Consider the following 230,686-nt stretch of genomic DNA (forward strand, 5'->3'; position numbering starts at 1 on the left):
ATGTGCAAAAGCAGCTATCGCAATTGGTGCGGATGGTGTGATGGCAGAGGTACACCCAGATCCATCAGTAGCATTATCTGACCAACAGCAACAAATGGATATTCCAACATTCGATGCGTTCCATGATGAGATTTTAAAATTCATGAAACAATACGAAGTAGCAAAATAAGCAAACCTGTAACAGCAAGTAGAGACTGCTCTCCGCTTGCTGTTTTTTTCGTTGTCCCATTTTTTTGAGAAGGACACATGACAAAATCCGAGTGAAATATAAGGGATTTGTGACAACTGGGCAAAATACTTGAAGAAATGATGTTGTTTTCGCTTTCAAGCCATTGAAAATAATACAGTGTATGTCGTATGATGAATACAGATAAAAGAGAGCAAAGGAGTTGAACGTCCTTGACTGTTACAATTTATGACGTTGCCCGCGAAGCAAATGTATCAATGGCAACGGTTTCACGTGTTGTAAATGGCAATCAAAATGTAAAGCCGGCAACGCGCAAAAAAGTATTAGAAGTGATTGAACGTTTAGAATACCGCCCGAATGCTGTAGCACGTGGGCTTGCAAGTAAAAAAACGACAACAGTTGGGGTAATTATTCCAGATATCGCGAATAACTTAACAGCTGAATTAACTCGTGGTATTGAAGATATCGCAACGATGTATCATTACAATATCATTTTAGCGAACTCAGACCAAAGCGAAGATAAAGAGTTACAACTATTAGATACGATGCTTGGTAAGCAAGTAGATGGTGTTGTGATGATGTCAAATGAAGTAACCGATAAAATTAAGTTCGCACTTGAACATACATCTGTACCAATCGTATTAGCAGGTTCAATTGAAAAGAATCATAACATTCCATCGGTTAATATTGACTACTACGAAGCTGCATATGAAGCAGTAAACCAGTTAATTGCGAACGGGCATAAACGTATCGCATTCGTTTCAGGCTGCTTAACGTATACGGTAAACGGTCATTACAAGCTACGTGCTTATGAACAAGCATTAGCAGATGCTGGCTTATCGACAGACTCAAATTTAATTTATGCAGAAGATGACCAATATGATGATGGTCTAGAGGCATGGTCAAAATTAAGCACAATTGAGAACCCACCAACAGCATTTTTTGCGGGCAATGATGAAATTGCAATCGGTTTAATTCATGGCGCACAAGATAATGGCGTCAATGTACCAGAGCAGATTGAAGTCATTAGCTTTGAAAATTCAAAGCTTGCACGTATGGTACGTCCACAGTTAACAAGTGTTGTGTTACCACTGTATGATATCGGTGCTGTTGCGATGCGTTTACTAACAAAATTAATGAACAAAGAGCAAGTTGAAGAGACGAACGTGATTTTACCGCACCGTATTGAACAACGTCAATCCATAAAAACACCAGCACAACCATAAAAAGCATGTTTGCGAAACGCGTCCGCTCTGTGGCGTAGCACAAAAAACAAAAAATATCCTTCAGCCGTTGTCGTTGCTGAAGGATATTTCTTTTTGTCTCATGCTTTTTCCATTTCTGTCCGGAATTCTTTTATGAAGACTTTTTCGATAAAATATGCAAAGCCTTCTCCATCATTTGTGCATTCTTTTCATGAATTTCGGCTTTTCGCGGAATCGGTTCATATAAATCAGGTGGGTCCTCCCATGTCGGAATTAATGTAACCGGTGCTTCTGCTTGATATTTATGGAGCCACTCCGGCGCGATGGCCCCACTTGGATACGGAATATCGTTCATCTCAAGCCACACATAGCTCCAAGCACGTGGCACCACTCGCCAAATATCATATCCACCACCGCCAACAGCAATCCAACGCCCATCGCAATATTCATGCGCAAGCTTATGGGCAAGGTGAGGAATTTCTTTATACAAATTCATCGTGCCATATAAATGTGTTAACGGATCGAAATAGTGCGCATCAGCCCCGTTTTGCGTAAGCACAACATCCGGCTTAAAATATTCGAAAATATCCCGCATCGAGCGCTCGTAAATTTCTAAAAAGGACTCATCCTCTGTAAAGGCATCAACAGGAAAGTTAAACGATGTGCCGTATCCTTCACCATTGCCACGCTCCGTTACTGCACCAGTGCCGGGAAATAAATAACGACCCGTTTCATGAATAGATAATGTACATACATTGGGGTCGTCGTAAAAGCTCCATTGTACGCCATCACCGTGATGAGCGTCTGTATCGACATAGAGGACACGTGCATTGTATTTTTGTTGCATATATTTAATGGCAACACTACTGTCATTATAAATACAAAAGCCCGATGCACGTCCGCGGAAACCATGATGTAAGCCGCCACCTAAATTGAGTGCATGGCGTGATTTCCCTTGCATAACGCAATCGACAGCTGTCAACGTACCCCCAACAAGCTGTGCAGCCGCCTCATGCATATTTGGAAAAATCGGCGTGTCTTCTGTCCCAATGCCATAGTTCTCACATTGTGTATTGCTTAATAAACCGTGGCCTGCTTTTTTGACAATATCAATATATTTCGCATCATGTGCAAGTAATAATTCTTCATCTGTAGCAATACGTGCAGGAATAATATCTTCAGGTTGCAACGCATTGAGTGTGTGTAATAAGTCCATCGTTAACGTTAAGCGTTTATGATTAAATGGGTGAGAATCAGAAAATTTATAACTGAGCTGTTCAGGTGAATAGACGAAATACGCATTGCGCATTACAGCACACCCGGTACATTCGGCCACAACACATTGAAGCCTTTTTCGCGTAGCTCCGTAATAACCGGAAGCGGATTGAGCATTTGTACGCGAATCGATAAAATTTTTGCTGATTCATCATTTCGGTCATCATAAACAAGGACGCTTAATACATTAGCTTTATGACTAGCAATTACGTTTGTGACTTCGCTTAATACACCCGGTGTATCATTGACACGAATTTCGAGTTTTGAGCCCGGTTCATTCGCGCCGGTCATTTCAATATAAACATCCAGTAAATCATTCGTGGTAATGACACCAACGAGCTGCCCATTTGTCACGATTGGAATATAGCCAATACGTGCTTCGTAAAAAATAAGGGCAATTTCTTCGACAAAATCAAGTGGATGTGCGGTGATTGGCTCACGAATCAAAACATGTGTAATGGGCTCTTGATAGACTGGTGAATCGGGCACATTTGATAAATAAGACGGCAATGCTTCTTTAATATCACGCTCAGACACAATCCCTAAAAATGTACCATCTTCATCTAAAACATTTAAATGACGAACCCCTCTTTCGCGCATTACTTCACGCGCTTCCGTCATCGTAATCGTTGGTAAAACCGTAACTAACTCTTTTTGCATAATTTGTTCAACAATCACAACTATACACCCCTTAGTATAATAATACGTTAATGATGAAAGCGACTGCGGAATCGTAAACGGTCGAAGCGCTCAAGCGTATCTGTTTGAACATTTTTGCCGATACGCGCCATTAAGCAGTTTGCAGGATGACTATTAATTTCTGGGTCGTCTGTTGCAAATTCTTCAAAGTTGACGGTTTTCATCATACGTTCCATCATTTTACGATACTCCCACACAGTACGATTTGTACCTTTTAAATCCCAATGCCAATAATATTCAGTTGTAATGACTAAATAGTCTTCCATTGCTTCATCTGCAAATGAAATGTCGAGCAATGCACGCCCGACACCACCGCCTCGTACATCATTGACCACCTCAATTGCACCGAGTTCAATCATATTGTCGATACGATCTTGTGCCCAGCGTTCAAGCGGGTCAGGATATAAATACGTCACATATCCAAGTAATAATTGTTCTTGACGTGCGACAATAATACGTCCTTCAGGCAGAGCGGCGATACCAATAAGTGCTTTTTGCTGCTGTTCAGGCGGGCGAAATGCTTTCAGTCCCTCATGAAATGTGTACGACGCAATATCATCAGGTGAGACAGGTCCTTCAATCGTGACAGGACCCATTGATGTTTCAACAGTTTTTGAATAAAACGTTTTAATATGCTCCATATGACCACCACCGGATAGATTATAAGAAACATTATACAGTATATTTTTGTGTAAAAGAGAATTTTTTGACAAAGTGTTTCGAGATATTTTGGAGAATGTGAAGAAGTTATGTACAGCAATAATGTGATTACGACAAATTTGACTTGAAAATGAGAGTTTTTTCTAAAAATTTGATAAACAAATAAAAATTCAATTGACTTAATAAATATACATGTATATAATTTCTCTATTATCATTTTATTCAGAGAATAAATAAATGGACGGTTTTATAAAGAGTAGCATATACATAAGGACATGGAGGTTATTAGGACATGAAAGCAGGTATTATCGGCGCGACAGGTTATGGCGGTTTAGAGTTAATTCGTTTTTTACATCAGCATCCAGAAGTTTCTTCACTACAGTTATTTTCATCTTCTGAAGCGGGGGAATCCTTTTCAGCAAAGTACGGTCATTTACAAGGCATTCAAGATGCACCAATGGAAGCTATTGACGAAGCAACGATTGCTTCATTAGATGTCGTATTTGCAAGTACTCCAGCAGGTGTAACGAGTAAATTATTCCCAAGCTTAGTTGATAAAGGTGCGAAACTGATTGATTTATCGGGCGATTTTCGTTTGCAAAACCGTGCTGCCTATGAGCAGTGGTACGGTAAGGGCGCAGCGCCACAAGACGTATTACAAAAAAGTGTCTATGGCTTAACGGAGTGGCACGCAGATGCTGTTAAAGATGCAGCACTTGTCGCCAACCCGGGATGTTATCCAACAGCAGTATTACTATCATTATTACCACTTATTAAACATAAACTAATTGACCCAAGCTTTTTAGTCATTGATGCGAAAAGTGGTGTATCTGGCGCAGGAAACAAACCATCACAAGGCACGCATTATAGTGAAACAAATGAAAATTTTTCTATTTATAAGGTGAATAAACATCAGCATATTCCTGAAATCGAGCAAGCGATTTCAATGTTTGCAGGTGCAGATGTGGCGATTACATTCAATACACATTTAGTGCCGATGACACGCGGGATTTTAGCAACGAGCTATGCGCAAGTACAGCCGGGTGTTACGCAAGCACAACTTGTCGCATGTTTACAAGAAACATATGCACAGCATAAATTTGTGCGCGTAGTGACGGACGTAAATGCAATTGGCACAAACCGCGTAAAAGGTTCAAACTATTGTGATGTGTTTGTACAATTAGATGAACGTACAGGACGCGCAACGATTGTCGGTGTTATTGATAATTTAGTAAAAGGCGCTGCAGGGCAAGCAATTCAAAATATGAACGTACAGTGTGGCTTGGATGAATCGACAGGTTTAGATGTCGTGCCACTATTTATTTAAGGAGGATTTTTAAATCATGACAACAGCAACAGTAAAAAAAATTGTAGGCACGAATATTACATCACCAAAAGGCTTCAAAGCAGCAGGTATGCATTGTGGCATTAAACATAAAAAGAAGGACTTAGCATTACTTGTAAGTGACGTACCAGCATCAGTTGCTGGTGTATTCACAACGAATGCTATTCAAGCAGCGCCGATTAAAGTGACGAAAGATGTTGTATATCATACACAAAAAATGCAAGCCATTATCGTGAACTCAGGAAATGCTAATGCATGTACAGGGAAACAAGGTTTACTAGATGCGCAAGCGATGCAACAATTGGCTGCTGATAAACTACAAATTGATGCATCATTAATTGGTGTTGCTTCGACAGGTGTTATTGGCGAAGTGATGAAGCTTGCACCAATTATTCAAGGTTTACCAAACTTAACACCAAAAGCCGATTTAGAGTCAGCGATTGATTTTGCACAAGCGATTTTAACGACAGACACCGTGATGAAAAACACGCAATACAGTACAGTTATTGATGGCAAGGAAATTATCATTGCAGGTACAGCAAAGGGCTCTGGCATGATTGAGCCAAATATGGCAACGATGCTTGGCTTTATTACGACAGATGCGAATATTGAATCAGCGGAGCTACAGCAAGCATTAAGTTATGTAACAGACATTACGTTTAATGCGATTACAGTGGATGGTGATACATCTACAAATGATACGGTTATTGTTATGGCGAACGGTTTAGCGGGCAATGAATCATTAACACCTCAACACCCTGAGTGGCAAAACTTTGTCGATGCTTTACATGTCGTTGCGCAAGATTTAGCAAAAGCGATTGCAAAAGACGGAGAAGGCGCAACAAAGCTAATCGAAGTAGAAGTAAAAGGTGCAGTGAACGACGAGGAAGCACGTAAAATTGCGAAAACAGTAGTCGGTTCACCACTTGTTAAAACAGCGGTATTTGGCTGTGACGCAAACTGGGGACGCATTATTGCAGCGGTTGGCTATTCGGGTGCAACGGTCGATGTCGATGCGATTACGATTCAAATCGGTGGTACAACAATGGTTGAAAACGGCGAGCCAGTGGCGTTTTCTGAAGAAAAATTAATCGACATTTTAAAGCAACAAGAAGTAAAGATTGATGTATCGGTTGGTGCTGGAGAAGGGCATGGACATGCATGGGGGTGTGATTTAACTTATGACTACGTTCAAATCAACGCAAGCTACCGCTCATAAGCGACTTGTCATTAAGTTAGGTGGCTCTACATTAGAAGGGTTAAATAAAGCATTTTTTGAAAACTTTAAAGCATTACAGCAGCAAGGTTATCAAGTAGTGATTACGCACGGTGGTGGTCCTGCGATTAATCGCGCATTAGCTACAGCGAATATCGAATCAACAACAGTAAATGGTTTACGTGTCACAACGGACGAAATGATTGATATTGTGAAAACAACGTTAATTGGGCAAGTGAATCCGTATGTAGTGAGCCAATTAACACAAGCTGGCATTCAAGCAGTTGGCTTAAACGGTTTTGATGCAACGATATTAACGAGCGATTATTTAGACAAAGATACATATGGCCACGTTGGTGAAGTACAACAAGTCAATGTAGCTGTGATTGAAGCACTTTTAGCAGCAGGATTCGTACCAGTGATTGCATGTATCGGTGCAACAACACAAGGACAAACGCTCAATATTAACGGTGACACTGTAGCAAGTGAAGTAGCGCTTGCATTACAGGCGGAGCAGTTATTACTTGTTACTGATGTATCAGGTATTCGTATTGAAGATACGTGGCAAACATCTGCAACAAAAGCACAAATTGACACATGGATTGACGAAGGACATATATATGGTGGTATGATTCCTAAAGTACAAGGTGCGCTAGACTGTTTAGCAGCAGGCATTCCATCTGTACAAATTGTCAACGACCAGCTGACAGGAACGACAATCGTAGGAGGCTAAAGTATGGGAGCATTATTTGGAAATTATGCAAGACGACCAATTGCGTTAGTAAAAGGGCAAGGTACACATGTATGGGATGAAGATGGCAAAGAATATTTAGATTTCACATCAGGTATTGCTGTGTTAAGTTTGGGACATGCGCATCCAGCACTTGTTGATGCTATTACACAACAGGCAAATACGATTTGGCATACGTCAAATTTATTTGCAAGTCCAGGACAAGAAGCGCTAGCACAAAAGCTTGTAGCAGATACACATTTAGCGCATGCATTTTTCTGTAACTCAGGTGCAGAGGCAAATGAAGCAGCCATTAAAATGGCACGTAAGCACACGGGCAAGCATCACATTATTACGTTTGAAAAATCATTCCACGGGCGTACATTTGGCGCGATGTCAGCAACGGGGCAAGATAAAGTACAGCAAGGCTTCGGTCCACTTGTATCGCAATTTACGCATTTACCGTATAACGATGTAGAAGCATTAAAAGCGACAGCGGATGATTCTGTAGCGGCAATTATGCTTGAAGTCATTCAAGGTGAAGGTGGATTAGCACAAATTACACCTGAGTTTGCAGACGCGATTATGGAATTATGCAATGAAAAAGGCATTTTATTAATCGTTGATGAAGTGCAAACAGGTATCGGACGTACAGGTACACGCTATGCGTTTGAACAAACATCATTAAAGCCACATTTAGTATCGCTTGCCAAAGGGTTAGGCGGCGGTTATCCAATTGGCGGTCTGCTTGGTGTCGCAGATATTTACGACACATTTAGTGCAGGGTCACATGGCACAACATTTGGTGGCAATCCACTTGGCGTATCAGTTGCACAAACGGTATTACAGCATGTATTTGACGAAGCGTTTTTAGCGGATGTACAGGCGAAAGGTACATATTTACAACAAACACTCGCAAAAGCATTACCAGCAGATACTTTTAGTATTTTAGGACAAGGCTTAATGGTCGGTATTCACTGTGGTGGCGAGGAAGTGGCGCATTATATTCCGAAGCTTGAAGAAGCGGGCGTATTACTTGTTGCAGCAGGTCCTTACGTATTACGTGTATTACCACCATTAACAGTAACGACAGCAGAAATTGATGAAGCAGTTGCGTGTATTGCGGCAGTATTAACAGCATCACACGTGTCGTAAGCAATTGAATATGTGTAAATCCCATGCGATGTTGCATGGGATTTATTTAGTTTCTACGCCTAGCATGAACTTTTTGGCTGTATCGACGTTCTTATGTAAGAAGAAAGGAAGTGGCATATGCGCTTTTTACAACTACTCCCGTTCATTTGTCTGCTTTTTTTAGGCGCCTGCACAGCGCAAGAGCGTGAGCCGCTACAAGTGCAACGACAGACGTTGCAAGCAGATGAAGTAATAACGGTACAAGCAGCAAAAACGATTGATGTAGCAACATTAAATGACCAGCGCGTTTTTGTTACGAATAAAGATGGTGAACGTGTGACAGGGCAAGTGACCATTAGTGGTCAAGTCATCACAATTATGCCACCTGAACATGGTTATACAGCGGGTGATTATACGATCACGATTACCGAGGCTTTGCTAGCGACAGATGGCACGGCTGCAATTCCAAATGGGCATGAGCAGCTTGTAACAGTCCCCGTTCGTTATACAATAGAACGTGAGCAAAATGGTGAAGTTGTACAAATTGGACAGTATGCGACGTTAGCGCAAGCAGAAGCAGATATGACGCCAGACAGTGTATTGTATGACGGCAACACAGCAATCCGTATCCCAGACGGGCAAGGACTGCTCATTACGGCAGCGGAAGGCACGACGACATTGTATCGTAATTATGAAAATGGGGTATTTCAAGATGCAGCAACCTATGTGTCCTCAAATGCGGAACTGCGTCTTATACAGCGGGGTGAACAAGCGATTAAAGTGTCGCTTGCAAATGAGCAATTTTATATTGAGCACGGGGCGCATACGTATGTGCCATTTTATACAGAACGTACGCATTACAGTGTTGACAAGGGGCAGCTATACTTTCATGTGATGAATTACGAAATCGGGAATTTGTCTACATTTGCACTTGGCAAAGCACCGAGCTTTATGGCACCAGGTAGTAAATATTATAGTGAAGACGGCTACACATTTTATGACGCACGAAATGAATTCGTTGGGCACTATGCGCCGTACTTCCAGTTTTTGTCGCTACGTTCAACAACGCATTATACAGCAGAGGAGCTAGACCGCTATATTGTGTCGATGCTACAAGAACGCGAACAACAGGGCGGACAATATGAAAATGCAGCAACAACATCTAAATTGCTCGGATTAGGCACCGTGTTAAAGGAAATCGAACAAACATATCATGTGAATGCGCTGCTTATTTTAGCGTTGGCGCAACACGAAAGTGACTACGGTATGAGTAATCACGCACAAACGCATCAAAATTTATTCGGCTTGTATGTGTATGATAGTAACCCCGCCAACAAAACATTTGCGTCTGTTCAAGCGAATGTCGAGGAGTTAGTGACACAGTTTTTAAATAAAAACTATATTCCACCAACAGCTGGCTATGCACACGGTCCTTACTTTGGCAATAAGGTACAAGGTGTCAATGTTCGCTATGCGTCAGACCAGTTTTGGGGTGTTAAAGCAGCAGGGCATGCGTACCGAATTGACCGTGCACTTGGTGGTAAAGAGTATGAACGTTACGCGCTTATGCAACTAGCGGATGATGTTGGCCGTGTCCACGTACGACGTGATGCGAGCGAGCAACAAGCAGCGATTTATACAATACGACCAGCAGCGAAACAGTTCGTCACAGCTTACCGCGAACAATCAGCACCTACATGGTTATCGGTTATTTCCGATTCAGGTAGATATACAGCAGGTTATATTCAAAAAAGTGCGTTCGAACAATAGATGAGCCAAAATGAGTAGACAGAATTGGCGATAGGAGGAAATTTTATATCTCCTATCGCATTTTTTTTTATACATGAAGCTGTTATGATAGTGCTAGGAGGTAGGATATGATAAAAAAATTAAGTTCAGTATTAATTGTTGCATTGTTTGTGTTAGCGATGCCGTCTTTCACATCAGCCAATGGACCATATAGTGCAAAAATGAATGAACAAGGGGTTTGGACATTGCAGTTTGACGAAGCAGTAAAGTCAAATGTCATTAACCGTTCATTCATTTTTATTGGAGACGCGCAAGGGAAAAAGCTAGCAGGCTATACATTTAGCCGCGTAACCGTGCAAGGTAGTACGGTACAAGTGCTTGCCCCAATCGAAGGGTATAAGCAAGGAGAAACATATACATTAAATATTACACAACGTTTCTCAAAAGCGACAGGTGAGTCGTTCAATGTAGCTGTTTCTACACCGTTTACGGTTGGCGAAAAGCAAGAGCAACCGGAGCAACCAGAAGTGCCAGTAGAGAAGCCAACAGTGCCAACACCACCGACAGCACCATCAGAGAAGCCGGAGTTATCAACAGACGCCTACATAGCGACGCTGAACAATAACGTATGGACGGTGACATTTAACGAGGCTGTTCGCTCGACAGTCATTAACCGCTCACATATTTATATTGGTGATGCGGATGGCCAAAAACTAACGGACTATAAGTACCATGCTGTTTCAGTGAGTGGGAACACGGTAACACTTGCAGCACCACCTAATGGCTATACGCAAGGGGAAACCTATACGCTCGTTACGACAAATCGCTTTTTAGCGGCATCAGGAGCGGCATTGACAAATGGTTCCGTACAGCCGTTTACGCTTGGCAGTGTGACGCCGCAAGAGCCGACACCACAGCCAGAGCCTGAAACACCAACACCAGAAGAACCGACACCAGAACCACCTGCTGTGACACCTCCGACTTCAGGTGTGAAAAAATATCAAGTTGTTAATATTGCCAATACAGGTGTCCTGCGTACGCACTCAGCATATGCAACGTTTAACGAAGCGAAGCAACGTGTAGGCAATAACCAAGGTGTGGCAATCAATGGGAAATTAATTGCGATGAAGCGTGGCTTTATTCAAACGAAAGCAGCGAATGGCAATGTACTGACACGCGTTTACAGTGATGCGAACTTAACGAAAGAGCGCACATATTTACCAACAAATGTTGAAATTGCTTATGTGGATGCAACAGAACGCTCGATTCGTGTCAATGTAGCGGGTCAAGAAGGCTATATTTCACATGATAACGCGATTTTCAAGCCATTTAATGCGTATTTTACACGTAATTACTATGCGAATGTTAACGGTGATTTAGCGCATTATATTTATTCACCATTAAAAAATGGCTACGATTCATATACAATTAGCGCAGCACCTGCGTTTATGATTCGTGGTATAAAATATTATAGTGTGGACGGCGCGACATTTACAGACCAAGCAGGTACAGTGATTGGTACAAGCTATCCATATTATCAAGTAGCTTCAGTTCGTTCAAAAACGAAATTTACAGTTGCTCAAATTGATGCGTATATCCATAAAATTTTACAAACGCGTGGTTCTTCAGCCGTTCAAAAAAGTAAAATTAAAGGCTTAGGTACAACACTTGTACGCTTACAAAATAAGTATAATATTAATGCGTTAGCGATTTTATCAATGGCGCAACATGAAAGTGCTTATGGTATGAGTAACCACGCATTACAGCATAATAATTTATTCGGTTTAAACGTTACAGATAACGGTAATCCAGCAGACACATATCCATCGGTTGCCAATAATATTGAAACGTTAATTATTCAATATTTAGAGAAGAAATATTTACCGCCAACATCTTGGTTCCCGAATGGTTCTGTGTTCGGTAATAAAGATTTCGGGATGAACGTAAAATATGCATCAGACCCGTATTGGGGTTCAAAAATTGCAGGACATTACCACCGTATGATGGAGATGATGCAAACGCTTGGCTATGGTCAAGACCAACGTTATCCAGTAGCTCGTTTCAAAGAGTCTACCGTGACAACGTATAAATTCTCAGGCATGACACGGCCGGCATTTACGTATAACGGCAATGCACAAGGGAAATTCGTGTTAATTTTAGAGGAAACATCAAGCTATTATAAAATTTCATCAGATGTTAATACATTTGAATATGTGTATGTGCCAAAGCATACACTTGAAAAAGTAGCAACGCATTAATGATGTGAAAAAAGGCTATCCGATCTTCTCGGGTAGCCTTTTTACGTGCATTAAAAAAGCTGTGCGAAAAATCGAACATGATGTTTCGCACAGCATATTTTTTATTCGCCGCTTTCTGATTCGCCTTCACTTGCTGGAGGTGTCGGTTCTTCTGCAGCGGGTTCCTCTACTTCCGGTTCTGGTTCTGGCTCACTTGGTTGCTCTGTCGCACTACCAGAGGATGAGCCGCCACTGCCTGAAGAAGAGTCAGAGCCTAAAGAATTACCACCAGATGAACTGTTATTCGTATTGCTTTCTGTCGGACGTTCTTCTGGTTCCGGTTCTGTAACTACAGGTGCGCTGTATGATACAACATTTGAAGCACCTGATTCACGGCCTGCAATATCAACAGCTGTTACGTAATAAGAGCCATAGTTAATTGTACGCGCACGTGAGCTACTTTCGGCAACTGTCGCAATGCGTCCGCCACCTTGACGATATATATAATATCCAACGACATCTCTAGATGAAGAAGCTGACCATGACAAGGTTGAACCACTTACGGCCGCACTGGGTGCACTGGGTGCAGCACCGTCATCGCCCATACTGCTCACAGCACCGCCGCCATAAGAAGCACCAGAGATTAGTTTCGATGCGTCACCGCCATATGTGCCAAGCATACGTTTTGCAAAGCTTGGGCTTAAGGCGACGCCACCGCTCGTAATAAAGGCAGAAGGTGTACCATTAAGTGGTTGATATTTTTGACCACGGATTGTTACAGCGCTTGATGCTGTTATACTATCATCTGCTTTTATAGGAACAAATACTTTTGCATTAAATAAATCTGTTTCAGCAAATCCAGCTGCTGAACATGCATTTGATAATGCGCGTCCTGAAATACCACAGAATGTTTTAGATACGACATTTTCAGGGCGTTCCATTTTTGTATTTGGATTTACTAATTCAGGGTCCGTTGCGTATACGGTATTCATTAATGTTGCCCATAATGTGTTAATACGTGTGCTCGGTTGCCCATATGTGTTTGACATTGTGTCTAACGGTTTTGGCTTACCGTAACCCATCCATGCACTTAATGTAATGTTTGGATTGTACGCCATTACCCATACGTCATGGAAGAACTGAGAAGTACCCGTTTTCGCAGACATATTTGTCGGGTTGAATTTTAATAAGTTAGCAGCACGGTTCGTTGTACCACCTTGTTTAAACGTATCTTTTAACATATCTGAAATAATATACGCTGTTTCAGGTGAAAATACCGGCGTTGGATTTAATTCATGTTCGTAAATTAAATTGCCATCTAAATCTTCAATTTTTGCAATCATATAGCCTTCATTATACGTTCCTTCGTTTGCAAATGCTGCAAATGAAGCGGTATTTTCAGCTACAGTTGTTTCAACACCTGCACCTAACGCAGCTGACGGATTGCTTACGTGATCCATCGTGATACGTTCAGGGTTCATTTTTTGTAAAAATTCACCTGGCGTATATTCTTGTAGCTGCATGGCGAATAAACGAATCGCCGCTAAGTTTTGAGATGATGCTAATGCTTTACGTGCTGGAATTAATCCTAATTCTTGCGTTGGGATAAAGTTTTTCGGGTCCCAATCACCGCGTCCTAAACGTACATCGACTACTGGGCTACCTGCACCAATGAAGCCATATTCTAACGCAGGTGCATATACTAATAATGGTTTTACAGTAGAACCTAGTGAACGGACACCTTGTGTTGCATAGTTGAATTCAGTGATTTCAAAGTCACGTCCACCAACGAATGAAATAATGCGCCCTGTTTTACTATCCATCAGCACAGAACTTACTTGTACAGGCTCTTTTATTTCAATTGTTTCGCCTGTTTCAGGGTCTGTAGCTGTTGATGTTAATGTTTGACCATATAATTCAAATTCAGCTGCTGCTTTATTCATCGCATCATACATTGTTTTATCAATCGTTGTATAAATACGATAGCCACTTGAACGCATATCACGGTCAGCTAAAATTTGATACTTTTCATATAATTGTTCATTTTGTGTTAATTGTTCTTTTGTAACACCATCTTTTTCAGCGAGCATTTCCATTAAAATATCTGTTGTACGACGCTCAACCTCGTATGTGATGTATGGGTATAAATCGGTTGCAGAAGCTTGTTTTGTACGGAAGTCAGCGACAATATCGTATGCTGCTGCTTCATTATACTCAGCTTCTGTAATGAAACCTTCTTCTTTCATACGGAATAGTACCGTTTTCATACGGTCAATCCCTGGCTGTAATCCTTCAGCGCCTTTTAATTCACCACGTGATGTGAACGGTGTGTATTTAAATGGTGCTTGTGGAATTCCGGCGATATACGCAGATTGTGCTAAATTTAGCTTGTCAGGCGTTGTACCGAAAATCCCTTCAGCCGCTGTTGCGACACCAGCGATATTTCGTCCATCAGCATTACGCCCATACGGAATAATATTTAAATATGCCTCTAAAATTTCTTCCTTTGTCATAAAATGCTCTAAACGCATCGCTAGTAAAATTTCTTTTGCTTTTCGCTCATATGAAACTTCGTTTGTTAAAATTTGGTTTTTGATAAGCTGCTGTGTTAATGTCGAACCACCTGTTTGTGAAGATGAGTTCGTTACATCTTGTACTAAGCCACGTAGTACCGCTTTTGGTACAATTCCATTATGTTCACGGAAATGCTCATCCTCCGTCGCAAGTACCGCATTTACAACGTTTGTTGAAACGCTTGTTAATGACGTTTCACGACGTTCTAAATCTGTGCGGACTTTCCCGATATAAATATCGTCTGCGAAGTAAATCTCACTTGTTTCTTCGTAACTGAAAATTTCTTCTCGCATCTCATCACTAGCACGTAAAGGTTCTTCGCGGACAAGGGCTGCAAAATAGCCTGCGCCGACAGAAGCAACGAATACGCCTCCAACTAATGTTAAGACAAGGAAAAATAATGCTAGGTTCCATAAAACATTCCCGGTAATACGGAGTTTCGGTACTAGCTTATGTGCAGCTACGCGGTCTAAAAAATCATTTATTTTTTTTAACATCGCTGTGTTTAATCCCTCCTAAAATCACCGTCTATTATAACATATCTTATCTACTGAAAAATATACATATTGACATCGAACTATTTTCAATTACAATAATGTGTAGATATATGTTAGCTGTGATGGTTTTGCAGTAGTATTTTGTCTCCCTGTTTAGAGAGCTATCGGTTGGTGAAAGATAGCCATAGAGAAAATATGAATTACGTTTCCGGAGCTAAGACGGTTCGTCGCGATATAGACGCTTCAAAGTGGTATTAAGTTTCCTAACTTAATGCAAGCCGGGTGGTACCGCGTTTACAAATGATTTGTTAACGTCCCTGCACGTACAAAACGTGTAGGGGCGTTTTTTGCTTTTACACGGAAATCACAATTTGGAGGCATACACATGAACGAATTATTACAAGATTTAAACTGGCGCGGTCTTTTATACCAACAAACAGACGCAGAAGGTATGGAAAAATTATTAAATGAACAAAAGGTGTCATTATATGTAGGTGTTGACCCAACAGCAGATTCAATGCATATCGGTCACATCGTACCATTATTAACATTACGCCGTTTCCAACAAGCTGGGCACACACCCATTTTATTAGTAGGTGGGGCAACAGGTACAGTTGGGGATCCATCTGGTCGTTCAGAAGAGCGTCAATTACAAACGATGGAACAAGTAGAAGCAAACGTACGCGGATTAAAGCGTCAAATGGAGCGTTTATTTGATTTCTCATCAGGTGCAGACAATGCAGCCGTATTAGTCAATAACAATGATTGGGTAGGTCCGTTAACGTTAATTGATTTCCTACGTGATTACGGGAAGCTAATTAACGTGAACTACATTTTAAATAAAGATACAGTAGCATCACGTTTAGATTCTGGTATTTCATTCACAGAATTTGCGTACACATTAATTCAAGGGATGGACTTTAATCACTTATACGACAACCATAACGTACGTATTCAAGTAGGTGGCTCAGACCAGTGGGGGAACATTACAACAGGTCTTGAGATGATTCGCAAAACGCATGATGAAACAGCGAAAGCATTCGGCATTACCATTCCACTTGTAACAAAAGCAGACGGCACGAAATTTGGTAAAACAGCAGGTGGTGCGGTATGGTTAGATGCAGCGAAAACATCTCCGTACGAATTCTACCAATTCTGGGTAAACACAGCGGATGCAGACGTAGTGAAATATTTAAAAATCTTCACATTCTTAACGCGTGAAGAAATTGAAGCGCTAGAAGTAAGTGTGCAAGAAGAAGCGCATCTACGTAAAGCTCAAAAAACATTAGCGGCTGAAATGACGAAACTAATTCACGGCGAAGAAGGTTTAGAAACAGCAGAGCGCATTACAGCAGCATTATTCTCTGGTGATTTAAAAGCATTATCAGTAGAAGAAATGAAAGTAGCCTTTGCTGGTGTACCATCTGTTGAAGTAGCAAAAGCAGACATCAACATCGTGGAATTATTAGTAGAAGCGGGCATCTCACCATCAAAACGCCAAGCACGTGAAGATGTAACGAATGGTGCAATTTCAATTAACGGTGAAAAAGTACAAGACGTAGCGTACACAGTAGATGCAAAAGACCGTTTAGACGACGCTTTCTCAATCGTACGTCGTGGTAAAAAGAAATACCATATGGTGCAGTTTACAGATCAAGCTCTTTTAGAAAGTCTATAAGCTTTGTTAGATTGCAAATATAGAATGGCTATGCATGAAATGATTTTAAGTCATTAAGTGAATAGTTAATTAGTGCGTCCGCGATGTGGAGTAGCACGAAAAACAGAAAAGTGTTAGGAGAAATTTCATCATTTCTCCTAACACTTTATTTTGTTCTAAGTCCTATTTTATGTGAGTGCATTTGTTGGATATGCTTCGAGTGCCCACTGATTGTAATACAAGTATGCATGGCAAAGTGCTAAACATTCATGGAATGTATAAGATTGATGCTCTTGATTATGCGTATAACCAAATAAAATAGTAATAGGCAAATCATGGGCAGACAATGTTGCATCAATCGCGTTCTGTAGCGGGATGGCAGCATCTTTAAATGGTGCACTCGCTAAATAGAGGAGCTTTTGTTGCTCAAACTGTATACAATTTGTTACACGAAATGGTAGCTGTTCAAATTGTTCATGCAATGTTTGTTTTACGTTTTGGAGCTGCTCTGTAGATAAGATGTCATTACTATAGATAGAAACAAGCAATAACGCCCCTTCTGTTTGCGCATGTAAATGCTTTTGCGCGACTTCTTGAAATTCTTTATTTGATGGTGCTGGCATTGGGTAAAGCTGTTGTACAGGTTCGATATGTGCTTGTGCGTATAAATGTTGCACAATACTTTCACGCTGTACTGTATACACATCGATAAGCACAGGGTCATTTAGCTGCTCATACGTTGCGATAAGAATATCAAAAAGTGTAAGTGATAAATCAGAATGTTTATGCAGAAGCGCGGCTTGTAATAATGTATCACTCACTTTTAATACATCATGATAGCGTTTTTCATTAAAGGCATGATGGAGCCAAATAATTTCAACATGAAGCGTCTCATAATGTAAATCAGTCGGTTGTAAAGTCTTTTGTAATGTTGTATATAAACGAGATGCCTGTTCTAAATGTTGTCCGTGTAATAATAAATACAGCATCGCGATACGAGCGCGTATCGCATAAAGTTCGCATAGAGGTGAAGGTGTCATTTTAGCGAAAAGTAGTGCTGTTTTGGCATATGGGAATGCTTTATCGAAGCCGTGTGTAGTAAAGGTCAACATACTAAGGCGGGCATAAGCAATCGACACAATTTGCCAATCTTCATGTTCATAGCCAAGGGAGATTGCCATTTCAAAGTGTGTCATGGCGAGTGCTTTATTATTTGTCAGCGTATGCAAAACAGCGGAAGCGCAGTGGAACATTGCTTTATATGGCTCGACCGTATTGCTAACATGTAGCAGTTGTTCACATACCGTTAAGTCATGCGCCGCACATTCAATATCATGCTGCTGGAATGCTAAACGCATACGTTGCACACGTGCTGCAAATTCAAGCTCAATATTTTGCTTCCTCTTTGCTTCTTCAATTAAGAAGGTTGCGTGTAGATGCGCCTCCTCGTATTTTCCTTGCTGCATTAAATAAAGTATTCCTTGGCTTAATTTCGGTTGCACAAAGCTTACCTCCTACGAAAAAATCTCTTCTTTGACGACATACATTTTTTTCATACGTTCTGCGTACTTCGTAAATGTCTGTTGTACATGCTTTTCATGTAGTATCGTATTTTTTGTTAATAATTTAACAATGTAAGCTTGCATTTCCGTAAATTCTCGTGGATGCTCGATATAAATTTTAAATCGCTCGCTAAATAAAATTTTCGTATCAATGCCACGGAATTGCTGAATTAATGTTGCATATTTTGTCTGCTGAATAGCAGGCAAAATACGCGTCGTATACAAATCTGCATACACATTGACTAAATCAATCGCTGCGATTAATGAAAATTCAATAGAATGTTGCACCCACGTTTTTATTTTTAAAATGGTGTCACTGGTTGTGAATAAGTGTAAAATGGCTGCACGTATTGCGTAGTACATTGTATTATTTGGTTCAAAAAATAACTGCTCATCATCATAATAATAAAAGTGCCATAAATCATTTATCAATGCGTAGGCGTGTAAATGTTGCTGCTCACTCTTACGTAGTAATGAAAAATAATGCTGACAGCTTGAAATATGTTCGTCTAGGTGAGTGTGAGTGTTATGGACAAGGTACAAATGCATTTGTTTATCAAAAACGGTTGTCATGTATTCGTTCATGCATAACTTCTTCCTTTGATTATAAATTTATATTATCAGTATAAAGAGTGTATAAGAAAAATGCAACGAATTGTCTAGTTTAGAATGATTTTAAATATTAAAATATCGTAAAATATAGGTCTTTTTACTTTATGTTTTGTAAGTGAAATAGATTGTTTTTGGAAAGTGTTACATAATTTTGAGAAGAAAGGTGAAAAAAAGAGAAGTTTTACACTTTTTTAAAATGAGTGGCTTTTTATAATTAAGTGTTAATACCTAAAGCGTAATTGTATGTTTGATGAACAGAACAAAACCCTCCTTGCACAAAATGTGCGAAGAGGGTTTTGTTGCGATATGCAACGAGATTAACGAGAGTAGTACTCTACGATTAATTGTTCGTTGATTTCAGCTGATAATTCAGAGCGCTCTGGTAAACGTACAAAAGTACCTACTTTAGAGTCAGCATCGAATGATAAATATTCTGGTACGAAGTTGTTAGCTTCGATAGCTTCAGCAACTGCTGTTAAGTTAGCTGATTTCTCACGTAAAGAGATCGTTTGACCTGGTTTTACAGAGAATGATGGGATGTCAACGCGTTTGCCATCTACTAAGATGTGACCGTGGTTTACTAATTGGCGAGCTGCACGACGAGTACGAGCTAAACCTAAACGGTAAACTAAGTTGTCTAAACGAGTTTCAAGTAAGATCATGAAGTTCTCACCTTGTAGACCTTGACGGATTTTACCAGCTTTAAGGTAAACGTTTTTGAATTGACGTTCAGTCATACCATACATATGACGTAATTTTTGCTTTTCAGTTAACTGTAAAGCGTACTCTGATTTTTTACCGCGAGCGTTCGGGCCGTGTTGACCTGGAGCATAAGGGCGTTTTTCTAATTCTTTACCTGTACCGCTTAAAGAAATACCTAAGCGACGAGAAACTTTCCAAGATGGACCTGTATAACGAGACATAATTGTGTCTCCTCCTTTAAATTTGGTTTATTTTGTGAAAAACAAATAACCAGTTATACCCGTGTCTCTACCGCATTTTATTTTCACATATGTTCGCCCTTGCAGTCTCGAGGGTTACTGATACACCTTCTAGCAAGCTAGAGGAATAAAATACAAATGGAGTTTATATAACTACTGCAGTTCATTTTACACAAACGCTATTGTATCAAAAATAATAGATGCTCGTCAACTATTAAATATGTTTCAGTAATGTTGCTGTGAAATGCTCTAAGCCTTGTTGGTCTTCAGTTGTAAAGCGAGCTTTTAGTGGGCTATCAATGTCTAACACACCAATAACTTCGCCATCTTTAATTAGAGGAATCACAATTTCTGAGTTTGTTGCACCATCACAGGCGATATGACCTGGGAACGCGTGAACATCTTCGACAAGTTGTGTCGCTTTTTGTGCAACTGCTGTTCCACATACACCGCGACCTACAGGGATGCGTACACATGCTGGTAAACCTTGGAATGGGCCGAGAACAAGTTCACCTTCTTCCATTAAATAAAAGCCAACCCAGTTAATATCTTCTAAGAAAGTATTTAATAAGGCTGCAGCATTACTTAAATTTGCAATGACATTCGTTTCACCTGTACATAATGCATCAAGCTGTTTTGTCACCGTTGTATATTGTTCGATTAATGAACCTGAATAAGCTGTTTTTGTAAACATAAATCCATTCCTTCTTTCTTATTGCCAAACGTCCTCATAAAATTGATGTAAATCGGCCGCTGTATGCGCATCTGAGCCGAACACAAGCGGGATATGTAGCGTTTTCGCCAGTTCCACATAGCGCTTTGGTGGATACTGCTCTAAGCAATGTTGCTTCGCAAGTCCAGCACTGTTAACATCTAATGCATAGCCGTGTTGCGCCATTAACTGTAATGTTTGAACGATAGATGCATCGTCATCAATGTGCTCCCCATGCGCATGCTGAAATTTGTGTACGAGTGTAGGGTGTCCGATGCGCTTCGGCTTATATGCACCTAAATCTGCGAGAATCGATTGTTGTAATGTTTCATAGTATAAATCGTAAACGCCTTGAACACTACCAATTTGTTTGCTAAAACGCATAAATTCTTCAGCAGAAAAGTCAATGCATGTATAATGATGAGCGTGTCGCAAAAAATGCACCGACAAAATACTATCATCCAACGCAGCACCATATGTTTGCAGAAATTGCGTTGTTTGTTGCTCGTAGCCGATAATATAATCTACTTCAAGGCCGACAGAAATATTAATTTGCTGTGCGTATTGTTTCTTTAGCTGTGTCACGGTATGTAGATACGGTTCTAATTGTGTAAGAAGCATACCTGAATCTTTGTCCGGTGTCGGGTCGATAAAGCCTTCAGGTAGCGGGGCATGCTCGGTAAATGAAATATCGGTAAAGCCATGTGCAATCGCTTTGTCGATATATTGTTCAAATGAATCGGTTGAACCGTGTGGGCAAAATGGTGTGTGAATATGGGCATCTTGTTTCATGTCAAATTTCCTCCCAAAAAAGGTTGTTAGTTTTCGATGATATGCAATGGAAAACATGCTAAAATAAGTAGTAATATGGTTTAAAGGGATTCCGAGACAGGAGGGTTATGATGGAAATTGCCATCCTCATACTCGCTCTTATTTTAATTGTTGCACTTATCAGTCTTAGTATACGACGAAAGCGCAAAAAAGAACTAGAGCGACTTATACAGAAAAAAGAAGAAATACAACAGCGACCAATTTCAGAAGAGTTAGCAAAAGTAAAAGATTTAAATATGCATGGCCAAGCAGAAGAATTATTTGAACGTTGGCGAGCAGAGTGGACGGAGATGGTAGACGTTCACATTCCAGCAATTGATACATTGTTATTGGAAGCTGAGGAGGCAATCGACAAAATGCGCTTTTCAAAGGCGCGTGGCATTGAGCAAGAAATTGAAGATTATATTGAGCAGTGTAATAATGATATGAATAAAATTTTAGCGGAGCTTGACCATTTAATCGGCAGCGATGCAAAAAGCCGTATTGAAATTGAACAGTTAAAAGAACAGTATCGTACAGCTCGAAAAACATTATTAGCACATCAGCATGCGTATGGTCCAGCGCTACCAGCATTAGAGCAACGTCTAGAAATTTTTGCGCCAAGCTTTGAAGAGTATGATGCCTTAACGATTGAAGGGAACTATTTAAAAGCGCGTGAAATGGTGGAAAGTTTAGTCGATGAAGCGAAGTTACTTCATGACATGATTACGGATATTCCGAATTTATTAACGGAAGTACATACGAAAATTCCGGGTATTATTCATGAGCTACGTAGCGGACACCGAGAGATGGAACAGACGGGTTATTATTTAGCGCACCTTGAAATGATGGCGTTTTTAGATGAATTAGAAATGCACTTACAACAAATTGTCGTTGATGTTCAACAGTTAGAGCTTGAAAAAGTGCGCCCGAGCTTACAACTTATCAATGAAGAATTGGACGTTTGTTATGACCAGCTTGAGCGAGAAGTTGTGGCACGTCGCTTTGTTGAACAACATGCGTTTAGTTTAAAAGAGAAGATGCTACATCATTTAATTGAATCAAAAGATTTAATTACAGAAGCGATTTTTGTACAACAATCATATCGCCTAAGTGAAGATGAAGCCGATATTCCGAAGCAAAACGCTAAGGACTTAGAAAACTTACAACGCCGTTATGATGTTGTGTTGGAGCTGTATACAAATGAACAAGCTGCGTTTTCGAGTTTAGAAGAAGAGTTAAAAGCGATTACGGCGGAGTTAGAAACAACGATTCAGCAGCAACAGCAATTTGCTGAGAGTTTAAAGAAATTACGCTTAGACGAAACGCAAGCTCGTGAAGAACTAGAACAGCTACGCAAGGAATTACATGTGCTTGAACGTAAGCTACATAAGGCGAATATTCCAGGTATTCCGGATGAGATGCGTAGTCGTGTATCAGAAGTGGATGAGCAGCTATTTATTGTAGCGAAGCATTTAGATGAAGTGCCACTGCATATTCATAATATCGAATCTAGCTTGAAATTAGCTGATAAGCTGCTGCGTGAAACGGAGCAAAAAGCGAAGGAAATGTTGGAGAACGTGGTGTTATTTGAACATACGGTACGCTACGGCAATCGCTACCGTGCAAGCAACCCAGCGGTAAACCAACGCTTCAAGCATGCCGAAAAAGCGTTTGCTGAATTGCGTTATTCAAAGGCGTTAGAGCAGGCAGGACTTGCGGTGTCAGAAATTGACCCGAAAGCATTTGAAATTATTGAACGTGCTGCACAAGAGGACTTGCAAAAAATTGCGAAACTTTAAGCACAAACATGTTTTTTTTGCGCGTAGTCGTATATAATAGGAAAAGCATAAAATCACACAGTTGATTTTAGTTGATTTTCGAACAGTCGAAAGGACTTGTCCCTCATGCATTTTGGACAAGTCCTTTTCCGATGTTATCACGTAAACGTGAAAGACCATTTAAAGGAAGGCGTCACATGATTTATTTAGATAATAGTGCAACAACACAAGTACACGATGACGTTTTAACGTCATTTGTTCAAGTGAATAAACAGTTTTTTGGCAACCCAGCGTCACTGCATGAAATGGGTGTAGATGCGAATGCGTTGTTAATGCGCGCGCGTACGCAAATTGCCGAGCTTGTGCAAACAACCGCCGAGCAAGTCATCTTCACATCTGGCGGTACGGAATCCAATAATTTTGCCTTTTATGGTGTCGCAAAAGCGAGCGCGCATAAAGGAAAACATATTATTACAACATCTGTCGAGCATCCATGTATTTTAGAAGCGGCAAAGCGTTTAGAGCAAGAAGGCTATGAAGTCGACTATTTAACAGTAGATGAAACAGGCGTTATTTCATTAGAAGAGTTGCGTCAAACGTTGCGAAAAGATACCGTGCTTGTCAGCATGATGCATGTGAATAACGAAATGGGCGCTATTATGCCAATTCGTGAAGCGGCACAAATCATTCATGCGAATAGTCGTGCTGTTTTCCATGTCGATGCGATTCAAAGCTTTGGTAAGTTACCGATTTCGTTAGCGGATGGACCAGATATGCTGTCGGTGTCTGGACATAAAATTCATGCGTTAAAAGGCTCAGGTATTTTAGCGATGAAAAAAAATATTCAAATTGAGCCACTTATTGTTGGCGGCGGTCAAGAATTTGGTCTACGTAGTGGTACGGTTGCTGTGCCAAATGCGGTTGCCTTTGCAAAAGCAGCACGTATGGCGATTGAAGCAATGCCACAAAAAGCAGCGCAATATGCAGAATGGAAAGCTGATTTATTTGCATTTTTTGCGTCATTAGGCGATTATGTAAAAGTTATTTCTACACCACAAGGAGCACCGCATATTGTTTCTGTCGGTGTAAAAGGTTTAAAAGGTGAAATTTTAATTAATGCTCTTCAAAAAGAAGGCATTATCGTGTCAACATCAAGTGCTTGTTCGTCAAAGCAGACAAAAACAAGCCATGTTATTGAGGCATTAAAAGTACCACAAGCGTATAAGGATGGAGTGATTCGTATTAGTTTTGGTGCGAATACAACATCTTCAGACATACAGCAATTCAAAGGCGTATTTGGTAAAATCGTACGCCAATTAAAAGGAGAATAAAGAACCAATGATGTACAAAGAAATTTTAATTCGCTACGGTGAATTATCAACAAAAGGCCGTAACAAAAAAGACTTTATCGCCCGTTTACGTGAAAATATTCGCTATAGCTTTTCGGATTTAGCACCACTGAAAATCCGTACAGAGCGTGACCGTATGTTTATTGAAACGGAAACACCAGAGCGTCAACATGAATTAGTAACGCGCTTACCGAAAATTTTCGGCATTCAGTCGTTCTCACTTGTGGCGTCAGCGGAAAAGGATATGCAAGCTATTAAAGCAGTTGCCCATAACATTATGGCACAATACGGCGACATTACATTTAAAGTAGAAGTAAAGCGTTCAGATAAAACGTTCCCAATGGACACACATGAAATTCAACGTGACCTAGGTGGCTACTTATTATCGAACTTCCAAAACTTATCGGTAGATGTGAAAAATCCAGAAGTACCATTACGCGTTGAAATTCGTGAAGATGCGGCGTATATTATGGCGGGCATTATTCAAGGTGCAGGTGGTATGCCAGTTGGTTCGAACGGTAAGTCATTATTAATGCTGTCAGGCGGCATCGATAGCCCAGTTGCAGCATATTTAATGATGAAGCGCGGTGTGCGTATTGAAGCGATTCATTTCTTTAGCCCACCGTACACAAGCCAAAATTCACTTGAAAAAGTAAAAGACTTAACAGACCTTTGTACGCAGTTTGGTGCGCGTATTCGTTTACACATCATTCCGTTTACAGAAATTCAAACATTAATTAAAGACCGTGTGCCAGAAAATATTTCAATGACAACAACACGTCGTATGATGTTAAAAATTGCAGACGAAGTGCGTAAAGAAATTGATGCGCTAGGAATTGTAACAGGCGAGAGTTTAGGACAAGTAGCATCACAAACATTACAAAGTTTAACAGCCATTAATGATGTGACATCAACACCTGTATTACGTCCGTTATTAAGCTACGATAAATTAGAAATTATTGATATTGCGAAAAAAATCGGCACATATGAAACGTCAATTTTACCGTATGAAGATTGCTGTACAATTTTCACACCAGCAAATCCAAAAACAAAACCGAAGCTTGAAAAGGTAGAGTACTATGAGAGCTTTACAGAGTTTGATGAGTTAATCGAAAAAGCAGTACGTAACCGTGAAACACATTCATTCCCGAAAAAGGTTGTCAAAGAAGATAAATTTGCAGCGTTATTGTAAGCCGCATAGCTAAATAGCGTTTCGTAGGAAGCGTCTCCAAATAATATGTTTATTTTGGAGGTGCTTTTTATTTACATTTTAATTAGTAGTTGGTACTAATTTATTTTACCGCTCGTTTGTAAAGAAAGTTGCGTAAAACGACTAAATTATTGATATAAGGTAAAAAATATACGCGTAAATGTGAAATTGTTACTAACTATTAAAATGTGTGGATATTTTTTTGAAAAAACAAAAAAATGCCTGTATAATATGCTGTAGGTACACATAAGGGGTGTAACCGACACAAAGGGGGAATTGACGATGGATCGAAATGAGCTTATAGCACCGCCAATTTACAATATTGTAGAGGAAATTGAACGTTATGCGAATGTATCATATGATGCACTAATTGTTCATCATGAGGATGGCCAAATTGAACGTATTTCGTATGAAGCTTTAATTGAGCGCGCGAACAAAGTGGCGCAAGTGTTACAAGAGGATGGGCTACAAAAAGGGGATGTAGCTTTAATCATGGTACCGCGTTCTGTCGAAGCATATGTTGTATATATTGCCGCATTAAAAGCAGGCTTAGCAATTATTCCGAGCTCGGAAATGTTACGTGCAAAAGATATTGATTATCGTATCGTCCATGCAGATGCAAAGGCAGTGATTGCAGATGAAGCGTATATTTCAGAATTTGACCACGCAGAGCATATTGGTGGCTTAAAGCAGTATGTGATTGGGGAAGCACATGCGCCATGGCAACCATTACGTAATCGTGTTGAAGGGAAGTCATCAACATTTGAGAACGTCCAAACGAATAGTTCAGATACAGCGTTTATTGCTTATACAAGTGGAACGACAGGGAATCCAAAAGCAGCAGTACATCCACATGCTTGGGGTTATGCGCATTTACGTACAGCAGCACCACAATGGTTAGGCATTCAAGAAGCGGATGTTGTATGGGCAACAGCAGCACCAGGTTGGCAAAAGTGGATTTGGAGTCCCTTCTTAGCGACATTAGGTAGCGGTGCGACAGCATTTGTACATAAAGGGCGCTTCGATGCGAGTGAGTTCTTACAAATCTTACAAGATTACAATGTCAATGTCCTTTGCTGTACGCCAACAGAGTATCGTTTAATGGCGAAAGTAGAAGATTTAGAGACGTATCATTTAACAGAGTTACGCCAAGCGGTTTCAGCGGGTGAGCCGTTAAATCGTGAAGTCATTGAAGTGTTCTTAAAGCACTTTAATTTACAAGTTCGTGACGGTTACGGTCAAACCGAAAATACATTGCTTGTTGGAACGATGGTTGGTATGGAGCCACGACCAGGGTCAATGGGGAAACCGACACCAGGAAATTATGTAGAAGTCATTAACGAAGATGGCGAGCCAGTAGCACCAGGTGAAGTTGGGGATATTGCTGTACATGTTTCAACACCGGCATTATATAAAGGTTACTTAAAAGACCCAGAGCGTACGAGCATGCAGTTCCGTGGCGAGTGGTACATTACAGGGGACCGTGCAACGAAAGATGAAGACGGTTATTTCTGGTTTGAAGGTCGTGGGGATGACATTATTATTTCATCAGGCTATACAATTGGACCGTTCGAAGTAGAGGATGCATTAACGAAGCATCCAGCGGTAAAAGAATGTGCAGTCGTTGCAAGCCCTGATGAAATTCGTGGTCATATTGTAAAAGCGTTTATCGTTTTACGTGATCCTGAACAGGCGAGCGACACGCTTGTAAAAGAACTGCAAGAACATGTAAAAGATGTGACGGCACCATACAAATATCCACGCGCTGTGGAATTTATTGATGATTTACCGAAAACGACATCAGGTAAAATTCGTCGTGTAGAATTACGCCAACAAGAATTTAAAAAGATTAACGCATAAAGATGCACAGAGAATGACATAAAAAGAAATATCCTTCAGCCATTACAACGGCTGAAGGATATTTTTGTGTTTTTGGTGCTACGCTACATAGCGGACGCACCTGTAAATGTGTATCATCTCGATCAACGCATTGTCACTATAAATAGAGTTTTCTCCCAACCTCAGTTATTTTTTTCTCAATCTCGTTTCTTATATGTGTGAAAACGTTTTAAAATAAAACTGTCAAAATATTCTCTCTTATGACATAATTGTAATTGAAATACGTCATTTTCTGTAAGGGGGAGATTTTTTGGATTTAGCAAAAGCAATCTTATATCATGCCTCTAGTACACCGAATCATATTGCACTTATTTATGAAGAAAACACGTATACGTATGAACAATTGAATAAAGAAATTAATCGCTTTAGTCATGGACTTCACATGAAAGGCATTAAAAAGGGAGACAAAGTCAGTTTATATTTAAAAAACTCAGACCAATTCGTCATTGCCGCATACGCATTGTGGCGCATTGGTGCAGTTGTTGTGCCCATTAACTTCCGCCTAACTGCACCGGAGCTAGCGTATATTTTGGAGCAGTCTGATTCGATTCTTGTATTGAGTGATGCCGAACTCATCGAAACAGCAAGACAAGCAGTCCAACTTGTTGAACATGATTTAGAAATTGCTGTTGTCGGAGAGGACGCACCGCATGTTGTAAATTGGCAAAGTTATCGTTCAGATGATGTCAACGAGCCAAATATAGCATTATTGCCAACAGATGATGCCCAAATTTTGTACACATCCGGCACAACAGGGAAGCCAAAAGGAGCATTGTTTACCCATAGCAATATTATTGCTGTCAATATGTCGGTAACGTATATGACGAAGTTACAGCGCGACGATGTGTATTTATTAATTGCACCAGCGTTTCACTCCGCTGGTTTAAACATGATTGTAACAACGACATTGTTTGCCGGTGCGACATTAGTCGTACAGCGCGATTTCCATCCAGTAGAAGCACAAAAGGCCGTGCAGCAGCATAAAGTGACGATGTTTTTTGCTGTGCCTGCAATGTATAACGCCATTTTACAAGTACCAAAGGGCATGTTTAACTTATCGAGTATCCGTGCGTGTAATTACGGGGCAGCACCGATGTCTCCGTCGTTAATTGAAGCATCAATTGATTATTTTGGCACTGACCAATTTTATAATTGCTGTGGTTTAACGGAAGCGGGCCCAGGTGGCGTATTACTTTTACCGGAAGAACATGCGACAAAAATCGGTGCAGCAGGAAAAGCAATGCCGTTTTTAAATGCTCGTGTTGTACGCGATGACTTCACAGATGTGGCACCGGGAGAAGTCGGGGAGTTTATTTTACGGAGTAGCTCGATTATGAAGGAATACTATAAAAAGCCCGAAGAAACACAAAAAGCGTTTCGAAATGGTTGGCTGCTTACCGGAGATTTAGCAACAATCGATGAAGAAGGTTATATAACACTTGTAGACCGCAAAAAGGACATGATTATTTCTGGTGGTGAAAATATTTATTCGGTTGAAGTCGAACAAGTGTTAGATGCGCACCCTGATGTTGTTGAAGTGGCGATTGTTGGCTTACCAGATACGCAGTGGGGCGAGGTCGTGACGGCAATTGTCGTGTTAAAAGAGGGCGCTACATTAACGTTAGAAGAGATTCAAGCATTTTGTCGAGAGCATTTAGCTGGGTATAAAGTTCCGCGCCATATGATTGAAGTGGCTATCTTACCACGCAATGCATCTGGAAAAGTATTGAAATATCATTTGCGAGAGCAATTAACAAAGCAATAAACAGTGGGAAGTTAAAGGGGGATATTAGAAATGAGAGAAGCAGTAATTGTCGCAGCAGCACGTACAGCAGTAGGTCGTACAAAAGGTGGTTTAGCTGAAGTACGACCAGATGAGTTAGCCGCAACGGTATTAGAGGAAGTTGTCGCACGGGCCAATATTAACAAAGCACAAGTTGACGACGTTATTTTAGGGTGTGTCACACAAACGGGAGAACAAGGTGCGAATATTGCACGTACGGCGACGCTCGCAGCAGGCTTCCCAATTGAAGTGCCTGGTGTTACAATTGACCGCCAATGTGGCTCAAGCTTACAGGCAGTTCATTTTGCAGCGCAAGCCATTTTAGCTGGCGATATGGATATTGTCATTGCTGGTGGGGTTGAAAGTATGACGCGTGCACCAATGGGGTCAAATGCAAAAGGCGCGCATGATTCGGCACGTTTAGAAAAGTATGAGCTTGTGCATCAAGGGCTTTCAGCAGAGCTAATTGCTGAGCAATGGAACTTAACGGAACAACAATTAAATGAATATGCGGTAGCAAGTCATCAACGTGCCATCGCGGCAATTGAAGCAGGCAAGTTTAATGCTGAAGTGGTAGCAGTAGGTGACGTCACAAAGGATGAAGGTCCACGTCCGAGCACGACAGTAGATGTCTTAAATAACTTAAAGAAAGTATTTAAAGAAGGTGGGGTCATTTCAGCTGGTAATGCTTCACAAATGAGTGATGGTGCATCCGCAGTTGTTGTGATGTCGAGCGACAAAGCAAAAGAACTTGGCATTAAGCCGCTTGCTAAAATTATTGCTCGTACAGTCATCGGTTCAGACCCACGCCTGATGTTAACAGGACCGATTGAAGCGACAAAGCGTGTGCTCCAAAAAGCAAATTTAACACTTAATGATATCGACACATATGAGGTGAATGAGGCATTTGCGCCAGTACCAATCGTTTGGCAACAAGAGCTACAAGCAGACCCGCAAAAGTTAAATCCAGATGGCGGAGCAATTGCGTTAGGGCATCCACTTGGGGCAACAGGCACGAAGCTATTAACAACGATGCTATACCGTATGGAACGAGAGCAATTACGCTATGGATTACTCGCGATTTGTGAAGGAATGGGTATGGCGAATGCCACAATTATCGAACGCTACGTAGAGGAGTGATGCAGGTGACCTATGCATTTGAAACAGCAGAACACCAGCAATTTCGGAAAAGCTTTCGCAAATTTTTAGAGGCAGAGATTGCCCCTCATTATGCAAAGTGGGATAAGGAAGGGGCTATTCCGTTTTCCATGTGGAAGCAAATGGGGGACATGGGCTATTTATGTCCACAAGTGGAAGAAGTATACGGCGGACTTGGACTTGACTATGTGTATAACGTCATCATTGCCGAAGAGTTAGAGCGTGTTGGTTCAGGGCTGATGGGTTTTGGCTTACATAGCGATATTATTGTGCCTTACGTTGAAAAGTTCGGGAATGCTTCGCAAAAAGAACGATGGTTACCAGGGTGTGTTCGTGGCGATATTATTACAGCCATTGCGATGACCGAGCCAGGTGTCGGTTCCAATTTAGCCGGTGTACAAACGACGGCTGTAAAAGACGGTGATCATTACATTGTAAATGGCTCAAAAACGTTTATTTCAAATGGTCTGTATAGCAATATCATTATTACTGTGGTGAGCACGGATAAAGCAGCAGGTCATAAAGGCATTAGCTTACTCGTTATTGAAGAAGGCACAGAAGGGTTTACACGTGGTCGAGCGTTAGAAAAAGTAGGGCAACATGCACAGGATACGGCCGAGCTGTTTTTTGATAACTGTCGTGTTCCAGTTGAAAATTTACTCGGTGAAGAAGGACAAGGCTTTTATTATTTAATGCAAAATTTGCAGCCAGAGCGTTTAGGTGTAGCGATTGCCTCGGTCATTGCGATGGAAGATATGTTGGCACATACGACAGCTTATGTGAAAGAGCGTCACGCATTTGGACAGCCGATTAGCCATTTCCAAAATACGCAATTTGCGCTTGCTGAAATGGCAACGACGATTGAAATGGGGCGCACATTTGTTGAGAAGTTGATTCAGCGTCATATGAATGGTGACAATATCGTCACCGAAGTGTCAATGGCGAAATACCGTTTATCTGAGCAAGCGCGTGATATGGCAGCACAGTGTATGCAACTTCACGGTGGCTATGGCTTTATGGAAGAATATAAAATTGCACGACGTTACCGAGATGTGGCCGTGTTCCCGATTTATGCAGGTACGAATGAAATTATGAAAACGATTATTGCGAAAAACTTAAAGCTAACAAACTAAACAAACTTGAATGGAGTGTTGACAATGCATATGATGGATACCCCGTTATTATTAACAAGTTTTTTAAAGCGAGCAGAACGTCAATATCGTCACAAAACAATTATTTCACGTACAGGAGAAGGACAAATTCATGAATTTACGTACGGAGAATATGCAAAGCGTACACGCAAGCTTGCAAATGCCCTTGCAACGTTAGGCGTAACCCGTGGTACAAAGGTTGCAACATTTTGTTGGAATCATCACCGGCATTTAGAAGCGTATTTTGCTGTGCCATGTAGCGGTGCGATTTTGCATATGGTCAATATTCGTTTATTCCCAGAGCATATTATTTATGTTGTGAATCATGCAGAAGATGAAATTATTTTAGTGGATGATTCATTATTGCCATTACTAGAAGCGGTTGCGCCACATTTTACAACGGTGAAAGCATTCATCATTTGTGGGGATAATGTCGATGTAACGAAAACAACATTGCCAAACGCATATAGTTACGAAGCATTATTAGCGGAAGCATCGGACGAATTCACATTCCCAGAAGATTTAGATGAAAATAGCCCAGCTGGTATGTGTTACACAAGTGCAACAACAGGCATGCCTAAAGGTGTTGTGTATACGCATCGAAGCATTGTATTGCACAGTATGGCCATGGGGTTAGCAGATGGTGTTGGCTTAACGGAGCGAGATATTGTGTTGCCAGTTGTGCCGATGTTCCATGCTAATGCGTGGGGCTTACCGTTCGCATCAGTCGCATTTGGCGCGACACAAGTGTTGCCTGGTCCCATGTTTACGCCACAACTAATTTTAGACTTATTTGAAGAATATAAAGTGTCGATTTCAGCAGGTGTACCGACGATTTGGTTAGGTGTATTGCAAGAGCAACAACAAAATGCGCGTGACTTATCACGATTACGCGCTGTTATTTGTGGCGGTTCTGCATCACCACTCGGCTTAATTAAAGGCTTTGAGGAAATAGGTGTTAGCTATTATACAGGCTATGGTATGACCGAAACGTCACCACTTGTAAGCTTATCGATTTTCACATCGAAAACGGCAAACTATTCGTTTGATGAACGTTTAGCGATTCGTGAAACACAAGGTTTAACATTCCCGCTAGTTGAAACGCGCATTATTAATGAAAATGGTGATGTGCCGTGGGATGGAGAGACGATGGGTGAAATCATTGTGCGAGGTCCGTGGATTGCAGCAGAATATTATAAAGATGAGCGCACGCAAGAAGCGTTTGTGGATGGATGGTTGCATACCGGGGACATTGCTGTATTTACCGAGGACGGCTATATTCGTATTACGGACCGCACGAAAGATTTAATTAAGTCTGGCGGCGAATGGATTTCTTCTATCGAAATTGAAAATGTATTAATGACACATCCGAAAGTATTTGAAGCAGCCGTTGTAGCAGTGCCTCATGAAAAATGGCTAGAGCGTCCGATTGCGTGTGTTGTACCGAAGCCAGAGCATAAAGAAAGCATTACGAAAGAGGAGTTACTTGAAAGCTTAGAAGGAAAGTTCCGTAAAATATGGATTCCTGATGATGTGATCTTTTTAGATGAAATTCCGAAAACGTCTGTCGGTAAATTTTTAAAAGCACAGTTACGTGAAGATTTAAAAAACTATGAATCGTTAACGTAAAGCTTGTAAAACGTAGTCGCTAGATGGAGTAGTATAACGCGCGAAAATGAAGCCTTTAGCAGTTGTAATATGCTGAAGGTTTTTTATTGTTCTGTTTATCTTTTTTACATTTCATTTTACGAAGCGATGAACAATTCGAGAAATCCATGCGAAACATCGACGCAATGTGAAACTTTTTGCTACACTAGTACGTAGAAATGGCAAAAGGAGTGAGAAGATGAATATTAAACGTTGGCTTGCCTTATTAGGGGCGGTTGTATTACTTGTAGTTTCAATTGGTATGAATTCATTAATTAGCATTGCTTCATTTGATTGGGACGCAGTAGTAGACCCGAATGAATTGCTAGGCACATCGATTGCTGGTAGCGAAAATATGTTAGAAGATGGCGATGTTGACAACCGAATTGCGGTCATTACTGTAGACGGTGCTATTCAAGATGTTGGCAGCGGTTCGTTATTATCAGCAGTTGAATACGACCATAATTTCACATTAAATCAATTACAATCTGTGTTAGAGGATGACACGATTAAAGCGGTGCAATTGCATGTAGATTCACCAGGTGGCGGTGTGTATGAGTCACGTGAATTATACGATGCTATTATGGAAATTAAAGAACAGCGCGATATTCCAATTTACGTGTCAATGGGGTCAATGGCTGCATCAGGTGGTTATTACATCGCTGCACCAGCAGACAAAATTTATGCGTATTCTGAAACATGGACAGGTTCAATCGGTGTTATTATGCAAGGGATTAACTATGGTCAACTTGCAGAAGATTACGGCATTGTATTTGAAACATTAAAATCAGGTCCATATAAAGACATTATGAGCTCAACACGTCCAATGACCGATGATGAACGTGCAATTATGCAAACATTAGTGGATGAAGCATACGAAGACTTTGTGGATGTCATTGAAGCAGGTCGTGGTATGAGTGAAGCGCAAGTGAAACAAGTAGCAGATGGACGTATTTATACAGCATCTCAAGCGAAAGAAAATGGCTTAGTCGATGAAATTGGCAGTCAAGAAGATACGTTAGCTGCATTAAAAGCAGATTTCGATTTAGAAGATGCAATGGTGTTTGAATATGGTTATACAGATGAATCATGGAGTTCATTATTAGGTGTGAAAGTAGCAGAATTCTTTGGTCCTTCAGCAGAAGAGCGTGTGTTAAATAAGTTATTATCTGACTATGAAGCACCACGAGCAATGTACTTATACGGTGAATAAGGAGGCGACAAAGCATGTCTGAATTTACACAAAATGACGAGCAACAACCAGCACGTGATGTCACGCCTTCAGAAGAAGCTGTCATGATAACACCGGCACGTAAACATAAAAAAGAACTTGTATTAGAAGCAAAAACAGCCGGCTTTTGGATGCGTTTTTGGGCATATATCATCGATTTATTAATCATTTTTGCATTAACATCGATTATCGTGAAGCCAATTTTTTATGTCATTGGCACAACGACCGATGAATATACATGGTATGCACCATTTACGATTGCCTCTGCTGTTATATTTTATGGCTATTTTGTCTTGATGACAAAATTTACAGGGCAAACGGTTGGCAAGATGATTTTTGGTTTACGCGTTGTCGCAGATAACGGCAAAAAATTAACGTGGGGCGCTGTATTATTCCGCGAATGGATTGGTCGTTTTATTTCTGTGAAAACTGTTATTTTCTATGTGTTGGTAGCAGTATTACCGAATAATAAAGGCTTACACGATTTAATCGCAGATACAGTTGTTGTACACGAAGAAACATATTTACGTAAAGAGAAGGAAGAAGAACCGGTGTGGAAATCAGCACCGAGCGATACAACAATGCCAACTTCATAAGCTTGGAACGTAGCGTAGCACAATCCGATGTGCTGTGCTACGTTTTTTATTTTATATTTCTAATGAGCTTTAGTTGCAGAAAGCCCAAGTAGTTTAGTAAGATAAAGATAACCCAATTTTAGGAGGCGTACAATTTCATGGCAAACATTACATTTAAAAACAATCCTGTGACGTTATTAGGTACTGAAGTAAAAGTAGGCGACAAAGCACCAAACTTTTCAATATTAGCAAATGATTTATCACCTGTAACTTTAGAAGATACTGCAGGTAAAATTCGTTTAATTTCAGTTGTACCATCAATTGACACAGGTGTATGTGACCAGCAAACACGTAAGTTCAATGAAGCGGCAGCAGAGCTTGGTGAAAACGTTGTTGTTTTAACAGTTTCTGTAGACTTACCATTCGCACAAAAGCGTTGGTGTGCAGCAGCAGGTATCGAAAATGTTCAAACATTATCGGACCACCGCGAGCTTTCATTCGGTCAAGCTTACGGCGTAGCAATTGAAGAATTACGCTTACTAGCGCGCTCTATTTTCGTTGTAGACGCTGAAGGTACTGTTACATATGTAGAGTACGTATCAGAAGCAACAAACCACCCAGATTACGATGCAGCAATCGCAGCGGTTAAAGCATTAGCGTAATTAGATGATACGTATAAACAGGTAGGGGAAACGAATGTTTTCCTTGCCTGTTTTTTCGTGTGAGTATTTATCGTAGTGCATTCACGATAAAACTTGTTATAATGAACAAATGCACAAATAGAAGGGACGTTTCACATGCGAAATTTTGAAACATTATTTGCCATTTTAAATACAGAAGCAGAAAAAGCTGATAACTATTTAGAAGGATTATTAGCAACACTAGACGAATGGCTAGACGGTGAACGTGATATTCATGTAGACGGTTTACCAAAAGAGGAAATGCGTAAGGCGATTCAAATTGCCATTTTAAAAGGCATGCGTAAAAGCACACAGCCAAACCATCAAATGACACCTGATACATTCGGGTTTTTACTATCGTTTTTCGTTGAGCAAGCATTTGAAGATAAATTAGCGAAAAAAGAAACATTAAAAGTAACGGACTTAGCTGTTGGTACAGGGAATTTACTCTATACATTAATGAATGCGATGGATGGGAAAATTGAGGCGACAGGCGTAGAGGTTGATGAATTACTTATTCAATTAGCAGCGGCGACAGCAAACGTTTTAGAACAACCAGTGGAGCTACATCACCAAGATGCATTAACGGATTTATTGATTGACCCAGCAGATGCAATCGTATGTGATTTACCATATGGCTATTATCCAAATGAGGAAGTAGCACTTGATTATGAATTATGTGCACCAGAAGGCATGAGCTTTGCACATCATTTATTTATTGAGCAGTCGGTAAACTATGTGAAGGACGGCGGCTATTTATTCTTCTTAATTCCTGCGACATTATTTGAGTCGGAGCAAGCACCGCAGTTACACAAATATTTAAAGAAGCATGTGTGGATTCAATCGGTGATTCAATTACCAGAAAATCTATTCACAGCACGTGCGCATGAAAAGAGTATTTTAGTATTACAGAAGAAATCAGCTGAGCTACGTGCACCAAAGGAAGTATTACTTGCAAAAGTGCCGAATATGCAAAACAAAGAGGCATTAGCGATGTTCTTTGAAAAGGTACGTATTTGGAAAGAAAATAAATAATGAAAAAAGCTCTCGCGACAGGCGAGAGCTTTTTCTATATAGAACGATTAGTTTTCTGGTGTACGTACAACTAATACGTCACAAGGAGCAGAACGTACGATTGCTTCCGATACAGAACCGATTAAGAAACGCTCAACAGCATTTAAACCAGTTGCACCACATACGATTAAATCAGCGTCAGTTAGCTTCGCTAGTTCACGAGTGATGATTGTTTTTGGAGAACCGTGTTCAATGATTGCTTTTACATCTGTAATACCATATTCTAACGCTTCTTTTTTGTATGTTTCTAAAAGTTCTTCAGAATGAGCTTGTGCGCGCTCAGCGATTGAACGGTCATACGCTTCGATTGCTGCAAACGAGCGCGTGTCAATAACGTTTACTAAGTGTAAAGCCGCTTCGTGACGCTTTGCCATTTCCTTCGCTTTTTTGAATGCAAAGTTTGCCTCTTTTGAGCCGTCTACTGCTACAACGATGTTATTATATGATAATGCCATTTCATATTACCCCCTTGAGATTTATAGCTTAAGTATAACAAAAAGTAACAAAAATGAAAGTGTGGTTTCTATAAAAATGTTTCATATTTGTACTTTGTGTTAATCATGTTGTATAAATTGTATGTATTTTGTTGTTGTGCATATGATTTTGAATATTGTTTATTTGTTATTATTAGTAAGAATATGATGGTAAAGTATTGATGTGTCAATTTTACACAATAGCGATAGTGGAAACGATTAAATGGACAGATTATGTGACAACAAAATGACAATACTCTAGAAGGAATTTTCATGAATATGAAAAGAGCTTGAGACAAAATAAAGTGTTTGGAGAAATGACGAAATTTCTCCAAACACTTTTCTACTTTCGTCGTCGCACACTGTACGGCCAATTATTCAACGATGACAAGTTCTTTCGTATAGCTCGTTAAGACTTCAACGCCATCTTCTGTTACAACGACATCATCTTCAATACGAACGCCCGTTACGTCTGCTTTATAAACGCCTGGCTCAATCGTAAAGACTGTGCCTACTTGTAGTTCATATGGGTTGGCACCATTAATAGAAGGGAATTCGTGTACCGAAATGCCAAGACCATGACCAAGACGGTGTGTGAAATAGTCACCATAGCCTGCTTCCGTAATGACGTCACGTGCAATTTTATCGAGGGCCATTGCTGTGACGCCTGGACGCACTGCCGCAATGGCTTGCTCATTCGCACGACGTACCGTGTTATAAATATCCTTCTGTGCTTCGCTTACTTCACCAAATGCTACTGTACGTGTAATATCCGAGCAGTAACCTTCATAAATAATCCCTAAATCAAATAAAATCATATCACCGCGCTGAATTTTACGGTCACCTGGAGTGCCATGTGGTGAAGCACTCTTTTCCCCAGCAAGTACCATCGTCTCAAATGACATCGCATAGCCTTTTGCTTTTACAGCACTTTCAATTGCATTTAAAATGTCCATTTCAGTGCGACCTTCTTGAATATTGGCAACACCTACTTCAATGGCAAAATCTGCAAGCTTCGCTGCTTCACGCATTTTGTGTAACTCTTCAGCATCTTTACATACACGCATGTCGTTGATTTGTGCGTCAAATGCGGTAAATGTAGCTGTGTCAAATTGTGCTTGCATCGCTTCGTGGCGAGCAACCGTCATATGGTCTTTTTCAATGGCAATTGTTTGTAGCGAAACGCCACGACGAATGCATGCATCTTTTACGATATCCCATGCATTTTGTGTATCTTCATGACCGACAACTTCATGTTTCCAGCCTGCAGCGACTGCGTCAGGCATTTCCATTTTTGGACAAATTAAAAATGGTTCCGCATGTTGGAATACCATGACACCTAGTAGACGCTCATGGGGGTTACTTAGGAAGCCAGAAACGTAAAAAACGTTATCTGGTGTTGTAATAAAAACGGCATCGATATTGTGCTGTTGTAAATGTTGTTGTATACGTTGTAATTTGTTCATATGTAAAGCCTCCAAAAAGTGAATTCATTGTTTATATTACGCTTAATTTTACACAATGTACAAAAAAATACGGTAAAAAAGCAGGAAAATCATTAAAAAAGCCGAAATTATAGGCGATAGCATAAAAATATTACACGATGTAGGAGGCTCATGACGACAATGAATATTTCATATCATGGACATTCAGTTGTAAAAGTAGAAGTAGAGGGCAAGACGATTTTAATTGACCCATTTTTAACGGGTAATAGTTTAACGGATTTATCTGCACAGACAGAACAAGCCGATGCGATTTTATTAACACATGGACATAATGATCATGTCGGTGATACGGTGGCGCTTGCAGCCAAAAATAATGCCACAGTTGTAGCACCGGTTGAAGCAGCAGATTATTTAAGCAAACAAGGTGTTGAAAATGCAGTACCACTTGGCTTAGGTGGCACATTTGATTTAGGTTATGCCAAGTTAAAGTACGTCCAAGCATTCCATAGTTCATCGTATACAGATGATGCTGGTGTGGTGCATTATATGGGTGTTGCAGGGGGCATTTTATTATTTGTCAATGGTTTAACAATTTACCATGCAGGTGATACAGCATTGTTTGGTGACTTAGAATTAATCGGTCGCCGTCACCCAATTGACGTTGCATTTTTACCAATCGGCGGTCACTTCACGATGGATGCTGAGGATGCAGCATATGCTGTATCATTATTAAAACCAAAAATCGTTGTACCAGTTCATTACGATACATTCCCACCGATTAAAGCGGACCCAAATCATTTCGCAGAATTAGTGAAAGACGCGAAAGTACAAGTATTAGCACCAGGCGGAAGCGTAGAGATTTAATGAGCTACCTATAGAAATAATCATCAAGTATTATAGGTTGTTTCTATATTTCAACAGAAATATATGATACACTATAACTATGATGATAGATTGGAAAATAGGTGATAAAATTGTCTACAAAACACGAGAAGATTTTACAATACATTGAATCATTACCGGTTGGCACGAAAATATCTGTGCGACAAATTGCAAAAGAAATGCAAGTAAGTGAAGGAACGGCTTACCGCGCCATTAAAGAAGCTGAAAATAGCCGTTTAGTAAGTTCAATTGAACGTGTCGGTACAATTCGTATCGAGAAAAAGAAAAAAGAAAATATCGAACGCTTAACATTCGCAGAAATTGTGAATATTGTTGATGGGCAAGTATTAGGTGGACGTGATGGTCTGCATAAAACATTAACGAAATTTGTTATTGGTGCGATGCAATTAGACGATATGATGCGTTACACAGATGCGGGTAGTTTATTAATCGTCGGAAACCGTGTGAAGGCGCATCAGCTAGCGTTAACAGCAGGTGCTGCGATTTTAGTAACAGGTGGCTTCGAAACGAGCGAAGAAAATAAACGCTTAGCGGATGAATTACAGTTGCCGATTATTTCAACAAGCTATGATACATTTACCGTAGCGACAATGATTAACCGTGCTATTTATGACCAGTTAATCAAAAAAGATATTTTATTAATTGAAGATATTTATGTACCACTTGAAGACACATCTGTCTTGCGTGCTGATGAAACCGTACAGCACTTCCATGACCAAAATACAGCAACGACACACGGGGCATACCCAGTTGTTACAAACCAAAATAAATTGGTCGGCATGATTACGGTAAAGGACGTTATTGGCAAGCCGAGCACTGAACCGCTTGATAAAGTAATGACGAAAAACCCAATTGCTGGTTCGATGAAAACGTCGGTTGCAGCAGCAGGTCACCGCATGATTTGGGAAGGTATTGATTTATTGCCAATCGTCGATGAAGATAATACATTAAAAGGTGTTATTTCGCGTCAAGACGTATTAAAGGCATTACAGCTTGCACAGCGTCAGCCTCATAACGGCGAGACGATTGATGATTTAGTGAAGAATGAAATGAAAGTGCTTGGTGAAGATGATATTTTTGTGGAGTTTAAAGTAACGCCGCAAATGACGAACCAATACGGTGCCATTTCGTACGGAGCGTTTACGACATTATTAGCGGAAGCGGGTGCATTTGCGTTGAAGCGTCATAAGCGCGGCGATGCGATTGCTGAAAACTTAACGATTTACTTCATTAAACCGGTGCAAATGGAAAGTAAATTAACGGTACGTCCAATGATTTTAGATATGTCACGTAAGTTCGTGAAAATGGATTTTGAAGTGTATAATCATAATACATTGGTCGGAAAAGCGATGATGACATTCCAATTATTAGAGCGATAAATAAAAACGTGATGCCTTTTCAGGAGGTCATCACGTTTTTTTAATGAGAGGCAGCGTCTTGCTGTGCAGCTTCATATAATTGTTGTTCTTCTTGTAAGAACGGTGCATAGTGCTTTGAGCGTTTATAGTTATCGTAAATAACAAGCGCGCCGAGCACAATGAAAATGCCTGCGATTGCATACGTTACAAAGCCAGAAAATAAAATGATTTGATTCACGCCAAATGTTAAAATAAAAGCACCTAGCCAAATATTTGCTTTTGCTTTGTAATATTTATGGCGAATTTCTAAGGCAGCAGGTGTGCGTAGTTGTCTCGTTTTATTGTATAAATAAAACATCAATGAGAAAATAATGAGTACCACACAAATGAAATTAAAATACATAATGTCCTCCTTTGACGGGCGCACTGATGAGGCGATGATTTGTCTTATTTATTGTAGCGACTTTAGAAGGAAAAGGCAATTTGGAGGAAAAGAAATCATGAAACAGCAAATCATCGAAAAAATACAACAATATGACACGATTATTATTCACCGACATGTACGACCAGACCCGGATGCTTATGGTTCACAGCACGGTTTAAAAACATTGATTCAAGCAAACTTCCCACAAAAGGCTGTTTATGCAGTAGGGGAGCATGATGATTCATTAACATTTATGGCAACGCCGGATACAATCGCTGATGATGTGTATGAAGGGGCATTAGTAATTGTGACAGATACGGCAAATACGGAGCGTGTTGACGACCAACGCTATACAAACGGTGCGTATGTCATTAAAATTGACCACCATCCAAATGATGACCAATACGGTGATTTATTATGGGTGGATACATCGGCAAGTTCTTGTAGTGAAATGATTTACGAATTATTTGAAGAAGCGCGTGCGCAGTTCAATTGGACGATGAATGAGGAAGTAGCACAATTATTATTTGCAGGTATTGTAGGTGATACGGGACGTTTTATGTTCCCATCGACGACTTTAAAAACATTCCGCACAGCAGGTGATTTAGTCGAGTACGGCTTTAACCGTAATCATGTGTTCAACGGTATGTATGAAATGGACCGTAAGTTATTAAACTTACAAGGCTATTTATACCAAAACTTTGAAATGACTGATAAAGGGATGGCATATGTCCGTTTAACGAAAGAAGCGCTTGCACAGTTTGATGCGACACCATCAGAGGCATCATTATTAGTCGGCTCGTTAGGCAATGTAAAAGGCATTACGGCTTGGGTAATTTTCATCGAAGAAGGCGATTCAATCCGCGTGCGTTTACGCTCAAAAGGTCCGGTTATTAATACGCTTGCCAAGGAGTTTAATGGTGGCGGTCATCCACTAGCTTCCGGTGCAACAGCGTACTCATGGGAAGAAGCAGACCGCGTAGTTGCACGTTTACAAGAAATCGTTTGTGACTATAAAGAAGCACAGTAAGAAAGGAGGCGTTTTGTATGGTGGTGTATCCACAAATTAAGACGAGTGCGGATTTACTGCAAAGTACAATTCGCCCAGAAGCATGTCAGCAATTTTTAGTCGCACAAAAGGCAGAGGCGTGTGCAATTGTCAATTCGACAATGTACGGGCTGATGCCTTTTTGGCGTTTCATGCGTGATGCTCATATTCATACCGTTATTGGCTTAGAAGTGATGCTTGATATCGAACAGGAGCAAGTGCCTGTTGTTTTATATGCGCAAACAACGCAAGGATACCAGCATTTATTAAAAATTTCGAGTGCCATTTCAACGCGTCAAGAGGGAACATTGCCACTCGCTTGGCTAAAGGCGTATCAGCAAGGGCTAATCGCATTATTACCTTTTTCAGAAGGGTTTATTGAGCAGTCAACCATTGTGGCAATACAACAAGCTTTTGAGCAAGCACTTTATATGGGTATTGCGCGTCCACATGGTAAACGAGCGATTTATGAGGAGCGTGCCATTGAGCTAGCAAATACATTGGCATTACCAATTGTTGCCACACAGCAAAATCGTTATATCGAAGAGCAAGGCTTATTTGCATATCAAGTGGCACAAGCGATTGCAAGTGGGCAAAAATTAAATGAAGAAGATGTACAATATGCACAGCCAGAGCATTACATGCCGACCGCTATGCAGTGGCAAGAAGCGTTCCACGATGTGCCACATTGGCTAGAGACAGCGAAGCAAATGCTAATGAGCTGTGACGTGCCAATGCCTGCATATGAACGTCAAATGCCACAGTATCCTTTAGATGAGCAAACGGCAGATGAAGCGTTGCGTAAGCTAGCAATGCAAGGCTTACAGGAGCGGCTTCCACAAGCAACAGAAGCGTATTACGAACGTTTACAGTATGAGTTAGACGTTATTGCGCGTATGGGCTATAGTGATTATTTTTTAATTGTTGCAGATTTTATGCGTTTTGCCCGTGAGGAAAACATTTTAACTGGTCCAGGTCGAGGCTCGTCTGCCAGTTCGTTAGTGGCGTACGTGACGTATATTACACATGTAGACCCGTTGCAGTACGGCTTAGTATTTGAGCGCTTTTTAAATCCAGAGCGTGTAACGATGCCAGATATTGATATTGACTTTGTCGATACGCGCCGTAATGAAGTGATTCAATATGTGGCTCAAAAATATGGTAAGCAATATGTCGCGCAAATTATCACGTTCGGTACATTATCTGCTAAAGCGGTCGCTCGTGATGTTGCGCGTATGTTTAACTTTACACCGGAGGAGCTTGATGCGATTTCAAAAGCGATTCCAAATAAAGCAGGCATTACATTGGCAGAGGCATATAGACAATCAGTGCCACTGCAACAGCTTGTGCAACAAAGTACGCGCTATCAGCAATGGTTTACGGTAGCAAAAGAGTTAGAAGGTTTACCACGAAATGCGTCTACACACGCAGCTGGAGTTGTATTATCACCGAAGCCTTTAGTGGAACTCATTCCGGTAGAGGATGGGCATGATGGCGTTTATTTAACACAATGGCCGATGCAGGATGTAGAAGCAGCAGGTTTACTGAAGATGGACTTTTTAGGTTTACGTAACTTGACACTACTTGACCATATTCGCCGTTCGATTCAATATACACATCATCGTACATTGCAGTTTGAGAAAATTCCGTTTCAAAATGAAGCGACGTTCCAATTATTACAGCGCGGCGATACAGTCGGCATCTTCCAGCTAGAGTCAGAGGGAATGAAAGCCGCGTTACGGGATATTTGTCCAACACATTTTCTCGACATTGTGGCGGTCAATGCATTGTATCGCCCAGGCCCGATGGATTTTATTCCAAGCTATGCGAGGCGTAAACGCGGTGAAGAGCAGGTCGTCATGCCACATGAAGCGCTACGCCCGATTTTAGAAGAAACGTATGGTGTTATTATTTATCAAGAGCAAATTATGAAAATTGCGTCGGTGATGGCAGGGTTTACATTTGGCGAAGCGGATTTACTGCGTCGAGCCATTAGTAAAAAGAATGAACAGGTGATGCAGGCGCAGCGTGAAAAGTTTATTACAGGCGCGCAGCAAAAAGGGTTTTCTATAGATGTTGCGACCGAAGTATATACGTTAATCGAGCGTTTTGCTGATTATGGTTTCCCGAAAAGCCATGCGGTTGCCTACAGTTATATTTCGTATTACTTAGCCTATTTAAAAGCCAATTTCCCTGCGAACTTTTATGCGGCACTTTGTACGAGTGCAATTGGCAACCAAGAAAAGCTACAGCAATATATACAGGAAGCAAAAGCGCGGGGCATTCGTATATTGCCGCCGTCACTTTCAAAAAGTCAGCGTATTTTTATTGTCGAAGACGGTGCGATTCGTTATAGCTTGTCTGCCATAAAAGGTGTACCACAGCCGTTTTTACAAAAGCTTTTACAGCTACGTAAAAATCGTGAAGCACCATTTACAAGTTTATATGAGCTTGCGATTTATTTATCTGCGCAGCAATTTACACATAAGCATATTGAGCCATTAGCGAAAGCGGGCGTGTTCGATGATTTTGGTAAAGACCGTGCGACGATTTTGGCAACGATTGACGGCGCGGTGCAACATGCGCAGCTTTATCGACCAACCGAAGAGAGCGCGATGATGGAAAGCGTCGCACAAATGCGACTAAAATATGTGCGTGTGCCACCGTTACCACAAAAAGAACTATTGCAGTATGAAAAGGATGTGTTCGGCTTTTATATGTCAGCGCATCCAATTGAACAACTAGATGCACATGTGTTACAAGGGCGTGTACCGATGAATCAATTAGCACATTTACGAGACGGGAGCTTTGCGAAGGTGATTGGCTCTCTTGAACAACTGCGTGTACTGCGCACGAAAAAAGGAGAGCAAATGGCATTTATGACGCTTGAAGATGAAGTTGGGCAAGTGAGTGTCACATTGTTTCCACAAGTATTTGCGCAGGTGTCACATGTATTACAAGAAGGGCAGTTCTTTCGTGCAGAAGGACAAGTCGAACAACGTTTTGGGAAGGTGCAGTTAAAAGCAAAACAAGTAAATATATTATAAAGAGATGGATGCCATTCGGAATGAACGATTTCGAATGGCATTTTTAATGTCTTTTCTTTACTTTTATAAAAAAGTTCGTTAAACTACGTAATGAAAAGTGGTCGTACCACTTTATCTTTTTTATTTAAAAGTGGTAGGACCATTGGAGGTGAATGGCGTGGCAGAGCAACAACCGAAACGTTTTGTAGAATTGGTCACACAGTTACGTGAACTCATTGATGCGCAGCAAATTCAGCCAGGTGAAAAATTACCATCTGAACGTGTATTAGCAGAGCAGTTAGGTGTGTCTCGTTCAGCGATTCGTGAAGCGCTACGCAGTTTAGACCTGCTCGGCTTAATCGAAACAAAACACGGAGGTGGCACATTTTTAGCCAACTTTCAACAGCATCAACTCGTTGAAGTATTATCAATGTTTATTTTACAAACACAGCAGCAACGTGATGAAGTGCTTGCAACAACGCATATGCACGAGCGAGAAGCAATTATGGTCATTACAATGGATAAAACATTGCGCACATTGCCGGTATGGGATAGTTATTTTAACCAGCTAGCAGTAGAGGGCGCAATTGACCGTATGCAGTTTGTACAAGAATTAATTATTACATCGGGTAATCGGTTGAGCTTGAAAATTTGGCGACAATTAGTTGCTTTCAGTGGGGAGCAAGCAACATTCACAACCGAAGAGGAAAAACCATTTTTAGAACAGCTCATCAAGGCAATGCAGCTTGGCTATATAATGGAGGCAACAACAGCACATAAACAATGGGGACAAGTACGCTACAGCTAAGAAAGGGGTATATGTATGGCAGGAATTCGTGATTTATTATCACTACGTAAGCGAAAACATGCAGCATCAGAAGAACTTGTAGTACCAGAAGGCATGGTGACAAAATGTGAGGCATGTCGACATATTCAATACACAAAGGAATTAGAACAAAACGGCAAAGTATGTGTAAAGTGTGGGTATCATATGAAAATGACCGCACAGGAGCGCATTGATTATATATTTGATGAAAATAGTTTAGAAGAAATGGATACACATTTACAAACAACGAATCCATTACAGTTCCCGCAGTATGTTGAAAAAGTGCAGGCGGACCAACAAAAAACAGGCATGAATGAAGCCGTGAAAACCGGTACGGTGACATTAGACGGTGAGCAAGTGGTCGTTGCAGTTATGGACGCTCATTTCCGTATGGGGTCGATGGGCTCTGTTGTCGGTGAAAAAATTACACGTGCCATTGAAAAAGCGACAGCATTACGTGTGCCTTTTATTATTTTTACGGCAAGCGGTGGTGCGCGCATGCAAGAAGGCGTATTATCATTGATGCAAATGGCTAAAACAAGTGTGGCTTTACAGCGCCATGCACAGCACCGTTTATTGTTTATTTCGGTGATGACACATCCAACAACGGGTGGTGTATCCGCTAGCTTTGCATCTGTAGGTGATATTAATATTGCTGAGCCACAAGCGTTAATTGGTTTCGCTGGGCGTCGTGTCATTGAACAAACGGTCCGTGAGAAGCTACCGACAAACTTCCAAACAGCTGAATTTTTGTTAGAGCATGGTCAGCTAGATGCCGTTATTCATCGCCACGAATTACGCAAGCAGCTGAGTCAGCTTGTTCGCATGCATGTAGGAGGGAACGTTCATGTCACAGTCTAAATTATTACCATTTGAACAGCCATTAGAACAATTACGTGGTAAAATTGAAGAAGTGAAGCGGGTGTCACAAGCAGCGGATTTGGATATGTCCGATGAAGTGGCAAGCTTAGAACAAAAGCTAGCGCAGTTGGAACAATCGATTTATGATGATTTACCGGTATGGGACCGTGTGCAAATTGCACGTCATGCGGAACGTCCAACGACACTAGATTATATCTCGCATATTTGTGAGGAGTTTATTGAACTGCACGGCGACCGTTCTTATGCAGATGATGCCGCCATTATTGGTGGTATTGGCACAATTGATGGTGTTGCGTACACGATTATTGGGCATCAGCGTGGACGTAATACGAAGGAAAATATTAAACGTAATTTCGGTATGCCACACCCAGAAGGTTACCGTAAAGCGTTACGTTTAATGAAGCAAGCTGAAAAATTTAATCGTCCAATTTTATGCTTAATTGATACAAAGGGCGCGTATCCAGGGAAGGCTGCCGAAGAGCGTGGGCAAAGCGAGGCAATTGCCCGTAATTTAGTCGAGATGGCTGGTTTAACGGTACCGGTAGTGAGCATTGTCATTGGCGAAGGTGGCAGTGGTGGCGCATTAGCACTCGGTGTTGCAAATGTTGTCTATATGCTTGAAAATGCAACGTATTCAGTTATATCACCAGAAGGGGCTGCATCAATATTATGGAAAGATGCATCACTTGCTCAAAAGGCAGCAGAAGCGATGCAAATTACTGCGCCTCATTTACTTAAGCTGGCAGTGATTGATGAGATTATTCCAGAAGTACTTGGTGGTGCACATAAAGATATGACACAACAAGCAACTATTTTAAAGGGTTACGTGACAGATGTTTTTGCGACGTTACAACAACTGTCACCAGACGAACTTGTTACACATCGCTATGAGAAATTTAAGAAAATTGGACATTTTCTAGAAGAATAATAGAAGGACATATGCTGAAAACGTTTTCAAATCATTCGGATGACGAATGAAATGAGAAGTCAAGCATATGTCTTTTATTTTTTATGTGAAGTTGTGTAAAAACAAAGGCTGAGGTACTTACAAATGAGGCGTATTTCTGTTAATGTGATAGATAGATATAGATGAAGTTCGATATTTAGGGGGCTTTAAAACGATGAAAAAAATTGCAGTATTAACAAGTGGCGGAGATGCACCTGGCATGAACGCCGCAATACGTGCGGTTGTACGTAAAGCGATTTATGAAGGACTAGAAGTAGTTGGCATTAAGCAAGGCTACCAAGGGATTTTAGAAAGGAACTTTGAAGCGATGACTCTAGGCGCTGTAGGGGATATTATTCAACGAGGTGGCACGAAGCTTTATTCTGCCCGTTTCCCACAGTTTAAAGAGGACGCTGTACAAGCCGAAGCAATTTCGATTCTTCGTGAAGAAGGCATTGATGGCTTAATTGTCATTGGCGGTGACGGTTCTTATCGTGGTGCAATGTCATTAACAGAAAAAGGTTTTCCTTGTGTCGGTGTACCAGGCACAATTGACAATGATATTCCCGGCACGGAATATACAATTGGTTTTGACACAGCACTAAACACGGTTATGTATTCAATTGATAAAATCCGTGATACAGCGACATCACACGAAAATTCATTTATCGTGGAAGTAATGGGACGCGATGCAGGTGATATTGCAGTATGGGCCGGTGTCGCAGCTGGTGCGGAAACTGTCGTTATCCCTGAAGTCGATTTTGATATCGATATGGTCATTTCTCGATTACAACGCAGTGCCGATCGAGGAAAGAAACATAGTATTATCATCGTTGCGGAAGGCGTCATGTCGGGGCATACATTAGCGAATCTGCTAAAGGAAAAAGCAGGTATTGAAACGCGTGTATCGGTATTGGGACATATGCAACGAGGCGGTTCCCCAACGGCAAGGGACCGTGTGTTAGCTAGTCGATTTGGTGCACGTGCTGTCGAGTTATTACTGGAAGGAAAAGCAGGGGTGGCAGTAGGGATTCGCAATCATAATTTAGTCGATTATGATTTACCAGAAGCGTATGAAAGTAAGCACCAAGCAGATGTATCGCTATACACATTATCGGAGCAATTATCAATTTAAAAAAACATTATGGAGTGACACAAACTTATGAGAAAAACAAAAATCGTTTGTACAATTGGACCAGCAAGTGAATCACCAGAAACGTTAGAACAACTAATCGAAGCGGGCATGAACGTTGCGCGTTTAAACTTCTCACACGGCTCACATGAAGAACATGCAGTACGCATCGCAACAATTCGCGCAGTTGCTGAGAAATTAGGGAAGCATGTCGGTATCTTATTAGACACAAAAGGACCTGAAATTCGTACACATAATATGGAAAACGGCGAAGTACATTTAAAAACAGGTCAAGTGATTGATATTTCAATGACAGAGGTACTTGGCACAGAGGCGATGTTCTCGATTTCATACGAGAAATTAATCGAGGATGTTAACCAAGGTTCAATCATTTTATTAGATGACGGCTTAATCGAATTACGCGTGTTAGCAAAAGATGAAACAAAAGGCATCATTACAACAATCGTTGAAAATGCAGGTGTATTAAAAAATAAAAAAGGCGTTAACGTACCGAACGTTTCTGTACAATTACCAGGGATTACAGAAAAAGACGCACAAGATATTTTATTCGGGATTGAGCAAGAAGTAGACTTTATTGCGGCGTCATTCGTGCGCCGTGCCTCAGATGTATTAGAAATTCGTGAATTACTTGAGAAAAATAATGGTTCATACATTCAAATCATTCCAAAAATCGAGAATCAAGAAGGCGTAGATAACATTGACGCGATTATCGAAGTATCAGACGGTTTAATGGTTGCTCGTGGTGACTTAGGCGTAGAAATTCCAGCAGAAGAAGTGCCACTTGTTCAAAAAACATTAATTGCGAAATGTAACCGTGTAGGAAAACCAGTTATTACAGCAACACAAATGTTAGATTCAATGCAACGCAACCCGCGTCCAACCCGCGCAGAAGCGTCAGACGTAGCAAATGCAATTTTAGATGGTACAGATGCGATTATGCTTTCAGGTGAAACAGCAGCAGGTCTTTATCCAGTAGAATCTGTGCAGACGATGCATAAAATTGCAGAGCGCGCAGAAGATTCAATGGACTACCGTGCAATTGTTTCGGCACGTAGTAAAGAAATGGAAACGACAATGACGGATGCGATTTCTCAATCTGTGTCATATACAGCGATGGGCTTAAATGCAAAGGCTGTACTTGCACCGACAGAAAGCGGCAATACAGCACGTGTCATTTCTAAATATCGTCCAGGTCGCGACATTATTGCCATTACAGGCTCTGAAAAAACAGCGCGTGCATTAACGTTAGTATGGGGTGTACGTCCAATTGCGACGCACCGCGTAGAAACAACGGATGAAATTCTAGAGCTAGCAGTAGATGAAAGTTTACGTTATGGTTATGTAAATCATGGTGATGTGGTTGTAATTACTGCAGGTGTACCAGTAGGTGAAGCGGGCACAACAAACTTAATGAAAGTGCACATTATCGGTGACTTATTAGCGCGTGGACAAGGAATCGGCAAATCAACAGTTGTTGGGAAAGCGGTTGTTGCACGCAATGCAGAAGAAGCATTAGCATATGATTTAGAAGGTTGTGTACTTGTTACAATCGGTACAGACCGTGAAATGATGCCGGCGATTGAGCGTTGTGCAGGTATTATTACAGAAGAAGGTGGCTTAACATCTCATGCGGCGGTTGTTGGACTGAGCTTAGGTATTCCAGTCATCGTTGGTGTGAAGGAAGCGACAACATTAATTGAACAAGACCAAGAAATTACATTAGACGCAGAAACAGGTGTCATTTATAAAGGACACGCAAGCGTACTATAAGTTGTCTAAAAAGGCATCGGCAAAATTCATTTTGCCGGTGTCTTTTTTCTCGGAAAAAAGGCGTATGGACAAGGGCGTATTTATTTTCTTTTGAAACTTTTTTCGGTATGCTACGTATTGATAGGTAGACATTACGGAAAGGCAGGCATATAACATGCTCAAAAAATTAGGCATAGCTGTTATGACATTAACCATTGCAGAAATTGCGGTGTTTATTTTATTAGGAAACCAAGTAGGAATTTTACCGACATTGCTCATTATTGTAGGGACAGGGGCGCTTGGTATTTATTTATCGCGTAAAGAAGGCTTTAAAGCTGTACGCAATCTTCAAGCATCTGTACAAAGTGGGCAACCACCTGCACCTGCATTAATTGATGCTGCGCTGACATTAATCGGGGGTATCATTTTAATTTTGCCAGGGTTTTTAACCGATATTTTAGGGATTATTTTTATTTTGCCATTCACACGAAAATTGCTAAAACCGATTTTATATAATTACTTACGCAAAAAAACAAAACATTCATCTGTTGTTATTGTACAGCGTTAAAAAGGGGTGCTCTGTTATAAACAGAGCGCTTTTTTTGATGTTTTCTGAAAATATATGTTACAATAATAATGATTTTTCGAGTTAATTTTGTCAAAAGCGTGGACGAAGTGCTGAAAAAATGGCTTTGAAAAACAGTTTATTTTTTTCAAAATGACGTTATGGAAACGGTTAAAAATGTCATTTTCTCATTTAGTTTTTGATATTTTTATTCTCGAAAAAAGGTTGAATTCAATCGAAAAAAGCGGTTTTTAATTAAAGTTGGTTAGAGCATTCACAAAGCCGTCAAAAATGATTATAATGTGAATGTAAGCGATTTACTTATCGGTTCATGAGCAGAACAATTAGTACAGGTCAATGAGCAGTGACCTGTGATAACAAAATGAAAAGGGAGAGATTATCCTATGTCAGCAACTAAAGGTTTAGAAGGCATCGTAGCAGCTGAATCTAAAATCAGCTCTATCATCGACGACACATTAACTTACGTTGGTTATGGTATCGACGATTTAACAAACAACGCTTCTTTCGAGGAAGTAGTATTTTTATTATGGAACACACGTTTACCAAACGCTGAAGAATTAGCTAACTTAAAAGCTGAATTAGCAGCAAACATGGAGATTCCAGCAGCAATCACAGATTTATTCAAATCTATGCCACTTAACACAGTACACCCAATGGCTGCATTACGTACAGCTGTATCTATGCTAGGTGCATTTGACGAAGAAGCAGATGTAATGGAAGCAGAAGCGAACTACCGCAAAGCAATCCGTTTACAAGCTAAAATCGGTACTGTTGTAACGACTTTCGCTCGCGTACGTCAAGGTAAAGAAGTAATCGCTCCAAAGCCAGAATTAGGCTATGCAGCTAACTTCTTATACATGTTAACTGGTGAAGAGCCAGAAGCAATCGCTATCGAAGCATTCGACAAAGCGTTAATTTTACACGCTGACCACGAATTAAACGCTTCTACATTCACTGCACGTGTATGTGTAGCTACATTATCTGACGTTTACTCTGGTGTAACATCTGCAATTGGCGCATTAAAAGGCCCATTACACGGTGGTGCAAACGAGCAAGTTATGAAAATGTTAACTGAAATCGGTTCATTAGATAACGTTGAAGCTTGGGTACAAAACAAGTTAGACAATAAAGAAAAAATCATGGGCTTCGGTCACCGCGTATACCGCAAAGGCGACCCACGTGCACCACATTTACGTGTAATGTCTGAGAAATTAACAAAATTAACTGGTAAACCAGAATTATACGATATGTCAGTGAAAATCCACGACATGATCGTAGAACAAAAGAAATTACCAGCTAACGTAGACTTCTTCTCAGCATCAGTTTACGATTCTTTAGGTATCGAGCACGATTTATTCACACCAATCTTCGCAGTATCTCGTACTTCAGGTTGGGTAGCTCATATTTTAGAACAGTATGCAAACAACCGCTTAATCCGTCCACGTGCAGAGTACGTTGGTCCAGATATGCAAACTTACGTGCCAGTAGAAGAGCGTTAATCTTTCTTACACGTATAGCGTAATTAAAAAAAATATGCTAAACTGTCTAGGACTGTTGTGAGAAGTGTTCTCGCAAAGTCCTAGATTTATGATTATTAGGAGGCAATTTATCAATGACAAACGGCAAAATTGTAGTTGAAAACGGCGTATTAAACGTACCAAATAACCCTGTTATTCCTTTCATCGAGGGTGACGGAATTGGTCCAGACATCTGGGCAGCAGCTTCTCGCGTTATCGACGCAGCTGTAGAAAAAGCTTACAACGGCGAAAAGAAAATCGAGTGGTTAGAAGTATTAGCTGGTGAAAAAGCATTCAACCAAACTGGTGAATGGTTACCTGCAGAAACTTTAGAAAAAATCAACGAATACTTAATCGCAATCAAAGGACCTTTAACAACTCCAATCGGTGGCGGTATCCGTTCACTTAACGTAGCATTACGTCAAGAGTTAGACCTTTATGTATGCTTACGTCCAGTACGTCACTTTGATGGTGTTCCATCTCCAGTTAAACGTCCTGAAGATGTAAACATGGTAATCTTCCGTGAAAACACTGAAGATATCTACGCTGGTATCGAGTACAAAGCTGGTTCAGACGAGCAAAAGAAATTATTAAACTTCTTACAAACTGAACTAGGCGTTAACAAAATCCGCTTCCCAGAAACTTCTGGTTTAGGTATCAAACCAGTTTCTAAAGAAGGTACTGAGCGTTTAGTACGTTCTGCTATCGAATATGCAATCCAACATAACAAACCATCTGTTACTTTAGTACACAAAGGTAACATCATGAAGTTCACTGAAGGTGGATTCAAGCAATGGGGTTACGATGTAGCTGAAGCTGAATTCGGCGACAAAGTATTCACTTGGAACCAATACGATGCAATTAAAGCTGAGCAAGGCGAAGCTGCTGCTAACGAAGCACAAGCTGCTGCTGAAGCTGCTGGCAAAATCATCGTAAAAGATTCTATCGCTGATATCTTCTTACAACAAATCTTAACTCGTCCAAACGAGTTCGACGTTGTTGCTACAATGAACTTAAACGGTGACTACATCTCTGACGCATTAGCTGCTCAAGTTGGTGGTATTGGTATCGCTCCAGGCGCTAACATTAACTACTTAACTGGTCACGCTATCTTTGAAGCTACTCACGGTACTGCACCGAAGTACGCTGGTCAAGATAAAGTAAACCCATCTTCAGTATTATTATCAGGCGTATTAATGCTTGAGCACTTAGGATGGCAAGAAGCTGCGGACTTAATTACTGCTTCAGTTGAGAAAACAATCTCTTCTAAATACGTAACTTATGACTTCGCACGTTTAATGGATGGCGCTACAGAAGTTAAATGTTCTGAATTCGCTACTAAATTAATCGAAAACTTCTAATTAATCCGTTTCACATTGTTGGAACATTAATCTAGGAAAAAAAGCATCTCTCTTCGGAGGGGTGCTTTTTTATGTTTATTTTACAGTTATATATAAAAGAAATGGAAATGTGAATGGTTGTGACTAAATCTTTACAAAAGTGTCGGAATACTTGCGCAATTAAATGTGAGCGTTACAATGAAGAAGAACATATTTAATTTGCAAAGGGGTTAGGGACATGACATTACAACGTAAAAAAATCGCAGTCATTGGTAGTGGCTTTACTGGCGCAACAGCAGCATTTTTAGCAGCGCAAAAAGAGTTAGGGGATGTTGTACTCGTGGATATTCCAGCAGCTGAAAAGCCTGCACAAGGAAAAGCACTCGACATGTGGGAAACAGCACCGATTCAAGGGTTTGATGCTTATGTAACGGGAACAGCCGATTATGCTGAAATTGCAGGGGCGGCAGTTGTACTTGTAACAGCAGGCATTGCCCGAAAACCCGGCATGACGCGTGACGATTTAGTACAAACAAATCAAAAGGTAATGACAGACGTAGCGAAGCAAATTAAAGAACATGCACCAGAAGCAATCATCATCGTATTAACAAATCCAGTTGATGCAATGACATATACGATGTTTAAAGAGACAGGTTTTCCGAAAAACCGCGTGATTGGCCAATCAGGCGTATTAGATACAGCACGTTTTAGAGCATTTGTAGCTGAAGAGTTACAAGTGTCTGTCAAAGATGTATCAGGTTTTGTATTAGGTGGACATGGCGATACAATGGTGCCACTGACACGTTATTCATTTGCAGGCGGTATTCCACTTGAGACGTTGCTTTCAAAAGAACGTTTAGAGGCGATTGTAGACCGCACACGTAAAGGTGGCGGAGAAATCGTCAGTTTGTTAGGTAACGGTTCAGCGTATTACGCGCCTGCTGCTGCGATGGTAGAAATGGCAGAGGCGATTTTAAAAGATCAAAAGCGCATTTTACCGTCTATCGCGTATTTAGAAGGTGAGTACGGTTTACATGATTTATATTTAGGTGTACCAACATTACTTGGTGCAAATGGTATCGAAAAAATTTATGAACTGCAGTTAACAGATGAAGAGCAACAACAACTAGATGCATCAGCAGCGGCCGTACGTGATGTAAAAGATGCGCTACTGTAATAACGTGGTGAATGTGTCAAAAAAATAATAAAGCGTTACGCCATAAAGTACTGTGGTGTAATGCTTTTTTTGATAAAAAGTGAAGGTGCTTGTCAATATTTGATAATATTCTTTACGGAGTATTCTCAAACTATTCATAAAATGTCTGAATATGATATGATAGAGCTATAGTTTTGAATAAAGGAGTTGGCCGCGATTGCTTGGAAAAAGGCGTACATTAGGTAGAACAATTGATAAATTAGAAGTTGGCGAAACCATTCATTTAACTGAAAAGATGACAGACAAAGATTTATTGTTATATTTAGGGTTAACGAATGATAATAATCCGCTATACATCCAGCATGACTTAGCAGCGTTGACACCATATGAACGTCCGATTATCCCGACGATTATGCTAGTCGGCTTTATTACATCGGCGATTTCAAAGTATGTACCTGGACCCGGTTCCCATGTCATAGCGCAACATTTACAGTTTCCAAACCCCGTGTATCATTACGATACGATTGAGTTTGATTTGGAAATCGTGGAAGTTGATGTCGAAGCAAAAACCATTGTTGTCTCCATTCATGCAATGAACCGAGAACAGCAAACAGTTGTAGAAGGGACAGTTTCTGTGCTCGCCCCACCTGCGATTGATTAACGAACGGCCTATTTGGAATGGGGGTTTCAAATACCGCATATCGGAGGAACATTATGTCAAAAAATATTTTAGTTGTAGAAGATGAATTATCAATTGCCACATTACTGAAGTACAATTTAGAGCAAGCGGGTTATCAAGTAGAGTTAGCACATGACGGACAAGCGGGTTTAGAAAAAGCATTAGAAATCAAACCAGACTTAATGTTGTTAGATGTGATGTTACCTAAGCTTGATGGCATGGAAGTATGTAAGGAATTACGCATGCAAAAAATGAATACACCTATTATTATGCTAACAGCCCGTGATGATGAATTTGATAAAGTATTAGGTCTTGAACTAGGTGCGGATGATTATATGACAAAGCCATTTAGTCCACGTGAAGTCATTGCACGCGTGAAGGCAGTATTACGTCGTTTCTCACCACAAGTAACGGCAGCTGTGTCGGAGTCATCTGAAAAAATTTATGAATTCGGTGGTTTACGTGTGTATCCAGACCGTTTTGAAGTGTTGTTACAAAACGAACCGTTAGAATTTACACCGAAAGAATTTGAGTTATTAGTATACTTAATTGAAAATAAAAACCGTGTATTAACACGTGACCAATTATTAAGTGCAGTATGGAACTATGATTTTGCGGGTGATACGCGAATTGTAGATGTACATATTAGTCATTTGCGCGACAAAATTGAGGAAAACAGCCGAAAGCCTATCTTCATTAAAACGATTCGTGGGCTTGGTTATAAGTTTGAGGAACCAAAAGCGGTATGAAAACATTAAGTACGCGATTATTCGTGTCCTTTATGGCGCTAATCGGCGTAATTTTAGCTGTCCTTGGCATCGTCATGGGTCAGCTTTTTCCTATTTATGTCGGTGATTACGTCGAACGCTCAACAGCTGCCGAGGAACGCGCCCTCGTGCAAACGATTGAAGAGCTTGGGCTAGATGTGACCGATGAGGAACAGCGCCAATTAATTGCGGCCACGAAAGTGATGGAACAGGAAGACCTCATTACGAGTGCGAAAAAACGCTATTTAGCGACAATGATTTTTTGTAGTTTCATCGCACTTGCCATTATCGGTATTGTCATGAATCGTGCAGTTCGTGTATTTGCGGAACCGATTGATAATGCGACGCGCACAGCGTTAGAGCTAGCCAAAGGAAATTATCGTGCACGCGCATTTGAAAATGGTATGGGCAAAACAATGCAACTGAGTAAGTCTATTAATATTTTGGCACGCAATTTACAAGATATGACGACGATGCGAGAAATCGAGGACGAGCGTTTAAAAACATTAATTGAAAATATGGGTAGCTCCCTAATGATGATTGGTCGCGAAGGTACAATTTCCATCGTTAACCGCGTGTTTTTAAAGCGCTTTAACTGTGACTACGAGGCGATTCGTGGCAAAGGCTTCCGCAATATTCAATTGCCAAATGATATCGTGCAAGTTGTTGAGCATGTGTTTTTAACGGAAACGGCGATTCGTAAGCAAATTGCGGTGCAGATTGGGCATGAAATTCGCCATAATGAAATTTACGGTGCGCCTGTTGTTGGTGACCATGGGCGTTGGCTCGGTGTTGTACTTGTCATTCACGATGTGACGGAACTAATGCGTTTAGAGCAAATTCGTAAAGATTTCGTTGCGAATGTGTCGCATGAGCTGCGCACGCCAATTACGTCGATTAAAGGATTCTCGGAAACATTGTTAGATGGTGCGTATAAAGATGAAGCGATGTTACTGTCATTTTTAGAAATTATTTATAAAGAGAGTGACCGCATTCAAATGCTTGTGCAAGAATTATTAGAGCTATCTAAAATTGAACAGCACGGATTCTCCGTTGATATTATTGAAACGAGCTTGCAAGATATTATTTTAAATGCGGCTGATTTAACGGGCGCGCGTTTAGAAGAAAAAAATATGGAGTTCTCGGTCGATATGCCGAAAGATATTGCGATATTAGGAGACCCAAATCGTTTAATGCAAATCTTCACAAACTTAATTGCCAATGCCATTAATTATTCTCCAGAAAATACGACGGTCACAATTCGTTTATATGAAGAGGATGGCTATGGTGTTGTCGAGGTCGAGGATGAGGGAATTGGAATTGAGCCTGCTGAAATTCCACGTATTTTCGAACGCTTTTACCGTGTTGACCGCGCGCGTAGTCGTAATTCAGGTGGCACAGGCTTAGGGTTAGCCATCGTCAAACACTTAATTGAAGCGCATGATGGCAAAATTAAGGTCGATAGTGAAGTTGGAAAAGGCACGAAAATGACGGTGCATATTCCAAAACCGTAATTTACAATCTCTTAACATATTGTATATACCGTCTTTATAAAATCACCGTATAGTAGGAAGTGTAGAAACCCCCTACTAACATAAACGGCTAGAATAAAGCACCCGAATTGCTGCATACAATTTGGGTGCTTTCGTGTTGTCAAAATTCTCCTCCAAAAAGTTGTCAACATTTGACGAGAAAAAGAGGATTTTTAAATTTTGATACTATGAAATAATATAAAACCTGCTATACTAAAAATTAATAAGTTTACACACGTTGTAGGAGGGGTATATTGCTAGTTGCACGTAAAGTAGAGCACTATATACGAAATGGATTAATTGCGTTTATGATGGCGTCTTCGTTAACGGCTTTATTCAATGGGACGCAGTTTGGGTTTATGGAAGCGAATGTATTTGGGGTATCAATTTTTTTCATGGCGGCATGGATGCTGAATTATGTCATTGCCGATGATATACGAATGGCGGTCAATAAAGTATTTCGCTACGAAAAACGTCCAGACCCACGTGCATTGTGGCAAGTAGGAATGGGCGCATTATTCTTCACAGTACAAATTGGCGTTGTCGAAGTGTTTATGCGTAGCTGGATGTCTGCTGATCTAGGTGGCATGCCGTTATACATTATATTTGCGTTTATGAATTCCTTTTTATTGACGGTTGTATACGAAGAATTTTTTTACGAAGCGCCAGAAAAAGTACAAGCTTATAAGTTTAAAAAATTAAAATAATGCTGTTTTTATGAAGTGTATGTGAGAAATTCTCTCTCATACGCTTATTTTTTTATCCATTTGTTACTAGTTTGACATCAAAATGACATATAGGTATGGCATACTAAAGATAATGACAAGAACATGGTCATTTTTAGGGGTTTTTAATGTGTGTATAGTGTTTACTCACTACAGGTAAGTGGGTATAATAAACTATCGATAAATTTCTATAAAAGGAGCGACATTTGTATGAGTATTACACTCTTTGGTTTATGGATGCATGACGTGAATGAGCAATTACATACAACAGGTGTGCGAACAGCAGACATTCAAGTAGATACAAATAAACCATCTGTTACGATGATTCATATGTCGCGCTTTGCAAAAGGAATTTTGCGTTTTAGCTGTACACGAGAACTTGAATTTGAACTGTACGATAAACGAACAAATCAATTATTGAAATGGTCGATGATATCAAATGCGAATCCGACGCAGCCACAGAAACTTCTAGATTTTTTACAGCCATATTTCACAGGTTTACAAACAGGAGAAGTGCAGAGCTTTGAATCATTAATGCAGCAATTATAATGGGATGAATCTATAAATAAATGGAGCACTACGCTAACAGGGAAATGTTAGCGTAGTGCTTTTCGTTTGGAGAAAATTGCATATGTTTACGTGAAAAAAAGAACGTATGTATGCCTTCAAACTTCGCGTATTCGCAATCGCTCATGTATAATAAAGAAGAGATTGAACATGTAAAGGAGAACACTATGACAAAGGAAAAATTGCTTCTACTAGATGGTAACAGCTTAGCGTATCGAGCTTTTTTTGCATTACCACCACTAACAAATCAACAAGGGATTCATACGAACGCTGTGTACGGATTTACAACAATGCTTCAAAAAATTATTACAGAGGAACAGCCGACAAAGATGCTCGTTGCATTCGATGCGGGAAAAACAACATTTCGTCATAGCACATTTACGGAATATAAAGGCGGTCGTCAAAAAACGCCACCAGAATTATCAGAGCAATTTCCATATGTTCGAAAATTAATTGATGCATACGGCATTCAACGTTATGAATTAGAACAATATGAGGCAGATGATATTATCGGTACATTGGCGAAACAAGCAGCAACTGAAAAGATGGATGTCATTATCGTATCCGGGGATAAAGACTTAACACAGCTCGCAACGGATAACGTAACGGTTTATATTACACGTAAAGGGATGACCGATATTGAAGTGTATACGCCTGCGCATATTGAAGAAAAATATGGTTTAACCCCTGCGCAAATTATTGATATGAAGGGCTTAATGGGCGATGCATCTGATAATATTCCAGGTGTGCCAGGTGTTGGTGAAAAAACAGCGATTAAATTATTAACAGCGCATGGCACAGTTGAAGGGGTATATGCCAATATGGACGCAGTGAGTGGAGCGAAATTAAAGGAAAAGCTGATTGCCAATGAACAGCAAGCGTATATGAGTAAAGAGCTTGCGACCATTCATACCGAAGCGCCGTTAACCATTACGCTTGCGGATTTAGCGTATAACGGTGCGCATGATGAAGAGCTACGTGCGATTTATCAGGAACTTGGGTTTAAAACATTGCTTGAAAAAACAGATTTTGATATCGAAGAACAGCAACAAGAGGACCTTGTTTTTACAGTATTACAGACGGTGGAACAATTACCGCAGCAAGCAGCGTTACATGTCGAATTAGAAAACGAGCATTATCATACATGTGCAGTGTTAGGGATGTCGGTATCATCAGATGCAGGAACAATCTATATTCCATTTGATGTGATGCAACAATCAGATGTTGTACAAGCGTGGTTAGCAGATGAGCAAGTCACAAAATATGTGACCGACCGTAAAGCGACACAAGCAGCACTTGCACGTTTTAATTTGGCATTAAACGGTGTAGCATTCGATTTATTATTAGCCACGTATATCGTAAACCCATCTTTATCGGGTGACGATGTAGCAACGCTTGTATCAGAGTTTGGTTATCGCGATGTTAAAGCGAATGAAGATGTGTACGGAAAAGGAGCGAAGCGTGCAATTCCTGCAGACGATGTAGTAGCGGAACACGCAAGCCGAAAAGCATTTGCTGTATGGACATTACGCGAAACGATTGAAGAGCGCTTACGCCAAAATCAGCAGTACGAATTGTATAAAGAGCTAGAGCTACCACTTGCACGTATTTTAGGTGAGATGGAATCAGAAGGTATCACAGTAAGTAAAGAGACACTTCAAGCGATGGGTGCCGCCTTAACTGAGCGTGTCGCACATATTGAAGCGGCAATTTATGAGGCGGCTGGTGAAACATTCAATATTAACTCACCGAAGCAACTTGGTGTTATTTTATTTGAGAAGCTTGGATTGCCAGTTATTAAGAAAACGAAAACGGGCTATTCAACAGCAGCGGATGTATTAGATAAATTACAAGGTGAGCACGCCATTATTGAGCATATTTTATTATACCGCCAATTAGCGAAGCTACAGTCGACATATATTGAAGGCTTACTGAAAGAAATTCATGCTGATGGGAAAGTGCATACACGCTTCCAACAAGCACTGACATCAACAGGGCGTTTAAGCTCGATTGAACCGAACCTCCAAAACATTCCGATTCGTTTAGAGGAAGGGCGTAAAATTCGCCAGGCGTTCGTACCGTCAAATCCAGATTGGTATTTATTTGCGGCGGACTATTCGCAAATTGAGCTACGCGTATTAGCGCATATGTGCGGCGATGCAGCGTTAATTGAAGCGTTCCGTGAAGGGATGGATATTCATACCCGTACAGCGATGGATGTCTTCCACGTAGAAGCAGATGCTGTTGATAGCAATATGCGACGTGCGGCAAAGGCGGTAAACTTCGGCATTGTATACGGCATTAGTGATTATGGTTTATCACAAAATTTAAATATTACACGAAAAGAAGCGGCTGACTTTATTACACGTTATTTAGAAAGTTTCCCAGGTGTACAAAATTATATGGATGCCGTTGTTAAACAAGCAAAAACAGACGGCTTTGTGACAACGATTTTAAATCGTCGTCGTTATTTACCAGAAATTAATAGCTCGAACTTTAATTTACGTAGCTTTGCGGAACGTACAGCGATGAATACACCAATTCAAGGTTCAGCAGCAGATATTATTAAAAAAGCGATGATTGATATGGATGCACGCTTAAAAGCAGAAGGATTACAATCGACATTATTATTACAAGTACACGATGAGCTTATTTTTGAAGGTCCGTTAGAAGAGATGGAAGTGTTAGCGAAAATTGTTCCGGAAGTGATGGAGCAAGCAATTGAGCTAGCTGTGCCATTAAAAGTGGATTTCAGTTACGGCAAAACGTGGTACGATGCAAAGTAAGGAGATATTATGCCAGAATTACCAGAAGTAGAAGGAGTCGTACGCCAATTACGCCCTGTCGCAGAAAAGAAAGTGATTACAGCAGTCGCGTTATCTGAAACAATTTATACATCAAAAGCGCAAGGGAAAGACTGTATTGTCAAAACGCTTGCACCACAAGATTTTGAATATGCAGTGACCGGTATGACCATTGAGCGTGTCGAACGCCGTGCAAAATATATTTATATGACGTTGTCTAAAAATGGTGACACGTATTTACTGGTGAGCCATTTAGGGATGAGTGGCGCATGGTTTGATGTGGCGAACCTTAGTGATATTCCGGATGCTAAATATGAAAAGCACGCGCATGTTATTTTTACGATGAATGATGGACGTTTACTTGTGTATTCAGATATTCGTCGTTTCGGTGAGTTACGTTTACTACGTGAGGAGGCGGATTATGCGCCGCTTTTAGCGATGGCACCTGAGCCGTTTGAAGCACATGCATGTGATTACTTTATCGATAAGAGCAACACGAAAAAATATGCGAATAAAGCGATTAAAGCAGTTATTATGGATGGACATGTTATTTCGGGCTGCGGCAATATTTATGCGACGGAAGCGTTATATTATCAAAAAATCCGTCCGCAAACGAAAACGAGCGATTTAAGTGATGCAGAGAAGCGTGCATTATTTGCGGAAATTGCGCGTATTTTACAAGAAAGTATTGATGCGGGTGGTTCGACAATTTCAGACTATCGCAATGTAAACGGAGAAGCGGGTGGCATGCAGCATCGTTTGAAAATGTATGGTAAAAAAATATGTAGCTGTGGCACAGAAACAGAAAGCTTAACGATTGCGGGACGTACATCTGTGTATTGTCCACTGTGTCAACAATAAGGGGGAGTACGATGATCATCGGGTTAACGGGCAGCATTGCAACCGGTAAAAGTGCCGTAGCAGACATGTTACGTTCATATAATTTACCGATTGTTGATGCGGATGTGATTGCGCGTCAAGTGGTAGAGCCAGGAAGTGACACGCTTGCAAAAATTGCAGAGGCGTTCGGACCAGCAACAATTTTAGCAGATGGGACAATGAACCGCCCATATATAGGGGAGCAAATTTTTCACGAGCCAGATAAACGAGTGGTATTAAATGGCATTATTCATCCGGCAATCCGAGCGGAGATGATACGCCAACGTGATGAATATGTGGCGCAAGGCAAACATGTTGTGATGGATATTCCGCTATTGTTTGAAAGTAAGTTACAACATTTTGTGGAGAAAATCCTTGTTGTCGCAGTCGATGAAGACACACAGCTTCGTCGTTTAATGGCGCGTAATGGCTTTTCTGAACAGGAAGCGAAAGCGCGTATTGCGTCACAAATACCAGTGGCGGAAAAAGTAGCTGGTGCGGATGGTGTCCTGCAAAATAATGGTACATTGGACGAAACACGAGCGCAATTACATGAAATTTTAATGAAGTGGGGCGTAATTTAGCCCGAGTGTGTAAGAGCCCGGATGCTAGTATCTGGGCTTTTTTTATGCTTAAAGTGTAGGAAATCTGCGTATTTGTGAGATTGATTGTTTTCTGAAAAGTTTTATTACTTTATTTGTGTCATATTATTGTTGGCTTTTGCAATGAATATGTTATACTAATTCACAGATAACAAAATGCATATAAAAAATACTATATAAACAAGGCATATCAGGAGGAAATTATAATGACAGTTTCTATCGCAATTAATGGTTTTGGACGTATCGGACGTATGGTGTTCCGTCAAGCAATGATGCAGGATGATTTACATGTAGTGGCTATTAACGCGAGCTACCCAGTTGAAACATTAGCACACTTAATTAAATATGATACAACACACGGTACTTATGAAGGTACAGTAGAAACTGCTGAAGGTGCGTTAATCGTAAACGGTAAAGAAGTGAAAATCGTAAGCGAGCGTGACCCATTATTATTACCTTGGAAAGAACTAAACGTTGATTTAGTCATCGAAGCGACAGGTAAATTCAACGAGCGTAGCGGTGCTGCGAAACATTTAGAAGCAGGCGCGAAAAAAGTAATTTTAACAGCTCCTGGTAAAAACGAAGACATTACAGTTGTTTTAGGTGTAAATGACGATAAATTAGATTTAGCAAAACACGATGTTATTTCAAATGCATCTTGTACAACAAACTGTTTAGCACCAGTTGCGAAAGTGTTAAACGATGAGTTCGGGATCGTAAATGGTTTAATGACAACAGTTCACGCATACACAAATGACCAAAAGAACTTAGACAATCCACATAAAGATTTACGTCGTGCGCGTTCTTGTGCACAATCGATTATTCCAACGTCTACTGGTGCAGCAAAAGCATTACGCTTAGTATTACCAGAATTAGATGGTAAAATTCACGGCATGGCATTACGTGTACCAACACCAAACGTGTCATTAGTTGACTTAGTTGTTGATTTAGAGCGTGACGTAACAGTGGAAGAAGTAAACGCAGCGTTCCAAAAAGCAGCTGAAGGCAAAATGAACGGCATTTTAAACTTCACAATGGAGCCATTAGTATCTTCTGATTTCAACACAACAAAATTCTCTTCTACTGTTGATGGTTTAACAACAATGGTATTAGGTGACCGTAAAGTAAAAGTATTAGCTTGGTACGATAACGAGTGGGGTTACTCTGCACGTGTTGTAGACTTAACACGCAAAGTTGTAAAAGAATTAGACGCTGTACAAGCTTAATGAGTATAAAAAAGCTTTCGACACGAAAACTGTCGAAAGCTTTTTTTCGTTGGCGGACTTCCTGGAACAGCGTATTTTCAATTGCGCTATTTTATGGTAAAATAGTAAATCCTTTAGCGAAAAGATAAAAGAAGAAATAGTACATGCATCCAGGTGATGTTTGTTATAATAAAGATAATAAATTTGTACAATAGAGCAGGAGAAACGAATATGAGATGTCCCGCATGTCAACATAATGGGACGCGTGTTGTCGATTCTAGACCCGTTGATGATAATAAGGAAATTCGTCGACGTCGTGAATGTGAGGCATGCGCGTTTCGTTTTACTACATTTGAAAAGATTGAAGAAACGCCATTAATTGTTGTAAAAAAAGACGGCTCACGTGAGGAGTTTTCGCGCGAGAAAATTTTACGTGGACTAATTCGTGCGTGTGAAAAGCGCCCGATTGAATTAGCAACGTTAGAAAGTATTGTGCATTCGATTGAAAATGAATTACGTCGCCTTGGACAATCAGAAGTACAATCGGAAGTAGTTGGTGAAATGACGATGGAGCGTTTATCGGTCATTGATGAAGTTGCCTATGTGCGCTTTGCATCGGTGTATCGCCAATACCAAGATATTAATGTCTTTATTACCGAGCTGAAAGAACTGCGCTCGAAACAGCAAGACAAGTAATGTACGAGGAAAGGGACGAATACACATATGCATATACTGAAGGAGCTTCAGCCTACGGATTCGTATGAAATTCGTCTACCTCATCATCTTTCAACGTATGAACGACAAATCGTGACGATGTTTTATCAGCCAATTATTGGTGCGAACGCCGTAACGATGTATTTAACGATGTGGACAGAAGCAGAATTTGAAACGTCTCCACAAGTGCATTACTATTTAATGAATGTACTTGGGCAGCCATTACAAAAGATTTTTGAAACGCGTGCCATTTTAGAAGCGATTGGCTTATTACGCACATTTAAACGACAGGACGCAAACGGGCGTCATTTTTTATATGAGATTGTTCGTCCACTTGGGGCGGAGCAGTTTTTTAATGACCCATTATTATCGATGTTTTTATTTAGTAAAATTGGTGAACAACCGTATCGTAAGCTACGTACACGTTTTTTAAGGCCGCAGCGAGATGCGCAATATGAAGAAGTGACACGTTCATTTATTGATGTGTTTACACCTGTACATGCGAATATGCCGAGTGATGTGACTGCTGCAGAAAATCAACCGAAGCAAGAGGCATATCCATTTCATTATGCAGATTTTGATTTTAATATGTTGCGTGTCGGTTTGTCAGAGCAGCTTGTACCATCGTCAGCATTAACACCCTCAGCGAAAATAATGATTACGAAGCTTGCATTTTTATATGAGTTAACGCCAATCGATATGCAAAAGGTTGTGTTAGCAGCATTAGATGAACATAATCATTTAACCGATGAACGTTTAAAGAAAGAAGCAAAAGAATATTATAAAGTGACGGTATCGAAAAAAGCGCCACAGTTACAAAAACGTGTGGAGATGCCTATGATAGAAGCACCGACACAGCCAGAGACGAAAGAAGAAAAGCGTCATCGTTACTGGCAAACAACGCCACCTGTGCAAGTGTTGCGCGATTTTAGTGGTGGGAATGATCCAATGCCGACTTCACTAGAGCTAGTCGAAAATTTAGTGCTTGATTATGGCATGGAACCAGCAGTTGTCAACGCGCTGGTCGAGTATGTCATGTTGACGACTGATATGAAGCTGCCGCGTAAATATGTGCAGACGATTGCGGACCATTGGCGACGTAAAAATGTCCAAACGACGCAGCAAGCGATGGAGCTAGCAAGAAAAGAGCATGAACAGTACAAAGGCTGGAAAGAAAAAGCAGAAGTGAAAGCAACGACCTCGACGCAATCGACTGGGCGTAAATATACAAATCGTCGTGAAGAAAAATTGCCAGATTGGTTTGAGACACGCCATGAACAAAAAGATGAGCAATTAACGACACAACAAGAAGAAGAACTAGCAGCGGCACGAAAGCGTATGTTACAAAAGTTAGGATTGGATGATGGAGAGGTGAATGAATAATGGAACCACTTAATGAAGCGATGAAGCGGGCGATGCCGGTGAATTTTAAAGAGCGTTATGAACAGTTAAAGCAAACGATTTTAGAAGAGCCGCGTGTGCGTTCGTTTTTGCTGGCCAATCGTGCTGAGTTAACGGAGCAATCAATTGACCGAGGGATTGGGAAGTTACAGGAATTTTTAGAGCAATCTAACACATGTTGTGGCGCGAGTTCAACGGGTGCTTGTACAAATATGATGAATGGGATGATTCCCGAGTTGTATGTGATTCGAGGAACGATTGATTTACGCTATAAACCATGTGCCCAGCGTAAACTAGAAGATGATCGACGCGCTGTATCGGAACGTATTGCTAGCATGCACATGCCAAAAGATGTGCTGAAGGCAACGTTAAAGGATTTAACATTTGACCATTCACGTATTGAAGTATTTGAACGTGTCACAGATTTTGCAAAAGCTGCGAGTGAAGGTGCTATGCCGACGAAAGGCTTTTATATTTACGGTAAATTCGGTGTTGGGAAGTCATTTGTACTTGGCGCGCTTGCGAATGAATTAGCGCGTTTAGGGATCCAAACGGTCATGGTGTTCGTTCCTGAGTTTTTACGGGAATTAAAAACAGCAATCGGCGACAATACATTGCAGCAAAAAATTGAATTTGTTAAAAAAGCGCCTGTTTTAATGCTGGATGATTTAGGGGCAGAGTCGCTAACGGCATGGACACGTGACGAAATTTTAGCGACGATTTTACATTATCGTATGAGTGAGGAGTTGCCGACGTTTATTACGTCGAACTTCAACTATAAGGCATTAGAAGAGCACTTAACACAGACGCAAAAAGGTGACCACGAACCGATTAAAGCGGCGCGTATTATGGAGCGTATTCGTGCGATGACAGAGCCAGTTGAAATGATGGGTAATAATCGCCGCGTGTGACATTTTCGCTGTTGCATTTTTGTGTGAACGGGCGTATACTCTTAAAGTAATTAACATAACAATTGCGTTGAAGAGGACAATAAATAAGTGAACCGCTTTTTTAGAGAGGGAAGTCAGTGGCTGGAAGCTTCCTAAAGACGACATTTATTTTACTACCTTGGAGCATTGATGGGGCTAATCCATCAACGTCTAACAGTGCGTTAACTGTCCGAGCTTCGTTCAAAGAATTTCTTTGGAAGGAAGAAGGGTGGCACCACGAGCATATACGCATCGTCCCTTTGTTGGACGGTGCTTTTTTGTGCGTAAAAAGCGGTGACACGCCACAATTTTAACTTAAAAGGAGAGAACAAACATGTCAGAAATGATTCAATTAACATTCCCTGATGGCGCAGTAAAGGAATTTGCTGCAGGTACAACAACTTTAGATGTTGCAGGCTCAATTAGCCCAGGTTTAAAAAAATCAACACTTGCAGGTAAAGTAAACGGTACATTAATCGACGCGAAAACACCGATTACAGAAGATGCGGCTATCGAAATTATTACAAATAAATCAGATGAGGCGTTAGAAATTTTACGCCACTCAACAGCTCACTTAACAGCTCAAGCGATTAAGCGTCTATATCCAGAAGTGAAATTAGGTATTGGTCCAGTCATTGATTCTGGTTTCTACTACGACATTGACTTAGAAACACCATTAACGATGGACGACTTACCAGCGATCGAAAAAGAAATGAAAAAAATCATCGCTGAAAATATCGAAATTGAGCGTAAAGAAGTGTCTCGTGAAGATGCACAAGCGATTTATGAACAAGTTGGTGACGAGTACAAATTAGAATTATTAGATGCGATTCCTGAAGGGGAGCAAGTATCAATTTATTACCAAGGCGATTTCTTTGACCTTTGCCGTGGCGTACACGTACCATCAACAAATAAATTAAAAGAGTTCAAACTGTTATCACTTGCAGGTGCTTACTGGCGCGGAAACTCAGATAATAAAATGTTACAACGTGTATATGGTACTGCATTCTTCACAAAAGAAGAGTTAAAGCACCATCTACAAATGCTTGAAGAAGCAAAAGAGCGTGATCACCGTAAAATCGGTAAAGAATTAGATTTATTCATGACGTCACAAACGGTTGGTCAAGGTTTACCACTTTGGTTACCAAATGGTGCAACAATTCGTCGTACAATTGAGCGTTATATCGTCGATAAAGAATTATCACTTGGCTATAAGCACGTATACACACCAGTACTTGGTTCGAAAAAATTATACGAAACATCAGGTCACTGGGAGCACTATCAAGACGGCATGTTCCCACCAATGGAAATGGATAACGAAACATTAGTGTTACGTCCAATGAACTGTCCTCACCATATGATGGTCTTCAAAAACGGTTTACATTCATACCGTCATTTACCAATTCGTATTGCAGAGCTTGGTACAATGCACCGTTACGAAATGTCAGGCGCTGTATCAGGACTTCAACGTGTACGTGGGATGACGTTAAACGATGCGCATATTTTCGTGCGTCCAGACCAAATTAAAGCGGAATTCAAAAAAGTAGTTGAGTTAATTTTAGAAGTATATAAAGACTTCGAATTAAAAGACTTCTCATTCCGTTTATCATACCGTGACCCGAACAACAAAGAGAAATACTTCGATGACGATAATATGTGGGAAACAGCACAGTCAATGTTAAAAGAAGCAATGGACGAACTAGGGTATGACTACTTCATCGCAGAAGACGAAGCAGCATTCTACGGACCGAAATTAGACGTACAAGTGAAAACAGCGATTGGTAAAGAAGAAACATTATCAACAGCGCAACTTGACTTCTTATTACCACAACGCTTCGACTTATCTTACATTGGTGAAGATGGTCAGCAACAACGTCCAGTTGTTATTCACCGTGGTGTTGTATCGACAATGGAGCGTTTCGTAGCGTTCTTAATCGAGGAGTACAAAGGTGCATTCCCAACATGGTTAGCACCAGTACAAGCAACAGTTATTCCAGTATCAAACGCTGTACACTATGACTACGCACGTGAAGTTGTGGAAAAATTACAAGCAGCTGGTGTACGTGTTGAAATGGATGACCGTGAAGAAAAATTAGGTTATAAAATCCGTGAATCTCAAATGAAGAAAATCCCGTACATGTTAGTATTAGGGGACAAAGAAGTGGAAGAGGGCGCTGTTAACATTCGTCGTTACGGCTCAAAAGACTCTGAAACGGTATCATTTGAAGAGTTCTTAACAACGATTAAAGCTGAAATTACAAAATAATTTCATGAAAAAATATCCTTCAGCAGTTGTCATAGCTGAAGGATATTTCCTTTTGTCTCAGCTTCTTTTAATGCGTTAGGAAAATTGTTAAACATGCTGTGAAAGATCCGTAATCGAAGCAACTACTTCGTCAGTTACGGATACATACTTGATATAATGGGTTCATCACTGCTGAATAGTCAAAGCTATGCAAAGAAAGCAACAAAAAAAACAGCGTTCTTTTTGTTGACACGTTTCCATAGACGTGATATTATTGTCTAGGTTAAAGAATACAAGTTTGTGACAAGTAGAGGCTGCCCGCTTCTCACCTGTGTCTGACACTTTATTGTTGTTGGCAGGTTTGACACGTTGAATTGATTACGCAAGCGTTTGCGTATGAACATATAGCGGGCGGACATCTCATGTGTCCGTCCTTTTTTTATGGACCGCGGACTCTAGATGATCCGTTCAACACCGGGTAACATATACTCACACATCGGTATTCGCGACTACTACTTGGAGGTGGATTACTATTAGCAAAGACATGTATGTAAACGAAGGTATTCGCGCACGCGAGGTTCGTCTGATCGATCATCAAGGTGAACAATTAGGTGTTAAAACACGAAACGAGGCGCTTGAACTTGCTACTCGCGTTAACTTGGATCTTGTCCTTGTGGCCCCTCAAGCCAAGCCACCAGTCGCTCGTATCATGGACTATGGTAAATTTAAATTTGAGCAGCAAAAGAAAGATCGCGAAATTCGTAAAAATCAAAAGGTCATCAGTATTAAAGAGGTTCGTCTGAGCCCAACAATTGATGAGAACGATTTCCAAACGAAATTACGTAACGCGATCAAGTTCCTTGAAAAAGGTGACAAAGTGAAAGCATCATTACGTTTCAAAGGTCGCGCTATTACACATAAAGACATTGGTCAACGTGTATTAGATCGTTTTGCTGAAGCTTGTGCTGAAGTATCGACGGTTGAATCTAAACCGAAGATGGAAGGCCGTAGCATGTTCTTAGTTCTTGCACCAAAGAACGAGAAATAATATTCATTTGATTTAGGAGGAAACTGACATGCCAAAAATGAAAACTCACCGTGGCGCTGCAAAGCGTTTCAAAAAAACTGGTACTGGTAAATTAAAATTTGACCGTGCTTATGGTAGCCACTTATTCGCTAACAAGTCTACAAAAGCTAAGCGTCACTTACGTAAAGCGAAGGTTGTTACTTCTGGTGACTTCAAACGCATCCGTACTTTATTAACTTACATGAAGTAATTCTGTTTCGGTATTCAGACCGGACAAATGTTTTAAAAAAAATACAACATAATTCAAAAGAATTAGCAGGAGGTAATTGCTATGCCACGCGTAAAAGGCGGAACAGTAACACGCGCTCGTCGCAAAAAGGTTTTAAAATTAGCTAAAGGTTATTATGGTTCAAAACATACTTTATACAAAGTAGCTAACCAAGCAGTAATGAAGTCAGGTTCTTATGCATACCGTGACCGTCGTCAAAAGAAACGTGATTTCCGTAAATTATGGATCACTCGTATTAACGCGGCTGCTCGCATTAACGGTTTATCTTACTCTCGTTTAATGCACGGTTTAAAAGTTGCTGGTATCGAAGTTAACCGTAAAATGTTAGCTGACTTAGCAGTAAACGACGCTGCAGCATTCGCTCAATTAGCAGATGCAGCTAAAAACGCTGTTAAATAATTAGCACATATACAAGACTGATGGGGAAACCTATCAGTCTTTTTTAGTGTCTTTTTTGAGAAAGGCACATACAATAAAAGTATTCGGCAAGTAAAGTAGGTGGAATATGTTTAATGGAACATTAGTGTTTATCATTATTATGTCAGTCGTGCTATGTGCGCTAATGGCATATGATAAAGAACGTGCGAAAAATAACGAATGGCGTGTATCTGAAAATACATTAATGACAATGGCTATATTAGGTGGTGCGTTAGGCGGCGTGTTGGCGATGTATTTATTCCGTCATAAAACGAAGCATAATAAATTTGCATTTGGCTTACCACTTTTAGGAGCGATTCATGTATTTTTATTAGTACGTTTAGCAGCACTGTAGAAAAATGAGGATGGGACAAAAAGAAATATCCTTCAGCCATTACGACGGCTGAAGGATATTTTTCTGTTTTGAGTGCTACTCCACATAGCGGACGCGTTTCGCAGGCATGGCTTGAGGCAAACACGATGTTTGTTCACATCTGCCTTGCCACACGACGTGGCGTTTTTGGCAGATGTTCCGCTTAAAAGCGCATGCTCCTGCGGTTACTCGTCGCAGAAAAACATTGCTTTTCCTGCTGAAGTCGCCGCTTGTGTCGGGACGCACCAGCGTATTTTTATTATCTCAATACACTCATTTTCATCAGAGATAGGGTTCTATTCCAATTTCATTTGCTTTTGTTTCAATCGGTTTTTTGGAATATACGCTGTTTACGCAAGCATTTACGGCTGCGTAGGTGTACGTTGTAATAACTGCTCAATCGTACTCTTCCAGTTAATTGTTGCGTGTGGGTAATGTACTTGAATTTGCTGCTCTAAAAAAAGGAAGTCTTCTTTCGTAAAGCCTTGTAATTGAAAGTCATCCACAATGTCAATGAAAATAGTTGTGACATCCAAGGTATTAGCAGTAGCGCCTAAATATTTTTCGCCTTCAAATAATGCACCTTTATACGTAATGAAAAAGTTCTGTCGTGCATTTTTCGCCTCGTCATAAAAGTAAAAAGCATGTTTTGCCTGCGCAGCCTCTAGTTTGCGACGTTTATTTGTTAAAAAGCGCAGCCCATATACAATGACACAAACAATGAGAACTAAAATGGCTAGACGAATAAGTAGTGGAATCATATGACCACCCTCCCTTCTTATGCGAGCGTAATGTATTATTTACGTTTAGAACTGGCAATAGTTTCACTTTTTCGTAAAAAGAATGGAATTTTTGCGAAAACAGTGTGTTCTGACTACTCAAATATTCGGCAATCGCTTATAATAAAGAAGGAAATTTATTTAGGAGGTCGAAGTAAAATGGACCAGACATTACAAATGTTAAAAGAATTAACAGATGCAAACGGCATTCCTGGTAATGAACGCGCACCACGCGAAGTGATGAAGCGTCATATCGAGCCATTTGCAGATGAATTAGAATATGATAACTTAGGTGGCTTAATCGCGAAAAAAGTAGGCGATGAAAACGGCCCGAAAATTATGGTTGCTGGTCACTTAGATGAAGTTGGCTTTATGATAACGCAAATTGATGACCGTGGTTTCTTAAAGTTCCAAACAGTTGGCGGCTGGTGGGGGCAAGTTATGCTTGCACAGCGCGTAACGATTACAACACGTAAAGGCGAAGAAATTATTGGGGTTATCGGTTCGAAACCACCACATATTTTACCAGCAGAAGTGCGTAACAAACCAGTTGATATTAAAGATATGTTCATTGATATCGGTGCAGCATCAAAAGAAGAAGCGATGTCTTGGGGTGTGTTACCAGGTGATATGGTAACACCGTACTTCGAATTCCATGTGATGAAAAACGAAAAGCATTTACTCGCAAAAGCGTGGGATAATCGTATTGGCTGTGCTATTGCGATTGAAGTACTTCGTCAATTAAAAGACGAACAACATCCAAACATTGTATACGGTGTTGGCACAGTACAAGAAGAAGTTGGTTTACGCGGAGCAAAAACAGCAGCGCATAAAATCAAACCAGATATCGGCTTTGCAGTAGATGTTGGTATTGCAGGTGACACACCAGGTGTAACGCCAAAAGAATCAACATCAAAAATGGGGGCAGGTCCACAAATCGTTATTTTCGATGCATCAATGGTTGCGCATACGGGTTTACGTGACTTTGTGATTGATACAGCAGAAGCGAATAACATTCCGTACCAATTTGAAGCAATCGCTGGCGGTGGTACGGATGCAGGCTCAATCCACATCACAGCTAACGGTGTACCATCTTTAGCAATCGGTGTGGCAACACGCTATATTCATAGTCACGCGGGTATTTTACATCGTGACGATTTCGACAATGCTGTGAAGTTAATTGTTGAAGTGATTAAGAAATTAGATAAAGATGCCGTGAAAGAAATTATTTTCGGTTAATACATGTAAACTGTATATGAATGCGATCTACATCGTATTCATATACAGTTTTTTGTTTTAATATGTGTTTTAATTTGCAATTAATACAGAAAATCATCGTTTTTGAATGAATACGCTATAAAATATCAGTCTTTTCTATAAAATGAAAATAAACATAATTATTCACTTGATTTTATAAAAATACATATGTATAATGAAATTAACATTAAGCAATGCAAGGAGCGTTTATTATGAAATTATTAGAGGAAGTGCAACTAAAGCCAGTCGCAAGCTTAAAAGGAAAAGACTTACTGACGTTATTAGATTACACATCAGAAGAAGTACAAGGTTTATTAACACTTGCTACACAATTAAAAGTATTAACAAAAGCAGGCAAGTGCCCACGTTTACTAGAAGGTAAAACATTAGGGATGATCTTTGAGAAAAGTTCTACACGTACACGCGTTTCTTTCGAGGTCGGTATGCAACAATTAGGCGGATATGGTATGTATATGAACGCCCGCGATATGCAAATCGGACGTGGCGAGCCAATCTCAGATACAGGAAAAGTATTATCAGGATACTTAGACGGTATTATGATTCGTGCTAACTCACATGAAATGGTAAAAGAGCTTGCAGAGCATGCATCTATTCCAGTTATTAATGGCTTAACAGACATTTTCCACCCATGCCAAGCATTAGCGGATTTAGAAACAATTGTTGAGCATAAAGGTGAATTAAAAGGCCTAAAGATTGCTTATATTGGTGATGGAAATAACGTTGCACATTCATTAGTGATTGCATCAGCACATGTAGGCATGGATGTAGTTGTTGCAACGCCAAAAGGATATGAGTGCGATGCAGCAATTATTGAAAAAGCATCAGCAATCGCTGAAAAAAATGGTGGTACAGTGACAGTCACATATGATCCGATTGAAGCAGCGACACAAGCAGATGTTATTTATGCAGATGTTTGGACGTCAATGGGTCAAGAAGAAGAAACACAACAGCGTTTAATCGACTTTAAAGATTACCAAATTAACGACGCATTAGTAGCGCATGCAAAAGCAGATTATATGTTTTTACATTGTTTACCAGCACACCGTGAAGAAGAAGTAACGGCTTCTGTCATTGACGGACCGAACTCACATATTTTCACACAAGCGGAAAATCGTTTACATGCACAAAAGGCAGTACTTGTATCTATTTTAGCTTAAGACATATGTAGTCCTTGTGAAACGGCGAGGAACTTACAATATAGAGGCAGTGAGGGAAGGGGACTCGCGGAACTTACAACGTCTCAATCGAACAAATTCTCAAGCTGGAGAAGGCGTTCACAGTATGGAAGCTACGGGTTGTGGCTTTCATAGTGATAGCATAAGGCGCGACTAAAATAATCAAGATGGGTTATGTCGTCGCTACATAGAAACCGCACACCGGGAGACGCTGGTGTGCGGTTTATTTTTTATTGTGTAGGCGAAACGGTTTGTTTGACGAGGTGAATAACAATCCATTGCAGCATCATGTATAAAATCGTTACAACAAATAATAGCTGTAACGCGCTAAGTGGTTTGAAAAAGCCGTCCCAGCCTTCATATGTTGCCATCATTTGGACGAGTATGTAAGAGAAAATGGCCGAAAAAATATTGCCGGTAATAATGATAAAAAGCGCGCTACGTTTTATTGCTACATACGTAAGGGCTAAGGTGGCGAGCATCGTCATCGCATATCCGAGCATCGAATGGCGCTGGAAATCAATATACATCGCTATCCCCATAAACGGAAAACTATATAAAATCAGCAATAAAATTTTCATGCTTATTTGCATTGTTAAACACCTCGCTTCGTTATCTTCAGTGTACTGTACGCTGTTGCAAAAAGACAGTAAAAAAGAGTCCATCGCATAAGCTATTTTACGATGAACTCTTGCCTATATAGACGTACGAAGAGTATGTGTGTACATTACGCACGTGCTAGCATTCTTTCAAGTGACAGGCGTGCAAGCTCAGCGGTTTGTTCATCCACTGTAATAATATTTCCTTCTTGTTGTGCCACAATTGTTTCAAGTGACCACAGTAAATGTGGTAAATCAATACGATTCATCGTTAAACAAGGACACATATTTTCATTTAACGAAATAATTGTTTTGTCTGGGTGTTGCTGAATAATGCGTTTTACAAGGTTCATTTCTGTGCCGATTGCCCATTGTGAGCCTGCTGGAGCTGCTTCAATCGTATCGACGATGTATTTTGTCGAGCCGTTATCATCCGAGGCAGCAACAACTTCACGACTACACTCCGGGTGCACAATAATACGCATGTTTGGTCGACTTTGACGTAATTGTTCAATATGTTTTACGGTAAAGCCTTCATGAACCGAGCAATGTCCCTTCCATAAAATCACTTTGACATCTTCTATCGCACAGTTCGCCTCTAACGCATTTGTTCGAGGGTTCCAAATTGCCATTTGTTCGAGTGGTACACCTAAATCATATGCGGTATTACGCCCTAAATGCTGGTCCGGTAAAAATAATAAGCGCTCCTTTTGTGTAAATGCCCATTCGACCATCGTTTTTGCATTTGATGATGTGACACAAGCACCGCCATGTTTCCCGGTAAACGCTTTAATGGCAGCCGTTGAATTGACGTAAGTTAGTGGAATAATGGTGTTACCAAATAATTGTTGGAGCGCTTCCCATGCACGCTCCGTGTCATAAATATTTGCCATATCCGCCATTGAGCACCCTGCACGCATATCGGGTAAATAAACCGTTTGCTCCCTTGTTGTTAGCATATCCGCTGTTTCTGCCATAAAATGCACACCGCAAAAAACGATATGTTTTGCGCGTTTGTTTGCTGCAGCGACCTGTGCTAATTGTAACGAGTCACCAACCGCATCGGCAAATTGAATGACTTCATCTTTTTGGTAATGATGTCCAGGGATGAACAATTCATCGCCTAACTGCTTTTTAATTATATGAATACGTGCTTCCATTTCTTCAATCGAAAGCTGTCGATAACGTTGCGGTAACATGTTAATTTGTTGTAATAAAGTCATTTATACGATTGCCCCTTTCAGTGTTACAAGTGCGCTAATATCGAGTGCTTCAACCGAATGTGTTAACGCACCAATCGAAATCCATTGCACACCGCTTTGTGCATATGCACGAATTGTATGTAATGTAATACCGCCGGATGCTTCGGTTGCGATGTGGGCTGGTACGAGTGGTAACCAGCGTTTAATTTCTTCCGGTGTGCGGTTATCAAACATAATCATATCCGCCCCTGCATCAATCGCTTCTTGAAGCTGTTCCTTCGTTTCAATTTCTACTTCGACCTTTACCGTATGCCCAATTTGTTGCTTCACACGTTGCACAGCCTCCGTAATACTGCCAGCGAGCGCAATGTGATTGTCCTTTAGCATAATGCAGTCATATAAACCGCTGCGATGATTAAATGCACCGCCAGTTCGCACAGCGTATTTATCGAGCATTCGTAAGCCGGGCATTGTTTTTCGAGTATCAACAATATTGGCTTGTGTACCTACTGTTTCAGCAACGGCTTTTGCACTCATCGTTGCAATACCACTCATCCGCTGAATTAAGTTAAGAATGACGCGTTCGCCAGTTAAGAGTGTCCGAATCGCTCCGTCAATATCGGCAATTTTATCACCAACTGTTAGGCGGTCACCATCTTGCTTATAAAATGTAATCTGAATGGAAGCATCGAGAAGGTGAAAGCCTGTTGTAATAATAGTTGCCCCGCAAAAAATGCCCTCTTCTTTGGCGTAGAGTGTAAACTGACCTTGTGCGAATGGTGGAAAGAGTAATTCAGACGATAAGTCACCATCGCCAATATCTTCATGAAAAAATTGTTCAAGCATATGTTTTAGTTTTAGTTGATTCATGTATAAGCCTCACTTCTTTTTGTCCATTTTGATACATAATGTAGCGGTGCTTCCAAAAGTCCTTTCCAGCACCGTAATCTGTTCGGATATGCGCGCCTCTTGTTTCATCGCGTGTTGCGGCGGCATCGACAACCAACGCGGCTGTAATATGCATTGCTAGCAACGCTTTATCGTTCGCAGTCGCATGATACAATGCAGCATACGTCGGCAGTGTAGCACGTAATGTGTGTAAGCCATCCGCATGACGTAAAATCCCTGCGTGTTGCATCATTAGCTGTTGCAATTGCTCTTTCGGTAACAATTCAACCTGATTACGTGTAGGTGTAACGACAGACCAATTTGTTTGAAGCTGTGCATTTGCTGCTAAATAAGTAGCGCAGCGTTTGCCGAATGTGATGCATTCAAGTAAAGAATTGCTTGCTAGTCGGTTCGCACCGTGTACACCTGTCCAAGCTACTTCACCGACCGCAAATAGTCTTGGCACAGCTGTTTCGCCAACATCATTTGTCACAACACCACCCATTAAAAAATGGCTACCCGGTACGACGGGTATGGGCATTGTCGCAATATCAATGCCTGTTTGCGCGCAGTTTTGAGCAACTGTTGGAAAACGTTGCGTCACATGATGAATAGCCGTCGCATCGAGAAATACAGTGCGTCCTTGTGCATATTGTTCATGAATGGCATGTGCTGTAATATGGCGCGGTGCTAGCTCCTTCAGTGGATGCCAGTCAACGATGCGTTCACCTTTGTCATTAATGAGTGTAGCACCAGCCCCGCGCAACGCTTCAGATACTAATGAAGAAGCACGTCCTTGTTCATATAGAAGGGTAGGATGGAACTGTATAAATTCCATATCTGTAAGAACAGCACCCGATTGATACGCGAGGGCAAGACCATCACCAACTGCACCGTCACAATTCGATGTGAAGCGGTATAAATCACCAGCACCACCTGTAGCGAGCACCACATAATCTGCATAATAATCCTCGTGTTCTGTTTGTATGCCGATACATTCTCTAGCATCGTTTAACAATAAGTTTGTGACCATTTCATTGAAGTGGAACTGCACCTGTGTACATTGGGCATATAAAAATTGTGTGGTGATGCGTCCTGTTGCATCACCGCCTGCATGGACAATACGCTTTGTTGAATGTGCACCTTCTAAGCCGAAGAGTGGCTGTCCGTGAAGTGTATCGATCGGTAAGCCATCCTCAATAAGTTGCTTCATGATGTCTTTACCATCTATAACCAGACGTTCTACAGCAGCATGTTGCTGATGATGTAAGCCTGCTTGGAGTGTATCGTCAATATGTAATTGCACGGTATCATCAGGAGCGATGGCTGCTGCGATGCCGCCTTGTGCGCGGTACGAACTTGTTTCTTGTAGTGTGCCTTTTGCAAAAATATGTACATGTGCTACGTGTTGTAAATGCTTGGCAGTTTGAAGTGCAGCGATACCACAGCCGATAATCAATATAGTTGCGTGTTGTTTCAAAATATCCCTTCTTTACAGTTGTCTTTACACCTATCTTTACATAAAATGAATATTTAGACAAGACTGAATTAGTTGGAGGGACAAAGATGATCTATTTTGATTTTGCCGCAACGACACCGATGTGTCCGGAGGCGATACAAGCATATACAGAAGCAGCAACAAAGCTTTACGGTAATACAGCGAGTTTACATGATGCGGGTGGCGAAGCGATGCTTTATGTAGAAGCGGTACGTCAGCAAATTGCCGAGAAGTTACGTGTAGAAAAAGAGGGGATTTATTTTACCGGCAGTGGCACAGAAGGTAATTGGCTTGCGATTGTTAGCATAGCGTTAGCGCAGCCGAAACGTCATATTATTACAAGCGAGGCAGAGCATACATCGTTACACGCGGCGATGAATTATTTAGAACAACACGGATTTGTTATCACGCGATTGCCGTTAACGGACCAGGGCGTTGTATGTTGCCAGATGTTAGAAAGCGCGATTACTGAGGATACCGCGCTCTTTTCGTTTCAACATATTAATTCTGAAATTGGCGCTGTGCAACCGATTGAAGAAATTGCTACATTGGCAAAAGCACATAACATATTGCTACATGTAGATTGTGTGCAGTCTTTTTGCAAACGGGCATTACATTGTGCTGTCGATAGCATAACAATTTCTGCACATAAAATTGCAGGTCCACGAGGCTGTGGTGCGATTTATATAAATCCGAGTTGCCGTACTGTACCGATTTTTCCAGGAATGACACATGAACGTGGTTTACGCGGAGGGACGTTAGATGTGCCAGCTATTTTAGCATTTAGTGCTGCGATTGATGCGTATACATATGACCAGTCAACCTATGAAAAGCTGCGCGAACAACTACGGCTGTCGTTACATCCGCATAATCACGAATGGATTGAAGCGCCTAGCCATCAGCAATTACCATCAATTATTGGCATGTGTATTCATGGAATAGAAGGGCAGCTTGTTATGCTTCGCTGTAATGAAAAAGGCATTGCTATCTCAACGGGCAGTGCTTGCGATATTCATAGTGCATCGGGCACAAAAGCTATTTTAGCGATGGGAAAAACAATGGACGAAGCGAGACAATTTATCCGTATTTCTTATGGACCTACGACGACACTCGCGCAAATTGATGCGCTCGCTCATACACTTAATGCTTTAATTCACGAGCGCCATCCTGTACAATAAGGGATTATGGATAAAGGACGGTTGACGTATGAAACGAATTGAATCAACACAAAATGCACAAGTGAAAGCATGGAAAAAGCTTGCGCAATTACGCAAAGAGCGCGAAAAAATGGGTGAGTATATGATTGAAGGTTTCCATTTAGTAGAGGAAGCATTAAAGCATAAAACACAAATTTTACATTTAATCGTGACAGAAGGTGTCGACTTACCGTTACTATGGGATATTGATGATATTCAAATGGTGACTGTAACAGAAGCAGTAGCGAAAGAGTTAGCTGAAACAGAAAAAACACAAGGTGTGTTCGCACATTTACGCCAAGTGGAGCATACGGAAATCGAAATGGCTGCATGGAAGAAGTTTTTATTTGTCGATGCGGTGCAAGACCCAGGCAATATTGGTACAATGATTCGCACAGCGGATGCGGCAGGAATTGATGCAGTGATTTTAGGGAAAGGTACGGCAGATTTATATAATGCGAAAACATTACGCTCAGCACAAGGTTCACACTTCCACATTCCCGTTGTACGTGGTGAGTTAGATGAGTGGGTAGAGCGTGTACAAGACGATGGAATTCGAGTGTACGGGACAGCATTAGAAGAAGCCGTACCATTTACAGATGTTCAAACAGATGGCAAATTTGCATTAATTATGGGCAATGAAGGTTCGGGTATTTCGCCACAACTGTTAGCGAAAACAGACCAAAATGTTATTATTCCATTAAAAGGTCAAGCGGAATCATTAAATGTAGCGGTCGCAACAGGTATTTTATTATACGCGTTTAGCTAAATAAAGTGGTGCTCATATTTTTATAAACAGTTAGTTGTACCGGTGAAAAAGTGGTAGGAGAGATAAAATTTCTCCTGCCACTTTGTTTAATTATTTCGATAAAATAAAGTTTTGTACAATAATGCAACAAGGCATGTTAGTTATCTGCACGTCATTTCTATTGTATTTTACAGTTGGAAAAATGGGACTAAAAAATTATACTAAGTATGTAATACCCTAACTGCTTAGGATGAAGAAAATATTTTTTAACGAAAAAACATCGATTGAAATGATTATTCATCAAATGGGTGTTATCAATGACTTAGCGCAAACACAAGCATCATTAGCAGAGCAGGTGAATACGTCTGTAGATGAAATTAATAAAATGTCTGTGGACCTTGTTGAATTTGCGAAAACACATTAATATTGGTTGAATGTACGATGAATTTAGCGTATGATGAGAGTTGAATGAAATAGTAAATGCATTGACCGAGAAGAGTAATTACACACTAGATGGATGAGGGAATAGTAGCCGTAGACTGGGAGCTACTTGCATCATAGCGTAATGAAGTTCACCTCGTGAGCAGCGCTGCAGAAAAGTAGTGCCGGTGACAAGCCGTTATTTGAACTGAGTGATTGTTGAGTAAATTGGCAATAACGAGGGTGGTACCGCGATTATATCTCGTCCCTTTTTTAGGGGCGGGATTTTTTTGTCGTTACAAGTGGTTAGATGCATGATGAACGTTTATAACGTTACATTTTGAAGGAGGCAATTTTAAATGGAAGCGCAATTACAACAGTTAGAGCAAGAAGTGCTGGCAAAAATCGAAGCAGCAGCAGACTTAAAATCATTAAATGATGTACGTGTTGCATATTTAGGGAAAAAAGGTCCGATTACAGATTTATTAAAAGGGATGGGGAAACTTTCAGCAGAAGAACGTCCGAAAATGGGTGCGCTAGTAAATACAGTGCGCGAAAGCATTACGGAAAAGTTAGAAGCGAAAAAGGCATTACTAGAAGAAGCGGCCATTACAGCGCAATTAGAAGCGGAGTCGATTGACGTATCATTACCAGGTCGTCCAGCAAACGTTGGAAACCGTCATCCATTAACGCGTGTTATTGAAGAAATTGAAGATTTATTCATTGGTATGGGTTACGAAGTAGCAGAAGGTCCAGAAGTGGAAAAAGACTACTATAACTTTGAAGCGATGAACTTACCAAAAGGTCACCCAGCACGTGATATGCAAGATTCGTTCTATATTTCTGACGAGACATTATTACGTACACATACATCACCAGTACAGGCACGTATGATGGAAAAGAAAAAAGGCGAAAACATCCGCATGATTTGCCCAGGGAAAGTATTCCGTCGTGACAATGATGACGCGACACATTCACACCAATTTATGCAAATTGAAGGCTTAGTGATTGAAGAAAATGTCTCAATGAGCGATTTAAAAGGCACGTTAGGCGTGTTAGCGAAAAAAATGTTCGGTGACGAGCGTGAAATCCGTTTACGTCCATCATTCTTCCCATTCACAGAACCATCTGTAGAAGTTGACGTATCATGTCACAAATGTGGCGGTAAAGGCTGTAACGTATGTAAAGCAACAGGATGGATTGAAATTTTAGGTGCAGGTATGGTACATCCAAACGTGCTTGAAATGGCTGGTTATGATTCGAAAAAAGTTTCTGGCTTCGCATTTGGTATCGGGGCAGAACGTATCGCAATGTTAAAATATGGCGTGGATGATATTCGTCATTTCTACACAAATGACGTACGTTTCTTAGAACAATTCCACCGCACAGAACAGTAGGAGGCACACACATGTTAGTATCATTAAACTGGTTAAAACAGTATGTAAATACACAAGATTTACCGAACGAAGAGTTAGCAGAGCGCATTACACGTTCTGGTATTGAAGTTGACGCAGTCATTGACCGTGCAAGCGGCATTCAAAATGTTGTTGTTGGTTATGTAGAGTCGAAGGAAAAGCACCCAGAAGCAGACCGTTTAAACGTTTGCCAAGTAAACGTTGGTGAAGACGGCATTCAGCAAATTGTTTGTGGCGCACCGAATGTTGACGCAGGTCAAAAAGTAATCGTGGCACGTCCAGGGGCAAAATTACCAGGCGGCATTAAAATTAAAAAATCAAAATTACGTGGCCAAGAATCAAACGGTATGATTTGTTCATTACAAGAGTTAGGTATTGAGGGGCGCGTTGTACCAAAAGCTTACGCAGAAGGTATTTATGTATTACCAGAAGATGCTGAAGTTGGTAGTGACGCATTAGCATACTTAGGCTTACGCGACACAGTACTAGAGTTAGGCTTAACACCAAACCGTTCGGATGCATTATCAATGTTAGGGGTAGCGTATGAAGTAGCGGCAATTTTAAGTGAAGATGTCAAGCTTCCTGAAATTAGCTACACAACGTCAACAGAAAAAGCAGCAGACGTTTTATCATTACGTGTGGATGCAATTGATGCCAACCCAATGTATGCAGCGAAAGTTGTTAAAAACATTACGGTAAAAGAATCACCAATGTGGTTACAAGAGCGTTTAATGGCAGCTGGCGTACGTCCACACAATAACGTAGTTGATATTACAAACTACGTATTAATGGAATACGGTCAACCGTTACATGCATTTGACTACGATAAATTAGCGACAAAAGAAATCGTTGTTCGTTACGCACAAGACGGCGAAACAATTACAACATTAGATGGCCAAGAGCGTACGTTAAAGTCAAATAACGTAGTGATTACGAATGGCAAAACAGCACAAGCAATCGCAGGTGTGATGGGTGGCGCTGAATCAGAAGTATCAGATGAAACGACAACAGTTGTGATCGAATCAGCATATTTCCAAGGTTTATCAGTACGCCAAACTTCTAAAGAGGTAGGCTTACGTTCAGATTCTTCAGCACGTTTTGAAAAAGGCGTTGACCCGAACCGCGTGTTACCAGCAGCAGAGCGCGCAGCACAATTACTTGCAGAGCTTGCAGGTGGTGAAGTGTTAGAAGGTACTGTGTTAGTCGATGAATTATCAAAAGAGCCAGCGCGTGTTGTTGTGTCACCAGATTTCATTAACAATCGTTTAGGCATGAAAATTTCATTAGAAGAAATGCTAGACATTTTAAATCGTTTACAATTTAAAGTGGAAGCGGCAAATGGCGTATTAATTATTGATGCACCGACACGTCGTCAAGACATTAAAATTGAAGAAGATATCGTGGAAGAAATCGCGCGTCTTTACGGCTATGATGAAATTCCAACGACATTACCAGCTTCAAATGTTGCAGGTCGTTTAACACCGTACCAAGCAGCGCGTCGTACAGTACGTAACCAATTAGAAGGCGTTGGTTTATACCAAGCGGTGACATACTCATTAACGTCAGCAGCATTATCACAAAAATTCGCGTTACAAGCAGAAGATACAACACGTTTGTTAATGCCAATGTCTGAAGACCGTTCAACATTACGCCAAAGCTTAATTCCACATTTACTAGAAGCAGCTTCATACAATGTTGCACGCTCTCAAGAAAATGTAGCATTATATGAAATTGGCTCAGTATTCTTAGGCAAAACAGCTGAAGAATTACCACGTGAAGTGGAGCATGTTGCCGGTATCATTACAGGCAAATGGGTAGATCATGCATGGCAAGGTGAGAAGAAACAAGTAGACTTCTTCGTATTAAAAGGTATTGTTGAAAGTGTATTTGCGAAATTAAGCTTGCAAAACCGCGTAACATTTGTGAAAGCACAAGTGGACGGATTACACCCAGGTCGTACAGCTGAAATTCAATTAGACGGCAATAAAGTCGGCATCATTGGCGGTTTACACCCACAAGAGCAAAAAGATTTAGATTTAAAAGATGCGTATGTATTTGAGATGAATTTAGCAGCAATTTTAGCAGCAGATACAGATGTTTTAACATATAAACCAGTACCACGTTTCCCAGCAATGACACGTGACGTTGCATTAGTGTTAAACAGCGATACAGCAGCAGGTGAAATTGTAGCAATCATTGAAAAAGCAGGCACGAAGTTATTAAAAGACGTGCGCGTATTTGACGTATATGAAGGTGATAAAATGGAAGCAGGCAAAAAATCAGTTGCCTTCTCATTAACATTCTTTGACCCAGAACGTACATTAACAGTAGAAGAAGTAGAAGCAGCTTACAATAAAGTCGTTGCAGCTTTAGCGGAAGCTAGGGCAGAAGTACGATAATTCGTGCACGTCAAGAAAACCTATGACATAACGTAAATATTGAAAATATAAAGAGTGCTTCATTCGTATTTATATGATTTTGCATGTTATGTTGAGTGTTCGTCTCCGCGTCCGTTGAAACGAGCTTTGCCAATATCAAAAAAACCAGCAAACAGACATTTGTCAGTTTGCTGGTTTTCGGCTTTTGTCGCAGTTTTTTTTACTTCAAATATTATTACGCTTTCTTCCAGTGTTTATGGTCGCGACCAGTAAAAGCATCCGCCATAATGCCAATAATGCCGCCCATGAAGATACCTAGACCAAGGCTTGCTGGAATCATATCGGTCCAAAAAATGCCGACGAGTAATCCGATAATGCCACCAATTAAGGATAGACTAACGATAAAAGTACTTTTAAAGAGTGCTTGCATATTCATAGAAGAGCCTCCTTTTGCATAATACTTACGATTAAGTATATTGTATGGAATACATCGGAGGATTACAATGATTTTATAGGAAACGTGTATATTTTCATCGTTTATACGCGATTTTTTTTGCTTTTTCGGTATTGGCAAAATGCCATTTTGTGAGTAATTGTAGCTGTTGTTCACCTGATTTTCGTAAAATGCGTGCTGCTATGTCATCCACTTTCGCTCCTGCACCTTTTGGAAGTGTGAAACCTACTTTGTCGGAAAGTTTGTCCATTTCGAGTAAGAATGCGTAACGCGCAATAATTGAAGCGGTCGCAACAGCAACATGTAAGTTTTCCGCTTTTGTTGAGAACAGCACATTTTCCTCGACGATCGCTTTACTTCCTTTTAAATAATTGTAATAGACGCCGCGCTCTGCAAATTGGTCAATTAAAATATAGTCGGGCTTCTCTGGCGCAATTTTCGTGAGGAGCTTTTGTAGTGCTTGATTATGCAGGAGCCCTTTCATTTTTCCTTGTGAATAGCCTTTTTGCTGTAGGTCATTATACTTTTCATTTCGGAGAATAAGTAAGCTATAATGAAGTGCATGCATTAAATCTGGCGCAATTTGGCGAATATAATCGTCCGTTAATTGTTTCGAGTCTTTGACACCTAGTTCGCGCACAAGTGCAATTTTTTCGGCAGGTACGTATGCAGCGGCCACAGTGATCGGGCCAAAATAATCACCTGTCCCTGTTTCGTCTGAGCCGATGACGGATAGCTCGGCAAACTTTTCAGGTAGGGTATCTCCTTTTGTTACGGCTTTCACTGGCGCAGTCGCAAGTTGTTGCCATTTAGCTGCTTCACGTTCAGCGCCAGCACCTTGGAACATCACTTTGCCCGATTTATAGCTTGTAATCGCTGTATCTTGTAATTTTGCTGCAAACACGACACCAGGTGCTTTACGTTCGATGAGATACGGTGCGTATGTGCGTTCAACTTGTTGCTGTGTTGTATTTGATAGTTGTAAGACGATATTTGCCATTTTTTTCTCCTTTTCACGTCACATCACTTGTTTTGCAATTCACAAGTTTGCTATGTTCGTGGTATCATAAACAATAGATTTTCGTAAAAATCATTCTTATATATTGTACCGCTTTGACGAACAACATGGCGATTGTTTTAAAAGTGAAATTGCATAAAGGGGGCATGACGATGGCAAATGGACAGAAAAATAGAATCGATGTAACCATTCATGGAACTTCCTATAAAATCATCGGGACTGAGTCAGTGGAGCAAATTCGTTTAGTCGCATCATTAGTGAATGACAAAATGACGGAAATTAGTGAGATGAATCCCAATTTAGATACAGCAAGATTAGCCGTTTTAACAGCCGTCAATGCAGTTAATGAATACGTCGAGCTTCAAAAATATGTTGAACAATTAGAACAAGAATTGAAAAAACTGAAGGGCTGAGAACATGTTAGATTTATTAATTATTATCGTATTAATCGCTAGCCTTATTGTCGGCATCCGCCGAGGATTAATCGTTCAAGCGATTCATTTATTAGGAGTCGCCATTTCCTTTATCATTGCTTGGATTTACTATAAGCCTTTATCAGACCACTTTGAAATGTTAATACCGTATCCTGGTGTAACATCGGATACCGATTTGATTTTATCGGTTGCTGATATTGATGTAGACCGTACATTTTACCGTTTATTTGCTTTCGTATTAATTTTTATTGTGGCAAAGATGTTGTTGCAAGTTATTGCGTCGATGTTCCATAAGTTTTCATACTTACCTGTTTTAAAAGATTGGAATCGTATCGGTGGCGCAATACTAGCATTTATTGAATTTTACATAGTGATGTTTATGGTATTATACTTACTTGCAATGCTGCCGCTGTCATTTATTACATCGCGCTTAGAAAATTCATTCTTTGTAGGACTCATTGTTGAGTACACACCAATTTTAACGGCAATTTGCCAAAAACTTTGGTATTTATACGTTTAGTGAAGGATGGCAGAGCGATATTGTAAAACGATCGCGTTGCTGCTTGAGCACAAATTGCCATAGTAAACAGAACGTAGTTGAGGATGTGCTAAAAGTGCAAAAGCTTTTAGCACATCCTTTTTATATGAAAAAGGAGTGGACTATATGAATAAAAAAATTATTATTCGTACGCTTGAAAAAATTGCGTTGTATTTAGAATTACAAGGGGAAAACCCATTTAAAGTATCAGCATTTCGCAAAGCGGCGGCTGCACTCGAAGCAGACGAGCGTTCATTAGCAGAAATCGATGATGTTACAAAATTAAAGGGCATCGGTAAAGGAACGGCTGCGGTGATTACCGAACTGATTGACACGGAAAAATCGACCGTACTTGAAGAGCTAGAGGCAAACACGCCAAAAGGGTTAGTACCGCTAATGAAACTACCAGGTTTAGGCGGTAAAAAGCTCGCGAAACTGTATCAAGAATTAGGCGTGGATTCTGCTGAACGTTTAAAAGAGGTGTGTGAAGCAGGAGAAGTTCAAAAGTTAGCAGGCTTTGGTGCGAAAACAGAAGAAAAGATTTTAAAGGAATTAGGGACATTTGGCACACGTGCAGAGCGTCTACCTATTTGGCAATTAGAGCCAGCTGTCATAGAAATTGAAGCGTTACTACAAGCGATGCCAGAAGTTGAAAAAGCATCAGTAGCTGGCTCATTCCGTCGTGTGAAAGAGACGAGTAAAGATATTGATTTTATTGTTGCCACAACGAATGCTCAAGCTGTCCGTGAGCAATTATTAGCACAGCTCGTCATTTTAGAAGTTGTCGCAGCAGGTGATACGAAAGTGTCTGTTATTTTAGACCGTGAAGAACCAATTAGTGTGGATTTCCGATTAGTCACAGCTGACGAATATGCATCCGCCTTGCATCATTTCACCGGCTCAAAAGACCATAATGTACGCATGCGCCAATTAGCAAAATCAATGGGTAAAAAAATTAGTGAATACGGCGTTGAACAACAGGATGGCTCTGTCGTAACATTTGAGAGTGAAGAAGCCTTTTTTGCACATTTTAACTTGCCGTTTATTCCACCAGCTGTTCGTGAAAATGGCAGTGAGTTAGACCGCCTTGATGAATTAGCGCAGCTGGCAACAGTACAGGATATTACATCTGATTTACATATGCATACAACATGGTCAGACGGTGCACACGCGGTTCATGAAATGGGCGAAGCATTAATTGCGCGCGGCTATAGTCATGGTGTTATTACAGACCATTCTCAATATTTAAAAGTAGCGAACGGTTTAACACCCGAACGTTTAGCGAAACAGCGTCTTGAAATCGATGTGTTTAATGCAGCACATCCACAGTTCCGATTATATGCTGGCACAGAGATGGATATTTTACCAGACGGCACATTAGATTTTGAAGATGATGTCTTAAAAGAGTTAGATTTCGTCATTGCATCGATTCACTCAAGTTTTACACAATCACAAGATAAAATCATGGCACGTTTATTAACGGCGATGGAAAACCCATATGTACACATGATTGCACATCCAACAGGGCGTATCGTTGGAGAGCGTAATGGTTATGACCCAGATGTGAAAACATTAATCGAATGGGCAAAAGCATATGGCAAAATTTTAGAGTTAAATGCCAACCCGTATCGTTTAGATTTAGCGACCGAACATTTAGTATATGCGATGGAGCTTGGCGTGCCGATTGCCATTAATACAGACGCGCATGCGATTGACCAATTACGCTTTATGGATTTAGGGGTACGCTACAGTCAAAAAGCATGGGTGAAAAAAGAATTAATTGTAAATACATGGACGACGGAACAATTTGAGGCGTTCATCCGTAAACATAAAGACAACTAGAATAAGGAGGCGTTTTTAATGATCGCAGAACGCGCATTGAAAACACTTGAGTATGATAAAGTTCGTGCACAGGTTGCAAACTTTTGTACATCTTCAATTGGTCGAGGGGCTATTGAAGAGCTTGTACCAGAAACTCAATATGATCGAGTAGTAGAGCTATTAGAAGAAATGGATGAAGGGCTATCTATTTTACGTGTGAAAGCAAATGTGCCATTAGGTGGTATTTTTGATGTGCGTCCACATGCACGACGCGCGCAAATTGGTGGCATGTTATCGGCAACAGAATTGATGGAAATTGCAAGTACGATTCGTGCAAGCCGTATATTCCGTGAATTTATTGAAGGTATCGAAGATGAAGGGGAACTACACATTCCACATTTTATCGAGCGTAAGGAAGCATTGCCTGTTTTAACGGGGATTCAGCACGAGATTAATTCATGCATCGATGACAATGCGCAAGTAATGGATTCAGCGAGCCAACAATTACGTCAAATTCGTCAAACATTACGCGCGGAAGAAGCGAAGGTTAAGTCAAAGCTTGAAAATTTAGTACGTGGTGCAAATGCTTCTAAAATGTTATCAGATGCGATTGTGACGATGCGAAATGACCGTTACGTAATTCCTGTAAAGCAAGAATACCGTCATCATTACGGCGGCATTGTTCATGACCAATCGTCGTCAGGGCAAACATTATTTATTGAACCAGATGCAGTTGTGCAAGCGAATAATGAAGTGAATCGTCAAAAGCTGAAAGAAAAAGCAGAAATAGAACGTATTTTACTCGCGTTATCAGAGAAGGTTAGCGAAGTCGGGCATGATTTATTTGTCCTTGTGCAAATTTTAGGTGATATTGACGTAATTTTAGCCAAAGGTAAATACGGGCAAGCACATAAATGTACGATGCCGAAAATGAATCAAGATGGCTATATTCGTTTAGTACGTGCGCGTCATCCGTTAATTGACCGTAATGTCGCTGTGCCAAATACGATTGAGTTTGGTAAAGATTATACAGCAATCGTTATTACAGGTCCGAACACGGGTGGTAAAACGGTAACCTTAAAAACAGTTGGACTTTGTACGTTAATGGCACAAGCCGGCATCCCAGTTCCAGCACTTGACGGCTCAGAGCTTGCGGTATTTGACCAATTATTTGCAGATATTGGCGATGAACAGTCGATTGAACAAAGCTTATCAACGTTCTCTTCTCATATGGTGAATATTGTTGATATTTTAGCGAAGTTCGATGACCGTTCATTAGTATTGTTTGATGAATTAGGTGCAGGAACAGACCCACAAGAAGGTGCAGCACTAGCTATTTCGATTTTAGACGAAGTAGTTGACCGAGGCGCACGTGTGATGGCGACAACACATTATCCAGAACTAAAGGCGTACGGCTACAACCGCCCACAAGTGGTCAATGCATCCGTAGAGTTTGATGTAGAAACATTAAGTCCGACATATCGTTTGTTAATTGGTGTACCGGGGCGCTCGAATGCATTTGAAATTTCAAATCGTTTAGGCTTACCAACATCAATCATTGACCGTGCGAAATCATTTACCGGCACAGACCGCCACGAAGTCGAGTCGATGATTGCATCGCTTGAAGAAAGTCGTTTACGTTCAGAACGTGAAGCGGACGAGGCACACGCATTATTAGAAGAAGCGGCAACATTGCGTGAAGCGTTAGAGCGCAAAGTACAAAACTATGAAGACCGTAAAGAAGCGCTTGAGAAAAAGGCGAAAGATAAAGCGCACCGTATTGTGGATGAAGCGAAGCGAGAAGCCGAACAAATTATTGCTGAGCTTCGTGAAATGAGCAAAAACGCGTCACGCGCTGTGAAAGAGCATGAGTTAATTGATGCGAAGAAGCGTTTAGATGGTGTAGGGCCGAAAGAAAACCGTGTGCTGAAAAAGCAAGCGCAAATTCAGGAGCGTCAAGAAAACTTACAAGTTGGTGATGAAGTGCGCGTCTTAAGCTATGGTCAAAAAGGTAGCGTGCTTGAAAAGATTTCTGACGACGAATATGTTGTGCAAATTGGTATTTTAAAAATGAAATTACCGCGTCATGATTTACAATATGTAAAACCAGAAAAAGAGCAACCTGTTCGTGCGATGACGAATGTGAAAAACCGTTCTTCTGCCGTGAAGCTAGAGCTTGATTTACGTGGAGAGCGTTACGAAGATGCTATTTTACGTACTGAAAAATATATTGATGATGCACTACTTGCAAATTATCACCGCGTTTCGATTATTCATGGTAAAGGAACAGGTGCATTACGCCAAGGGATTCAAACGTATTTAAAAGGGCATAGTCGCGTGAAAAACTTCCGATTTGGTGAAGCAGGTGAAGGTGGCTTCGGTGTAACGGTCGTTGAATTGAAATAAGTGCAGGTAGAGAAAATAAAAGGGGGCTACAAAGATGGAGCAGTTTTGGACACATCCAATTGTCGAAACCGCAGGCTATTTTAGTGTTGTTGTGTTATGTCTTGTCCTGTCGATGGCTGCATTTGAAGTCGTAACAAAGTATAAAAACTGGCAGGAAATTAAAAGTGGAAATGTGGCAGTGGCACTCGCAACAGGTGGTAAAATTTTAGGCGTCTGTAATATATTCCGCTACTCTATTTCACAGCATAATTCACTGTTAGAAATGCTGATGTGGGGATTATACGGCTTTGTTTTATTAATCTTTGCCTATTTATTATTTGAATTTTTTACGCCACGTTTTAATGTTGATGAAGAAATTGCGAACGACAACCGCTCTGTTGGCTTTATCTCGTTTACAATTTCATTAGGGCTATCCTTTGTTATTGGTGCGAGTATTGCATAGGAGTGATAGATGATGAAAAAATTAGCGATTATACTTGTCATTGTAGCGATTATTTTCTTTAGCATAGGTATGTATTATATAATCACAGTATAGCGAAACATACGCACCGACGAATTTATTTTCGTCGGTGTTTTTTCATGTGTCGAAGTGCTTTATTTTTTATTGTAAAAAAACGATGTTATCACTATTTGTTGTTAAATTCTCTAAAATGCGCTAAATTTCTCTTTTGTGTTTGATTTTGTAAATAATTTCATTATAATAAAATCAGAAACAACAAATTTTGTGTTCACAGCGTAGTGAATGTGCCAGTATGTGACCAATAAGAGAGGGAGTGACGTACGATGACAACAAAGCCATGGTTAAAATGGTATCCGTCAGACATTGCATCAGAAATCAGTATTGGAGATTTTACAGTTCATCAATACATGACCAATGCGAAGGAAGACCGTCCACAAGCAACAGCTCTTCATTTTATGGGAAAAGAAATGACGTTTCAGGAAGTATATGATGGTGCACAGAAGTTTGCGAATTATTTGCAGTCATTAGGGTTACAAAAGGGAGACCGTGTCGCGATTATGTTGCCAAACTGTCCACAAGCGGTGATGGCATACTTCGGCACAATGTATGCAGGAGGTGTCGTTGTACAAACGAATCCACTATATACAGAGCGCGAATTATCGTATCAAATGAAAGACTCTGGCGCAAAAATTATTTTAGGTTTGGATATTTTATATCCGCGTATTTCCAAAGTGCTGGCAACTACAAATATTGAACATGTTATTGTGACAGCGATTAAAGATTATTTACCATTCCCGAAAAATATGGTGTATCCACTTATGCAAAAGAAGCAATATGGTTTTACCGTAAATGTCGAGCACCAAGGGAAAAATCATTTATTTACAGAAATTATGAAAGCGTCGTCATCTGAGCCAGTACACGTAGATGTAACGTCAGATGATTTAGCGTTGTTGCAATACACGGGTGGCACAACAGGGTATCCAAAAGGTGTCATGTTAACACATCGCAATTTAGTCTCCAATGTAGAGATGTGCGGTGAATGGATGTACCGCTGTCAATACGGAGAAGAAATCATTTTAGGGATTTTACCATTTTTTCATGTATACGGTATGACGACTGTATTAATCCTTTCAATGAAGCTAGCGAGCAAAATGGTGCTATTGCCGAAGTTTGATGTAGATACGACGTTAAAAACGATTGATAAGCAAAAACCAACATTATTCCCTGGCGCACCGACAATGTACATCGGCATTTTAGCGCATCCGTTGCTGAAAAAATATGACCTTTCATCAATTAAAGCATGTATTAGTGGATCAGCGCCGTTGCCAATAGAAGTTCAACAGCAATTCGAAGAGATTACAGGTGGTAAACTTGTCGAAGGATACGGTTTAACGGAAACGTCACCCGTGACACATGCGAACTTTATTTGGGACCATCGTGTAAATGGCTCAATCGGTGTGCCGTGGCCAAATACTGATGCAGCTGTTTTCCAAAGTGGAAGCACGGAGCGATTACCGATTGGCGAAATTGGTGAAATTGCTGTGAAAGGTCCACAGGTGATGCAAGGATACTGGAATCGACCAGAAGAGACAGAAGCGGTGTTTAAAGATGGCTGGTTCTTTACAGGTGACTTAGGTTATATGGATGAAGACGGCTTCTTTTATGTAGTTGATCGTAAAAAGGATATGATTATTGCAGGGGGATACAATATTTACCCGCGTGAAGTAGAAGAAGTGCTTTATGAGCATCCAGCTATTCAAGAATGTGTCGTTGCAGGAATTCCAGATCCGTATCGTGGCGAAACAGTCAAAGCATATATTGTTTTAAAAGAAGGATATTCTGTCACGGCTGACGAATTAAACAAATACTGCCGTGAAAACTTAGCTGCGTACAAAGTTCCAAGAGCATACGACTTCCGCGAAGAATTGCCGAAGACTGCTGTTGGTAAGATTTTACGCCGTCAACTAATCGACGAAGAACAGGAAAAGTCGCATCTTCAAGCGAACTGAAATCATGTTGCAGAAATAGTTGACAAAAATGTGCTGGGATAATATTATAAAAACATGAATGAATAGTCATTCATTTTTGAATTAGTAGTGGTGGTGAACGGTTTTGAAGAATGACAAACCGAAGTATAGGCAGATTATCGATGCAGCCATCGTTGTCATCGCAGAAAATGGATACCATCAAGCGCAAGTTTCAAAAATTGCGAAACAAGCAGGGGTAGCTGATGGCACAATCTATTTATATTTCAAAAACAAAGAAGATATTTTAATTTCGGTATTTAGCGACAAAATGTCCGTATTTACGGAATCGCTACAATATATTATTAAAACGGAGAGTAGTTCAGCGGATAAGTTATGCCGCATGATCGAAAACCATTTTACGGTGCTTGCGAGTGATGCTCACTTAGCTGTTGTTACGCAACTTGAACTACGTCAGTCAAACAAGGTGCTTCGCCAAAAAATTAATGCCATTTTAAAAGATTATTTAAAGCTTTTAGATGAAATTTTAATTGAAGGCATGGTGAAAGGTGAATTTCATGCAACGATGGATGTGCGTTTAGCACGTTCAATGGTTTTTGGCACAATCGATGAAACGATTACGACATGGGTCATGAATGAGCAACGCTATAGCTTGACGGAACTTGCACCGAAAGTTCAAACATTAATTTTACGAGGCTTACAAGCAACATAAAAAGGGTGTGGGAGAAATGGAATTTTTACGTTGGTCAGTAGAAGACGGAGTTGCAATTGTAACAATTAACCGTCCGCCAGCGAATGCTCTAGCTCGTGCAATTATTAGCGAAATGGATGCGCTACTGGATGAGCTTGCAGTGAAAGACGAAGTACGTGTTGTTGTGCTTCATGGTGAAGGACGCTTCTTCTCGGCAGGAGCGGACATTAAAGAATTTACAGAGGTCTCATCTGGCGAAGAATTTACGAAATTAGCTCGTAACGGGCAAATTGTCTTCGATCGTATGGAATCATTTAGTAAACCAATCATTGCGGCAATTCACGGGGCAGCATTAGGTGGAGGACTAGAGCTTGCGATGGGCTGTCATATTCGTTATGTGACGAAGTCGGCAAAGCTAGGCTTACCAGAACTAAACTTAGGATTAATTCCAGGTTTTGGCGGTACGCAACGTTTACCACGCTTTGTTGGTGCAGCTAAAGCAGCTGAAATGATGTTTACAAGTGATGCTATTACGGGTGAGGAAGCCGTTCAGTTTGGATTGGCGACTCGCGCATTTGATGATGAAGAACTGTTACCACAAACATTAGCAATTGCTAAAAAGATGGCACAAAAAAGTCCGATTGCGCTTGCTGCGGCGATTAAAACGCTTCAATACAGTAAAACGAGTACTTTTGATGCTGGCTTACAGGTGGAAGCAGAGAGCTTTGGACAAGTATTTGTCTCAGAGGATGCGAAAGAAGGCATTCAAGCATTTATTGAAAAACGTAAACCGCAATTTGTCGGTAAATAAAATCGCTTCAGGGGGTCTGTAAATTATGAACATTTTCGTATTAGTTAAACGTACTTTCGATACAGAAGAAAAAATCGTTGTAAACGGTGGTCAAATTGATGAAGGTGGGGCAGAATTCATCATTAACCCATACGATGAGTACGCAATTGAAGAAGCTATCCAAGTGCGTGATGCACAAGGTGGTACTGTAACAGTCGTGACAATCGGTGACGAAGAAGCAGAAAAGCAATTACGTACAGCATTAGCAATGGGGGCAGACAGTGCTGTATTAATTAACGCAGAAGATTTAGATGACTTAGACCAATTCGGGGCTGCTCATATTTTAGCTGAGTACCTTAAAGATAAAGAAGCAGATTTAATTTTAGCTGGTAACGTAGCAATTGATGGCGGTTCGGGACAAGTTGGACCACGTGTTGCAGACTTACTAGGTATTAACTACGTAACAACAATTACAAACTTAGACATTAATGGAACTGACGTAACAATCGTACGTGACGTAGAAGGGGATTCTGAAACATTAACAACATCGTTACCGTTATTAGTGACAGCTCAACAAGGCTTAAATGAGCCACGTTACCCATCTTTACCAGGTATCATGAAGGCGAAGAAAAAGCCATTAGATGAGCTAGAGCTAGACGATTTAGATATCGATGAAGATGATGTGGAAGTAAAAGTAGAGACAGTTGAAATCTATTTACCACCTCAAAAAGCAGCAGGTCGTGTATTACAAGGGGAGTTACAAGATCAAGTAAAAGAGCTTGTTAACTTATTACACACAGAAGCAAAAGTAGTTTAATTGAGAATTCATTTGAAAACGTGCGTACGAAAGGGGTAAATTCACATGTCAAAAGTGTTAGTTCTAGGAGAAGCTCGTGAAGGGGCTTTACGTAATGTATCATTCGAGGCAATCGCAGCAGGTAAGAAATTAGGGGATGAAGTAGTAGGGCTATTAGTAGGTGACGCAGTAGCTGACTTAGCACAAGAGCTAATCGCATACGGTGCAGATCGCGTAATTACTGTTGAACACCCAAACTTAGCTCATTATACATCTGATGGGTATTCACAAGCCGTTTTAGCGGTAGTTGAACAAGAGTCTCCAGGGGCAATTGTTTTCGGTCACACAGCGATTGGTAAAGATTTATCACCAAAAGTGGCAAGTCGTTTACAAATTGGTTTAATTTCAGATGTAACAGATATTGAAGGTGAAGGCGCTGATGCAGTGTTTATTCGTCCAATTTACTCTGGTAAAGCATTTGAAAAAGTGAAAATCGCTGATGGTACAGTATTCGTATCAATTCGTCCAAACAACATTGCACCGCTTGCAAAAGATGCAGGTCGTTCAGGTGACGTATCAAGTGTATCGGTAGATGTTCAAAACTTACGTTCAATCATTAAAGAAGTTGTACGTAAATCAACAGATGGCGTTGATTTATCAGAAGCGAAAGTAGTGGTTGCTGGTGGACGTGGCGTGAAATCTGAAGAAGGTTTTGAGCCATTAAAAGAGCTAGCAAGCGTACTTGGTGGAGCAGTTGGTGCATCACGTGGTGCATGTGACGCTGAATACTGTGACTACTCATTACAAATCGGTCAAACAGGTAAGGTTGTAACACCAGACCTGTACATTGCAGCAGGTATTTCAGGGGCTATCCAGCATTTAGCGGGGATGTCGAACTCGAAAGTAATCGTTGCAATTAACAAAGATCCAGAAGCAAACATCTTCAAAGTAGCTGACTACGGTATCGTAGGTGACTTATTCGAAGTTGTGCCGCTTTTAATTGAAGAATTCAAAGCGTTAAAAGTAAACGCATAATTATAGCACAAAACAACGCTAGCGAGGTTTTTTCGCTAGCGTTATTTGTCATAATAACAGTTATAAAAATCATATCTATCAAAAATCCGTTAAGCATGTTAATATTTAGTGGTTATAAAAAATGACTGACGTGCGAGCAAAATACTCGCATCTGTTATTTTGTGCGTGCTATACTACATGCATGCATTACATAGACATTTAAGGAGGCTATTTCAAATGGCAATCGTAAAAGGTACAGACCAAAACTTCGGACAAGAAATTTCACAAGGTACAGTATTAGTAGACTTCTGGGCAGCTTGGTGCGGACCATGTAAAATGATCGCTCCTGTTCTTGAAGAGCTTGATACAGAAATCGGCAACGATGTTAAAATCGTAAAAGTAGACGTTGATGAAAACCAAGTAACTGCTGGTGAGTATGGCATTATGTCAATTCCATCATTACTATTATTCGTAGACGGTGAATTAAAAGGTAAAACAGCTGGTTACCAACCAAAAGAAGCGTTAATCGAATTCATCGAAAACAACAAGTAATACAAAGTAAGGTGTGCCTAGGCACACCTTCTTTTATTAGTTTCTTCTATTATAATAATAGTCAGTAAAAAAGGGTTCATCTGAGAAGTTATTCTCAGATGAACCCTTTCTGTTATAGGTCACGCTGTACATTGCGTAATTTAGTCGGTGTAATATCTGTGCCAGTCTCGTCAACAACAGTCATGCCTTTCATCGTTGAAAATACTTGTCCACGGATTTCCGTTAAATATTGTTGGCGTAAAATAGAACGCTCGCGTATTTCGTCATATGTTAAACCAATCGTACGCTCACGTTCTGCAAGCTCATTAATACGTGGTAATGATGCAATCATTGAAATAACATCCTTTCGTTTTAAGAATCTCAATACTGAGATATTTACAGTATACATGCCACGAATTTAAAAGTCAAATAAGGTCAACTTTTAAGCGTATCAATACAAAGCATCCTACATATCCGATATAATGAGGGCTATGAGCAAGCAGTATAAAGAGGTGAAAACGGTGAATGATTTATTAAAGGCGAAGCTCGCGATATTGCCAGACCAACCAGGGTGTTATTTAATGAAAGACCAGCAAGGAACGATTATTTATGTCGGCAAGGCGAAGGTGTTGAAAAATCGAGTGCGCTCGTATTTTACCGGTTCGCATGAAGGGAAAACACAACGTCTCGTTGCAGAGATTGTTGACTTTGAATATATCGTAACAAGCTCCGACTTAGAGGCGCTTATTTTAGAATTAAATTTAATTAAATTACATGACCCGAAGTATAATGTGCTGTTAACAGACGATAAAACATATCCTTATTTAAAAATCACAAATGAAAAGCATCCACGTCTGCTTGTCGTGCGCAAAGTAAAAAAAGATAAAGCGAAATACTTTGGTCCGTATCCAAATGGCTATGCGGCACATGAGACGAAAAAGTTATTAGACCGCATGTTTCCGCTACGAAAATGTGCGACGATGCCGGCACAAGTATGCTTATACTATCATATCGGACAATGCATGGCGCCGTGTGTCAAGGAAGTGCCACAAGCAACATATGATGAGGTAATTGGCAAAATGACAAAATTTTTAAGTGGCGGTCAAGATGAAATTAAAGGCGAGCTCACACAGAAAATGATGGACGCTGCTGAGAAGTTAGAATTTGAGCGTGCCAAAGAGCTACGTGACCAAATTGCTCATATTGATACGATTATGGAGAAGCAAAAGATTACGTCAGGTGATGTGGCGAATCGTGATGTATTTGGGTATGCCGTTGATAAAGGATGGATGTGTGTACAAGTATTTTTTGTACGACAAGGGAAAGTCATTGAGCGAGACGTTTCGCTGTTTCCAATTCATCAAGACCCAGAAGAAGAGTTACTGACGTTTATCGGTCGTTTTTATGAAAAGCCGGAGCATTTAAAACCGAAAGAAATTTTAGTGCCGAGTGTGGTTGATAGCGCAATTTTACAACAGCTATTGGCAGTCAAAGTAATAGAGCCAAAGCGTGGGCATAAAAAAGAGCTTGTGGAGATGGCGATGAAAAATGCGCATATCGGTATTCAAGAGAAGTTCCAGCTGATGGAGCGTCAAGAAGAACGAACAGTTGGGGCATGTGAAGAAATCGGCGAGGCATTACACATTCCAACACCACTGCATATTGAAGCGTTCGATAACTCACATATTCACGGCGTGGATGGAGTGTCGGCGATGGTTGTGTTTATTGATGGAAAGCCGGCGAAAAAGCAGTATCGCAAATATAAGCATCAGCACGTAGCGGCGCATGATGATTACGGGGCGATGGCAGAGGTGATTCGTCGTCGTTATCGTCGTGTGTTGAAGGATGGTTTGCCTATTCCGCAGCTAATTGTTATTGATGGAGGCAAAGGGCAAATGCAAGTGGCACGAGATGTACTAGAGCATGAGCTTGGTTTATCGATTCCAATTGCAGGCTTGGCGAAGGATGATAAGCATAAGACGGCGCAGCTGTTATTCGGTGACCCAGCGGAAGTAGTGCCGTTAAAGAGAACGAGCGACGGTTTTTATTTATTGCAGCGTATTCAAGATGAGGTACATCGTTTTGCGATTACGTTTTTACGTCAAACGCATGAGCGGGGGACGATTACATCAGCGCTGGATCATATCCCAGGTGTAGGGCCGAAGCGTAAGCAACAATTAATGAAAGCGTTTGGTTCGGTAAAGAAGATTAAAGCAGCGAGCGAGCTCGAGTTAATTGAAGCGGATATTCCTGCGAAGGTAGCAGAGCAAATTGTGCAATATTTTGCGCAGAACATTGAAGCGCAAAAGTAAGTGTGCTATAGTGTGAGTACATCTACTATATACAGTGATGATAGAGGTGCAACTATTAATAGTACGGACATATAAGAGCAGAACAAGCTCATTTGGAATATGTTCGGAAAGGAATCGTTGCCGAAGTGATAATTAGTTTGTTCCTAGTTATTGCTGGTTGTGCATTTAAGAGATGTACGACTGTCAGAGTGAATTCTGGAGAGCTATCTCACATGCACGATTTTTTTACATCCGTATGAATCGTCATGTACAGAGACAGCGAACTATTCGCTGTCTCTTTTTTTATTCACAAGCTATTGAAGGACGAAAACTTTCTGAAAATAGAAAGGGAGACGAGTAAATGACAATCATAGTAATGAAGTTTGGCGGTTCAACCTTAACGACACCTGAGGAATTGACGCAAGTGGTAGCACATGTAAAGCGCATGCAAGAAGCGGGACATCAGTTAGTCATTGTTCCGTCATCCATCAAGTCAATGCGTGACCATATTGTTAAGGCGGCAACAACGATCACCAATATCCCGGCAAAGCGCGAACTGGATGTAATTTATGCTTCAGCAACATCTGTGTCAAGTGCGTTAATGTCCATTGCATTACAAGATGCAGGGATTGATGCAATTCAGTTAACAGGATGGCAAGCGGGTATTGAAACAGATTCGACGCATCGTGTAGCACGTATTTCGAACGTAAACCCTAAAAAAGTGACACAATATTTAGAAGAAGGTAAAGTAGTGGTCGTCGCGGGGTATCAAGGAATTGATGAATACGGGGATATTACAACGCTCGGTGACGGTGGGACAGAAACAGTTGCTGTTGCACTTGCGGTAGCGTTACAGGCGGCACGTGTAGAATTGTATTCACAAGTGGATGGTGTGTATACAGCAGACCCATTAGTTGTGCCAAAGGCGGCGAAAATTGATGAGTTATCGTATGAGGCGATGTTGGAGCTTGCACAGCTTGGCGCGCGCATTATTCATCCATGTGCAGTGGAACTAGCAAAGCAATTTAAAATGCCACTTATTGTTCGTTCACTTGCACAAGATGCGACAGGTACGTTATTAAAGGAGGAGAAAAATGTGGAACAAGCATTATTAGTACAAGGGATTGCATATGAATCAGATGTTATTCGTTTAACAGTAGGATATGAGGAAAGTTCTGAGACCTCACTTGCGACCATTTTTAAAGTGTTAGCAGAGCATGGTATTAATGTCGATTTAATTGTGCAGTCGTTACTAAATGGGATTAATCCAACCGTTTCTTTCTCCATCGCTAAAGAGCAATTTGCAGAATGTCTGGAAGTGCTAGAGCAAAGTAAGGCGTCGCTTGGCTTTACGTTTGCGGATTTCGAAGTAGGCTTAGCGAAAATTTCGGTAGCTGGCTCAGGTATGATGTTAAACCCTGGTGTTGCGGCACGCATCTTTGACCGTTTACGTAAAGAAGACATTACGGTGAAAATGGTATCAACATCTGAAATTAAAGTGTCGGTCATTATTCCACAAGATGATATGGTACGCGCAGCGAATGCATTACATGATGAATTTAACTTAGTCGGCAGCGTCCGTGTGTAAATATTGAAACGTAAAAAGAGTGTAGGATAGAAGCAGAAAAACAGCAAACCGATATTTGTCGGTTTGCTGTTTTTGATAACGGTGAGGTTTGTTTTAGAGGGCACGGCTCGCGGCAAACACAAGGTTTGTCACATCTATTTTGCCACCCGATATAGCATTTTAGCAGATGTTCCGTATATAAGCGCCTGTTCTTGCGATACCTCGTCGCAAAAAAGCATTGCTTTGCTTATCCTGCTGAAGTTGTCATTTGTGTCGGGACGTACGAGCGAATTTTTATCATCTCAATCAATTTATTTTTATCAAAGATGGCATCTTATTGCAGTCACGTTGTTTCGTTTGGAGTCGCACATCTTTTTTAGCGCTGTGTAATCGGTTCTTTATAATCCGTACGAATTGTTAAATACACCACTTTATGTTTCGTATCTACTTCACAATAGCACTCGGTTAAAAAACCAGTCATACGTTCATGCTGTTCTGCAAGGAAGCCAGCTTCTAAACGGAAGCAACGCGTATCAATGCGTAATAGCTCTTGGTTACCAGAGATTTTGTATAGACGCTCGTCCTTCTTCTCTTTTTCTAATGTGAGTAATCCCCAGCCAGCTTTAATGAAAAACTCTGCAATCGCTAGCTCATCAGATAAAGGGTATTTGCGGGCAACGTCTTTTCCTGCCCAATAAAGAATATCTTCTTCATTTTTTCCTAAAATCGAACGTAATACATCCTCACGAAGAATCTCATAGCCAAAGCTAGGAACAGTTTTTGTGTTTTCTACTTGCATAAATATTGGGCCTTCTCTCTGCATTTTTTGTATTGAAATTTATTGATAAATCGATTTTAAACGGAATTGTATTCTCTATGTAGTAAAAATGTGTCTAAAGTAGAAATTTTTCGCTATATTCAGACGGTGGGAAAACTGAAAGCAACCTTGACGCCCCCACATGTTGAGAGTACAATAAACATGTCATAATATTGTACCATGATGAAACGGGTAGTCAACAATTGAGAACGTTTTCAATTAGGAGAATCTTTAACAATTTAGGCTGCAAGTTTTAAGTACTAAGGGGGGTAACAGTCTTGTCGAAAAATCGTGAGTTTTTATGGCGCCGACTACATTCTTTACTTGGTGTAATTCCAGTAGGTCTGTTCTTGGTGTTCCACTTATCACTGAACTTCACAGCTACAGGCGGTGAAGAATCTTATAACAGTGCAACTGGCGTAATGGAATTAATTCCACACTGGTTGTTATTAGTTATGGAATGGGTAATCATCTACATCCCATTAATGTTCCATGCGTTCTACGGAGTATATATTGCTTTCACAGCGACGCATAATACAAAGCGTTTCGGTACGTTCCGTAACTGGATGTTCCGCATTCAACGTATGACAGGTATTTTCCTAGTTGTATTCGTTGCTTGGCACATCTGGCAAACTCGTATCCAAAAAGCTTTAGGTGACACTGTAGACTTTGATATGATGGCGGACATCGTAGCAAATCCTTGGATGTTAGCATTCTACATCGTAGGTATTTTATCTGCAACGTTCCACTTATCTAACGGTTTATGGTCATTCTTAGTGAGCTGGGGTATTACTCAATCTCCAAAATCACAAAAAATTGTTACGTACATCACAATTGGATTCTTCATTATCTTAAGTGTTGTAGGTGTAATGGCAATTTTAGCGTTCGTTTAATAAGCGTATAGCAAGGCAATATTTTTGAGGAGTGAGAATTAACATGGCAAAAAGCAAAGTAATTGTTGTCGGTGGCGGTCTAGCTGGTTTAATGTCAACAGTTAAAGCAGCTGAAATGGGCACTGATGTTGAATTATTCTCATTAGTTCCGGTAAAACGTTCGCACTCTGTATGTGCACAGGGCGGAATTAATGGCGCAGTAAATACAAAAGGTGAAGGGGATTCTCCATGGATCCACTTTGACGATACAGTATATGGTGGGGACTTCTTAGCTGACCAACCACCAGTTAAAGCAATGTGTGATGCTGCCCCTGGTATCATCCACTTATTCGACCGTATGGGTGTAATGTTCAACCGTACGCCAGAAGGTTTAATTGACTTCCGTCGTTTCGGCGGTACGTTAATGCACCGTACAGCATTCTCTGGTGCAACAACAGGTCAACAACTTTTATACGCACTAGACGAGCAAGTTCGTTCACACGAAGTAGCTGGTTTAGTAACGAAGTATGAGCACTGGGAATTCCTTGGTATTATCAAGGATGACGAAGGCGTATGTCGCGGTATCGTAGCACAAGATATGCGTACAGAAGAAATTCGTTCATTCCGTGCAGACGCAGTAATTATGTGTACTGGTGGTCCTGGTATCATCTTCGGTAAAACAACTAACTCAATCATCAACACTGGTTCTGCGGCTTCAATCGTATACCAACAAGGTGTTTCTTATGCAAACGGTGAGTTCATCCAAATTCACCCAACAGCGATTCCTGGTGATGACAAAAACCGTCTGATGTCAGAATCTGCTCGTGGTGAAGGTGGTCGTGTTTGGACATACAAAGACGGTAAGCCTTGGTACTTCTTAGAAGAAAAATACCCAGCTTACGGTAACTTAGTACCTCGTGATATCGCTACTCGTGAAATCTTCGACGTATGTGTTAACCAAAAATTAGGTATCAACGGTGAAAACATGGTATACCTAGACTTATCTCATAAAGATCCACATGAGTTAGACATCAAATTAGGTGGTATCATCGAAATCTACGAAAAATTCGTAGGGGATGACCCACGTAAATTACCAATGAAAATCTTCCCTGCGGTACACTACTCAATGGGTGGTTTATTCGTAGACTACGACCAAATGACAGAAATCCCAGGATTATTCGCAGCTGGTGAATGTGATTACTCTCAACACGGTGGTAACCGTTTAGGAGCGAACTCATTATTATCTGCAATCTATGGTGGTTCAGTTGCTGGTCCAAACGCAGTAAAATATGTTAAAGGTCTTAAAAAGCATGCTGAAGACTTACCACAATCTATCTTCGACGCTCGCGTACAAGAAGAAACAGCTAAGTGGGAAGCTATCCTGAAAATGGATGGTACTGAAAATGCTTACCTAATTCATAAAGAGCTTGGTGAGTGGATGACTGACAACATGACAGTAGTACGCTTCAACGACAAGCTTGAACAAACATATGCAAAATTAACTGAGTTACAACAACGTTGGGAAAACATCAACATCAACGATACTCAAAAATGGTCTAACCAAGGTGCTCACTTCACTCGTCAATTAAAGAACATGTTATACCTTGCAAAAGTTATGACAAAAGGTGCTTTATTACGTAATGAATCTCGTGGTGCACACTACAAACCAGAATTCCCAGAGCGTGACGATGAGCAATTCTTAAAAACAACAATGGCAAAATTCGACCCAGCTACTGGTGAACCAATTATTACTTATCGTGAAGTAGACGTTTCGTTAATTCCACCACGTAAACGTGACTATTCAGCATAAGAGGGGGGAAATAAATCATGGCAACAGAAGCAAATACTGGGCGTATTATTGATGTAGAAATTTTACGTCAAGACACGGAGAACGGCCCTACTCGTTGGGAAAAATTCAAAGTGCCATACCGCCACGGGATGAACGTAATCTCTTTATTAATGGAGATTCAAAAAAATCCTGTAACAGCTGATGGTAAAAGTACAACACCAATTACTTGGGATATGAACTGTCTTGAGGAAGTATGTGGTGCATGTTCTATGGTTATCAACGGCCGTCCACAACAATCTTGTTCGGCATTAATTGACCGTTTAGAAACACCAATTCGTTTAGAACCTATGGCAACATTCCCGGTTATTCGTGACTTACAAGTTGACCGTAGCCGTATGTTCAACGCACTTAAGAAAGTGAAAGCTTGGGTACCAATCGATGGTACTTACGATTTAAGCGAAGGTCCACGTATGCCAGAGCGCAAACGTCAATGGGCTTACGAATTAGCGAAATGTATGACTTGTGGTGTATGTATGGAAGCATGTCCAAACGTATCTGAAAAGTCTTCATTCATCGGTCCAGCACCACTTTCTCAAGTTCGTTTATTCAACACACACCCAACAGGTGCAATGAATAAAGACGAGCGTTTAGCAGAAATTATGGGTGACGGTGGTTTAGCTAACTGTGGTAACTCTCAAAACTGTGTAGCGGCATGTCCAAAAGGTATTCCGTTAACAACTTCTATCGCTTCACTTAACCGTGCAGCATCAGTTCAAATGTTCAAGAACTTCTTCGGTTCTGACCACATGGTAGACTAATAGAAATGTTTGAACAGCCTCACTCCTCGGAGTGGGGCTGTTTTTTCATATAATTATTTATGTGTGCGAACAAAATCGCATGACAGAACGTCTGTATACATGGTGGACGAACAATATTTGTGACGAAAACGATTGATAATACAAACAACTCGCCTTTTATCCTCTTGCTATTTGTGCAAAAAAGCGACAAAATAGATGTATGGAATTGCTAGACAAGAGGAGTGTTTGTGGTATGTCAAAAGAACCTGAATTTCAACATGATACTGAAACAATTGCGTTGCTTGAAAAAGAGCTTCGTTATATTTCAGCACTCATTAAACAAAAAGGGCGAGAAATTTTAAGCAACTATACAATTACTCCGCCGCAATTCATCGCGCTTCAATGGCTTCATGAATTAGGCGATATGACCATTGGTGAACTATCAAATAAAATGTACTTAGCATTTTCAACGACAACGGATTTAGTTGATCGTATGGAACGCAATGAGCTTGTACAACGTGTGCGTGATGAGCACGATCGTCGTGTTGTACGCATTCACTTATTGCCAGAAGGCGCACGTGTGATTCAAGAAGTAATTGAAAAGCGACAAGATTATTTACGTGATGTATTCACACAATTTAACGAAGAAGAAACGATTGTCTTTTCATCATTACTTCAACGTTTACATTTAGAAATGAAAAAGGATTGAGGCGGTAAATCGTGAATGCTCCGATTGGCGTTATTGACTCAGGTGTAGGTGGATTAACAGTTGCTAAACAAATTATGAAGCTACTACCGGAAGAAACTATTTATTACATTGGCGATACAGCGAGATGTCCATATGGGCCTCGTTCAAAAAAAGAAGTACGTGAATTCACATGGCAAATGGCAGAGGCACTGCGTGATATGGGTGTGAAGATGTTGGTGATTGCGTGCAATACAGCAACAGCCGTTTCACTCGATTCGCTGCAAAAGCATATGCCGTTTCCAGTGCTCGGTGTTATTAATGCCGGTGCACGTGCAGCCATTAAAAAAACAAAAACACATGAAATTGTTGTATTAGCAACAGAGGGTACAGTAAAAAGTGGTGCGTATGAAGAGGCTGTTTTATCACTCAGCACATCATCACATGTTATTCCACTTGCTTGCCCGACATTTGTGCCACTTGTAGAATCAGGTGAGTATCGCAGTGATTTTGCAACGCAATTAATTGCGGAAGGGTTAGAGCCTTTAAAAGAGGAACGTTTTGATACGGTGATCTTAGGTTGTACACACTATCCAATTTTACAAAAGCATATTGAAGCTGCAGTTGGACCAGGTGTAACGGTGTTATCTTCAGCAGAAGAAACAGCGTATGATGTTGACCATTATTTAACGTATAATCATCAACTAGCAGTGAATCAAAATCCACAGCATAAGTTTTTTGCTACGGGGTCTGTGCCGATTTTCCGTTCGATTGCGGAAGACTGGTTAGAGCTTGGTGAGCTACATATCGAAAAAATTCAATTGCCATCTAAAAAATAGTGGCATCTCTCACAGCATCTTCGAAGAAATTTCAAGATGCTCTTTTTGTTTAGAGTGCTCATTTTTCGTGAAAATATGATAAGATGGGTAACGCAAATGCGCTTTAGGAGGAAATTATACGTGACAAGACATGATGGACGAGCTGTGGCAGAGTTACGCCCAGTTCAGATGGATACAAACTATTTAATGCACCCAGAAGGTTCTGTATTAATTACAGTTGGGAATACAAAGGTAATTTGTACAGCGACGATTGAAGATAAAGTACCGGGCTTTTTACGCGGTCAAGGAAAAGGTTGGATTACAGCAGAATATTCAATGCTACCACGTGCAACAGAATCACGCACACGTCGTGAAGCGTCAGCAGGAAAAGTAAGCGGTCGCACGATGGAAATTCAACGTTTAATCGGCCGTGCATTACGTGCTGTTGTAGACTTAGAAGCATTAGGTGAGCGCACAATTTGGATTGACTGTGATGTCATTCAAGCAGATGGCGGTACACGTACAGCTTCTATTACAGGTGCGTTTGTTGCGATGACACAAGCAATCGCAAAATTCGCTGATATGAAAGAATTACCGAAATTCCCTGTAACAGATTATTTAGCAGCGACAAGCGTTGGTATGATTGACGAGATTGGCGCTGTACTTGATTTAAACTATGTAGAAGACGTAGATGCAGCGGTTGATATGAACATCGTTATGACGGGTGCTGGACGCTTTGTAGAGCTTCAAGGAACAGGTGAGGAAGCAACATTCTCACGTCAAGAACTAAACGACTTATTAGCACTAGGCGAGCAAGGTGTAGCGGCATTAGTCGAGCTACAAAAAGAAGCGCTAGGTGACATCGCATTACGCGTAGGGAAATAAGGAGGCAGCAGCTATGAAGCAAGTAGTAATCGCAACGAAAAACAAAGGCAAGGCAAAGGACTTTGAAGCATTATTCAATCCGTTTGGCATTGAAGTTGTAACAATGTTCGATGTTGCGCCTGATATGGAAATTGACGAAACAGGCACAACGTTTGAAGAAAACGCGATTTTAAAGGCGGAGACACTCGCAAATACATTAAATACACTTGTCATTGCAGATGACAGTGGCTTAATGGTTGATGCATTAAACGGGGAACCTGGTGTATATTCTGCGCGTTATGCAGGAGATCACGACGATGAGGCGAATATAGTAAAGGTACTGGAAAAACTGCAAGGCGTGCCAACAGAAGAACGTACAGCGCGCTTTATGTGTGCATTAGCGATTGCAGGACCAGGCATGGAGACACAAACGGTATTCGGTACATGTGAAGGTGTAATTTTAGAACAAAAACGCGGCACAAATGGCTTCGGCTATGACCCTGTGTTTTATGTTCCACAATTAGACCGTGCAATGGCAGAGCTAGAGCCAAGCGAAAAAGCAGCGATTTCACATCGTGGTAATGCCATTCGCAAACTAGCAGACGTTTTACCAACATTATTACAACAATAAGAAGGAGCGTGGTTATATGCGTTTACTCGTTTTAAGTGACACACATGGAAATGCTGACATTATCGAACAGGTGAAGAAAATGCACTCGGTGGATTATCAATTTCATTGCGGTGATAGCGAGTTACCGTATGACCACGATGCTTTTTTATATGTGCATCGGGTGCGTGGTAACTGCGATACCGATACACGTTTTCCAGAAGAAAAGCTTGCACAATGTGGCGATAAAAAGGTGTTAATGGTGCACGGACATTTACATAATGTGAAGTCCTCCTTAATGACACTGCACTATAAAGCGCAAGAAGTCGGTGCTGATATTGTATTATTCGGTCATTCGCATTTATACGGTGCAGAGATGATTGATAATGTCTTATTTGTCAATCCAGGCAGCTTAGTTGCCCCACGTGGCGGTAAAGCAAAATCATACGCACTTATTGAAATTGAATCGTCTTCTGAATACAAGGTCAGCTTCATTAGTGAAACCGGAGATATTATATCAAGCCATTTATTTTCAATGAAAAAGCAAACACAATAAACGTATGAATACGTTGGTAAAAGCGCATAGAACGAAGATATGCGCTTTTTCTAATTGTTATAGAAAAAAAGTAAAAACAGCAATATTTTTTTCCTGAATACTGTTGACTTCTACCTATTCGTACCATATAATAATAATTGTCTTTCGTAATAGAGAGTACATGTCTCAGTAGCTCAGCTGGATAGAGCACCGCCCTTTAAGTAATAGGAGCCTTTATACGGAAAAGTAACGTATAAAGTGGACGACACCGTATCGGTGAAACCTTAACAGATAATGCTGATGGCAATACCGAGGAAACGAGATGATTGGAATGGCGCAAGCAGGTACAATCATTGTAGCAAAGTAATTTGCGAGAGGTTCCGTAGAGACTAAACGTGTCGCACCTGAAATGGTGAAGTTATAGTCCAGACTAACAAATTATACAAATATGTATAAGCAGTGAAAACTGTAGTAGTAAGCTAAGGCGTTGGCCGTGGGTTCGAATCCCTCCTGGGACGTACATAAAAGCACATCACACTATTTTTTATAAAATAGCGTGGTGTGCTTTTTTATTTTTCGGTATAAATATTGTGAGAAAAAGAGTTTGATTTTCATGTTCTTTGGAAAAAGTAAGAATATACGTTCTTTTTTAGGTGGTGTAACTATGTACATGAAACATACAGTTGTTCATCGCTTCGTTGTAGGACAGCCAGTAATGAAAGAGAATGGTGAGTGTGGAGAAAAGTACGGACCGTTTGTAACGTCAATGGAAGCAGCGAAAGCACTAAATATTAAACAAGTAGGAAAGGTAAATGAAGTTTTAAAGGGGAATAGAAAATCTGTGCAAGGGTATACATTTTCGTATGACGGAGAAGCAGTTTATGAATTTACTATACCGCGTGTAACTAATCGTGATGTGCGTGCTAAAAAGCATACAAAAGAGACATTACAGCGGAATTTACGAGAGAATGGATTTAACGTTATTTCGATTGATACAGTAAATGGTACGGCAACACGTGTAACTGTTGCATGCTGTCGTCTCAATTGTGAAAATGTTTGTGAGCGAACGTATAAAGATTTTATGTCGGATTTTGCATTGCCTCTATGTACGGTTTGCATGTGTATTTTTCAGAAATATGAGCGTGAACAACATAAAACAAAGTGGTTGTTTGAAGTGAGACCTGAGTTAGAGGTACATTATAATCCGGAGTATAATGATAATGTTTTATTTAAAGAAGTACGAAAGGGCAGTAAGAAAAAAATCTTTCTTAGCTGTTTAGACTGTCATTATATTCAAACGATTGAAGACGCAACAACGCCAAATAAATATACGACCTTAAAAAGAAACGGTCATTTTTATGCATCGTTTACATGTACTCGGTGCAACTCCCTTTCAACAAAGTTTCCACATATCGCAGCGGAATGGGATGAAGCAAAAAATGGTGCTTTACCTCAATTTATAAGTTTTGCTTCTAACAGAGAGTACTGGTGGAAATGTAAAAAGGGTCATAGTTGGAAAAGTTCGATTGATGCAAGGACGGCATTTAACAGCCGCTGCTTACGATGCTTTTTGAACGAACGTGAATCTTTTGCAGGAAAATTAATGAAAGAAGTAATTTTTGAGCTTTTTCAAAATGAAAAAGTAAGTGTAGAGGCACTCGTGCCAGAAACGAGTTTTCGTAATGACTGTGTGGTTGAGTTCCGCTCAGGGCAACGCTTAGTTTTTGAAATGCAAGGGAGCTATTGGCACTATACGGAAAGAAAATTAATGGTAATTGGAAATAATGTTGTGCATAAAGATAATGAAAAGTTTCGGGCTAATCGCGCTACAGGTGACTTAGTGTTCTTAGTAAACGAATATGATTTGAATTACGGAAATATTGAGATGAATAAGGAGATTATGACATCTGTTATAAAACATATATGGCAATATACCTTGAACAACAAATTTAAAGTTGGGTGTGACATTCTTTATAACAAAATGAAATGTGAATATACAGTTAAAAGGAAGAAAGCATTTTACATTACACATTTTAATGAAAGTAATATGGTTAGTTTAGTGGAACATTTGAATGATATTACGCTTCAATATGTAAAATTTCAGCAGACATATAACGTTTATTAATAATGTATTTGTATAAATTTAATATACATTTTGAGTATATAAACCCCCATCGAACCGCTGTGTTTTAGCGATTGGATGGGGGTTGTTATTTTTATTTCTCACATGCCCAATTATCTTTATCACGGTCATGTTTTGTATCGTAAGCAGGGTGTCCCTTTTGTACGCCAGATGGGTAATATTCGCGTAAGGCTGTACAGTTTTTGAAGCCTGTTGGTGCGCCTGGAATAACGTATGTACCACTGTTAATATCGCCTGTTGGTTTCGTTGGAGCAGGTGCTGGTTTTGTTGGTGCTGGTGTTGGAGAAATTGGTGCTATGCCTTTTGTATATTTCACGGTGCGTGCTAAAAATGCTACGATATGTGCGCGTGTTAAGTTATTTTGAGGTTTGAATGTGCCATCTTCATAACCAGTTGTAATGTTAGCTGCTGCTAATTCACTTACTGCTACATATGCTGTGTGGTTCACAGGTACATCCTTAAATGTTTTTGTCCCAGTAGGTAAATCGAATGCTCGTGAAATGAATGCTGCCATATGACCACGCGTTACTTTAGCGTTCGGTCTGAATGTGCCATCCTCATAACCATTAATAATCCCTAAATCTTTAGCTGCTTGAATATAGCCAGAATTTTTATTTGTCTTCTTGACGTCAGAAAAATCTGTATCGACAGGTGTGCTGTTTAGCCCTTTTGCTTTGGCAATCATAATGGCTACTTCCTCACGCGTCACAATTTCTTTTACGCCAAAAGCAGCGCTGTCTTCAATGATACCATTATTCAGTAAGTACATGATATCTTCGTAGTTTGAGTGAGTCTTCGGTACATCGTTAAATGCAAATGTAGGTGTAACTAATGTGAAACTGATAAGACAAATTACTGCTAGTGAAAAGATTTTCTTCATAATTACCACTCCTTTTGATTCTATATTACCATATAGGGGATAATTTTTGTGTAATAAGTTTTGAATAATTGTAAAAATTTATATATACCTAATTGTTAAGTTTGTACATAAAATGTTGGAAATGTACGCATATATTAGGATTCTCTATCTTGTATAATATAGGAAAAGAGAGAGGTGTTTTTTAGATGAAAATTCAACAATTAGACGGTGCACGTTTAGCAGAGGCATTACTACGTGTCCCATTAATTTCATGTGAGTTAAACCACGATACTGTAGCTGAAACAGCAACAGATTTTATCGCAGGTGATGGTACGAATAACGAAGCGGCATTTATTAGAGACTTATTCGCGCTTGATACAGACACTGTGATTGAAAAATGGTACGGTGGCGACGAAGCAGCGCGTGAATTAATCGAGAAAATTAAATAAGTATATGAAAAATCCCTACTTCTTTTAGCAGAAGCGGGATTTTTTGAGCGTTAAAATAATTTTTTGAGTGTGCGTTTTAACGAAGGTTTTCGTTTTTTCTTGAGCGGAGATTTTGGTTTTTTGATTTTCAGCGGTTTGATGCCAGTCGTTTCAGCTAGCGCTTTTTTTGCTTGTTTTTTGAGCTGGCGTTTCTTTTTACTTATTATTTTTTTCAGCATGATGATTCCCTCCAGATATTTGTGTATATATATTGTATTAAATAATGCCGTAAAAACTTTCTAGTAGCTTCGTATTAACAGAAATGCCGTATTTAGGATAAAGTGCTGCACGTTGGTTGAATAATGTTTTGAGCATTTCAGCTTTTACATCGGCGGTTGCATAATGAATCTTGCGGTGACATGTCGGGCAAAGTGTGACGATGTTGTCAGCAAAATCAATTGTATATTCAAAATAATCTTGTGCCGCCATTGGGATTAAATGATGACCTTCAATATAAGGTTTAAGAGAGCCTTCTACTAAAAAAGTTGTATGGTTGTCATCCATTTCACATGTGTAGTGTGTACGAGCTTTTGCGGCACTGTATTCATTTTTATTACGAGGGTAACGACTGCCTGCGCTTTCTTGTAGTTTCTTTGGCTTTTTTGTCGGGCTTTCGATTAAGATGTCTTAATTAATGGATTGCTCATACACTGTATCATGTTGTTTTGCATCGATTTCTGGAATATCATCCTCTAATGTATGTAGGTGTGTGACGTATGAGCGGTAACAGCCAAAAGCCGCACTGGGGAAATGGTTTTCATCTTTATTGTATTGCTGGAATCCGTCAAGTACCGTTAGTCGTTCTAATTGCTTAACAGCGTGAAAGGTATGAAGTGACGGGACGTCTTGCTCGAAATGTTCCTCATATAAAATGATAAAGCGCATTAAATAGCGCGCATAGGCGGAAGCTTTGCCACTTTTTTTGAAGCTTTACCGTTTGCTTTCGTTAGCATATCCGCATATGATACAAATTTTTCGTAAAAATCTTTATGTTTTTCCTTCGTTTCTTGAAAGATGGGAAGCTGTGCATCAATTTTTCTAAAAGGCATTATATGTATCTCCTTTTACAATATTTTCATTATCATACCATGTTAACTTGTTTTATTGAAATAGTGAAACCCTCTCCCTCGCCACACTTTCTAATTCCTTGTATAGTAAAGACAGAAAGGGTGATTGACATGACTTCATGGAAGTTAGCACAAACATATAAAGAGTTGCCGACGATGTTTTATGCGGAGGTAGCGTTAAATAAAGTGGAAGCACCACAGCTTGTGTTATTAAATGGGCAGTTAGCGCAGGAGTTGGCGTTAGATGTTGAGGAATTAAAATCGCAAGTAGATGTGCTAGCAGGGAATGAGATGCCAGCAGGGGCGTCACAAATTGCCCAGGCATATGCGGGGCATCAGTTTGGTCATTTCAATATGCTTGGTGATGGGCGCGCATTATTAATTGGTGAACAACAAACGGCGTATGGACTGCGTGATATTCAACTAAAAGGAGCTGGAGAAACACCATTTTCTCGTGGAGGCGATGGTCGTGCAGCACTTGGTCCAATGTTGCGTGAATTTATTATTAGTGAAGCGATGTATGCACTGCGTATTCCGACAACACGTAGCTTAGCGGTAACGGTGACAGGAGAACCAGTTTTTCGTGAAACAGCACTTCCAGGCGCGGTGCTAACACGCGTCGCAGACAGTCATTTACGTGTTGGGACATTCCAGTATGCGCGTCAATTTGGTGATGTGGCACATTTAGAGGCGTTAGCAGATTATGCGATTGCGCGTCATGATGCAGATTTAGTTGATGCACCGAATAAATATGCTCAGTTTTTACAGCGTGTCATTCAGCGCCAAGCAAAATTAGTCGCGCAGTGGCAGGCAGTTGGTTTTGTTCATGGCGTCATGAATACTGATAATATGACGATTAGCGGTGAAACGATTGATTACGGACCATGTGCCTTTTTAGATACGTATCATCCTGAAATTGTGTTTAGCTCGATTGACCGTAATGGCCGATATGCATTTGGCAAACAGCCACAAATGGCAGGGTGGAATGTCGCGCGTTTAGCAGAAAGTGTATTACCGCTTCTTGCTGAAGATGAGGAGCAGGCAGCACATATTGCACAGCAGGCATTAAATACATTCCCACAACATTTCAATGAAGAGTGGCTGAACTTGATGGGCGAAAAGCTTGGCATTTTACATGTGTCGTCAGCAGACGGGGCACTTGTGAAAGAATTATTAGAGCTCATGACGCAGTTTGAAGCGGATTATACATCAACATTCCGTGCGTTAGCAGAAGGCGATTACCCTGAGACGCCTTTATTTGAAGCGGGTGAATTTTTCGATTGGGAAATGAAATGGCAACAGCGTTTACGCCAAGAGGAGCGTTCATTTGCGGATGTACAAGCGCAAATGCAGGCGGTGAACCCGATTGTCATTCCGCGTAATCATCTTGTCGAAGAAGCGTTAGAAGCGGCGGAAATGGGCAATCTGGCGCTTGTGCAAACATTGCTCGAAGTGTTACGTGACCCGTATGCACTCGCACCACAGCATGCGCGTTATGCACAAGGGCCAGAAGATGATAAGCCGTTTGTGACGTATTGCGGAACATAAAACGTGTAAAAAGGTATCGACATTCGTCGGTATCTTTTTTTGCATGTGTATTGGAAAGTCGCACGTAATTGCTTTACACTGATTATAAGACGTAAACGGAGGGGATTTTCTATGCCTTATGAAATCATTGATGTACCGATTGAATCGCTAAATGTAGAAGCTGTTGTAAATCCAACGAATGTTGTGATGCAGTTTACAGATGGGGTAAGTGCCCGTATTGCCGAGCATGCAGGTCCAGCGTTACAGCAAGATTGTACGAAGTTAGCGCCACTGCATGCGGATGAAATTTTAGTGACGCAAGGGTATCGTTTACATGTGAAATGGATTTTTCATGTCGTGACACCTGAATGGATAGAACACGGAGAGGAAGCGATTTCTCTTTGTTATGCACGTGTGTTACAAGATGCGGTGACTCAGCGCATCCAGTCGATTGCTGTGCCGGTATTTTGCAGTGAACAAGCAGGTTTTCCAGCTGAGCGCAGTGTGCAATTAGCAGAAGAAGTGGTGCAACATTTTTTGAAGAGTCATCCTCAGTTAATTATTTTTATTGTGAAGTAAGTAGTTGAATCGATTTCTATATAAGAGGTACGAGAAATATTAGTGTTTCTCGTACCTTTTTTGCAGCAAATGTTACTGCTCATATATCATTTTCTTCGTCATACCGCCGTCGATTGTGATGTTTTGTCCAGTAATAAAATTATTGCGGACATCACTTAAGAACAAGCACATATTTGCAATATCTTCGACTGTGCCGACGCGGCGCGAGAAATGCTGTTGATGGTCGATGTCTCGTAAATTTGCGTAGTCTGCTGTTTCAATCCAACCAGGAGAAATGCAGTTTACGGTAATACGATAATCGGCAAACGAGGCAGCAAGTGCATGCGTAAGTGCAACGATTGCTCCCTTTGACGCAGCGTAGCTTTCAGAATGTGGCTCAGACATAAAGGCGCGGGTGGATGCCATTGAAATGATCGCACCGCCTGTAGCTTTCATATATTTAGCAGCTTCACGCGAGCATGCAAACACACTGCGCGCATTCGTTTGAAAAACGGTATCAAATTGTTCAATCGGTAGCGTAAGTGGGTCATGCCATGTGCTAACTCCTGCATTGTTAATCAAGACATCAATTGTACCGAAGCGCTCGGCAATTTGTGCAAAAAGCTGTTCAATGGCGTCAGTATCGGTCACATCGAGCGTATAAAAGGAAGCATTAAACCCTTGTTGTGTAAGAGTACATAATGCTTGCGTCCCTTGTTGCTCGTTTATATCGGTCAAAATCACGTGGTGACCTGCTAGTGCAAATGCATGGGCAATGCCGTAGCCAATCCCTTGTGCTGCGCCAGTAATAACAATTGTTTTCATAAGCTTCACTCCTTTTCTTTAGTGTACGGCAATTGCAATTTATTGCAAAGCTGTTATACTAATGAGACTTTAATAGAAAGGAATGATGGGTGGACGATGATTAACTAATCTATTTTGTCACGTATTTGAAAAATTTTTCAGCAACGAACAAATAGGATTAGTATGCCCATTTTTTCTTTATCGGCTTTGTGTGCAATTTTTGGTTGCGCATATTTTCTAATCCTATCGCGATACGCGGTAGGATTTTTTTGTTGAACTAACGAATGGTGTGGCTAATCCAAACCGAGGTGAATATAAATGGAATGGATGAAAGCAAATGATGTAGCATTTAGCTACGATGAGGAAGCGTTATTACAGCATGTTTCGGTATCAATACAAGCAGGAGAAGTCATTGGCATTATCGGCAAAAATGGTGCAGGAAAGTCTACGTTGTTATCGTTATTAACCGGAGCGCTCCAACCGACAGCAGGGCAAATACAATGGTTTCAGAAGCAATCAGTCACAGAAGTAGCTCAGGAAGTAGCGCATGTAGAAACGACTGTATACACATCGATGCACCGAAAATGGCATGTGCCGGATATTGCGTACAGTGCAATGAGTGGCGGACAACAGTTAAAGTATCGACTTGTGAATGGCTTTTTAACACAAGCCTCGTTGCTATTGCTAGACGAGCCGACAAATCATTTAGACGAAGTATCGCTTAAGCGTTTAGTGAAGGAAATACGTTTATATAATAAAGGAAGCGTTATTATTGTGTCGCATGACCGTTACTTTTTAGATGAGGTGGCGACAAAAATATGGGCACTTGAAGATGGCACAGTATATGAACAAATAGGGAATTATAGTCATTATGAGCAAGTGCGGCGAAAGCGTCGTGAAACGCAACAGCGTGCATATCATAAGCAACAACAGAAAAAACAGCGTATTGAGCAAGAAATAGCACAGTTAACAGGGTGGTCTAACAGCGCACATCGCGATTCAACAAAGCAGGAAGGCGCAAAAGAATATTATCGTTTATCAGCAAAGCGGATGGATGCTCAAATTAAATCGAAACGACGTCGACTGGAAAAGGAGCTGGCAACAAGCGAAGTCACGGCTGTTGTGCCGGAGCATCGTGTACATTTTGAACTACGGCATACAGAACAAGGAGGGAAACGTTTATTTACATGGCAAGATGTTTCGAAAAAATATAACGACAAGACGATTTTAACAAATATCACCGGTCATATTTTACATGGGCAACGAATAGCACTTACTGGCATGAATGGGGCAGGAAAATCAACTTTCTTGCGGTTACTACTTCAACAAGAAGAACCGACAAGCGGAGAAGTTTGGCGTTCGCCATCTGTGACGGTCGGGTATTTATCACAGCAAGTGTTTGATTTAGATGATACGCAAACGCCTGCCCAGCTCTTTCAGCAACAAACATTCGAAGCACGTGGTATGGTTCAAACATTCATGCATCAGCTTGGATTTCATGCGGTACAGTGGCAGTCACCGATTTCGAAGATGAGTATGGGCGAACGTGTCAAACTAAAATTGATGCATTATATAGTAGCAGGGACAGATTGTTTAGTATTAGACGAGCCGACAAACCATTTAGACTTGCCATCACGTGAACAATTTGAAGAAACTTTGAATCAATATCGTGGCACGATTATTGTCGTATCACATGACCGTTATTTTCGAGAAAAAGTAACAACAGAAGCATGGGAAATTCGCCAACGCACAATTCATTATCCAACTGCTGCGCCGCAAGAAACGTCTCAAGCGCGTCAGTTAGCGTTAGAGACTGAGTTACAATATATTCTTGGGAAATTAAGTGTAATTTCGCGGAATGACGTACAATATGATGTGTTAGACCAGAAGTTTCAAGAGATCACACAGCAATTGAAACAGCTTCGTGCAAAATAATAATGACAAGGGGATGTCGATAATTTGCGACATCCCCTTCTTTGCACATCGGAAAAAGTTCGATATGATAGTACGTAGGGAGGTGTTGTATGAACGGTTTATTCGTAGTGACAATTCCAGCGAGCATTGCCCCTGAGCAGTTAGCAATAAAGGATGAACGGCACGCGTGGACATATGCAGCGTTATTAGAGCGCGCACAGCAATATGCAAGGCATTTGCAGCAAGTCGTTGCAGTAGGTGATACCGTTGCAATCTTGCTTACGAATAGCACACAATATATGGCGGCTATTTTAGGTTGCTGGGCAAGTGGCGTTATCGCGATGCCGATTAATAATCGTTCGTCGCAGCAAGAACTCGATGTGTTTTTACAGGACGCGCAGTATGTCATAACGGAGCAGCGTTATCGCGATTTTTCATTTGCTGTGCCAGCATTTGTAGTAGGGCAAGACCAGTTTCTTTCAGGGCAGTATGAGGAGCGCGAATATGAAGTTGCCTTTTATTTATATACAAGTGGTTCAAGTGGCACACCTAAAAAAGTCCGAATATTCCATGAAGTGTTGAGCGGCTATATTTTGAATCATCAAGACACGATAGATGGTACGGATAAAGGAGTATATTTGAATACCGTACCCCTTTTCCATATTACAGGTTTGACAGCAGTACTGAATGCACTCTTTGCAGGGCGTACAGTTATTATGCAAGAAGGCTTTCATGCACAAACATGGCTACAAACGATTCAGCAAGAGCATGTGACGCACACATTTGTTGTGCCGACGATGCTTTATGATCTACTGCAACATCCGCAACTAGAAACATGTTGCACGTCGCTTACACATATGACATATGGGGGCGCGCCGATGCCTGTGACATTAATTCGGCAGGCAATTGAGCGTTTGCCGCATATTGCGTTTTCCAATGCTTTTGGCTTAACAGAAACGACGGCAACGATTGCGGTATTAGCCCCGGAAGACCATCAGTTGCACATTGGAAATCGCGCGCAAAAAGAGCGCCGTTTAGCATCGGTTGGACGTGTGGTTGAAGATGTTATCATTCGTATTCGCCGCGGTGATACCATCTGTTTGCCAAACGAAGAAGGCATCATTGAAGTAGCAACAAGTCGGTTAAATCATTACGCGCATACATTGCCTACAGAATGGTTTGTGACACATGATGTTGGTTATGTCGATGAAGATGGGTATTTGTTTATAACGGGCCGTAGTAGTGATGTCATTGTGCGCGGTGGTGAGAACATTATGCCACAGTCAATTGAAGCGGTACTTCTACAGCATGAAGCGATTGAACAGGTGATTGTGTTTGGTGTAGAGGATGCGAGATGGGGACAGCGCGTTGCAGCGGCAATTATTTGTAACGATGATGTATGTGATGAGGCGTTACAAGCATATGTGAAAGGATACATGGCAAGCTTTCAAGTACCACAACAATGGATTCGTTTAACGGAGATGCCGTTAAATGCTACTGGCAAAATTGACCGACGACGTTTACAACAGCTTGCTTGTCAAACAGAAGAATAATCCGAAACGATCGAATGAAACACATAAAAATGAGGTGAATAACGCATGAAAATGGGCACAAAATTAGTATGTGAAACGTGTAAAAGTGAATTTATTGTCACGAAGGCAGGAGAGGCGACATTAACATGTTGCGGTCAGGCATTGACAAAAAAGTAAAGGGGGCATTGAGAATGGCAAATCAATTAGGCAAACGCTTTGAATGTCGCGTTTGTGGGACAGAAATTTTATGTACAAAAGCAGGAGAAGGCAGTGTCACATGTTGTAATCAGCCAATGGAGCTGAAAAAGCCAGCAGCATTGCCAACCGCAGATTAAAGAGGTGATCGGATGAATGAGTCACTACAGCATGTGCGCGTGCTTGAATTAACCCGTAGTGTAGCAGGTAGTTATGCAGGGGGATTATTGGCGATGAATGGTGCGACCGTTCATAAAATTGTCGCGTTGCCAGCGGATGCTAGCCCGTTTACGTGCGCGCAAAAAAAGCTGCATGAAACGGATGAGCTGATGACGATTTTGCTGCAACCTTTTGATGTTGTGTTGATGGATAGCGCGACAGATATGCATACGCAGCAGTTTGTAAAACGCGCACAGAAAACCGCGCTGCATTGCTTTTTACAAATCGGCAATGCGCTTGAAGCGACCGAAGAAATGCTACAGGCAGACCACGGTTGGGCGAGCTTAACCGGGAAGTCAGACGATGATGCACTCATTATTGGTGGTGCACCTGCATCGGTCGTTATTGGTGCACATACCGCGTTTTTAATTGGGGTTGCACTGTACGAAGAAATTCGTACACCATTAACCATCTATAGCGAAGAAATTCTTGTCAGTGCGTTAGAAGGAGCGGCAACACAGTATGTACATAAGCGCGCAGAACGTCGAAGAAATGGCAATCGACACCAAGGCTTAATTCCGATGTTTATTACAAAAGCACAGCAAGACTTTATTTTTATTGGCGCACCAACAGCGGAAAAGTGGGAGTTATTAGCGCGTTGGGCAGAGGTGGAAAATGACGCGTATAACACAGACGATGGTCGCGCTAAAAATCGACAAGTGATTGAACAACAATTGGCAGCATGGGCACGTCCACAACTCGCCGACGAGCTTTTTTTCGTCGGACAAGCATTTCGACTGCCGTTCGCGAAAGTGCAAACACCGGAGCAAGTACGAGCGTGTCCGCAACTGCAGGAGCGTGGTTATTTTAAACGGCGCATTCCGTGGAAAGAGCGTGTGTTAACGGTGCAAGCACCTGTCCATAAACCGATGCGCAAACTACGGATACTCGATTTAACGTCGATGTGGGCAGGACCTTATTGTAGTCGTTTATTTGCGGATTTAGGTGCAGAGGTTATCAAAATTGAAGCGCCTCATCGACCGGATGGCATTCGCAAAGAACAAGGGTCATTTGCGCCGTTTTTCCAAGAGCTGAACCGCAATAAAAAGGCGATTACGCTAAACTTACAGCAACAAGAGGATAAAGTGCAGTTTGAAGAGCTTGTACGCACAGCGGATATTTTAATTGAAAATTTCAGTCCGCGTGTGATGGAGAACTTTGGCTATACAGCTGCTGCGCTGCATGCAGTGAATCCATCGTTACATATTACGTCGTTATCGGCATTCGGGCAAACGGGTGACTATAAAGATTATGTCGGTTATGGTCCAACGCTTGAAGCAATGGGGGGGCTTGCTAGTATAACGGGCTACGGTGAAACACCGTGGCTTCCTGGGTTTTCGGTCAGTGACTTTGCGGCAGGTATTTTCGGAGCAGTGGCGACTATGTTTGCGTTGTACAGCGCAAAAACACGAGGTACGGTCAAACGCATTGATGTGTCGCAATATGAAGTGGCGGTGACGATGCTTGGTAATGCGTTATATGAGCGCGCCCCGAAACAGCGTTCATTAAGTGCCTCGTCTGTGAAAACTGTGTGTGGTCGATTAGTAGAAAACCGCACAAAACGAGGAGCCTTTTTTTATGAATGTGCGGAGCTTCCTGAAGAATTGCATGAAGCACCTACACTTGGCGCCCATAATACGCTGTATAAGCGAGGTGAAACAGTATGATACAACAACAAAAAACAGGTGCCTTGCTGACGATTACGTTAACGCAGCCGTTTTTAGATGTGACGATGATTGTCGCGCTGCGTGATATTGCCCAGCAAATTCAATATGACGAAACGATTTCGGTTGTGCACGTTCGTAGTGAAGCACCACGTTTTTGGCATAGTGTGGCGCATGACGAAACCGATATTGTTGATTATCAATTATCACGACAATTTAGTCGGTTATGCGAAGCATGGGTACGCATTCGCCAACCGATTGTCATGGACATTGAAGGCAAATGTGGTCACTACGGTTTAGCCTTTGCTTGCTTGGCGGATTTTCGTTTTATTCAACCACATACGGAGTTTTATAGTGAGGCATTGCAGCAAAAAGAAATACCGATTGGCGGTGTCACGAGACGATTAGCACAATTACTGGATTATAGTACAGCGATGCATTTGCTCGTTGGCGGTGCGACGTTAACAGCTGAGCAAGCAGTTGCAAGAGGTTTTGCATTGCTGTCAGCGAGTACACAAGAAACACAAGCCTTTTGCGAGCGTTTATGTGAGCAATCGGCGTTAGGGCTACAATATACGAAGGAAAGTATTGTACGCGGTGTTGATATGACATTTCATCAAGCACTGCAACATGAGATGGATTTATACATGCTTTTACAAACGTCCCATGACCGATTAGAAGGTGTAGAGGCATATTTACAAAAACGACCACCACAGTTTAAGGGGGAATAAGATGTCATTACAGCTCACGCGTGACGGAGCAGTACTACATATACAGTTAGACCGACCAGCGTCGCGTAATGCCATTGATGCACCGATGCGTGATGCGCTGTATGAAGCGTTTTTATATGTGCAGGACGATGCAACTATACATGCTGTTGTATTGAGTGGTAATGGAAAAGGGTTTTGTGCAGGGGCAGATTTGCAGGAGTTTAGTGATGAATTATCGGTGTTAAAGAAGCGGCGTATTCGTCAACAACATGATGTATGGGAGCTTATTCGTAGTTGTCCAAAGTTAACGATTGTGGCAATGCATGGGTTTGCGGTTGGCTCTGGTATTGAGCTTGCGATGTTATGTGATATTCGTTTTGCGACAGCGACAACGATATTTGCGTTGCCGGAAGTTTCAATTGGGATGATGCCAGCAGCAGGAGGCACGCAAAGCTTGCCGCGTGCAACATCGCTTGCAAAGGCACTTCATTTAGCATTAACGGCGGAGCGTTTTGATGCACAGCAAGCATATCGTTGGGGAATAATTCAAGAAGTTTGTGAAAATGTTGTGGAAGAAGCAATGTCATATGCGCATCGTGCGACGGCACACCCACAACATATACAGCTGGTGAAGCACCAGTTACTGCACCGATAAGGGGGAGAAGAGATGGTTCAAATCGTTGAAACAGAACGAATTACGGCGCACATTACACGCGTGCCATTACCATTACCGTATGATTTATTGTCGATGAATAGTTATGTTATTGAAGGGCAACAGGGATTAACGATACTTGATACGGGTGAGCATAATGAGGAAACGAAAGCAATCTGGCAACAAATTATCGGTACGCGTATTGTGGAGAAAGTGGTATTGACACATGGGCATGGTGACCATTTAGGCTGTGCGAATTGGTTGCGTGATACGTACGGCGCAACAATCTATATGTTTGATAAAACGGTTGAGCGTATGGAGCATTTACGTTACGGCTATGAACATGGTTACTACGATAATTTGACGACGAAAGTATTTGCTACGTACGGGGTCAATATGCCACTACGTGAAATTAGTACGGATAAAGATTTACGTCCATATATTGTCGAGCCAGATGTTGTCTTTACAACGAACGATCTAATTGCACTCGGCGATGACATGTACCGCGTGCTGTATACACCAGGCCATGCAGATGACCATGTCTGTTTTTATAATGAAGCGCATGAAACGTTATTTTTAGGCGACCATGTTATTGAAGCCATTAATCCAGTGTTACTCGCAACGCCGTATTTTTTAAATCCGTTAGGTGCATATTTAGCTTCATTAGAAGAGTTGCGCACGTACCGTGTTCAACACGCATTGCCAGGACATTTGCAAATTGTGCCTGATTTTGCTGCACGTGTCGAACGATTGCAAGCACATCATTTAAAGCGTGTTGCCCAAACGTATGAAGCGGTAGCAAATGGTCATGCAACATTAGAAGACATTACCGTTGCTATTTATAAAAAAGCACGCCATTCGACATATGCACAAGTGGTTGCGATGCTGCATTATTTAGTGGCACAACATAAAATTCAGCGTGTTGAAACGTCAACATTTCCAATATTTACTTTACTGACATAGTGAACTAGTTATATACTATTTAGAATAACGAGAAAAGTTCGTTTTTTCTGTGAATTTAGGAGGCAATATGATGACGAAAGATAAAACAAATGTAGAGAGCTTTGACTTAGACCATACAAAAGTGGCGGCACCGTACGTTCGCTTAGCAGGTGTGAAAGTGGGAGAACGCGGCGATGAAGTACGCAAATATGATATTCGCTTAAAGCAACCAAACATCGAGCATATGGAAATGCCAGCACTACATTCGTTAGAACATTTAATGGCAGACCGCATTCGTAATCATACCGACCAAGTGGTAGATTTATCGCCAATGGGTTGTCAAACAGGTTTTTATTTATCAATGATGAATCATGATAATTATGAAGAGGTACTCGATATTTTAGCAAAAACGGCACAAGATGTGTTAGATGCTGATGCAGTGCCAGCTTGTAATGAAGTGCAATGTGGCTGGGCAGCGAGCCATAGCCTAGAGGGAGCAAAGGCACTTGCACAAGAGTTTTTAGCGAAAAAAGATGAATGGCGTCAAGTATTTAAAGCAGAATAAGAAAAAGGCTAGCGAAAACCAGTAACGTTTCGCTAGCCTTTTGTATGTGTAATGATTATTTTAACACAGCATCTTTGTTCATCACGGCACGGATTGCTTCGTGAATCGTATGTTCAAACTGCTGGTCTTGTAGTGTCATAACACCTTCAATTGTTGTACCACCTGGTGAACACACTTGGTCGACTAAGTCATATGGATGTTGTTCGCCGATAGATTCTAATACCATTTTGGCACTTCCAAGAACAGAACTCGCTGCAATTTCAAGTGCGACTGCTTTTGGTAAGCCGTCACGTACGCCAGCGCGTGCAATAGCATCAATATACATATACGTAAATGCAGGTGACGAGCAGCCAGTGGCAGTGAAAATGGCAAATTGTGATTCTGGTAATTCAACGATTGAGCCAACTGTCGAAAACAATGTGCGCACAATTTGTTTTTGCTCGGCAGTTGCTGTTGCAGGTGCAGAGAAGCAACTTGTTGATGCGCCAACCATGGCATTAATATTTGGCATGACGCGGAAAACTATATTGTTTGGTAAGTAATGCTCGTAAAACGTCAGCGGTTTGCCAGCAGCAATTGAAATAAATAAATGATGTGGCTGTACATACGCTTGCATCTCTTGTAAGACGCTCGCCAGCATATCTGGCTTCACTGCTAAAATAATGACATCTGCGCTTTCTAAAACTTCTTTAGTAGAAAATCGTGCCGAAATGCCGTATGCTTCAACTAACTGATTTGTTTTTTCGACAGAGCGATTTATGCCGATAATTGTTTCAGGGGCAAAAATATTTGATTGGCACATGCCTTTAATAATAGCACTCGCCATATTACCAAGACCGATAAAACCATAGTTCATCTTCTAAAACTCCTTTATGTGTAACTTGCATCTTTAGAGTATAACGAATGGTGAAACGGATGGACAGTGTTTTGTTTATGAAGTGAGCGAAGACGTTTGAGAGATAGTAGGTGGAAGAAAATGAAACGAAAAGAGCCGTTACAAAAGAAGGGCAATATGATTTTACTGCCGGGCGTGATTGAACGAATACTCGATAGCGCGCATGAACATGCGGAGCATTATCGTTATGATCAAGCGGTAGAAGAGTTTGAAAAAGCGTTTGGACTTAGTGAGCCAAGCACACATTCTTTATTGGCGTACGCATATTGCTTATATGAAGTAAGACGTTTTCAAGATGCACGAGAAATATGCGAACAAGTGCTGACACATAAAAATATTCCGATGGTGGAAGTCATGGAATTATATTTAACGGTTTGCATGGAGTTAAAAGATTATGCGCATGTGACGACACTTGCGACAAGTTTATTGCAGCAATCATTAGAGGAAGAACAACGCGCGCGTATCGAGCGTATTTTAATGTTAAATCAAAAAATTGTGGAACGCATGCAAACACGCCAGACGATTGATGAGCAGCTCGATGAATTTTTAACGCTAAATATTCATGAACAAGACCAATTTGTCAGCCAGTTGTTTCAACAAAATATTCGACCGTATCAGCAACATATAGTCCGTTATATTGAGACAGAATCATTGCACCCACTTATTCGAGCGATGCTGTTAACCGTATTAGCAGAACAGCAAATCGATGTGGAGCTTGTGTATCCTCTAGAGGACCGTACGATTACGATAAACCCGACGCATTTACCAGGCGGACCATTTGATATGCCGCAATATAGCGCGTTAATGGAACTTGCGGAGCAACAATTAGATGATGATCCGACAAAGCTCGAAATGGTGCTTGACTTGATTAAACGCCATGCATTGTATGTGTATCCGCTTGATTGGGAAAGCATTTGCGGCTATACTACAAACGAAATGTTGGATGGTTATGTAGACTACGTAGAGATGCTATTTGGTAAAATTCAGGAAATGGATGTCGACTTAATTGACTGTATTCAGCGTATGGAGATAAGTATGAATATTGAGATGTAAGGAAATTTGTTGAATCTGGAATCATCTGTGTTATACTAAAGTGGTTGTCAAATCTTAATCGTTAAGTAAGTTGTCTAACAAGTGAAATTTAATTTTGGAGGGTATATACATGTCTGTAAAATTCGAAAAGCAAGAATCAAACACTGGTGTTTTAACTGTTGAAGTACCAGCAGAATCAGTAAACAAAGCATTAGATGCTGCGTTCAAAAAAGTAGTAGTAAAAATCAACGAGCCTGGTTTCCGTAAAGGTAAAATGCCTCGCGCGTTATTCGACAAAAAATACGGTGTTGCATACTTAGCTGAAGATGCATTAGACCTAATTATCCCAGAATTCTACTCTAAAGCAGTAGAAGAAGCGGATATTTTCCCAGTAGCACAACCAGAAATCGACTTCGATTTCGAGTCTTTACAAAAAGACACTGCGTTCACATTCACTGCGAACGTAACATTAAAGCCAGAAGTTGAGCTTGGCGAATACAAAGGTTTAGAAGTAACGAAACAAGACGCTACTGTAACTGATGAAGAAATCGAAGCTCAAATCGAAGCTGAATTAGCGAAAAAAGCTGAATTAGAAATCAAAGAAGAAGGCACTGTTGTTGAAGGCGACACAGCTGTAATCGACTTCGAAGGTTTCGTAGGTGAAGAAGCATTTGAAGGTGGAAAAGGCGAAGATTACGCTTTAGAAATCGGTTCTGGTTCATTCATCCCAGGTTTTGAAGAACAATTAGTAGGTGCTGCAACTGGCGAAACTAAAGACGTTTTAGTTACTTTCCCAGAAGAGTACCACGCTGCTGAATTAGCTGGTAAAGAAGCGAAATTCGTAGTAACTGTTAAAGAAATCAAAACAAAAGTATTACCAGAATTAAACGACGAGTTCGCAAAAGAAATGGACGCTGAAGTTGAAGGTTTAGACGCTTTACGTGCTAAATTAAAAGCAGCTACAGCTGACCAAAAAGAATTCGAAGCTGACGCTCAATTACGTGCTGACTTAGTAGCTAAAGCTGCTGAAAACGCTAAAGTTGAAATCCCAGCTGCTATGTTCGATACTGAAATCGAGCAAATGAAGCGTGAATTCGAACAACGTTTATCTCAACAAGGTTTAAACCTTGAGTTATTCTACCAATTCACTGGTCAAGATGCTGCGGCATTAGAAGCTCAAATGAAACCAGAAGCAGAACAACGTGTATTAGAAAACTTAGTTGTTGAAGCTATCGCTATCGCAGAAGCTATCGAAGTTTCTGAAGAAGATATCAACAAAGAAGTTTCTAACTTAGTAGCTCAATTCGGTATGACTGAAGAGCAAATCATCACTGCTTTAGGTGGTACTGACGCAATTAAAGCTCAATTAGTACCTCAAAAAACAGTTCAATTCTTAGTAGACAACGCTAAAATTTCTGAATAATTTTTAGACATTTTGCTGCGTGATGCAAAGCATGAAATAGTAACACAGAACAAGGTACGAGCAATCGTGCCTTGTTTTGTACCTATTTCTATACATAGTGTAATATTTTTAGCAAAACCATTGCTTTTTGAAAACATATACGTGCCATTTTTGTGGAAGAATGATAAAATTAATACTTACTATACATATAAGCGACATTTTCTTTTTAGCATCGTTTTGTGCCCATGAAACGCTACATACTCAATACGTCTGAAAAGTAAAAAAAGCATGTGAAAAATTGTTTGCAAATGTGCAAATGAGTGAAAATAAATGGAGCAATCAATATATTTGATAAAACAAACTAAATCTTGTAAGATTGTTGCTTGAATAGGGGTGACCAACATTGTTTAAATTTAATGATGAAAAAGGCAATTTAAAATGTTCATTCTGTGGGAAGCCACAGGAACAGGTACGTAAATTAGTAGCAGGACCTGGCGTGTACATTTGCGACGAATGTATCGAGTTATGTTCTGAAATTGTCGTAGAAGAACTAGGTGTAGAAGAAGAAGTTGAGTTAAAAGAAGTTCCGAAACCAAAGGAAATTTTAAATACGTTAGATGAATATGTAATCGGTCAAGAACGTGCGAAAAAGGCATTATCTGTAGCTGTTTACAACCACTACAAACGTATTAACTCAAACTCGAAAATCGATGATGTCGAATTATCAAAATCAAATATCGTTCTTATTGGACCAACAGGGTCTGGTAAAACATTACTTGCTCAAACATTAGCACGTATTCTGAACGTACCATTTGCAATTGCAGATGCAACGTCATTAACAGAAGCTGGTTATGTAGGGGAAGATGTTGAGAACATTTTACTAAAATTAATCCAAGCAGCAGATTATGATATTGAACGTGCTGAAAAAGGGATTATTTACATCGATGAAATCGATAAAGTAGCGCGTAAGTCAGAAAACCCATCGATTACACGTGATGTATCAGGTGAAGGTGTTCAACAAGCGTTATTAAAAATTCTAGAAGGCACAGTGGCGAGCGTACCACCACAAGGCGGACGTAAGCACCCACACCAAGAGTTCCTACAAATTGATACGACGAATATTTTATTCATCGTAGGTGGTGCATTTGATGGCATCGAGCAAATTATTAAGCGTCGTCAAGGCCAAAAGGTAATCGGCTTTGGTGCGAACAATTCAAAAGTAGCGGATGCAGATTCGTACTTATCACAATTAATCCCAGAAGACTTATTAAAGTTTGGTTTAATCCCAGAATTTATCGGTCGTCTACCAGTGTTAGCATCACTAGAGCAGTTAGACGTAGAAGCTTTAGTGCAAATTTTAACACAGCCAAAAAATGCACTAGCGAAGCAATACCAAAAAATGTTTGAGCTAGATGATGTTGAGTTAGAATTTGAAGACGATGCACTTGTTGCGATTGCAAAAGAAGCAATCGAGCGTAAAACAGGTGCGCGTGGTTTACGTTCAATCATTGAAGCGACGATGCTTGATATGATGTTTGAATTACCGTCTCGTGATGATATTGCAAAATGTATCATTACAGCTAAAACAATTACAGAAAAAGCGACACCAAAATTAGTGTTAGCAGACGGTACTGTGCTAGAGCAAGAAGGTAAAACTTCAGCCTAATAAACCACAAATGACAAGCTGACTTTGGCTTTTGTGCAAGCATTGCACAAATGTGTCCGAAGTCAGCTTTGTTTTTGCATTTTTTGCTGATTTTGCGGAGCTATCTATATAGTAGTGAGAGCATGATCGGTTATATACAATCATTTTTCATGATGTGGGTATCCTGTTATACCCGTACTTTATAGCGTTAAATGAGAAGCATTTTGCACATGGTTGTGCGAAATGTATTTTTCTACTAATTTGACGTATCGCAAGTGTAATGATGTGTTGAAATGCAGTTGTCATGGTACACTGTGTCTATACATATTGTTATGGTGAGAAATTTAACGGAGGTGTACGCCTACATGAAGAGAATTAAAAATACAACGAATATCCCATTATTACCGTTACGTGGTTTGCTTGTTTATCCAACAATGGTGTTACATATTGATGTTGGCCGTGACCGTTCAGTAGCTGCCTTAGAGCATACGATGAACGAAGACCGCATCATTTTTTTAACAACACAGCAAGATATGCGTACGGAACAGCCAAAGCAACAAGACATTTATGAAATTGGTACGATGGCTTTTGTGAAGCAAATGCTGAAATTGCCAAACGGTACATTACGCATTTTAGTTGAAGGTATTTCACGAGCAAAAATGCTTGCGTATCGTGAAGAATCGAAGTTTGCCGTTGCGGATGTAGAATTGCTTGCGGATAGCACGGAAAAAGATACAGAAACGGAAGCGTTAATGCGCGCCACGTTAACGTACTTTGAAAAATATGCGAAAACGTCAAACAAGATTACAACCGAGACGATTGAAACGGTGACAGCGATTGAAGAGCCAGGCAAGTTTGCGGATACAATCGCTACACATTTACCACTTAAAATCCAAGAGAAACAAGAGATTTTAGAAACATTAAGTGTGAAAAAACGTTTGGATGATTTAATGATTCGTTTGCATGATGAGCAAGAAGTGTTAAATTTAGAACGTACCATTAACACAAAAGTGAAGCAAGCGATGGAGCGTACGCAAAAAGAATACTACTTGCGTGAGCAGATGAAAGTCATTCAAAAAGAACTTGGTGACCGCGACGGTAAAACAGGTGAAGTATCCGATTTAATGAAGCGCATTGAAGAAGCTGGCATGCCAGAATCGACAAAGGCAGTCGCATTAAAAGAGCTTGACCGTTACGAGAAATTACCAACAGCAAGTGCTGAGTCAGGCGTTATCCGTAACTATATTGAGTGGCTTGTGAATATTCCATGGTCGAAAGAAACAGAAGACCGTTTAGATATTACACACGCAGAAGAAATTTTAAACCGCGACCATGATGGACTTGAAAAAGTAAAAGAGCGTATTTTAGAATATTTATCTGTGCGTCAATTAATGAACTCATTACGCGGTCCAATTATTTGTTTAGCTGGACCTCCAGGGGTAGGTAAAACAAGTTTAGCGCGTTCAGTTGCAGAAAGCTTAGGGCGTGAATTTGTACGTATTTCACTTGGTGGTGTACGTGATGAATCTGAAATTCGTGGTCACCGTCGTACGTACGTTGGGGCGATGCCAGGACGTGTCATTCAAGGGATGAAAAAGGCAGGTACAGTGAATCCAGTATTTTTACTAGATGAAATTGATAAAATGTCGAATGATTTCCGCGGAGACCCGTCTGCCGCGATGTTAGAGGTGCTGGATCCAGAGCAAAACAATACGTTTAGCGACCACTACATTGAAGAGCCGTATGATTTATCCAAAGTACTATTTATCGCAACAGCGAATGATTTAAGTACGATTCCAGGGCCGTTACGTGACCGTATGGAAATTATCTCAATCTCTGGTTATACAGAAGTAGAGAAGATGGATATTGCGCGCCATCATTTAATTCCGAAGCAAATGAAAGAGCATGGATTAAAGAAAGCGCAAATTACGTTCAAAGAAGAAGCGGTACAAGATGTTGTACGTTATTATACACGTGAAGCAGGTGTACGTAGTTTAGAGCGTCAAGTCGCAACGATTTGTCGTAAAGCTGCTAAAATTATTGTTTCAGGGGATAAAAAACGCGTGACAGTATCGTCTAAAGCAGTTATTGAGTTTTTAGGCAAACATCGCTTCCGTCATGGACAAGCAGAAACAGAAAATCAAGTCGGTGTCGCAACAGGTCTTGCTTATACAACAGTAGGTGGCGATACGTTGCAAATTGAAGTTTCAATTACGCCAGGTAAGGGCAAACTTCAGTTAACAGGAAAGCTTGGCGACGTGATGAAGGAATCTGCATCAATCGCGCTAACATATGTACGTTCGTTACAGCATAAATTAGCGTTAGCAGAAGATTATTTTGATAAACATGACATTCATATTCACGTACCAGAAGGCGCTGTGCCAAAAGATGGCCCGTCAGCAGGTATTACGATGACAACTGCAATCGTTTCAGCGATTTCAGGGAAAGCGGTTCGTCGTGAAGTAGGGATGACAGGTGAAATTACACTGCGAGGTCGTGTATTACCAATTGGTGGATTAAAAGAGAAGTCATTAAGTGCGCATCGTGCAGGCTTAACGACAATTATTTTACCGAAAGATAATGAACGTGACATTGATGATATTCCAGAAAGCGTCCGTCAAGAACTAACATTCAAATTAGTATCTACAGCAGACGAAGTACTTGCGGCTGCGTTAGACGGAGGTTTTTAAACAATGAAAGTGCATAACGTAGAAATGGTTATTAGTGCTGTTAGACCAGACCAATACCCAGAAGATGGCTACCCTGAGTTTGCCTTAGCAGGACGCTCAAATGTAGGGAAATCATCATTTATTAACCGTATGATTGGACGAAAAGCGCTAGCGCGTATTTCTTCAAAGCCAGGGAAAACACAAACATTAAACTTTTATAAAATTGAAGAGCAATTGTTTTTCGTTGACGTACCAGGCTATGGTTATGCGAAAGTATCAAAACGTGAGCGTGAAGCTTGGGGCAAAATGATTGAACGCTATTTCACAGGTCGTGAGCCACTGAAAGCAGTTGTACAAATTATTGATATTCGCCACGAGCCAACGACAGATGATTGCATGATGTATGATTTCTTAAAACATTACAACATTCCAGTGATCATCATTGCAACAAAAGCGGATAAAATTCCAAAAGGTAAATGGGACAAACATAAAAAAATCGTACGACAAGGTTTAGATATGGACCCAAATGACCCACTAATCGTCTTCTCATCAGAAAAAGGATTAGGATACGACGAAGCTTGGGCTGAAATTGAAAAACGTATGTAAGGATTAAAAAGGAGCGTGCTAAGAAATTTTTCTTGGTGCGTTTCTTTTTTTGTGTAATTTAGAAATTGTTTAGGCGAATGGTCGCGACTTTAAGGAAATCAAAAAAACACTAGAGTTTTAATGAAAGTAGCCGATACAAAATGCATGGAGGTGTAAGCTATGGATATCGCAGCTTTATCAACACAGTTAGCACAAGTCAATTTAATGCAAAATGTCTCTCTTGCCGTAACAAATATGGCAATGGACGCACAACAGCAAATGTCGACGGATTTAGTGGAGTCACTTGAAACAAGTGTACCAGCACCGCATCCGACATTAGGCCAAACAATCGATATTTCCGTCTAACAAACATGAGCTGTCTACGGTTTTTTCGTGACAGCTTTTGCGGTTTGTACAACGGTTTTACATATTGACAAATGTGTAGGAGGAACAAAAGTGAATAACAAATATGTATATGGGTTACTACTCGTACTGTTGTGCTTTTTGGCGATGCCATTTTCAACTGCATCAGCAGCAACATTTGATGGGGAGTTTGTAGAGGCAGTATACCAAGATGTGCTTGATGACAAGCAAAATGTCATTGGGGAAGAATTACATAAAATCATTCTGCGAAAAAACGGCCATGAGCGCGAGTTTTTTATGAATGATTTGGCGAATATGTATATTAACAATACGCAAACAACGATTGCAGGATTTAAACCGGGCATGCCGGTTATCGCAAAAATTACATTAGCGCGTGTCACGGAATTACGCGGAACATCTGTAGACAATTCAGGCGAAACACATGAGTTTGAAGAGGGCAATACGTCAACAGAAGGGCAAATTCCAGCCAATAGTCGTTCGGTTTCGGGCATTGTCACAGAAATTGACCCGTACGGTATGTTTGTAACGGTAAAGCCAGATAATAAGCAAGAAACGCAGTATTATTTAAACCGTGATACACAATATTTCAAAGCGAATAATCAAACGACATTAGCGGGGCTATTTGTTGGTGACCGCGTACAAATTCGTTTGTCATCGTCTACATCATCGACTGTATCACAGTTACGTATGTCTGACGAAGGGAAAAAAGTAGCCGGTATTTATAAAGGAACATTGCAATTATTTGCGAGCACGACGAACCGTATGACGATTCGCGGGGAGCAACAGTTTGCCAATTGGGATTTCCAAGCAACGAACGCTCGTAAATTAAAGGCGTATAAAACAACGAGCCGTACAACGTATTATGTTGGTGGTATGAAAGTGTCGAAAAACCAGCTACGCAATTATCGGGGCAGTGATGTGTATTACGTAACGACAAATATGTTTGGGCAAGAAACGGTTGAAAAAGTGATTGTGTTAAGTATGCGCGAACGTACATACACAGGCATTATTGAGCAAGTAAGCACAGCGTATAAATATATGCGTTTAAATACGCTTAATTATTTATACTATCATGACGGTTCGATTTTAGTCCGTAATGGGCGACTAATTGAGCCAACAAGTTTAGTGGCACAAGGGCAAGCATTTGCGGTAACACAGCCACAAGGAAATACAGAAGTAGCGAATATGATTTATATGACAACGAATGGTTTTACATCAGCGAGTTTAGCCGATCATGACGTGTATTATGCAGCGCTAGATTGGGTTGATGGCTACGGTGTTGAGCTATATGATGTGTTAAAGTTAGACAGCAATAATTGGCGCTATATCGGTACAGAACTAGAAGATGGCTTCTTACCGTTAGCTTATACAAATACAACAGCTGCACATGAAAATGCAAATGGCACGAATTTAAATGTAGATGTCGAAACAGAGTTAGAGTTGTATTTAGGTGAGTATGCGTATTTCTATGTACAAGATGGTGTCATTGAAGCCATTTACTTCCCTGACAGTACGGAAGCAGGCATTGTGATGACCGGAAATGTTAGCAATGTGAAAGCAAATCAACCAACAGAACTAACGATTCAATCTGCAAGTGAATGGGTGAACGGTAACTGGGAGACAGTAGATGCAACGCTATCACTCAATACAGATACAGCATTAATTGTGAAGGATGGTCGTGTTGTTACAATGCGTGACATTGCGAAAAATGACCATGTTTATGTACTAACAAATATGAACGGTGAAGCACAGCTTATATTTGTTAATTAAAATAATGGCAACGGGAGCTTTCTCGTTGCCGCTAAATGAAAGAGGCGAAATCAGCACATGTTAAAAAAGCGATTTACAACCATTGCGACAAGCCTCGCTGCCACGTTTGCGCTTACATTAGCGATAGGCGTGAATGAAACAGAAGCGAAGGCACCAGATGTATATGGTGGCATTATGAACGAATATGAATATGAAGAGGTCGTGTTTCTTTCAGGAGAACCGATTTTATTCCGTGGCACAATTAAAAATGTCAAAATTAATGAAACGATTCGAAATGGTACACGTACAGAAACGCACTCGTTAAAATTAGTACGTGCAGATGGGCAATCACCAGATGATGAATTAACACGTACATTCTCATATGTGTACGATATTCAAAGTAATGCAGCCATCGGACAAAATACCGAAAATGGTACAATCCGTTCGATGAAAGAAGAAGTGACGTTAAACGGTATCACGTATGTACTAGAGGACTATCAATTCTCAAACGGTATTTTACGCGATTTACGTCCTGCCAATACGTACTATTCGGGGAATGGCATTGTGCGTAAAATTTACGAAACAGATGAAGATGTACCAAAACGTGTGATTGTCGAGTTGACGAGTCGTAATGACGGCTATGAAAACTTCTGGGGCGCCACTGAAACGAAATTCACAGACGCTGTGTATCAGCATGATGAGTTAGGGACATTTACTGTACAAAGTCGTGTATCGAATAGCAAAACAAAGACACTGACGTATGAAGAGAGCTTGCCGTCTTTATCAAGCTTTGAAGGTGGCTATGTTGTTGTGACGTCATCTGATGTGCTGTCAGAATATACATATGATATTCCAGAAAATGAATTGTCGGGGCAAGTCGAGTTGGCGACATCGTATAGTGACCGTATTGAACGTCTTGTTGTGCCGAAGTTCCGTGATTTAGCGACGCATTGGGCAAAGCCAGATATTGAAAAGCTTTATTCATTAGGTGTGTATAAAGATGAAAGTAATTTCTTTTCACCAGGTACGCCAATGCAGCGTTATGACTTCGCGGTAGCAGTAGCGAAAGCGATTGATTTACGTGTCGAGTTAGAAGAAAAGAATAAGAAAAATACGGCTGCAAAATCATTATTTAGCGATGTGAAAGTGCCAACACGTGCAGCAGAAAAAGAAGATTATGCCTACTTTGCGAGCATTGTCGAGAAGGATGTTATTCGTGGCGAAAACGGTATGTTTAAGCCGAACAATTCTTTAACGCGTCAGCAAGCGGCATCGATTATTGTGCGTGCATTAGGGTTGGAGCATCGTGCGCCAGACCCAGGTTACCAAACGTCGTATTTAGATGATGCACGTATTTCTGATTATGCACGAGACGGTGTGTACATTATGCAGGAGTTAAGCATTATGATGGGCGACCCAACGACAAATATGTTTAATCCGCATAAGCCGCTAACACGCGCGCAAGCATCAGCAATTATTATTCGTTTCCTACAGTATTTAGAAGAAGATTTAAAAGTGAATTATCGCGATGATGTTTTATTATTCAATCAGTAAGAAAGGTGAGCAAATATGAAGATGACCATTCGACATTGGCTAGCCATTTGTATCCTATTGGTGGTTGCACTTACAGCAATTTTACCAACACAAACAAATGCAGCTACTCTATCAGATGTACCAAGCTCACACGCAAATTATCGTGCCATTCAGTGGGCAGCTGACAATGTGCTACAAGATGTGTATGAGGGCAATCAATTTTTACCACAAGCCTATATGAACGAGCTACAATTAGCAAAAGCGTTCGCGCGTTTAGATGACAGTTTCCCGGCATTCAATGGGTATGATACGTCGATGATTTATAATTTTTACGATGAATATCATATTCCGTATAAAGGCACGCATAACAACCCATCACGAAACCAAACGATTACACGTGGGGACTTTGCGCGTCTTTATGCCGCATTTAAAGGTTTTGATTTAACAGAAGTGTATGCAGTGCAGTATTTGTATATGAATGAAGTGTCGACAGGCAAAACGGGGAAACGTACGTATGAAGACTTTGACCCTGCTGCGACATTAACGAGACAGCAAGCAGCTCAACTTCTTTACAATATTTCACGCAAAGGGAAATTCTCTGTAAAAGGAATTTCAGCTACAGCAACAGGAAAAGACAACAACAAAATTACATTACCTGCGGGCTTCACATCAAAGCCAGTTGAAGATATCGAGACAGGTAACGGAACAGGCACGAACGACCAATCGAATAACCCGCATTGGAACACACGTGTGAAAAATATGGAAGTCACAAAAACAGAATTAAATCCAAATGGACGCGATACCGTAAATATTTCATTTGAATTTAATAGCTGTACAGCTGGTGCGATTGCAGATAACCAATCGTATACATTTGAGGTGACTTCAAAATACGGTGCACAGGTAATTGATTCATCAGGCGCTGTCACAAAAACAGTACAGTCAGATGGCGGTACGATTTCAGCGAATATTGTTGCTCCGTCATTAACACGTTCAGTTGTCGATACGATTTCGTTTACGATGACAGAAGCAACGGCAACAGAAGCGACGAAATGTTTCACACTTGTCCCAATTACAACGCAACTTCAGTACACACCTAAAGCAGAAATGGTTATTAACTATGAAGTGTTTGACCCGCAACAGCCACAGGAAGACCAAGGTGACGTTGCGCCACTGCCAGATCCACTGCCAGGTTTACCATTTGGTGTAGGGCAAACAGGTACAGAAGTGTTTATGTCTGAAGGCGAAATGGACATTATTGATATTGACCCAACGAACCGTACATTCCGTGCGCGTACGTTAGAGTCGTATACGGATGATTACGGCACAGTGCAAAATAATGAAACGATTACAGGATATGTAGATTATGAGTATGCGTCGCTTCGTTACGAAGGGTACAGCATTACACCTGAAATTTTTGAAGGCATTGTCGAAACGTATTTATTTGGAAACACAGAACTTGATATTGTTGAAGTCGATGATGAGCTACAAGTATTGTACTCGGTAAATGATGAAGGGCGTATTCAATTTGATATTACAGGTCTTCATCAATACTTCCCAATTCACGAAGCGGCAGATGAATATTATGCGTTTACACCACTGATGGTCATGCAATTATTTGTACCAACAGCAGAGAGTGTGACAATCGGAAACCGTGAGTCTGTCGATATTTTACGCGGCGTCTTTAACGGGCTTTCAGGGTTTGATAAGGAAAGTTACCTGCTTTACGGGAAAGGTGGCTCTTATGCAGACTTACAAAGTTTATTTGCAAAAATGGAAGCATTAATTGAAGCGAATGATAAAGCGGATGTACCACCGGGCTTTAACGGCTATACAAAAGTAATGGTGACGCTGGTACGTCCAGGTGGTCAAGTAGTGACAGATTATCAAGGCTCAGTAGAAATTAATTTTAATGGTGAGTCACAAATCGTCAAATTTACAACAAATACAACAGACCATGCAACAGGCACAGGCTCTGGTGGTGTCGCTGTCGCATACTTTGATTCAATCGTTCACGGTGATTCAACCGTAACAGCGCAAATTGTAACACCCGATGAAGCATATGCATCGATTTTAAAAGACATTACGAATACAGTGGCATCAAAAACATTTTATACAAGTCAACCGTTTTCAGGGAAATATTGCCCGAAGAAAGTCGAAATATCATATTTACTAGACTATTCTGGGTCGATGAATCGTGTTGACCAAGAGAATGTACGTGCAAGTGAAACGCATAAGCTTATCGCACATATGCAAAATGCGACACATATTGCCATGAGCTTCGGGCGTACAGCTTCATTGCAAGCGAAAGGCAATACGCAAGATGTTGTCGCGAAAAAGCCATTCCATAATGTAGCGTCACGCGGCGTTACCGATATTCCAGCGGCCATTCAATCGACGTTTACGCATTACTCAGCAGGTGATACGGAAAAAGCGATGATTATTGTGTCAGACGGTAAAACACGTATGACGAATTTAGATAGTATGATTACCCAATTAAATCAACGAGGCATTAAAGTATATACAGTTGCCTATGGTACAGGTTCACAAATTAATGACCGTGCATTACGTCGTCTAGCAGATGAAACAGGCGGTCAATATTTCAACGTAACGTCTGCAGCACAATTACACAACGCATATGAAGTCATTAGCCAAATTGTTTTATGCGAAGAAGTCGTTGATAGCTGTGTGTATGATGCGTCCATGTTTACAAATGTTTCTGTCAATGCGACGCGTTCGCTAATGGCGATTACGGCGAAGATTAATGAAGCATGTGACGATGTTGCACAAATTGTCGTAGCATATGAACTCCCACGAGGCAGCACCGAATTCATATTGAAGCCGCGCAATGAAGGGAACTATCGCTTAACAATGAAGCGACGTCAATTATCAAGCTTAGCCGTGTATGACCAGTTTGAAATTCAAGCACGTGATGATGAAGGGAATGTATTAGCGAGTCGTCAAGTGACGCAAGCTTTACCAAATCGTTAATTGCAAAACTAACTCTAAATTGAACAAAGAGGTTGAGACAAAACAAAGTGTTAGGAGAAATGTCGTCATTTCTCCTAACACTTTTCTGCTTTCGTCGTCGTAAATTTTCGAGCAGGCTTTTCTGCGGTACGGAGGCAAACACGAAGTTTGTCACATCTGCTTTGCCACACGATGTGGCGTTCTTTGCAGATGACCCCTGTAGTCTCTCGCTCGTACTGTTCCGCTAGAAGTCCGCTCTTCATTTAACGACGACGTATCAACTATTTATCATCGAACATCGTTGGGAGTGATTTGAATTTATCCTTCTGTCCCAGCCTATCAGTTGTAAAGAAGGGGTTTCACACTATCAACACGAGTTGTGTGAATGAAAATAAATACGCGCGCTGTTTCTTTATTGAGAATGTCATTTTGCCGATAAACCGTCTCATCTTTTGATGATAAAACGCGGTGTTGTCGTCAACATTTGGACAAAAAGGACAAAAGGTTATACAACAATAAGCAAGGACATTGCTTTTTTAATAACGGTTTGTTACACTTTGTTTATAATAATTCTAATTAAGAAAATGGTTCGAACGGTGTTCACAATTACATGTCTGAACATCGCCTTCGTATGTTATAATAATCATTATGAAATTGAACGTGTGAGGTGTAGGGGATTCATGCATACATTAGTCGTAGGCTTGAATTATAAAACAGCGCCTGTTGAAATCCGAGAGAAATTATCATTTGCGGAGCATACAATTCCTGACGCAATGGTCGCATTACAACAGCAAAAAAGCATTTTAGAAAATGTCATTGTGTCGACATGTAACCGTACGGAGATTTATGCGGTAGTTGACCAAGTACATACAGGTCGCTATTATATCAAGCAATTTTTAGCAGAGTGGTTCCAAGTGCCAATGGAGGAGTTTTCACCCCATTTAGTCATTAAAGAGCAGGACGAAGCGGTGCAACATTTATTCCGTGTGTCAGCAGGTATTGACTCAATGGTTTTAGGCGAAACACAAATTTTAGGGCAAGTGAAGAAAAGCTTTTTAAGCGGACAAGAGCTAGGTTCAACAGGAACAGTCTATAATCATTTATTTAAACAAGCAGTGACGTTTGCGAAGCGCGCACATACGGAAACAGCTATCGGAGAAAATGCGGTTTCTGTGTCGTACGCAGCGGTGGAGCTAGCGAAGAAAATTTTCGGTTCGTTAAAGAAGAAGCATGTAGCGATTTTAGGTGCTGGCCAAATGGGTGAACTAGCAATTGAAAACCTATATGGTAACGGCGTCGGCAAAGTAACGGTTGTCAATCGTACACTTGAAAAGGCTGAATCACTAGCCACAAAATTTAATGGCCAGGCGAAATCAATGCAAGAATTACAATGCACATTATTAGAAGCGGATATTTTAATTACGTCTACGGGCGCTACGCAATATGTTATTGACTTTGAGTTAATGCAGTATGTGGACCGTTTACGTAAAGGAAAACCGCTATTTTTAGTGGATATCGCTGTACCGCGTGATATTGATCCACGTGTAGGCGATTTGCCGAATGTTTTCTTATACGATATTGACGACTTACAAGATATCGTTGAGGCAAACTTAGCAGAGCGTCAACGTGCCGCAGCGCAAATTGACAATATGATTGATGTGGAAGTCTCACAATTTAAAGATTGGGTGACAACATTAGGTGTTGTACCGGTTATTTCTGCATTACGTAAAAAAGCAGCGCGTATTCAAGAAGAAACAATGGCAAGTATTGAAAATAAAATGCCTGATTTAACAGAGCGTGAGCGCAAAATTTTAAACAAGCATACAAAGTCCATTGTGAACCAGTTGCTAAAAGACCCGATTTTACAAGCGAAAGAATTAGCGAACGGCAAAAGTGCAGCTGATAATTTAGCGTTGTTCCAGCAAATCTTCGGTATTGAAGAAGCGTTAGAGCAAGAGGTTGAACAGCGAAAAACGGTAAAAATGCAAGCAACACAATTACGTACAGAAGTATCATTTTAATTGATCGAAATGACGCACAAACGTAGCGTAAATGGAACAGCGTTTTCGTATCGGTATGTTACACTAGATACGGAAACGCTTATTTTGTAGGTGTTCGTGTTCAATAAATAAGCGTAAACGGAATTTCCCGTTCACACCATGGTGATTTTTTCACCATGTATACTTCTATTACACAAAGAAGGGATTGCTTATGACAGGTGTTATGACTGCCGGGCTATATGAGCTGATGGTCATTGTATATGCAATCGGCATTATTTTATATATATTCGATTATTTATATAAAATGCCTAAAGCAAAGCGCCGTGCATTTTGGTTAGTATCATTTGTTTGGATTGCCCAAACAATGTTTTTAATAAATTTTATTTGGGAAGCAAAACGATTCCCGATATTGTCACTATATGAAGGTATTTTCTTTTATTCATGGTTGTTAGTGACGCTTTCAATCGTGCTGCATTGTTTTGCACGTGAAGATTTACCGGTGTTTTTCGTCAATATTCTCGGGTTTGTCTTTGCGACGATTCATACATTTGCACCGGAAAATGCCAATGTGGTTGCTTCGTCAATGGTGTCAGAAATGCTTCTTATCCATATTGCATTTGGTATTATGGCATATGCTGCCTTTTCATTATGTTTTGTGTTTGCGATTTTGTATATTTTATTATATCGCATGCTAAAACAAAAAAAGTTTTCAAAGCAGTGGAGCCGTCTACCATCGCTTGAAGTTACAAGTAAATGGATGCATATTAGCACATTAATCGGCATCTGTTTACTAGTTATTAGTTTAATATTAGGCTCAGAATGGGCATTATTAACATTGGAGCATGTATCTTTATTAGATATGAAAATTATCGCCTCTTTTGTTTTAGTTCTGATTTATAGCGCTATTTGGTACCGAAATCGTACAGGCCGTTTACTCGGTACAAAGTATGCATGGGTACACATTTATACGTATATTTTATTAATTATTAATTTCTTTTTAGGAAACTCTTTATCGAACTTTCACGTTTGGTATTAAGAGCAGAAAGGTTGGATTATTGTGAGAAAAATTATTGTCGGTTCACGTAAAAGTAAATTAGCATTAACGCAAACAAATTGGTTTATTAATGAGTTAAAAGCGGCAGGTGTACCGTTTGAATTTGAAATTAAAGAAATCGTAACAAAAGGCGACCGTATTTTAGATGTCCAACTATCAAAAGTGGGCGGTAAAGGGTTATTCGTAAAAGAAATTGAGCAAGCACTATATGACAAAGAAATCGATTTTGCGGTGCATTCAATGAAGGATATGCCATCTGTTTTACCAGAAGGCTTAGTCATCGGTTGTATCCCACCACGTGAAGATGCGCGTGATGCATTTATTTCAAATGGTCATGTGAAATTTGCAGATTTACCAGAAGGTGCAGTCGTTGGAACAAGTTCATTACGTCGTTCAGCGCAATTATTAGCAGTGCGTCCAGACTTAACAATTAAGTGGATTCGCGGTAACGTAGATACACGCTTAAATAAATTAAAAACAGAAGGATTCGATGCGATTATTTTAGCAGCAGCAGGCTTAAAACGTCTTGGCTGGAGCGATGATATTGTAACGGAATATTTAGAAACAGATATTTGTTTACCAGCAGTTGCACAAGGGTCACTAGGTATTGAGTGTCGCGGTGATGATACAGAGCTTTTAGAACAATTAGCGAAGTTAACAGATGCAACGACTTGGACGACAGCACATGCAGAGCGTACATTCCTTGCAGAGATGGATGGTGGATGCCAAGTGCCAATCGCAGGATATGCGACGGTAGATGGTGACAACGTAACATTAACAGGATTTGTAGCGGCACCAGATGCGTCGATTACGTATAAAGAAACGGTTACAGGTACAGATGCACAAGCAGTTGGGCGTGCTGTAGCTGAAAAGTTAACAGAGCAAGGAGCATTTGACTTAATTCAGCGCGTAAAGGCTGAGCAAAATGCCGAATAATTTAATGAATCATACAGTGGTTGTCACAGGTACAGCGAAAACGCAGAGTATCGACGCACTCATTGAATCACACGGGGGGCAAGTACTTTACTTGCCCCTTCTTGTGACGCAAGAACGTCTAAATGAAGACGATGCAATGTATTTAGACGCGCTACCGAGCTATGACTGGCTTATTTTTACGAGTCAAAATGCGGTTGATGCATTTTATGCGAAATGCCAGCGTCATGACGTGGACATCGCTATGATTAAGGCGAAGATCGCAGCTGTCGGCACAAAGACAAAACAAGCGCTTACTACATATGGTTTTACCGTTGATTTTGTGCCGTCTGTATTTAGTGCAGATGTCTTTATTACTGAATTTCCAGCAATTGCTGATGAACAGGCAAATTGTTTATTTTGTAAAGGGAATTTAGCGAAAAATACGATTGAACAGCTGCCATTCTCTGTACAGTCATGGATTGTTTATGATACGTTAGAACATGAAGAACATGCACAGCAATTACGGACGTTTTTACAACAAACAACCGCTACTGTAACGGTTATCTTTTCAAGTCCGTCCGCTGTACAACTATATACAAGGTCAGTTTTGCCGAGCATTGATTGGCAGCATATCCATGTTGCTTCAATTGGGCATATTACGACAGCTGCATTACAACGTGCAGGGGCGACAACGATTTTGCAGCCGAGCACATATACGATGCAGGCAGTTGCCGAGCTGATTATTCAACAAAGTGAGGGAATTTCATGACAAATTTACAATTTAAACGTCACCGCCGTTTGCGCCATACAGCAGCGCTTCGTTCAATGGTGAAAGAAACATACTTACACGTAGAAGATTTCATCTATCCAATTTTCGTGGCAGAGGGCGAGGGCATTAAAAATCCGATTAACTCAATGCCAGGCGTATATCAGTTTTCATTAGATACATTTGAGCAAGAACTAAAGGAAGTCGTTGATTTAGGGATTCAAGCGGTGATTTTATTTGGCTTACCAGCAGAAAAGGATGCAGAAGGAACAGGTGCATTCCATGACCACGGTATTGTACAAAAAGCAACACGCCGTGCGAAAGAATTATATCCAGACCTATTAGTCGTTGCAGACACATGTTTATGTGAATACACAGACCACGGACATTGTGGTGTTGTCGAAGGCGAGCAAATTTTAAATGACCCATCACTTGATTTATTAGCACGTACAGCTGTTTCTCAAGCGAAAGCAGGCGCAGACATTATTGCGCCATCAAACATGATGGATGGTTTCGTTGTAGCCATTCGTGAAGCACTAGATGCAGCAGGGTTCCAACACATTCCGATTATGTCATATGCCGTGAAATACGCATCGAGCTATTACGGGCCATTCCGTGAAGCAGCAGATGGCGCACCACAATTTGGTGACCGTAAAACGTATCAAATGGACCCATCAAATCGTCAAGAAGCATTCCGTGAAGCACAATCGGATGTAGACGAAGGGGCGGACTTCTTAATCGTGAAGCCAGCATTATCATATTTAGATATTATTCGCGATATGAAAAATACACATACACTACCAATTGTTGCCTATAACGTATCAGGCGAGTATGCGATGGTGAAAGCAGCAGCGCTTAATGGTTGGGTAGACGAGAAGGCAGTTGTATTAGAAACATTACTTGGCATGAAACGTGCCGGGTCAGATTTAATTATTACGTACCACGCAAAAGACGCGGCACGTTGGTTAAAAGGAGAATAATTGTATGCGTTCATATGAAAAATCAAAACAAGCTTATACAGAAGCAGTTGACTTGATGCCAGGTGGTGTAAACTCACCAGTACGAGCATTTAAATCAGTAAACATGGATCCTATTTTTATGGATTCAGGTAAAGGCGCGATGATTACAGATATCGATGGGAATGAGTACATTGACTATGTATTATCATGGGGACCGCTTATTTTAGGGCATTCAGAGCCGAAAGTAGTCGCAGCGATTCAACAGCAAGCGATGAAAGCGACGTCATTTGGTGCACCATCTTTATCGGAAACAGAACTTGCGAAACTGGTAATGGAACGTGTACCTGGCATTGAAATGATTCGTTTCGTATCATCAGGAACAGAAGCAACAATGTCGGCATTACGTTTAGCACGTGGTGTGACAGGACGTGATAAAATTTTAAAGTTTGAAGGTTCTTACCACGGACATGGTGATTCATTATTAATTAAAGCGGGTTCAGGGGTTGCGACACTAGGCTTACCGGATTCACCAGGTGTACCGGCGGATATTGCGAAAAATACATTAACAGTTGCTTACAACGATTTAGCCTCAGCGAAGCTTGTATTTGAAAAATACGGCGATGATTTAGCAGCAGTGATTGTTGAGCCAGTTGCTGGAAATATGGGAGTTGTGCCACCGAAGCCGGAGTTTTTAACAGGCTTACGTGCACTAACAGAGCAATACGGGACGATTTTAATTTTCGATGAAGTTATGACAGGTTTCCGCGTTGATTATGGTTGTGCACAAGGTTATTATGGTGTGACACCAGATTTAACGACACTTGGTAAAGTAATCGGTGGCGGTTTACCGGTTGGTGCATTTGCAGGGAAGCGTGAAATTATGGAGCAAATCGCGCCAGCAGGTCCGATTTATCAAGCAGGCACATTATCAGGTAACCCACTTGCGATGACAGCGGGTTATACGACGTTAGCGCAATTAACACCTGCGTCATATGAATACTTCCAAAAGCTTGGTGACCAATTAGAAGAAGGTTTCCGAGCAGCAGCAACGAAATATAATATTCCACATACTGTAAACCGTGCTGGCTCAATGATTGGTTTCTTCTTCACAAACGAAGAAGTAGTAGATTTTGAATCAGCGAAAACATCGGATTTAGCGCTATTTGCGGAATACTTTAAATTAATGGCAGAAGAAGGGATCTTCTTACCACCATCACAATTTGAAGGGTTATTTATTTCAACAGCGCACACAGAAGAACATATTGCAAAAACAGTTGCGGCATTCCATACTGTTTTTGAAAAATTAGCGCGTTAATTCACGCATACATGTTTAAAAAGAAGCGTCCTAGAGTAATTGCTAGGGCGCTTTTTATATGTTAAGACCTATTTTGTGTTCGTGAAAATAGGTCTTTTTTCAAATGTTTGGAGAAATGTGTAACATAAGGAATAGGAGGTGGGGGTCATCGAATCAAGAACAGATGAGATTGTGCAATTCAATGCAAAACGTATATATGTAATGGCGAAGATTGTCATTTTTATTAGTGTTATATTAGGCATCATTAATTGGATTGGCAGTATGACTCAAGTGCGAGAGGAACCGTATTTTAAAGGGTATCTTCTTGTGTATGGCTTGCTTATTTTATTAAACATCTGTGTCTATTATTTTTATCGTTTTTCATTGTCACCTCTGACCGCTCGAATGTATCGAATTATCGTCAATGTTTATATATACAGTACCATTTTATTATTGATGTCGATTATTTTAAACAATATAATGATCGCTACGGTCACGCGCAAGGCGATAAAGTATTGCATGCCATTGCACAAGCGGTTGAGACATTGGCGATTGCGCATGAACGTTCACCTATTTCGCCGCATATTACCGTAAGTATCGGTGGCTTTTATGGTCAAGCATCTCATGTGGACTGCTTAGACTATTTTTACAAGTCTGCAGATCATGCGTTATATGCCGTTAAACAGAGTGGACGGAATCATTTTCAGATTCACGATCATGAACAAGCGATGACACAAACGCTTGAAAAATAAGTAAGAATTGATTATAATAGCGGTATTCTAAATAGTTGATGCAACGAATAGGAAGAGTAAAATGAACGCGCTTTATAGAGAGGAAACGGTAGCTGAAAAGTTTCTAAAGTAGCCCATTTGAACGTAGCCTAGGAGCAGCCTTTATGAACTAACAGTAGTAAAGTGCCGGTTAAACACCGTTATCGATAATGAAGTGCTGATAGGGAAAAGTGGGCGAACGCTTGACTGGACCTTAGCAGAATTAAAGGTGGTACCGCGATTAACTCCCTCGTCCTTTTGAATAGACGACGGGAGTTTTTTATGTTGCCTAGGCAATGTAAAACAACAAAAGGAGAGAAACGTGATGACAGAACAACAAAACATTTCAATGCCAACGAAATATGAGCCACAAAACGTTGAACAAGGTCGCTATGACTGGTGGCTAGAAGGCAAATTTTTCGAAGCGCAACCAGAAAGTGGTAAAACACCATACTCAATCGTAATTCCACCACCGAACGTAACTGGTAAATTACACTTAGGGCATGCATGGGATACAACATTACAAGATATTTTAGTACGTATGAAGCGCATGCAAGGCTTTGACGCACTTTGGTTACCAGGGATGGACCATGCAGGGATTGCGACACAAGCGAAAGTAGAAGAAAAGCTACGCAGCGAAGGCATTTCTCGTTATGATTTAGGACGCGAAGCATTCCTAGAAAAAACATGGGAATGGAAAGAAGAATATGCTTCTCACATTCGTGAACAATGGGCGAAATTAGGCTTAGGTTTAGATTACACACGTGAGCGTTTTACATTAGATGAAGGTTTAAACGAAGCGGTAAACGAAGTATTCGTAACATTATACGAAAAAGGTTTAATCTACCGTGGTGAACGCATCATTAACTGGGACCCAGCAGCGAAAACAGCGTTATCAGATATCGAAGTAATTCATAAAGAAGTAGAAGGCGCATTCTACCATATGGAATATCCGTTAGCAGATGGTTCTGGTACATTACGCGTTGCAACAACTCGTCCAGAAACAATGTTAGGTGACTCTGGTGTTGCAGTACACCCTGAAGATGAGCGTTATGCACATTTAGTAGGGAAAACAGTTATTTTACCAATTATGAACCGTGAAATTCCAATTGTAGCAGATGACTACGTAGATAAAGATTTCGGTACAGGCGTTGTGAAAATGACACCAGCCCACGATCCGAACGACTTTGAAGTTGGGAACCGTCACAACTTAGAGCGCATTTTAGTAATGAATGAAGATGGTACAATGAACGACCTTGCTGGCAAATATGCAGGCATGGACCGCTTCGAATGTCGTAAACAAATCGTAGCAGATTTACAAGAAGCTGGCGTATTAGTGGAAATTGAGCCACACACACACCAAGTAGGTCACTCTGAGCGTACAAACGCAGTTGTAGAGCCATACTTATCAAAACAATGGTTCGTAAAAATGGCACCACTTGCTGAAGAAGCATTAAACATGCAAGCGAAGGAAGACGAAAAGGTAAACTTCGTACCAAATCGCTTCGAAAACACGTATAACCGCTGGATGGAAAACATTCATGACTGGTGTATTTCTCGTCAACTATGGTGGGGTCACCAAATCCCAGCATGGTACAACAATGAAACAGGAGAAGTATACGTTGGTAAGGAAGCACCAGCAGATGCAGACAACTGGACACGCGATGAAGACGTTCTTGATACGTGGTTCTCATCTGCATTATGGCCGTTCTCAACAATGGGTTGGCCGGATAAAGAAGCAGCTGACTTTAAACGTTACTACCCAACAGATGCACTTGTAACAGGTTACGATATCATCTTCTTCTGGGTAAGCCGTATGATTTTCCAAGGAAAAGAATTCACAGGTGAGCGTCCATTTAAAGATGTATTAATTCACGGCTTAGTACGTGACGCTGAAGGACGTAAAATGTCGAAGTCTCTTGGTAACGGTGTTGACCCAATGGATGTTATCGACCAATACGGTGCAGATGCATTACGTTACTTCTTAGCAACTGGTTCTTCACCAGGACAAGATTTACGTTACTCAACAGAAAAAGTAGAATCGACATGGAACTTCATTAATAAAATTTGGAACGCTTCTCGTTTCGCATTAATGAACATGGAAGGTTTAACATTTGAAGAAATTAATCTAGATGGCAACTTAAACGTAGCAGATAAGTGGATTTTATCTCGCTTAAATGAAACGATTGAGCGCGTAACAGCATTAGCTGAAAAGTACGAGTTCGGTGAAGTTGGTCGTGAATTATATAACTTCATTTGGGATGATTTCTGTTCTTGGTATATCGAAATGGCGAAGTTACCACTTTACGGTGATGATGAAGCAGCGAAGTTAACAACACGCTCAGTATTAGCGTACGTACTTGATAACACAATGCGCTTATTACACCCATTCATGCCATTCGTAACGGAAGAGATTTGGCAGCACTTACCACACGAAGGTGAATCAATTACAGTTGCAGCATGGCCAACAGTAAACCCTGCATTTAACTTCGAACAAGAAGCACAACATATGAAGTTATTAACAGAAATGATTCGCTCTGTACGTAACATTCGTGCGGAAGTAAATACGCCAATGAGCAAAAAAGTAAACTTAAGCATTTTAGCAAAAGATGCACAAACAGCAGCAGTGTTAGAAGAAAACCGTGCGTATATTGAGAAGTTCTGTAACCCGGAAGAGTTAACAATCGGGCATGATTTTACAGCACCAGAGCAATCAATGTCAGCAGTTGTATCAGGCGCTGAACTATTCTTACCACTTGCTGGTTTAATTAACATCGACGAAGAAGTAGCTCGTTTAGAAAAAGAGCTAGAGAAATGGGCGAAGGAAGTTAAACTTGTAAACGGTAAATTATCAAACGAAAAATTCGTTTCAAAAGCACCGGAAGCATTAGTAAATGCAGAGCGTGAAAAATTAGCGGATTATGAAGCAAAACACGCGTCAGTTGAAAAACGTTTAGAAGAATTAAAAGCACTATAATTATTGAAGCAGAGATGTCCGAGCATTGTTCGGGCATCTCTTTTTATGAGGGATTGTGGAAAAGACAGTACTTTGCTGAACGCCGTTGACCCGATGGACTTCATTCGCTACAATTACGGAGGATATATAGAGACGAGAGGTCGTGAACGGATTTGCAACACTTTGTAACAGTGACACAATGCGAAAATTATTTATTTCAACTGCGTGGTGGCGACAAGCGTGACGAGCCTTTAGCGGTTGTACAAGCTTTACTTGAAGCGTTTAACAATCCGCAGCAACAAGTACCGTTTGTGCATATTGCCGGCACAAATGGGAAAGGTTCAACGGTAAATTTTTTACAAGAAATGCTAATAGCAGGGAATGTGCGTGTGGGTGCCTTTACATCACCACATTTAGAGCAGGTGAATGAGCGAATTCGCATTAACGGTGTGTATATAGATGATGCTACATTTATTCGCTATGTGAATGAACTGATGGCGGTTATGCAGGAACAACAATTATCGCCAAATTTCTTTGAAGTGATAACAGTCATGGCTTGGCGCTATTTTGCTGAACAGCAAGTGGATATTGCGTTAATGGAAGTCGGGATTGGCGGACGTCTTGACTCAACAAATGTAGCGACACCGCTTGCTTCCATTATTACATCGATTGGCTTTGACCATATTGATATGCTCGGGGAAACATTAACCGAGATTGCTAGTGAAAAGGCAGGGATTATTAAAGCGCATGTGCCCGTCGTTTCAACGGTTTTACAACAAGAGGCGATAGCGGTACTTGAACAAACCGCTCGTCAGCAGCAGGCACCGTATTATGGTTACGGTAACCATTTTACGGTTGAACAAAAAAGTGAGCATATACAGTACCAGTCAGATAACCGAGAGCTTAGATTTACACTGCAAATGCAAGGTGCACATCAAATGCGTAATGCAGCAGCAGCGATTGCGTGCATTGATTGTTTAGCACCGTACGTGCAGCTTACAAACGAGCACATGCAGCAAGGTTTAGCCCGCGCGATGTGGGCAGGACGTTTTGAAGAAATACGTTCGCGTGTGTTTATTGACGGTGCCCATAATGAGCAAGGAACAGCAGCATTAGTAGAAACATTAACGCAAATGTATCCGGCAAAGCGCTATCATTTTATTTACGCAGCAATGAGTGATAAAGACCATGCGAAAAGCATTGCACAAATGGATGCGATTGCAGAAACGATAACGTTTACGACATTGCCAATGCCTCGTGCAGCGACAGCAGAGGCACTATACGCACTCTCGACACATCGACAAAAAACTTATACAACGGATTGGCAGCAAGCAATTACATCGCGTATAAAGCAGCTTACACCGCAGGACCTACTCATTGTGACGGGCTCCCTGTACTTTATTTCAGAAGCACGACCATTTATGCAACAATTGGAGGCGTAACAGTATGGAAATTCAAGGATTGGCTCACTATAAAGAAATGTTTGGCGTAGCAAGTACAGCGGTGATTACACCAGGATTGTCACGTGTAGAAGCGGCATTACGCGCTTTAGGAAATCCAGAGAAATCTCTACATATTATTCATGTAGCAGGTACAAATGGAAAGGGTTCAACAATCGGCTTTTTAGAACAATTATGTACAACACGTCAGTTACAAGTTGGCGTATTTACATCACCTGCTTTTATTGATGTACATGATCAACTACGACTAAATGGACAGCACATCACCCCTGCGCAACTAGAAGCGGCCATGGAAACAGTAGCGGCAGCGAATGTACGTGATTTAACGGATTTTGAATTGCTGACGGTTGTAGCATATGTTGCCTTTTCACAAGCGAACGTCGATGTTGCGATTATTGAAGCGGGTATGGGCGGCTTGCTCGATGCGACAAATGTGGTGAAGCCGGTGGTAAGTGTGATTACGACAGTGGCGCTGGAGCATACAAACTTTTTAGGTACAACACTTAAAGACATTGCTACGCATAAAGCAGGCATTATTAAGCGTGGTGTACCGATTATTCAAGGGGCTGTGTCACAAGAAGCAGCGAGCGTCATCGCACAAACGGCAAATAAATTACATGCGCCGCTATTTGTATATGCGCAAGATTTTCAGGTGGAAGACAACGTCTATCGTAGCGAAGCATTAACGATTCATGATTTAACACCATCGTTACATGGCGAGCATCAGCTTCATAATATGGCACTTGCGATTGCTGCATTTGAGCAGTTTTGTATACGCATGAAGCTACATATTGCACCTAAACGCGTGCAACAAGCTGTGTCACAAGTACATGTACCATATCGCTTTGAACAAATTCGCGATCATGTATACGTGGACGGTGCGCATAATGTGGCGGCGGCAGAAGCACTTGTAGCGACGATTCGTGAGATGTTTGGCGAACAACGCGTTCATTTTGTTATCGGTATACTTGCGGATAAAGATATACAGGGCATTCTTAATGTATTAGCACCTGTTGCCGCATCCTTTACATGTGTGCCTTTTTCACATCCGCGTGCGTTAAGTGCTACGCAATTAGCGAGTATGATACCTGGTAGTAAAGAGGTGGCGACGTTAGATGAAGCGATTGCTTTAGCTAATGGTGAAGTTGTTGTCGTTACGGGCTCCCTTTATTTATTAGCAACTGTAGTATCTGCATAATGGTGAAGGGGGCAACCCTTTCATCTTTTTATTTTCAACTTGTAAACGATGCATATTCGCAATGTGACATAGAGAAAAGAAGAAATTCTGCCTTTTTTCGCAGTTGAAATTTAAATTTTTAGCAGCGAACGTGTCGTTGCAAATACACACAGATTTTATACAATACATTTGGAGGAACGATTTATGCAATTTCAAACAACCGCGACATTTATTTTAGCGTCAGCATCCCCGCGAAGAAAGGAACTTTTTAGCCAATTTGGCATCCCGTTCACGATTGAAACGGCAGATGTTGACGAGCAAAGCATTGCTGTTGTGTCGCCTGAACAATATGTACGCGATGTTGCGTTATTAAAAGCGCGTGCAGTCGCAGCGAATCATCCAGAAGCAGTGATTATTGGCGCAGATACGACCGTTGCATTTAACGGTATACTGCTGCATAAACCGAGCGGAGTTGACGAGGCAGTTACCCACTTAACGACACTGCGCGGTCAGCAACATGATGTATTTACAGCGGTTGCGATTATTGAACCGAACGGAACAGAGACGGTAATCGTTGAACGAACGATTGTGCAGTTTAAGCAATTTTCAGATGCTCTTTTACATGCCTATATTGCAACGGGTGACCCGTTTGATAAGGCAGGCGGCTATGGTATTCAAACAGATGGTATGTTTTTAGTTGAACGTATTGAAGGAGACTATTTAAACGTTGTTGGCTTACCGGTTGCATCCTTGTGTGAGCAACTTGTAGCGCAGCAATTACTAACACTCGTATAACAAGGAGATGACGATGTGCAACATGTCCCGTTAAAACTGACAGAACGAGCTGATATTGACCGTCCACGTGAGCGTTTTTTATATCAAGGAGCAGCTAGTGTATCGAATGAAGAGCTCATTGCGCTTATTTTACGTAGTGGCACAAAAGATGAGCCCGTATTACAAATTGCAAGCCGTCTTATGCAACAGCTAGAGCATATACAAGCGCTCAAGATGACAACACTTGAGGAACTGACAAAAACAAAAGGGATCGGCACCATTAAAGCGGTGCAATTGCTTGCGGCAGTGGAGCTTGGCAAACGGATAGCGTCAAAAAATCCGTTAGAGCGCTATACGATCCGTTCACCGGCTGATGCAGCAGCTTATGTCATGGAAGATTTAACGGGTTTACAGCAAGAGCATTTTTTAGTAATGTATTTAAATGTAAAAAATCATGTACTGCATAAAGAAGTCGTCTTTATCGGTAGCTTAAATGCGAGTCTTGTACACCCGCGAGAAATTTTCCGCAATGCGATTAAACGTTCTGCAGCAAGCATTTTAGTCGCGCATAACCATCCGAGTGGTACGACAACACCAAGTCCTGAAGATTTAGATGTGACGACCCGCTTAGTGGAAGTCGGAAAGCTTGTCGGAATCGAAGTTGTTGACCATTTAATTATTGGTGATTATGACTACTTGTCGTTGAAGGAAAAAGGCTATATAGTGTAAAGAAGGATTGTCTCGCAATACTACACTTGTTGAGACAATCCTTCTATTTGTATTTTTATGTGAAAGGGAACTTTTTTCATAAGTGTGCGTCAAGGCTACAGGCGTATTTTTTCACATCACATTATACGTACATAGTAGAAGTAGCTAAACCCAAGTACGTAGGCAAAACACGAATTTTTCTAGCTGTCATGAATAAAACGCAAGAAAAAGCTTGCTATTTGGAACAATCGCGTAATTATTCGTGAGTTTCTAACGGAAAGTATAGAAGTGACACTGTAATTTTGTCATTCTTTCCGCTATAATTAAGCGTATGATTTGATAAATGAGGGCTTACGACGAGTAAGTGATATAGAAAGGGAGTACACAAATTGTTCGGATTAGGAAGTAAAGATGTCGGTATCGACTTAGGTACAGCTAACACATTAGTATTCGTAAAAGGGAAAGGCATCGTTTTACGCGAGCCATCAGTAGTAGCAAAAAACACAAAAACAGGAGACATTGTTGCGGTTGGTAATGATGCCAAAAATATGATTGGTCGTACGCCAGGCTCAATTGTAGCGATTCGCCCAATGAAAGACGGCGTTATCTCTGATTTTGATATTACAGCAACAATGATTGAATATTATTTAAAAGAAGCGTTAAAAGTTTCAGGCTCTAACTGGAAAAAGCCAAATGTTATGATTTGTGTTCCTTATGGTATTACATCTGTAGAACAACGTGCGGTTATTGATGCATCACGTAAAGCTGGCGCAAAAGAAGCATTTACAATTGAAGAACCATTTGCAGCGGCAATTGGCGCAAGCTTACCAGTATGGGATCCAACAGGGTCAATGGTTGTTGATATCGGTGGTGGTACAACAGAAGTAGCTGTCATTTCACTTGGTGGTATCGTAACGTCTGAATCAGTACGTTGTGGCGGTGACGCAATGGACCACGCGATTATTGCGTACATCCGTAAAACGTATAACTTAACTATTGGTGAACGTACGGCAGAAGCTGTGAAAATGGAAGTTGGTACAGCATCATTAGAAGGTGGCACGAATGAACAAATGGAGATTCGTGGACGTGACCTAGTAACAGGTTTACCGAAAACGATTGAAATTACATCTTCTGAAATTTCAGAGTCATTACGTGAATGTGTAACGCAAATTATTGAAGGTGTGAAAAAGACGTTAGAGCAAACACCTCCAGAATTATCAGCAGACGTAATGGAGCGCGGTATCGTATTAACGGGTGGTGGCGCATTATTACGCAACTTAGACAAAGTAATTAGTGACGAAACAAACATGCCAGTATTTATCGCAGAAAACCCATTAGATTGTGTTGCAATCGGTACGGGTCAAGCATTAGATCATATTGATTTAATTCGCTCTCAGCAAGTAAAAGGGTAAAAGGACGTGTGAGCAATGCCACGATTTTTCCAAAATAAGAAAATGTTAATGTTATTATTCGGAACGATTTTTCTTGTGGCATTGATTGGTTTTTCTCTACGTGACCGCGACCATGCTTCGTTACCAGAGCAAATTATTAAGGATTCTGTCGGCTTTGGGCAAACTATTGTCTCGAAGCCGATGAATTTTGTAACGGACATGTTTGTCAGTATGAATAACATTTTAAATACGTATGATGAAAATGAACGTTTAAAGGCGCGTTTAGATGAGTTTGCGGTACTGGAAGCACAAGTGAGTGAACTTCAGTTAGAAAATGAGAAACTTCGTGCTGTTGTAGAGAAAACGGAAGATTTAAGTGATTATGAGTCGATTCAAGCGACTGTAATTGCTCGGAATCCAGATCAATGGGAAGAAAAAATTATTTTAGATAAAGGATCTGCACAAGGTGTGGAAGTAAATATGGCAGTACAAACAGCGACAGGTCTTGTTGGTAAAGTTGTCTTAGTTACACCATTCACATCGGAAGTAGAACTACTTTTCACAAATAATCCGAATTATCGTGTTTCATCAATGATATTAGGTGAAAAAGAAGAAGTATACGGCTTAATCGAAGGATACGACGTAGAGCGTGGTGAGTTAATGATGAAACGTATTGACTCAGATGCCAGCATAGAAGAAGGCGAGAAAGTTGTATCATCAGGCTTAGGCGGTATTTTCCCGAAAGGTATTTTAATTGGGGAAGTAACGGAAGTAACAACAGATGACTTCGGTTTAACGAAATTAGCTTACATTAAACCAGCGGCAGATTTTTCTTTACTAGACCATGTAATTATTGCGAAGCGTAGCGTCACAGCAATTGACGGCTATGATGGCGATAATACCGGTCAAGATTTGACGAATGAACCAGTGGAGGAGGATAGCGAATCATGATTATTCGCCTTCTAATCCCACTGGTTGCATTGGTACTCTTTTTTTTAGAATCGAATTTTGCGCTTTTTTCACCACTTGAATGGGGAGACCGCACGATTTATTTAGTGCCACGTTTTCTCATTCTATATTTAATTTTTATTGCGGTTTATTATGATCGAAAAAGAGCGATGCAGTATGGCTTAGTGTTTGGTATTTTATTCGATGTCTTTTACTTAAATATTATTGGCTTATATACAGTGCTTTATCCAGCGATTTGTTTTGTCGCAGCATGGGCGGTGCATTATGTACATCATCATTTAGCGATTACAACGAGCTTAGCTATTGTATTAATGTCTGTATTTGAGTTTTTGTTATACCAATTTTTCCGATTAATATCGTATACGACGATGCCGTTTGATACATTCTTTTACGACCGCCTACTTCCAACAATTGGCGCTAACTTAATTTTCCTGGTAATGTTAGGGTGGATATTTAAATATTTAAGTAGTGTCCGCGTGTTACAACGCATAGAAGAAGGAAGATAAGAGCGAAAAAAGAGGTGACGACATGAAAAAAGCGCTTGTTCATATGAAAGGGACGAAAGATGGCCTTGTTTTACGTCTTGATGACCAATGTGTATTTGAAGATGTAGTTGAAGAGTTAACAGAAAAAGTAAAAGAAGCGTCCGAAGAACCAATCAATGTTCAGTTGCAATTAGGCTACCGCTATTGTACAGATGAGCAGAAGCAACAGTTAATGCAAATTGTGCATACGCATAGCGATATGCGTGTGTCAAAAGTAGTGAGCGAAGTCATTACAGTAAAAGAAAGCAATGATAAATTACTAGAAAACCGATCACAAATACATATGGGTGTTGTACGTTCAGGGCAAGTTGTTCAAGCAGCAGGCGATTTATTTGTTGTAGGCGATGTCAATCCGAATGGAAAAGTAGCGGCAACCGGTAGCATTTATGTATTAGGGAAGTTAGTCGGCATTGCACATGCAGGTGTGGAAGGGAATGAAGAAGCAGTTATTGCGGCTTCTTATTTTAAGCCAACGCAAGTTCGCATTGCAGACCAACTTGAAATTATGTTTGATGAGAATGAAAAAATTGCTGTACAGCCACATTACGGCTGTGCATTTATTGATGAACATGGACGAATTGATTTTAATCGTCTACAAATGTTAAAACATGTGCGTCAATCGTTAGAAATGGCTAAAGGAGGTCTCTAATTTGGGGGAAGCAATCGTAATTACATCCGGTAAAGGCGGTGTTGGTAAAACAACAACAACTGCCAACCTTGGGACTGCATTAGCCCTTCAAGGCAAGCGCGTATGTCTAGTAGATACAGATATCGGACTACGTAACTTAGATGTTGTATTAGGGCTCGAAAATCGTATTATTTATGATTTAGTCGATGTTGTAGAAGGACGTTGTAAAATCCATCAAGCGCTTGTAAAAGATAAGCGTGTCGATGACCAATTATACTTATTACCAGCTGCACAAACAGCCGATAAAAATGATGTAACACCAGAACAGATGAAGATTCTAATTGAAGAGTTAAAGAAAGAGTTTGATTTTATTTTAATCGATTGCCCTGCAGGAATTGAACAAGGCTACCGTAATGCAGTAGCTGGTGCAGACCGTGCCATTGTTATTACAACGCCAGAGATTTCAGCAGTGCGTGATGCGGACCGTATTATCGGGTTATTAGAATTAGAAAATATTGAACCGCCGAAATTAATTATTAACCGCATTCGTCATCATTTAATGAAGAATGGGGAAGCGATGGATGTAAGTGAAATTACGACACATTTATCAATTGATTTATTAGGGGTCATTATTGATAATGAAAATGTAATTAGCTCATCGAATAAGGGAGAGCCAATCGTAATGGATGCAACAAACCGTGCATCACTTGGCTATCGTAATATTGCAAGACGTATTTTAGGTGAATCCGTGCCGTTAATGTCGATTGAAGATGAAAAGCAAGGATTCTTCTCGAAGCTAAAAGCAATTTTCTCACGTTAATGTAAAATGAAGACGTTAGTAGGCTCTTTTTGTGCTTGCTGACGTCTTTTTGTACTTTTCACATAGAATGTTAGTAAGTACATAAAAACAGAAAATTCGACGTATTGGTGAATCGCTGTATTTTTGCCACTTTTGTTGTTAAATGAGTTGACGCAACGTTCTTTTTTATGATAGTATCTATAATGTTAGTTTGTAGCGCACCCGTGCTACAACCGCACTGACGAGGTTTTTAAGTATCTTCTTGATCACCTTAGTTCGGGCGAGTCTTAGTCTAAGAGGAGGTGCAGTAAAATGTACGCAATTATCGAAACTGGTGGTAAACAAATCAAAGTAGAAGCAGGTCAAGAAATCTTCATCGAAAAATTAGGTGTAGAAGCTGGCGAAGTGGTAACTTTTGATAAAGTATTATTCGTAGGTGGCGAAACAGTAAAAGTTGGTGCTCCAACTGTTGCAGGCGCAACTGTAACAGCGAAAGTTGTTAAAGAAGGCCGTGCTAAAAAAATCACTGTTTTCAAAATGAAAGCTAAGAAAAACTACCGTCGTAAACAAGGTCACCGTCAACCATACACTAAATTAGTAGTTGAAGCAATCAACGCTTAATAGTGAGGTGATAGACATGATCACAGTTACGATTCATAGCGATGAAAATCGCAAATCGTATGGTTTTGACATTTCAGGACATGCATTGTCTGACGTTTATGGTCGCGATCTAGTTTGTGCTGGCGCTTCAGCAGTTGCCTTTGGCGCTGTGAATGCAATCGGCCAATTAGTACAAATCACGCCACAAATCGAGCAAGGTGCGGAGGGCGGATATTTATCTGTTCAAATCAATCCTGCTGAATTGACTGAAAAACAAGACGAGACGTTACAAGTTATTTTAAATACTATGGTAACGCAATTTTATACAATGGTTGCTAGTTATAGTGACTATATCGAACTAAAATATAAAATGGTGTAGGAGGTGGAACACAATGGAAATGTTATTAACATTAGATCTTCAGTTCTTCGCATCTAAAAAAGGTGTAGGTTCTACAAAGAACGGACGTGACTCTGAGTCTAAACGCCTTGGCGCTAAACGTGCTGATGGTCAGTTCGTAACTGGTGGTTCAATTCTTTACCGTCAACGCGGTACAAAAATTTACCCAGGTACAAACGTAGGTCGTGGTGGTGACGATACTCTTTTCGCAACAGCTGACGGCGTAGTTAAATTCGAACGTATGGGCCGTGACAAGAAAAAAGTTTCTGTATACCCAGTAGGTCAAGAAGCTTAATCTGCACACAGTAAGGTGTCCCGCAGTGTCGGGACACCTTTTTTGTAGGACAGATGAAACAGCAACTCGCGCTCTTTGGCGCGAGTTGTATCTTTCTTTCTATTGAAAAATGGAACATTGGAATTTTCTTTATAGTATTCAATTGAAATGAGTGTCATGAAAGAAAATTCATGCACATCTTGTTATACTGAATATAGTGCTGAATTGGAGTGAGTCAACATGCCGAGCGATGAATTAACAGTTCAAGAAGTGATACGTTATGCCAATCATGATTTTATGAATCGGTTACAAGTCATCAAAATGAACTTAGATTTAGGGCATACAGATGCAGCAAAAGCATTAATTGAGCAATATGCAGAAAGTACAAGAATGTTATCTGAGCTGAATCGTCTAGCAAGCCCCCAATTAACAGTATGGTTACAAACATGCAAATGGCGCTATCCAAACTTGCATGTACAAATGACGTGTAGTGTGGAAGAGGCACTAGAAGCAATATACGATCAGCCATTAGTCGAATACTTGGAAAAAACAGTGCTCCATTACTATGACCATTTAAATGCGAGTGTCGAAACAGAACTAAGCATTGATGTAATGGTAACACACAACACAAAGAAATTAGTCGTTTGCTTAGAAGGGGCATGGGATATTGCACCATTACAGCTAAACGATGATCAAATAATGCGTGTACTAATTGAAGAAGCAACGGAAGAATGCTTTTCATATAAAGTTACATGGCAATGAGGAGTGACAAATATGTTCGTCGATCACGTAAAGATTTACGTTAAAGGTGGCGACGGTGGCGATGGTATGGTTGCCTTCCGTCGAGAAAAATATGTACCAAATGGTGGCCCAGCAGGTGGCGATGGCGGTCATGGTGGTAACGTTATATTTGAAGTAGAAGAAGGTTTACGTACGTTAATGGATTTCCGTTACAAACGTATCTTCAAAGCAGAACGTGGTGAACACGGGATGAGTAAAGGGATGCACGGACGCAAAGCAGAAGACTTAGTTGTAAAAGTTCCACCGGGTACTGTTGTGAAAAACGCAGAAACAGATACGGTTATTGCAGACTTAGTTGAGCATGGTCAACGTGCGGTTATCGCAAAATCAGGACGTGGTGGACGCGGAAACTGTCGTTTTGCTACACCAGCGAACCCAGCACCTGAATTAGCTGAAAAAGGTGAACCTGGTCAAGAGTTAGACGTTATTTTAGAATTGAAAGTATTAGCAGATGTAGGCTTAGTAGGTTTCCCATCTGTTGGTAAATCAACATTATTATCAGTTGTGTCAGCAGCGAAGCCAAAAATCGGCGCGTACCACTTCACAACAATCGTACCGAACCTAGGGATGGTTGAGACGGAAGACGGCCGTAGTTTCGCAATGGCAGACTTACCAGGTTTAATCGAAGGCGCGCACCAAGGTGTCGGCTTAGGTCACCAATTCTTACGTCATATTGAGCGTACACGTGTTATCGTGCACGTAATTGATATGAGTGGTATGGAAGGCCGCGACCCATATGAAGATTTCATTACAATTAATGAAGAGTTAAACCAATACAATATGCGTTTATTAGAGCGTCCACAAATTGTTGTTGCCAACAAAATGGATATGCCAGATGCAGAAGAAAACTTAATCGAGTTCCGCAAAAAAGTGGGCGACGATGTAAAAGTATTACCAGTATCAGCGGTTTCTCGTCAAGGCTTAAAACCGTTACTATTTGATATTGCAGACTTATTAGAAGTAACAAGCGAGTTCCCATTATTCCACGAAGAAGTAGAAGAAACAGATACAACAGTATTATACAAACATACTGTACAAGATCGTGAATTCGAGGTATCACGTGATGATGATGGTTCATTCGTTATTTCTGGTACAACAATCGAACGTCTATTCAAAATGACTGACTTCAGCCGTGAAGATGGTATTCGTCGATTTGCGCGTCAATTACGTGCAATGGGCGTTGATGAAGCATTACGTAAAGCTGGTGCAGAACACGGCGATACAGTACGTCTATTAGAATTCGAATTTGACTTTATTGACTAATAAAAGGTAAAGGGGGAGCAGTATGAAAGATGTTTCCAATCAGCGATATTATTTAGTGCGTGAAGACGTGTTAACAGACGCGATGCAAAAAACATTAGAGGCAAAGCACCTATTACAAACTGGCGCTGTCGCATCTATATGGGATGCAGTAAAAGAAGTTGACTTATCACGCAGTGCATTTTATAAATATCGTGATGCTGTTTTTCCGTTTCACTCAATTGTGCAAGAACGCATTTTAACAGTCTTTTTACAAATTCAAGACCGTAAAGGCACACTAGCGAAATTGCTTGAAACGATTACCGAAGCGCATTGTAATGTGTTAACAATTCACCAAACGATTCCGATTCAAGGACGTGCAAACGTGACGTTATCACTTGATGTAACAAGTATGTATGGTGACTTAGAAGAATTAATTCAATCGTTGAAACGATTAGACTTCGTTGAATCGGCGGAAGTTATTAGTTCGGGTGCGCTGTAACAAGCTTGTTTTCTAAAAATAATCGCGCTATACTAGACAGACAATGTAAAAGGGACGGTCTAAAAGAAATTCTTTTAGACAGCCCTTTTTTGTTATTACTATAAGACTGAAAATTTGAAAGGTTCTTTATTTAGTGCAACATAAAGAATGTGCTACTAAATAGGGAACGAGTTCAGACAGTGAAAAAGGGAGTTATTGATATGGCAGTAAAAGACATCGCCTATTTAGGACCAGAAGCATCATTTACATATTTAGCAGCGAAGGGAATTTTCCCACAAGAAAACTTACAGCCGTTTACGTCAATTCCAGAATGTATTGAAGCCGTAGCGGAAGGAAAAGTAGATTTAGCCGTTGTGCCGATTGAAAACACATTAGAGGGTACTGTGCCATTAACACTTGATTATTTATTCCATGAAGTGAATGTGTTTGTTATTGGGGAGCTTGTCTCAAAAATCCAGCAGCATTTACTCGTGCATCCACAAAATGCAGAACGCTGGGAACAACTTGAAAAAATTTATTCACACCCACATGCACTTGCGCAATGTCACAAATATTTATACTACCGCTTAAGCCAAGTGCCACTGCAACAATATGGCTCAACAGCTGCAGCGGCAAAGCTAGTTGCGGAAAATCCAGATCAATTAATTGGTGCGATTGCAAATGCATCCGCTGCTGAGAAATATGGCTTAACGATCGCGCAAGAAAATATTCATGATTTCCATTTCAATCATACGCGTTTCTTCGTTATTTCGCGTGAAAACACACGTATTGACGAGGCGCATAAACGTCCAGATAAGAAAACAACGATTTTACTGACGTTACCAACAGACCGTTCAGGGGCATTGCATCAAGTCTTATCTGTCTTTGCATGGCGACAACTAAACTTAAGTAAAATCGAATCACGTCCATTAAAAACAGCGTTAGGAGAGTATTTTTTCTTAATTGATGTATTAGCGGATGAAGAAGAGCCGATGATGAGAGGCGCGATGGAAGAGCTTGGTGCGTTAGGTTGCACTGTAAAACCATTAGGAACATATTATACATATGAAACACCGTGAAACTTTTTAGTAAGTGAGCCGTATAACACAAGTAAGAGGTGATAAAATATGTGGATGATGATAACCGTCATTGCGGTAGCCGCAATTGTCGGCGAAGCGTATAAAGACTATTTGAAAAACCAGAAGAAGACACTTGAAATTCGAGCAAGCTTATTACAAGAGGAACGTTTATTAGAAGAACAGAAGCAAAAAACATTGTTATTAGAAAACGAACGTTTACGTTTAGAACTTGATACAGATGTAGCGAAATATGAACGTGAAAAGGAGACGGTATTACTTGAGAAGCGATGATGTATTAGTGTTATATGATGGAAGTTGTGGTCTGTGTGATGGCATTGTACAATTTTTACTAGCGCATGATGTGAAAAACCGCTTTTATTTTGCGGCACTTGATAGCGAAACAGGTGTTATATATCGTAAGCGCTATGGTATTTCAGCAGATGTAGATAGTGTTGTTGTCATCTATAAAGAACGCGCGATGATTTATGATGACGCGGCGATTGCTTTAGTACCACATTTACCGTTGCCATATCGTCTTGGCCAAGTAGCAAAAATTGTACCAAAACCGATTCGATACGCTGCCTATAAGCTCATTGCAAAAAATCGTTATCGCTTCTTTGGTGAAGTAACCGCATGTAAATTACCGACTGCTGCGGAGCGTGTAAAATTTTTAGCGTAAAACAAAGACCTTCTCGCATCGCTACTTAACGTAGTAACGCGAGAAGGTCTTGTTGTCCTGCAAGACAATCTGCTAATGTGTAACGGTCGAGCACCGCTAAATAAGCCTGTAACGCTTCGTAAAGTACACCTTTTAAGCGACAATGCGAAGACAGGCGACATAAATTATTAGCTTCATCAAAACATTCAACAATATGAAAATCTTCCTCGGTTTGGCGGACAACAGCGCCGATATTAATGTGCTCAGGCTCTTGGGCTAACCGAATCCCACCACCACGTCCTCGAACCGTTTCCACATAGCCAAGGCGACCTAGCTCATGTGTTACTTTCATTAAATGGTTTTTGGAAATATGATACGCATCGGCGATTTCTTGGATGGTCGATAAAGCAGCTCGGTCTTTTGCGCCAATATATAATAATACACGCAATGAATAATCCGTGTATAACGTTAAACGCATATCAACACCACACTTTCTATACGTAGTGTATCATTTTTGACAACGAACGACCAAATGAACAAACTTGCATGTATTATTGACGCATGTCAGGAATCGCAATTACTTTTGTTGGTGTCGTTTGTGCAGGAATACTGCGCGTAGCAGGTCCGTAAAATACAGCATAATTGCCTGCTACAACTTCTTCTACCCCTTCAATGACAACGCGCTCGTCGATATTTAGCTTCAATGTATTCGTGTCATTTGTCAGCGTTTCATCGTACGCTGCGACATCATAAAAGCCTTTGTCAGCAGTTGTTGCCACAACAATCGCTGGTGTGTAGCGCGGCGGATAAATCATCACCATTGCACCATTTGTATACATATAGCCATTAACTGTCATGCCTTGCGTTAACGTGACTGTATTCCCAAAGTCATCAACAATCGGTGTGTCATCGGCTAACCAAAATGTAAATTCATCGTCGCCTTCTTTAAACGATAACTGCGTTGCGCCGTCTAGCTGTTCAATGGACTGGATTGTCCCTTGTTTCGGTGTGAATGTGGTCATTTGTTCAACCTCCGTATCTGTTTGTGGTGCCGCATTTGTTTCGTCTGCTGCCGGTGTGACTTGCAGCTCTTCGGTTAGTATTTCTTCGTTCGTTGTGTCGTCTTCTGTACCACATGCAGCTAATAAAAATGTCGCTGTAAGTGCTGTTACGGTGAATGTTTTACGCATCGTATGTCCTCCTCATTGTTGGTCATGTATAATACGTAATATTTTGAAGGATTGTTACAAAGAATCTTCTATTAAATATCCTTTTTGACGTAATGCCTCAATTGCTTGGTCAAGTGCTTGTTCAGAAGGGGCACATAAAACATGTAAATGCGTACCGCCTGTTAATGATGATAAATATGAGGCATTTGATGCAGTAACCTTTTCGATAAAGTCACGCACTTCATGACGGTTTGAGACGTGCATGCGCGCAGTAATTTCACCGTATACAGGGTGCTCGACTGTGACGCTTTTAATCGTGACACCAAAATCAACAATCGTGAACATTTCATCTTCGGTATCTGCTTGTGTATGTAAACAAGCAATAGTTCGTTCAAACTGTGGCGTTTCAGCAGATTGTGCTAAATAGACATAGCCTTGACTTGTCGATAAAATTGGCTCATGACGTGCTTTTAAGAGCGTGATATCGTTGACAATTACTTGACGCGACACGTTCGCGAGCTTCGCGAGGTCTGTTCCGGTAATCGGCGCAGTCGCTTGTTTTAAATGGTTGAGTAATAAATTACGGCGTTGTTCGCCTAATATTTTTTTCATAATGATGAACCTCCAACAGACAAAAAATCATTACACTTATTGTAGCATGAAATGATGTTAGATTTGCTCATTTTCATGTAGAGACAAAGGCAAACGACGCATAAGTATGCTATAATCGAAATCGGTAAAAGAAAGGGCGAAAGTATGTACGATTATTTAATTGGTAATGTCACACGTATTACCCCAGAATATATAGTAGTAGAACAAATGCAAACAGGCTGGCAAATCTTCACGCCAAACCCATATGCATTTACAAAAAACGATACTGTACAAGTTTTTGTACATTTAAGTGTGCGTGAAGATGCGCACACATTATATGGTTTTCAAACATTAAACCAACGTGATTTATTCCGAAAGCTAATTCAAGTGTCAGGCATTGGTCCGAAGGGTGCGCTAGCGATTTTAGCGACAGGTGAGCCAAGTCATGTGATGCAAGCGATTGAATTAGAAGACGAAGCGTTTTTAATTAAATTCCCAGGTGTCGGCAAAAAGACAGCGCGACAAATTATTTTAGATTTAAAAGGCAAATTAGGTGCATTAATGGACGAAATTACTTTACCAAGTTCTGATACCGAATTGCCGTTATTCGGTGTGAATCCGTATGAAAATGAATTGGAAGAATCATTATTAGCGCTTGCGGCTTTAGGATACTCAGAGCGTGAGTTAGCGAAAGTGAAACCGAAATTAGAAGAATGTGACACATTAACGACAACAGATGCATATATAAAAGAGGCATTAAAATTATTGTTGAAATTAACATAAAGGAGGTAGCTGATAATGTCAGATCGAACAGTTTCGGGAGAAGTATCAAGTTTTGATGAGCAGTTTGAACTGTCGTTACGTCCACAACGTTTAGCGCAATATATCGGTCAACATAAAGTGAAAGATAATTTACGTATTTTTATCGATGCGGCAAAAATGCGTGAAGAAAGCTTAGACCATGTATTACTTTATGGGCCTCCAGGGTTGGGAAAGACAACGCTCGCCTATGTCATTGCGAACGAAATGCAAGTAGGGGTTCGTATGACAAGCGGCCCTGCAATTGAACGCCCTGGCGATTTAGCGGCCATTTTAAGTGCACTTGAACCAGGAGATGTGTTGTTTATTGATGAAATTCATCGCTTGCCACGCGCGATTGAAGAAGTGTTATACTCTGCAATGGAAGACTTTTGTTTAGATATTGTTGTCGGGAAAGGGCCAGAAGCGCGTACGGTACGTTTAGATTTACCACCTTTTACATTAGTTGGTGCAACAACACGTGCGGGCGCTCTTTCTGCACCACTTCGCGACCGTTTTGGTGTATTATTACGTCTGGAGTATTATGACGATGATAGCCTAGCGGAAATCGTTCGTCGTAGCGCGACATTATTTGATGTTACGATTGATACACAAGCGTCCGATGAAATTGCGCGTCGTTCTCGTGGGACCCCGCGTATTGCGAACCGTTTATTAAAGCGGGTGCGTGATTATGCACAAGTACTCGGAAACGGGGACATTACACATGGTTTAGCGAACCAAGCATTAGAGCTATTACAAGTAGACCCCCGCGGCTTAGACCATATCGACCATAAACTTATTCAATGCTTAATTGAGCGTTTCCGTGGCGGTCCTGCAGGTGTTGATACACTTGCTGCGTCCATTGGCGAAGAATCAATGACGATTGAAGATGTATATGAACCGTATTTAATGCAAATTGGCTTTTTACAGCGTACGCCGCGTGGACGAGTTGCCACGTATTTAGCGTATGAGCATTTTGGCTATGAACAGCCACAATCATAAATAGAAAGAAGTTTTGAATGATGAAAGTAGAAGATTTTGATTTTCACTTACCGGAAGAATTAATTGCACAAACACCATTACTTGACCGTACAGCGAGTCGCTTAATGGTTGTGGATAAACAAGTAGGGGAAGTAGAGCATCACCATTTCCCACAAATTTTAAACGAGATACAAGCAGGAGACTGTTTAGTATTAAATGATACTCGCGTATTACCAGCGCGTTTAATGGGTACAAAAGAACCGACTGGCGCGAACATTGAGTTATTATTACTCAAGCAAAATGAAGAAGATGTTTGGGAAACGTTAGCGAAGCCAGCAAAGCGCGTAAAGATTGGTACGGTTGTGAGCTTCGGTGATGGCTTACTTCAAGCGGAATGTATCGGGGAGCTTGACCACGGCGGACGTATTTTTAAATTCATCTATGATGGTATTTTCTATGAAATTTTAGATCAATTAGGTGAAATGCCGTTACCACCGTATATTCGTGAAAAGTTAGATGACCAAGACCGCTACCAAACAGTGTTCGCAAAAGAGCGTGGCTCAGCCGCAGCACCGACGGCAGGTTTACATTTTACCGAAGAGATTTTAGCGGCAATTCGCGCAAAAGGTGTTGAAATTGTCTTTATTACACTACATGTTGGACTTGGTACATTCCGTCCAGTAAGTGTTGATGATATTGATAATCATGATATGCACTCAGAGTTTTATTCGGTAACAGAGGAAGCGGCAGCCATTATTAACCGTACAAAAGCAAATGGCGGCAAAGTCATTTCAGTTGGTACAACATCAACACGTACACTTGAAACGGTGGCAAGCCGTCATAACGGTCAAATTGTGGCGGAGCAAGGCTGGACATCGATTTTCATTTACCCAGGCTATGAATGGAAATGTGTCGACGGTTTACTGACGAACTTCCATTTACCGAAATCTACACTTGTGATGCTTGTATCGTCACTTGCGAATCGTGACCTTATTTTAGATGCGTACGCTAAAGCCGTTGACGAAAAATATCGTTTCTTCAGCTTTGGAGATGCAATGTTTATACGACCTGTGCGATAATAGTACCATTGTGTATTTTTTGCATAATCAGGTGTCGCTTCGTATTTCGAGAAAACAGGGAATACAAGAGCACCTATAAAAACGAAGTACTGTTTTTACTTTAGTTTTAGGAGAGAATTAATCATGACACAACCACCAATTCGTTACGAGCTTATTAAAACATGTGCACAAACAGGCGCACGTTTAGGGATCGTACACACACCACACGGTTCATTTGAAACACCGACATTTATGCCTGTTGGCACACAAGCAACGGTAAAAGCAATGTCACCAGAAGAGTTAAAAGAAATGAATGCCGGCATCATTTTATCAAACACATATCATTTATGGTTACGTCCAGGGAATGACATCGTGAAAGAAGCGGGCGGCTTACACAAATTTATGAACTGGGACCGTCCAATTTTAACAGATTCAGGCGGCTTCCAAGTATTCTCATTAAGTAAATTCCGTAAAATCGAAGAAGAAGGCGTACATTTCCGTAACCACTTAAATGGTGATAAGTTATTCTTATCTCCAGAAAAAGCGATGGAAATTCAAAACGACTTAGGCTCAGATATTATGATGGCATTTGATGAGTGTCCACCATTCCCAGCAACACATGAGTATATGTTAAAGTCTGTAGACCGTACAACTCGTTGGGCAAAGCGTTGTAAAGAAGCACATCAACGTCCAGACGAGCAAGGTTTATTCGGAATTATTCAAGGTGGCGAGTATGAAGATTTACGTCGCCGTTCAGCAGAAGCGCTAATTGAATTAGACTTCCCAGGTTACGCAATCGGCGGTTTATCAGTAGGTGAGCCAAAAGATATTATGAATAAAGTGCTAGACTTTACAGCACCTATGATGCCAGCTGATAAGCCACGTTATTTAATGGGCGTTGGTTCACCAGACTCATTAATCGACGGTGCAATGCGCGGTATTGATATGTTTGACTGTGTATTACCAACACGTATTGCACGTAACGGTACACTGATGACATCTGAAGGACGTATGGTGATTAAAAACGCGAAATTCGCGCGTGATTTCCGTCCAATCGATGAAAACTGTGATTGCTACACATGTAAAAACTACACACGTGCGTATGTACGCCATTTATTACGTACGGAAGAAACATTCGGCTTACGTTTAACGAGCTACCATAACTTACGCTTCTTAATTAACTTAATGGAGCAAGTGCGTGAAGCAATTCGCGAAGACCGTTTAGGTGATTTTAAAGAAGAGTTCTTTGAAAAATACGGCTATAATGTACCGAACCCGAAAAACTTCTAATTTGATAGAAAAAAGTTTGGGACAATAGGAAACATCTTTCAGCAATAAGTATTGCTGAAGGATGTTTTTTTGTTACGTGCTATGCCACAGAAACGAATGTGGTTTCCGCTACTGTTGCTGAAGTCGCCGCTTGTGTTGTCACGAACTTGTACATGTAGGGTAGATAGATGAACAGATTCTTCTAGAGCAGTATGTTCTATCATAAACCCTTTCTTTTTCCGACATGCTCCTTTTAGCACGTCTGTGTATTTTCTAGCTTTTTTACAAAAAAATCGAAAAAAACGTGTGTAAAAACGAGCCATTTTTGCATGAAATAGCTTATACTTAAAGGGTGAGTTTTTTGGAAGGGAGGATGAAGACAAGATGGAAACATTAATTAGTTTATTACCGATTATTATTATGTTTGTGGCAATGTGGTTTATTTTAATCCGCCCAGCACAAAAACGTCAAAAGCAAACACTCGAAATGCAAAATAGCATCCAACGTGGCGACCGTGTTGTAACGGTTGGTGGTTTACACGGTACAGTAGAAGCGGTAGACGATACAACGGTGATTGTGAACATTGCTGAAGGTACAAACGTACGCTTCGAAAAAGCAGCAATCGGTCGCGTTGACAAATAAAAATAAAGAGGGCTACCAATGCGAGTTGGGACGCTCTTTTTATTTTGACGTAAAATGGAAATAATACGCATTCTATTTAAGTAAAAGGTAATGATATCCAAATAGGGATACGTCAGGAGATGAAGTAATGCAGTATGAACAGCAAATGAACTACGTTAAACCAGCGCTTGAAAGTAAGGTTAGTGAGTGTCAACAACTGGGATATCCTCATATTACGATTGACCATCTTTGGCGATATTGTGTCGAATATAAATGGCAACATCTTGATATTCCGACATATGCAGTACATAAAATGGTTGCGAGTATTTTTACGGTACAAGTAGCAGAAATTCATCAATATGATAAGTTAACTGCTCAACAGCAAAACGTCATGTTTCAAAATGTGACAGTCGACGAAATGACTGCGTTACTTGCAAAAGGATAAAAGTATAGAAAATTTACGAATTTTTATTATGAGGTCGTTTGACACAAGCGAGAACGTGTTTCATAATGAATTTGTTGCGCTTTTTTCGTCAGTCAAATTGATTTGGCAAAAAGGATATCATATTGATAGTCCTGTTGGATACGAGGCACACACTCGGCAACTTTTTGTACGTGAAAACGTCAAAGTTGAAAGTGCGATGGTTTCGTATGAATTGAGGAGGATTTTACATGAAATTAAGAAGCCGTATTATTGCGTTCATTTTGATCGTAGCAGTACTCGCAGGTTCGATGAGTACAACGGTGCAAGGCATTCTAGGTGACATTAAGCTCGGTCTAGACTTGCAAGGTGGCTTTGAAGTACTGTATGAGGTGCGTACATTAGATGGCGATAAACCATCGTCAGACACACTCGCAGATACAACAACCGCTTTAGGCAATCGTATTAACGCGATTGGGGTTAGTGAACCTAGCATTCAGGTAGAAGGGGAAGACCGTATTCGTGTGCAGTTAGCGGGCGTTGAAGACCAAAACTCAGCACGTGAAATTTTATCGAGTACAGCGAACTTAACAATTCGTAACGTCAATGATGAAGTACTACTTGATGGTTCAGATTTAAAAGAAGGTGGCGCTGCAGCATCATTTGATGAGCAAAACCGTCCAATTGTTACACTAACATTAAAAGATGCAGATAAGTTTGGTGAAATTACACAGGCATTAGCGACGAAGCCAGCCGGTGAAAACTTACTCGTTATTTGGTTAGACTTTGAAGAAGGTGTTGATTCATATGCTGCAGAAGCGATGAAGCCAGAGCCGAAATTCATTTCTGCTGCATCGGTAACACAAAAATTACAAACGACTGATGTTATGATTTCAGGGTCATTCACAGTAGAAGAAACAAAGCAAATTGCAGGTGTACTTGATGCAGGTGCATTACCGGTGCAATTAACAGAGATTTACTCAACATCTGTTGGTGCACAATTCGGTGAGCAAGCATTAGAAGATACAGTGCTTGCAGGGATTGTCGGTGTATTAGCAATCTTCGCGTTTATGTTATTCTACTATCGTTTACCAGGTTTCGTATCCGTTATTACATTAACTGTGTTCACATATTTAGTACTATTAATCTTTGACTGGATTAATGCAGTATTAACGTTACCAGGTATTGCCGCGATCGTACTCGGTATCGGTATGGCGGTAGATGCGAACATTTTAACGGCGGAACGTATTCGTGAAGAATTACGTGTCGGTCGCACGATTAAGCAAGCATACAAATTAGGGTCAAAACAGTCACTAACAGCTATTGTTGATGCGCAGTTAACAACATTATTAGCAGCTGCTGTATTATTCTATTTTGGTCAAAGCTCTGTAAAAGGATTTGCGACAACGTTAATCATCTCGATTTTATTAAGCTTCGTAACAGCTGTATGGGGTTCTCGTGTATTAATAGGGTTACTTATTAACAGCGGTTACTTTGATAATCCAGCTTGGTACGGCATTTCAAAGGCGAAGCAACATGCGCCAGAAGAAAATGTCGATACATTGGATTTAACAACGAAGTTTGACAAAATTGATTTTGTAGGCAACCGTAAAAAGTTCTACACGTTATCAATGGGGATTTTAATAGCTGGTGCAATTGTCATTGGTATATTCAAATTGAATTTAGGCATTGATTTCTCAAGTGGTACGCGTGTTGAGATTTTAGCAACAGAAGAAGTAACACAGCAAGAAATCATTGATTATTTAGAAGAGATTGGTCATCCGTCAGAAGATGTTGTTATTTCGGGTGATGATAAAGATACAGCCGTTATCCGCTTTAAAGAAGACTTCTCTCAAGCGGAAACACTGGCATTTAAAGCACAAGTGGCAGAAGATTTCGGAGCTGAGCCAAGTGTCAGCAACGTATCGCCAACAGTTGGACGTGAGCTTGTGAAAAATGCCATCATGTCATTAGCGATTGCTGCATTAGGCATTATCATTTATGTAGCGATTCGTTTCGAATGGCGTATGGGTGTGGGTGCGATTGTATCGTTACTGCATGACGTATTCTTTATTGTTGTGGCATTCTCAATGTTCCGTCTAGAAGTAGACTTAACGTTTATTGCCGCAGTGTTAACCATTGTCGGTTACTCAATTAACGATACAATTGTTACGTTTGACCGTATTCGTGAAAACGTCGACCGTGTCGGGGAAATTAAGACGAAGGAAGAGTTAGCGCTTGTCGTGAACAAATCACTTCGTCAAACAATGGGACGTTCGGTAAATACGGTATTAACAGTTATTATCGTTGTTGTAGCATTAATTTTCTTAGGTGCTCCGTCGATTCAAAACTTCTCGATTGCGTTATTAATTGGTTTAGTAACAGGCATGTATTCTTCAATTTGTATCGCTGCTCAAATTTGGTACACGTTAAAAGTGCGCGAAATGGACAAAAAGGGCGGTTCAGTGAAGAAGAAAGAGAAAAGTTCTTGGGGTTCAGATGAGCCAGTAGTATAAATGATTTTCAATGCTTGCGCTTTGCTGCGCAAGCATTTTTTTGTTCACGCAAATCAGGTTTATAAAGCGCCAACAATTGGGAAAAGAGCCATGAGGTGATAAAATATGAAGATACAATGGGCATTAATTTTAGGACTTATTTTTGCAATTATTATTGCACTTTTTGCGATGGTGAACATTGAAGATGTACCGGTAAATTATATGTTTGGGGAAGCGTATTGGCCACTGATTTTAGTCATTTTAGGCTCAGCGTTAATCGGTGCTATTATTAGCGCATCGTTTTCACTTGTACGCATTTTTTCATTGCAACGTGAAGCGAAGCAATTACGTAAACAACTTGACCAAAAAGAACCGGAATTACAACAGGAGTTACGCGAATTACGTGAGCTGCTCGCATTGAAAGATGCAGAATTAACACGCCGTAATGATGAGTTTTATACGTTAGAGCAGCGTGTAATGAACAAAGATCCGATGCTTCTTGATAAATCGGAGCGATGATAAACAAACGAGACACACGAAAAAGCACAGCTTTTTTCGTGTGTCTTTTTTATAGTGTCTCCTACCTTCACGATGTATAATAAAGGGCGTGAAGGAAGTGAAGGCATGATTCAGTCAAAAAAGAAATGGCATATACAAAAGCCTGATGACCAAATTGTCCAAACATTAACGACAGGTTTAGGCTTATCAACAATGGCTGCGAAAATTTTAGCAGCGCGCGGTTTTACATCCATTGAGCAAGCAACATCTTGGTTACACATGGATGAGCAAGCGATACACGACCCATTTTTAATGAACGGTATGGACGAAGCAGTATTTCGCATTGAGCAAGCTTTAGATGAAGGTGAAAAAATATTAGTATATGGTGACTATGACGCGGACGGCGTAACTAGTACAAAAGTCCTGTTAGATGTGTTGTATGATTTAGGTGCAGATGTAATCTTTAAAATCCCAAACCGTTTTACACACGGGTACGGTCCTCATATTGATTTATTCCAAGAAGCGTATGATGAAGGCGTCCGTTTAATTATTACGGTAGATAACGGTATTTCGGCAGTTGACCAAGTCCGCTATGCAAAAGACTTAGGTATGGATGTCATTATTACAGATCATCATGAGCCAGGGGATGTATTACCAGAAGCGGATGTTATTTTACATCCACGTGTACCAGAGGACAGTTACCCATTTGGCGAGCTTGCGGGTGTAGGTGTTGCATTTAAGCTAGCACATGCATTGTACGGGGAGCTACCAGAGCATTTATTTGAGTATGTCGCAATTGGTACAGTAGCGGATTTAGTACCGTTAGAAGGCGAAAACCGTTATTTCGTAAAACGTGGTTTAGAAGCACTTCGTCATTCCTATAACCCGTGGGTACACGCAATGTGTGAGGTGTCTGGACAAGACCAACAAAAAATTGATGAAGAATCGATTGGCTTTTTATTTGGTCCACGTTTAAATGCGGTAGGTCGTTTAGGAGAAGCACGCCCCGCAGTTGAGTTATTAATGAGTGATGATGAAACAAAGGCAATGGCACTTGCAAAAACATTAAATGATGCGAATACCGACCGCAAAGATTTAGTGAAAACAATTACCGATGAAGCCATTGCAATGATTGAAAGTGATGACGTATTAAAAAATAGTTTAGTACTGGTTGTTGCGCAAAAAGGGTGGAATCCAGGTGTTGTTGGGATTGTGGCGTCTCGTTTAGTCGAAGAATATTATAAGCCAACAATCGTGCTGTGCATTGACGAAGAAAAAGGGACAGCAAAAGGTTCTGCACGTAGTATCGAAGGCTATCATTTGTATAATGAATTAGCGAAAAATCGTGATTTAGTACCGCATTTTGGTGGGCATCCAATGGCAGCAGGGATGACATTCCCAGCAGAACATGTTGATGAATTACGACGTCGTTTAGATACACAGGCTCGAGCTTGTTTAACCGAGGAGCAGCTACAAGCAAAATTATTCGTTGATATTCCATTAACACTTGAAGAAATTACGGTTGATGCGATTGAAGATATTGCAAAACTTGGCCCGTTCGGTATGCATTTTGCCAAACCTATATATGCACTTGAACAAATGCAAATCGCGTCGATGAAAAAAATTGGTGCAGCACATAATCATTTGAAATTAGAAATTACAGACGGTGCTTTGTCGATTGATGCGGTGAGCTTTAATAATGGTCATTTAGCAGATGAGTTGACATATGGTGTCAATGTGTCGTTTGTCGGGGATGTTTCGATTAACGAATGGCAAGGACGTAAAAAGCCACAATTTAAAGTGAGTGATGTGCAGTCTGAAGAATGGCAACTATTTGATATTCGGGGCATTCGTCAAACGTCTCGCTGGTTGCAGCAACTACCGATTGAAGATGTACAATTTATTGCATTTGAGGATGTCACAATTACACATTATGCGTCGTTATTACCGAAGCCGATTTTGCATGTACTACGCAATGATGAAGAAATTAGTACGCATGGATTTGTTGTATTGCTTGATTTGCCACAAAATGTTCAAATGTTGCAGACACTATTATTGGAAAAAAAGCCGGCTCGTATTTACGCACACTTTTTTGTGAAAGATTCGCACTATTTTAGTGGAATGCCGTCACGTGAGCAGTTTGCGTGGTTTTTCAAATTATTAAAGCAAAATCCGAATCTTCATTGGAGGGAACATTTCCCAAAAATTGCGACCCAATTTGGAATTCAAGAAGATTTATTAAAGTTTATGACAAAGGTGTTTTTTGAGTTAGAATTTGTTAGAATAGATAAAGGTCTGATCTCTGTGAACCCATCACCACAAAAGATGGCATTAACAGAAGCACCAGCATACAAAGAGCGTCAGTCGCGCATTGAATTAGAGCAATTACTTTTATATGCTCCGTATGCCGAACTTAAGCAGTGGTTTACTGCTAATATGCACAATAACAATATGTAACAAAATGGATGCACTTGCATTCTCACCGTTCTTGAGGAGGAACAATAAATGGATTTAAAGCAATATGTAACAACGGTTGAAAACTGGCCAAAAGAAGGCATTAGTTTCAAAGACATCACAACAATTATGGATAACGGTCCTGCGTACAAATACGCAACAGACGAAATCGTAGCATACGCGAAAGAGCGCGGTGCAGAAATTATTGTAGGTCCTGAAGCTCGTGGTTTCATTATCGGTTGTCCGGTTGCTTACGCTTTAGAAATCGGTTTTGCACCAGTGCGTAAACCAGGTAAATTACCACGTGAAGTCATTTCAGCAGATTACGGTTTAGAGTACGGTACAGATACATTAACAATGCACAAAGATGCGATCAAACCAGGTCAAAAAGTATTAATCTGTGACGATTTATTAGCAACAGGTGGTACGGTTGAAGCAACAGTGCGTTTAATTGAAGAATTAGGCGGCGAAGTAGTCGGTGCTGCATTCATCATCGAATTACTAGACTTGAACGGTCGCGAAAAAATTCAAAACGTTGATATTAAAACATTAATTCAATACTAATTACGATAAAATAGTAAGGAAGGGCTTATTCGAGAAAGGTTTCTCGGATAAGTCCTTTTTGTCGATTTGACGACAAAAGCAAACAGTCATTCATTCTGTCAAAGAGTGTGTTACAATAAACAGAACAGTCTTACTTTAGAATAATTATAAACTGACAACTTTACAAAGCACTGTCCTTTTTTTACAATAGTGTATACAATGATTCGAAATAATGATGAGCAAGGTGGGCAAGGTATGGCGAAAGAGCACATTATGACTCCAGAAGAAGTTTTCGGAATGGTCGAAACCTATATGAACGCACAAAACGTTGCGTTTGTGAAGAAAGCATACGATGTGGCACGTGATGCACACATCGAGCAATTCCGTAGCTCGGGAGAACCGTATATTATTCATCCAGTCCAAGTGGCTGGTATTTTAGCAGAGCTGCAAATGGACCCTGAAACGGTTTCAGCAGGGTTTTTACATGACGTTGTAGAAGATACAACGGTTACACGTGAAGATATCGTAGAGCAGTTTAATGAAGATGTTGCCCTTCTCGTTGACGGGGTAACCAAATTAGAAAAAATTAAGTATATGTCAAAAGAAGCGCAGCAAGCGGAAAACCACCGCAAAATGGTTGTTGCAATGGCACAAGATATTCGTGTAATTTTAATCAAGCTAGCAGACCGTTTGCACAATATGCGTACATTGAAGCATTTGCCAACCGAAAAGCAGCGCCGTATTTCTAAAGAAACATTAGAGATTTTTGCACCACTTGCTCACCGCCTTGGAATTTCAAAAGTGAAATGGGAGCTTGAAGATACAGCACTACGTTATTTAGACCCACAGCAATATTACCGCATCGTGAGTTTAATGAAGAAAAAGCGCAATGAACGTGAAGCATATTTAGATAATATTATAGCTGAAGTGCAGTCCCAACTAGATGACGTGGAAATTCAAGCGGATATTTATGGGCGTCCAAAGCATATTTATAGTATTTACCGCAAAATGCAAATGCAAGAAAAACAGTTTAATGAAATTTATGATTTATTAGCAGTGCGCGTATTAGTCGATAGCATTAAAGACTGTTATGCGGTATTAGGCATTATTCATACATTATGGAAGCCGATGCCAGGTCGTTTTAAAGACTATATTGCGATGCCGAAGCAAAATTTATATCAATCGCTGCATACAACGGTCATCGGTCCATATGGTGACCCATTAGAAGTGCAAATCCGCACAAAGGAAATGCATAAATTTGCAGAATACGGGGTTGCGGCACATTGGGCGTATAAAGAAGGACGTACAGTGGAGTCTCATAAAGAAACGATTGATCAAAAACTAACGTGGTTCCGCGAAATTTTAGAGTTCCAACAAGATTCATCGGATGCGCAGGAGTTTATGGAGTCACTGAAGTTCGATTTATTTTCGGACATGGTGTATGTCTTTACGCCAAAAGGTGATGTTATTGAATTGCCAGCTGGTTCTGTACCGATTGACTTTGCGTACCGTGTCCACTCAGAAATCGGCAATAAAACAATTGGCGCAAAAGTAAACGGTAAGATGGTACCGCTTGATACGGAGCTTCATACCGGTGATATTATTGAAATTTTAACGTCAAAACAGTCATTTGGTCCGTCACGTGATTGGTTAAAGCTCGCGCAATCATCGCAGGCGAAAAATAAAATTAAGGCGTTCTTTAAACGTCATTTACGTGAAGATAATATTGTAAAAGGGAAAGAAATGGTTCAGCAGGAGCTAAAATCCCAAGAGTGGGACGCAAAAGAAATTTTCACACCTGACAATATTAAACGCGTCTATGAAAAGTTTAACTATACGCATGAAGATGATATGTACGCTTCTGTCGGTGTTGGCGCGATTACCGCACAACAAGTCATTAATCGACTAGCAGAGAAGCAGCGGAAAGAGCGTGAGCAAGAAGAGGCTCTTGAAAAAATTCAAAAAGAAATGAAAAACCCACAGCAACAAAAACGTACAGAAACAGGCGTAATTGTACCAGGGCTTGAAAACTTACTCATTCGTTTATCACGCTGCTGTACACCGGTACCAGGCGACGAAATTGTCGGCTTTATTACAAAAGGGAGAGGTGTATCGGTTCACCGTGCAGACTGTCCAAATATCCATGCAGAAGGACATGAGGAGCGTTTAATTGATGTGCAGTGGGAGTCGAACTTAGCACCAAATCGTAAAGAATACCCAGTAGATATTGAAATTTCTGCATATGATAGACCGGGTATTTTAAATGAAGTGATGCAATGTGTAAGTGAAACAAAAACAAATATTAATGCGGTAAATGGACGTTCGGACCGTGAGAAGATCGCGACAATTCATTTAACGATAGGTATTTCCAATGTCGCGCATTTACACAAAGTCGTCGAGCGCATTAAACAACTGCCGGATATTTATTCGGTGCAACGCGTTATTAATTAATGAAATAGACGGCAAAGCGATGCATTCGCTTTGCTGTTTTTATGTGAAAAGGAGAAAGAAAAGATGAAAATTGTTTTACAGCGTAGTCATGCAGCATCGGTAACAGTGGAGGGACAAGTAACAGGAGAAATTGCTAAAGGGTATGTGTTACTTGTTGGCATTACAGCAGAGGATACAGACGAAGACATTGCCTATGCTGCGAAAAAGGTGGCAGAGTTGCGTCTATTTGAAGATGCAGAGGGCAAAATGAATTTAGGCATTAAAGAAGTCAGTGGACAAATTTTATCGGTGTCGCAATTTACATTGTATGCTGAGACGAAAAAAGGGCGCCGTCCAAGTTTTACGAAAGCTGCACATCCAGATTTTGCAAAGCCGATGTGGGAAAAATTTAATGATGTATTACGCACACAATATGAGTTGCATGTAGAAACAGGCATTTTTGGTGCGATGATGGATGTGCAATTAATAAATGATGGCCCAGTAACAATTATTTTAGATACACACCAACGTTAAGTGTAAGGATTATTTTTGTTATTTAATAGGTCAAAAGTCTTTTTGTAGATACGTAAATACGGTGCGTAGTCCATGCATTTGGTTCAAAGTTCCGATGTGATTTGTTAGAAGTTCCCATAATATGATGAATAAATTGTCATTTGTTTTAGGAGGGAATGTTCATGAGCCAAGCAGCTCGACATATGAAACGCGCACATCAGCTGAATTTACTGATGATTTATATTATTGTTGTCATGGTTGTTTTGCCATTTATTTTTGAATTTGGTTTGATGCCGACATTGCAATATTCAATTGCAGGAACGACCATTATTGTGCTGGCAACGATTAATTATCGCATTCGTTATGCAGACCATATGAAAGCACTACTCTTTCCGGCACTACCGTTAGTTGTCATTATTGCTTTATTCTATTTAGATGGTTTTGCCATTAATAAACATTATTTTTTAGTCATTACATTGATGATGGCGGCGGTCTATTTTAATCGTCATATTTTATGGCAATATAGTATTTTATTGTTAATTGGTTTACTAGTCATCTATATAGGAGCACCTGCTGGATTTTTAGGTGAGAACAATCGTTTAACGGTATTTGTAACCGTATTTGTCGTGTATATGGGCATGATTGCGAGCTTGTATTTTATTACCATATCAGCAAGTAAATTTATTGAAGAAGCGGAAGCAAAACATAAACAGTCAGAAGCGCTACTACAGCAACTTGAAGAAACGTTGCAAGCGGTTAAGCATGGCGCAAGCACCGTACAACAAGAAGCAACAGAAGTAGAACAACATATGCAAACGATGCAACTAAGCAGTGAAGAAGTGTTAAATAGCACGACAGCCATTGCGGCACAAATTGAGCGTGAAGCAACGACGATTGCACAAGTGTATGCAAAAGTGCACGACTCGTCTGCACAAATTAACGATTCAATTGAGGCCACAACAGAAGTAGCCGCGCAAGCGATGAAAATGGTCGATGTCATGCAAGAAACATCGGAGCGTACGACAACGGTCACGACCTATATGGAAACGGTACAACAAACGGTGACCGCGACAACACAAACCGTTGATGGGCTTATGCAGCGTTTAGCAGAAGTAAATGAGCTGTTAGGTGGCATTCGTACTGTGGCAGACCAAACGAATTTATTAGCGTTAAATGCGGCGATCGAATCGGCGAGAGCAGGAGATGCAGGAAAAGGGTTTGCGGTGGTTGCGGATGAGGTACGAAAGTTAGCGGAGCAATCTGCACAGTTAACGCAACATATTTATGATGTGACGACACGCGTGATGACAGAAGCAACCTCAGCACAACAACAAGCACATGCTGGGCATGAAGCGGTAGAAAAGGGCAGTGCGTTGTTACGAAATATTGCACAGCAATTAGAAATGACCGCTGAATCGGCGACTGAAACGAGTGCACAGCTGACAAACAATACACGTCAACTTGAAGGTGTGGCGACAGTATTTACGTATTCGAAAGAGCAGTTGCAACAACTAGTCCAATTATCTGAGGAAAATACACAAATTACGGAAGAAATTGTGCAAGCGTTAGCACAAGAAGCTTCTTGGATTGGACAAGTCGTGCAAGCAACTGGTGAGTTACGTAATTTAAGTGATGAGTTACATCAGTTAAGTAATACCAAATCATAATAGTAAAAAAGACTCCTCGAAACGTTGAATATTTCGAGGAGTCTTTTTATGCGGCTTATTTAATTAAAGAAATCAAGAAGTCCGCGGTATAAACCGTAAGCTGCTTGGTCTTGGAACTGACTTGAACGTAATATTTGTTCTTCAGAGCTGTTTGATAAATAGCCCAGCTCAACAAGTACCGCTTTTTGACGATTTTCTCGCGTAATATAATAGTTTCCAAATTGTGCGCCGCGACTTTTAATCGTTAATTGTGAGGCAAGCCCATCGTTTAGCGCTTCTGCCAAGTCTTGTTGATAGCTATTTGTGTAGTATGTTGTAAAGCCACGAATTGAATGGTCTTCATGTGCATCGTGGTGAATGCTGACAAAGGCATCCGCTGCGTATTGATGCGCAATGGATACACGGGATGGCAGCGACATATATTTATCCGATTCACGCGTCATAACAACATCTGCACCTGCTGAACGTAGCTTCGAAGCAAGTAAAACAGAAACTTGTAAATTTACTTTTTTCTCAAGCGTGTTACGTACACCAATTGTGCCACTATCATTTCCACCGTGTCCAGGGTCAATCACAATTGTTAAACCGCGTAATGTACCTGGCTGACGGCTTTTTTTCGCTGCTGTATCGCCTTGGATAGCGGATGTAACAACCGATGACGCAATAAATGCAGGCTGTCCATTGTACGAAATTTTATACCAGCCGTCTTGTTCACTAACCGTTGTAAATGTTTCACCCGCATCTACACGCGCGAGAACGTTGTAGTTTGTGGCAGGTCCAGTCCGTAGGTTTGTGCCATTATAAATCGTTTGAATTTGTTTTGTGCTAGGTGTTGCTGATGTATTGAGTGATTTGCCGCCTTCGGATAACGTGCCGTAAAAGCTATACACCCAACCAGTTTTGCCTTGCGTATACTCAATTTGAATCCATTGATTCGATTGTTTTAACACATTGAACGTTTGTCCTTTTTGAACAGTAGCTAATTTTTTAGCGCGTAATGAACTGTCTTCACGAATATTTAATACAGGTACTTCGACCGTAAATGTTAATGCATCATTTGACGTATTTGTCGTTGTGTTGTCATTTTTAAAGGCAATATAGTCTTTCGATACCCAACCTGTAATACCATTGTGCTGAATTTGAACCCAATTTGATTTTTCTTGTAACACCGTTGCTTGGCTGCCTAATGATAGCTGTCCAAGTACGCTTGAAGAAATAGAGGCTTCCGCACGAATGTTTAAATTATTCGCTTGTGATACAGCCACTTTTGACGTTGTTCCTTGTTTCGTTGTATTTGATACAACAAGCCAAGACGCAACCCACCCTTTGTGATTGCCACTTGCTACTTGAATCCAGTCGCCTTGACGGTCCAACGATGTTAGCACTTCTCCACGTTGTAACGAGGCAATAACGCTATACGATAAGCCAGGTCCGCTACGCAAATTCACTTCATCTGCGCCAACGATTAAATCATTCGACGCTTTTATAATAGACGTATTAAATGACGTTGCAATCGTAAGAAGTAAAATGGCTGCGATAATGATTTTCATCCATTTATGTAACATGCAAAACCTCCTATTATGTAGAGTCATGTTGTACTACGTATAAGAGTATACAGATATTTTCACAAGATTTTAAGGGCAAATATGCCGTTTTTTCATGCATTTAAAGAATTAAGTTGACATTCTTATAGTCCATTATTAAGATAAAGTGTAATCAATTATAAAAAGCCAATGACGGAGCAAGTAGTTTTTACAGGTGTGGTTAAAAGAGAGAAAAGACATGGCTGAAATCTTTTCCGAAGCACGTAACGACGAATAACACTCAAGAGGCGTTTTTTCGAAAAGTGACATACTTAGTAGGGGAAGCCGGCGAATCGACCGTTATTCGATAATGAAGGGGGCATAGAGCGTATTTCTATGTCAACTAGGGTGGAACCGCGGAAGCTATTATTCAGCTCTCGTCCCTAGCGTATGTAAACGCTAAGGACGGGAGCTTTTTGTATTTTTTTAGAAAAAGAAACCATTAGCGTAAACATCAACAAATTTACAAGGAGGCTATTACGATGAGCTTTAAAGTACCTAAAGGCACACAAGACATTTTACCGGGACAAACGGAAAAATGGCAAAAAGTAGAACGCGTTATTCGCGACTTATGTAATGTATATCGTTATAACGAAATTCGTACACCGATGTTTGAATCAACAGAGTTATTCCAACGTGGTGTTGGTGATACGACCGATATCGTACAAAAGGAAATGTACACATTTGAGGATAAGGGTGGACGTTCATTAACGTTACGTCCAGAAGGTACAGCGTCGTCTGTTCGTGCATACGTGGAGCACAAAATGTTCGGTAGTGCCGACCAACCTGTAAAGCTTTATTATACAGGTCCAATGTTCCGTTATGAGCGTCAGCAAGCGGGGCGTTACCGTCAGTTCGTTCAATTTGGGGTAGAGGCAATTGGCTCAAAGGACCCTGCAATTGATGCAGAAGTAATGGCACTAGCGATGGATGTGTATAAAACACTTGGCTTAACAGAATTAAAATTAGTGATTAACTCACTTGGTGATAAAGAAACACGTGATGCACACCGCGCGGCATTAGTGGAACATTTCGCACCAGTAAAAGACGAGCTATGTGCAGATTGCCAAAGCCGTTTAGCCAAAAATCCGCTACGTGTACTTGATTGTAAAGTGGATGCAAAACACCCAGCAATGGCAACAGCACCAGCGTTAACAAATTATTTAACAGCTGACTCTGCAACGTACTTTGCGGATGTGAAAAAGTATTTAGATATTTTAGGTATTCCGTACGAAGTGGATCCAAACTTAGTACGTGGCTTAGATTATTACAATCATACGGCGTTTGAAATTATGATTACAGGTGACGGCTTCGGTACGATTACAACGCTTTGTGGTGGTGGTCGTTACAATGGTTTAGTTGAAGATATTGGTGGTCCTGAATCACCTGGTATTGGCTTTGCGATGTCGATTGAGCGCTTATTATTAGCACTTGAAGCGAAAGGTATCGAGCTTGAAACAGAAAATAATTTAGATATGTATGTAGTGGCGATGAATGAGGAAGCGAAAGCAAAAGCAGTTGAGCTAGTGGCGAACTTCCGTAAAGCAGGGATTACAGCAGAGATGGATTATTTAAACCGTAAAATGAAAGCACAAATGAAAGCCGCAGACCGACAAGCAGCCAAATTTGTGATTGTTTTAGGAGAATCTGAATTAGAACAGCAAGCCGTTAATGTGAAAACGATGGCAACAGGTGACCAACAACAAGTGGCATTTGCAGATTTAGCATCGTTTGTACAAGCAAATAAATAATAACAGTAGGGAGCAAAAGACAATGGCAAAACGCACACATGCTTGTGGCGAAGTAACAGTTGCACAAGTAGAACAAGAAGTAGTATTAAAAGGGTGGGTACAAAAACGTCGTGACCTTGGTGGATTAATTTTCATAGATATGCGTGACCGTTCTGGTATCGTACAAGTGGTATTTGGCGACCACGCAAAAGAAGCACTTGAAATTGCAGACAAAGTGCGTAGCGAATATGTAATCGAAGTTGTAGGGACAGTTGTAAAACGTGATGCAAGCCAAGTAAATCCGAACGTGCCAACAGGCGAAATTGAAGTATTAGCTTCTTCATTAACAATAATTAATAAAGCAAAAACAACACCATTTGCCATTGAAAATGATGTAGAAGTAAACGAAGATTTGCGTTTAAAATACCGTTATTTAGATTTACGTCGCCCAGTTATGTACGATACATTCAAAATGCGTTCTGACGTAACACGTACAATTCGTAACTTCTTACAAACAGAAGGCTTCTTAGAAGTAGAAACACCAATCTTAACGAAATCAACGCCAGAAGGAGCACGTGACTATTTAGTACCATCTCGTGTACACGATGGTGAATTTTATGCTTTACCACAATCGCCACAATTATTTAAGCAATTATTAATGGTTGGTGGTTTCGAGAAATACTTCCAAATCGCTCGTTGCTTCCGTGATGAAGATTTACGTGCTGACCGTCAGCCTGAGTTCACACAAGTAGATATTGAAACTTCATTCATGTCAATGGATGAAATTTTAGAAATGAATGAACGTTTAATCCAAGCGGTCATGAAAGACGTAAAAGGTGTTGATATTCCAGCACCATTCAAACGTATGCCATACCAAGAAGCGATGAGTCGTTTCGGTTCAGATAAGCCAGATGTACGCTTCGGTTTAGAACTAGTAGACGTTTCAGACGTTGCTGCTGCGACAGGTATGAAAGTATTTGAATCAGCTGTTGAAGCGGGCGGCGTTGTTAAAGCGATTAACGTAACGGGTTCTGCAGATAAATTTACACGTAAAGACTTAGACGGCTTAGCTGAATTTGTAGCTATCTATAAAGCAAAAGGTTTAGCATGGTTAAAAGTAACAGAAGAGGGCGTACAAGGTCCGGTTGCAAAATTCTTTACTGAAGAGTTAACAGCGCAATTACTTGAAAAAATGGATGCAAAAGCAGGCGATTTATTATTATTCGGTGCAGACCAATTTAATATCGTTGCAGATGCATTAGGCGCATTACGTTTAAAATTAGGCCGTGAGCTTGGCTTCATTGATGAAACACGTTATGAGTTCTTATGGATTGTTGACTGGCCATTATTCGAATACGACGCAGAAGAAGGTCGCTACTATGCAGCGCACCACCCATTCACACGTCCATTCGATGAAGATATCGCATTAATGGATACAAACCCAGCAGCAGTACGTGCACAAGCATATGATATCGTGTTAAACGGTTATGAGCTTGGTGGCGGTTCATTACGTATTTTCGAACCAGAATTACAAAATAAAATGTTCGAATTACTTGGATTCTCTGAAGAAGAAGCACATGCGCAATTCGGTTTCTTATTAGAAGCATTTGAGTACGGCGTTCCTCCACATGGTGGTTTAGCATTCGGTCTTGACCGTTTTGTTATGTTACTTGCTGGTCGCACAAACTTACGTGACACAATCGCGTTCCCGAAAACGGCAACAGCAAGCTGCTTATTAACATCAGCACCATCAGAAGTATCAGCAGCACAATTAGACGAGTTAAGCTTACGCATTAGCGCAACCGCTCGTAAATAAATAATCGTTACACGTAAAAAGTGGTATGAGAACGTAGAAAATTTCTCATACCGCTTTTTATTTAGTCGGTTTTGTGATGATGAAGTAGCACTCATTGATAAGAGTGAAAGTAGATTTATTACGACAAAAAAGTCATTTTTTCATATATATTTGAAACAAAATAAAGTGACGAATGACTTAAAATATTGGTTCTTTACAGAAGATATATAATATTTCTAGCAGAATTATAGGCTTTCGCATCATTTTTCAGAAAAATTAAACAAAATGATGGCGTAATAAAATATGTTGTGATAACATAACTGTAATAGCGAATCACACTTATCTATATCCAAACCCTTACGTATTTATTTGACCGAACATTTGAACATAGGGAGCTTAACATTTGTGTTACAGCGAACATGCCCCAATGGAGCGGGAAGTTTAATGTAATCGTGCGGGCACCCACCTGCTATCGAGCGGGTTCAAGATTTTGTAAGGGGTAGATAAGCTGTGGTTCGTTTTATGTTGTAGTCTACAATGAAACCGTATTTTTCATAAAAATAGGTTGATGAACATAATTATACTTTGCTAGTGCATGACGACATAAGATTGTGAAATAGTATAAAGCCCATATAATATCCTTCAGCAATTCCACTGCTGAAGGATATTTACTCTTGTCTCACACTGCTTGTTGTACTTAGCCTGTTATGACAACAGGATGTAAGGAAGAAAATGTCGATTTTGTTACAAAATTACGACAAAATTTGTACGAATATTAGTGAGAATATTGTACAGGAACATATTCATACGCTATTATAAATTGCAATGTAAACATTACATAGACATGTAAACTAGGAGTGAACACAAAACGATGGATATTCGTTATTTTGATGATCGTACAGCGCTTTACACAGCGGTAAGCGAACATTTTCAACAAGCAGTTGCAAACGGTGCAACAACATTTGGATTAGCAACAGGTGGCACGATGGAGCCATTATATGAAAACTTACGTAACAGTGACGTGGATTTTTCAACATGCACAAGCTTTAACTTAGATGAGTATGCAGGCATTGATAAAAACTCACCACATAGCTACTACACATATATGCATGAGCAATTATTCAATGCAAAACCATTTGCAGCGTCATATGTACCTGTAGGCGATGCAGACGATGTAGACGCAGAAGCGCGTAAATACGAAGCGTTATTACAAGCAAACAAGCGTCACATTCAATTATTAGGCGTTGGAGAGAACGGACATATTGCTTTTAACGAGCCAGGTACATCATTTGATAGTGAAACACATGTAATTGAATTAACGCCATCAACGCGTGAAGCCAATGCACGTTTCTTCTCATCTTTAGATGAAGTACCAACACATGCTGTTACAATGGGCATTGCATCAATTTTAGATGCAGACGAAATTATTTTAATTGCTTGTGGTGAAAATAAACGCCAAGCAATGGAAGCACTTGTTGACGGAAACGTAACAGTAGAAGTGCCGGTATCGATTTTAAACAATCATCCAAACGTCGTGATCTACACAGATTTAAAATTACCAGTAGCGATAAAATAATTAATCGCATGCTAATGAGGCAATGATGGTGCACTAATCCATCATTGCCTTTTTCATATACGTAATTCGTCATAAATCGGTCAACGTGTATCGCCATAGTTTTTAGGAATGTTGCTTGCTAATTCCGATAAATTTAGTTATATTTTAAACGACGTAAATTTTTGCGCAGTTATATAATTAAAGGTGGAATGACAAATGCTACATCAATTTTCTCGTAACGAGCTTGCGATTGGGACAGAGGGCTTGGAGAAATTAAAAAATACAACAGTCGCGATTTTAGGTGTCGGTGGCGTAGGGTCATTTGCAGCAGAAGCATGTGCGCGCAGTGGCGTAGGTCGCATTATTTTAGTCGACAAAGATAATGTAGATATTACAAATGTAAACCGTCAATTAGTCGCTTATTTATCAACAGTAGGTCAATCAAAGTCAGGTGTAATGAAAGAGCGTATTGCTGATATTAACCCTGAATGTGAAGTTATTGATATGCATATGTTCTATACAGAAGAGACATATGAGGAGTTTTTCGCACAAGGGATTGATTACGTAATTGATGCAAGTGATACAGTTATGTATAAAATTCACATTATGAAGGAATGTTTAAAGCGTAACATTCCAATTATTTCAAGTATGGGTGCAGCGAATAAAATGGACCCAACACGTTTCCAAATTGCCGATATTTCAAAAACGCATACAGACCCACTTGCAAAAGTGATTCGTACGAAATTACGTAAAGAAGGCATTAAAAAAGGGGTAACGGTTGTGTTCTCAGATGAGTCACCAATCGTTGTACGTCCAGACGTTGCACAATACGTTGGGAAACCAGAAGCGGAAATTCGCAAAGCGCAATTACCGCCATCATCAAATGCGTTTGTACCATCAGTTGCCGGCTTAATCGCAGCAAGCTGGGTGATTAATACGATTTTAAAAGATGTAACGATTACACGCGTACAAGGTTAATCGCGTACAGTTGACTTGTTTAAGAGCAATCTTAAGCAAGTCTTTTTCAATTGAAAGGAGTGATGAGCGGTGGAAACAATGCCAAAATTAATATATAACGGATTAAATATGATGGATGAAATGGGTGTTGTTCAAATTACATTTGATACAACTGCCAATCGCATCCATGTTTTGGATAAACAGTATGTATGTGAGCCAGCATACGATTATCAAAAGAAAGCGTATACATTTTCAGATGAAACATTCGCATGTGCAAAGGTACTGTTTCATAAGAAGTACATACTAATAGATATTATTAATTTTGAGGAGTGGATTAAAAAAGTTGACTGGGTATTTTACTCAAATAAAAGCGTTATTTTACGCTATGTAGACGCCCGCTGGTACGAATATAATTGGAAAAGCCAGCAGTCATTTTTGTACAAAAATTATCAGTGGAAGCATTGATAATGTAAATGGTAAAAAAAAACATATGATGAAGAAGATTTGCATTTAATGTTAATGAATGCTGTTTTTCTATGTTTTATTCACAAATTTGCCTTATTTCAGACAAGCGCCTCGTTTTCAAATAGTTCACTGCTATAATATTTTGTGGGGGAAGTAGAATGAATAAGGGGATGACCATATATGGAAATGAAAACGAAAAACAACAGAGTTGATTTAATGTCAGTTCGAGAATTCGTCGATGAAATCGTTTTTAATCATATCGATACATCGAATAATTATGAGCAGGCGTATAAAGCGTTGGCACCGAAATTGGATGAAGGATTAGCGTATTTAAAAAAATATATGCAAGAAAATAATGGGGAACTCCCAAAAAGTAATACGTATTGGACTTTATATGCCACGCTTATATCAAAAATTTCTTATTTCACGGCATTTTCTATGTGGAAGCTACAAAAAGGAACAGTGGACGAAATCAATACGTTATTTTTAGCGAGCGTATATGTCCTTCCGAATAAAGCGACAGCAGTTAATGAAGAAATTTTGGAAGATGTTTCGGCAAATTATACCGTCTTCCAACAGGAACAACAATTTGACACAGTTATTGATTTACACAAAGAAGCATTGAACAGAAATATGACAACAGCAGATTGCTTGTCATATATTGTGAAACACTTATTATAAATAGACGTATAACACGGCACTCATAACAACGCGGACGAATTGATTTCGTTCGCGTTTTTTCTATGTTGTCATAATATCCCGCTTTTTTCTAACATCTAGATGGCAGGTCGCAAAAAGTTTTTTTCGATGTGAAAGAAGTATTCCCACTTCATAAACGCATGTATTTGTCTTTTGTTAGTACTAACATCATGGTGTATATATTGAATTTTTAGATATTAATACCTAAAATTAAAGGTATAACTTGTTGGAGGGGATGCGCATGGGGATGTTTGGCTGGCTATCATTAAAAGAAGGATTCCCGCTTTGGCTATCAACGACTTTAAATAAACATACAATTGCGGAAAAAGAAATGATTTTTGAAAACATCGCGAAAAATCGAGTGAGTACATTAACGGAATGGACGACTGATAGATGGACTTCGTTATATAGTCGCCAAGAGGAAATGCGTTATGTGCAGCAAGAAGATTTACCGGCATTTTTAGTGACATCGAAGGAGCGTAGTACATATTTTACGGAGTTATTTTTAATCAATGAAGCGCATCATGTGTATGCATCAAGCTATGCACGGGCGGAAGCTTCCACAGCTTTATACGAACAAGCAATTGCGCATGTATTGGCAACAAAGCAACCATTGTTATATGGACCGTTTGTGGATGCATTAACAGAGGAGATTGGTGGGCGTACATCAAAGTTTCATGATGCGGTGACACTGTTATTTTTGCTACCGATTATGGTAGAAGACAACACGACACATATTTTAGCTGCGCGTGTGCCAAATGATGTCATTGGCGATTTAATTCAACGAGAAGCAGGGCATATTTATGCGGAGTCTGGCGATAATTATGTGTTTATGGTCAAGCCGTATTTTCAAAAAGACATCTTACCTGGTACGGCATTGTCGCGTAGCCGTTTTGAAGATGCATCCTTTTCGCTCGGGGATAATTTAAAGGGCGGAATCAAGACAAAGCACTGGGGGATTGTGAAAATTCAACAGCATACAGAATTTGAAATTCGCTTCACCGACCCTGCAACAAAGGAGCTTCATCCGGGTGTTCAACGGACTATTGAACATGGCGATAATTTAATGGTTGAGTTTCCTGGTTACTCAGATTACCGGCATATCCCGGTCATTGGAAAAGGGGTGACGTTTCAGTTGCCACATAGTTTAGATTCGTGGGGCATGATGTGTGAAGCGGATTTAGAGGAAGTATATCGCACACGTTCGATTGGCGTGACGCTTGGTGCGAGCTTTATGATGTTTATGTTAGCGAATATTATATTGTTTCAATTGTTAATGATGCTAAATGTACCGCCACTTGCAATATTTTTAGTGAATGTTGTTTATGTGATAGGTGGTGGCATGTTTTTTATTAAAAAACGACTGAAGCCAATTGTACAGCAAGTGCGTACAATGACGACCGGTATTCAAATGATTGCAGAAGGTGGTGGCGATTTAACGAGGCGCATTTCTGCTGATATGCTTACGAATAACGAAGTTGGCATGATGGGACGGTGGGTGAACAATTTTGTTGACTCGCAAAGCTTATTATTAGCGAAAGTGCAGCAAACGACAGACCGCGTTACACAAACAAATGAAGTATTGCGTCAAAAATCGTCACAAGTCGAGCAACAGTCTTTACACGTACAAGAAGATGTACAAGAAATGTTTAGTGCGATGGACCAGCAATTACATGATGTTCATACTGCAATGACACGCATTGATGAAATTCGAACGTCGATGGAAATGCTGGAACAATCGTCATTGACACAGCTACATGAAGTCCAAACACAAGTAGCCGGTATTAGTCATAAAATGGGCGCTATTGTGCAGGAAGTACGTCAAGCGCAACATATGACCAAGGCGTTCTCGGTATCATCACGTAGTATTGAAGGTGTTGTGACATCGATTCGGGCGATAGCGGACCAAACGAATTTGTTAGCATTAAATGCGTCAATTGAAGCAGCGCGTGCCGGCGAGCATGGCAAAGGCTTTGCGGTCGTAGCGGACGAAATTCGTAAGCTTGCAAATGAAACGAAAGTAGCGACCGGTGATATTGATGAGACATTACGCCAAATTGAGCATAGTGCGGTGGCAGTTGAGCAAGCAATCGGACAAGGGACAGAAGAGGTGCAACAAGGTGCGATCTATATTGATGATGTAAAATCGGTGTTGCTGGCGATGTCACATCAAGGACAAAATCATCCAGAAGTGACCGAGCAAATGCGCGATATTGTTCGAAGTATTGCGGCAAGCAGTGAACAAAATGTGCGTGCTGCTAAAAATGTGGAGCAAGCGATGGAGAAAATGCTACAAATTATGGTGCAAGTGCAGCACGAAACAGAGCGAAGTGGTTTAGTCATTCATAATTTATCGCAAACAGTACAAAAATTTGATGTGTAAAGCGTGAATGAATTAATAATCTGAGACAAACGTAAAAAGAGTATGAGACAAAAAGAAATATCCTTCAGCCGTTGTCGTTGCTGAAGGATATTTTTCTGCTTTTGGTGCTACTCCACATAGCGGACGCGTTTCGCAGGCATGGCTTGAGGCAAACACGATGTTTGTCACATCTGCCTTGCCACACGACGTGGCGTTTTTGGCAGATGTTCCGCTTAAAAGCACATGCTCCTGCGGTTACTCGTCGCAGAAAAACATTGCTTTTCCTGCAGAAGTCGCCGCTTGTGTCGGGACGCACCCGCAAATTCTTATCATCTCAATACACTCATTTTCATAAGAAATAGAGTTCTGTCCCATCCTTTATTTTTTGCTACGTGCTACTTCACGTAGCGGACGCACGAGCAAATCATGATCATCTCTATAAACGTAGTGTTAGCAGAAATAAAGTGCTAATCCTGAACGCTTGTTACGATCATGTACGTTTAAATTGCTGCAGGCGTTCATAAATGGCGGCGAGCCGTTTTTCTTCACCAGCAGACGTTGGTGTATAAAATTGTGTACCAACTAATTCATCAGGTAAATATTGTTGGTTCACCCAACCGCCAAACGAGCCAATCGGGAAATCGTGTGGGTATTGATAACCGCCATGGCCAAGTGTAGTCGCTCCTGCATAATGTGTATCGCGTAAATGAAGCGGAATATCGCCTGTTTTGCCTTCGTGAATCGCACGTGTAGCGGCATCCACTGCTTTATAAGCCGAGTTTGATTTCTCGTTTAAGCACATCATTGCGACGGCATTTGCAAGCGGAATGCGCGCTTCTGGCATACCGAGGCGCTCGGCTGCTTGAACAGCGGCAAGTACATGTGCACCGACAGATGGATTGGCAATGCCGACATCCTCATACGCCATGACGAGCAAGCGACGATTAACGGCAACTAAATCACCAGACTCTAATAAATGTGCCAAATAATACATCGCCGCATCGATATCACTACCACGTACGGATTTTTGAAGTGCCGATAATAAATTATAAAAGTGTGAGCCTTTTTGGTCGCCATATACACCAATGCGCTTTGCTAAACTTTCAATTGCGCGGTCACTAATGACGGTCGTATTGTCAACGTCATCAGAAGCATAGTACACAGATTCTAGTAACGTTAACGCTTTTCGCGCATCACCATTTGACGCAGTAGCAATCATCGTCAGCTGCTCCTCACGAATATCAATCGCATATTTACCAAGTCCACGCTCGCGGTCTGTAAGTGCACGTTGCAGCACTGTGCACATTTCTTCCACCGTAAGTCGCTTTAATTGTGCAATTTCACCACAGCGTGAGCGAATGGCAGGGTTGACATCATGAAACGGATTTTCAGTCGTCGCACCAATTAATACGATGCCGCCACTTTCCACATGTGGTAACAGCGTGTCTTGTTGTAATTTATTAAAGCGATGAATTTCATCTAAAAATAATAAAACTTTTCCATGTAAGCGCACTTCTACGACGATATCTTCAATATCTTTCTTCCCAGACTGTGTCGCGTTTAGGGCAAAGAATGGTAAATTGCTAGAGCCGGCAATCGCGTATGCAATCGATGTTTTACCGATGCCAGGCTCTCCGTATAACAATATGGAAGGGACATGCCCTTGTGTAATCATTTTATAAAGTGGCGTATGAGGGCCAATGAGATGTTGCTGCCCAATAACATCATCGAGCGTTTTTGGACGCATGCGATAGGCAAGTGGTTCAATTGCCATAGTATCCCTCCTTTTATATCTGTAGTATAGCATGTGCAAAAATCGTTGCGCAAAACGCTATGCTTATGGTAAGCGGTCGAAAAAATATATGTTATAATAAGTTGATATGATTTATAGGTAATCTATTTGAACAATGTGGTAAATAGGATTTATCACGCTTAGTAGCGAAACGATACGTTAACTACTATGACTATTAACTTTTGAGGTGTAATTATATGAAAATTTCTACTAAGGGTCGCTACGGCTTAACGATTATGATTGAGCTAGCAAAACATTACGGACAAGGTCCATTACCGCTCCGTCAAATTGCGGCTGATAAAAACTTATCAGAAGCATATTTAGAGCAGCTTGTATCACCACTTCGCAATTCAGGCTTAGTAAAAAGTGTACGTGGAGCATACGGCGGTTATATGTTGGCTCATCCACCGGCAGATATTTCAGCTGCGGACGTTATTCGCGTATTAGAAGGGCCGATTCAACCAGTTGAAGGTATCGAAGAAGAAGAGTCACCACAGCGTGAGCTATGGATTCGTATCCGTGACGCTGTAAAAAACGTATTGGATACAACGAGCTTAGAAGATTTAGCAACACATACGGACGCAGAGCCATTAGAAGGCTATATGTTCTATATTTAAGGAGATAGTATAATGAACGCAATTTATCTTGACCATGCGGCAACGACACCGATGTCACCAACTGTCATCGCTGCAATGGCAGACGCAATGGCAAATGACTATGGCAATGCATCGAGTATTCATCGTGTTGGTCGTGACGCACGTAAGCAGCTTGATGCAGCACGCGCGGTACTTGCCGCATCAATTGGTGCGAAGCCAACGGAAATTTTACTAACGAGCGGTGGAACGGAAGCGGATAATACCGCAATCTTCGGTGTAGCAGAAGCAAGAGCGCACGAAGGAAAACACATTATTACAACGCAAATCGAACATCACGCGGTACTTCATGCGTGCGAAAAATTACAGAAAAAGGGCTACGACGTTACGTACCTACCTGTAAATGAGTACGGTGTTGTCTCAGTTGCGGACGTCGAAGCAGCACTGCGCGACGATACGATTTTAGTGACGATTATGTACGGTAATAATGAAGTAGGTGCTGTGCAGCCAATTGCCGAAATTGGCGCGCTACTTCAAAATCATCCCGCAACATTCCATACAGATGCTGTGCAAGCATACGGCTTACTGGATATGCAAGTGGATGCATTAGGTGTCGATTTACTAAGTGTGTCCGCACATAAATTGAACGGTCCAAAAGGTATCGGTTTTTTATATGTACGTACAAACACAAAATGTACAAATTTATTATACGGTGGCTCACAAGAACGAAAGCGTCGCGCGGGAACAGAAAATGTACCGGCCGTTATTGGCTTTGCTACAGCGGTAACCGAGGCAGCCGTAAAACGTGACGCCGCAATTACAGCATATAAACAGTACCGTACCATTTTACTGGATACGTTTGAGCAAGCAGGCATTGCATATAAAGTGAACGGTGAGCAAGGGTTAGCGCATGTTCTAAACATCATGTTTGCAGGTACACATGTTGAGTCCTTTTTAATTAATTTAGATATGAGCGGTGTGCTTGTATCAAGCGGTTCAGCATGTACAGCAGGTTCGATTGACCCGTCACACGTGTTAGTGGCCATGTACGGTGAGCAAGCCGAAGAATTACGTAGCTCTATTCGCTTCAGCTTTGGTCAAGGGTTAAGTGACGAAATAATTCGCGATGCAGCAAATCGAGTAGTTGCTATTGTACAACGACTTGTGAAATAATAGAGTTTGCCCGATTAGGGGTAAATAAAGACTTCGCGCCTTTTACGCGAGTTTGTCTAAACGAAAAGGTGAATAGTATGAACGAAACAAGAGACCCATCACAAATCCGTGTGGTCGTTGGAATGTCAGGTGGCGTAGACTCATCTGTAACAGCTCATTTATTAAAGGAACAAGGCTATGATGTTGTCGGCATCTTTATGAAAAACTGGGATGACACAGACGAAAATGGTTTTTGTACCGCAACAGAAGATTATGAAGACGTAATTGCCGTTTGTAACCAAATTGGCATTCCGTATTATGCTGTAAACTTTGAAAAGCAATATTGGGATAAAGTATTTACGTACTTCCTTGAAGAATATAAAGCAGGTCGTACACCGAATCCAGACGTGATGTGTAATAAGGAAATTAAGTTTAAAGCATTCCTTGAACACGCGATGAATTTAGGGGCAGATTATTTAGCAACAGGTCACTATGCACGTGTAGACCGTACAGGTGATGAAGTGAAGATGCTGCGCGGTGTCGATAATAATAAAGACCAAACGTATTTCTTAAATCAATTATCACAAGAACAGTTATCACATGTGATGTTCCCAATTGGTAATATCGAGAAAAAAGAAGTGCGTAAAATTGCTGAAGAAGCGGGTCTTGCAACAGCGAAGAAAAAAGACTCAACAGGTATTTGCTTCATCGGTGAGCGTAACTTTAAAGAGTTTTTATCACAATACTTACCAGCGCAACCAGGCAATATGGAAACATTTGATGGTGAGGTAAAAGGAACACATGACGGCTTAATGTATTATACATTAGGACAACGCCACGGTTTAGGTATCGGTGGCGACGGTGAACCTTGGTTCGTATTAGGAAAAGACTTATCACGTAATGTGTTATATGTTGGACAAGGGTTCCATCACGAAAAACTATATTCAGATGCGTTAACCGCAGTGAATTTAGGCTTTACATCAAATGAGCCGAAGCCACAAACATTTACATGTACAGCGAAATTCCGTTACCGCCAAGATGATTCACCGGTAACAGTAGAAATGCAGCCAGATGGTTCAGCACTGATTACATTTGCAGAGCCACAACGTGCGATTACACCAGGTCAAGCGGTTGTATTATACGACGGTGAAGAGTGTATCGGTGGCGGTACAATTGATAAAGTATTAAAAGGTAGTCAAGCATTAACATACGTAGGGTAATGCATGTCGGTGGAGAACTCGTTTCTCCGCCGATTTTTACAGTCGAAAGGGGTATCATTTACATGGATTTTAACGAACAAGGCATTCAAGCCATTCAAGAGCGTCGTTACGAAGATGCAGCGAAATATTTTACACAGGCAATTGAAGCAGAGCCAGAAAACGCAGTAGGCTACGTAAACTTTGGGAACTTACTTGCAACGATGAACGAAGCGGAGCGTGCAGAGCGCTTTTTCCAAAAAGCGATTACATTAGATGAAGGCGCTGCAACAGCGTACTACGGCTTAGCGAATCTTTACTTTAATGCAGAACGCTTTGTCGAAGCTGCGAAGTTATACCAAAAGTCAATTGATAATGGTATTGAAGGGGCAGATGCTTTTTATATGTTAGCGAAGTGCTTTGAGCGTGAAGAAAACTATAAATTAGCATTACCGTATATGCAACGTGCAGCAGAGCTAGCACCGCAAGATTTACAAATTCGTTTATCATACGGCATTTTATTATGTACATTAGAACTATTCCCACAAGCAAAAGCGGAGCTAGACTTTGTTATTGAAGAAGACTGGAATAATGCAGATGCCCATTATAATTTAGGGATTTTATATGCAGTATCGACAGACCAGCTAGACGACGCATTGTATCATTTAAAACAAGCGTTTACGTTACAGCCTGAATTTGTACAAGCGCATGAAATTTATAATATGTTACTGCAAAAGAAAAACTAAAAAACAGCCTGCTTATGCGTAAAAGCGCAAGCAGGCTGTTTTTTATTCTGGCTGTGGTTCCGATTCTTCATTTGGACGTGGTGCAGGTTTATCTGGTGTAATCGTTTCTTCTTTTGGCATCGCTTGAATCGTCGCATTCAATTTATATAATTTGTTAAAATGCTGAACGAAATCTTCAAGCTTCAAGTTTGCTTCAATATAGGACATCGTTTCACAATCTTGTACAAGCCCACATGTTGCTTTTAATGACTTCGAGAATTCCAATAACATGCGCTCATTATTTAAGTGCACAACAATGGCTTCTTCATCCTCGTAATCTTCACGGTCAATTTTAAAATATTCTCCGTCAATAATACGTTCTAAATTTGTGTCTTCAAATGGAAATTTATAATGCTTGTAAATAATATTCATTGCCGAAATCCTCCAGAAAAAATTATTTTGCACAAAATGCGACTACTTCGTCATACGACAAGTCGCCACCAAAAATAGATAACGCACTACCAATTGTGACATGTAGCTTGCCGTTTGCTACTGCGTCAAATTGACGTAAGTCTTCAAGTGAACGTACGCCCCCTGCATACGTCGTTGGAATATGTACCCACTGTGCTAAATCGCGTACAAGCTCTTCTTGCATACCACTTTTTTTGCCCTCAACATCGACTGCGTGAATTAAAAATTCATCACAGTATTGCTCCAGTTGGCGAATGGATGCTTCGTTGACAATAAAATCACTAAACTTTGTCCATTTATCTGTCACAACATACCAGTGACCATCTTTTTGGCGACAGCTTAAATCAAGGACAATATGCTGTTTGCCAACTGCGTCAATCAGCTTTTGTAAACGTTCCATATGCAGCGCGCCATCATGGAAAATATACGATGTCACAATGACATGTGAAGCGCCTGCATCAATATAGCTTTTCGCATTTTCAGCAGTAATGCCACCACCGATTTGTAAACCTCCAGGATACGCAGCAAGTGCTTCCTTTGCAGCTTGCTCATTGCCACTGCCCAGCATAATGACATGTCCGCCAGTTAAGCCATCTTTTTTAAATAGTTCTGCGTAATAGTGTGAATCGTGCGCAGACACAAAGTTTTCAATGACTTTTTGGTCACTGTAGCCAAGTGTACTTCCAACGATTTGTTTTACTTTGCCATCATGTAAATCAATACAAGGTCTAAATTCCATAAACTCAACCCTTTCTTTTACCTATTATCTTAATATTTGAATATTTATTCAAGTTTAAAATCTTCAGTTCACGAACGGTTGCTCGTATTCTATGGTAAAATAAACAGAAAAACAATCGAAGGAGGGAAGATTATGACGCAAAATATGGATTTATTTGAACAAAATAAATTATTCGTGCTTGGTCGTCCAATTGTATCCATTTTTCATAATAACCAAAATATGTATTCGATTGTGCGTATTAAAATACAAGAAACGAATGTTGCGTTTGATGAAAAAGAGTTAATTGTCGTTGGTTACTTCCCACCACTTCAAAATGATGAGTTATATCGTTTTACTGGACAATTGCGCCAACATCCAAAATACGGACAACAATTTGCAGCGGATACATTTACAAAGGAAGTGCCTGCGACTGAGCAAGGCGTTGTCCATTATTTGTCGAGTGATTTATTTACCGGTATTGGACGCAAAACAGCAGAGTTAATTGTCGAGAAGCTAGGTGTCAATGCCATTACACGTATTTTAGAAGACCCGTATGCACTAGATGAAGTACCAAGATTGTCGCAAGAAAAGAAAAATATGCTGCGCGAAACGATTGAGCAAAATTTAGGGCTTGAACGTGTCATGATTCAATTAAACGAGTGGGGATTCGGACCACAGCTAGGCATGAAAATTTATCAAACGTATCGTGAACAAACGATTGAGCTATTAAATGAAAATCCGTACCGCCTCATTGAAGATGTGGAGGGTGTCGGCTTTTTTAAAGCAGATGAACTTGGGGCAAAGTTAGGTATTACAGGTACGCATAAAGACCGTGTCGCAGCAGGGATTTTACATGTGTTAACGAACGGAGCATTGTCAGAAGGGCATGTATATTTAGATGCCGAGCATATTTTACCGACTGTTAAGAGCATGCTAGAGCAAAGCCAGCGTGAGGAAATTACGTATGATTTAATTACACAAGTGCTCATTGAAATGCGTGAAGAGAGCAAAATATGCGGCGAGGAAACGCGTGCTTATTTACCATCTCTTTATTTTTCAGAAGTCGGCATCGCTTCAAAAATTATAACGTTACTCGAAAAAAATAAAGAGCATTCGACATTCCCAACCGATGCCATTCGTCATGCGATTGGCGATATTGAAGAATTAAATGGTGTGACGTATGCACCAACACAAGTACAAGCGATTGAAACAGCACTCAATTCATCAGTAATGATTTTAACGGGAGGACCTGGAACGGGAAAAACAACGGTGATTCGCGGTCTTGTTAATGTTTATGCTGAACTGCATGGTCTATCATTAGACCCACAGTATTATGCGCAAAAAGAAGAGCCATTTCCGATTACACTTGTTGCACCAACGGGTCGAGCAGCGAAGCGTTTAGCAGAATCAACAGAACTTCCAGCGATGACGATTCACCGCTTGCTTGGCTTTACGGGGCAGGAGAAGGATGAAGAAACAGAGCGTGAAATTGGCGGCCGTTTACTCATTATTGATGAAATGTCGATGGTTGATACATGGCTTGCACATCAATTATTGAAAGCTTTGTCTGAAGATGTACAAGTTGTATTTGTAGGCGACCAAGACCAATTACCACCTGTAGGACCTGGACAAGTATTAAAAGATTTATTAGCGTCAAATGAAGTACCAACAGTCGAGCTAACCGATGTGTACCGACAAGCGGAAGGGTCGACGATTATTGAAATTGCACATCAAATTAAACAAAATAAAATTCCAGATAATTTAACCGCTAAAACATCGGACCGTAGTTTTATTCAAGCTGGCGTTAATCAAGTAGCAAGTGCGGTGACACAAGTCGTACAGAGTGCTTTAAAGAAGGGTTATAGCATTCGTGATGTACAAGTGCTTGCGCCCATGTATAAAGGACCTGCCGGTATTGATATGCTAAACAAAGAAATTCAAGCGCTTGTCAATCCAAATGACGATGGCAAACGTCGTGAGCTAGCGTTTGGTGATACAATTTTCCGTGTAGGGGACAAAGTGCTGCAGCTCGTGAACCAACCAGAGAGCAATGTCTTTAACGGTGACATGGGCGAAATTATTTCCATTATTAAAGCGAATGAAACGGTAGAGAAGCAAGATACGATGATTGTCAGCTATGACGGTATTGAAGTGACGTATCAGCGCGGTGATTTAAATCAAATTACGTTAGCATACTGTTGCTCGATTCATAAATCACAAGGTTCGGAATTTGCGATGGTGATTATGCCAGTTGTACGTGGCTATGCGAAAATGCTGCGCCGTAATTTACTGTATACCGGCATTACGCGTGCAAAGAACTTCTTAATTTTATGTGGCGAGCCGGATGTATTAATTCAAGGTCTACAACGTACGGATGATTTACAACGTTTAACGACGTTACGTGCACGTTTACATGCCAGTGACTTGACAGAAGCAGAATATGGGCAAGCAGACGACCATACAACTGCTGTGAAAGAAGATGTAATACCACTGGAAACGGTTAAACACGAACTACCACAGCATCTGTCGGTAGAAACATTGCCACATATTCATCCGATGATTGGAATGGAGCATATATCACCGTATGATTTTTTAAACGATAAGGATTAATTACAGTGGAAAGAGCCTTTTTGATACTATGTAGCATGTATTATTGTATGAAAAGGACATACCAATTCAATAATCGTGATATCATACTCGTCTTTCAAAGTGAAAACTGGGACATTATATGACGAATGAGTGGCTCGTTTTGTCCCGTTTTGTCAATATGCTGTAATTTGTGTAACGTAAGTGGGGCGAAAAGCGTCCGCTTGCGTTATTTTTTATAATTTTTTTTGACGAACGTTCACTTTTTTATAGAGTTTTATGTTCGTGTTTTTATTTCGATGCATTTTAGTTTTTCATAAAAATATCCAAACGGAGAAGCAAAAAAATAAAATTTAAATAAATGACTATGTAACCGGTTTAATATCTGAAAAATCGTAAAATATTATTAATTTGAAAATGACCTAATAAGTGCTATTATCTGTTTAAGAAATCAGATGTATGACTTCTTACTTCAAACAAGTAAAAGAGTTATACAGATTACACAAAATTATATAAGAAGGTGTCTTTCTATAATGAACATTTTATGGGGAATTGGCGGTATTTTCGTCATTTTAGCATTAGGTTTCATTTTCTCAAGTGCCCGTGCAAGCGTTAAATGGCGCACAATTATCGCAGGTTTATCAGTTCAGTTAATCTTTGCATTTATCGTATTGAAATGGGAAGCAGGACGCGAGGCGTTAATGTTTGTATCAGATGCGGTACAAAATTTAATTAGCTATGCGAACGAAGGGATTGTATTCGTATTTGGTGGTTTAGCAGATGCGAATAATGTAGGTTTCGTTTTTGCGATTAACGTATTAACAGTTATTATTTTCTTCTCAGCATTAATTTCAGTATTATACTATTTAGGAATTATGCAAATCATTATTAAATTCATCGGTGGTTTCTTATCGAAAGTATTAGGTACGAGCCAAGCAGAATCAGTAAACGCAGCAGCAAACATTTTCGTTGGACAAACAGAGGCACCATTAGTTATTCGTCCGTTCTTAGCGAAAATGACAAAATCAGAATTATTCGCCGTAATGACAGGTGGTTTAGCATCTGTATCAGGTTCGGTATTAGTTGGTTATTCATTATTAGGTGTTCCATTAGAATATTTAATTGCCGCTTCATTCATGGCAGCGCCAGCAGGTTTAGTAATGGCGAAATTATTAATGCCTGAAACAGAAGAAGTAGATGCAACTAACTTCAAGATGGAAAAAGATACACAATCAGCAAACGTTATCGACGCAGCAGCGCGTGGTGCGGGTGATGGTATGCAACTTGCTTTGAATGTCGGTGCAATGTTATTAGCATTCATCGCATTAATTGCTTTATTAAATGGTATTTTAGGTTTTACAACAGGTATTTTCGGTTTAGAAGGCGTTACAATTGAAAAATTATTAGGTTTCGTATTTGCACCAATTGCGTTTATCATCGGTGTACCGTGGGAAGAAGCAGTTAAAGCTGGTTCATTCATCGGTCAAAAATTGGTATTAAACGAATTTGTTGCTTATACAAACTTCGCACCAGAAATTCCAAACTTAACAGACAAAACAGCGATGATTGTTTCATTTGCATTATGTGGTTTCGCAAACTTAAGTTCAATGGCAATTTTAATTGGTGGTTTAGGTTCGATGGCGCCAGAGCGTCGTCCAGTTATCGCGAAATTAGCATTTAAAGCGGTAATCGCAGGTACATTAGCATCATTACTAAGTGCTGCAATTGCAGGTATGTTTATTTAATAAATAGTGAAGTTGCTCTTCCATTACGGAAGGGCAACTTTTTTGTTTCTACCTATATAAATATTGCAAAATGTATAAGCTGTGCATTGACAGCTTGTTTATTTGTACATATAATTTAACGTAGAATATGAATGAATACATTGACGGAGAAAGTACGTTTAATTGTGACTGATGTAAGAGAGTTGTTCCAAAGGCTGAAAGAGCAACCAGGCATATAAACCGAAAGCTACTCCTGAGTGCAGCTAATCCCTGCCGTTCACTGCGTTAAAGTGCTTAGAGATATGTTTGTCTGTGTACAAGCATAAACTAGGGTGGTACCGCGAGATAACAGTCTTCGTCCCTTTTTTAGGGATGGGGGCTTTTTTTATGCAATAAAGAATGCCATGTATGTATTCACAGTTAACTTTAGGAGGAAAACAACCATGAAAGCTTCAGAAATTCGTCGTCTTTATTTAGAATTTTTCCAAGAGAAAAATCACCATTTAGAACCGTCAGCACCACTTGTACCAATTAATGACCCGTCATTACTTTGGATTAACTCAGGTGTTGCGACATTAAAGCCATATTTTGATGGCCGTGTTATTCCAGACAACCCACGTATTACAAATGCACAAAAATCAATTCGTACAAATGATATTGAAAACGTTGGGAAAACAGCGCGTCACCATACATTCTTTGAAATGTTAGGGAACTTCTCAATCGGTGATTACTTCAAAAAAGAATCTATTCACTTTGCATGGGAGTTTTTAACTGATAAAAAATGGATGGGCTTTGACCCTGAAAAATTATCAATTACATTACACCCGGAAGACCAAGAAGCATATGATGTATGGGCAAATGAAATTGGGATTCCAGAAGAGCGTTTAATTCGTATTGAAGGGAACTTCTGGGATATCGGTGAAGGTCCATCTGGTCCAAACTCAGAAATCTTCTATGACCGCGGTGAAGTATATGGCTTTGGTACACCAGAAGAAGAAATGTATCCAGGTGGCGAGAATGAACGTTACTTAGAAATTTGGAACCTTGTATTCTCTCAATTTAACCACAATCCAGATGGCACATATACGCCACTACCAAAGCAAAACATTGATACAGGGATGGGGTTAGAGCGTATCGTATCCGTTGTACAAAATGTACCAACAAACTTCGATACAGACTTATTCATGCCAATCATTGAAAAAGTAGAAGAGTTTGCGAACCGTAAATATAAACGTCCAAGCGAAGTAGATTTAAAAGAAATCTTCGGTTCAACAGAAGATATTAACACACCATTCAAAGTAATTGCTGACCATATTCGTACAGTAGCATTTGCAATCGGTGACGGTGCATTACCATCAAATGAAGGTCGCGGTTATGTATTACGTCGTTTACTACGTCGTGCGGTACGTTATGCAAAACAAATCGGTATTGATAAGCCGTTTATGTACAAATTAGTGCCGACTGTTGGTGCGATTATGGAAGACTTCTACCCAGAAGTAACAGCGAAAGCAGAATTTGTTGCACGCGTAATTAAAAACGAAGAAGACCGCTTCCACGAAACACTTGACGGTGGTTTAGCGATTCTTTCAGATGTAATTGCGTCACAAAAAGCAAAAGGTGAAACGGTTATTCCAGGTGCGGATGCATTCAAACTATATGACACATTCGGCTTCCCGATTGAGTTAACGGAAGAATATGCAGAAGAAGCAGGCATGACAGTTGACCAAGCAGGTTTTGAGCAAGCGATGGAGCAACAACGTGAGCGTGCACGTAACGCACGTGCAGACGTAGATTCAATGCAAGTGCAAAGCGAAGTGTTAGCGAACTTAACGCAAGCTTCTACATTTGTATATGATGCGTATTCATTACAAGGCACAGTGGCAGCAATCGTTGTTAACGGTCAAGAAACAAATACAGCTTCTGAAGGTGAAGAAGCATTAGTGATCTTATCAGAAACACCGTTCTACGCAGAGATGGGTGGACAAATCGCCGACACGGGTGTTATCGAATCAGATACATTTAAAGCGGTTGTTAAAGACGTACAAAAAGCACCAAATGGACAACCGTTACACACAGTTGTGATCGAGTCTGGTGAAATGAATGTAGGCGACGTGGCAACTGCAAATGTCGACGAAGCAAAACGTAAATTAATCTTGAAAAACCACACAGCAACACATTTAATGCACCGCGCATTAAAAGACGTATTAGGTGACCATGTAGCACAAGCAGGTTCTTACGTAGGTCCAGACCGTTTACGCTTTGACTTCTCTCACTTCGGTGCAGCAACGAAAGAAGAGCTTGCACAAGTAGAGCGCGCAGTAAACGAAAAAATTTGGGATGACATTGAAGTAGTAATTCAAGAAATGGATATTGATTCTGCAAAAGCGATGGGCGCAATGGCATTATTCGGTGAAAAATACGGAGATGTTGTACGTGTCGTAGCCGTTTCAGATTACTCAATCGAGCTTTGTGGTGGTTTACACGTACAACGTTCATCTGAAATCGGCTTCTTCAAAATTGTTTCTGAAGGTGGTATCGGTGCAGGTACTCGTCGTATCGAGGCAGTTACTGGTAAAGCAGCGTACGAAGCAGTAAAAGAAGAAGAAGCGGTATTACTTGAAGCAGCTGCATTATTAAAAGCGAATGCAAAAGATGTGGCAACACGTGTTGCGTCATTACAAGCTGACTACAAAGAATTACAACGTGAAAACGAATCATTATCACAAAAAATCGCCAATGCTCAAGCAGGTGCAGTATTAGATGCAGCGAAAACATTCGGTGATGTAACGGTGTTATCAACAGTAGTTGAAGCGAAAGATAACAACCAATTACGCCAAATGATGGATGACTTAAAAGCGAAAATGGATAAAGCCGTTATCGTTTTAGGTGCTACAGATGGCGATAAAGTAATGTTATGTGCAGGGGTTTCAAAAGAAATTGCTGGTGGTGACTACCACGCAGGTAATATCGTGAAGCACGTTGCAGAGCAATGTGGCGGTAAAGGCGGCGGACGCCCAGATATGGCAATGGCTGGTGCGAAGGATGCAGATAAGCTAGAAGCAGCATTAGCATCTGTATATGAACTACCAATTTTTGCGTAAGCGTCTGAACAAAACGACACACGATGATACGGTATAGTGGTTATGACCTGAAAATTTAGGAAGTTTTGTTTAATTTTCTAGACTTCACATGAATTTAGGCAAATTCATTTATTAAGTCTTTTAAATCATGTATACTGAGGAAAAAGGAGATGCGACTCGTTTGCATCTCCTTATTTCTGAAAGCGAGGTGCTGGGCATGGATTCATTCGATCACACAATGAAATTTAATTTCCCTGAAGAATCGATGGAGCAGGAAGTCAAGCAAGTAATGTTAAAGGTGCATACATCTTTAGAGGAGAAGGGTTATAACCCAATTAACCAGATCGTTGGTTACTTGCTCTCTGGCGATCCGGCATATATTCCTCGTCACCAAGATGCGCGTAATTTAATTCGTAAGCTGGAACGTGATGAAATCTTAGAAGAGCTCGTCAAATTTTATATTAAACATAACGAGGAATCAAAATGAGAATTATGGGATTAGACGTTGGCTCAAAAACAGTCGGCGTAGCAGTAAGTGATGCGTTCGGCTGGACAGCACAAGGCGTTGAAACGATTAAAATTAACGAAGTGGAAGCTGAATTTGGTATTGAACGTATTGCAGAACTTGTGAAGGAATATACTGTAACGGAATTTGTTGTAGGGTATCCGAAGAACATGAACAATACAATCGGTCCGCGTGGCGAAGCATCGGAAAACTACAAAAAAATGCTGGAAGAGCGCTTTGGTTTCCCAGTGAAACTATGGGACGAACGCTTGACAACAATGGCGGCAGAACGTATGCTCATTGAGGCGGATGTTAGCCGCAAAAAGCGCAAGCAAGTCATTGATAAAATGGCAGCTGTAATGATTTTACAAGGTTATTTAGACAGCAAAAACTAACAGTGAATAGAAAAGAGGAACTCAACATGGCAGAACAAGAAAATCGCAACATCACATTAGTAGACGAAAACGGTAACGAAACGTTATTTGAAGTATTAGATACATTCACAAACGACGAAAACGGTAAATCATACGTATTTATTTCTGAAGTAGGCGCTGAAGAAGACGAAAACGGCTACGTAGAAATTCACGCATATTCTTATGTGGAAGATGAAACAGGTGAAGGTGGCGATATCTTCCCAATCGAAACAGAAGAAGAGTGGGCTTTCGTAGAATCTAAAATGGAAGAAATCGAAGACCAAATTAACGCGTTAGAAGACGAAGACGAAGAGTAATCGATACGTAGAGAATTGGGAGAAGGCAGTTTGTCTTCTCCTCTTTTTCTGTAACGAAATATAGATGAGCAGAAGGGAGTTTTTCCAGTGGAAGAACAAACATTTACATTACAAAATGAAGTGGGCGAAGATGTAACATGTCGCGTCGTGTTTACATTTGATGCGGAAGAACACTCATATGTGTTATTTACAGTTGTAGGCGATGAAACAGGTCAAGTGTCTGCATTACGTTATATTTTAGATGATAACGGTGAGTTATCGGATTTTGCTGACATCGAAACAGATGAAGAGTGGGCAATGGTTGAAGAAGTAATGAACACCATTGTGAGTGAATTCTCAGAAGACCAACAAAATTTTATTACTGTAACAAATGAACAAGGTGACGATGTGGAATTCCAAATTTTACACCGTTTCCAACATCCAGAAACGCAAAAAGATTACTTGTTTTACGGTGATTTAGATGACAATGGTATGGTGACAGAAGTATTTGCATCGGCTTATGCATCTGGTAATAACGGTGAAGTACTTGACTTGTTACCGATTGAAACAGATGATGAATGGGCATTTGTTGAAGCGGTATTACAATCATTACAAGGTGAACAATAGCAGGAGGTTTTTTTCGTGTATCCAAATTGTCCAAAATGTAATTCTTCATACACGTATGAAGATGGTGTGAACTATGTATGTCCAGAATGCGCGCATGAGTGGGCGACAACACCAGAAGAGGAAGAAGTGGTAGTCATTAAAGATGCAAACGGCAACGTGCTTCAAGATGGCGACACAGTAACAGTCATTAAAGATTTAAAAGTAAAAGGTAGCTCAAGTGCTGTTAAACAAGGAACGAAAGTGAAAAATATTCGTTTAGTGCTAGATGCTACAGATGGTCATGACATCGATTGTAAAATTGATGGCTTTGGCGCAATGGGCTTAAAATCAGAGTTCGTGAAAAAGATTTAATGAAAAAGATTGTCCACGTAAGCGGGCAATCTTTTTTACGTTAGGCGGAAAAAAGGTGACGGTGTATCTATTTACAGCGTGAACCTTTTATCGGCATAATAGATTTGTTTGTCACATGCGACAGAATCTTGTATGATTATTTACAGAAAAAAGTAGGGGGGATCACCTAAGTGGGACCAGAAAAGAAACAGCAAATGTTCCAAAATATAGCGGAACGTAAAGGCGAAATGAAAAAAGCGCGTAAAATCTTTTTAATCGTAGCAGCAGCCTTTGTTGTCATCATGCTAGGCATTGGCATTTATGGCTATTCGTATATTACAAGTGCATTAAAACCGATGAATCCAGATTCTGAGGAAACAGTGGAAATTGAAATTCCATTAGGGTCAGGTGTTACAACGATCGCGACGATTTTAGAGGACAATCAGCTCGTAAAAGATGCGAAAATATTTAAATACTATGCGAAGTTTAAAAATGAATCACAGTTCCAAGCCGGTACATATGATTTATCACAGGCAATGACATTAGATGAACTGATTGAAAGTTTAAAGTCTGGGAAATTATACCGTGAGCCATTATTTACAATTACGTATAATGAAGGCTGGACTGTTGAACAAATTGCAGAGCGTGTGGCTGAGAAAACAACGCACACAGCAGAAGACTTTTTAGCAAAAGTGGATGACCCTGCATATATTCAAGAGCTTGCAGCGAAATATCCAACATTAATTAATCCAGAAGAAATGCTTGCAGAGAATGTACGTCATCCGCTAGAAGGCTATTTATACCCTGCAACATATCCGTACTATGAGGAAAATCCACCACTGACAGTGATTATTGAACAAATGTTAGAAGAAACGAATAAATATGTTGTGCAGTATCAAGAAGCAATTGCGGCGATTGAAGATATTAACACAGCACATAAGTTTTTAACGTTCGCGTCACTGCTTGAAAAAGAAGCGACAGCCGCAACAGACCGCGCAACGATTGCGAGTGTGTTCTATAACCGTTTTGATGAAGGAATGCCATTACAAACGGACCCAACTGTTTTATATGCGTTAGGTGAGCATAAGGACCGTGTACTTTATTCAGATTTAGAAGTAGATAATCCATATAACACGTATAAAAATCAAGGATTACCACCAGGACCAATCGCAACACCAGGTACAGCGTCAATGGAAGCCGCATTAAGTCCATCAAAAACGGAGTATTTATTCTTCTTAGCGGACAAAGATGGCAAAAACTACTTCGCGAAAACATACGAAGAGCATCAGCAAAATGTTGCCAAATACATTGATACGCAATACGAATAATAGGCATGCAGTATATTGAAAAGATGAGTCTTTCCCATCAATTTGTCACAATTTCAAAATAACAACGGGTCAGAGGAAAGAACAGTCGCTTTCCTCTGATTTTCATGTTATTATAGATTGTGATTTTTTGATGTTTAACAACTGTTGAATGATAAAAGATACATGAAGGTGGGCGCAAGTGCTGCTCTCCTTTTTTCTGTGTATAAACGGCTATTTTTTGGACTTTGTGCAGAAATATGTGATGTTTTGCCCTGTAAGCGATGAACATATATTGACGGCAGAAGAAGTGGACGTTTTCGCAGAGGAAAAGTATAGAGACATTCAAAAAAGTAAGGAGTAACGTGAAATGGAATTATCTGATCACTACATTGCGACCTTTATTCATGAGCGTAGCGAATTGTTACTAGAAATGGAGCGCTATGCAGAAGAACACCATGTACCAATTATGCAACTTGCCGGAATTGAAGCATTAGCACAATTGTTACGCATTCAAAATCCAGCAACGATTTTAGAAATCGGTACAGCAATTGGCTATTCAGCGATGCGTATGGCAGAAGCATTGCCTAATGTGCACATTACGACGATTGAGCGCGATACAGCCCGTGTCGAGAAGGCGCGCGACTTTATTGGCCGTTCAGACGTTGCCGCGCAAATTCGCGTCATTGAAGGGGATGCATTAGAAGTTGATAATGCTGATTTATTACCACAATATGATGCGGTGTTTATTGATGCAGCCAAAGGGCAGTATCAAAAGTTCTTTGAAAAATATTCGCCATTAGTACCGAGCGGCGGCATTTTATATATTGATAATATGTATATGCATGGATTATCTGATTTAGATATTAAAGAAGTACCGCGTCGTAAGCGTACAATGATTCGAAATTTAAAAACATTCTCAGACTGGATTTTAAGTCATGAGGAGTACACATCTGCCTTCTTCCCGATTGGCGATGGTATTTTAATTTGTTTGAAGAGGTGAGCAACGTGACAAAAAAACCTGAATTATTAGTGACGCCACAATCTGTGGCACATGTAGAAGCTTTACTAGCAGCTGGCGCTGATGCATTTGTCATTGGTGAACAAAAGTTTGGTCTACGTTTAGCTGGAGACTTTACGGTAGACGAAGTACGTGAGGCAACAAAGATTATTCATGCAGCAGGTAAGAAAGTATACGTAGCGGTGAATGTACTGTTTCATAATGACCGTTTAGAAGCGCTTGATGTGTATTTACAGCAAATGCAAGACATCGGTGTCGATGCGTTGTTATTCGGTGACCCTGCTGTTGTGGTAGCGGTTAGAGAACTTGGCATTACGATTCCACTACACTGGAGTCCAGAGACAATTGCAACAAACTGGTTCCAATGCAATTATTGGGGCGAGCGCGGAGCAACACGAGCGGTATTAGCGCGTGAGCTGTCGATGGAGGAAGTGTTAGAAACGAAGGAGCATGCGAACGTTGCCATTGAAGTGCAAGTGCACGGCATGACATGTATGTTCCAGTCGAAGCGTTCATTGCTAGGCAATTACTTCTTATATCGCGATGAAGTGATGGAAGTCGAAAATCGTAAAGACAATCGCAATATGTTTTTACATGACAAAGAGCGTAAAAATAAATACCCAATTTATGAAGATATGAATGGTACGCACATTTTCTCACCAAATGATATGTGTATTATTGATGAATTAACAGAGCTGTTTGAAGCAGGCATTGATGCGTTGAAATTTGATGCTGTGCTGCAAGAGTTTGCGTACACAGTACGTGTCACAAATTTATATCGTCAAGCAATTGATGCGTATTTTGACGAAGGTGTCGATGCGTATGAGGAGATCAAAGACGATTTACTTGCACAAATTGAGGAGATTCAACCAGCATTACGTCCACTAGATACAGGTTTCATTTTTAAAGAAACGGTTTATTAGGACGAGGGGGGTACATGATGTTACAACTAATTCAAAATGATAAAATTCGTTCGGTTGTAGACGGCAAAACAGTCATTACGAAAAAGCCAGAATTATTAGCACCTGCCGGCAACTTAGAAAAGCTAAAAGTAGCGGTGCATTATGGCGCAGACGCGGTATTTATCGGCGGACAAGAGTTTGGTCTACGTTCAAATGCCGGCAACTTCACGATTGAAGAAATGCGTGAAGGGGTAGAGTTTGCGGAGAAGTATGGTGCTGTTATTTATGTCACAACGAATATTTTTGCACATAACGAAAATATGGATGGCTTAACAGAATACTTACAAGCGATTGAAGGCGCAGGTGTACGCGGTATTATTGTAGCGGATCCGCTTATTATTGAAACATGCCGTAAAGCCGCACCGAAGCTTGAAATCCACTTATCGACGCAGCAGTCCTTATCCAACTGGAAAGCTGTGAAGTATTGGAAAGATGAAGGGTTACACCGTGTTGTACTTGCACGTGAAGTTGGTGGCGAGGAAATGCGCAAAATGAAAGAGGAAGTGGATATCGAAATCGAGGCGTTCGTGCACGGTGCGATGTGTATCGCTTACTCTGGTCGTTGCGTGTTATCGAACCATATGACTGCGCGCGATTCAAACCGTGGTGGCTGCTGCCAGTCTTGTCGCTGGGATTATGATTTATATGAACAGCAAGACGGCGAAGAGGTAGCATTATTTACCGAAGAGGACGCGCCATTTGCCATGAGCCCGAAAGATTTAAAGTTAATCGAATCTATTCCACACATGATTGAGCTTGGTATTGATTCATTGAAAGTAGAAGGGCGCATGAAATCGATTCACTACGTAGCAACTGTTATTTCAGTGTATCGTAAAGTAATTGATGCGTATTGCGCAGATCCTGAAAACTTCACAATCAAACGTGAATGGCTAGAAGAGTTAGACCGTTGTGCAAACCGTGATACAGCATCATCGTTCTTCTTAGACGCGCCAGGTGTTGACCAGCAAATGTTCGGTGCTGAGGCAGCGAAGACAAAAAATGCAGCATGGGATTTTGCCGGTGTTGTATTAGACTATGATGCAACTACACAAATGGTGACATTACAGCAACGTAATTTCTTCCGACCAGGTGACACGATTGAATTTTTCGGTCCAGAAATCCAAAGTTATCAAATGACGGTTGGCGATATTTATGATGACAAAGGGGTAGCACTTGATGCAGCCCGTCATCCGTTAGCAACCATTCGTTTTAAAGTAGATCACCCAGTTTATCCAAATAATATGATGCGTAAGGAGCTTAAAAAAGTATGACAAAACGCCCTGTAGTAATCGGTATCGCAGGTGGCTCTTGTTCAGGTAAAACAAGTGTTACACGTGCCGTATATGAAGTATTTAAAGAACATTCAGTAGTAGTAATCGAGCAAGATTATTATTATAAAGACCAAGCTCACTTAACGTTTGATGAGCGTTTATTAACAAACTATGACCACCCATTTGCGTTTGATACAGATTTATTAATCGAGCATGTGACATCATTAATTGATCGTAAACCTGTACAAAAGCCGGTGTATGACTATGTGAATCATACGCGTGCAGAAGAAGTGATTGCAGTAGAGCCAGTTGATGTAATTATCGTCGAAGGTATTTTAGTGTTAGAAGATGAGCGTTTACGCGATTTAATGAATATTAAAATCTTTGTAGATACAGATGCTGATTTACGTATTATTCGTCGTATTCAACGTGATATTAAAGAGCGTGGTCGTACAGCAGATTCAGTAATTGACCAATATTTATCAGCGGTTCGTCCGATGCACAATTTATTTATTGAGCCAACGAAGCGCCATGCGCATTTAATCATTCCAGAAGGTGGCGGTAACGAAGTAGCCATCGACCTATTGATTACAAAAATTAAAACAATTCTTGAATCAAATGACGTTATGTAATATGATAGGGAAAGTATGAACGATAGCTCATTGATAAGCTATTGAAAATTTTTCCTATATACATTACAATTAACGCTATATAATGCTTACACAAAATCGACCATTTTAGGGATGTTTCCTCTAATGGTCGAGTTTTTCTATTTTGTAATCGCTTTAAAGCGTGAAAATCTAAGGAGTGAATGAAGTTGTCTAATGAAAAAAAATACCCTATGACAATTTTAGGGAAATTAGAAAAAGAACGTGAAATGGAGCAGTTAATTAAAATTAACCGTCCAGAAATCGTAGCGCGTATTAAAGAAGCGCGTGAATTAGGAGATTTATCGGAAAATGCTGAGTACCATGCAGCAAAAGAAGAGCAATCAATCCTAGAAGGTCGAATTGCAACAATTAACAATATGCTACGTTTTGTTGAAATTATTGATGAAAAAATTTCACTTGATGATAAAGCAAAATTAGAAGCTTACTTAGCAGAAGCACAAGAAAAAGTAGCTGAGTACGAAGCAGCAAGTGTTACAGCGAAAGAAAATAACGCAAAAGAAGAAGCGGCGTTATTAGATGAAAAAGTAAAGCTTGAAAAATGGTATGCTGAAAAAGTGGAAGAGCTTTTAGCAACTGTAGAAGTAGACGCTGAAAAGAAAACATCTGAAGTTGTGACAATCGGTAAAACAGTAACATTCGTAGAAGTAGGCGAAGATGACGAAGAGTCATATACAATCGTTGGTTCTGCGGAAGCTGACCCATTTGAAGGTAAAATTTCAAATGACTCACCAATCGCGCGTGGTTTACTTGAGCGTAAAGTAGGCGATGTTGTGAAAATCGCGACTCCTGGTGGCGACATGGAAGTGAAAATCATTAAAATTCAATAATAGAATTACATCAAGAAGCTTGCTGCGTGCAGGCTTCTTTTAACGAGGAGGAATTTGTATGAAAATTGCAGTAATTGGTGCAATGGAAGAAGAAGTACAGTTATTACGTGACACATTAGAAAATGTCGCAACTGAAAAAATCGCAGGTACAGAATATACGACGGGTACATATGCCGGTAAAGATGTCATTTTAATGAAGAGTGGTATTGGTAAAGTAAACGCAGCAATGTCAACGGCAATTTTACTAGACCGCTATAAACCAACAGTTGTCATTAATACAGGTTCAGCAGGTGGTTATGATCCGACACTTGAAGTAGGGGCAGTTGTTATTTCGGATGAAGTGCGTCACCATGATGTGGATGCATGTGTATTTGGCTATGAAATCGGTCAAGTACCGCAAATGCCGGCAGCGTTTAAAGCGGATGCGAAATTAATCGAGGTGGCAAAAGAAGCGGTTGAAGCAGTAGGTGAGCATAAATATGGTGTTGGCTTAATTTGTTCAGGTGATGTATTTATGAGCGACCCTGTTCGTGCAGAACTTGTACGTGGACAATTCCCAACAATGAAAGCTGTCGAAATGGAAGCAGCAGCTGTTGCACAAGTATGTTACCAATTTGGTACGCCATTTGTTGTCATTCGTGCGTTATCGGATATTGCAGGACAACAATCAAACATTAGCTTTGATGAATTTTTACCGGTAGCCGCAAAACATTCGACACAAGTCGTATTAAAAGCAATCGAAACATTATAATAAATAAAAAGTGTAGTCCCTTTATTAAGGACTACACTTTTTTTATCGTAAATGTGCTGATCATGAGGATAGCTAAAATCGGTGTTAAAAACATATAGAAAACAGGATTCGCAAAATCTAAAAAGAAGATTGTGAACGTTAGCAGAGAACCAGCCGCTGTAATTGGCAGCCCTGTGAAATAGCCATTTGACTCTGAAACGTTGAATCGAGCTAAACGTAAAGCACCGCAAACGATATAAAGTACGGTCATAATCATCCCGACTGTACTGAAATCATGTAACACAACTTGATAAGCAAGCAAGGCAGGCGCTACGCCGAATGAAATAATATCACTCATCGAATCAAGCTGTTTACCAAGCTCGGATTCTTGCTGTAGTTTACGCGCCACTTTGCCGTCATAGCGGTCTAGTAGTGCTGCAATGAAAATAAATAAAATGGCATAGCTATAATAGCCTTCGAATGTTGCCATAATCGATGCGCCACCAAATGACATGTTGGCAATCGTTAAAATATTTGCAGCTTGCGATTTTAGTTTTTTTACCGTTGTATCCACCATATGAAGAAGAAACATGGGGAAACACTCCTTTGGATTATAGGATAATGAACGCGTCCATTCCTATAGCATTTTTGTGATTCTATGCGTATGTGCATTGTATAATAAGGTCAGACATGTTTAAATAAAAAGAGCACATACATTCCTTAAGTGTATAGAAATTCGTGAGAAATGTACACACTTATACCAAAACTTTATCTTTCTCATTATACTTGGAATAGCGAAAAAATGTAAGAATGAATTTAAGTGAGGAATTTTATGATTGAAAAATTGTACCAACAGTGTATTGAACTAACGAATAAACGCTGGTCTTCAGTTGTTTTGCAAAAAGCAGTGACATCATCATTCAGCAAGCGTATGATTTCCTCGTATAGTAAAGTATACGATATTAATATTGCGGAGGTTTCAAAACCGCTTGAGGAATTTACATCTTTACATGATTTTTTTACGCGTGAATTACAGGAAGATGCGCGTCCAATTGATGCTGGCGATGCGCTTGTAAGTCCTGTAGACGCGAAAGTCGAATCATTTGGGCACATTACCGATGACATGGTGTTTATGGTGAAAGGCAAAGCGTATTGTTTAGAGGATTTACTCGGCAATGAGCAGCGCGCAAACGCTTATCGTAATGGGCGGTACATTGTCTTCTATTTAAGCCCAGCAGATTATCATCGCATGCATAGCCCTGTAGATGCACATGTTGTTCGTCAATATGTACTCGGGCAAAATTCTTATCCGGTAAATGAAATGGGCTTAACGTTTGGGAAGAAGCCGTTATCCCATAACTACCGAATGGTGACACAGTTACAAGCAACGAATGGTGTACAGATGGATTTTATTAAAGTGGGCGCCATGTTTGTGAACTCCATTGCGCTAACGAATACATCGAACGAGTGGGTGCGCGGTGAAGAAGTGGGGTATTTCACGTTTGGCTCAACAGTTGTCATGCTATTTGAGCAAGAAACGGTTGAATTTACCGAAAATGTTGTGCAAGGTTCGATGATTCGAATGGGTACAGCGTTCGCAAATATGTTATAATAGATTAGTTAATTTCAACAGACGTTTAAATGAATTCACGTTTTGTGCGTGAATTCATTTTATTGTGTCGCGTAAGTAGCGAACAACTAGAGTAAAAGGTGGCTAGAACAGTGTATAATTTTTTATTGCCAAAGGAATACGTCAATAATATTTTTGCTATTACGCCTGAAAAATTAGAGGCGCTTGGCATTCGTGGTATTATTACAGACTTAGACAATACATTAGTTGAATGGGACCGCGAAGATGCCACAGAAGAAATTCAAACGTGGTTATTATTAATGAAAGAAGCGGGTATCCGTGTCATAATTGTATCGAATAATAACGAAGCGCGCGTGAAACGTTTTGCGGACCCTATCGGTGTACCGTACATTCATAAAGCGCGTAAGCCACTCGGTTCAGCATATTATCGGGCGATGGTACGCTTAAAATTACGTGAGCATGAAGTCGCGATGGTGGGTGACCAATTACTAACGGATGTAATGGGTGGAAACCGTTTAAAACTATATACAATTTTAGTGCGTCCAGTAGCGCAGTCAGATGGCTTTGTGACACGCTTTAACCGCTTTGTCGAGCGTCGTGTTTTTAATGATTTACAACGAAAAGGTATTACAACTTGGGAGGACTAACATGAACGAAACATTACAATGTGTCGGCTGTGGTGCAGAGATTCAAACAGAAGATAAAAATGGACTAGGCTATGCACCAGCCTCATCATTAGAAAAGGAAACGATTATTTGTCAACGCTGTTTCCGTTTAAAAAACTACAATGAAATTCAGCCAGTGAGTTTAACGGACGATGACTTTTTACGTATTTTAAACGGTTTAGGACAACAGGATGGTTTAATCGTTAAAATCGTAGATATTTTTGATTTTAATGGTAGCTGGTTACCAGGTCTTCACCGCTTTGTCGGTAAAAATCCGGTCCTACTTGTGGCGAACAAAGTCGATTTATTACCGAAGTCAGTGAAACACAATAAAGTGATTAACTGGTTACGCCGTGAAGCAAAAGCGCTTGGTTTAAATGCGGTCGATGTTAAATTAGTATCGGCACATAAAGGGATCGGTATGGCAGACGTGATCGAAGCGATTGAAGAATATCGTAATGACCGCGACGTATATGTTGTTGGTTGTACAAACGTAGGGAAATCAACATTTATTAACCGTATTATTAAACAAGCAACAGGTGAAGGTGAAGTCATTACCACATCACATTTCCCTGGTACAACGCTTGATATGATTGGTATCCCACTTGATGACGGTGCGGCATTATTTGATACACCAGGGATTATTAATCATCACCAAATGGCACATTATTTAGACGCGTCTGAGTTAAAATATATTATGCCGAAAAAAGAAATTAAACCAAAAGTCTATCAACAAAATGCAGGACAAACATTATTCATCGGTGCATTAGCGCGCTTTGACTTCATTCAAGGTGAGCGTTCAGCGTTTACGGTGCATATTGCGAATGATTTACCAATTCACCGTACGAAGTTAGAGAAGGCAGATGAGTTATACGCGAACCACCGCGGTGATTTATTAGCACCACCAACTGCGGCGCATATTGATAAATTACCGGAATTTGTCCGTCATGAATTTTCGATTAAAGATGCGAAAACAGACGTTGTATTTTCTGGCTTAGGCTGGATTACGGTACAGCATGCAAATGTTGTCATCGCAGCGTACGCGCCAAAAGGTGTCGAAGTATTTGTTCGTCCATCATTAATTTAAACGAGTAGTAGCACATTCTTGGAGAGAGCTGGGGTTGTAAATAATGAAAAAATGGTTTGCTGTTATTGGAGATCCGATTCACCATTCAAAATCACCGGAAATGCATCATTTCTGGTATGATGATTTGCAAGAAGATGCGGCATATGTGCCAATCCATGTTACACCTGATACATTAGAGCAGGCGGTTACGTCGATGAAAGTATTAGGTATTAGTGGCTGGAATGTGACGATTCCGCATAAAGAGGCAATCATCCCATTTTTAGACGAGCTAGATGAGCAGGCAAAACATATGGGGGCAGTCAATACCGTTGTGCGTCAAGCAGATGGTACGTTAAAAGGCTATAACACAGATGGCTTAGGCTTTGTTCGTTCATTAGAAGAGGCTGTTGGCACGAACGAAAAGAATCGTGCACTACTATTAATCGGTGCTGGAGGCGCAGCGCGAGGCATTGCTTTTGCACTTGTCGCTTCTGGCTATACAAATATTACAATTGCTAATCGTACCGTTGAAAAAGCGCAAGCGATTATTCAAGAGCTTGGCGTTGGGCAGGCATGTTCACTTGTTGAAGCGGGTGAACAACTTGCGCAGTACGGTATTTTAGTGCAAACAACGTCAGCGGGCTTAAACGATGCATTTAGCATGCCGTTTTCACTGGATCATTTAGCGGCACATGCAATTGTGGCAGATATCGTGTATAATCCGCTGATGACGCCGTTTTTAGAAGCGGCACAACAAAAGGGCGCAACAATCGTTACAGGTGTCGGTATGTTTGTGCATCAAGGAGCTATTGCCTATGAGCATTGGCTACAAAAAACACCAAATACAAATGCAATGATTGCTCGTATTACGCAGCAATTAGGAGGAAATTAATTTATTATGTTAACAGGTAAACAAAAACGTTTTTTACGTGCAGAAGCACATCATTTAACACCGGTTTTCCAAGTTGGAAAAGGCGGCGTAAATGGCGAAATGATTAAAAGTATTCGTGAAGTATTAGAGGTACGTGAGTTAATTAAAGTACGTATTTTAGATAACTGTGAAGAAGATAAAAACGATGTAGCAAAAGCATTAGCAACAGGTGCACGTGCAGAGTTAGTGCAATTAATCGGCTTAACGGTTGTATTATATAAAGAATCACGCGAAAATAAAAAAATCGTTTTACCGAAAGCTGCGAAGTAAGAAGGAGTCGAGCGATTCGTGAAAAAGATTGGGATTTTAGGTGGGACATTTAATCCGCCACACGTCGGACATTTGTTAATGGCAAATGAAGCGATGCATGCACTTGGCTTAGACGAGGTACGTTTTATGCCAAATGCAGTGCCACCACATAAAGAAGTGGCCTATATGCCGAGTGATGCGCAACGTATAGCGATGTTACAAGCATTAATCAAACAAGAGCCAAAGTTTTGCATCGAGCAATATGAGTTACAACGAGGTGGCACATCCTATACCGTTGATACGATGACAGCTCTTACGCAGCGTGAGCCGGAAAGCCGCTTTTACTTTATTATTGGTGGCGATTCCGTAAGTACATTGCATACATGGGTGCGTATTGAGGAATTAGTGAAGCTAGTGACATTTGTCGGCATTATGCGTCCAGGATATGTGGCAACGTCACCATATGCTGTACACATGCTAGACACGCCACAGCTAGATGTCTCGTCCACTCTTTTACGCGAACGACTACTACAAGCATATACGGTCAACTATTTATTACCACAAGCTGTAGAACACTATATTCGAAAGGAAGGTTTGTATGGGGCGACTTGATTATTTGGCCTATATTAAAGAACGTATGCCACAAAAACGCTATATGCATACATTGGGTGTGGAAGAAACAGCGATGAAGCTTGCGAAGCATTACGGCGCGTCGGTTGAAGCGGCACAAACAGCGGCCATTTTGCATGACGTGGCGAAGTATGCGGACGTTGCGTGGATGGAACAAATCGTACGTGATGAACAGCTAGATATGCGTTTAATCGGTTGGGGTAGTGAACTACTTCATGGTCCGGTGGCGGCAGTCATTGCTACGCGTGAATTCGGCATAACCGACGAAGATGTATTAAATGCCATGCGTTACCATACAACCGGACGTGCGAATATGTCCAACTTAGAGAAAATTTTATATGTAGCAGATATGTTGGAGCCGAACCGCCAATTCCCCGGAGTCGATGAATTGCGCGAAATGATGTATGATGACCTTAACGACGTGCTAGAAGCATGCGTGAAGCATTCATTAACGCATTTAATTGCAAGCGGTATTGCGGTATTCCCACAATCGATCGAATGCTATAACGACTTAATGTCGTCAGAAAGGAACTTATAAATGTCAAACTTAAATTTATTAAATGTAGTATATAAAGCAGCCGATGATAAGCGCGCTGAAGATATCGTTGTTTTAAATATGGAAGGTATTTCGTTACTAGCGGACTTCTTCTTAATCTGTGAAGGTAGCTCTGAGCGTCAAGTACAAGCTATCGCACGTGAAATGGTTGAAAAAGCACGTGAAGAAGGTATTGATGTGAAGCGTGTAGAAGGTTTTGATTTAGGTCGTTGGGTATTAGTCGATATGGGTGACGTTGTTGCACATGTATTCCATAAAGATGAGCGTGGTTACTATAACTTAGAGCGCCTATGGGGAGATGCTCCGCAATTAAACGTAGACGCTCAAACGATTTAATATGAATAGCTATGAGCGTTTCGCACATGTATATGACGAGCTAATGACCGATATCCCGTACGATACGTATGTAGAATGGGTGATGCAGTATGCACCGTGTGATTCGTTTCCGAAGCTATTAGATATTGGCTGTGGTACAGGCGTACTGGCTGCGATGTTTGCACAGGCGGGCTATCACGTCAGCGGCTTAGATTTATCAGAGGATATGTTAAGTGTGGCGCAGGAGCGTTTTAGCGCTATGGGTTTATCGATTCCATTATTTGCGATGTCAATGGATGAACTAGAGGGCTTTGAGGCGTTAGATGTAGCGGTCATTCCGATTGATTCACTGAATTACGTACGCGAGGAAGCGGCAGTGATCGAAACACTTCAACGTATTTATAAGGCGTTACGTAACGGTGGTCAACTGTTCTTTGATGTCCATTCTTTATTTAAAATGAATGATATTTTCTTAGATGGTCCGTTTACGTATGATGACGGCGATATTACGTATGTATGGCACACAGAGCCGACAGACGAGGCGCATGCTATCGCGTCACAAATTACGTTTTTTGTACGTGAGCAGTCGGGCTTATTCGAGCGTTTTGATGAAGAGCATTACCAGCGTTCTTATGCGCCGGAGCAGTACGTTACGTGGCTACAGCAAATTGGCTTTAGCGATGTAACGGTGACAGCAGATTGGTCAAACGAAGCGCCTGAAGATGATAGCGAACGTATTTTTATTCGCGCTGTAAAATAAGGCTAGTCAATAAAAGAGGAATCAGTTATAGTGGAGGTGTCTCCATATAACCGATTCCTCTTTTATATGTGTACGGAGGTTTTTTGAAGATGCCTTATGTTAAATATGCCGCTGTTCCAGCAGCCGCCATACTCCTCTTTTTATTTTTCTTCATCACCGAGCGTGATACTGAACCAATGGCACTCCCGCCAATTGAAGCTACACCACAAACAGAACTCGAAACGTCAGAACAACAACCCATTGAAGCAGAGCCACCACAAAACGTCACAGTCGATGTAAAGGGCGCGGTGCATTATCCAGGTGTATATACATTTACAGCAGAACAGCGCATTGTAGACGCAATAGAAGCGGCTGGAGGCTATGTAGATGACGCGGATAGTACACTTATTAACCATGCGCAAAAATTAGCGGATGAGCTTATCATTTATGTCCCGCGTCACGGAGAAGAGATACCCGTATTGCCAACAGCCTCAGTAGCGACCGCTGACGCCTCTTCAAGTACATCACTCATTAATATTAATACAGCGACAGAACAGCAGCTGCAAGAGCTTCCGGGTATAGGTCCAGCAAAAGCCGCTGCGATTGTCGCGCATCGCCAAGAACATGGTACATTTTCCACGACAGATGGTTTGAAGGATGTCAGCGGTATTGGTGATAAATCATTTGAACAATTGTCAGACCTCATAACAGTGAAATAACGCTAGTCAAACTTTTCGGAACAGTCTACACTAATAACGTATAAAAGAGTGGAGGGTGTTATATGGAACGCATTACATGGAATCAATTTTTTATGGCACAAAGTCATTTACTCGCATTACGTAGCACATGTACCCGTTTGGCAGTAGGTGCCATTATTGTACGGGAACATCGCGTCATTGCAGGCGGATACAACGGTTCAATTTCTGGCGGTGACCACTGTATAGACCATGGCTGTTATGTTATTGATAATCACTGCGTACGTACCGTTCATGCAGAGATGAATGCTTTACTACAATGTGCAAAATACGGCACACAAACGAATGGCGCAGCAGTTTATGTCACACATTTCCCGTGCTTGCCGTGTACGAAATCGATCATTCAAGCAGGTATTTCACATGTGTATTATGCTCAAGATTATAAAAATCATGCGTATGCGATTGAACTGTTACAGCAGGCAGGCGTTGAAGTCGTACAAGTGCCGTTTGACGAACGTACCGTTGATTTTTTACAACAAGAAAAATTAATGCTTTATATGGAAATGCTTGATGAATTGCGTGTAAATGGCGCTCTGCCAGAAAAAGTGAGGTCCTTTGAGCAAAGGGTGAACGAATTATTTGCGCAACAATTATCCGTATAAATGGTTGATTGCAGCAGTCAGTGCATTGATTGGTATTGTCGCAAGCTATGTACATATGCAGGCACTGTTGGCAGTCGTATTACTAGTCGGTTGGTTACTGTATAAAAAACAAACGCGCACAATGTATGGCTGTGCGGTGCTCGTGCTTTTATGTGCATATAGTTATAGTGAATACGTGCAATGGACGCTAACAAAGCCAGTTACGCATGAACAGCTATTAACGTGGACGGGGCGTTATACGATTAGTGGCGATACATTGCGCGGCTTTGCGACAAATACTGAGCGACAAAAATTGTATGTGATGTATGAGTTTACAACAGCGCAAGAGAAGACACAATTTGAGAACGAAGGCTTAGCGGGACGACAATTTTACGCGCAAGGCGAGCTTGTCGCACCGCGCGAGCCGAATCACCAGTATGGTTTTCAAATGGATGCCTATATTCGGTCACAGCGCGCACAAGGTGTCTATGAAGTTATATCTTGGCAAGAACAAACGTCGAAGCAAACGCTCGTGCAGTTTCTCGACAAATGGCGTTTAACGTTGAACCAATATATTGATAATAAATTTCCGCAAAGCCTAGCACCAGAAGCGAAAGCATTATTGTTTGGCGACCAGCAAGAAACGGAAGAAGAAGCGCAGCGGGCCTATTTAGCACTCGGCATTACGCATTTATTTGCGATTTCAGGGTTGCATATCGCCTTGTTAGCATGGGGGTTATATGCCATTTGTGTGCGGTGTGGTATGCGCAAGGAAATCGCTCATATTATGTTGCTCATCATGTTGCCTGTTTACGGCGTGTTAGCAGGTGGTGCACCGTCTGTTTGGCGAGCGGTTAGCTTTGTTGAAATTGCGTTACTGTTACAGTTTTTACGGAAGCCGATTCCGTTGTCATCGATTATTTGCATTAGCTTTTTAGGCTATGTTCTCGTCAATCCAGGTGTTGTGTTTCAAATTGGCTTTCAATTATCGTATTTAGCTTCACTTGCGTTACTTTATAGTGGCGCTATTTTACAGCGCTCTTCAAACTTTTGGATGCAATCGTTTTTAGTAACGGTTGTATGTCAACTCCTTACGTATCCTCTTTTACTCCATCATTTTTTCGCATTATCGCTATCCTCATTTTTTGTGAACGTCATTTTTGTCCCGCTTTTTTCTTTTATTATTTTACCGATTAATGTGCTATTTTTTGTGTTGCCCGAATTTTTGAGTGATAGATTATTTCCTCTTTATGAAACACCGCGTGTATTACTGCAACAATTTATTTATTGGTTAGGCAGCTTACCATATCAGCAATGGGTGAGTGGGCGACCTGCATTAGGGCTTTGTGTACTTGCTTATGTATCTGTGTTTATGACATTTGTCGCGATAGAACGTCGTGTGCGCTGGCGAAAAATCGCTGTCATATTATTCGTACCGGTTCTTTGTATTGAAGTGATGAGCGTATTATCTGTTCGTCATGTCACACTGCATTTTATCAATGTCGGGCAAGGAGACGCGGTGCTCATTGAATTGCCGTACCGTGAAAAGGTTATTCTCGTTGATGCAGGCGGTGTTCTACGCTTTAACGAAGAGGACTGGCAGCGAGGACGTGATTTTGAAGTGGGGAGAGAAATTGTTGTGCCGTATATAAAAGGGCTTGGTATTGCGACGATTGATACGCTTGTGCTAACACATGCTGACGCTGATCATATAGAGGGAGCAGAAGAAATTTTAGAAGAACTGCGTGTAAAAGACGTGCATATTTCGCCGAATATGTGGCAAGAGGATACGATGCAACATGTTGTTGAAACCGTAAAGGAGCAGCGCATTGTGTTACATGAAAAAATCGCGGGCGATAAGTGGGGAACGAAAGATGTTCTTTTGCAGTATGTTTCACCGCAAGATACCGTATATGAAGGAAATGATGACTCATTAGTATTACTACTGCAAACAAAGTGGCATAAAGTGTTACTAACTGGAGATGTAGAGGCAAGTGGTGAGGCAGAGCTTGTGAAGGATTACGGACAAACGCTCAGCGGATTAACCTTGCTAAAGGCGGGGCATCACGGCAGTAAAACGTCCAGTACAGAGGCGTTCATTCAAGCGACGATGCCACGTGTCGTTATTTTTAGTGCAGGGAAGGATAATCGCTATGGACACCCACATAACGACGTTGTTGCACGTTTTCAAGCGATTGACGCCTATATGTGGCAAACAGGTGAGCAAGGAACATTAAAAGTTACGCTTACACCGCACGTACAGCTTCTTAAACAATAAAAGCAAAGCTGCATCATGCAACTTTGCTTCGTCGTTCATCGGAATTCCTTATGCGTTAATAAATTGAATAATCGTTGCAATAATAAACATCGTCGCAAAAAAGCCAAACGATACGACGAAGCCTACACCTGCATCAATTGCATCATTTCGTTTGCAATTTGTATTTTTGCCTTCAAAAGGATTGTGCGTCTCGACATTTACATGTGTTGGTTGTGCCATTTCATTCCCTCCTTTTCTCTTTTTTATTATAAAATATTTAGTAGAAAAAAGCCATATATGCTCGAAAATGATCAATTTCCATGAAGTGTTGATACGTTGTAAGGCAAGCGGTATAATACGAGGAGTAGAAAGTGAAGGTGGACACATGTTTTCAAAAGTTTGGCGCGACATTCAAAAAGGCGATATCGCTCCAGTCTACCTGCTTGTCGGTGAAGAAGCCTATTATGTTGATGAAACAATTGCTAAATTACGGGCAGCATTAGGTGGAGAAGATGCAGAATATGCACAGTTTGATTGTGCAGAGCAACCAGTAGATTTTGTGATGGACGAAGCAGATACGATTCCGTTTTTTTCGGAACGTAAGCTTGTAGTAGCACGAAATGCGAGCTTTTTGCGCGCAACAGAAAAAGGAAAAGAAAAAATAGAGCACGACTTAAAACGTTTAGAAGCATGGCTTGGTCATCCGACAGCGCAATGTGTGACCGTTTTTGTAGCGCCATATGAAAAATTAGATGAACGTAAAAAGGTAACAAAATTACTGAAGCAACATGCGGTACTGCTAGAAGCACAAGTGCCGAAAGAGCAAGATTTAGCGATATGGATTCAACACGAGATTCGCGCGCAGCAAGGGCAAATTACAGAAGATGCCATCGGAAAGCTGATGGAAATGGTCGGCACGAATATGCTGCAAATGCGTATGGAAATCGAGAAATTATTATTATTTGTTGGTCCTGACGCGGTGATTCAAGTAGAAGATGTTGAAAACTTAGTTGCCAAAACATTAGAGCATGATGCATTTAAAATGCTCAATGCTTATTTAGCGCGTGATGTGGCAACGGCTGTAACGATTTATCATGAATTATTACGACAAAAAGAAGAGCCGATTATGCTTGTTGGTTTATTAGCATCTAATATTCGTACGATGAATAATGTATACTATTTGCAAAAAAAGGGCTATCATCCACAGCAAATTGCGAAGCAGCTTAAAATCCATCCGTACCGCGTGAAATTGATGGTTGAAAATCGTCAGCGCCCATCTGAGGAACGGTTATTAAAAGCATTGCATCGTTTAGCGGATGTGGATTTGAAATTAAAAACAACAGGTGGCAATCGTGAGCGACATCTCGAATTATTTTTAATTCAGCCGTTATAAATGATAAAAAGCGCAGGCACGAACGAATGATTTCGTTTATGCCTGCGCTTTTATGTATGTGCGTATACGAAAAAAGAGACAATCACGAGGATTGTCTCTTAGTTACACGCTTGGCTTATTTAGCAGCAAGACGTGATTTTTTACGAGCTGCAGCGTTTTTGTGGATAAGACCTTTAGAAGCAGCTTTGTCTAATGCTTTAGAAGCAGCAGCAACTAATTCAGGAGCATTTTCAGCACCAGCAACTAATGCTTGCTCAGCTTTTTTCACTGTAGTACGCATTGCAGATTTAGCTTGAGCGTTTGCAGCGTTAGCTTTTTCAGCAACTTTTACACGTTTAATAGCAGATTTAATGTTTGGCATAACTTTCACCTCCTAAAATAGGTACGAGATGATTTCTTCTCATTTTAATTTCATGTGTCAATACAACAAAAA

The 230,686-nt window shown here is 40.6% G+C and carries 216 protein-coding genes, 1 other RNA gene, 2 pseudogenes, 1 riboswitch and 5 other annotated features (1 of these 225 running past the window's edge); of the genes and pseudogenes, 181 read left to right on the forward strand and 38 right to left on the reverse strand.

All coding sequences use genetic code 11. The annotated features are described in order from the left end of the window. Positions 1-169: the 3' end of a bifunctional 3-deoxy-7-phosphoheptulonate synthase/chorismate mutase gene (locus A6M13_RS00250; RefSeq protein ID WP_066542106.1), read on the forward strand. Its footprint begins 917 nt before the window's first position; 169 of the gene's 1,086 nt are visible here — the last part of the coding sequence; its start codon lies off the left edge, out of view; its stop codon occupies positions 167-169. A gap of 230 nt (positions 170-399) precedes the next feature. After that, a complete protein-coding gene (gene ccpA, locus A6M13_RS00255) occupies positions 400-1,413 on the forward strand; it encodes a catabolite control protein A (protein WP_066542107.1) in 1,014 nt (337 codons plus the stop codon). Positions 1,414-1,543: 130 nt separating this feature from the next. Here the strand turns inward: ccpA and A6M13_RS00260 are convergent, their stop codons facing one another. The 3 genes from A6M13_RS00260 to A6M13_RS00270 are packed head-to-tail and all read right to left on the reverse strand — an operon-like array spanning position 1,544 to position 4,007. Then, the gene (locus tag A6M13_RS00260; RefSeq protein WP_066542108.1) at positions 1,544-2,701 is read right to left on the reverse strand and encodes an acetoin utilization protein AcuC; all 1,158 of its coding nucleotides are present in this window, start codon (positions 2,699-2,701) and stop codon (positions 1,544-1,546) included. Further along, entirely contained in the window at positions 2,701-3,345 is a 645-nt protein-coding gene (locus A6M13_RS00265) for a CBS and ACT domain-containing protein (protein ID WP_066542109.1), read from the reverse strand. The genes A6M13_RS00260 and A6M13_RS00265 overlap by 1 nt, the downstream gene beginning before the upstream one ends. Positions 3,346-3,374: 29 nt before the next feature. Next, entirely contained in the window at positions 3,375-4,007 is a 633-nt protein-coding gene (locus A6M13_RS00270; protein ID WP_066542110.1) for an acetoin dehydrogenase, read from the reverse strand. A 311-nt stretch (positions 4,008-4,318) separates the two neighbouring features. On the opposite strand from A6M13_RS00270, the gene argC reads away from it, so the two are divergent. From argC to A6M13_RS00300, 6 genes are all read left to right on the forward strand, one after another. Further along, the gene (argC, locus tag A6M13_RS00275; protein WP_066542111.1) at positions 4,319-5,353 is read left to right on the forward strand and encodes an N-acetyl-gamma-glutamyl-phosphate reductase; all 1,035 of its coding nucleotides are present in this window, start codon (positions 4,319-4,321) and stop codon (positions 5,351-5,353) included. Between the two features lie 16 nt (positions 5,354-5,369). Then, complete coding sequence (argJ, locus tag A6M13_RS00280) at positions 5,370-6,590, forward strand: bifunctional glutamate N-acetyltransferase/amino-acid acetyltransferase ArgJ (RefSeq protein ID WP_066542112.1); 1,221 nt, start codon at positions 5,370-5,372, stop codon at positions 6,588-6,590. After that, positions 6,553-7,320 (forward strand): acetylglutamate kinase, encoded by a 768-nt coding sequence (gene argB, locus A6M13_RS00285; RefSeq protein WP_066542113.1) that lies wholly within the window; start codon positions 6,553-6,555, stop codon positions 7,318-7,320. The genes argJ and argB overlap by 38 nt, the downstream gene beginning before the upstream one ends. A 3-nt stretch (positions 7,321-7,323) precedes the next feature. Then, positions 7,324-8,472 carry an acetylornithine transaminase gene (locus tag A6M13_RS00290; protein ID WP_066542114.1) on the forward strand — a complete coding sequence of 383 codons (1,149 nt, stop codon included), beginning with the start codon at positions 7,324-7,326 and terminating at the stop codon, positions 8,470-8,472. 117 nt (positions 8,473-8,589) lie between these two features. Further along, on the forward strand, positions 8,590-10,221 hold the full coding sequence (locus tag A6M13_RS00295) for an N-acetylglucosaminidase (protein WP_066542115.1): 1,632 nt from the start codon (positions 8,590-8,592) through the stop codon (positions 10,219-10,221). A gap of 107 nt (positions 10,222-10,328) precedes the next feature. After that, positions 10,329-12,458, forward strand: a complete 2,130-nt coding sequence (locus A6M13_RS00300; protein ID WP_066542116.1) for a glucosaminidase domain-containing protein — start codon at positions 10,329-10,331, stop codon at positions 12,456-12,458. 101 nt (positions 12,459-12,559) lie between these two features. Here A6M13_RS00300 and A6M13_RS00305 read toward each other — a convergent pair whose 3' ends face one another. Next, entirely contained in the window at positions 12,560-15,508 is a 2,949-nt protein-coding gene (locus tag A6M13_RS00305; protein WP_066542117.1) for a transglycosylase domain-containing protein, read from the reverse strand. Between the two features lie 385 nt (positions 15,509-15,893). Between A6M13_RS00305 and tyrS the strand changes: the two genes are divergently transcribed. Continuing rightward, the gene (gene tyrS / locus A6M13_RS00310) at positions 15,894-17,186 is read left to right on the forward strand and encodes a tyrosine--tRNA ligase (RefSeq protein ID WP_066542118.1); all 1,293 of its coding nucleotides are present in this window, start codon (positions 15,894-15,896) and stop codon (positions 17,184-17,186) included. 167 nt (positions 17,187-17,353) lie between these two features. Here the strand turns inward: tyrS and A6M13_RS00315 are convergent, their stop codons facing one another. The 5 genes from A6M13_RS00315 to hisJ all read right to left on the reverse strand — a co-directional run bounded on the left by A6M13_RS00315 (position 17,354) and on the right by hisJ (position 21,784). After that, entirely contained in the window at positions 17,354-18,667 is a 1,314-nt protein-coding gene (locus A6M13_RS00315; RefSeq protein WP_066542119.1) for a hypothetical protein, read from the reverse strand. A 12-nt stretch (positions 18,668-18,679) separates the two neighbouring features. Next, positions 18,680-19,312, reverse strand: coding sequence for a hypothetical protein (locus A6M13_RS00320; protein ID WP_066542120.1), 633 nt, complete (start codon positions 19,310-19,312; stop codon positions 18,680-18,682). A 344-nt stretch (positions 19,313-19,656) separates the two neighbouring features. Continuing rightward, a complete protein-coding gene (rpsD, locus tag A6M13_RS00325) occupies positions 19,657-20,262 on the reverse strand; it encodes a 30S ribosomal protein S4 (protein ID WP_066542121.1) in 606 nt (201 codons plus the stop codon). 232 nt (positions 20,263-20,494) lie between these two features. Then, the gene (locus tag A6M13_RS00330; protein ID WP_066542122.1) at positions 20,495-20,974 is read right to left on the reverse strand and encodes a GAF domain-containing protein; all 480 of its coding nucleotides are present in this window, start codon (positions 20,972-20,974) and stop codon (positions 20,495-20,497) included. An 18-nt stretch (positions 20,975-20,992) separates the two neighbouring features. Continuing rightward, positions 20,993-21,784 carry a histidinol-phosphatase HisJ gene (hisJ, locus tag A6M13_RS00335; RefSeq protein ID WP_066542123.1) on the reverse strand — a complete coding sequence of 264 codons (792 nt, stop codon included), beginning with the start codon at positions 21,782-21,784 and terminating at the stop codon, positions 20,993-20,995. Positions 21,785-21,894: 110 nt separating this feature from the next. Here hisJ and A6M13_RS00340 point away from each other — a divergent pair, with 110 nt between their 5' ends. From A6M13_RS00340 to A6M13_RS00395, 12 genes are all read left to right on the forward strand, one after another. Continuing rightward, positions 21,895-23,604, forward strand: coding sequence for a septation ring formation regulator EzrA (locus A6M13_RS00340; RefSeq protein ID WP_169817400.1), 1,710 nt, complete (start codon positions 21,895-21,897; stop codon positions 23,602-23,604). 176 nt (positions 23,605-23,780) lie between these two features. After that, a complete protein-coding gene (locus A6M13_RS00345; protein WP_066542125.1) occupies positions 23,781-24,914 on the forward strand; it encodes a cysteine desulfurase family protein in 1,134 nt (377 codons plus the stop codon). A gap of 7 nt (positions 24,915-24,921) precedes the next feature. Continuing rightward, a complete protein-coding gene (gene thiI / locus A6M13_RS00350) occupies positions 24,922-26,124 on the forward strand; it encodes a tRNA uracil 4-sulfurtransferase ThiI (protein WP_066542126.1) in 1,203 nt (400 codons plus the stop codon). Between the two features lie 300 nt (positions 26,125-26,424). Further along, positions 26,425-28,002 (forward strand): acyl-CoA synthetase MbcS, encoded by a 1,578-nt coding sequence (mbcS, locus tag A6M13_RS00355; protein WP_066542127.1) that lies wholly within the window; start codon positions 26,425-26,427, stop codon positions 28,000-28,002. Between the two features lie 289 nt (positions 28,003-28,291). After that, positions 28,292-29,806, forward strand: coding sequence for a long-chain-fatty-acid--CoA ligase (locus A6M13_RS00360; protein ID WP_066542128.1), 1,515 nt, complete (start codon positions 28,292-28,294; stop codon positions 29,804-29,806). Positions 29,807-29,836: 30 nt separating this feature from the next. After that, positions 29,837-30,964, forward strand: coding sequence for a thiolase family protein (locus A6M13_RS00365; protein WP_066542129.1), 1,128 nt, complete (start codon positions 29,837-29,839; stop codon positions 30,962-30,964). Beyond that, positions 30,964-32,115: an acyl-CoA dehydrogenase family protein gene (locus A6M13_RS00370; RefSeq protein WP_066542130.1), complete on the forward strand. Its 1,152-nt coding sequence runs from the start codon at positions 30,964-30,966 to the stop codon at positions 32,113-32,115. The genes A6M13_RS00365 and A6M13_RS00370 overlap by 1 nt, the downstream gene beginning before the upstream one ends. 24 nt (positions 32,116-32,139) lie before the next feature. Further along, a complete protein-coding gene (locus A6M13_RS00375; RefSeq protein WP_066542131.1) occupies positions 32,140-33,762 on the forward strand; it encodes a long-chain fatty acid--CoA ligase in 1,623 nt (540 codons plus the stop codon). A gap of 217 nt (positions 33,763-33,979) precedes the next feature. After that, positions 33,980-34,993: a signal peptide peptidase SppA gene (gene sppA / locus A6M13_RS00380; protein ID WP_066542132.1), complete on the forward strand. Its 1,014-nt coding sequence runs from the start codon at positions 33,980-33,982 to the stop codon at positions 34,991-34,993. A gap of 14 nt (positions 34,994-35,007) precedes the next feature. Further along, positions 35,008-35,607: an RDD family protein gene (locus A6M13_RS00385; protein WP_066542133.1), complete on the forward strand. Its 600-nt coding sequence runs from the start codon at positions 35,008-35,010 to the stop codon at positions 35,605-35,607. 137 nt (positions 35,608-35,744) lie between these two features. Next, positions 35,745-36,248 (forward strand): thiol peroxidase, encoded by a 504-nt coding sequence (gene tpx / locus A6M13_RS00390; RefSeq protein WP_066542134.1) that lies wholly within the window; start codon positions 35,745-35,747, stop codon positions 36,246-36,248. Positions 36,249-36,383: 135 nt separating this feature from the next. Continuing rightward, positions 36,384-37,301, forward strand: a complete 918-nt coding sequence (locus A6M13_RS00395) for a class I SAM-dependent methyltransferase (RefSeq protein ID WP_066542135.1) — start codon at positions 36,384-36,386, stop codon at positions 37,299-37,301. 47 nt (positions 37,302-37,348) lie between these two features. Here the strand turns inward: A6M13_RS00395 and A6M13_RS00400 are convergent, their stop codons facing one another. Beyond that, complete coding sequence (locus A6M13_RS00400; RefSeq protein WP_066542136.1) at positions 37,349-37,795, reverse strand: universal stress protein; 447 nt, start codon at positions 37,793-37,795, stop codon at positions 37,349-37,351. Between the two features lie 392 nt (positions 37,796-38,187). Next, positions 38,188-39,279, reverse strand: coding sequence for a M24 family metallopeptidase (locus A6M13_RS00405; RefSeq protein ID WP_066542137.1), 1,092 nt, complete (start codon positions 39,277-39,279; stop codon positions 38,188-38,190). A 159-nt stretch (positions 39,280-39,438) separates the two neighbouring features. Between A6M13_RS00405 and A6M13_RS00410 the strand changes: the two genes are divergently transcribed. Continuing rightward, entirely contained in the window at positions 39,439-40,122 is a 684-nt protein-coding gene (locus A6M13_RS00410) for a metal-dependent hydrolase (RefSeq protein ID WP_066542630.1), read from the forward strand. A 110-nt stretch (positions 40,123-40,232) separates the two neighbouring features. Beyond that, on the forward strand, positions 40,233-41,540 hold the full coding sequence (locus tag A6M13_RS00415; protein ID WP_066542138.1) for a DRTGG domain-containing protein: 1,308 nt from the start codon (positions 40,233-40,235) through the stop codon (positions 41,538-41,540). Positions 41,541-41,580: 40 nt separating this feature from the next. Here A6M13_RS00415 and A6M13_RS00420 read toward each other — a convergent pair whose 3' ends face one another. After that, entirely contained in the window at positions 41,581-41,922 is a 342-nt protein-coding gene (locus A6M13_RS00420) for a YtpI family protein (protein WP_066542139.1), read from the reverse strand. 97 nt (positions 41,923-42,019) lie between these two features. Here A6M13_RS00420 and A6M13_RS00425 point away from each other — a divergent pair, with 97 nt between their 5' ends. From A6M13_RS00425 to A6M13_RS00565, 28 genes are all read left to right on the forward strand, one after another. Further along, entirely contained in the window at positions 42,020-42,973 is a 954-nt protein-coding gene (locus tag A6M13_RS00425) for a DHH family phosphoesterase (protein WP_066542140.1), read from the forward strand. Between the two features lie 17 nt (positions 42,974-42,990). Continuing rightward, complete coding sequence (gene dnaE / locus A6M13_RS00430) at positions 42,991-46,038, forward strand: DNA polymerase III subunit alpha (protein WP_066542141.1); 3,048 nt, start codon at positions 42,991-42,993, stop codon at positions 46,036-46,038. A gap of 157 nt (positions 46,039-46,195) precedes the next feature. After that, the gene (locus tag A6M13_RS00435; protein ID WP_066542142.1) at positions 46,196-46,825 is read left to right on the forward strand and encodes a FadR/GntR family transcriptional regulator; all 630 of its coding nucleotides are present in this window, start codon (positions 46,196-46,198) and stop codon (positions 46,823-46,825) included. A gap of 15 nt (positions 46,826-46,840) precedes the next feature. Continuing rightward, on the forward strand, positions 46,841-47,704 hold the full coding sequence (accD, locus tag A6M13_RS00440) for an acetyl-CoA carboxylase, carboxyltransferase subunit beta (protein ID WP_066542143.1): 864 nt from the start codon (positions 46,841-46,843) through the stop codon (positions 47,702-47,704). Beyond that, a complete protein-coding gene (gene accA / locus A6M13_RS00445) occupies positions 47,691-48,653 on the forward strand; it encodes an acetyl-CoA carboxylase carboxyl transferase subunit alpha (protein ID WP_066542144.1) in 963 nt (320 codons plus the stop codon). The genes accD and accA overlap by 14 nt, the downstream gene beginning before the upstream one ends. Before the next feature lie 193 nt (positions 48,654-48,846). Next, on the forward strand, positions 48,847-49,806 hold the full coding sequence (pfkA, locus tag A6M13_RS00450; protein ID WP_066542145.1) for a 6-phosphofructokinase: 960 nt from the start codon (positions 48,847-48,849) through the stop codon (positions 49,804-49,806). Between the two features lie 27 nt (positions 49,807-49,833). Next, positions 49,834-51,594, forward strand: coding sequence for a pyruvate kinase (gene pyk, locus A6M13_RS00455; protein WP_066542146.1), 1,761 nt, complete (start codon positions 49,834-49,836; stop codon positions 51,592-51,594). A 154-nt stretch (positions 51,595-51,748) separates the two neighbouring features. Then, positions 51,749-52,141: an FxsA family protein gene (locus A6M13_RS00460; protein WP_066542147.1), complete on the forward strand. Its 393-nt coding sequence runs from the start codon at positions 51,749-51,751 to the stop codon at positions 52,139-52,141. Between the two features lie 401 nt (positions 52,142-52,542). Then, positions 52,543-53,658, forward strand: coding sequence for a citrate synthase (gene citZ / locus A6M13_RS00465; protein ID WP_066542148.1), 1,116 nt, complete (start codon positions 52,543-52,545; stop codon positions 53,656-53,658). Positions 53,659-53,771: 113 nt separating this feature from the next. Then, positions 53,772-55,037: an NADP-dependent isocitrate dehydrogenase gene (icd, locus tag A6M13_RS00470; RefSeq protein WP_066542149.1), complete on the forward strand. Its 1,266-nt coding sequence runs from the start codon at positions 53,772-53,774 to the stop codon at positions 55,035-55,037. Between the two features lie 217 nt (positions 55,038-55,254). Next, positions 55,255-56,193: a malate dehydrogenase gene (gene mdh / locus A6M13_RS00475; protein WP_066542150.1), complete on the forward strand. Its 939-nt coding sequence runs from the start codon at positions 55,255-55,257 to the stop codon at positions 56,191-56,193. 196 nt (positions 56,194-56,389) lie between these two features. Then, positions 56,390-56,833 carry a MaoC/PaaZ C-terminal domain-containing protein gene (locus A6M13_RS00480; protein WP_066542151.1) on the forward strand — a complete coding sequence of 148 codons (444 nt, stop codon included), beginning with the start codon at positions 56,390-56,392 and terminating at the stop codon, positions 56,831-56,833. Positions 56,834-56,886: 53 nt separating this feature from the next. After that, positions 56,887-57,600, forward strand: a complete 714-nt coding sequence (locus tag A6M13_RS00485; RefSeq protein WP_066542152.1) for a response regulator transcription factor — start codon at positions 56,887-56,889, stop codon at positions 57,598-57,600. Next, positions 57,597-59,132, forward strand: a complete 1,536-nt coding sequence (pnpS, locus tag A6M13_RS00490; protein ID WP_066542153.1) for a two-component system histidine kinase PnpS — start codon at positions 57,597-57,599, stop codon at positions 59,130-59,132. Before A6M13_RS00485 ends, pnpS begins: the two co-directional genes overlap by 4 nt. 272 nt (positions 59,133-59,404) lie before the next feature. Continuing rightward, positions 59,405-59,857 (forward strand): DNA polymerase I, encoded by a 453-nt coding sequence (locus tag A6M13_RS00495; RefSeq protein WP_141680878.1) that lies wholly within the window; start codon positions 59,405-59,407, stop codon positions 59,855-59,857. A gap of 228 nt (positions 59,858-60,085) precedes the next feature. Then, positions 60,086-60,424 (forward strand): hypothetical protein, encoded by a 339-nt coding sequence (locus A6M13_RS00500; RefSeq protein WP_066542154.1) that lies wholly within the window; start codon positions 60,086-60,088, stop codon positions 60,422-60,424. 185 nt (positions 60,425-60,609) lie between these two features. Next, positions 60,610-63,228 (forward strand): DNA polymerase I, encoded by a 2,619-nt coding sequence (polA, locus tag A6M13_RS00505; RefSeq protein ID WP_066542155.1) that lies wholly within the window; start codon positions 60,610-60,612, stop codon positions 63,226-63,228. A 9-nt stretch (positions 63,229-63,237) separates the two neighbouring features. Then, positions 63,238-64,107, forward strand: coding sequence for a bifunctional DNA-formamidopyrimidine glycosylase/DNA-(apurinic or apyrimidinic site) lyase (gene mutM, locus A6M13_RS00510; RefSeq protein WP_066542156.1), 870 nt, complete (start codon positions 63,238-63,240; stop codon positions 64,105-64,107). A gap of 11 nt (positions 64,108-64,118) precedes the next feature. Then, positions 64,119-64,709, forward strand: a complete 591-nt coding sequence (gene coaE, locus A6M13_RS00515; protein ID WP_066542157.1) for a dephospho-CoA kinase — start codon at positions 64,119-64,121, stop codon at positions 64,707-64,709. Between the two features lie 224 nt (positions 64,710-64,933). Next, positions 64,934-65,953 carry a glyceraldehyde-3-phosphate dehydrogenase gene (locus tag A6M13_RS00520; protein WP_066542158.1) on the forward strand — a complete coding sequence of 340 codons (1,020 nt, stop codon included), beginning with the start codon at positions 64,934-64,936 and terminating at the stop codon, positions 65,951-65,953. Positions 65,954-66,163: 210 nt separating this feature from the next. Next, positions 66,164-66,628: a transcriptional regulator NrdR gene (gene nrdR, locus A6M13_RS00525; RefSeq protein WP_066542159.1), complete on the forward strand. Its 465-nt coding sequence runs from the start codon at positions 66,164-66,166 to the stop codon at positions 66,626-66,628. A gap of 27 nt (positions 66,629-66,655) precedes the next feature. Next, the gene (locus A6M13_RS00530) at positions 66,656-68,029 is read left to right on the forward strand and encodes a replication initiation and membrane attachment family protein (RefSeq protein ID WP_066542160.1); all 1,374 of its coding nucleotides are present in this window, start codon (positions 66,656-66,658) and stop codon (positions 68,027-68,029) included. Continuing rightward, positions 68,029-68,958: a primosomal protein DnaI gene (gene dnaI, locus A6M13_RS00535; RefSeq protein ID WP_066542161.1), complete on the forward strand. Its 930-nt coding sequence runs from the start codon at positions 68,029-68,031 to the stop codon at positions 68,956-68,958. Before A6M13_RS00530 ends, dnaI begins: the two co-directional genes overlap by 1 nt. A 352-nt stretch (positions 68,959-69,310) precedes the next feature. Continuing rightward, positions 69,311-71,242, forward strand: coding sequence for a threonine--tRNA ligase (thrS, locus tag A6M13_RS00545; protein ID WP_066542163.1), 1,932 nt, complete (start codon positions 69,311-69,313; stop codon positions 71,240-71,242). A gap of 523 nt (positions 71,243-71,765) precedes the next feature. Then, positions 71,766-72,269, forward strand: coding sequence for a translation initiation factor IF-3 (gene infC / locus A6M13_RS00550; RefSeq protein ID WP_066542164.1), 504 nt, complete (start codon positions 71,766-71,768; stop codon positions 72,267-72,269). A 28-nt stretch (positions 72,270-72,297) separates the two neighbouring features. Then, positions 72,298-72,498 carry a 50S ribosomal protein L35 gene (gene rpmI / locus A6M13_RS00555; protein ID WP_066542165.1) on the forward strand — a complete coding sequence of 67 codons (201 nt, stop codon included), beginning with the start codon at positions 72,298-72,300 and terminating at the stop codon, positions 72,496-72,498. Positions 72,499-72,579: 81 nt separating this feature from the next. Beyond that, on the forward strand, positions 72,580-72,936 hold the full coding sequence (rplT, locus tag A6M13_RS00560; RefSeq protein WP_066461938.1) for a 50S ribosomal protein L20: 357 nt from the start codon (positions 72,580-72,582) through the stop codon (positions 72,934-72,936). 106 nt (positions 72,937-73,042) lie between these two features. Continuing rightward, complete coding sequence (locus tag A6M13_RS00565; protein ID WP_066542166.1) at positions 73,043-73,309, forward strand: DUF1294 domain-containing protein; 267 nt, start codon at positions 73,043-73,045, stop codon at positions 73,307-73,309. Positions 73,310-73,689: 380 nt separating this feature from the next. On the opposite strand, the gene A6M13_RS00570 is transcribed toward A6M13_RS00565, so the two are convergent. Next, positions 73,690-74,088: a sigma-w pathway protein ysdB gene (locus A6M13_RS00570; RefSeq protein ID WP_066542167.1), complete on the reverse strand. Its 399-nt coding sequence runs from the start codon at positions 74,086-74,088 to the stop codon at positions 73,690-73,692. A gap of 177 nt (positions 74,089-74,265) precedes the next feature. Here A6M13_RS00570 and A6M13_RS00575 point away from each other — a divergent pair, with 177 nt between their 5' ends. Both A6M13_RS00575 and argF read left to right on the forward strand, forming a co-directional pair. Continuing rightward, positions 74,266-75,345 carry a M42 family metallopeptidase gene (locus A6M13_RS00575; RefSeq protein WP_066542168.1) on the forward strand — a complete coding sequence of 360 codons (1,080 nt, stop codon included), beginning with the start codon at positions 74,266-74,268 and terminating at the stop codon, positions 75,343-75,345. A 230-nt stretch (positions 75,346-75,575) separates the two neighbouring features. Then, positions 75,576-76,541, forward strand: a complete 966-nt coding sequence (argF, locus tag A6M13_RS00580; RefSeq protein WP_066542169.1) for an ornithine carbamoyltransferase — start codon at positions 75,576-75,578, stop codon at positions 76,539-76,541. 248 nt (positions 76,542-76,789) lie between these two features. Here argF and A6M13_RS00585 read toward each other — a convergent pair whose 3' ends face one another. From A6M13_RS00585 to nadB, 4 genes are all read right to left on the reverse strand, one after another. Further along, entirely contained in the window at positions 76,790-77,152 is a 363-nt protein-coding gene (locus A6M13_RS00585) for a hypothetical protein (protein ID WP_066542170.1), read from the reverse strand. A gap of 134 nt (positions 77,153-77,286) precedes the next feature. Further along, a complete protein-coding gene (gene nadA / locus A6M13_RS16425) occupies positions 77,287-78,381 on the reverse strand; it encodes a quinolinate synthase NadA (RefSeq protein WP_066542171.1) in 1,095 nt (364 codons plus the stop codon). Continuing rightward, a complete protein-coding gene (nadC, locus tag A6M13_RS16430) occupies positions 78,382-79,230 on the reverse strand; it encodes a carboxylating nicotinate-nucleotide diphosphorylase (RefSeq protein ID WP_066542172.1) in 849 nt (282 codons plus the stop codon). It lies immediately after the preceding gene. Next, positions 79,199-80,728, reverse strand: coding sequence for an L-aspartate oxidase (nadB, locus tag A6M13_RS00600; RefSeq protein ID WP_066542173.1), 1,530 nt, complete (start codon positions 80,726-80,728; stop codon positions 79,199-79,201). The genes nadC and nadB overlap by 32 nt, the downstream gene beginning before the upstream one ends. A gap of 86 nt (positions 80,729-80,814) precedes the next feature. Between nadB and A6M13_RS00605 the strand changes: the two genes are divergently transcribed. The 5 genes from A6M13_RS00605 (at position 80,815) to pheT (ending at position 86,924) form a co-directional block, all read left to right on the forward strand. Further along, positions 80,815-81,924, forward strand: coding sequence for an IscS subfamily cysteine desulfurase (locus A6M13_RS00605; RefSeq protein WP_066542174.1), 1,110 nt, complete (start codon positions 80,815-80,817; stop codon positions 81,922-81,924). A gap of 28 nt (positions 81,925-81,952) precedes the next feature. Continuing rightward, the gene (locus A6M13_RS00610) at positions 81,953-82,711 is read left to right on the forward strand and encodes a TrmH family RNA methyltransferase (protein WP_066542175.1); all 759 of its coding nucleotides are present in this window, start codon (positions 81,953-81,955) and stop codon (positions 82,709-82,711) included. Positions 82,712-82,940: 229 nt separating this feature from the next. Next, on the forward strand, positions 82,941-83,114 hold the full coding sequence (locus A6M13_RS16185) for a hypothetical protein (protein WP_169817401.1): 174 nt from the start codon (positions 82,941-82,943) through the stop codon (positions 83,112-83,114). 52 nt (positions 83,115-83,166) lie between these two features. After that, positions 83,167-83,383 (forward strand) — a binding site (T-box leader). 86 nt (positions 83,384-83,469) lie between these two features. Further along, positions 83,470-84,507 (forward strand): phenylalanine--tRNA ligase subunit alpha, encoded by a 1,038-nt coding sequence (pheS, locus tag A6M13_RS00615; RefSeq protein WP_066542176.1) that lies wholly within the window; start codon positions 83,470-83,472, stop codon positions 84,505-84,507. Positions 84,508-84,518: 11 nt separating this feature from the next. Next, a complete protein-coding gene (gene pheT, locus A6M13_RS00620) occupies positions 84,519-86,924 on the forward strand; it encodes a phenylalanine--tRNA ligase subunit beta (RefSeq protein ID WP_066542177.1) in 2,406 nt (801 codons plus the stop codon). A gap of 214 nt (positions 86,925-87,138) precedes the next feature. Here pheT and A6M13_RS00625 read toward each other — a convergent pair whose 3' ends face one another. Together A6M13_RS00625 and rnhC are read right to left on the reverse strand one after the other, a co-directional pair. After that, positions 87,139-87,339: a hypothetical protein gene (locus A6M13_RS00625; RefSeq protein WP_066542178.1), complete on the reverse strand. Its 201-nt coding sequence runs from the start codon at positions 87,337-87,339 to the stop codon at positions 87,139-87,141. Between the two features lie 94 nt (positions 87,340-87,433). Then, positions 87,434-88,357, reverse strand: coding sequence for a ribonuclease HIII (gene rnhC / locus A6M13_RS00630; protein WP_066542179.1), 924 nt, complete (start codon positions 88,355-88,357; stop codon positions 87,434-87,436). Positions 88,358-88,527: 170 nt separating this feature from the next. Between rnhC and zapA the strand changes: the two genes are divergently transcribed. The 11 genes from zapA (at position 88,528) to trxA (ending at position 99,862) form a co-directional block, all read left to right on the forward strand. Continuing rightward, positions 88,528-88,788 carry a cell division protein ZapA gene (gene zapA / locus A6M13_RS00635; RefSeq protein WP_066542180.1) on the forward strand — a complete coding sequence of 87 codons (261 nt, stop codon included), beginning with the start codon at positions 88,528-88,530 and terminating at the stop codon, positions 88,786-88,788. A gap of 4 nt (positions 88,789-88,792) precedes the next feature. Then, positions 88,793-89,329, forward strand: coding sequence for a CvpA family protein (locus A6M13_RS00640; protein WP_066542181.1), 537 nt, complete (start codon positions 88,793-88,795; stop codon positions 89,327-89,329). Between the two features lie 144 nt (positions 89,330-89,473). Further along, positions 89,474-91,189, forward strand: a complete 1,716-nt coding sequence (polX, locus tag A6M13_RS00645; RefSeq protein ID WP_066542182.1) for a DNA polymerase/3'-5' exonuclease PolX — start codon at positions 89,474-89,476, stop codon at positions 91,187-91,189. A gap of 18 nt (positions 91,190-91,207) precedes the next feature. Beyond that, the gene (locus A6M13_RS00650) at positions 91,208-93,574 is read left to right on the forward strand and encodes an endonuclease MutS2 (RefSeq protein WP_066542183.1); all 2,367 of its coding nucleotides are present in this window, start codon (positions 91,208-91,210) and stop codon (positions 93,572-93,574) included. Positions 93,575-93,608: 34 nt separating this feature from the next. Next, positions 93,609-94,016, forward strand: a complete 408-nt coding sequence (locus tag A6M13_RS00655) for a DUF350 domain-containing protein (protein ID WP_066542184.1) — start codon at positions 93,609-93,611, stop codon at positions 94,014-94,016. Positions 94,017-94,357: 341 nt separating this feature from the next. Further along, complete coding sequence (locus A6M13_RS00660) at positions 94,358-96,043, forward strand: long-chain-fatty-acid--CoA ligase (protein WP_066542185.1); 1,686 nt, start codon at positions 94,358-94,360, stop codon at positions 96,041-96,043. 103 nt (positions 96,044-96,146) lie between these two features. Further along, entirely contained in the window at positions 96,147-96,731 is a 585-nt protein-coding gene (locus A6M13_RS00665) for a fatty acid metabolism transcriptional regulator FadR (RefSeq protein WP_066542186.1), read from the forward strand. Between the two features lie 16 nt (positions 96,732-96,747). Further along, positions 96,748-97,521, forward strand: coding sequence for an enoyl-CoA hydratase (locus A6M13_RS00670; protein WP_066542187.1), 774 nt, complete (start codon positions 96,748-96,750; stop codon positions 97,519-97,521). Positions 97,522-97,546: 25 nt separating this feature from the next. After that, positions 97,547-98,317, forward strand: a complete 771-nt coding sequence (locus A6M13_RS00675) for an electron transfer flavoprotein subunit beta/FixA family protein (protein ID WP_066542188.1) — start codon at positions 97,547-97,549, stop codon at positions 98,315-98,317. Positions 98,318-98,362: 45 nt separating this feature from the next. After that, on the forward strand, positions 98,363-99,331 hold the full coding sequence (locus A6M13_RS00680) for an electron transfer flavoprotein subunit alpha/FixB family protein (protein ID WP_066542189.1): 969 nt from the start codon (positions 98,363-98,365) through the stop codon (positions 99,329-99,331). 216 nt (positions 99,332-99,547) lie between these two features. Beyond that, the gene (gene trxA, locus A6M13_RS00685; protein ID WP_066542190.1) at positions 99,548-99,862 is read left to right on the forward strand and encodes a thioredoxin; all 315 of its coding nucleotides are present in this window, start codon (positions 99,548-99,550) and stop codon (positions 99,860-99,862) included. Positions 99,863-99,974: 112 nt separating this feature from the next. Here trxA and A6M13_RS00690 read toward each other — a convergent pair whose 3' ends face one another. Beyond that, positions 99,975-100,193, reverse strand: a complete 219-nt coding sequence (locus A6M13_RS00690; protein WP_066542191.1) for a DUF896 domain-containing protein — start codon at positions 100,191-100,193, stop codon at positions 99,975-99,977. Between the two features lie 169 nt (positions 100,194-100,362). Between A6M13_RS00690 and uvrC the strand changes: the two genes are divergently transcribed. Then, entirely contained in the window at positions 100,363-102,153 is a 1,791-nt protein-coding gene (uvrC, locus tag A6M13_RS00695) for an excinuclease ABC subunit UvrC (protein ID WP_066542632.1), read from the forward strand. A 33-nt stretch (positions 102,154-102,186) separates the two neighbouring features. Next, positions 102,187-102,367, forward strand: a riboswitch (Lysine riboswitch). 126 nt (positions 102,368-102,493) lie between these two features. Further along, positions 102,494-103,720: an aspartate kinase gene (locus A6M13_RS00700; protein ID WP_066542192.1), complete on the forward strand. Its 1,227-nt coding sequence runs from the start codon at positions 102,494-102,496 to the stop codon at positions 103,718-103,720. 355 nt (positions 103,721-104,075) lie between these two features. Here the strand turns inward: A6M13_RS00700 and A6M13_RS00705 are convergent, their stop codons facing one another. Next, on the reverse strand, positions 104,076-104,498 hold the full coding sequence (locus A6M13_RS00705) for a YslB family protein (protein WP_066542193.1): 423 nt from the start codon (positions 104,496-104,498) through the stop codon (positions 104,076-104,078). Between the two features lie 296 nt (positions 104,499-104,794). Here A6M13_RS00705 and A6M13_RS00710 point away from each other — a divergent pair, with 296 nt between their 5' ends. The 9 genes from A6M13_RS00710 (at position 104,795) to A6M13_RS00750 (ending at position 113,608) form a co-directional block, all read left to right on the forward strand. Then, positions 104,795-105,409, forward strand: coding sequence for a succinate dehydrogenase cytochrome b558 subunit (locus tag A6M13_RS00710; RefSeq protein ID WP_066542194.1), 615 nt, complete (start codon positions 104,795-104,797; stop codon positions 105,407-105,409). A 43-nt stretch (positions 105,410-105,452) separates the two neighbouring features. Next, positions 105,453-107,198 (forward strand): succinate dehydrogenase flavoprotein subunit, encoded by a 1,746-nt coding sequence (gene sdhA, locus A6M13_RS00715; RefSeq protein WP_066542195.1) that lies wholly within the window; start codon positions 105,453-105,455, stop codon positions 107,196-107,198. Positions 107,199-107,215: 17 nt separating this feature from the next. After that, positions 107,216-107,995 (forward strand): succinate dehydrogenase iron-sulfur subunit, encoded by a 780-nt coding sequence (gene sdhB / locus A6M13_RS00720; protein WP_066542196.1) that lies wholly within the window; start codon positions 107,216-107,218, stop codon positions 107,993-107,995. A 232-nt stretch (positions 107,996-108,227) separates the two neighbouring features. Then, positions 108,228-108,683: a MarR family winged helix-turn-helix transcriptional regulator gene (locus A6M13_RS00725; RefSeq protein WP_066542197.1), complete on the forward strand. Its 456-nt coding sequence runs from the start codon at positions 108,228-108,230 to the stop codon at positions 108,681-108,683. An 11-nt stretch (positions 108,684-108,694) separates the two neighbouring features. Beyond that, positions 108,695-109,498 carry a glutamate racemase gene (gene racE, locus A6M13_RS00730; RefSeq protein WP_066542198.1) on the forward strand — a complete coding sequence of 268 codons (804 nt, stop codon included), beginning with the start codon at positions 108,695-108,697 and terminating at the stop codon, positions 109,496-109,498. 120 nt (positions 109,499-109,618) lie between these two features. Continuing rightward, positions 109,619-110,362: a ribonuclease PH gene (gene rph / locus A6M13_RS00735; protein WP_066542199.1), complete on the forward strand. Its 744-nt coding sequence runs from the start codon at positions 109,619-109,621 to the stop codon at positions 110,360-110,362. Between the two features lie 13 nt (positions 110,363-110,375). Next, a complete protein-coding gene (locus A6M13_RS00740) occupies positions 110,376-110,972 on the forward strand; it encodes an XTP/dITP diphosphatase (protein WP_066542200.1) in 597 nt (198 codons plus the stop codon). 16 nt (positions 110,973-110,988) lie between these two features. Continuing rightward, on the forward strand, positions 110,989-111,504 hold the full coding sequence (locus tag A6M13_RS00745) for a metallophosphoesterase (protein WP_066542201.1): 516 nt from the start codon (positions 110,989-110,991) through the stop codon (positions 111,502-111,504). A 649-nt stretch (positions 111,505-112,153) separates the two neighbouring features. Beyond that, positions 112,154-113,608 carry a zinc-ribbon domain-containing protein gene (locus A6M13_RS00750; protein WP_169817402.1) on the forward strand — a complete coding sequence of 485 codons (1,455 nt, stop codon included), beginning with the start codon at positions 112,154-112,156 and terminating at the stop codon, positions 113,606-113,608. Between the two features lie 91 nt (positions 113,609-113,699). Here A6M13_RS00750 and A6M13_RS00755 read toward each other — a convergent pair whose 3' ends face one another. Then, positions 113,700-114,506, reverse strand: a complete 807-nt coding sequence (locus tag A6M13_RS00755) for an S-layer homology domain-containing protein (RefSeq protein WP_066542203.1) — start codon at positions 114,504-114,506, stop codon at positions 113,700-113,702. A 185-nt stretch (positions 114,507-114,691) separates the two neighbouring features. On the opposite strand from A6M13_RS00755, the gene A6M13_RS00760 reads away from it, so the two are divergent. After that, positions 114,692-114,934 (forward strand): hypothetical protein, encoded by a 243-nt coding sequence (locus tag A6M13_RS00760; RefSeq protein ID WP_066542204.1) that lies wholly within the window; start codon positions 114,692-114,694, stop codon positions 114,932-114,934. A gap of 50 nt (positions 114,935-114,984) precedes the next feature. Here the strand turns inward: A6M13_RS00760 and A6M13_RS16190 are convergent, their stop codons facing one another. The 4 genes from A6M13_RS16190 to A6M13_RS16195 all read right to left on the reverse strand — a co-directional run bounded on the left by A6M13_RS16190 (position 114,985) and on the right by A6M13_RS16195 (position 116,022). After that, complete coding sequence (locus A6M13_RS16190) at positions 114,985-115,152, reverse strand: hypothetical protein (RefSeq protein WP_169817403.1); 168 nt, start codon at positions 115,150-115,152, stop codon at positions 114,985-114,987. 37 nt (positions 115,153-115,189) lie between these two features. Beyond that, complete coding sequence (locus tag A6M13_RS15930; RefSeq protein WP_083998134.1) at positions 115,190-115,477, reverse strand: HNH endonuclease; 288 nt, start codon at positions 115,475-115,477, stop codon at positions 115,190-115,192. Between the two features lie 123 nt (positions 115,478-115,600). After that, positions 115,601-115,858, reverse strand: a complete 258-nt coding sequence (locus A6M13_RS15935) for a hypothetical protein (RefSeq protein WP_083998136.1) — start codon at positions 115,856-115,858, stop codon at positions 115,601-115,603. Beyond that, positions 115,858-116,022 carry a hypothetical protein gene (locus A6M13_RS16195; protein WP_169817404.1) on the reverse strand — a complete coding sequence of 55 codons (165 nt, stop codon included), beginning with the start codon at positions 116,020-116,022 and terminating at the stop codon, positions 115,858-115,860. The genes A6M13_RS15935 and A6M13_RS16195 overlap by 1 nt, the downstream gene beginning before the upstream one ends. Before the next feature lie 129 nt (positions 116,023-116,151). On the opposite strand from A6M13_RS16195, the gene A6M13_RS00770 reads away from it, so the two are divergent. Together A6M13_RS00770 and A6M13_RS00775 are read left to right on the forward strand one after the other, a co-directional pair. Further along, complete coding sequence (locus A6M13_RS00770) at positions 116,152-117,588, forward strand: protein adenylyltransferase SelO (protein WP_066542205.1); 1,437 nt, start codon at positions 116,152-116,154, stop codon at positions 117,586-117,588. A gap of 111 nt (positions 117,589-117,699) precedes the next feature. Next, positions 117,700-118,146, forward strand: a complete 447-nt coding sequence (locus A6M13_RS00775; RefSeq protein WP_066542206.1) for a macro domain-containing protein — start codon at positions 117,700-117,702, stop codon at positions 118,144-118,146. A gap of 72 nt (positions 118,147-118,218) precedes the next feature. On the opposite strand, the gene A6M13_RS00780 is transcribed toward A6M13_RS00775, so the two are convergent. Continuing rightward, entirely contained in the window at positions 118,219-118,950 is a 732-nt protein-coding gene (locus tag A6M13_RS00780) for an SDR family NAD(P)-dependent oxidoreductase (RefSeq protein WP_141680879.1), read from the reverse strand. Positions 118,951-119,247: 297 nt separating this feature from the next. Between A6M13_RS00780 and abc-f the strand changes: the two genes are divergently transcribed. From abc-f to A6M13_RS00815, 9 genes are all read left to right on the forward strand, one after another. Then, positions 119,248-120,864 (forward strand): ribosomal protection-like ABC-F family protein, encoded by a 1,617-nt coding sequence (gene abc-f, locus A6M13_RS00785; RefSeq protein ID WP_066542208.1) that lies wholly within the window; start codon positions 119,248-119,250, stop codon positions 120,862-120,864. A gap of 89 nt (positions 120,865-120,953) precedes the next feature. After that, on the forward strand, positions 120,954-122,396 hold the full coding sequence (locus A6M13_RS00790; RefSeq protein ID WP_066542209.1) for a class I adenylate-forming enzyme family protein: 1,443 nt from the start codon (positions 120,954-120,956) through the stop codon (positions 122,394-122,396). A gap of 51 nt (positions 122,397-122,447) precedes the next feature. Continuing rightward, positions 122,448-122,552: a hypothetical protein gene (locus A6M13_RS16670; protein ID WP_425393899.1), complete on the forward strand. Its 105-nt coding sequence runs from the start codon at positions 122,448-122,450 to the stop codon at positions 122,550-122,552. 14 nt (positions 122,553-122,566) lie between these two features. Next, the gene (locus A6M13_RS15940; RefSeq protein ID WP_141680881.1) at positions 122,567-122,710 is read left to right on the forward strand and encodes a desulfoferrodoxin; all 144 of its coding nucleotides are present in this window, start codon (positions 122,567-122,569) and stop codon (positions 122,708-122,710) included. Positions 122,711-122,722: 12 nt separating this feature from the next. Next, a complete protein-coding gene (locus A6M13_RS00795) occupies positions 122,723-124,456 on the forward strand; it encodes a CoA transferase (protein ID WP_066542210.1) in 1,734 nt (577 codons plus the stop codon). Further along, on the forward strand, positions 124,453-125,184 hold the full coding sequence (locus tag A6M13_RS00800) for an enoyl-CoA hydratase/isomerase family protein (RefSeq protein WP_066542211.1): 732 nt from the start codon (positions 124,453-124,455) through the stop codon (positions 125,182-125,184). Before A6M13_RS00795 ends, A6M13_RS00800 begins: the two co-directional genes overlap by 4 nt. Position 125,185: 1 nt before the next feature. Beyond that, entirely contained in the window at positions 125,186-125,818 is a 633-nt protein-coding gene (locus A6M13_RS00805) for an enoyl-CoA hydratase/isomerase family protein (protein WP_066542212.1), read from the forward strand. A 12-nt stretch (positions 125,819-125,830) separates the two neighbouring features. Beyond that, entirely contained in the window at positions 125,831-126,778 is a 948-nt protein-coding gene (locus A6M13_RS00810) for an MBL fold metallo-hydrolase (RefSeq protein ID WP_066542213.1), read from the forward strand. A gap of 70 nt (positions 126,779-126,848) precedes the next feature. Further along, positions 126,849-127,322, forward strand: a complete 474-nt coding sequence (locus A6M13_RS00815; protein WP_066542214.1) for an S-ribosylhomocysteine lyase — start codon at positions 126,849-126,851, stop codon at positions 127,320-127,322. A 55-nt stretch (positions 127,323-127,377) separates the two neighbouring features. Here A6M13_RS00815 and proC read toward each other — a convergent pair whose 3' ends face one another. Further along, positions 127,378-128,178, reverse strand: coding sequence for a pyrroline-5-carboxylate reductase (proC, locus tag A6M13_RS00820; RefSeq protein WP_066542215.1), 801 nt, complete (start codon positions 128,176-128,178; stop codon positions 127,378-127,380). Between the two features lie 120 nt (positions 128,179-128,298). Between proC and A6M13_RS00825 the strand changes: the two genes are divergently transcribed. From A6M13_RS00825 to A6M13_RS00995, 35 genes are all read left to right on the forward strand, one after another. Continuing rightward, complete coding sequence (locus tag A6M13_RS00825) at positions 128,299-129,270, forward strand: tetratricopeptide repeat protein (RefSeq protein ID WP_066542216.1); 972 nt, start codon at positions 128,299-128,301, stop codon at positions 129,268-129,270. Between the two features lie 109 nt (positions 129,271-129,379). Then, on the forward strand, positions 129,380-130,672 hold the full coding sequence (tig, locus tag A6M13_RS00830) for a trigger factor (protein ID WP_066542217.1): 1,293 nt from the start codon (positions 129,380-129,382) through the stop codon (positions 130,670-130,672). A 382-nt stretch (positions 130,673-131,054) separates the two neighbouring features. Next, positions 131,055-132,317, forward strand: coding sequence for an ATP-dependent protease ATP-binding subunit ClpX (gene clpX, locus A6M13_RS00835; RefSeq protein ID WP_066542218.1), 1,263 nt, complete (start codon positions 131,055-131,057; stop codon positions 132,315-132,317). 344 nt (positions 132,318-132,661) lie between these two features. Then, positions 132,662-134,986, forward strand: a complete 2,325-nt coding sequence (gene lon, locus A6M13_RS00840; RefSeq protein WP_066542219.1) for an endopeptidase La — start codon at positions 132,662-132,664, stop codon at positions 134,984-134,986. Between the two features lie 3 nt (positions 134,987-134,989). Continuing rightward, on the forward strand, positions 134,990-135,571 hold the full coding sequence (gene yihA / locus A6M13_RS00845; RefSeq protein WP_066542220.1) for a ribosome biogenesis GTP-binding protein YihA/YsxC: 582 nt from the start codon (positions 134,990-134,992) through the stop codon (positions 135,569-135,571). Positions 135,572-135,730: 159 nt separating this feature from the next. After that, a complete protein-coding gene (locus A6M13_RS00850; protein ID WP_066542221.1) occupies positions 135,731-135,916 on the forward strand; it encodes a YjfB family protein in 186 nt (61 codons plus the stop codon). Positions 135,917-136,006: 90 nt separating this feature from the next. After that, positions 136,007-137,704 carry a hypothetical protein gene (locus tag A6M13_RS00855; protein ID WP_066542222.1) on the forward strand — a complete coding sequence of 566 codons (1,698 nt, stop codon included), beginning with the start codon at positions 136,007-136,009 and terminating at the stop codon, positions 137,702-137,704. 57 nt (positions 137,705-137,761) lie between these two features. Beyond that, a complete protein-coding gene (locus tag A6M13_RS00860) occupies positions 137,762-139,237 on the forward strand; it encodes an S-layer homology domain-containing protein (RefSeq protein WP_066542223.1) in 1,476 nt (491 codons plus the stop codon). A gap of 15 nt (positions 139,238-139,252) precedes the next feature. Then, positions 139,253-142,204: a vWA domain-containing protein gene (locus A6M13_RS00865; protein WP_066542224.1), complete on the forward strand. Its 2,952-nt coding sequence runs from the start codon at positions 139,253-139,255 to the stop codon at positions 142,202-142,204. A 659-nt stretch (positions 142,205-142,863) separates the two neighbouring features. Beyond that, positions 142,864-144,204: a glutamyl-tRNA reductase gene (gene hemA, locus A6M13_RS00870; protein WP_066542225.1), complete on the forward strand. Its 1,341-nt coding sequence runs from the start codon at positions 142,864-142,866 to the stop codon at positions 144,202-144,204. Positions 144,205-144,394: 190 nt separating this feature from the next. After that, positions 144,395-145,219 carry a cytochrome c biogenesis protein CcsA gene (ccsA, locus tag A6M13_RS00875; protein WP_066542226.1) on the forward strand — a complete coding sequence of 275 codons (825 nt, stop codon included), beginning with the start codon at positions 144,395-144,397 and terminating at the stop codon, positions 145,217-145,219. A 21-nt stretch (positions 145,220-145,240) separates the two neighbouring features. Then, on the forward strand, positions 145,241-146,173 hold the full coding sequence (gene hemC / locus A6M13_RS00880; RefSeq protein WP_066542227.1) for a hydroxymethylbilane synthase: 933 nt from the start codon (positions 145,241-145,243) through the stop codon (positions 146,171-146,173). Beyond that, complete coding sequence (locus tag A6M13_RS00885) at positions 146,163-146,921, forward strand: uroporphyrinogen-III synthase (protein WP_066542228.1); 759 nt, start codon at positions 146,163-146,165, stop codon at positions 146,919-146,921. The genes hemC and A6M13_RS00885 overlap by 11 nt, the downstream gene beginning before the upstream one ends. Beyond that, entirely contained in the window at positions 146,918-147,898 is a 981-nt protein-coding gene (gene hemB, locus A6M13_RS00890) for a porphobilinogen synthase (RefSeq protein WP_066542229.1), read from the forward strand. The genes A6M13_RS00885 and hemB overlap by 4 nt, the downstream gene beginning before the upstream one ends. 4 nt (positions 147,899-147,902) lie before the next feature. Next, positions 147,903-149,192 (forward strand): glutamate-1-semialdehyde 2,1-aminomutase, encoded by a 1,290-nt coding sequence (gene hemL, locus A6M13_RS00895; RefSeq protein ID WP_066542230.1) that lies wholly within the window; start codon positions 147,903-147,905, stop codon positions 149,190-149,192. 431 nt (positions 149,193-149,623) lie between these two features. After that, positions 149,624-149,923 carry a diguanylate cyclase domain-containing protein gene (locus A6M13_RS16200; protein ID WP_245669197.1) on the forward strand — a complete coding sequence of 100 codons (300 nt, stop codon included), beginning with the start codon at positions 149,624-149,626 and terminating at the stop codon, positions 149,921-149,923. Positions 149,924-149,957: 34 nt separating this feature from the next. Beyond that, positions 149,958-150,202, forward strand: a binding site (T-box leader). Between the two features lie 64 nt (positions 150,203-150,266). Then, positions 150,267-152,918, forward strand: a complete 2,652-nt coding sequence (locus A6M13_RS00905; RefSeq protein ID WP_066542232.1) for a valine--tRNA ligase — start codon at positions 150,267-150,269, stop codon at positions 152,916-152,918. A 152-nt stretch (positions 152,919-153,070) separates the two neighbouring features. Continuing rightward, entirely contained in the window at positions 153,071-154,339 is a 1,269-nt protein-coding gene (locus A6M13_RS00910; protein WP_083998142.1) for a bifunctional folylpolyglutamate synthase/dihydrofolate synthase, read from the forward strand. Positions 154,340-154,343: 4 nt separating this feature from the next. Next, positions 154,344-155,555 carry a bifunctional folylpolyglutamate synthase/dihydrofolate synthase gene (locus A6M13_RS00915; RefSeq protein ID WP_066542233.1) on the forward strand — a complete coding sequence of 404 codons (1,212 nt, stop codon included), beginning with the start codon at positions 154,344-154,346 and terminating at the stop codon, positions 155,553-155,555. Between the two features lie 183 nt (positions 155,556-155,738). After that, on the forward strand, positions 155,739-156,329 hold the full coding sequence (locus A6M13_RS00920; protein ID WP_066542234.1) for a Maf family protein: 591 nt from the start codon (positions 155,739-155,741) through the stop codon (positions 156,327-156,329). Positions 156,330-156,344: 15 nt separating this feature from the next. Next, positions 156,345-157,037: a RadC family protein gene (radC, locus tag A6M13_RS00925; RefSeq protein ID WP_066542235.1), complete on the forward strand. Its 693-nt coding sequence runs from the start codon at positions 156,345-156,347 to the stop codon at positions 157,035-157,037. Between the two features lie 368 nt (positions 157,038-157,405). Further along, the gene (locus A6M13_RS00930; RefSeq protein WP_066542236.1) at positions 157,406-158,428 is read left to right on the forward strand and encodes a rod shape-determining protein; all 1,023 of its coding nucleotides are present in this window, start codon (positions 157,406-157,408) and stop codon (positions 158,426-158,428) included. A gap of 15 nt (positions 158,429-158,443) precedes the next feature. Further along, a complete protein-coding gene (gene mreC, locus A6M13_RS00935; protein WP_066542237.1) occupies positions 158,444-159,358 on the forward strand; it encodes a rod shape-determining protein MreC in 915 nt (304 codons plus the stop codon). Then, the gene (mreD, locus tag A6M13_RS00940) at positions 159,358-159,882 is read left to right on the forward strand and encodes a rod shape-determining protein MreD (RefSeq protein WP_425393900.1); all 525 of its coding nucleotides are present in this window, start codon (positions 159,358-159,360) and stop codon (positions 159,880-159,882) included. The genes mreC and mreD overlap by 1 nt, the downstream gene beginning before the upstream one ends. A gap of 22 nt (positions 159,883-159,904) precedes the next feature. Then, positions 159,905-160,570 (forward strand): septum site-determining protein MinC, encoded by a 666-nt coding sequence (locus tag A6M13_RS00945; protein WP_066542239.1) that lies wholly within the window; start codon positions 159,905-159,907, stop codon positions 160,568-160,570. 1 nt (position 160,571) lies between these two features. Next, on the forward strand, positions 160,572-161,369 hold the full coding sequence (minD, locus tag A6M13_RS00950) for a septum site-determining protein MinD (protein ID WP_066542240.1): 798 nt from the start codon (positions 160,572-160,574) through the stop codon (positions 161,367-161,369). A gap of 200 nt (positions 161,370-161,569) precedes the next feature. Continuing rightward, positions 161,570-161,646 (forward strand) — a sequence feature (ribosomal protein L21 leader region). Between the two features lie 14 nt (positions 161,647-161,660). Then, on the forward strand, positions 161,661-161,969 hold the full coding sequence (gene rplU, locus A6M13_RS00955) for a 50S ribosomal protein L21 (RefSeq protein ID WP_066461052.1): 309 nt from the start codon (positions 161,661-161,663) through the stop codon (positions 161,967-161,969). A gap of 16 nt (positions 161,970-161,985) precedes the next feature. Beyond that, a complete protein-coding gene (locus A6M13_RS00960; RefSeq protein ID WP_066542241.1) occupies positions 161,986-162,327 on the forward strand; it encodes a ribosomal-processing cysteine protease Prp in 342 nt (113 codons plus the stop codon). A 19-nt stretch (positions 162,328-162,346) separates the two neighbouring features. Continuing rightward, a complete protein-coding gene (gene rpmA / locus A6M13_RS00965) occupies positions 162,347-162,640 on the forward strand; it encodes a 50S ribosomal protein L27 (RefSeq protein ID WP_066542634.1) in 294 nt (97 codons plus the stop codon). Positions 162,641-162,859: 219 nt separating this feature from the next. Next, on the forward strand, positions 162,860-163,381 hold the full coding sequence (locus A6M13_RS00970) for a Spo0B domain-containing protein (RefSeq protein WP_066542242.1): 522 nt from the start codon (positions 162,860-162,862) through the stop codon (positions 163,379-163,381). A 12-nt stretch (positions 163,382-163,393) separates the two neighbouring features. Continuing rightward, positions 163,394-164,683: a GTPase ObgE gene (gene obgE, locus A6M13_RS00975; RefSeq protein ID WP_066542243.1), complete on the forward strand. Its 1,290-nt coding sequence runs from the start codon at positions 163,394-163,396 to the stop codon at positions 164,681-164,683. Positions 164,684-164,705: 22 nt separating this feature from the next. Then, a complete protein-coding gene (locus A6M13_RS00980; protein ID WP_066542244.1) occupies positions 164,706-165,161 on the forward strand; it encodes an ACT domain-containing protein in 456 nt (151 codons plus the stop codon). Positions 165,162-165,361: 200 nt separating this feature from the next. Continuing rightward, positions 165,362-166,219, forward strand: a complete 858-nt coding sequence (gene pheA / locus A6M13_RS00985) for a prephenate dehydratase (protein ID WP_066542245.1) — start codon at positions 165,362-165,364, stop codon at positions 166,217-166,219. A gap of 48 nt (positions 166,220-166,267) precedes the next feature. After that, positions 166,268-166,510, forward strand: a complete 243-nt coding sequence (locus A6M13_RS00990) for a hypothetical protein (RefSeq protein ID WP_066542246.1) — start codon at positions 166,268-166,270, stop codon at positions 166,508-166,510. Continuing rightward, on the forward strand, positions 166,497-166,898 hold the full coding sequence (locus A6M13_RS00995; protein WP_169817405.1) for a thiol-disulfide oxidoreductase DCC family protein: 402 nt from the start codon (positions 166,497-166,499) through the stop codon (positions 166,896-166,898). Before A6M13_RS00990 ends, A6M13_RS00995 begins: the two co-directional genes overlap by 14 nt. A gap of 25 nt (positions 166,899-166,923) precedes the next feature. Here A6M13_RS00995 and A6M13_RS01000 read toward each other — a convergent pair whose 3' ends face one another. From A6M13_RS01000 to A6M13_RS01010, 3 genes are all read right to left on the reverse strand, one after another. After that, complete coding sequence (locus tag A6M13_RS01000; protein WP_066542248.1) at positions 166,924-167,355, reverse strand: RrF2 family transcriptional regulator; 432 nt, start codon at positions 167,353-167,355, stop codon at positions 166,924-166,926. A gap of 73 nt (positions 167,356-167,428) precedes the next feature. Next, entirely contained in the window at positions 167,429-168,067 is a 639-nt protein-coding gene (locus tag A6M13_RS01005; protein WP_066542249.1) for a hypothetical protein, read from the reverse strand. A 54-nt stretch (positions 168,068-168,121) separates the two neighbouring features. Next, on the reverse strand, positions 168,122-168,658 hold the full coding sequence (locus tag A6M13_RS01010; protein WP_066542250.1) for a transcription repressor NadR: 537 nt from the start codon (positions 168,656-168,658) through the stop codon (positions 168,122-168,124). 144 nt (positions 168,659-168,802) lie between these two features. Between A6M13_RS01010 and ruvA the strand changes: the two genes are divergently transcribed. The 13 genes from ruvA to A6M13_RS01075 all read left to right on the forward strand — a co-directional run bounded on the left by ruvA (position 168,803) and on the right by A6M13_RS01075 (position 184,385). Next, a complete protein-coding gene (ruvA, locus tag A6M13_RS01015) occupies positions 168,803-169,420 on the forward strand; it encodes a Holliday junction branch migration protein RuvA (protein ID WP_066542251.1) in 618 nt (205 codons plus the stop codon). Positions 169,421-169,435: 15 nt separating this feature from the next. Beyond that, positions 169,436-170,437 carry a Holliday junction branch migration DNA helicase RuvB gene (gene ruvB / locus A6M13_RS01020; RefSeq protein WP_066542252.1) on the forward strand — a complete coding sequence of 334 codons (1,002 nt, stop codon included), beginning with the start codon at positions 169,436-169,438 and terminating at the stop codon, positions 170,435-170,437. 20 nt (positions 170,438-170,457) lie between these two features. Beyond that, entirely contained in the window at positions 170,458-171,495 is a 1,038-nt protein-coding gene (gene queA / locus A6M13_RS01025) for a tRNA preQ1(34) S-adenosylmethionine ribosyltransferase-isomerase QueA (protein WP_066542253.1), read from the forward strand. Positions 171,496-171,618: 123 nt separating this feature from the next. Beyond that, entirely contained in the window at positions 171,619-172,764 is a 1,146-nt protein-coding gene (tgt, locus tag A6M13_RS01030; RefSeq protein ID WP_066542254.1) for a tRNA guanosine(34) transglycosylase Tgt, read from the forward strand. Between the two features lie 363 nt (positions 172,765-173,127). Beyond that, the gene (yajC, locus tag A6M13_RS01035; RefSeq protein WP_066542255.1) at positions 173,128-173,385 is read left to right on the forward strand and encodes a preprotein translocase subunit YajC; all 258 of its coding nucleotides are present in this window, start codon (positions 173,128-173,130) and stop codon (positions 173,383-173,385) included. Positions 173,386-173,512: 127 nt separating this feature from the next. Continuing rightward, on the forward strand, positions 173,513-173,809 hold the full coding sequence (locus tag A6M13_RS01040; protein ID WP_066542256.1) for a post-transcriptional regulator: 297 nt from the start codon (positions 173,513-173,515) through the stop codon (positions 173,807-173,809). Between the two features lie 227 nt (positions 173,810-174,036). Then, a complete protein-coding gene (secDF, locus tag A6M13_RS01045; protein ID WP_066542257.1) occupies positions 174,037-176,301 on the forward strand; it encodes a protein translocase subunit SecDF in 2,265 nt (754 codons plus the stop codon). Between the two features lie 105 nt (positions 176,302-176,406). Continuing rightward, entirely contained in the window at positions 176,407-176,799 is a 393-nt protein-coding gene (locus A6M13_RS01050) for a LapA family protein (RefSeq protein ID WP_066542258.1), read from the forward strand. Positions 176,800-176,904: 105 nt separating this feature from the next. Further along, entirely contained in the window at positions 176,905-179,235 is a 2,331-nt protein-coding gene (gene recJ, locus A6M13_RS01055; RefSeq protein ID WP_066542259.1) for a single-stranded-DNA-specific exonuclease RecJ, read from the forward strand. A gap of 48 nt (positions 179,236-179,283) precedes the next feature. Next, entirely contained in the window at positions 179,284-179,796 is a 513-nt protein-coding gene (locus tag A6M13_RS01060; protein ID WP_066542260.1) for an adenine phosphoribosyltransferase, read from the forward strand. A 234-nt stretch (positions 179,797-180,030) separates the two neighbouring features. Beyond that, positions 180,031-182,226: a RelA/SpoT family protein gene (locus A6M13_RS01065; RefSeq protein WP_066542261.1), complete on the forward strand. Its 2,196-nt coding sequence runs from the start codon at positions 180,031-180,033 to the stop codon at positions 182,224-182,226. A 63-nt stretch (positions 182,227-182,289) separates the two neighbouring features. Next, on the forward strand, positions 182,290-182,739 hold the full coding sequence (gene dtd / locus A6M13_RS01070) for a D-aminoacyl-tRNA deacylase (protein WP_066542262.1): 450 nt from the start codon (positions 182,290-182,292) through the stop codon (positions 182,737-182,739). Positions 182,740-182,900: 161 nt separating this feature from the next. Further along, the gene (locus A6M13_RS01075; RefSeq protein ID WP_066542263.1) at positions 182,901-184,385 is read left to right on the forward strand and encodes a methyl-accepting chemotaxis protein; all 1,485 of its coding nucleotides are present in this window, start codon (positions 182,901-182,903) and stop codon (positions 184,383-184,385) included. 59 nt (positions 184,386-184,444) lie between these two features. On the opposite strand, the gene A6M13_RS01080 is transcribed toward A6M13_RS01075, so the two are convergent. Beyond that, positions 184,445-185,950, reverse strand: a complete 1,506-nt coding sequence (locus tag A6M13_RS01080; RefSeq protein WP_066542264.1) for an N-acetylmuramoyl-L-alanine amidase family protein — start codon at positions 185,948-185,950, stop codon at positions 184,445-184,447. Between the two features lie 159 nt (positions 185,951-186,109). Continuing rightward, positions 186,110-186,356: a binding site (T-box leader), on the forward strand. 94 nt (positions 186,357-186,450) lie between these two features. Between A6M13_RS01080 and hisS the strand changes: the two genes are divergently transcribed. From hisS to A6M13_RS01120, 8 genes are all read left to right on the forward strand, one after another. After that, positions 186,451-187,719 carry a histidine--tRNA ligase gene (gene hisS / locus A6M13_RS01085; RefSeq protein WP_066542265.1) on the forward strand — a complete coding sequence of 423 codons (1,269 nt, stop codon included), beginning with the start codon at positions 186,451-186,453 and terminating at the stop codon, positions 187,717-187,719. A 22-nt stretch (positions 187,720-187,741) separates the two neighbouring features. Then, on the forward strand, positions 187,742-189,514 hold the full coding sequence (aspS, locus tag A6M13_RS01090) for an aspartate--tRNA ligase (protein WP_066542266.1): 1,773 nt from the start codon (positions 187,742-187,744) through the stop codon (positions 189,512-189,514). A gap of 311 nt (positions 189,515-189,825) precedes the next feature. After that, a non-coding RNA gene (gene ssrS, locus A6M13_RS01095) (6S RNA) lies at positions 189,826-190,009 on the forward strand. A 355-nt stretch (positions 190,010-190,364) separates the two neighbouring features. Beyond that, positions 190,365-191,069, forward strand: coding sequence for a glucosamine-6-phosphate deaminase (locus tag A6M13_RS01100; protein WP_066542267.1), 705 nt, complete (start codon positions 190,365-190,367; stop codon positions 191,067-191,069). Positions 191,070-191,264: 195 nt separating this feature from the next. Continuing rightward, positions 191,265-192,026 (forward strand): tRNA threonylcarbamoyladenosine dehydratase, encoded by a 762-nt coding sequence (locus A6M13_RS01105; RefSeq protein ID WP_066542268.1) that lies wholly within the window; start codon positions 191,265-191,267, stop codon positions 192,024-192,026. A gap of 69 nt (positions 192,027-192,095) precedes the next feature. After that, positions 192,096-192,470, forward strand: coding sequence for a hypothetical protein (locus A6M13_RS01110; protein WP_066542269.1), 375 nt, complete (start codon positions 192,096-192,098; stop codon positions 192,468-192,470). Between the two features lie 180 nt (positions 192,471-192,650). Continuing rightward, entirely contained in the window at positions 192,651-193,151 is a 501-nt protein-coding gene (locus A6M13_RS01115; RefSeq protein ID WP_066542270.1) for a hypothetical protein, read from the forward strand. Between the two features lie 259 nt (positions 193,152-193,410). Then, complete coding sequence (locus A6M13_RS01120) at positions 193,411-195,552, forward strand: methyl-accepting chemotaxis protein (RefSeq protein WP_066542271.1); 2,142 nt, start codon at positions 193,411-193,413, stop codon at positions 195,550-195,552. A 469-nt stretch (positions 195,553-196,021) separates the two neighbouring features. Here the strand turns inward: A6M13_RS01120 and A6M13_RS01125 are convergent, their stop codons facing one another. Further along, complete coding sequence (locus A6M13_RS01125) at positions 196,022-197,305, reverse strand: replication-associated recombination protein A (protein WP_066542272.1); 1,284 nt, start codon at positions 197,303-197,305, stop codon at positions 196,022-196,024. A gap of 215 nt (positions 197,306-197,520) precedes the next feature. On the opposite strand from A6M13_RS01125, the gene cymR reads away from it, so the two are divergent. From cymR to A6M13_RS01145, 4 genes are all read left to right on the forward strand, one after another. After that, complete coding sequence (gene cymR / locus A6M13_RS01130; RefSeq protein WP_066542273.1) at positions 197,521-197,940, forward strand: cysteine metabolism transcriptional regulator CymR; 420 nt, start codon at positions 197,521-197,523, stop codon at positions 197,938-197,940. Positions 197,941-197,952: 12 nt separating this feature from the next. Further along, positions 197,953-199,089 carry a cysteine desulfurase family protein gene (locus A6M13_RS01135; protein ID WP_066542274.1) on the forward strand — a complete coding sequence of 379 codons (1,137 nt, stop codon included), beginning with the start codon at positions 197,953-197,955 and terminating at the stop codon, positions 199,087-199,089. Between the two features lie 77 nt (positions 199,090-199,166). After that, entirely contained in the window at positions 199,167-200,288 is a 1,122-nt protein-coding gene (gene mnmA, locus A6M13_RS01140) for a tRNA 2-thiouridine(34) synthase MnmA (RefSeq protein ID WP_066542275.1), read from the forward strand. A gap of 62 nt (positions 200,289-200,350) precedes the next feature. After that, positions 200,351-201,010 carry a tetratricopeptide repeat protein gene (locus A6M13_RS01145; protein WP_066542276.1) on the forward strand — a complete coding sequence of 220 codons (660 nt, stop codon included), beginning with the start codon at positions 200,351-200,353 and terminating at the stop codon, positions 201,008-201,010. Between the two features lie 42 nt (positions 201,011-201,052). Here the strand turns inward: A6M13_RS01145 and A6M13_RS01150 are convergent, their stop codons facing one another. Beyond that, the gene (locus tag A6M13_RS01150; protein WP_066542277.1) at positions 201,053-201,421 is read right to left on the reverse strand and encodes a hypothetical protein; all 369 of its coding nucleotides are present in this window, start codon (positions 201,419-201,421) and stop codon (positions 201,053-201,055) included. Positions 201,422-201,443: 22 nt separating this feature from the next. Then, positions 201,444-202,199, reverse strand: coding sequence for a phosphoribosylformimino-5-aminoimidazole carboxamide ribotide isomerase (hisA, locus tag A6M13_RS01155; protein WP_066542278.1), 756 nt, complete (start codon positions 202,197-202,199; stop codon positions 201,444-201,446). A gap of 132 nt (positions 202,200-202,331) precedes the next feature. Between hisA and recD2 the strand changes: the two genes are divergently transcribed. The 16 genes and pseudogenes from recD2 to mtnN all read left to right on the forward strand — a co-directional run bounded on the left by recD2 (position 202,332) and on the right by mtnN (position 218,546). Then, entirely contained in the window at positions 202,332-204,788 is a 2,457-nt protein-coding gene (gene recD2, locus A6M13_RS01160; RefSeq protein WP_066542279.1) for an SF1B family DNA helicase RecD2, read from the forward strand. A 509-nt stretch (positions 204,789-205,297) separates the two neighbouring features. Beyond that, the gene (locus tag A6M13_RS01165) at positions 205,298-206,509 is read left to right on the forward strand and encodes a NupC/NupG family nucleoside CNT transporter (protein ID WP_066542280.1); all 1,212 of its coding nucleotides are present in this window, start codon (positions 205,298-205,300) and stop codon (positions 206,507-206,509) included. 131 nt (positions 206,510-206,640) lie between these two features. Then, positions 206,641-206,854, forward strand: a binding site (T-box leader). 77 nt (positions 206,855-206,931) lie between these two features. Further along, positions 206,932-209,589, forward strand: coding sequence for an alanine--tRNA ligase (gene alaS, locus A6M13_RS01170; RefSeq protein WP_066542281.1), 2,658 nt, complete (start codon positions 206,932-206,934; stop codon positions 209,587-209,589). 196 nt (positions 209,590-209,785) lie between these two features. Next, positions 209,786-210,055, forward strand: a complete 270-nt coding sequence (locus A6M13_RS01175) for an IreB family regulatory phosphoprotein (RefSeq protein ID WP_066542282.1) — start codon at positions 209,786-209,788, stop codon at positions 210,053-210,055. Continuing rightward, positions 210,052-210,468 (forward strand): Holliday junction resolvase RuvX, encoded by a 417-nt coding sequence (ruvX, locus tag A6M13_RS01180; protein ID WP_066542283.1) that lies wholly within the window; start codon positions 210,052-210,054, stop codon positions 210,466-210,468. The genes A6M13_RS01175 and ruvX overlap by 4 nt, the downstream gene beginning before the upstream one ends. A gap of 26 nt (positions 210,469-210,494) precedes the next feature. Further along, positions 210,495-210,803, forward strand: a complete 309-nt coding sequence (locus A6M13_RS01185) for a DUF1292 domain-containing protein (RefSeq protein ID WP_066542284.1) — start codon at positions 210,495-210,497, stop codon at positions 210,801-210,803. 87 nt (positions 210,804-210,890) lie between these two features. Next, a complete protein-coding gene (locus A6M13_RS01190; protein ID WP_066542285.1) occupies positions 210,891-211,409 on the forward strand; it encodes a DUF1292 domain-containing protein in 519 nt (172 codons plus the stop codon). 15 nt (positions 211,410-211,424) lie between these two features. Then, complete coding sequence (locus tag A6M13_RS01195; RefSeq protein WP_066542286.1) at positions 211,425-211,760, forward strand: zinc ribbon domain-containing protein YjdM; 336 nt, start codon at positions 211,425-211,427, stop codon at positions 211,758-211,760. A gap of 194 nt (positions 211,761-211,954) precedes the next feature. Further along, complete coding sequence (gene mltG / locus A6M13_RS01200; protein WP_066542636.1) at positions 211,955-213,067, forward strand: endolytic transglycosylase MltG; 1,113 nt, start codon at positions 211,955-211,957, stop codon at positions 213,065-213,067. Between the two features lie 346 nt (positions 213,068-213,413). Continuing rightward, positions 213,414-214,046 (forward strand): O-methyltransferase, encoded by a 633-nt coding sequence (locus A6M13_RS01205; RefSeq protein WP_066542287.1) that lies wholly within the window; start codon positions 213,414-213,416, stop codon positions 214,044-214,046. 5 nt (positions 214,047-214,051) lie between these two features. Further along, positions 214,052-214,987, forward strand: coding sequence for a peptidase U32 family protein (locus A6M13_RS01210; protein ID WP_066542288.1), 936 nt, complete (start codon positions 214,052-214,054; stop codon positions 214,985-214,987). Between the two features lie 14 nt (positions 214,988-215,001). Further along, positions 215,002-216,297 carry a peptidase U32 family protein gene (locus A6M13_RS01215; RefSeq protein WP_211270280.1) on the forward strand — a complete coding sequence of 432 codons (1,296 nt, stop codon included), beginning with the start codon at positions 215,002-215,004 and terminating at the stop codon, positions 216,295-216,297. Continuing rightward, positions 216,294-216,929: a uridine kinase gene (udk, locus tag A6M13_RS01220; protein WP_066542290.1), complete on the forward strand. Its 636-nt coding sequence runs from the start codon at positions 216,294-216,296 to the stop codon at positions 216,927-216,929. The genes A6M13_RS01215 and udk overlap by 4 nt, the downstream gene beginning before the upstream one ends. A gap of 209 nt (positions 216,930-217,138) precedes the next feature. Continuing rightward, a pseudogene (locus A6M13_RS16675) lies at positions 217,139-217,333 on the forward strand (GreA/GreB family elongation factor); the annotation flags it as partial. Between the two features lie 225 nt (positions 217,334-217,558). After that, a pseudogene (locus A6M13_RS16680) lies at positions 217,559-217,795 on the forward strand (GreA/GreB family elongation factor); the annotation flags it as partial. 58 nt (positions 217,796-217,853) lie between these two features. Beyond that, the gene (gene mtnN, locus A6M13_RS01230; RefSeq protein WP_066542291.1) at positions 217,854-218,546 is read left to right on the forward strand and encodes a 5'-methylthioadenosine/S-adenosylhomocysteine nucleosidase; all 693 of its coding nucleotides are present in this window, start codon (positions 217,854-217,856) and stop codon (positions 218,544-218,546) included. A 31-nt stretch (positions 218,547-218,577) separates the two neighbouring features. Here mtnN and pssA read toward each other — a convergent pair whose 3' ends face one another. Further along, positions 218,578-219,117: a CDP-diacylglycerol--serine O-phosphatidyltransferase gene (gene pssA / locus A6M13_RS01235; protein WP_066542292.1), complete on the reverse strand. Its 540-nt coding sequence runs from the start codon at positions 219,115-219,117 to the stop codon at positions 218,578-218,580. Positions 219,118-219,357: 240 nt separating this feature from the next. On the opposite strand from pssA, the gene A6M13_RS01240 reads away from it, so the two are divergent. The 12 genes from A6M13_RS01240 (at position 219,358) to A6M13_RS01295 (ending at position 228,881) form a co-directional block, all read left to right on the forward strand. Next, a complete protein-coding gene (locus A6M13_RS01240; protein ID WP_066542293.1) occupies positions 219,358-220,137 on the forward strand; it encodes a phosphatidylserine decarboxylase in 780 nt (259 codons plus the stop codon). Between the two features lie 110 nt (positions 220,138-220,247). Further along, positions 220,248-220,763, forward strand: coding sequence for a YqeG family HAD IIIA-type phosphatase (locus tag A6M13_RS01245; protein WP_066542294.1), 516 nt, complete (start codon positions 220,248-220,250; stop codon positions 220,761-220,763). Between the two features lies 1 nt (position 220,764). Next, entirely contained in the window at positions 220,765-221,868 is a 1,104-nt protein-coding gene (gene yqeH / locus A6M13_RS01250) for a ribosome biogenesis GTPase YqeH (protein ID WP_066542295.1), read from the forward strand. Between the two features lie 43 nt (positions 221,869-221,911). Continuing rightward, positions 221,912-222,739: a shikimate dehydrogenase gene (gene aroE / locus A6M13_RS01255; protein WP_066542296.1), complete on the forward strand. Its 828-nt coding sequence runs from the start codon at positions 221,912-221,914 to the stop codon at positions 222,737-222,739. Positions 222,740-222,745: 6 nt separating this feature from the next. Then, positions 222,746-223,048, forward strand: coding sequence for a ribosome assembly RNA-binding protein YhbY (gene yhbY / locus A6M13_RS01260; RefSeq protein ID WP_066542297.1), 303 nt, complete (start codon positions 222,746-222,748; stop codon positions 223,046-223,048). A gap of 18 nt (positions 223,049-223,066) precedes the next feature. Continuing rightward, positions 223,067-223,639: a nicotinate-nucleotide adenylyltransferase gene (locus tag A6M13_RS01265; RefSeq protein WP_066542298.1), complete on the forward strand. Its 573-nt coding sequence runs from the start codon at positions 223,067-223,069 to the stop codon at positions 223,637-223,639. Further along, the gene (gene yqeK / locus A6M13_RS01270) at positions 223,626-224,195 is read left to right on the forward strand and encodes a bis(5'-nucleosyl)-tetraphosphatase (symmetrical) YqeK (protein ID WP_066542299.1); all 570 of its coding nucleotides are present in this window, start codon (positions 223,626-223,628) and stop codon (positions 224,193-224,195) included. The genes A6M13_RS01265 and yqeK overlap by 14 nt, the downstream gene beginning before the upstream one ends. Continuing rightward, positions 224,196-224,549 (forward strand): ribosome silencing factor, encoded by a 354-nt coding sequence (rsfS, locus tag A6M13_RS01275; protein WP_066542300.1) that lies wholly within the window; start codon positions 224,196-224,198, stop codon positions 224,547-224,549. 1 nt (position 224,550) lies between these two features. Beyond that, a complete protein-coding gene (locus A6M13_RS01280) occupies positions 224,551-225,288 on the forward strand; it encodes a class I SAM-dependent DNA methyltransferase (protein WP_066542301.1) in 738 nt (245 codons plus the stop codon). An 89-nt stretch (positions 225,289-225,377) separates the two neighbouring features. Then, positions 225,378-225,986: a helix-hairpin-helix domain-containing protein gene (locus A6M13_RS01285; RefSeq protein WP_066542302.1), complete on the forward strand. Its 609-nt coding sequence runs from the start codon at positions 225,378-225,380 to the stop codon at positions 225,984-225,986. Positions 225,987-226,048: 62 nt separating this feature from the next. Continuing rightward, positions 226,049-226,624, forward strand: a complete 576-nt coding sequence (locus tag A6M13_RS01290; protein WP_066542303.1) for a ComE operon protein 2 — start codon at positions 226,049-226,051, stop codon at positions 226,622-226,624. Beyond that, on the forward strand, positions 226,602-228,881 hold the full coding sequence (locus A6M13_RS01295; protein WP_083998145.1) for a DNA internalization-related competence protein ComEC/Rec2: 2,280 nt from the start codon (positions 226,602-226,604) through the stop codon (positions 228,879-228,881). The genes A6M13_RS01290 and A6M13_RS01295 overlap by 23 nt, the downstream gene beginning before the upstream one ends. A 48-nt stretch (positions 228,882-228,929) precedes the next feature. Here the strand turns inward: A6M13_RS01295 and A6M13_RS15950 are convergent, their stop codons facing one another. After that, positions 228,930-229,100 carry a YqzM family protein gene (locus A6M13_RS15950; RefSeq protein WP_083998147.1) on the reverse strand — a complete coding sequence of 57 codons (171 nt, stop codon included), beginning with the start codon at positions 229,098-229,100 and terminating at the stop codon, positions 228,930-228,932. A 145-nt stretch (positions 229,101-229,245) separates the two neighbouring features. On the opposite strand from A6M13_RS15950, the gene holA reads away from it, so the two are divergent. Continuing rightward, positions 229,246-230,253 (forward strand): DNA polymerase III subunit delta, encoded by a 1,008-nt coding sequence (gene holA / locus A6M13_RS01300; RefSeq protein ID WP_066542304.1) that lies wholly within the window; start codon positions 229,246-229,248, stop codon positions 230,251-230,253. A 115-nt stretch (positions 230,254-230,368) separates the two neighbouring features. On the opposite strand, the gene rpsT is transcribed toward holA, so the two are convergent. Further along, a complete protein-coding gene (gene rpsT, locus A6M13_RS01305; RefSeq protein ID WP_066542305.1) occupies positions 230,369-230,614 on the reverse strand; it encodes a 30S ribosomal protein S20 in 246 nt (81 codons plus the stop codon). Positions 230,615-230,686 lie beyond the last annotated feature (72 nt).

It is taken from the genome of Caryophanon tenue, from assembly GCF_001700315.1.
GTDB classification, from domain to species: Bacteria; Bacillota; Bacilli; order Bacillales_A; family Planococcaceae; genus Caryophanon; species Caryophanon tenue.

Coding starts and splice junctions, on each gene's coding strand:
- A6M13_RS00260 (WP_066542108.1), bottom strand. CDS start 2,701: ATGCGCAATGCGTATTTCGTCTATTCACCTGAACAGCTCAGTTATAAA.
- A6M13_RS00270 (WP_066542110.1), bottom strand. CDS start 4,007: ATGGAGCATATTAAAACGTTTTATTCAAAAACTGTTGAAACATCAATG.
- argC (WP_066542111.1), top strand. CDS start 4,319: ATGAAAGCAGGTATTATCGGCGCGACAGGTTATGGCGGTTTAGAGTTA.
- argJ (WP_066542112.1), top strand. CDS start 5,370: ATGACAACAGCAACAGTAAAAAAAATTGTAGGCACGAATATTACATCA.
- argB (WP_066542113.1), top strand. CDS start 6,553: ATGACTACGTTCAAATCAACGCAAGCTACCGCTCATAAGCGACTTGTC.
- A6M13_RS00290 (WP_066542114.1), top strand. CDS start 7,324: ATGGGAGCATTATTTGGAAATTATGCAAGACGACCAATTGCGTTAGTA.
- A6M13_RS00295 (WP_066542115.1), top strand. CDS start 8,590: ATGCGCTTTTTACAACTACTCCCGTTCATTTGTCTGCTTTTTTTAGGC.
- A6M13_RS00300 (WP_066542116.1), top strand. CDS start 10,329: ATGATAAAAAAATTAAGTTCAGTATTAATTGTTGCATTGTTTGTGTTA.
- A6M13_RS00305 (WP_066542117.1), bottom strand. CDS start 15,508: ATGTTAAAAAAAATAAATGATTTTTTAGACCGCGTAGCTGCACATAAG.
- tyrS (WP_066542118.1), top strand. CDS start 15,894: ATGAACGAATTATTACAAGATTTAAACTGGCGCGGTCTTTTATACCAA.
- A6M13_RS00320 (WP_066542120.1), bottom strand. CDS start 19,312: ATGAACGAATACATGACAACCGTTTTTGATAAACAAATGCATTTGTAC.
- rpsD (WP_066542121.1), bottom strand. CDS start 20,262: ATGTCTCGTTATACAGGTCCATCTTGGAAAGTTTCTCGTCGCTTAGGT.
- A6M13_RS00330 (WP_066542122.1), bottom strand. CDS start 20,974: ATGTTTACAAAAACAGCTTATTCAGGTTCATTAATCGAACAATATACA.
- hisJ (WP_066542123.1), bottom strand. CDS start 21,784: ATGAAACAAGATGCCCATATTCACACACCATTTTGCCCACACGGTTCA.
- A6M13_RS00340 (WP_169817400.1), top strand. CDS start 21,895: ATGGAAATTGCCATCCTCATACTCGCTCTTATTTTAATTGTTGCACTT.
- A6M13_RS00345 (WP_066542125.1), top strand. CDS start 23,781: ATGATTTATTTAGATAATAGTGCAACAACACAAGTACACGATGACGTT.
- thiI (WP_066542126.1), top strand. CDS start 24,922: ATGATGTACAAAGAAATTTTAATTCGCTACGGTGAATTATCAACAAAA.
- mbcS (WP_066542127.1), top strand. CDS start 26,425: ATGGATCGAAATGAGCTTATAGCACCGCCAATTTACAATATTGTAGAG.
- A6M13_RS00365 (WP_066542129.1), top strand. CDS start 29,837: ATGAGAGAAGCAGTAATTGTCGCAGCAGCACGTACAGCAGTAGGTCGT.
- A6M13_RS00370 (WP_066542130.1), top strand. CDS start 30,964: ATGCAGGTGACCTATGCATTTGAAACAGCAGAACACCAGCAATTTCGG.
- A6M13_RS00375 (WP_066542131.1), top strand. CDS start 32,140: ATGCATATGATGGATACCCCGTTATTATTAACAAGTTTTTTAAAGCGA.
- sppA (WP_066542132.1), top strand. CDS start 33,980: ATGAATATTAAACGTTGGCTTGCCTTATTAGGGGCGGTTGTATTACTT.
- A6M13_RS00385 (WP_066542133.1), top strand. CDS start 35,008: ATGTCTGAATTTACACAAAATGACGAGCAACAACCAGCACGTGATGTC.
- tpx (WP_066542134.1), top strand. CDS start 35,745: ATGGCAAACATTACATTTAAAAACAATCCTGTGACGTTATTAGGTACT.
- A6M13_RS00395 (WP_066542135.1), top strand. CDS start 36,384: ATGCGAAATTTTGAAACATTATTTGCCATTTTAAATACAGAAGCAGAA.
- A6M13_RS00400 (WP_066542136.1), bottom strand. CDS start 37,795: ATGGCATTATCATATAATAACATCGTTGTAGCAGTAGACGGCTCAAAA.
- A6M13_RS00405 (WP_066542137.1), bottom strand. CDS start 39,279: ATGAACAAATTACAACGTATACAACAACATTTACAACAGCACAATATC.
- A6M13_RS00410 (WP_066542630.1), top strand. CDS start 39,439: ATGAATATTTCATATCATGGACATTCAGTTGTAAAAGTAGAAGTAGAG.
- A6M13_RS00420 (WP_066542139.1), bottom strand. CDS start 41,922: ATGTATTTTAATTTCATTTGTGTGGTACTCATTATTTTCTCATTGATG.
- A6M13_RS00425 (WP_066542140.1), top strand. CDS start 42,020: ATGAAACAGCAAATCATCGAAAAAATACAACAATATGACACGATTATT.
- dnaE (WP_066542141.1), top strand. CDS start 42,991: ATGGTGGTGTATCCACAAATTAAGACGAGTGCGGATTTACTGCAAAGT.
- accD (WP_066542143.1), top strand. CDS start 46,841: ATGGCAGGAATTCGTGATTTATTATCACTACGTAAGCGAAAACATGCA.
- accA (WP_066542144.1), top strand. CDS start 47,691: ATGTCACAGTCTAAATTATTACCATTTGAACAGCCATTAGAACAATTA.
- pfkA (WP_066542145.1), top strand. CDS start 48,847: ATGAAAAAAATTGCAGTATTAACAAGTGGCGGAGATGCACCTGGCATG.
- pyk (WP_066542146.1), top strand. CDS start 49,834: ATGAGAAAAACAAAAATCGTTTGTACAATTGGACCAGCAAGTGAATCA.
- A6M13_RS00460 (WP_066542147.1), top strand. CDS start 51,749: ATGCTCAAAAAATTAGGCATAGCTGTTATGACATTAACCATTGCAGAA.
- citZ (WP_066542148.1), top strand. CDS start 52,543: ATGTCAGCAACTAAAGGTTTAGAAGGCATCGTAGCAGCTGAATCTAAA.
- icd (WP_066542149.1), top strand. CDS start 53,772: ATGACAAACGGCAAAATTGTAGTTGAAAACGGCGTATTAAACGTACCA.
- mdh (WP_066542150.1), top strand. CDS start 55,255: ATGACATTACAACGTAAAAAAATCGCAGTCATTGGTAGTGGCTTTACT.
- A6M13_RS00485 (WP_066542152.1), top strand. CDS start 56,887: ATGTCAAAAAATATTTTAGTTGTAGAAGATGAATTATCAATTGCCACA.
- pnpS (WP_066542153.1), top strand. CDS start 57,597: ATGAAAACATTAAGTACGCGATTATTCGTGTCCTTTATGGCGCTAATC.
- A6M13_RS00500 (WP_066542154.1), top strand. CDS start 60,086: ATGAGTATTACACTCTTTGGTTTATGGATGCATGACGTGAATGAGCAA.
- polA (WP_066542155.1), top strand. CDS start 60,610: ATGACAAAGGAAAAATTGCTTCTACTAGATGGTAACAGCTTAGCGTAT.
- mutM (WP_066542156.1), top strand. CDS start 63,238: ATGCCAGAATTACCAGAAGTAGAAGGAGTCGTACGCCAATTACGCCCT.
- coaE (WP_066542157.1), top strand. CDS start 64,119: ATGATCATCGGGTTAACGGGCAGCATTGCAACCGGTAAAAGTGCCGTA.
- A6M13_RS00520 (WP_066542158.1), top strand. CDS start 64,934: ATGACAGTTTCTATCGCAATTAATGGTTTTGGACGTATCGGACGTATG.
- nrdR (WP_066542159.1), top strand. CDS start 66,164: ATGAGATGTCCCGCATGTCAACATAATGGGACGCGTGTTGTCGATTCT.
- A6M13_RS00530 (WP_066542160.1), top strand. CDS start 66,656: ATGCATATACTGAAGGAGCTTCAGCCTACGGATTCGTATGAAATTCGT.
- dnaI (WP_066542161.1), top strand. CDS start 68,029: ATGGAACCACTTAATGAAGCGATGAAGCGGGCGATGCCGGTGAATTTT.
- thrS (WP_066542163.1), top strand. CDS start 69,311: ATGTCAGAAATGATTCAATTAACATTCCCTGATGGCGCAGTAAAGGAA.
- infC (WP_066542164.1), top strand. CDS start 71,766: ATGTATGTAAACGAAGGTATTCGCGCACGCGAGGTTCGTCTGATCGAT.
- rpmI (WP_066542165.1), top strand. CDS start 72,298: ATGCCAAAAATGAAAACTCACCGTGGCGCTGCAAAGCGTTTCAAAAAA.
- rplT (WP_066461938.1), top strand. CDS start 72,580: ATGCCACGCGTAAAAGGCGGAACAGTAACACGCGCTCGTCGCAAAAAG.
- A6M13_RS00565 (WP_066542166.1), top strand. CDS start 73,043: ATGTTTAATGGAACATTAGTGTTTATCATTATTATGTCAGTCGTGCTA.
- A6M13_RS00570 (WP_066542167.1), bottom strand. CDS start 74,088: ATGATTCCACTACTTATTCGTCTAGCCATTTTAGTTCTCATTGTTTGT.
- A6M13_RS00575 (WP_066542168.1), top strand. CDS start 74,266: ATGGACCAGACATTACAAATGTTAAAAGAATTAACAGATGCAAACGGC.
- argF (WP_066542169.1), top strand. CDS start 75,576: ATGAAATTATTAGAGGAAGTGCAACTAAAGCCAGTCGCAAGCTTAAAA.
- A6M13_RS00585 (WP_066542170.1), bottom strand. CDS start 77,152: ATGCAAATAAGCATGAAAATTTTATTGCTGATTTTATATAGTTTTCCG.
- nadA (WP_066542171.1), bottom strand. CDS start 78,381: ATGACTTTATTACAACAAATTAACATGTTACCGCAACGTTATCGACAG.
- nadC (WP_066542172.1), bottom strand. CDS start 79,230: ATGAATCAACTAAAACTAAAACATATGCTTGAACAATTTTTTCATGAA.
- A6M13_RS00605 (WP_066542174.1), top strand. CDS start 80,815: ATGATCTATTTTGATTTTGCCGCAACGACACCGATGTGTCCGGAGGCG.
- A6M13_RS00610 (WP_066542175.1), top strand. CDS start 81,953: ATGAAACGAATTGAATCAACACAAAATGCACAAGTGAAAGCATGGAAA.
- A6M13_RS16185 (WP_169817401.1), top strand. CDS start 82,941: ATGAAGAAAATATTTTTTAACGAAAAAACATCGATTGAAATGATTATT.
- pheS (WP_066542176.1), top strand. CDS start 83,470: ATGGAAGCGCAATTACAACAGTTAGAGCAAGAAGTGCTGGCAAAAATC.
- pheT (WP_066542177.1), top strand. CDS start 84,519: ATGTTAGTATCATTAAACTGGTTAAAACAGTATGTAAATACACAAGAT.
- A6M13_RS00625 (WP_066542178.1), bottom strand. CDS start 87,339: ATGAATATGCAAGCACTCTTTAAAAGTACTTTTATCGTTAGTCTATCC.
- rnhC (WP_066542179.1), bottom strand. CDS start 88,357: ATGGCAAATATCGTCTTACAACTATCAAATACAACACAGCAACAAGTT.
- zapA (WP_066542180.1), top strand. CDS start 88,528: ATGGCAAATGGACAGAAAAATAGAATCGATGTAACCATTCATGGAACT.
- A6M13_RS00640 (WP_066542181.1), top strand. CDS start 88,793: ATGTTAGATTTATTAATTATTATCGTATTAATCGCTAGCCTTATTGTC.
- polX (WP_066542182.1), top strand. CDS start 89,474: ATGAATAAAAAAATTATTATTCGTACGCTTGAAAAAATTGCGTTGTAT.
- A6M13_RS00650 (WP_066542183.1), top strand. CDS start 91,208: ATGATCGCAGAACGCGCATTGAAAACACTTGAGTATGATAAAGTTCGT.
- A6M13_RS00655 (WP_066542184.1), top strand. CDS start 93,609: ATGGAGCAGTTTTGGACACATCCAATTGTCGAAACCGCAGGCTATTTT.
- A6M13_RS00660 (WP_066542185.1), top strand. CDS start 94,358: ATGACAACAAAGCCATGGTTAAAATGGTATCCGTCAGACATTGCATCA.
- A6M13_RS00670 (WP_066542187.1), top strand. CDS start 96,748: ATGGAATTTTTACGTTGGTCAGTAGAAGACGGAGTTGCAATTGTAACA.
- A6M13_RS00675 (WP_066542188.1), top strand. CDS start 97,547: ATGAACATTTTCGTATTAGTTAAACGTACTTTCGATACAGAAGAAAAA.
- A6M13_RS00680 (WP_066542189.1), top strand. CDS start 98,363: ATGTCAAAAGTGTTAGTTCTAGGAGAAGCTCGTGAAGGGGCTTTACGT.
- trxA (WP_066542190.1), top strand. CDS start 99,548: ATGGCAATCGTAAAAGGTACAGACCAAAACTTCGGACAAGAAATTTCA.
- A6M13_RS00690 (WP_066542191.1), bottom strand. CDS start 100,193: ATGATTGCATCATTACCACGTATTAATGAGCTTGCAGAACGTGAGCGT.
- A6M13_RS00700 (WP_066542192.1), top strand. CDS start 102,494: ATGACAATCATAGTAATGAAGTTTGGCGGTTCAACCTTAACGACACCT.
- A6M13_RS00705 (WP_066542193.1), bottom strand. CDS start 104,498: ATGCAAGTAGAAAACACAAAAACTGTTCCTAGCTTTGGCTATGAGATT.
- sdhA (WP_066542195.1), top strand. CDS start 105,453: ATGGCAAAAAGCAAAGTAATTGTTGTCGGTGGCGGTCTAGCTGGTTTA.
- sdhB (WP_066542196.1), top strand. CDS start 107,216: ATGGCAACAGAAGCAAATACTGGGCGTATTATTGATGTAGAAATTTTA.
- A6M13_RS00725 (WP_066542197.1), top strand. CDS start 108,228: ATGTCAAAAGAACCTGAATTTCAACATGATACTGAAACAATTGCGTTG.
- A6M13_RS00740 (WP_066542200.1), top strand. CDS start 110,376: ATGAAGCAAGTAGTAATCGCAACGAAAAACAAAGGCAAGGCAAAGGAC.
- A6M13_RS00745 (WP_066542201.1), top strand. CDS start 110,989: ATGCGTTTACTCGTTTTAAGTGACACACATGGAAATGCTGACATTATC.
- A6M13_RS00750 (WP_169817402.1), top strand. CDS start 112,154: ATGAAACATACAGTTGTTCATCGCTTCGTTGTAGGACAGCCAGTAATG.
- A6M13_RS00755 (WP_066542203.1), bottom strand. CDS start 114,506: ATGAAGAAAATCTTTTCACTAGCAGTAATTTGTCTTATCAGTTTCACA.
- A6M13_RS00760 (WP_066542204.1), top strand. CDS start 114,692: ATGAAAATTCAACAATTAGACGGTGCACGTTTAGCAGAGGCATTACTA.
- A6M13_RS16190 (WP_169817403.1), bottom strand. CDS start 115,152: ATGCTGAAAAAAATAATAAGTAAAAAGAAACGCCAGCTCAAAAAACAA.
- A6M13_RS15930 (WP_083998134.1), bottom strand. CDS start 115,477: ATGGATGACAACCATACAACTTTTTTAGTAGAAGGCTCTCTTAAACCT.
- A6M13_RS15935 (WP_083998136.1), bottom strand. CDS start 115,858: ATGCGCTTTATCATTTTATATGAGGAACATTTCGAGCAAGACGTCCCG.
- A6M13_RS16195 (WP_169817404.1), bottom strand. CDS start 116,022: ATGCCTTTTAGAAAAATTGATGCACAGCTTCCCATCTTTCAAGAAACG.
- A6M13_RS00770 (WP_066542205.1), top strand. CDS start 116,152: ATGACTTCATGGAAGTTAGCACAAACATATAAAGAGTTGCCGACGATG.
- A6M13_RS00775 (WP_066542206.1), top strand. CDS start 117,700: ATGCCTTATGAAATCATTGATGTACCGATTGAATCGCTAAATGTAGAA.
- A6M13_RS00780 (WP_141680879.1), bottom strand. CDS start 118,950: ATGAAAACAATTGTTATTACTGGCGCAGCACAAGGGATTGGCTACGGC.
- abc-f (WP_066542208.1), top strand. CDS start 119,248: ATGGAATGGATGAAAGCAAATGATGTAGCATTTAGCTACGATGAGGAA.
- A6M13_RS00790 (WP_066542209.1), top strand. CDS start 120,954: ATGAACGGTTTATTCGTAGTGACAATTCCAGCGAGCATTGCCCCTGAG.
- A6M13_RS16670 (WP_425393899.1), top strand. CDS start 122,448: ATGGGCACAAAATTAGTATGTGAAACGTGTAAAAGTGAATTTATTGTC.
- A6M13_RS15940 (WP_141680881.1), top strand. CDS start 122,567: ATGGCAAATCAATTAGGCAAACGCTTTGAATGTCGCGTTTGTGGGACA.
- A6M13_RS00795 (WP_066542210.1), top strand. CDS start 122,723: ATGAATGAGTCACTACAGCATGTGCGCGTGCTTGAATTAACCCGTAGT.
- A6M13_RS00800 (WP_066542211.1), top strand. CDS start 124,453: ATGATACAACAACAAAAAACAGGTGCCTTGCTGACGATTACGTTAACG.
- A6M13_RS00805 (WP_066542212.1), top strand. CDS start 125,186: ATGTCATTACAGCTCACGCGTGACGGAGCAGTACTACATATACAGTTA.
- A6M13_RS00810 (WP_066542213.1), top strand. CDS start 125,831: ATGGTTCAAATCGTTGAAACAGAACGAATTACGGCGCACATTACACGC.
- A6M13_RS00815 (WP_066542214.1), top strand. CDS start 126,849: ATGACGAAAGATAAAACAAATGTAGAGAGCTTTGACTTAGACCATACA.
- proC (WP_066542215.1), bottom strand. CDS start 128,178: ATGAACTATGGTTTTATCGGTCTTGGTAATATGGCGAGTGCTATTATT.
- A6M13_RS00825 (WP_066542216.1), top strand. CDS start 128,299: ATGAAACGAAAAGAGCCGTTACAAAAGAAGGGCAATATGATTTTACTG.
- tig (WP_066542217.1), top strand. CDS start 129,380: ATGTCTGTAAAATTCGAAAAGCAAGAATCAAACACTGGTGTTTTAACT.
- lon (WP_066542219.1), top strand. CDS start 132,662: ATGAAGAGAATTAAAAATACAACGAATATCCCATTATTACCGTTACGT.
- yihA (WP_066542220.1), top strand. CDS start 134,990: ATGAAAGTGCATAACGTAGAAATGGTTATTAGTGCTGTTAGACCAGAC.
- A6M13_RS00850 (WP_066542221.1), top strand. CDS start 135,731: ATGGATATCGCAGCTTTATCAACACAGTTAGCACAAGTCAATTTAATG.
- A6M13_RS00860 (WP_066542223.1), top strand. CDS start 137,762: ATGTTAAAAAAGCGATTTACAACCATTGCGACAAGCCTCGCTGCCACG.
- A6M13_RS00865 (WP_066542224.1), top strand. CDS start 139,253: ATGAAGATGACCATTCGACATTGGCTAGCCATTTGTATCCTATTGGTG.
- hemA (WP_066542225.1), top strand. CDS start 142,864: ATGCATACATTAGTCGTAGGCTTGAATTATAAAACAGCGCCTGTTGAA.
- ccsA (WP_066542226.1), top strand. CDS start 144,395: ATGACAGGTGTTATGACTGCCGGGCTATATGAGCTGATGGTCATTGTA.
- A6M13_RS00885 (WP_066542228.1), top strand. CDS start 146,163: ATGCCGAATAATTTAATGAATCATACAGTGGTTGTCACAGGTACAGCG.
- hemB (WP_066542229.1), top strand. CDS start 146,918: ATGACAAATTTACAATTTAAACGTCACCGCCGTTTGCGCCATACAGCA.
- hemL (WP_066542230.1), top strand. CDS start 147,903: ATGCGTTCATATGAAAAATCAAAACAAGCTTATACAGAAGCAGTTGAC.
- A6M13_RS00905 (WP_066542232.1), top strand. CDS start 150,267: ATGACAGAACAACAAAACATTTCAATGCCAACGAAATATGAGCCACAA.
- A6M13_RS00915 (WP_066542233.1), top strand. CDS start 154,344: ATGGAAATTCAAGGATTGGCTCACTATAAAGAAATGTTTGGCGTAGCA.
- A6M13_RS00920 (WP_066542234.1), top strand. CDS start 155,739: ATGCAATTTCAAACAACCGCGACATTTATTTTAGCGTCAGCATCCCCG.
- mreC (WP_066542237.1), top strand. CDS start 158,444: ATGCCACGATTTTTCCAAAATAAGAAAATGTTAATGTTATTATTCGGA.
- A6M13_RS00945 (WP_066542239.1), top strand. CDS start 159,905: ATGAAAAAAGCGCTTGTTCATATGAAAGGGACGAAAGATGGCCTTGTT.
- rplU (WP_066461052.1), top strand. CDS start 161,661: ATGTACGCAATTATCGAAACTGGTGGTAAACAAATCAAAGTAGAAGCA.
- A6M13_RS00960 (WP_066542241.1), top strand. CDS start 161,986: ATGATCACAGTTACGATTCATAGCGATGAAAATCGCAAATCGTATGGT.
- rpmA (WP_066542634.1), top strand. CDS start 162,347: ATGTTATTAACATTAGATCTTCAGTTCTTCGCATCTAAAAAAGGTGTA.
- A6M13_RS00970 (WP_066542242.1), top strand. CDS start 162,860: ATGCCGAGCGATGAATTAACAGTTCAAGAAGTGATACGTTATGCCAAT.
- obgE (WP_066542243.1), top strand. CDS start 163,394: ATGTTCGTCGATCACGTAAAGATTTACGTTAAAGGTGGCGACGGTGGC.
- A6M13_RS00980 (WP_066542244.1), top strand. CDS start 164,706: ATGAAAGATGTTTCCAATCAGCGATATTATTTAGTGCGTGAAGACGTG.
- pheA (WP_066542245.1), top strand. CDS start 165,362: ATGGCAGTAAAAGACATCGCCTATTTAGGACCAGAAGCATCATTTACA.
- A6M13_RS00990 (WP_066542246.1), top strand. CDS start 166,268: ATGTGGATGATGATAACCGTCATTGCGGTAGCCGCAATTGTCGGCGAA.
- A6M13_RS01000 (WP_066542248.1), bottom strand. CDS start 167,355: ATGCGTTTAACGTTATACACGGATTATTCATTGCGTGTATTATTATAT.
- A6M13_RS01005 (WP_066542249.1), bottom strand. CDS start 168,067: ATGCGTAAAACATTCACCGTAACAGCACTTACAGCGACATTTTTATTA.
- A6M13_RS01010 (WP_066542250.1), bottom strand. CDS start 168,658: ATGAAAAAAATATTAGGCGAACAACGCCGTAATTTATTACTCAACCAT.
- ruvA (WP_066542251.1), top strand. CDS start 168,803: ATGTACGATTATTTAATTGGTAATGTCACACGTATTACCCCAGAATAT.
- ruvB (WP_066542252.1), top strand. CDS start 169,436: ATGTCAGATCGAACAGTTTCGGGAGAAGTATCAAGTTTTGATGAGCAG.
- queA (WP_066542253.1), top strand. CDS start 170,458: ATGAAAGTAGAAGATTTTGATTTTCACTTACCGGAAGAATTAATTGCA.
- tgt (WP_066542254.1), top strand. CDS start 171,619: ATGACACAACCACCAATTCGTTACGAGCTTATTAAAACATGTGCACAA.
- yajC (WP_066542255.1), top strand. CDS start 173,128: ATGGAAACATTAATTAGTTTATTACCGATTATTATTATGTTTGTGGCA.
- A6M13_RS01040 (WP_066542256.1), top strand. CDS start 173,513: ATGCAGTATGAACAGCAAATGAACTACGTTAAACCAGCGCTTGAAAGT.
- secDF (WP_066542257.1), top strand. CDS start 174,037: ATGAAATTAAGAAGCCGTATTATTGCGTTCATTTTGATCGTAGCAGTA.
- A6M13_RS01050 (WP_066542258.1), top strand. CDS start 176,407: ATGAAGATACAATGGGCATTAATTTTAGGACTTATTTTTGCAATTATT.
- recJ (WP_066542259.1), top strand. CDS start 176,905: ATGATTCAGTCAAAAAAGAAATGGCATATACAAAAGCCTGATGACCAA.
- A6M13_RS01060 (WP_066542260.1), top strand. CDS start 179,284: ATGGATTTAAAGCAATATGTAACAACGGTTGAAAACTGGCCAAAAGAA.
- A6M13_RS01065 (WP_066542261.1), top strand. CDS start 180,031: ATGGCGAAAGAGCACATTATGACTCCAGAAGAAGTTTTCGGAATGGTC.
- dtd (WP_066542262.1), top strand. CDS start 182,290: ATGAAAATTGTTTTACAGCGTAGTCATGCAGCATCGGTAACAGTGGAG.
- A6M13_RS01075 (WP_066542263.1), top strand. CDS start 182,901: ATGAGCCAAGCAGCTCGACATATGAAACGCGCACATCAGCTGAATTTA.
- A6M13_RS01080 (WP_066542264.1), bottom strand. CDS start 185,950: ATGTTACATAAATGGATGAAAATCATTATCGCAGCCATTTTACTTCTT.
- hisS (WP_066542265.1), top strand. CDS start 186,451: ATGAGCTTTAAAGTACCTAAAGGCACACAAGACATTTTACCGGGACAA.
- aspS (WP_066542266.1), top strand. CDS start 187,742: ATGGCAAAACGCACACATGCTTGTGGCGAAGTAACAGTTGCACAAGTA.
- A6M13_RS01100 (WP_066542267.1), top strand. CDS start 190,365: ATGGATATTCGTTATTTTGATGATCGTACAGCGCTTTACACAGCGGTA.
- A6M13_RS01105 (WP_066542268.1), top strand. CDS start 191,265: ATGCTACATCAATTTTCTCGTAACGAGCTTGCGATTGGGACAGAGGGC.
- A6M13_RS01115 (WP_066542270.1), top strand. CDS start 192,651: ATGGAAATGAAAACGAAAAACAACAGAGTTGATTTAATGTCAGTTCGA.
- A6M13_RS01120 (WP_066542271.1), top strand. CDS start 193,411: ATGGGGATGTTTGGCTGGCTATCATTAAAAGAAGGATTCCCGCTTTGG.
- A6M13_RS01125 (WP_066542272.1), bottom strand. CDS start 197,305: ATGGCAATTGAACCACTTGCCTATCGCATGCGTCCAAAAACGCTCGAT.
- cymR (WP_066542273.1), top strand. CDS start 197,521: ATGAAAATTTCTACTAAGGGTCGCTACGGCTTAACGATTATGATTGAG.
- A6M13_RS01135 (WP_066542274.1), top strand. CDS start 197,953: ATGAACGCAATTTATCTTGACCATGCGGCAACGACACCGATGTCACCA.
- mnmA (WP_066542275.1), top strand. CDS start 199,167: ATGAACGAAACAAGAGACCCATCACAAATCCGTGTGGTCGTTGGAATG.
- A6M13_RS01145 (WP_066542276.1), top strand. CDS start 200,351: ATGGATTTTAACGAACAAGGCATTCAAGCCATTCAAGAGCGTCGTTAC.
- A6M13_RS01150 (WP_066542277.1), bottom strand. CDS start 201,421: ATGAATATTATTTACAAGCATTATAAATTTCCATTTGAAGACACAAAT.
- hisA (WP_066542278.1), bottom strand. CDS start 202,199: ATGGAATTTAGACCTTGTATTGATTTACATGATGGCAAAGTAAAACAA.
- recD2 (WP_066542279.1), top strand. CDS start 202,332: ATGACGCAAAATATGGATTTATTTGAACAAAATAAATTATTCGTGCTT.
- A6M13_RS01165 (WP_066542280.1), top strand. CDS start 205,298: ATGAACATTTTATGGGGAATTGGCGGTATTTTCGTCATTTTAGCATTA.
- alaS (WP_066542281.1), top strand. CDS start 206,932: ATGAAAGCTTCAGAAATTCGTCGTCTTTATTTAGAATTTTTCCAAGAG.
- A6M13_RS01175 (WP_066542282.1), top strand. CDS start 209,786: ATGGATTCATTCGATCACACAATGAAATTTAATTTCCCTGAAGAATCG.
- ruvX (WP_066542283.1), top strand. CDS start 210,052: ATGAGAATTATGGGATTAGACGTTGGCTCAAAAACAGTCGGCGTAGCA.
- A6M13_RS01185 (WP_066542284.1), top strand. CDS start 210,495: ATGGCAGAACAAGAAAATCGCAACATCACATTAGTAGACGAAAACGGT.
- mltG (WP_066542636.1), top strand. CDS start 211,955: ATGTTCCAAAATATAGCGGAACGTAAAGGCGAAATGAAAAAAGCGCGT.
- A6M13_RS01205 (WP_066542287.1), top strand. CDS start 213,414: ATGGAATTATCTGATCACTACATTGCGACCTTTATTCATGAGCGTAGC.
- A6M13_RS01215 (WP_211270280.1), top strand. CDS start 215,002: ATGATGTTACAACTAATTCAAAATGATAAAATTCGTTCGGTTGTAGAC.
- udk (WP_066542290.1), top strand. CDS start 216,294: ATGACAAAACGCCCTGTAGTAATCGGTATCGCAGGTGGCTCTTGTTCA.
- mtnN (WP_066542291.1), top strand. CDS start 217,854: ATGAAAATTGCAGTAATTGGTGCAATGGAAGAAGAAGTACAGTTATTA.
- pssA (WP_066542292.1), bottom strand. CDS start 219,117: ATGTTTCTTCTTCATATGGTGGATACAACGGTAAAAAAACTAAAATCG.
- A6M13_RS01240 (WP_066542293.1), top strand. CDS start 219,358: ATGATTGAAAAATTGTACCAACAGTGTATTGAACTAACGAATAAACGC.
- yqeH (WP_066542295.1), top strand. CDS start 220,765: ATGAACGAAACATTACAATGTGTCGGCTGTGGTGCAGAGATTCAAACA.
- aroE (WP_066542296.1), top strand. CDS start 221,912: ATGAAAAAATGGTTTGCTGTTATTGGAGATCCGATTCACCATTCAAAA.
- yhbY (WP_066542297.1), top strand. CDS start 222,746: ATGTTAACAGGTAAACAAAAACGTTTTTTACGTGCAGAAGCACATCAT.
- yqeK (WP_066542299.1), top strand. CDS start 223,626: ATGGGGCGACTTGATTATTTGGCCTATATTAAAGAACGTATGCCACAA.
- rsfS (WP_066542300.1), top strand. CDS start 224,196: ATGTCAAACTTAAATTTATTAAATGTAGTATATAAAGCAGCCGATGAT.
- A6M13_RS01280 (WP_066542301.1), top strand. CDS start 224,551: ATGAATAGCTATGAGCGTTTCGCACATGTATATGACGAGCTAATGACC.
- A6M13_RS01285 (WP_066542302.1), top strand. CDS start 225,378: ATGCCTTATGTTAAATATGCCGCTGTTCCAGCAGCCGCCATACTCCTC.
- A6M13_RS01290 (WP_066542303.1), top strand. CDS start 226,049: ATGGAACGCATTACATGGAATCAATTTTTTATGGCACAAAGTCATTTA.
- A6M13_RS15950 (WP_083998147.1), bottom strand. CDS start 229,100: ATGGCACAACCAACACATGTAAATGTCGAGACGCACAATCCTTTTGAA.
- holA (WP_066542304.1), top strand. CDS start 229,246: ATGTTTTCAAAAGTTTGGCGCGACATTCAAAAAGGCGATATCGCTCCA.
- rpsT (WP_066542305.1), bottom strand. CDS start 230,614: ATGCCAAACATTAAATCTGCTATTAAACGTGTAAAAGTTGCTGAAAAA.